This is a genomic window from Leifsonia xyli subsp. xyli str. CTCB07, from assembly GCF_000007665.1.
In the GTDB taxonomy this organism is placed as follows: domain Bacteria; phylum Actinomycetota; class Actinomycetes; order Actinomycetales; family Microbacteriaceae; genus Leifsonia; species Leifsonia xyli_C.
In genome coordinates this window covers 170,227-399,297 of the sequence record NC_006087.1, presented here as the reverse complement: position 1 = coordinate 399,297, position 229,071 = coordinate 170,227, and the positions used below count along the sequence as shown (strand labels likewise).

The following is a 229,071-nucleotide window of genomic DNA, read 5'->3' as shown; positions in this document are numbered from 1 at the left end:
GGAGAAGACGATGACGCACCGTGCGGGTGGGCAGGGCCCGCTGGATGACGCTGTCGCAGTCTGTGACCGTGACCGTCTGTTAACGCCAAAGTAGAATGGACCCCGTAGCGCCGACTTGGAATGGACCCCCTGGCTCCAGGCTAGGAGGGTGATTTCAGTGGATACGTGGGCAGAGATCCGGCGGTTGCATCGGGCGGAGAAGATCCCGATCAAGCAGATCGCGCGTGATCTTGGTGTCGGGCGGAACACGGTTCGGCGGGCGTTGCGGGGCGAGGATCCTCCGGACCGGTCGCGGGGTCCACGGGGCTCGAAATTTGATCCATTCGTGCCGCAGATCAGAGCGCTGCTGGTGGAGTATCCGCGGATGCCGGCGTCGGTGATCGCGGAGCGGGTGGGATGGTCGTTCTCGTCGTCGTTGTTCCGTGACCGTGTCGCGGAACTGCGGCTGGACTATCTGGGTCTGGACCCGGCGGATCGGCTCTCTTATGCGGCGGGCGAGGTGATCCAGTGCGATCTCTGGTTCCCCGAGACGCGGGTGGCGGTCGGCGACGGGCAGGACCGGATCTTGCCTGTGCTCGTGATGTGTCCGGGTTCTCCCGTCGGATCGAGGCGGTCATGCTCCCGTCCAAGCAGGGCGACGACCTGACCTCGGGCATGTGGTCGCTGTTGCAGCGATTCGGTGGGGTTCCGCGCTCGTTGCTCTGGGACAGGGAAGCCGCGATCGGTGGTCTCGGGAAGCCCACCATCCTCGCGGCGACGTTCGCGGGAACGCTCGCGACGAGGATCAAGCTCGCGCCCGCACGAGATCCGGAGACCAAAGGTGTTGTCGAGCGCGCGAACAGATGACTTGGAGACCTCGTTCCTGCCGGGACGGATCTTTCAGAGCGTCGATGACTTCAACGAGCAGCTGACCGGATGGTTGGATACCCGCGCGAATCAGCGGAAGGTCCGCTCGATCGCGGCCCGCCCGACAGAGCTCGCGAACGTTGACACGGCGGGGATGCTGGCGCTGCCGGCGAAGCCATCCGCCGTTGGGCTCACCCACCGGGTCCGCCTCGCCCGCGACTATTACGTCCTCCTCGATGGGAACGACTACTCCGTCCCCGGTTCATTGGCCGGTTCGTCGATATTCGGGCGTCGCTGGACGAGGTCGAGATCACCAGCAACGGGCAACCCGCCGGCAGGCATCTCCGGTCGTTGCGGACAGGGCAAACGATCACGGCTCCCGAGCATGTCACACAGGCCGCGAAGCTCCGCGCTCACTACCAACGCCCGAAACCTTCCGGGGTCAGAGAACATCCAGATGGGCACCGCGTCCAGATTCGGGCGCTGTCGGACTACGACGCCCTGTTCGGCATCGACTTCACGACCACGACCACGACCGAATACGAGAAAGAAGCACGATGACCATCAAGAACAGCACGAGCGACGTTCCGATCCCGAAGACCAGCAAGCAGGTCTCCTCGAAGCTTGCCTATCTCGCCCGGGCGTTGAAGACGCCAACGATCGGGAGGGTTTGGGAAGACCTCGCCGGCCGAGCCAGAGACGAGAACTGGGCGCATGAGGAATACCTCGCCGCGGTCCTGGAACGCCAGCTCGCGGACCGGGAATCAGCGGGCACCACGATGCGAATCCGGACCGCGCACTTCCCCGCGATCAAAACCTTGGAGGACTTCAACCTCGACCACCTCCCGTCGCTGCGCAAGGATCTTCTCGCACACCTGGCGACATCGACGTTCGTCGTGAAAGCGGAGAACGTGATCCTCCTCGGCCCTCCCGGGATCGGGAAGACCCACCTCGCGATCGGTCTTGGCGTCAAGGCCACTCACTCCGGGCACAGTGTCTTGTTCGACACCGCGAACAACTGGATCGCCCGCCTCGCGGCCGCTCACCACCAGGGACAGCTCGAAGCCGAACTGAAGAAGATCCGCCGTTACAAGCTCATCATCATCGACGAGATCGGCTACATCCCCTTCGACACCGACTCCGCGAACCTGTTCTTCCAACTCGTCGCGTCCCGTTACGAACAGGGCTCGATCATGGTCACCAGCAACCTGCCGTTCAGCCGCTGGGGCGAGATCTTCGGAGACGACGTCGTCGCTTCAGCGATGATCGACCGCCTCGTCCACCACTCCGAAGTCCTCACCCTCAACGGAGACTCCTACCGCACCCACGGACGCCGCGACCTCATCAAACAGACCGACAAGAACTAAGCTCAACCAACGAAGAAGGGGTCCACCCCAAATCGGCGCAAAAGGGTCCATTCCAACTCGGCATCAACACCGTCGAGGCGGTTGGACATCCACCGCCCCCGGTGGTGATGAGACTCCGCTTGAGGCGGTCAGTTTGGCCCTGTGGGGTGCTCGAACGATGAAAGCGGAACGCAGTCACGCGGCGGTGTTCCGATGATCATGAAGGACGGTGAACGCCCGTGGCGCTGAGCAAAGCTAACGCCCTCGTGGCTCTCAAGACCGTTCTCGAGAACCAGAAGCTGAACGAGGCCACACGTCTCGAGCGGATTCACGCTGCCCTCGACGTGAGCCCGCACCGTCTGTTCCACCCCACAGTGCAGATTCCGGAAGATGCGCCGCCGCTGATGCGGGAACTCGCGCGCAAGTCGGAGACGAACTATCTGCCGCTTCTGGTGAAGACGTTCTCGCAGGTGATGAAGGTCGACGGCTACCAGACGGTCACCTCGGATGGGGCCGATGACACCTCGGACCCGTGGCTGTGGTGGCAGCGAAACCGGATGGATTCGCGGCAGACCGGTTTGACCCGGTCCGCGATCTCCTACGGAGCCGCGTACGCGACTGTCCTGCCGGGCATTTACGGGCGTGGGCAGCAGGGACCAGCGATTTCCCTGTACTCGCCACGCAAGATGACAGCCCTGTACCAGGATCCTGAGGCTGACGAGTGGCCCATGCTGGCTGTCGCGGTCGATGTTGCTGGTGATGGGAGCCGGATCTTCTCCCTGTTCGATGAGGAGTTCGTCTACCGGTTCGGTGACGAGATGAAGTCGCTGCAGGCGGTGGACGGCGCGGAGCTTGCGATCCCGTACGGGACTGGTTCGTTGCAGTACATCGACCAGAGCGAGCACGAACTCGGCATCCCCCGGTAATCCGGTACCGCGACCGTAACCTCCTCGCCGGCGAAGAGCAGTACGGAATCGTCGAACCGCTGATGCTCATCCAGGAGCGCATCAACGAGACCACGTTCGAGATGCTTGTCGCCCAGTATTTTCAGGCGTTCAAGCAGCGGTACGTGCTCGGTTGGGTGCCGAAGGACGAGTCGGAAGAGCTCAAGGCTGGTGCCGCACGGATCTGGTACCTCGAGGAAGACCCCGAAGAGGTCAAGATTGACGAACTCGACGGCGGAACGATCACCCCGTACATCGACGCCCGCAACTCAGCGATCCGGGACTTCGCGGCGATCGGCCAGGTACCTGCTCAGGCGCTTGGCATCGACGGTATCTCGAACATTTCTGACGCAACCCTCGCAGGGTTGGAGGCAGCGAAGAACCGCGAGGGTGGCGAGATCATGACCTCCCTCGGGGAGTCGCATGAGCAGCTCATGCGACTCTGTGCGCTCGTCGACGGCAATGAGGCTGCCGCGGACGACTACAACTCGGAGATCCGTTGGCGGAACTTCGAGGCGCGGTCGTTTTCGGAGACGGTTGCTGTTCTGGTGCAGCTTGCGGGTGGTCTCGGGATCCCCACGGATGCTCTGCTGTCCAACATCCCTGGGTTCACCAGGCAGCGGATCGAGCAGGTTGAGCAGATGATCCGAGCGCAGCGTTCCCGCACGGCTCTGGATCAGTTGGTGGCGCTCGGTCGAGGAGGTTCTTCGAATACCAACCCGGCAGTCAGTAGAGCAACTCCGAGCAGCTAACCAGGGCATCTCGAAACTGATCGTCCAAGATCGCGAGGGGTTCTGGTTGACGCTCAACCTGAACACCCCAGAGGCTGCCCGAGACGCTCTGCTGGGCTTTATGCCGCAGCTGACTACGAAGTACGGCGACATCGCCGCAACCGTGTCAGCTGATTGGTTTGACCAAGAGCGATCGCTTGAGCGTGTACCGGGTGTGTTTCGGGCCGATCTGGCACCGGTCGTGGCTGCGGATGCGGTGACAAAAACGGTCCGTTACGCGGCTGGTGGGCTCTTCACGGAAAACCTCACCAGTACTCTCGGCAACCTGAGTCTCGCAGCCGCGAAGTACGCGCTGCAGCCCGGCCGGAACACGATCACCCACAATGCGATTAGAGACAACGCTGGTTGGGCGCGCATCCCGACCGGGGCAAAGACGTGCGCTTTCTGCCTCGTCATGGCGTCTCGCGGGTTCGTGTACGGGTCGGCCTCAACTGCCGGCCAGCACGACAAATACCACGGGGACTGCGACTGTGTCGCCGTTCCAGGGTAGGCACAGCATCCGGCTGTGGAGGGCTATGACCCGTCGCACCTGTATTCGCAGTATCTCGACGCTCGTAAGGCGAGCGGTACCGGGGGTCTGCCCGACATCTCGTCCGAACTGCGCGAGCAGCAGGGCGTCAGTTAGACCAGCGCCGCCGCAACGGTGACGCCCAACCCGAAACGGGAGACACCATGTCCGACCCCATCACCCCCGAGGTTCCCACCCAGCAGCCCGTCGAGGCGCCGGCAGAAGTCACGCCGGACCCGAATCCGGAAGCGCCGAAGCCGACCGAAACGGTCGACTTCTGGAAGCAGAAGGCACGCGAGCAGGAGAACCGCGCCAAGTCGAACGCGGAAGCGGCCCGACGACTTCAGGAGATCGAAGAGTCTCAGAAGTCGGAGGCGCAGAAGCAGGCCGATGCGACAGCCAAGGCCATTCGTGACGCGGAGGAGGCCAAGGCAGAGACGCTGCGGTACAAGGTCGCCGCGACTCACAAGGTGGGTGAGGACTTCTTCGAGCTGCTCGGCTCCGGTGACGAGGAAACGCTCACGCGACGCGCTCAGCGCCTCTCCACGCTCCTCGAAGCACAGCAGGAGAACGAACAGCTCAAAGCCCAGATCGCAGCGCTCCAGGCAGGCAAGCCGATCCCGACTCCGTCGCGGCCTGTCGCCACGCTGAAGCCGGGCGCTACACCACAGGACGCCCAGACCGAGGGCGATCTCATCTACAGCTCCCTTTTCGGGGAATAACCAAGAAAGAGAGAACCAGCAATGGCTGAGTATCTTCCACTTCAAATCCCAGGGAAGGCGTTCGCGCGCCAGGCCTCGGCAGCGATCACGGGCGTCCAGCTCGTGGTCGTTTCCGGTTCCGGCACGGTAGCGCCGGCCGGAGCCGCCTCCGCGTCGTGGCTTGGAGTTTCCGGGTTCGACGCGGCGAGCGGCGACAACGTCACTGTGTTCAGCGAGGGCGTTCAGCGCATCGTCGCTTCCGGCGGCATCACCGCAGGTGCGCTTGTTGAGGGCGCTGCGGGCGGCAAGGTCGCCATGCACGCCAACGGCACCAACGACTACAACGTTGTCGGCCTGGCGCTCAGCACGGCCGCAGACGGGGCCCTCGTCGAGGTCTCCCTCCTCCGATAACCGGCGCGAGCCAGTAAGGACACAACCATGCCGTACGTTTACCCGCCGGCCGCGCCCACCATCTCGGGCGACGCCGTCACCATCTCCCGGTTCCTCAACGACCCGACCCTTATCGCGCGTCGCCTGCGGACCATCCTCGAGCAGCGGTTCATCGCCGACTCGCTCCTGACCGGCCGCTACTCGGTGTCCGGTGGCGCCGTCCAGTACGAGACCGGCGAGCCCATCTACACCACCGACACCCCTCGTGCCGTTACCCCCGGCTCGGAGTACCCTCTCACGGGTGCCCCGACCGGTGTCGCGTCGATTGCGAAGACGGTCAAGTGGGGTCAGGACACCATCGTCACCGATGAGTCCATCTCCCGGCAAAAGATGCAGCCGGTCAACCGTGCTCTCACGAAGCTGGGAAACCAGAACGTGAAGTACGTCGACTCGATCGCCCTGTCTGCGATCTCGTCCGCCGTCACCCAGACCACCGCTGCTGCGGCTGCCTGGACGTCGGCGACGGCGGCGCAGATCTTCAAAGACGTGGCCCTCGCGAAGGCGAACATCGTAGCCCTCAACCAGGGCTACGAACCCGACACTGTCGTGGTGTCGGACCTCGCCTGGGCTAACGCCCTCTCCGCGTTCGTCGCGTCGGGCTACCTGTCCCGTGAGAACGCGGCACAGAACCCGACCCTCACGGGAGACTTCCCGGTGATCAACGGCCTCCGTTGGCTCGTCACCCCGAACCTCCCCACCGCGAACACCGCCCTGGTGCTGGACTCCACCGTCCTCGGCGGCATGGCCGATGAGAACATCGGCGGCCCAGGTTACGCGTCCACGGACGGCATCGGTGTCGAGGTCAAGTCGATCCGCGAGGACGAGAACGACCAGTACCGTCTGCGCGCCCGCCGCGTCACGGTCCCGATCGTGGTTGAGCCCGCCGCGGGGTGGAAGCTCACCGAAATCGGTACCTGATGGGGTACCGGGTGAGCACACCGCTCGTGATCGCGAGCGATGAGGCTGGCCGGCAAGTATACCTGTACACCGGCCAGCCCGTCCCGTCGAACGTTCCCGAGGAGGAGATCAAGCGTCTCCTCGAGGAGGAGTTCATCGTCTCGGATGGTGCCGATGAGGAGGACTCGTTCCCCGATGGGACCGCTGAGGAGTCCGACTCGTTCCCCGATGGTGGCCCGTCCGAGGAGTGGACGGTGAAGCAGCTTCGCGCCTACGCAAAGGCTTTCGACGTCGACCTCGGCAATGCCACCAGCAAGCCCGACGTCCTCGCCGCCCTGGCGTAACAGAAAGGGGGCCGTCATGTTTGATCTCGCGGACGTCAAAGACGTCGTAGACCGGTGGCGGTCCCTCACCCCAGATGAGGAACAGATCGCCTCCGTGCTGATCTCGGATGCGTCGGACATCATCCGTGTGCGGTGGCCCGACGTCGACCATCGGTTGGAGGTCGGATCACTCTCGACCTCGACGCCCGTTCGGATCGTGGCGAACATGGTCCGTCGAGCCATGTTGAACCGCGGCAACGAGGGTGTCACACAGGGCACTGAAGTCACGGGCCCGTTCACACGGTCTGAGACGTACTCGAACCCGAACAACAACCTCTACCTCTCCGCAGAAGAGGTGAAAGCACTCGACCCGCTCGGGTATGGTCCACGGGCGAAGGTGGGGTGGCTCGCATGAGCCTCACCGTCACCCGCACACGCATGGTCGACTCGGGGGCCAAGGATCGGTACCTCAAGCCGATCCTGAAGCCCGTGACATCAAGGTTCGTCGCGCACGTCTTCGCCCCCGTCGTCACGAACGACGTGACGGGCGTGGACACCGTCATCTCATCGGATGGCGGCACCCTGTACTTCCGCGCACCCAACACGGCCGACGCTCTCCCCAACGATCGATGGACGGTGCGCGGAACCGAATACGAGTCCGAGGGTGTCGAGACGGTGTGGAACAACATCGCAGGTGACCCGGTCGGAACCGTCGTAGTTGTCAAGCGAACGGAGCCGACTCGTGGGTAAGAACATCAAGGTCAAGATCAACCAAGCTGCCTGGGGTGACCAGGTCATGGCCGGCCCAGAGATGCGGGCCTACCTCCAGCAGCTCGGAGGTCAGGTCGCGAGCAAGCTTCCCGGCGCATCTGTGGAAGTGTCGTCCTCCCGAACGGTGCGAGGCGGCGTTGGTGCGCTCGCGCGATCATCACCACCAGTATCCCGCTCGAGGATGAGGCAGCGAACGGTACAGCTCAGGCCGTACTGCAGTCGGTGGTTCCCTCTGCTCACGCTCCGAAGCAGACTCGCGTGTACAAGGCGCGTGAGGCGAAGCGTCAGAAGCGTCGCTCATGAGTGAGGGCGTGCTGTTCTCGGACCTGCCGGCGGTGACAATCCCGAAGCTGCAGGCACTGTTGGACACCCGCCCCGAGCCATACGCAGACGGTGCGGCAGTGTCGAACAAAGTCATCCCCGGCAAGCGCCGCATGGTTACCCTGAACCTCGGTGCCGGTACTGGGACGTTCAACACCCTGAACGACACTACTCTCCGCATAAACGTGCGCGCTGACGGCGAGGGCGATGCGGCGAATCTCGCGCTTCTCGTCCGGGCGATCTTCGAAGCGGCATCTCCTCTCGGTCTCCGCGACGGGAACCCGATCACCGCATGTCGCATCACCGCGGGTCCGGTCGAGGTGCCCAACGACACCGATTCTTTTCCAGTGGTACATGGTCGCGAACGTGACCCGCCGCGGAACCCAGTTCACCTGAGCAACCCACAACCCTGATGCCGTCGCTCGTGGCGGCTTTTTCTATGCCCCGAGTGGGCGAGGAGGACGAATCATGCCCACAGGAACTCTCGATTCCCGGAACGTCCGGGTTGCGCCGACCGGCGCATGGTACGGGCCCCGCTGGGCACGACCGGCCCAACTTCTGCCAGCGCCGCCCTGCCGGCCTCGTGGAACAACCTCGGATACATCAGCAAGGATGGTTCCACACGCACCACGGATCGTTCCACGAATGACATCAAGGCGTGGCAGAACTCGGCGTTGATGCGCACCGTGGTCACTGAGGCGTCGGTGTCGTACAAGTTCGTGATGCTCGAGTCCCGTCGCGCCACGGTCGCCCTGTACTTCGGCACCACCGTGGGCGGCGACGGCACTTTCGACGTGAAACCGGCGAACACGAGTGGTCGTCAGTCGTTCGTGTTCGATATCATCGACGGGACCGACATCCGCCGCGTGTGGATCCCCGAGGGTGAGGTTGTCGAGGTCGGCGACCTCACGTTCGACGCGCGCGACCCGACCGGCTACGAAGTAACGATCAAGGCGTATGCCTCTTCCATCATCAACGGTGGTGTGGAGCGCGTTTTCAACCCGGGCCTGAACGACAACTCTGCCGCCGCCCCGGGCATGGTGTTTGCCTCCGATGCCAACATCACTGCCTCCGACTCGGCCAACGCGGCCAAGCTCGCCGGCCTCGGATACGCCGCCAACCCCACGTCGGCGTGGACTACTGGTCAGAAGATCACGATCGGCACCTACGACTTCAACTGGTCGGGCACCGGCTGGGCGGCCGGAACGCACGCGTAACCAGACCGGAGCCGGGGCGTTTTCAGGTGACGTTCCGGCCCCGCCTTACCTGGATCACCTGAAAGGAGCCACGTCGTGGCCACAGTTGACATCACCCCATCCCCTCGCCGCAAACCGCTGAAGATCAACTACGGCGACGACCAGTTCGTCCTGTCGACGCGCATTCCGCTCGAGCTGATCAACGCACAGGATTCAGTTCCGAGGCCGAAGGTTATGGCCGGATCTCAGAAGGACTCGTATCAGCAACAGGTAGGCATCGTTTGTTGAGAATGTCCTCTCGGAGGACTTCCGCGCGATCCTTGACCTCGCTGACGTGGCTCCCGTTTTTGAGGCATGGTCGGAGGCATCGGGCTGAGGAAAATCGCAGAGCTCCGACAGCTCTGGCGGAGGTACCAAGGTCCGTTCGTCTTCGAACTACGACGAGGCGGACTGACGCTCGACGACATTTACCGGATCCCCGAGGAGACGGCGGCGTACGTCAGCGTCGCGGCCGCTCAACCGGAGTCTCCTCTACACGCGGCGATCAACAACTGGGAGTACCCGCTCTCCCGAGAGGGGATGCTGCTCCTCGATCTCATCGACCTGCAGGGAGCGAAGAGCTCCAAAAAGAACCAGTGGAAGCCGCTCCCGAGGCCGTGGCAACGGCCTGAACGGATCGGCTACACCGAACTGTCGTACGACGAGGCCATAGCCCTTCTGAAGAAGAACGAAGGCCGCTAAGCCGTCTGATTGGTGCTCGCGAACGCAGCCTGGCGCAGGTCGGGCCCGTAGTGCTTGTTCCACCACATGTTGTGGCCGCAATACTGGCACTTTTTGAAAAACGGCAGGAACAGCAGCCCGATCCCGCCCGTGCAGCAGCCAATGAACCACAGCGTGGAGGTGCGGCTGATGTTCCCACCACCACCCTCGCAGAGTTTGCGATCGATGCAGCCGCGCTGCGAATAGATGTTCTGGTGTTGGGATATTCCATCCGGGTCCTTTCGGTCTGGTAGAGCAAACCTACCGCTGCACCTTTCTCCATCGGGCAACCCGTCTTCGGCCGCCGTAAAAAATCCACGAAGGCCAGCCATCGCGCTGGCCTTTCGCGTACCCGCTCGGAGGTGACCTGTGTCCGAAGCAGCGGTCGCCGAAGTAACCATCATCCCGGTCTCCAAAGGGGCGCAGGGGCAGATCGAGCAGCAGCTCGGCGGTGATGTGGTCGGCCAGAAGGTCGGCGCGAGGATGGGCGCAAGCCTGATCTCCTCTCTGGGGTCGATTCTCAAGGGCACCGGGGCTGCAGCGGTCACCACCGCCGCCACCGGGATCGGTGTCGCTCTTACCAGCGGGTTTGCCCGCCTGAACAACATCGACGTCGCCCGGGCGAAGCTGACCGGTCTCGGCAACGACGCCACCACCGTCGACGGCATCATGGCCAACGCTCTAGCTTCGGTGAAAGGCACAGCGTTCGGTCTCGGTGACGCCGCCACTGTCGAGGCGGGCGCTGTCGAGGCGGGCATCAAGCCAGGGCAGCAGCTCGAGGGCGTTCTCAAATCGGTCGCGAACTCCGCCGCCGCATCCGGGTCGTCGCTGTCTGACATGGGGTCGATCTTCAACAAGGTCGCCTCGACGGGCAAGGCGCAGAACGACGTTCTGCAACAGGTCGCTGACCGGGGCATCCCGATCTACTCCGCTCTCGCGTCCCAGCTTGGTACCACGGCGGATGCGGTGTTCGACATGGCATCTAAGGGACAGATCGGGTTCGACCAATTCCAGTCCGCGATAACCGCGGCGTCTGGCACAGTAGCTCAGGAGATGGGGAAGACAGTTCCCGGGGCGCTTGACAACTTCCAAGCCTCACTGTCCCGCATCGGTGCCGGGGCACTGAGCGGGATCTTCCCGCAGCTAGCACCGCTGATCATCGGCATCACGAACGCTATGGGGCCGCTCGAGGGCATGGCGGCCAAGCTCGGTGACACCATCGGTGCCCGCCTCGCCCCCGCTTTCGAATCCGTCGCCGCTTTCCTGAACGGCGCCAACGGCGGCTTCGCCGGCCTGTTCAGACCCTCGCACCAATCGCCGGCGTCCTCGCCCCACTGACCGGTGCGTTCCTCGCCCTCGGCACGGGAGCTCTCCCCGCCGTGCTGGGCAAGATCCCGATCCTCGGTGACATGCTCGGCGGTCTCGCGGGCCCGTTGAAGTTCCTGGGCGGCCCCATCGGCATCCTGATCGGCGCATTCGCCGGCCTGATCGCCGTCTCGCCTCAGCTTCAACAGGCATTTGGTGTCATCGGTAGTCAGCTCGCGCAAACGTTCGGGAACCTCCTGACAACGCTTGGCCCGGTGATCGGTCAGATCGGGTCCGCTCTCGCTGTGATGGCGCAGACCATCGGTGGGGTGCTTGCGAACGCGCTGCTGACGGTGGCGCCGTTCCTGTCGCAGCTGGTGAACATCCTCGGCGGTGTTCTGGTCGCGGTGCTGCCGTCTGTCGTGACGCTCATCACACAACTGTCGGGAATCTTCTCATCCCTCGCCAGCGCGCTCGTTCCGGTGGTGGGTGCGGTGCTGCAGGCTCTCATCCCCGCGTTCGCAGGGTTGGGACCGATCGTGGGAACCATTGTGTCTGCGCTGGTGCCGCTGGTGTCGATGCTCGCGTCCGCGCTCATGCCGATCTTCCAAGCAGTTGCTCCCATCGTGGGAACACTGGTGAAGGCGATCGCACCTCTGATCCCCATTGTGCTGCAGTTGGCAACCTCGCTCGCCGCCCAGTTAATGCCGATCTTCGCCCAGCTCATCCCCGTTCTCGCCCCGATCATCCCCATGATCGTGAACCTCGTCGTGGAACTCGTTGGCATGCTGGCCCCGATCCTGCAAGCCCTCGCCCCGGTCGTCAGTCTAGCTGATCACCGCGTTCATGCCGTTGGTTGGGGTGCTTTTGCCGCCGTTGATGGGCCTGTTCTCCGCGCTGATGCCGATCATCCAGGAACTGTTCAATGTGTTCCTGCAACTACTCGCCCCTGTGTGGGGTCTCATCCCGCCGTTGCTGCAATTGGTGCAGTTGATCATCCCGCCCCTGGCACAGGTGCTGCAGTTCCTCGCCAGTATCATCAACGGTGTTCTGAAAGGCGCGTTCGCGTATCTGATCCCGGTCATCCAGTCGGTGGTGCAGATGATCTCGACGTGCTGCAACCGATCATCAAGGGCATCACGGACGTTCTTGGTGGGGTGATCACCTTCCTGACCGGTGTGTTCACCGTGAACTGGTCGAAGGCATGGGACGGCATCGTCCAAATATTCTCTGGTATCTGGAACGGCATCGTCGGGATCGTGAAAGGCGTCATCAACGGCATCATCGATATGGTCAACGGTGTCATCGGCGGCATCAACGGTGTCGCCGGCGTCGTGAAGGACGCCACCGGTGGGGCGATCAACATCTCGGTCGGGAAGATCCCGCGCCTTGCTGAGGGTGGCATCGTCCAGGCGGTCCCGGGCGGCATCATGGCGAACATCGGTGAAGGCCGCTACCCGGAGGCGGTGATCCCGTTGAAGCCGGGCATCCTGTCCGAACTGGGTGGTCAGCCTGCTTCGAGCCGTGAGGCGCCGTACATGTATGTCGATAAGATCGTCGCCCCGGACAATGATCCGGTCGTGTCGGGTCGGATCATGGGACGCGAGTTCGCTCGTGTGGCGGCGGGGAGCATCTGATGATGGTTGCCATCGACAGTCTGGTACTTCCCGCCAGCCCCGCAGAATCGGGCACGCCAGGGTTCTGGCTGGTCTTCCTCGGTGACTGGGACGCTGTCTCGGAATCCAAGAGCGAAATCTGGGAACGCCCGCAGGCTGACGGGTCATTCGCGATCGCGATGGACTGGCGCAAGTCGTTGACGTTCTCGATCAAGGGTGCCTTCCTCGGCGCCGCCCGCTCGGATGTGCAGGCAGCAAAACAGCTCCTGAAGTCGACCATTCGCACGAGGCCGATCAGCGACCGTACTCGTGACGGATGCTGACGGGCCGATGCGGCGTGTTGCGTCGGTTCGGTCGGTGATCCTCGACCCTGACTATGGTGGGAACCAGTTCACCTTCACGGTCGACCTGGTTGCATTCGACCCGCTCATGTACGGGCCCGATCAGTCGTACTCGACCGGTGTCCCCATGTCGGGAGGCGGGTTGTTGTTCCCCTTGGGCACGAATCGGAACACGGGCCTTGTTGACGCCACCGCACCGTACTGGGACTTCGGCGCGGACGGGTCTTCGGGGCGGGTGTCGTTCACGAACACGGGCACAGCGCCAACGTGGGGAGCCCTGACTGCAACGAGCGGCCTCAGCAGCGGGTTTACCGTGACGGATGTGACCACCGGTCAGACGGTTCGGTTTGAGCGTGTCCTCCCTGATGGGTCTCTGGTGCAGATCAACCAGCGCACCGGGCGGGCATGGATCGACTCGCCAAGCAATGACGTGTCTGTGCACCTCACGGGTAGGGATTTCTTCCAGGTCGGTCCCGGTGAGACTCACCAGATCCAGTTCTCCCCCTGAGGACCGTGACGGGCACGCCCCAGTTCACGTTCACGGCAGCACCAGCCAACCGGTAGGAGGTCACCGATGACGCGGTACATCATCGGTGACCTCCGAACCGGCCGGCGCATCCTCGACCTCCCTGTGTTGAAGGGCCCGTGGGATGACTCCCTAGGTGTGATGTCCAGGGGGGTTGTTTCGGCGATACGGTCGTGAGGAGTTGAGGGGCGAGGGCCTCCGGTTGTGAAGTGGAGCTGTTCAGTTCAACCGCTTCACGATCCAGGAGGCCTTCGTGTCCCACGTTAACGCTGCTCTCACACCGCGCGCTCGTCTGCGCCTTGCCAGGCTCATCGTCGAGGACCATTGGCTGGTCTCCGTCGCAGCGAAGATGTTTATGGTCTCGCCCGTTACCGCGCGGAAATGGGCGGCGAGGTTCCGCGCCGAAGGCACGGGAGGGATGACCGACCGGTCTAGCCGCCCACGATCGATGCCAACGCGGACGCCGTTGCCCGTGCTCAAGCGGATCGTGCGGGCGAGGTGGCGACGACGCCTGGGGCCGGTGCAGATCGCCGGCGAGCTTGGCCTTCCCGCCTCGACCGTCCACGCCGTCCTGGTGTGCTGCCGCATCAACCGGCTCTGCACCATTGATCGGGTCACGGGCGAGCCGATCCGTCGCTACGAGCACGACCACCCTGGATCGCTGATCCATGTCGACGTGACGAAGTTCGGCAACATCCCCGACGGCGGCGGCTGACGATTCGTCGGCCGCGTCCAGGGCGAACGCAACCGGGAAGCGACCGCCACCCGCACGAAGAGCAGGAACCACCGCTACGAGCCACGGTTGGGCACCGTGTTCGTCTACACGATCATCGACGACCACTCCCGCGTCGCCTACGCCGAGATCTGCTCCGACGAGAAGGCGGACACCGCGATCGGTGTCCTGCGGCGTGCTGTCGCCTGGTTCGCCGACCGGGATGTCAGCGTCGAACTCGTCCTCTCGGACAACGGCTCCGCCTACAAGTCCTACGCCTGGCGAGACGCCTGCACAGAGCTCGGGATCAGGGCGAAGAAGACCCGACCATACCGACCACAGACCAACGGGAAGATCGAACGCTTCCACCGCACACTCGCCGACGGATGGGCCTACGCCCGGTTCTATGGTTCAGAGGCCGAACGACGAGAAGCACTCCCCGGCTGGCCCCACTTCTACAATCATCACCAGCACCACTCCGCCATCAGAGCCCCACCCATTAGCAGAATCGACAACAACCTCCCTGGACATCACAGTTAGACACTGCGGAGACGATCCGGGTCACGGTGGACATGCAGGATCCGGATGTGCAGGCGCTCGACCTCCGCAACACCGCATCGAAGGGGAAGGCATTTCTCGGAGTCGTGGAGGATGACACGATCAAGGCGTGCGGGCCGATCTGGACGCGCAGCTACAACCAGCCCGACCGGACGCTGCAGATCGGGGCGAAGGGGCTCATGTCCCTGTTCGATCACCGCCTGGTGATCCCACTGCTTGCGGAGAGCCTGGACGTCACCCAGTGGACGATCCCGGACCTTGCGGACAATACCAAGACGATCGCGAACCCGCTTCTGACCACCCAGTACACCGCCATCTGGTGGGGGACGATGGCCAAACGCCTCGTGCAGCAGACGCTTGCTCGCACGGGCGGCAACCTGCCGATCGTGTTCCAGGCAGACGAGATCGACGGGGTTGCTGACCACACCAAGACGTATCTCGGAGTGGACTTCAAACCGGTAGGGGAAGCGCTCAAGCAGCTGACAGAGCTGCAGGGCGGCGTGGAGATCAACTTCGCCCCCAGGTTCACCACAGACGGTCTCGGCGTGGAATGGTTCATGCAGACGGGGACTGTCGCGCAGCCGCTGATCTACGCGAAGTCCGTCTCGTCGTGGAACGTGACCGTGGACGACTCGCCCGTGTCGGACTTCCAGATCGACGAGGACGGAACCATGCTGGGATCGTTTTCCTGGGGGACGGGAGGCCGGCAGGCCGACGATGTTCTCGTGTCGCGGGCGTACGACTCGACCCTGATTGACCAGGGGTTCCCAATGATGGAGATCGTCGACTCGTCCCACTCGACCGTGTCGATCCAGTCCACGCTGGACAAATACGCAGCCCAGAACGCGATCAACGGTCGAGGATCGGAGGAGACGTGGTCCTTCACCGTGGAGGCACGGCCCACCGATGACGACGGCAACCCGGCGGGTCCCTGGGTGAACTCCTACAACGTCGGCGACTTCTGCGACATCACCATTGCTCCCTACCACCCAACTACCGGTGTAGGGGACCCCTACCTCACTTCGGGCGGCACGTTCCGCCGTCGCATTGTCTCAATCTCGGCTGATGAGAAGGGCGAGACGGTCAAGATCAAGTGCGTCCCAGAGGTGGTGAGCTGATGGCCCAGGGATATAAAGCCCCACGTGACGGGATGGACGCCCTCACCGGGGCGTTATCTGATCAGCGTGAACGTCTCCGGGAGCTTGAGCGGCCCACGGGCACGTCTATCGGTTCGCTGGTGCAGCAGGTTCAGCAGACCCTCGCCAACATTGTTGGTCAGGTGAACACGATCGCGACCAGGTGGATGGCGGCGAACGCATACACCCGGGCGCAGGTCGACTCTCAGGTTGCGTCCCCGGGCGCGATCAATCCCACTCGGGCGACGTGACAGCGGCAGGGCAGGTCACCAGCGCCAGGACGTTGAAGTCCATCGGGAGTTTCAACTACCAGGTCACGTCCGGGTACAAATCGGCATGGATCAACAATGACGGGCAGGTTGGTTTCTCGCCGTCAACACGTGAGGTCAAGAAGGATCTCGAACCCTTCCCCAACGACCTCGCCGACGCATTCCTCTCCCTCACCCCCCTACCTCGGCCGGTACACGTGGGACGAGGAAACGGAACCGTTGAAGGTGTTCCTGATCGCCCAGGACGTTCAGCCGGCCGGGTTCGGCCCCGATGTTGTCCCGTTGGATGAGGACGGCCACCCGGCGACGATCAACTACTCCCAGCTCGTGGTCCCGCTTCTGGCTGTCACCCGACGGCAGCAGGAGCAGATCGACTCTCTCAGCGCACGCCTCACAAACCTCGAATCCTGACGCTCAGGTCCGCCCAACCCGCACCCCGCGGACGTGGATCACGCTGCCCGCTTTTCCTCGTTGATACTCCACAAAACCCTTACTGGAGGGGCTCATGACTATTCGCAGTGGTTTGACGGCGAAGAAGGCCACCACGGACGCGGATGACACCCGGTACGACTTCCATAACCTGAGTGGTGTGTAACGCCGACGGTTCCCCACGCGGTGGCCTGATGTCACCGGTCACCGGGGTGCTGTCCCCGACGGCGACGATGAACACTGCGGTGGCTGCCTTTTCGGCGGTTGCTGTTCGTGATGGTGGTGTGGTTTTGCTGGCGAATGACGGCACAGTGAACGTGTTGCACGCTGCCGCCCCGGCCGCGAACTCGCGCATCGACGTGATCTACGCGAAGCAGAATGATTCCTCATCCACGGTCACCACCCCCGACACCAACGACACCCCAACGAGTTATCATCACCCAGACAGCGGTGCTCACCGCAGCCCCCGGTGCCGAGGTTCCCTTCCGGACTCTCACAGACCTCAACGGGTGGACGACGCCCCGGCCCTGGCAGAAGGCCACCGTCTTCAACGATTCAGCCAATTCGGGAACGTATGCGTGGAACTCAGTTTCCAGCGTGTGGGCGCGTCAGCAGTCTGGCCGTCTTGGCCGTTCCCGGCTGGGCGCAGCCGCGGTTATTTCGGCGGCGTCTCCGTCGGGATGGACATCCTCACCATCACTGCGAACAGCATCGGCGGGGTGTGCATGGTCGATGTCGCCGCGAACGTCTACAACCCGAACTCGGGCGCAGCCCGCGCATCCGGCCTGCGCCTCGTGTGCGACGGGGTCCAGATCGACGACATCTGGCAGCTCGACATCCCGAACCCCGGCGGCGCGTCCTCCGGTGTCGCCGGTGTCGTCCGCGCTGAGTCGACCCCGGGCGCTGGTTCACACACGTGGACATTCCAAGCGAACGCATCAGCTGCGGCCTCGGTCGCGATCCGATCTGCCGTGATAACCGTGCAGGAGGTGTGAGATGACCGACATGGCAGCCCTGCTTGAGGGTGTTGATATCTCCTATATGCAGGGTGACTACACCCCTGCGGGTGAGGATTTCGTGATCATCAACGCTTCCCGCGCCAACATCGGACTCACCGTGGGGTCCTGCTACCGGGCACAGGTCGCAGGCGCCCGTGAAGCTGGGAAGCATGTTGGGCATTACTTCTTCAACGGGAACCTCGACCCAGTGGTGTGTGCGGACTTCTTTATTGCGAACCTGGCCTATGAGGTGGGGGATTCGCTGTGGCTGGATGTCGAGGCGGAACCGTCAACGAACACGGCAGCCTGGGATCCGGCGCAGGCGCTCGCCTTCCTGAACCAGGTGAAGACCCGTCTCGGGGTGGTCCCGGGCGTGTATCTGAACAAGTCGCTCATGGACGGCATGGACTGGTCCGCCGTCGTCGCCGTCGGCGCGCCCTTGTGGATCGCGTCCTACAACCCGCCCCCACCACCCATCCGGTGGTGGCCCACCTGGACGGTATGGCAGTACACCTCTACCCCCATCGACCGTAACAAAGCCCAAACGTCGCTGATCACGGCTTTCACAACCCCAACCCTTTTGGAGGATGACATGAGGATCCAGATGATCAAGACGGGTGATGCCTCCGGCGCGATCGGCACGTTGAACCCGGACGGGACCCTCGACTGGCTGACCGCGGACGAGTTCCAGGCCCTGACCCGCACGGGCCTGGTCGAGCCCGTCCATGCGGAAGGCGACGGGACGGTGTGGGGCATCCTCGCATCCCGCACCGCACGCCTCCGCGCACAACAGGGCGGCGACCCCGTGGCCCTCGCGAAGTCCGTGTCCGCCCTTCTCGTCCCCGCCGTACTGGCCGGCATCCAGGCCAACAGTGGCCTCTCCCTCACCCCTGAACAAGTCCAGGCCGCGTGCGAGACCGCGATCAAAGACGTATTCGCCCACGCATCCGCCTAGAACCCTGTCCCGAACCCCATGAGAGGGGACGCTATGGCTGATATTCCCATCGGGTGGGCCACGTTGATCGCCGCGGCCGTGACCGCGGCCGGTGGTATGGCCGCGATCGTCATCTCGATCGTGCTGGGCGCCCGCACCCGCCGCGACGTGAGACACATCGCATCCGACGCCCGCGAGGTCAAAGACCAAGTGACGAACAGCCACTCCGTCGCTACGAGCACGACCACCCTGGATCGCTGATCCATGTCGACGTGACGAAGTTCGGCAACATCCCCGACGGCGGCGGCTGACGATTCGTCGGCCGCGTCCAGGGCGAACGCAACCGGGAAGCGACCGCCACCCGCACGAAGAGCAGGAACCACCGCTACGAGCCACGGTTGGGCACCACCGCCGACCAAGAACAAACCCGCACCGGGCACCGCCTCAGCGAACGCCTCACCAGCCTCGAACACCCCCGCCTTCCCGAAGGAGAATCATGAGCAAGCACCTCACCGCCGAGATCCCGGACATTATTCACACCGGCCAACGGGTCCTCCGCACGATCATCCAGGCAGGGATCCCCGCCTTCCTGACCTTCGCGGTGATCCTCCCGCAGGTCATCGACGCCCTCGGCCTCCCCGTCACCTCGAGGGTCTACCTGTGGATGGTCGGCCTCGCCGGCATCGTCACGGCGATCGCCGCCGCTCTCACCCGCATCATGGCCATCCCCACCATCAACCACTGGCTCACAACCATCGGCCTCGGCACCATGAAAAAACCAACACCCAAACCCCCGCCACCACACCCGCCAACCCGACACAGAACCCCGCCACCATCCCACCCACAAACCCCTGACACCCAACACGCTCTGGCCCCGGCTCGCTGACTTCGGTTGGCGGGCCGGGGCTGTTTCGTGTACTGCGCCGAGGTCCGGGACTACGCCTGCATACCTTCGTTCTCGGGAGGCTCGATGACCCCGACTTGACATGGGTTGTATTCTTCTTGTCATGGCCGGTGTGAACGAACTGCAGCTGCTCACCACGTCCATCGGTGAGTTCGCCGTCGATGCTATCGGCCGCGAGACCATCAACGGGCTCCAGGTTGTCATGGAGGCTGTCGATCGTCTTGGTCATGTCAGCATTGCGTTGAAGGACAACTCGGACGCCGAGCAGAAGCGTGTGCTTCGCGAGCTTTTCGACATCGAGCGAATGTACTACGACGAGGCAGCGCTTGCGTTCCAGTTTATCCACGAGCTCGAACCCGACATCGCCGCCAAAGCGAACGTTCCAGTTTACTGCTACGCATGAGCGCTGTCCCGGCGCTACGCAGCCCAGAGGATTGTCTGCGTCGAGCTGTCTCATTCAAGGAGACAGCCGAGAACCTCCTTGCTGTGGATGATGAGTGGTTCGCGGTCTGCTACTTCTATTCGGCGTACCATACCGTAAAGGCCGCGTTCATTGAGGATCCAGTATTCGATGACATGAGCCGCTTATCGGGGATTGATCAGTTCCTGATCATGGAGGACAGGTACGCGACGAGCCACCATGGGCGAGTCTCGGGTGGTCGCCGTCGAATGGGCGTCAACGATGTCGTCACCCGCATCTACCCTGAGATCGCAACAGAATATGTCCGCTTACATATGGCGAGTGTCGCCGTCCACTATAGCCACGGCCTCGGTGTGATCTCCACGGAATCCGTGAAGGGTGACTTCGCACGAGTAGTCGAGTGCTACTTGTCAGGAGCGATGCACGCCTAACACCACACACCAACAAGCCCCGGCCCATCCCTCACATGAGGCGGTGGGCCGGGGCTGGTTTGTCGTTGGTCGGGTGCAATCCTTGCCCTAAGTGTTGCTTTATATCCAACCACACATGTGGTCGAGAATCACGCAACGCGTTAACGTCGGCCGCCACCGGCTCGCTCAGGGGCAATGTCCCGTAGAGTTTTTAGTCTATGAGCGATGTTGATATCGCGCTGGTGGACGCGCTGGCGGAAGATCTGGTCGCGCAGCACCGCGAGCTCCTCCGAGCCCTCGTGGACCAGCGCAAGTCTCACGATCTTACCCAAGAGATGGTCGCCGAACGGATGGGCGTCAGCCAGCCAACCGACCGTGGCGGCCTTCGAGCGCTACGAAGCCAATCCCACCCTGTCGACCATCCGCCACTATGCCCTGGCCATCGGCGCTGGCATCAAACATCATGTCGAAGACCAGTGTTACGACATCGATACCGAGTTCAATGTCATCGCGCAGACGAGGAGAGGCCATGAGTGCGTCGAATGACGCTGTCGCCCCGGGTGAATACCTTGAAGAGTGGCTCCAGGAGGAGGGCCTGTCCCAGCAGGTTGTCGCCGGCCTCCTCGGTTGCAGCCGCAAACAAGTCAACGAAATCATCAACGGCCACGCACCCATCACGAACGACAGCGCGATTCGTCTTGAACGTGTCGTCGGGCGTGAGGAACGATTTGGTGACAGGTTGGGTTTAGGCCGCGAGTGTTCGTGGCGTTAGGGGTAGCTTGGCTTCGAACTCGATGGGCTTCAACCCGCCGAGGGTGTCTTGGCTTCGCTGCCGGTGGTATTTCCGCTCGATCCAGAGCACGATCGCCAGGTGCAGTTCCTGACGGGTCGCCCATCGGCGCTGGTTGAGGACGTTGGTTTGCAGCAGCGACCAGAACGACTCCATGGCGGCGTTGTCGCCAGCGGCGCCGACACGTCCCATCGAGCCGACCAGGCCATGGTGGGCCAGCGTCCGGAGGGCTTTCCGGCTTCGGAATTGGCTGCCGCGGATGCTCTCCTAAGAGTCAAGCGGCGATTTTCCTCGGTTTGGTATTCGGGGCGATGTGTTTGATGCCGGGGTTGAGGAGGAAGTAGACCTCGCGGGCGAGGTATCGCTTGAGGCAACGGATGATCTCCATCTTCGAGTGGCCTTCCGCGGTCTTCTTCGCTGCGTAGGCCTTCGTTCTCGGGTCGATCCGGAGCCTGCTGATCACGGCGAGGTGGAGGGCACGGTTGGCTTGCCGGTCGCCACCACGGTTGAGTCGGTGTCGCTGGGTCATTCCGGAGGACGCGGGTAGCGGGGAGACGCCGCAGAGCATCGCGAACGCGGCTTCGGACTTCATGCTCTCGGGGTTGTCGCCTGCGGTGACGAGCATCTGCCCGGCGACTTCGATGCCGATTCCGACGCGTTCGAGTAGCTGGGGGGCGAGGGACTCGACGATGGGGTTGATCAGGTCGTCAAGGTCGACGATCTCGTCGGTGAGCTCGATATAGCGGCGGCCGAACGACTTCAACGCGACCCGGTAGGCGACAACGGGATCGGTCGCGTTCGAGGTGTCAGGACGCCAGGCAGCGAGATGGCGGATCAGCTGCATACGGGTGAGGTTGCGTACCTGGTCACGAACCTCGTCGGGTGCGGCGACGATCGACATCCGCAGCAGCTGCAATGTGTTGCGGCGTTCACGGACCGCCTGGGCTCGCGCAACCCGCAGGATTCTCAGGGCCTCGACCGCGCCGTCCTTGGACTTCGGGATCGTTGTACGGCGCTCGTGCAGTGCGGCGCGGGCGGCATTGATCGCGTCCAGGTCATCGTCTTTCCCTTTCCGGCGTCGGTCTGACCGATCCGGCCGGTCGACCTCGAGGATCGTCACCTCGTTCTTCGCGAGATGCCGGGCGAGGCCAGCGCCGTAGGAGCCCGTCCCTTCGATTCCGATCCGCACCAACGCGCCTTGACTGCGCACCCATGCCAGCAGGGCCCGATAACCCGCGCGAGTCGTGGAGAAGCTGTGGGTTCCGAGGATTGTCCCGGTCTCGTCGACGACCGCGGCGACGTGGATCTCCTTATGGGTGTCGACGCCGGCGAACACCGACGTTCGTGATTGAGGTTGCTTGCCGGTGTCGGGGATGATGGTCATGTCGTGCTCCGATCTGTTCGCATGGGCGGGGAACGGCACCGCGCACCACCAGACCGGCGGACAAGACAGTGATGAGCACCTGTTGGCGCAGGCTCTCCTTAAGTCACTCCGGCGGTGAGGCGTGACGCCTCACCGGATGTTCTCAGGGGACCGACAGATCCGTGGAAAGACAGCAGATGTCGATCGGCGTGAGAGTCAGGAACCCCTGAGAACACGCGGCACCAGCATCCTTGCGCGTCCATCGCTGTGAGGGTCAGGACCCCCGAGAACACCAGCACGAACAGTCTCACTATCTGCGTGCAGGATGCACCCGGTGACGTCACCGCGGCGAGCGACGGCGTTTCGGATGGCGTCGACGGCGAGCTTCGCGGTCATCCGGTCGCTGATGGAGTACCCGACGATGCGGCACGTCCTTGATCGCACAGCAGTACAGCTTGCCTTCGCTCGTCCAATGCTCCGTGATGTCCGTGAGCCACACACGGTTCGGCGAATCAGCGCGGAACTGCCGCTGCACGTGGTCATCGAACACGGGCGGCCCGGCCTTCTTGCCCTTGCCTCGCCTTCGTCGTCGCGCGGACGAGAGGATCCTGGCTTGCGAGCACAGCTTCCACGCCGTCCGCCGGCTCATCCGCCAGCCCGCGCGACGGGCTTCATCGGCCAGGTATTGGTAGCCGACGTCGGGTCGTCGTGGTGAGCGTCGTGCAGGGCGTTGATGCGGTGCGCGCGGAGCACGTCAGCTTCCCGGACAGGGTCGTTGCGCCATCGGTAGTACGGCTGACGGGCGAGCTTCAGAACCCGGCACGACACCGTCACGGGGATTCCCGCGTCGGCGAGCTCGGATACGAGCGGGTATGTCATTTGGGGGAGCCACCTAGTTTCAGGTTCGCCTGCGAAAGATACGCCGCCGCACGGCGAAGGACCTCGTTCTCCTGCTCCAGCAACCGAATCCGTTTCCGCGCCTCCCGCAACTCCGCAGCCTCCGCTGCGGTCTGACCGGGGCGATTGCCTTCCTCGACGTCAGCTTGACGGAGCCAGTTCTGCAGCGTCGCTTCGCTGATACCGAAGTCGGTCGCGATCTGCTTGATGGTGACGCCGCTCTCACACCGTCGCGCGACCGCGACCACGTCCTCGCGGAACTCTCTGGGATAGGGACCGGGCATGATGACATCCTCCCCGTCAGCGCCTGGCGGCACTAACGATCAGTTGTCACCGATCCGTTGCTCACGCCCCACCGAGACTAGAAACACCGCCGTTTACACCAAAAACAGACAGACCCACAGGTCAAGGGTCGACCTAACCCCCAGCAGTCCCGAACGCCCTATTCTGGTTGGGTGTTGTCTGGACCGAATGACACGTGCCCGGTTCCAGGGTCGTACAGGCTATCCCGGCTCGTAACGGGAGAGGCTAGGGTCACCGTCCGTTTCCACCATTTTTTGGGGTAGGCCTCCCCGCAGGCCCGCTCATGGGGTTAGCCTCTTCCCCGTCCCGACATGCAGGCCCCCTCATGAGGGGGCCTGCATGGGGGGGGGAATGCTCGCTCGTATGGTGCGAGGGGTAAGGATTATTGAGGAGGTTTTAATGTTGGGTGTTTTCTCACAGTCTCGGAGGGTTCGGGTTGTGGCGGGGGTGGCTGGTTTGGTTGTGGCGGGGGTGGTTGCCGGGTCTTCTGTTGTGCTGGTTTCGCGTGTGGACTCGGCCGTGGGGTCACCGATGCGTGATACCAAGACGGTGGTTGATTCTCGCACCCGCCCGGTTCCCCGGGTTGCGGAGGAGGGGCCGTTGGAAGATGATGGCGGTTTTTCGTTCACCGTGCCAGGCGAGCAGACGAATGAGGTTGTCGATGCGGGTGGTGTTTCCCGGCGACTGTTTCATGGCACCGGGGATGCTTTGGGTTCTACAAAGGTAGGGGGGACGGTTTTGAGTGTTTTTCCGACCGAGAATGCTTTGCAGGTTCTGATGCGGGTACCGTCACCAGGTGCGGTAAAGGAGTACCGGTTCCCGTTGGAGATGATGAAAGGTCTTCGCCCTGTTGTCCGCCGGGACGGTTCCGTAGCTGTTGTTAGTGACGGGCAGAATGATCCGGTCGGAGGGTTCGCTGTTCCCTGGGCTGTGGACGCGCACGGCGAAAAGGTGGGGGCTTCTTTCCGTCTCGAAGGAGGCGACCTTATAGAAACCATCAATGTGCAGAGCGCAACAGCCTTCCCTGTTACGGCAAGCCTTGAGCAGGTTATGCCAGAAGGTGAGTAGACCGAAAGTTTTCGTGAGAACTATTTCCAGTAAACAGCTTTTTCCAATTTTTCTCGGATGAATTTATGCGGGTTCACGCCATAATCTGGTGGACGCTGTTGGCAATAGCAGTCAGCGGGGTGGGTTTGCTGCTTCTCCCGCGTGTTCTCGTGAGATCTGAGCCACTCGTTGGGTGGGCAGCACCCAGCATCTATAACACGTGCGGACTGTTCCTTGTCTCCGGAACAATGGGAGTACTTGTTCTTGTCTTCTTGGGCGCCAGGGTATCATTATGGCCAGGCAAGCGGTTTCACCTGTTCTGGATCGTCCCCGTCGCGGTTCTTGTTGCAGTCGCGTTTTTTGTCGCCTTGCTGCTGGCGACGGTTTTCGTGCCATACCCCTCTCTGTGATTTATCTATTTATATATTTTTGATATTTAAATGAATTGGAGTTCGAAATGAGAATCCGATTTTCTCAGAAAACACTCATGTCGATAAGTGTGATCACTGTAGTAAGCCTCGGAATGGTCGGCGGCATGGCTCCAGCCCATGCTGCCGGGCTGGTAGAATTGCCCGCCGGATGCACCCCTGTGCAAGTTCTCGTGTTCCGCGGTTCAGGCGAGCCTAGGGGTAGCTCTGGGACGTACAGAGATACGACGATGACCACTAACGGCTGGGAAGGGAAAACTCTACGTCGTCTTCTGGAAGCCTACGTAGCTCAAAGCCGCGGCACCAGTGCCCCGAATCCGTATGTGGATACGGTCCCAGTCAAAGCGATCGGTCCGGACGAATTCGGTACCGGGAAGGGATATCCGGGGGTGGCGGTACCGAGAACGGTCGACGTTGCCTTTATCAAGAAAGTAATCGGGGACTCCGCTCGAGCCGGCGCAACAAATACCGCCTCATATATAGATTCGACCATCCAGGCGCAAACTGCTGCCGGTTGCCCGTCTCCGAAGTTTGTTGTCCTCGGTTATTCCCAAGGTGCGATAACTGCGCGCTGGCTCACCCAGCTGCGACCTGACGATGTCGCGCTCACTCAAATTTTTGGTGACCCGCTGCAATTCGAAAATCAAACCGGTAACCACGGCAGTGGTTCCGACGGAAACGGCTTCATGCGCTACATTTCCACCACCCCCGAAAAAATTCAAGACAACAAGTATTACGCGCTTTCCTCTTCCAAAGCCGGTCTGTGCCATGGAGGCGACCCATTCTGCCACTACAGCTGGCTCGTGGGAGCGTTCGCAATCGTGTTCCATCAGTTCCAGGAACACCTCAACTACGTCACAGGAAACTCAGAAATTGCCCAAGAAGGCCAAACCATCAGCCGCAAAGTTGCTCAGCTAATCCAAACCGTCACAGTCAACGGAACCGCCCTGGGTCGACAAGAAGCTACACCCGAACACAACTATCTGGATGATATCGACATGAACACCCTCATGGCCGACCCCAACGTAACCGTCGCTAACCCCGAAACCCCCCAAGCAAACCTCTCTCCCCTTCAACTTCAAGCCATCGGCAAGAACAATGCTGCACATCTAAACCTTCACCGATTCAGCAGCATCCGAGAGGGCAGCACCGTTCGAATCCATGTCGCTGGCATACCAGCCGGGCAACAATTCGGCCTTCGCCTTACTTCCCTAACATCCAAGGGTTCTTGGCGACTGCCTGCTGTCTGGACAAGTCCGATCTACACCTCTACCGGTGGAACCCAAACCATCACCCCAACCCTCACCGGCATTGACCACGGAAGCTATACCGCAAGCGTCCTCACCAACACATTCACTCACACCCCAGACACCACAATCGCTATCACCCAATAATGTAAGCCGTCCCATCGGCATCGTCGTTGACGAAACGTCCGCGGAAAAAGAGGCGATCGGAGCGTGAGGAAGGATTGGTACAACTGATCGTTAGCGCCGGGAGATGCTGGCGGGGAGGATATATCCATGACCGGTCCCTATCCCAGAGCGTCCAGTCCTTGGGCGTCACGGAGCGCTCACCACCGGGAGGCAGTGGATGGTTCGCCGTTCACGTTCCCGGCGACGTGTGGTGAGATGTCCTTGTCCCACGTCACCGTCTGGACTTACTCCCAACCGTGCTCGATGAGGAGGGGTGGACGGTGGCCCAGCCGAGTTCAGTGTTCCAGAACCACCGAGTAGTGGCCTGCTTCGCGACTCGATCCCAGGCGGTCACGTGCGGGCGGTACCAGTCCACACTGCAATCACGACACGCTCTTGCGCAATTCTTGACCATAGAGCAGCTAAACCACCCCGACCCACCCCCCTTACGGGTGGGTCGGGGTGGTCTCGTATCGGTGGCGTTCGATGTCAGCGTTGTACGGGAAAATAAAGGTCGCACACGATACCCGAAGGGTAGCCTCTGGGAGTTTCCCCAAGAATGAAAGCGACCAGCCACCTAGCCCTTCAGGGCACGCACACCATACGGAGACTGTTCGGGGAACGGATCTTTGTGCTCCAATCATCGCACAAAGAGGTGAGAATCATCACCCCTAACAGAAGAGCAACCCCACCCATGCCTTGCGATTCGTGTCGACATCAATCAGATTCACCGGTTCGACGGCGAGCCGAGATGATGATCCCGGCTGCTCCGCTCGAGATCTCACTGCAGTACGCCCTCGAGCGCGTTCATGACTACGCATCTTCGCAGGACGAGAAAGTCGTCATCATGGCAGATCAGGTGCCAGACGCGGCGCATCATCAGGCTCGAATCAACCAGTTCCAGGCCAGGGGCGCACGCCCGGCTACAACCATCGGTATCTCTCAACGATACTGCCCAACTTCAGATGGGAGGACTCGCGGGCACACCGGGCGCTCCAAGCAGTCGACATGCTCACCTACGTCTACCTCCGCAAGAGGTTCGTCCAGAACGCCCATCAGCGACCAACGCGGGAAGTGGCGAAGCTCAGCGACCTCGCACGGCCCTTCCTCCACTCGTACCACGTGTGGACACCTTAAGCCGTGTGGACACCTTAAAGCGCTGAGGGCCTCGCTCATCGAGGCCCTCAGGCGGATGACGCTCCTGCAAGGCCCGCCATACGTGGAAAATACCACAACACGCCCAGGAATTCGAGAATCAGCGCGTCCACCGACCTGACACAGAACCCCACCACGGTCCCACCCACAAACCCTTGACACCCCGCCCCGCCATAGAGCAAAGATAATATGCCCGGCGAAGACGGGACGCGGGGATGATCGTGGATCCAGCCGTGTGCTCACATCCGTTATATTTTCACAACGAAAAGCACATCCACACGAGGACGCCGCCGGGCATACCCACACACCCCTGCCCACACTCTGCCCACAAACACCCCGTAACCCACCGATTTCAACCAGCCCCAAGCATATGTACTGGCATGCAATCTCTACGGCACATAGTGGTAGACCTCTCCACCAAGGAGAGCTTTACTCGGACTGGTCCCGCCCCCACCGCGCGGCCGCGGCACCGAGTTCGACGAGAAGGGCGGTGGACGCGAAGCCGATGAGGCCGATGCCGACGTAAGCGAGCGGGAGCGTGCCCATATAGGGGTTCGAGAAGCCGACGAAGAGGAGGATCACTCCGAGCACGAGCCCGACGAGCACAATGTAGGTCAGAGCCCGCATGAAGGGATTCGCGGGAGGAATATCGTTCATGGACAGGATCCTAGCAACCCTCCGTCGTGCGCGATATGTCACAGATGTGGTGGTGCCGCGCACCCTAGTCCAGGAGCCGACAGTGGCGGGGCATGTTCGAAGTCGCCGCGCCCCCTGACCCCGCCCGGCTCCTCACGGAGTCGAGCGGGGGCGGTCTTCGTCGTTCACTGAACGGTGAGGCTCATCACGACGCCGTCCTTCTTCAGGCGCGCTTCGTTGTAGTTCAGCGCGCCTCGGTGCGACGCCTCCACTGTATAGATCCCGAGCCCTGACGGGAGCCTGTCAGTTTGAACGGGAACGCTCACGATGGGATCGCGCCAGTGATGTCCTTGCGGGTCTTGAGCTGCGCGAACGCGACGGTCTTTCCCGCCGGATCTTTGACCGTCACGTCGGTGCCGGGCGCGATGTCCTGGAAACCGTCAGGAACGCTGTCGCAGGTCGTGTTCTCAATGACGACGTATCCATCAGCGTTGAACGTGTGCGGGGCGAACGCGTTGACGATCAGCACGACAGCCACGACCAGGATCGCGAGCACCACGACACCGTAGGCGATGATTACAGGCAGGAACCAGAGCGGGCGAGCAGCCGCCGGCGGATCGGCGGGCTCTGTTTGCTCTGTGGCGGCGGTGTTGTCAGCCATTGAGTCGATGGTAGCGCTAGGATGGAGTTTACGAACAACCGTGTGTACGCGCACGCCGCCCGGGAGCCGGACGTCGATGAAAGGCGTCGCCTCGTCGATGTGCCGTCCGCCGTGCGCGATCAAGCGAACGGCGAGTCGTCTGTTCGCGGCTTCGTCCGCGTTCCAGCCGTCCTGCCGTCGGAGGCCGCTGCGAGCGTCGTCCGTCCAGAGTTCGCCGGAGCCGGTGACGAAGAGGTCGGTGATGCCCTCGCGCATGAGATAGGGGGTGAGCGGACTGTACGTGCGCCAGAGGCCGGCCGGTGGTGGGCCGTGGGGACGGGCCGGTGCGGCATCCGGACGCGGGGACAGCACGGGCGGTTTCGGCACCGCGCGGGACGAGATGGTCGCCAAACCCCCTTCCGGACTCCTCGCTGGGCTCGGTGTCTCCGCCACCGTCACCGGGGACCCCCGCGATGCCGTCGCGTCGTCCAGCGCAATATGAGCGGCCGGGAGCACCCGGCCGCCGCCCGGCGGCTCATACCGTTCGGCCAGTCCTGCGGTGGCCTCTGCCGACCGGTGCCGGGACGGCGCCCGTGGGCTCTCCCGCGGCTTCGCCCGCGCCTGTGTTCGTCTTCGCATCCCCTGACGCTACGGACATCCCGCATCTCCGGGCCGGGTTCGCAGAATCCGTGGACAACTCAGCCGCGCCGCCGTGCTGTGGAGAACTCGATGGCGAACGGGACACCCGGTTAAACAAAGGGGGGGCCGCACCTATTGGGGGGAACAGGTGCGGCCACTGCGGCGCAGGATTGGGGGGAATCGTATTGCGCCGCACGCCAGAATATTAACAATTCGGCCACGGACTAGTCTACGCAGAATCAATGCAAACGCAAGTCTGTTCTAGGTCCTCTTCGGCAGGTTGTAGAGTCGGGCAGTTTCGTGCCACGACTCGCCCATCCAGGATCGCAAAGGAGCGAACAGACTCGCCATGAGCAACACCATCGACAACCTGCTGCACGAAGCGCGCCGGTTCGCGCCCAGCGAGGAATTCGCCGCGAACGCGGTGGGGTCGGCTGACCTCTACGAGAGAGCGTCCGCCGACCGTCTCGGATTCTGGGCCGACCAGTCGCGCGAGCTGCTGCACTGGCACAAGCCGTTCACACGCACGCTCGACTGGTCGAATCCGCCATTCGCCCAGTGGTTCGACGATGGCGAGCTCAACGCGAGCCTACAACTGCCTCGACCGGCATGTGAACGCCGGGAACGGCGACCGCGTCGCCCTCCACTGGGAGGGCGAGCCCGGCGACCACCGCAGCATCACCTACGCCGAGCTGACCGCCGAGGTGAAGAAGGCAGCGAACCTGCTCACCAGCCTCGGCATCCGGGCGGGCGACCGCGTGGCAATCTACCTGCCGATGATCCCGGAGGCCATAGTCGCGATGCTCACGATCGCCAGAATCGGGGCCGTCCACTCGGTGGTCTTCGGCGGATTCAGCGCAGAGAGCCTCCGCTCGCGCATCGACGACGCCGAAGCGAAACTCGTCATCACCGCCGACGGCGGCTGGCGGAAAGGGCGGGTCTTCCCGCTCAAAGACGCGGTGGACGCCGCCCTCGCCACCGAGCAGGGCGCCGACCGGAAAAGCACCGTCGAGCACGTTCTCGTCGTGAAACGCGGCGAGAACGAGGTGGCCTGGACCGCGGGCCGCGACCTGTGGTGGCACGAGGAGATCGCCCGGGTGGACGCCGACCACGTCGCGAAGGCCTTCCCGTCCGAGAACCCGCTCTTCATCCTGTATGCTTCGGGCACGACCGGGAAGCCGAAGGGTATCCTGCACACCTCCGGCGGCTACCTGACCCAGGCGGCTTTCACCCACAAGAACGTGTTCGACCTGCATCCCGAGTCCGACGTCTATTTGGTGCAGCGCGGATTTCGGCTGGATCACCGGCCACACGTATGTCGTGTACGGCCCGCTTGCGAACGGTGCGACGCAGGTGCTCTACGAAGGCACCCCCGAGACGCCGCACCCCGGCCGGTGGTGGGAGATCATCGAGAAATACAAGGTCTCGATCTTCTACACGGCTCCCACGGCGATCCGCTCCTTACATGAAGCTAGGCCGGCAGCACCCGCAGCGATTCGACCTGTCGAGCCTGCACGTGCTCGGGTCGGTGGGGGAACCCATCAACCCCGAGGCGTGGATGTGGTATCGCGAGGTCATCGGCGGCAACCGGACGCCCGTCGTCGACACCTGGTGGCAGACCGAGACCGGCGCGATCATGGTCTCCGCCCTTCCCGGAGTGACGACATTGAAGCCGGGGAGCGCCCAGGTTCCGGTGCCCGGGATCTCGATCGACGTCCTCGACGACACTGGTGTTCCGGTCGGCCGGGACGAGGGCGGCCTGCTCGTCGTCACCGAACCGTGGCCGAGCATGCTGCGCGGCATCTGGGGCGACCCAGAGCGATTCAAGGACACCTATTGGGAGAAGTTCGGCGACAAGTATTTCGCCGGCGACGGAGCCCGCTACGACAAGGACGGCGAGATCTGGCTGATGGGCCGCGTGGATGACGTGATGAACGTCTCCGGGCACCGCCTGTCGACCGCGGAGATCGAATCGGCGCTGGTCGCCCACCCGCTCACCGCGGAGGCCGCCGTGGTCGGCGCGGCCGACGAAACGACCGGTCAAGCAGTGGTGGCCTTCGTCATCATCAAGCAGAATCAGGTGGAGACAGCCGAGTCGATCGACGCGGCCGCGGAACTGCGGAAGCACGTCGCCGAGCACATCGATGCGATCGCCCGGCCGCGCGACATCTTCCTCGTCAACGAGCTGCCGAAGACGCGCTCCGGGAAGATCATGCGCCGGCTGCTCCGGGATGTCGCGGAAGGGCGCGAGGTCGGCGACACGACGACGCTGGCGGACACCGCCGGATGAGTTCCATCCAGAGCAAGCTGAGCCGATACTCGGCCGGAGCGGAGGATGAAGGGCAACGCCGGAAATCGGGGCGTTTTCTCTTTCAGCCTCTTGGCGGTGGGTGAGTCTGGAAGCTTTGAAGGTTCGCGAACGCGTGGTATCTTCCCGTCAAAGATACATTGGTCAGAGTTCCTCTACCGCGTATTTCAATGATGAAAATTGGAATTGTCGACTTTCGGAGAAGCGGAGTTACAGCGTGACAAACAACGTGTTAATTGCTGCCGCCGGGGAGTCTGACACTGATGCTGGCAGGAGTTGTCTTTGCCGCACCAGCGAGTGCAGTCGGAACAAACAACGGAAAATGCACTCATTATGACTCTTTCGTGGGTACCAGCAGCGCTACGGGGAATAATTACGCTTCAGGCCAGCAGAGCATCTGTGGCTCCGTCAAGGTTCGCGTTGGCTACAATGTTTCCGGCGGCACAGCCGTCTACGCGCCTTGGAAGCAAGCGTCTGGCTCTGTTGTGCAGGGCCCAGTCGGATACAAGGCGTTCGGCGGAGAACACGCCGTCACCAATCCCGCGCCCGCCTACCGCAATTCAGTGATCCGCACGTGATCCGTTCCCTGTGCGCGGGTGTGCTTGCATGGTGCATTGCGGGGAGCCTCGTCGGTTGTAGCGGGTCGGCGACTGCGCCGGCACGCTCGCCCATCGAGCCCTCGATTTCGGCGCAGCAAAAAAACGCACTGCAAGATGGAGAAATTAGCTGGGACGAGTACCACGCCGCATTCAACGCCTACCAAGCGTGCTTGATACGAGAGGGGTATGAACTTGTGAATCCTCAGGTCAAAGGCGATCTGATGGACTTCGGGGTTCCTGGTGGAGCTGTGGACTCTGGCGTCGATGACCGGTGCTATGACTTTAACTGGGCACAAGTTGATCGAGTTTGGCAGATTGCGCACGAAGACACTTCAGAGTCAGCTCAGATAATTGCCAATTGTCTCCGATCGAAGCTGATCGAGCCCTCGCGTACATATAAGGAGAACCTCGAACTGCTCAGGAAAAATGAGATCGAGATCGCTGATTGTCCCGCCAAATGAACGACCCAAGCAATGCGCGATCGAAACCCTCTCAGACAGCAGGGCTCACACTGATTCTCCTAGCTGCCCTCTGGGGCGCTCCCTTTGAGGTTGCTCTTAAGGGTGATTCGGTTTCGGCGTAGTGGGCTTGTCCAGCCTCGATCGGGGTGCGCATGCCGAAACCAAACCCAGGGCGAATCAGCCGCAACTCTCGAAAGCCGACGGCCTCCTAGGGAGTGAGCTCTCGCGAGCATCGAAATCGGTGACTTTAGCGACAAATGAGGTGAGGCTGCTGTCCCGAGCAACCCCACAATCGGAGGGAATTCCCATCAACACAGCCGTTACACTGCCCTTGTCTCTCTCGACACACGGTGATCGTCAATGCATTGCAGAGTTGGACAGATTCCAGAACTCTAGGTTTGTCATTCCCTATCTGGCTTCGCAACTTGACATTAGCGGAGGAAGCATCGCTGGACATCCTCAGCCGACTCTGCCCTCCGATCCTCTCGTGGAGTGGATGCAACGACCCGGACAGTTCTCCGGAGTGCTGGCGGGGATTCTGGGAGGACTTCTTGCCTCGGTGATGGCGGCGGCTATATTTCCAACTGGCTTTGTCAGTACTCGTGAGGTAGTGGCATGGCTGCTCGCGGGCAGTGGGGCCTGGCTTATCTGCTCAGTTCCTGGAGTCATCCGTTCAATCGCTGTATCTCCGGCAAGAATGACTCGCGAACGCTGATCGACACCCTTGCCCGCCTCATGGTTCGGCTGCCGGTCAGCGTGAGTCAGGGCAAAGCGGCAACTAGCGTGTGAGGCGGGCAACCTCGCTGAACTGCTCGCCAGCTCATCGCTGTGTTACGACGACCGCGGGAAACCGCGGACACCGGCGCCGTCCCTTCTCACGTCCGTCACTCGAACGCGACGATGAGCTCCACCTCGACCGGAGCGTCGAGCGGGAGCACAGCGACACCGACCGCGGAGCGAGCGTGAACGCCAGCGTCGCCGAAGACCTCTCCGAAAACCTCGGAGGCACCGTTGACGACACCGGGCTGGCCGGTGAACGCAGGGTCCGAGGCGACGAAGCCGACAACTTTGACCACACGAGTGACGCGATCGAGGGAGCCGATCACACTCTCGACCGCAGCGAGCGCATTCAAGGCACAGATTCTAGCGTACTCCTTGGCGTCAGCGGCGGGGACGAGGCCGTCTCCCTCCCCCACTTTGCCTGTCGCAGGCAGGGCGCCCGCGACCATGGGCAGCTGACCGGAGGTGTACACGCGGCCGCCGTCGACGACCGCGGGAGTGTAGGCAGCGACGGGCGGGACCACCTCCGGCAGGTCGATCCCGAGTTCGGCGAGCCGCGCCTCGACGCCCGCCATCAGGTGTCCGCCCCGTCCGGTACCGGACGCTTCAGGTAGGCCACCAGACCTCCTTCCGGTCCAATGACCACCTGCACCAGCTCCCAGCCCTGAGAGCCCCAGTTGTTGAGGATGGCGGCGGTGTTGTGGACGATCAGGGGGGTGGTCGTGTATTGCCAGCGCAGCATTCTGCCCTTTCCAGTTACAAGGGGTCGGGCCGTTCGGGCCCACCTATCAGGTTTATCGCATAGCCTGATCCTATGTCTGCGAAAAAACCACAGGCTAGAGGTGGGCTCGGAGCCGTCGGCGCGTTCGTCGGCATGAGCGCCGTGGCCGGTCTTCTGGTCACCGCCGCCGTCACACCCGCCATCGCAGTGACGGGCATGGCCGCCAACAACAGCATCGGCATCTTCGAGGGGCTGCCCGAGTACCTCCAGATCGGGCAGCTCGCCCAGCCGACCACGATCTACGCGAAGAACGCCGACGGTTCCGACATCGTGCTCGCCACTTTCTACTCCCAGAACCGGTTGCCGGTCGCCTTCGATCAGATCTCGCAGTCGGCGAAGGATGCCGCGATCGCCGGCGAGGACCCGCGCTTCTACACGCATGGCGGTGTCGACATCCAGGGCACCATGCGCGGTGTCCTCTCGACGGTCTCCGGCGGCGGTGTCCAGGGCGGCTCCTCGATCACGCAGCAGTACGTGAAGAACGTGCTGCTGCAGAAGTGCGAGGCGATGCCGGTCAAGACAAAGGATCAGAAGGCCAAGTACCAGGACTGCGTCGACGACTCCACAGGCATCACGCCAGACCGCAAAGTCAAGGAGATGAAGTACGCCATCGGCCTGGAGAAGAAATATCCCAAAGACGAACTCCTCGTCGGCTATCTCAACATCGCCGGCTTCGGCGGCTCGGTCTACGGTATCGAAGCCGCCGCTCATTACTACTACAACACGACGGCTGCGGCGCTGACCCCGGCGCAGGCTGCCAGCCTCATCGCGATCGTGAACGAGCCGACCGGGCTGAAGCTCGACAACTCCGACTCCGAATCCAACGGCGCCGCCAACGGCTACGCCAAGAACAAGGAGCGCCGCAACTACATCCTCAGCAAGATGTACGAGTACAAGAAGCTCACCAAAGCACAGTACGACGAAGCGGTCGGAACACCGATCCAGCCCCAGATCACCCCGTCGCTGCGCGGCTGCCAGACCGCGGGCGGGGCCGCGTACTTCTGCGACTACGTGCAGAAGATCGTGCTGAACGACGCATCGTTCGGCAAGGACGCCGACACCCGCGCTGCGAACTTCAACCGCGGCGGCTATAAGATCTACACCTCGCTGGACGTCGACCTGCAGCAGACGGCGGAGGAAACGCTCGCCTCCTACGTCCCGCCGGTCTACGACAAAGCGGATCTCGGCGGAGTGCTGGTCGGCGTTCAGCCGGGCACCGGGCGTGTGCTCTACATGGCTCAGAACAAGCAGTACAGCCAGGATCCGGACGTCCTCAAATCCGGCGCTCAGTACAGCTCGGTGAACTACGCGACAGACCAGGACTACGGTGGGTCGAACGGCTTCCAGGTGGGCTCCACCTACAAAGTGTTCACGCTCGCCGAGTGGCTCAAGCAGGGGCACTCGCTCAACGAGACCGTGAACGCGAACGTGCGCACCTACACCAAATTCAAAAACTCTTGCTCGGGAGACTGGAACGGCACCTACCGGCCGGCCAACGACTCCGGCAACGAAGAGGGCATCCGGAGCGCGCAGAACGCGACCACGAACTCGATCAACACGGCGTTCGTCGCAATGGCGAGCGAGCTCGATCTCTGCGACATCAAGGGCGACGCCGAGGCATTCGGCGTTCACACGGCGACCGGCTCCAGCCTCAACATGGACCCGGCATCGGTGCTTGGCACCAACAACATCGCGCCGCTCACGATGGCGACCGCTTTCGCAGGCATCGCGAACAACGGAATGACATGCTCACCGATCGCGATCGACAAGATCGTCGGCGGCAACGGCAAAGAGGTCTCCGCGCCTCAGAGCAAATGCACGCAGTCGGTCGACCCCGCCATCGCGAACACGATGGCGAAGGCCTTGAAAGACCCGATCGAGAGCGGGACCGCAGCAGGAATGAACCGCACCGGCAAGGACATGCTGGGCAAGACCGGAACAACCGACAACAACGAGCAGCTCTGGCTCATCGCCTCCACGACGAAAGTCGCCGGTGCCTACTGGGTCGGCAACATCACCAGACACCAAGACATGCGGCGCATCTCCCCGACGCACGGCACGACACCGGCCGCCGCCCGTACCGCGGTCATGCGCACCATGATGTCCGCTGCCGTGGGCAAATACGGCGGCGACCCCTTCCCCTCCCCGCCGGACAAGCTCGTCCGCGGCGTGCAGGTGTCCATTCCGGATCTGGCTGGCAAGACTCCGGCCGAGGCGAAGTCCATCCTGACCGGGCTGGGCCTCGATTCGGCCGACGGTGGCCCGCAGGACTCGGCACAGCCCGCGGGAACAGTGTCCGCAACCGATCCGGCCACCGGAACGCCGGTGAGCAAGGGCACGCAGGTGACCGTCTACACGAGCAACGGCGCGCTGGTGACGATCCCCAACGTCGTTGGAATGAAGGTGTCCGACGCCCAGAAAACGATGGCCGACGCTGGTTTCGTCATCAAACTCACCGGCGAGAGCAGCCCTGACGCCATCGTGCAGGCCGAGGAGCCCGGGGCGGGGAGCGCAGCCAGACCGGGAACCCAGGTGACCCTGACCGCCCAGAGAGCGACCCAGCCCACTCCGGCGCCCGGCGCAGGCGGATGAGAGCGCGCGCGCTTCGAGCGGCAGGCGCCGCGCTGACGGCCCTCGCCGCTGGCGGCGCGACCGCCTTCGCCTACGGGTCGCTCATCGAACGCCAAGCATTCACTCTGCGCACAGTGACGGTTCCGGTGCTACCAGCCGGATCGGACGCCATCCGGGTGCTGCACCTCTCCGATCTGCACATGGCTCCGTGGCAGCACGACAAGCAGCAGTGGATACGTTCCCTGGCGCGGTTCGAGCCCGACCTGATCGTGGACACCGGCGACAATCTGAGCCACCAGGACGGCCTCAGGGGCATCCGCGCAGCGCTCGATGTCTTCCGCGGCGTACCCGGCGTCTTCGTACACGGCTCGAACGACTACTTCGGCCCCCAGCTGAAGAACCCGTTCAAATATTTCACCGGCCCGTCCAAGAGGCGCGGCTCCACCTCGCCCCGGCTCGACACGGCCGCTCTGACGGAATACTTGAGCGGCCTCGGCTGGCTCGACCTCAACAACGCCGCCGGGGCTCTGGAGGTGCGTGGCACGCACCTCGAGCTGTTCGGTGTCGACGACCCGCACATCCGCTATGATCGCATGGCAGCGATCCCGGGAGCGCTCGACGAACTGCGCGAGAACGATCCGTACTCCGACGACACGGCCTGGCCCGGCGACGGCCCGCGACCGGAACGCCCGACGGTGACTCTCGGCGTCGTCCACGCGCCCTACCGTCGTGTGCTTGATTCGTTCGTGACCTATGGCGCTTCGATGATCTTCGCCGGGCACACGCACGGGGGCCAGGTGTGTGTGCCCGGCTACGGCGCACTCGTCACGAACTGCGACATCCCCCGCAAGCAGGCGAAAGGTTTGAGCCTGTGGCGGCACGCCTTCCGCACGGCCTACCTGAACGTGTCCGCGGGGCTCGGAACGTCGATCTACGCACCGGTGCGCTTCGCATGCAGGCCGGAGGCGACGCTGGTCACGCTGACGGCGGCAGAGTGACCGGAGCCGCCTTTCCTCCTCCGCGAACTCCTCTGGCATCTTCCCCGTAGAGCGGCAGGAGTGGTCATCGCCACCCCGTCGCTCATGTATCCTAGACAAGGCCCACGGGCCATCGGGGTGTGGCGCAGCTTGGTAGCGCGCTTCGTTCGGGACGAAGAGGCCGCAGGTTCAAATCCTGTCACCCCGACCAGTTCGACAAAACAGCCTTTCCTCGTGGCCTAAAACACGTGAGACGGAGCTGCTGACCGTCCGGCAGGCTGTTCCGCGTGAACCCTCTCCCGGTCAGGGCCGCGAATGCCCTTCACGTGTCTCACCTGCGAGCAGCCTCCCAGGCGTGTCACGGCCCGGCTCCCGCGAGCGTGCGGGAGCCGTCTTCCGCGTCATCGAGGGCGCTCTAAGTGTGCGATGCACGGTCTGCTCGCAGCACCGATCGCACGCGCTCAGCGATGGCGCGCTGCGCACGGCTCTTCTCGGAAACTTCCTCGACCACATCGATAGGGTTCCGTACGCAGGAGGATCGATTGTCTCGGGGTAAAGCAGGATCGCGGTTTCGAGCACGTTCACAAGCGTTGTGCGCCTTACGACGGCTTCTCCAAGAACGCGTCATCCGCACGATTTTCCGGACGCCACGAGAACGTAGCCGGCCTCGGCGCGAACGCCACTATCGCGTGACGTTGCGGCTTCCTCGGCGACTCGCGTCAGCCACGTTCGCCACTTGGCGGCGTCCCGTTCATTCGCTATGGGTGCCCACATAGGGTGGTCGATGAGGCGTTCCGACGCGAAACGCAATGCGCGAAGGAGGTCGAGGCGGGTTCGGTTGTCACTTTCACCGAGCAGGAGTGCTTCAAGGTGACGCTGAGTGCACGAAGTCAAGAAGTGGGTGCGCACGGAGAGTCGGAACCACCCCAGCTCAGCCGCCGCGAGCGAGCGCAATCGCCTCGCGGCTGCGCGAAGCGGCCCGACGTCGTCCGATTGGAGCCCAATTTCGACCTGCACGAACTCGGCGCGGAGGGTTGATTCACTTCTCTCGTATTGTTCCGAGCCGAGTATCATCCGAACACTGTCGTCCACGAGACCAATCTAACAACGTCAGGTCGTCCCTCCTTAGGCTCAGCTCTTCACAGCGCTCCCACCAGGGAGCTTTTTCCACGACGCGTCGTGCCCCTCGTTCCGCGAGTCAGAAATGGTATGGTGTTTTTTGGGGTCTCAGAATGTTAGTGAATGGGCTTGATATCCGCGGATTTATGCGGAAGTGATGGTCTTTGAGGGGTGTAACTGCAAGGGTAGGGTTTGCGGTTTCATGTGGGGACTTATGTGGGGAGTTAGCGAGGATGGTGGGGAGCGATGCCGAAGAAGCGGTCGCCGGGTGAGGGCGGTCTCCACTATGACAGGGCGAAGGGCCTGTGGCGTGGAAGGTATGACGACGGCTTCCACCCTGATGGTCGCCGCCGGCAGCGTGAGGTGTCGGCGCGGACGCAAACTGTCGCGCGTGAGAGGCTGAAGCAGAAGCTTGCGGAGATCGCGGAGTACGGTACGACCTTGGGTCGCACGGTGACTGTTGCGGCATGGGCTGAGCATTATATCGAGACCGATTGTTGGATGAGGCTGAAGCCGAACTCACTCGCGACCACAGAGTCTCTGATGCGGAACTGGATCGTTCCCCTCCTCGGCCGCCGGCGCATCTCGGAGCTGAAACCCTCGGATGTTCGCCTGGTGCATAAGGCCGTCTTCGATGCTGGCCTCGCGACAGGCACCGCCCGCAAGGCACACGAGATTCTCAGCGGCATGCTCAGCGCCGCAAAGGCCGACGGGCTTGTGACACGCAACGTCGTGGACGACGTGAAGCCTCCGGAGGTCATCGCGAAGAACCCTCGCGGCAGCCTCAGCACCGAGCAGGCGCTCGCCGTGCTCGCCGCATCCGCGAACGTGGAGGGCACCCGCTGGTGGGTGGCGGTGCTCGACGGCATCCGTCAGTCCGAACGACTCGGAGCCCTGATCGAGGGCCTGGACCTTGATGCGGGGACTCTGCGCGTGGACTGGCAGCTTGAGGAGCTGCGCTCCGAGCACGGATGCGAGCCGCTCGCCGAGGGACAGTGGTCGTGCCTGACCAAGCGCGGCTCGTCATTCCCCCAACGCCGGTTCAAGGTGAAATCGTCCCTGGAGTACATCCACCTGTATGGGAGGCTGGCTCTGATCCGACCGAAGTTGGGAAAATCGCGCACTGTTCCTCTCATCCCGCCCGTGGTCGCGGTCCTACACGAATACCTTGAGGCGACGAAAGACCGCCCGAACCCCTACGGCCTGCTATGGCGGCACGAAGACGGCCGCCCCTACCTCCCGCACGAGGATCAGCAGCTGTGGCGCGACTTGCTGTTCCGAGCTGGTGTCATCAACCAGGAACAGACGAAACCACCGAAAGACCGAACACCCGGGACACCCGGTATCCCGACCACACACTGGGCGCGACACACCACCGCGACCGCGCTAATGGAACTCGGCGTTGACGCGAAAATCGTGGGAGAGATCGTCGGCCACGTCGACGAGAAAACCACCCGCCGCTACCAACACGTCTCCTCCCCCACCGCCCGCGACGCAATGGAACGCCTAAGCTCCCACTTCAAAGACGCACTCCACACGCCCACAGGTTGACGACCCGACCACCAAACAACACAAGCCAACCTGCTCAACATCGGGTGGTGATGGTCACAACGGTATCGATGTTGACGGTGTAGCAAGGCGATCTGATCCGACCTCGACAAGCAGATCAAGCAGATCACTGACTGCGATCCCCAAGCTATACCAACCTGGGGTCGATCAGCTGGTTTTAACTCGGTCAGTGGCTAGGGCTGTCTCGGGAAGATGTTCACCTTTCAGAGACACTGCTGCAGTAGGCTCCATTCGTGGTGAGTTTCGCGCGGTTCATTTCCACCACCTTCGCAACGTTGAACCTGGCTTTCTTCTTGCTGATTGCGTGCGGTTGGATCGGAGGCTCGCCACTGGTTGGGCTTGTTGCGGCGATGATCACTGCAGGTGTTCCTGCCGCAGTGATAGCGCTTGGAATAAGGTGCGGGAAACTCCAAAACCGGTTCATACCCGATCGCCGCGCACGGAGTCCACTCGCTATCATATCGATCCTTGCTGCGGCCACGGCGCTCTGCGTCCTGCCCATGATGGGAGCGCCCACGCTGGTCTACCGAGCTGTCTTAGCAACCATGCTCGCGGTCGCTGCAGTAGGGATCGTAAGCGTCTGGTGGAAGATTTCTGCTCACACGACGATAGCCAGTCTCGTCGCGGTTGCCGTTTGGAGCTGGACATTTTGGGGAGTCGTGGCCATCGCCGTAGTAGCTGCCGTCGCGACTTCGCGCGTCATCCTGCGCGCTCACACGGTCTGGCAGGTGATTGCAGGCGTGATTCTCGGTGGAGCTATCGGCCTCGCTTTCTTCGTTCTCGCATGAGTTCTGTTCGGCGCACAACCCAAGGTGTCAGGATTCCAGCGGAGAGCAATAGCACTGTCCCCATCTTCAGCAGATTCGAGACGACATGGGTGTAATCGAGGGCAGCCTCACCAGCTCGAACAGGTAAGAACGAGATTGCAGCGATGCATCCGAGACCTATGAGCGCGGCTGATGTTCTGAGAACGGGAGCACCACCAGGGGACAAGGCCGCAGGAAGAAGACACGTCAGAAGAGCGATACAGAGATAGGCAAGGTATGCCTGCCATGTGAGGGCATAGATCCAGCCTGCGGGCGTTGCATACGGTGCATTGTGGCCTTCTAGAAGGAATGTCGCGATTGTAAGCCCGGAGGTGACGATGAGCGCGACTCGTCCAGGAATGCCTTTGACTAGCCAGATTGACAGCAGAGAACCGAATCCGCGCGCAGTTACGAGGGCGATGAGGAAGAAGAGGGTTTAGGTCACGGCCCTGAGGATCAGGTTCGGAAGCTGAATCCCTCCTAGTAAAGCGTCAAGCCAATCCACGAACGGGTCAACGTCAAGTAGAACCGCGATCGCAAACAGCAGCGAGACGAGGGTGAGGGTTCTTTTCGACGCACGCTGCCTTCGCGAAGTACCTGAACGACATTCAGGCACAACGAACCAACTAACCCCTCGCCCCACCCCGCGGGAACCCCACCCACAAACCCCTGACACCCAACACGCCCCGGCCCCGGCACGCTGACTTCGGTTGGCGGGCCGGGGCCGTTTCTGTGTTCTCTGGGTCTGAGCTTTGGTGAAGTATCGGGTCAATGACGGAACCGGCCTTTGAGCCAAGCTACATGCCATCACCAATGCCAAAAAATGTGGAAGTTAGGCTAGTATGTGCGGCATGGACCCGCGAAATACGAGGAAACCCATCCCTGTCTGACCTTCCAATTCTCCCCTCAGGTGAACTTTCTGTGGGCCAAGCTTGGCGAGGCTTTCTCAAAGAACCAGCACCTAGCAGGTATCCCGCTGCAGCCGGAACTTGCTACCCGTCTGGCGTCGATCATCCTACGCAAGGGCGCGCTGGGAACGGTCGCCATTGAGGGGAACACCCTCACCGAAGACGAGGTTGAGAAGATCCTCCAAGACGGGCTCAAGCTCCCGCCCTCGCAGGAGTACCTTGAGCAGGAGATCCGAAACGTTGCGGGGGCGTTAGAGGTGATTGACGAGTCTGGACGTGCTGGCGATCAATTCCAGGTGACGCCTGAATGGCTGCAAGCACAGAACGCGAAGCTCCTCAACGAGCTGGAAACCGAGGAGCACGTTGTCCCCGGCGAATACACAACTACGGGCCTTGTCGTCGGCTCGGTTTATCGGGCGGCCCCTGCGGAGGACGTTCCATACCTCATCGACAGAATGTGCATATGGCTGAATGACGCATTCGTCATTCCTTCCCAGAATCCAAATTTGACCGACGAGATGCGATTCTTTAACGCCTTTTTTGGTGCCGTTCTCGGTCATCTTTACTTGGCGTGGATTCATCCTTTCGGCGACGGAAACGGCAGAACGGCGCGACTGCTCGAAGTGGCGATCCTCGCCCATTCAGGAGTGGTCCCTTGGGTGGCAAGCAACCTGCTTTCAGATCACTACAACCGCACGCGGAGCCGCTATTACCAGAGGTTGGCTTCCACATCGCGTGAGGGAAAGGTTGAGGAATTCGTGACCTATGCTGCCGAAGGCCTGGTTGATCTGCTTCGTGAGCAGATCGGCGAAGTCCGCGAGAGTCAGATGCGGGTCGCATGGATAAACTACGTTCACGACCGGCTCAGGTATGAATCACCCGGAAAAACCAAAGACCGCCGCAGGAACCTGGTGCTCGCACTGCCCGTAGACAGCCCCATAACGAAGCGGGAAATGCGGCGGCTAACCCCCGAACTCGCGGAAGCCTACGCAGGGCATGAGGACCGAATGATCGCGCGAGATCTCCACGCACTCCAGAAACTGGGCCTCGTGGACGAGTTCGCCGGCGGCAAACAGTATCGCGCGCGCGCCTACATCATGTACGCATTCGTCCCGATCCCACCGGGCGCATAATCGTTACCAATACCACGCAAGGAGAGCCACGATGGTCAGTCAGATTCAGACTGACCGCCAACTGACCGCCACCCTGCCCCTACCCACCCCTCACACGGGTGGGTAGGGGTGGTTTGTCGTTGCGCCGGGTGAACTCCTTACCTCACGTTTTGCGTCATAGTCCGAGCGCAGACTCTCGTCGGCGAGCGGGACGACTGACTTCCTACCCAATATGCACGCATCTGAACCATAGATGCGTGCTAATATGAATTTTGCACGCATAAAACGGATCGGACTGGACGGCGAGCGGTGATCGAGACGAACATCAAGGGTAGGGCTGTGGGAGGCAAAGCCCGGGCGGCGAAGATGAGCGCCGCGGAGCGCTCCGAAAGTGCGAAGAAAGCCGCCGAGGTGCGCTGGAGCAGCGAACCCGTGCGCGAGGTGCTTGCAGGCTCACCGGACCATCCGCTCCGCATTGGTGAAGTGGAGATCGAGTGCTATGTGTTGGATGACGACACCCGCGTGATAACCCAGGCGAGCATGCTGACTGCCATTGGTCGGTCGCGACGCATTCCCGGTGCAGAAGGAGCTTCAGTATTGGATCATTCGGTTCGTTCCGAACCTGACGCGCGGTGAGTTCCACAACATCGGCATTGTCGCCGGACACGATGGCGGCGATTGGGCAGCTCAATTCGACATCCAGCTTGGGAGAGCAGCGGCCGGGTTCAGCGGCGATCTTCGCGACCTTCGATCATGGATTCGCTGGTTCGAACGTCAGATCACAGCGAGGCCGGATGCGCTCTTTGATGTTGGAGGGGTCCCGGCGACAGCATGGATAGAACCCTTCGCTCTCGCCAAGGGTCGTCCATTCAACTCTCTGCCCCGACGCCGGTGGACGTCGAGACGCTCAGGAAGCCGTCGATCTGCTCTTCCCTCACCTGGTGGAACGTGAGTCCACAAGGCACCGCAGCAGCGTGACACGACGCACGATGCGCGCCGATGTTCAAGATACCTTCACGCACCAGTTCGGTATGGTCGTCGATCGGGACTTCTATATGACACCCCGTGTCGCAATTGCAAAGCAACACGGCCTATTCGACGTTGCGACCGTCGGCGGCAGGCTAGCGCTCGCAAACGTGTGGGCCTTCAACGTCATGAGCCTGGATACCCTTCAGCGCGACGTATACTCCTGGAACTTCATTGTGTCCAGGGTGCGTGAAGATGGGGCAGAGGTCTCATTCGGAACACGAACTCGACAAATCGCGCGCTCAGACGTCCCGATTAGAGTCATCATCGACCCACCACAAGTAAATTCTGGCCAACGCGGGGAAATCTACGAGGCTGCGCTCGAGCAATGGGAGCGATCCAAAGTCGAGATCCGCACACTCAAAGAGTTTCGACAGGAACCAGACCAACTGCTTCCCGCCCGATGACCGGAACCACTTCCTGCAGAGCCTGCAGAGCCTGCAGAGCCTGCAGAGCCTGCAGAGCCTGCAGAGCCTGCAGAGCAGCTAAACCGCCCCGGCCCACCCCTCACACGAGGCGGTAAGCCGGGGCGGTTTCATCGTTAGTCGGGTAGAAGAGAAGCACAATCCGGTCGTGCCGCGAGCGGCGGCCACAGAGATGGTGAAACTCACCCTAGAAATGAAGAATTGGAAAGAAAACTTTCACTAGATGTAACTAGCTGTTGCTTTTCACCGGATCACAGTTTCGTTACGAGGGAGCCAAGTCATACCTGTTATTGGTTTCCGAAATGAACTCCCCAGCGCTAACGTAAATCATGTATTGGATGTGGGAGCCAAATCGTACCTGTCATTGGTTTCGACCATGAACTCCCCCGCGCTGATATAGGTCATGACACCGGGACGGGTGATGCCATAATTCGATGTGTGTACACCGTACACAAGACCGTCTGGGGTGTAGACAGGGCATCCTGAATCACCCAGGGCGATTGGAGTCCCCGCTGTGATTGCCCCGTGCTCACCTGCATAGGTGATCAAATGAGTGGGAAGCTGGTACTTAGACCAGGTGCAGTTCACATCCGTTGTGATAACGCTGGTACAAAAATTCGCCACACTGTCGGGGACTCCGTCTCGGAAATTGGTGATGGGAACACCCCCAAGCCCACCCGCTCGGAGGTTGTATGTCAACACCTGGCCTATAGCGCGCGGTGTGATACGGTGCGAAAAAATACAATGCGGACCGTAGGGCGCAATATAACAAACGTGTATCCGCTCTGACAGCGGAGGAACTTCGATAATCAATAGGTCAGATATTGTTGACTTCCAGCTAACCTGACCAATATCGTCCCCGTTCACCTTCACATGGTCGCCAACGTTACCACAGTGACCAGTGGTGACCACATAGCGGGTTGCCTTATGATAGGTATTCCAACTTCGCCCATCTTCCGTTCTTCTTCACCACAAAACCAGCCGTACAGCTGCCGGTGGGGAACTGCAACTCTGCCCCCCATCACGGGGGTGGTCATACGCTCCTGTTGTATCGCGGAGGCGGGCGCTTCGGACGCGAGCACCGCACCAGCCACTAAGACCACCGCCATCCTCATCTGTCCCAAAAGTGGTCAGAACAGAACCGCCTACCTCACTTGAGATCAGCGCATCCCCCACACCATGGAAAAGACTCGCCGGGATACCCGTCGTATCGACCGCTTCGCCCGTTACCGGCCCAGGCGGATCAAAGGAAAACTCATCACTATCCTGCTGATCAGAACCCGACTGATCACCCGCAACAAAATGACGAACCGGGCTCGCCTGCGCACCCGAAGCCACCACACCGCACATCCCGGTAACCGCGAGAAGAACAGCGGCAACCCGAGAGGAACCCATCCTCTACCTACCCTATGCAACACAATAACCCCTTCCCGAAGAGCCAAGAAACCGAACCGCAACCCGGTCCGCCCCAGCCAACCCAACTCTGCGCGCCGAATATCCCACCTCATCACCCCCCACGGCAAGACCAAAACCCGAACCGGACACACCCACGTCGTCTCCAATAGGTGGGAACCACTGAGGGTTTGATGACTCCCTATCTGTGATGACCGGCGCGCGGGCAGGGTGACACGGCGGCGGGTCGGGGTCAGAACAAGAACTGCTGCACGCCTTTTGCATCCCGAATGTCGCGCCGAAAAATCACGAGCTCGCTGGCAGGTCGTTCCGCTGCCGCTCTGCTCGGCGTTCGTGGAACTACGCGACAGGCCAGACCTCCCGCGGTGTGCTCACACCCGTTATATTATAACAGCGAAAAGCACATTCACACGAGGACACCACCACCGGGCATACCCACACACTCCACACACCCCCGCCCACACCCGACAAGGCTGCCACCTCAGGGAGAGCTTCACTGAGCTATGTGGGTAGTAATGTGGGGATCATACCCATCAATTCCTTGCCAATAAAGGGAACTGAACCACTCACCGTCTCCGCGAGTCAGAACGCATCCGGCCGCGCGAACTCCGCCCCTGTGTCCCGCGCTTCCGGGTCGACCCGCGAACGCACCAGCGGCAGCGTCCGCGTCACGGCGGTGGCGATCCGCTCGAGCAGATCGTCCGAAGCAATGGCATAGTCCTCGAAATCCGCCTCGCTCGCGTAGATGCCGAGAGGCAGGGTGAGCGACTGGAAGAAGCCGAAAAGCGGGCGCATCTGGTGCTCGACGAAGAGAGCGTGACGGTCGCTGCCGCCGGTCGCGGTGAGCACGACAGGCTTGTCCAAGAGGGCGTACTGGTCGATGTGGTCGAAGAAGAGCTTGAAGAGGCCGGTGTAGGTCGACCGGTAGGCGGGTGAGCCGACCACGATGATGTCAGCCGACTCCACCGCTTCGAGGGCGGCGAGGACACGCGGGCTGAGGTGGCTGCGGAACGGGCCGACGCCCAGGTCGCCGAGCAGCGGGGCGAGTCCGATGGCGTTCGGGGTGCCCCCGGTCGCGTCGGCGAAGGCACGGGTCACCTCATCGACGAGGACAGTCGTGCGAGACGGCGTCGTGAGGCTGCCGCTGACGCCGACAACGGTGGGTGCGTGTGCCATGCCGGGGACCGCCTTCACTGCTGACAAAGCTGGGAAACGCGGCCAACGCTACCCCGGGAGTCCCGATGCCGCTCCGCGCCGCGTCACGGACCGTCATGTGGCGGGGTAGAGCTCCGCCACGATCTCCAGCGAGCGGATGCGGCCCTCGATGGTGGCGGAGGAGGAGACCATGAGCTCGTCCGCCCCGGTGGAGGCGAGAAGGGCATCCAGCCGGGCCTTGACCTCGGCGGGGACGCCGATCGCCTGGCAGGCATTGCGTGCGGCGATGAACTCCTCCTCCCGCAGGGTGAAGTCGTGCGCGAGCGCTTCCTCGACATTGACGGGCTCGGGTTTCAGTCCCTGACGCAGCCGGGAGGAAAGTGAACTGTTCAGGGAGGCTGAGCGCTCGCACGGTGTCGGGGTCCTCGTCCGAGACAACGGTGACCGCGATCATGGTGCGAGGTTCGCTCAGGGTGTCGCTGGACTCGAAACCGGGAGCGGTACACCTCGAGTGCGGCCTCGGTGTTCTCGCCGGCAAAGTGATGGGCGAAAGCGAACGGGAGGCCGAGAGCCGCCGCGACCTGTGCGCTGTAGCCGCTGGAACCGAGAAGCCAGATCTGCGGGACATCGCCGAGGCCGGGGACGGCGGTTATGCTGCCACAGAGGGCACGGACGGCGCCGAAGTGCTCGGCGACGACGAGCGGTGCGTGGTTCGGCAGTATGACACCGCCGGACGCGACACGGATGCGCTCGGTCGCGGCGGCGATTCCCGCGATGAGGACAGCGGGAGCGCTGGCGGCGATGGCCGGCATCCCGTGGTTCTCGGCGACCCAGAAGCGACCGTAGCCGAGGCGTTCGGCAGCCTGCGCGAGCCGGACGCTACCGGCAAGCGCGTCAGCGTTGGTTCCGCGATGGGCCAGATCGATGCGGCCGCCGGAGAGGTCCAGACGGCGGGCGTCCGCCTCCGTCGCGACGCCGATGAGCGGTCGGACGGCCTCCGAGGCGACCATCTCGCTCGCGGTCGCGACGGTCCGCACCGCGGTGAGGTTGGCCCCGATCCACGGAATGCCCTCCGCCACCCGCCAGAGCGGCAAGCGCCACCACGGCAACGAGGACGGAACGCCGCCGGCGCGGCTCACGAGGAGACTCCGCCGGATGCGGCGGCGGCTCCTTCTGCGAGAGACCGATCACTATGAGGGCATGGGTAATAAATCCTCACTTTTGTGAGGCTGCCCCCAAACGGGGCCACCGGGGAGAGCGGCGCTGATGGCCCGCTGCGGTTCGCGGAAAAAAGAACCGCTAGCGCCCGAGCCCGCGGTACTCCCATCCGGCAGCGCGCCACGCGACGGGATCGAGGGCGTTCCTGCCGTCGATCACGCGCCGGTGTGCGACCAGCTCACCGAGTTCGGCGGGGTCGAGCCCGGTGAACTCCGGCCACTCCGTGATGAGGACAACGACATCGGCCCCGGCAACCGCCTCGTGCGCGTTCGCAGCGAAGGTCAACTGCGGAGCCCGGAGGCTCGCATTCGGAACGGCCTCGGGGTCCGTCGCGATCACAATCGCTCCCCGGGCGGCGAGCCGGGTCGCCACGTCCAGCGCGGGCGAGTCGCGGATGTCGTCCGAGTGCGGCTTGAAAGCGAGCCCCAGCATACCGACGCGAACGCCCTCCACTCCCCCGGCGACCTCCGCGACGAGATCGACCACACGGGCGCGGCGGCGCAGATTGATCTTGTCCACCTCGTCGAGGAAGCGCACGGCGTCGCCCTGTCCGAGCTCCCGGGCACGGGCGCTGAAGGCCCGGATGTCCTTCGGCAGGCAGCCACCGCCGAAGCCGACGCCGGCGTTGAGGAAGCGCCGGCCGATGCGTGCGTCGTGTCCGATCGCGTCGGCCAGCCGGGTCACATCCGCTCCGGCCGCCTCGGCGATCTCGGCCATAGCGTTGATGAAGGAGATCTTGGTCGCGAGAAAGGCGTTGGCCGAGACTTTCACGAGCTCGGCGGTGGCGTAGTCGGTCACGATGACCGGTGTTCCAGCGCCGACCGCACGGGCGTAGATCGCGTCCAGGATGCGCGCGGTGCGCTCCCCGGCTTCGCCCGGCGGGACACCGTACACGAGACGGTCCGGGCTGATGGTGTCCTTGACAGCGAACCCTTCGCGGAGGAACTCGGGGTTCCAGGCGAGCGTGACCTCCGGCGCGCGCTGCGCGACCAGCTCGGCCAGCCGGGCGGCCGTGCCCACCGGGACAGTGCTCCTGCCGACGATCAGATCGCCCGGTTTGACGCACTCCAGCAACGAGGCGAACGCGGCGTCTACGAAACGCATATCGGCCGCGTCTCCCTCGGCCGACTGCGGGGTGCCCACGCCGACGAAATGCACCTCGGCCTCGGCGACGGCCGAGAAGTCCGTCGTGAACCGGAGGCGTCCACTGGCGGTCGCGGAGGCGAGCACCTCGGGCAGTCCCGGCTCGAAGAACGGCGCGCGCGCCTCGGACAAGGCCGTCACTTTGGCCTCATCGACGTCAACGCCGATGACGGTGTGGCCCAGGTCAGCCATCGCAGCGGCGTGGACAGCTCCCAGATAGCCGCAGCCGATCACGGAGATTCTCATACTGTTGATCTTTCGTTGCTGTGGAGGGGATCAGGTGAAATCGGGGTCGGGTTCGCTGTCGTACACTGTCACGACATCGACAGGCCAGCGCCGGCGGCCATTGTTAAGCACACCACGGCTCTCGTGCAGATAACAGGACCCGCAGAGCGATTCGTAGCCCACCGAAGCGCCGTCGATGGCGACCTGGGCCGCCGTCGAAGACGAAGACGCTGTCGATTTTGCGCGCATTGAAGATCGCCTTGCGCCCGCAGCGACAGATCGTTTTCAGCTCCTCGAGGCTGTGCGCGACCTCGAGAAAGCGCCGGCTGCCCGGGAAAGCGACGGTCTGGAAATCGGTGCGGATGCCGTAGGCGAGAACCGGGACATCGTCCAGAAGCGCGATCCTGAGCAGATCGTCGACCTGCGCCTCGGTGAGGAACTGCGCCTCGTCGACGAGCACGGCGCTGATATCGCGATCGAACCGTTCGCGGATGCGGTCGCGGTGCTGCTGGAAAGCGCCGTACGAGTCCGTCCCCGGCGCGATCAGGTAGTCCACCTGGCGGGTCACGCCCAGGCGCGACAGAATGCCCATATCGCCTTTGGTGTCGATCGATGGCTTTGCCAGAAGCACGCGGTGTCCGCGCTCCTCGTAGTTGCACGCTGCCTGGAGCATGGCCGTGCTCTTGCCGCTGTTCATCGCGCCATAGCGGAAATACAGTTTTGCCACGTCCCGATCCTAGGCGGTCGAGGCTGACGCTCCTCCGGTGGTGTCTGAGGCTCAGGTCAGGTAGCCGTCTTCCGCCGCGCGGCGGATGAGGTCAGCGCGCGAACTTGTCGGCCGGCCGGCCTTCCCGTACTTCTCTCGCACACGGCGCAGATACGTTTTGGCGGTCTCGTACTGCACGCTCATCGCCTGAGCGACCTCGGAGGTCGTGCGACCGTCGGCGTAGAGAAGCAGCGCCTGCCGCTCCCCGTCGCTCAGCCGGGGCCGCACGGCTCCGGGCGCGGGCGGGGCCGGGCGCCAGGCCACCGGCGCAGCCCCAGACGAGCCGCCGCCCGGGGCCTCCCAGCCGACCGCGCGGCGGCAAGGAGGCCGCTCATCGGCTGAGATTTCAAGACATAGGCGATCGCGCCCGCGGCGAGCACCGCCGCGCGATCCTCCTGGGTGTCGACCGCGGTCAGGACGATCACTTTGGCCCCCAGCGGCCCGGCAGGTGCGCGCACAAGCGCCGATGAAGATGGACTCGCGCAATTGCAGGTCCATGATCACGAGGTCGGTGGGGAACGCGTGGCTATGGACCAGTTCCAACCAGCTCCCGGCACGGAGCACAAGGTCGAACTCGGGAGCGTTCTTCTCGATCCAGGTGGAGAGGCTGTCGAGCAGGATCTCGTGATCGTCGAGGATGGCGAGCCGGACCATTGGCGAGACGGGGGCGGCTAGCGGCGGGGGTGCGGGGACGGTGCTCATCGTATCGGTGTCCCCGGAGAGGCGATGCGGACAGTGAGCCCGAGCGCGCGCCCTGTGCCGTCGTCGAGTCGCGCCAGGATGTCGCGGTCGCCGGAGAACTCCACGGAGAGCCCTTCGTCGCGGTCGTCCTCGATCGCATGTCTGCGCGCGAGCAGAGCAAGCAGCACGATCATCGGCGCCGGCATCAGCAGCGTAATCCCAGAGGAGGGGCTAGTCCCGGCGTCCAGCCCCGGAAGCGGCACAGTGGCCGCCGCCGCAAGGCAGGCGATGCCCGCCCAGCGAACGGCCGTCGCGATCGGCCGCGAACGGGCCGCGCAAGCGAGATGACCGGGCAGCCCCAGGGACAACCGCGTTCCTTCCCACGAGACCGGCCGGCCAACCAGCGGGCTCCTGCGGCGGCTCGACCTCCCGGGGGAGAGTATGGCAGGTCACCGCGTGACTGTGTACCCGAACAAAGACGTTTTCTGCACGCGGATCGGAACAGTGTCCGGATCAGAACAGCGTCGGCTGCACGCCGAGCGTCATGAGCCCCGCGACGCCGGGCACTTCGCCCGCTATCGCCGCCCCGGCGAACGCGCGCCGCTCCCCCTCGCTGTCGCGCAGCGTCCGGAGCGGCTTGATCCGGGTGGCCAGCCAGCGCCGGTACTCCTTCGGCGCATACGTGCCGCGCCCATACATCGCCCGGTATTGCGGCAGCAGTTCGGTATGCTCGCGCCCGAGCCAGAGATAATACCACTCTTTCACGCCCGGATTCAGGTGGAGGGCTGAGTAGAGCACGCTCGTCGCACCCGCGTCTCTGGCCTGCCGGAGTGCGCGGTCGAGGTTTCCACGGGTATCGGTGAGGTAGGGGAGGATCGGCATCAGGAACACCGCGCAGTCGAGGCCGCGATCGCGCACGGCCGCGACCGTCGCGAGGCGAGCCTTGGTCGTCGGGGTCCCCGGCTCGACCGATTGCTGCAGTTCGTCGTCGTACACCGCGATCGACAGCGCGAGGTCCACCGGCACCCGCGTCGCCGCGTCGGCGAGCCGGTCGAGGTCGCGGCGGAGCAACGATCCTTTCGTGAGGATGCTGAACGGAGTGCCGGAGCTGGCGAGCGCGTCGATGATGCCCGGCATCAGGGCATAGCGCCCCTCCGCCCGCTGATACGGATCGGTGTTCGTTCCGAGTGCGACCGGGTGCCGCCCCCAGCTCGGTCGTGCGAGTTCCTTCCGGAGGACCTCGGCGACGTTGACCTTGACGATGATCTCCTGGTCGAAATCCTTTCCCTGGTCGAGGTCGAGGTAAGAATGCGTCGGCCGGGCGAAACAGTAGACGCAGGCGTGCGAACAGACCCGGTACGGGTTGACCGTCCAGCCGAAGGGCATCGGGCCGCCTCCGCCCGGGACCCTGTTGAGCGCCGATTTGGCGAGAATCTCGTGAAAGGTGATGTTTGCGAACTCGGGCGTGCGCACCGATCGGACGAAAGCGCTCAGCCGGGCGAGCCCGGACAACGCGGCCGGCGTCTCCGCCGTGAGTTCTTGGCCGCTCCATCTCATGACGCTATTCGAACATATGTTCTAATGATGGTCAAGCGCTGGGGCTCACCAGCCCTCTGGCGCCATGCGAACCAGCGGCCCGAGACACACCCTCCCCGGCCACCGCGCCCGCGAAACCACCGACGCGATCGGCCGGCATGGGGGGCGACCGAACGGCCTACTGCGCGAGCTTCAGCACAGCGGCGGTCCGCTTGAGTACGAACTCAGCCTCCTCGGGCCGGTCGTTGAGCGTGGTGCCGACGGTCGGGATGAGTTCTCTCAAGACCGGCAGCCAGCCCTCGAACCGCTCCGGGAAGCAGCGCTTCAGCAGATCGACCATGATCGGCACGGCGGTGGATGCGCCGGGCGAGGCGCCGAGCAGACCCGCGATCGAGCCATCCGCCGCCGCGATGACCTCCGTGCCGAACTGCAGCACGCCACCCTTCCTCTCGTCCTTCTTCATCACCTGGACGCGCTGACCGGCGGCGATGAGCTCCCAGTCCTCCGACTTCGCTGTGGGCATGAACTCACGCAGGGCGGCCAGCTTCTTCTCGCGTCCGGCCATCAGCTCGCCAATGAGGTATTTCATGAGGTCGAAGTTGTCGCGGGCGACGGCGAGCATCGGGCCGATGTTGCCCAGGCGGATCGAACCGGGGAGGTCCCACCAGGTGCCGGTCTTCAGGAATTTGGGGCTAAACCCGGCGTACGGGCCGAAGAGCAGCGACGTCTCGCCATCCACGACGCGGGTGTCGAGGTGAGGCACCGACATGGGCGGCGCGCCGACGGCCGCCTTGCCGTAGACCTTCGCCTTGTGCTGGGCGACGATCGCCGGGTTGGTGGTCCGGAGGAACTGCCCCGAGATCGGAAAGCCGCCGAAACCCTCGATCTCCGAGATGCCCGACTTCTGCAGCAGGTGCAGAGCGCCGCCGCCCGCGCCCACGAACACGAACCGCGCGAGCGCCTCGCGCGGAGTGCGCCCAACCTCATGCCGGGCGCGGATGCGCCACAGACCGTCCTTGGTACGTTTGAGGGAGCACACGCGGTGGTTCAGTGCGAGCTCTGCGCCGCTCGCGACCAGATCGTCCACGAGAGCGCGCGTGAGCGCCCCGAAGTCCACATCGGTGCCCGCCAGCTGGCGGGTCGCCGCGATGCGCTGCTTGCGGTTGCGCTTCTTCGTCAGCAACGGCGCCCACTCGGCAATGGTCTCAGCGTCCTCGCTGTACTCCATCCCCGCGAAGAGCGGCTGGTCTTTCAGTTCCTCGTAGCGGCGGCGGAGATATCGAACGTTTTCCCGGCCGCGCACGAACGTCATGTGCGGCGTCGAGTTGATGAAGGTCTGCGGCTCCGGCAGGTCACCGGCGGCGACCAGGCTGGCCCAGAACTGCCGGCTCAGCTGGAACTGCTCGTTGATACTGATCGCCTTCGCGGGGTCGACTGTGCCGTCCTCCGCTTCGGGCATGTAGTTCAGTTCGCAGAGGGCGGCGTGGCCCGTTCCCGCGTTGTTCCAGGGATTCGAGCTCTCCTGGGCGACCTCGCCGAGGGACTCGTAGATCCGGATGCTCCAGCCGGGCTGCACACGCTGGATCATGGCCCCCAGCGTCGCGCTCATGATGCCGCCGCCGATCAGGACGACGTCGATGGGATCGTTGCTCACCCGACAATCCTACGGGGCGCGGGGAGGCCCCACCCGTGCCGTCAGAGACCCTCTCGATGCAGAAACCCTCGCAGCCTCGGAAACCGGCCGCGACCGGCGCGGAGCCGAGCGGCGCGGAGCCGACCCGGCCCCGCCAGCGGCTCGGGGTCAGACGCCGACCGACGCGGTCAGCCGTTTGGCGACGAGTTCGGCGATCTGCACCGCGTTCAGCGCCGCTCCCTTGCGGAGGTTGTCGCTGGAGACGAAGAGCGCCAGACCGCGGCCCTCGGGAACGCCTTCGTCGCTGCGGATGCGGCCGACGAAGCTCGGGTCCTGACCGGCCGCCTCGAGCGGAGTGGGGACATCGGCAAGCCGGACGCCCGGGGCGTCCGCGAGCAGCTCGGCGGCCCACTCGGGGCTGATCGGGTTCGCGAACTCCGCGTTGATTGAAAGTGAGTGGCCGGTGAAGACCGGGACGCGCACGCAGGTGCCGGAGACCAGCAGGCCCGGCAGATCGAGGATCTTCCGGCTCTCGTTGCGGAGCTTCTTCTCCTCGTCGGTCTCGTTGAAGCCATCCGCCACGAGGGAACCGGCGAGCGGGATGACGTCGAACGCGATCGGGCGGACGTATTTCACCGGCGCAGGCAGCTCGACGGCGGAGCCGTCGTGGACCAGCTGCAACAGGTTCTCGTCGGCCGCTGAGGCGCGGATCTGCCCAGCCAGCTCCTCCGCACCGGCGAGACCGGAGCCGGAGACCGCCTGATAGGTGGAGACGACCAGGCGCTCGAGGCCGGCTTCGTCGTGGAGGACCTTCAGCACCGGCATGGCCGCCATCGTGGTGCAGTTCGGGTTCGCGATGATCCCCTTGCGCGCGTCGGCGATGGCCTCGGGGTTCACCTCGGAGACGACCAGCGGGACATCCGGGTCCAGACGCCAGCCGCTGGAGTTGTCGATGACGATGGCGCCGGCCTCCGCGAAGCGCGGGGCGTGCGCCCGGGAACCGGTCGCACCGGCCGAGAAGAGTGCGATGTCGATGCCGGAGACGTCGGCGGCCTCGACATCCTCGACCGCGATGTTCTCACCGCGGAACGGCAGAGTCGTGCCCGCCGAGCGGGAGGAGGCGAAGAACCGGACGCTCCCAACCGGGAACTCGCGCTCGTCCAGCAGACGGCGTATCACCGCACCCACCTGGCCGGTGGCGCCGACGACGGCGATCGAGAGTCCAGCGTGCTCGCTCATGGAGAGGCCCCTTCGGGTCGAGTGTTCAGATGGTCGGACGGGAAACGCACGGCGCGACTTCCCGGGAGGGGTCGTCAGCGGCCGGTGCCGGCGTAGACGATGGCCTGCTGGTCGCCGTCGAGCCTGAAGGCGCTGTGGACGACACGAGCGGCCTCCGCCACGGTGTCGGCGCAGGTCACGACCGAGATGCGGATCTCGCTGGTGGAGATCATCTCGATGTTGATGCCGGCGTCGAAGAGGGCCTCGAAGAGCTTGGCCGAGACACCGGTGTTGGTGCGCATCCCGGCGCCGACCAGGGCGAGCTTGCCGATCTGGTCGTCGTACTGGAGCGACTGGAAGCCGACTTCGTACTTCTCCGCCGTCAGGGCGGTCAGCACGCGCTGCCCCTCCGACTTCGGCAGCGTGAACGAGATGTCGGTCAGGCTGGTGGCCGCCGCGGAGACGTTCTGCACGATCATGTCCACGTTGGCGTTCGCCTTGGCGACGATCTTGAAGATCTGCGCCGCCTTGCCAGGGACGTCGGGAACGCCGACAACGGTGATCTTCGCCTCGCTCAGATCGGTGGCGACTCCGGCGATGATGGGCTCTTCCACAATTCCATCCTTCTTCGCGGCGGCCGCCGCGGCTGCTTCGTTGAGGACATACGTGCCCTCCCGGTTCGAGAACGAGGAGCGCACGTGCAGAGTCACGTCGTGGCGGCGGGCGTACTCCACCGCGCGAATGTGCAGGACCTTCGCGCCTGCCGCCGCCAGCTCCAGCATCTCCTCGCTGGTGATGCGGTCGATCTTGCGCGCGAGCGGAACCTGCCGGGGGTCGGAGGTGAACACGCCATCCACATCCGTGTAGATCTCGCAGACCTCGGCGCCGAGCGCGACGGCGAGCGCGACGGCGGTGGTGTCGGAGCCGCCGCGTCCGAGCGTCGTGATGTCGCGGGACTCCCGGCTGAAGCCCTGGAAGCCCGCGACGATCGCGATGGCCCCCTCGGAGAGGGCGTCCTGGATACGGCCGGGCGTCACGTCCACGATGCGCGCGGAGCCATGCACCGCGTCGGTGATCATGCCCGCCTGGCTGCCGGTGAACGACCGGGCATCGGAGCCCATGCTCTTGATCGCCATCGCGAGGAGCGCCATCGAGATGCGCTCGCCCGCGGTAAGCAGCATGTCGAGTTCGCGGGGGGCCGGGATCGGCGTGACCTCGTGTGCGAGGTCGACCAGCTCATCGGTGGTGTCCCCCATCGCGGAGACGGCGACAACGACTTCGTTTCCGGCCTTGCGGGTCTCGACGATCCGCTTGGCGACGCGCTTGATGGATTCGGCGTCGGAGACGGACGAGCCGCCGAATTTCTGCACGATCAAAGCCATGGCACTCCAGAATTCACGGGAGTTCCCATCCTACCGGCCGGGGATATGCCGGGGCGTTCATGTGACGATGACGTCAGGAGACCTGACGCCGGCCCTCGAACGCGCGGCCGAGGGTGACCTCGTCGGCGTACTCCAGATCGCCGCCGACCGGCAGACCGGAGGCGAGGCGCGTGACGCGGACCTCCAGCGTGGTCAGCAGACGGCTGAGGTAGGTCGCCGTCGCCTCGCCCTCGAGATTGGGGTCGGTCGCGATGATGACCTCCTGAACGGTCCCGTCGGCGAGACGCTGCACGAGCTGCCGGATGCGGAGGTCGTCGGGACCGACGCCATCGATCGGGCTGATGGCGCCGCCGAGGACATGGTAGAGCCCCCGGAACTCGCGCGTGCGCTCGATGGCGACGACATCCTTCGCTTCCTCCACGACACAGATCAGCGCCGGGTCGCGACGCGGATCGCGGCAGATAGAGCAGGTGGCCTGCTCCGAGACATTGCCGCAGATCTCGCAGAACCGCACCTTGTCGCGCACTTCCAGCAACACCTCGGCCAGGCGGGTGACATCGAACGCCTCGGTCTGCAGGATGTGGAACGCGATCCGCTGCGCCGACTTCGGCCCGATCCCCGGAAGGCGGCCGAGCTCGTCGATCAGCTCCTGGACGATGCCCGCGTACACGGGCTACCTCATCCCCGGGGTGGCTGGAGCAGGCTGCTCCTCGAGGAAGGTCGCCCCCAGGATCTCGCGGACGACGGCCTCGCCATAGCGCTGCGGGGCCTGGAAGGCGGGGGGCCGGACGCCGGTGGACGGTGCGCGGACGGTGCGCGGGGCCGGAACGGTGGACGGAGCCGGAGCCGAGCCAAGAGGAGGAGGGGGGGCACCCGCCCCGCCTTCGCCGGGCTCCTCCGGGACGTCCGGCTCGAACGGCGGCTCGGTCTCCTCCGGCGGCACATCGTCGGATAGAGGCGTGCCACCGCGGGTCGGGCTGTCGGCCCGGGATGCGGCCGGAACAGCGGCGGGCCCGGGCCGTTCGAGGGTCACGACCGGGGACGCCGCCCCCACCGGTTCCGCGACGGGGATGGCGACGGTCGCCCACTCCGTCACCGGCCTGGAGGACGGCGCGGCGGCCGAGCGCGATGCCGCCCCGGCGGCTCCCGACGCCTCCGCGGCAGCGGTCGCTGCGACACCGGAGCCGGAGGTCCCGGGGGGAGCCGTCGCCGACGGCGATGCACCGGGCGCCGACCGTCCCGAAACCGGCGATCCCGAGGCCGGCCCCTCGAAGGCGAGCCGATCGGGAACGCCGGCCGCCATTCCCCCGCCCCCGTGCGGCGCACCGCCGGGGCCGTCCGCCCCGGGCCAGGTCTCGGCCGCAGACGCCGCTGGCTCACCCGGGCCCGGCGAGCCGGAACCGCCGTCAGCGCGGGCGATGAACTTCACCCGGATTCCCAGGATGTCGACGATGGCCTGGCGGAGGTACTCGCTGACGCCCTGGGTGCCCGGCGCCGGGGGCTGCCGGAAACTCTGGACGTCATTGTCGCTCGGGAAGGACAGCGTGAGCACATCATCGCTGAGGGCACGCACCTGTGCGGTGAAGACGACCATCCAAGCGCTGCGCTTGGCGCGCTGGACGGCATCCAGAATCTGCGGCCAGGAGTCCTTGACCTGCTGCGTCGTCACCGGGCCGATGGACGGGGCGGACTCCGGCTGTGGTTCCGCCACCGCATCCGACTCCGGTGCGGCTTTCTCCGCCCTCGCAGGCGGCTCCGCTCTGGGAGCAGGCTCCGCCGCGCGAATCGCTGGGGGCTCCGGCGCGGGCGCGCTGCGGGCCGCCGCCGCCGTGAGTGCCGCCCCCCTCGCCGGTCCGCCGCCCGCGGCGTCGCTCACTCCCACCCGGCGCTCCAGCCGCTCGACCCGGGCCAGCGCACCACGCTCGGTGTCATCGCTCGACGGCACGAGCACGCGGGCGACCATGAGCTCCAGGTGCAGGCGTGGCGAGGTCGCGCCGGTCATCTCGGTCAGCGCGGCGTTGACGATGTCGGCGCAGCGGCTGAGCTCGGCCGCGCCGAACATCATCGCCTGCCTGCCCATCGTGTCCAGCACGTCGGCGGGGACGCCGCGGAGGACAGCGGCAGCGCCCTCGACGCTGGTCGCCGCGACGACGATCAGGTCGCGGAGGCGTTCGAGTAGGTCGTCCACGAAGCGGCGCGGGTCCTGTCCGGTCTGGATCACGCGGTCGACGGCCGCGAAGGCCCCAGCCGCATCCCGGGCAGCGATCGCATCCACGACTTCGTCGAGCAGGGCCGCGTGCGTGTAGCCGAGGAGGGCGACGGCCCGCTCGTATTCGATGGAACTGCCCTCGGATCCCGCCATCAGCTGGTCGAGCAGCGAGAGCGTGTCGCGCGGTGAGCCGCCGCCGGCGCGAACAACAAGCGGGAGCACGCCGGGCGCGACGGTGATCCCCTCGCTGTCGCACAGGGTCTGGACGTACTCGAGCATCAGCGCGGGCGGGACGAGCCGGAACGGGTAGTGGTGCGTCCGGGAGCGGATAGTGCCGATGACCTTCTCCGGCTCCGTGGTCGCGAAGATGAACTTGACATGATCCGGCGGCTCCTCAATGATCTTCAGCAGCGCGTTGAAGCCCTGGGGCGTGACCATATGGGCCTCGTCCAGGATGAAGATCTTGTAGCGGTCGCGGGCCGGGGCGAAGATCGCGCGCTCGCGGATGTCGCGGGCGTCGTCCACACCGTTGTGACTCGCGGCGTCGATCTCGACCACGTCGAGCGAACCGCCGCCGCCGCGGCTGAGCTCGACGCAGCTGGGGCAGACGCCGCACGGGATGTCGGTGGGGCCCTCCGCGCAGTTGAGGCAGCGGGCCAGGATGCGCGCGGACGTGGTCTTGCCGCAGCCGCGCGGACCGGAGAACAGGTAGGCGTGGTTCACCCGGTTGGTGCGCAACGCCGTCGTGAGCGGATCGGTCACCTGCGACTGGCCGATCATCTCGGCGAAGGTGTCTGGCCGGTAGCGGCGATAGAGAGCGGTGACCACCCACACATGCTACTTGGCACGACCGACAGTGGGGTCAGCCTGATGAGACCTGCCGGCATCGCCCCCCAAGGGAGCCTGACCCGTTTCGCGGGCACCCCGCCCTCAACACATTCGCGATCACCTTCGCGGGCCGGTTCGAAAGAACCACTCACTCATGAACCGCCGAGCCCCACACATCCCTTTAACGGACAGACCCTCCGACACGGACGACGACACCGAGTGAGCGCCGAGCGCACCCGACACAGCAGGCCGCGCCGGCGCATCCCGAGGCCGGACCGCTCAGCCCGCGGCGACCGCCTGAAGCGCTTGCCGCGCGATCTCGAGCTCCTCGTTCGTCGGCACGACCAGGACCGTCACCGGGGAGCCGTCCGCCGAGACGATCCGAGCGCCCGGCGACCGGGCCGCGTTCCGCTCCGGGTCCAGCTGGATGCCGAGCACGCCCAGTCCCTTGCACGCGGCCGCGCGCAGATCAGGATCGTTCTCACCGACACCGGCGGTGAAGGTCAGCGCGTCGAGGCCGCCCAGCAGTGCGGTGTAGGCGCCGATGTAGTGCTTGAGCCGGTGCGCGACGGTGTCGAGCGCGAGCCGGGCCACCGCGTCACCGGACTCCGCCACCCGACGCACATCGCGCATATCGCCGTGGCCCGTGAGCCCCAAGAGGCCGCTGCGCCGGTTCAGAAGCTCATCCAGCTCGTCGATGCCGAGGCCGGCGCGGCGGGACAGGTGGAACAGCACCGCCGGGTCGATGTCGCCGGAACGCGTGCCCATCACGAGCCCCTCGAGCGGCGTCATCCCCATCGAGGTGTCGATCGAGCGGCCGCCGTCGACCGCGCAGGCCGAGGCGCCGTTGCCGAGGTGCAGCACGATCTGCTTGAGCTCGCCGAGCGGGCGGCCGAGCAGCTCGGCCACCGCTCCCGAGACGTACTTGTGGGAGGTTCCGTGGAAGCCGTAGCGGCGCACACGGTGCTCCTCGGCGAGCGCCGCGTCGATCGCGTAGGTATACGCGGCCGGTTCGAGGGTCTGGTGGAACGCCGTGTCGAAGACGGCGACGTGCGGCACCGCGGGGAAAGCCTGGCGGGCGGCGCGGATGCCGTCCAGGTTCGCCGGGTTGTGCAGCGGGGCGAGGTCGGCCAGGTCGTCGATGTTGGCCTCGACCAGGGGCGTCACGATGGTGGGCTCGAAGAAGCGCTTGCCGCCGTGGACGACCCGGTGCCCGACAGCGTCCAGGGGATGCTCGACCAGGCTCGACCCGTCGGTCCCGAAGGCCGCCAGCATCGCGCGGAAGGCCGCGGTGTGGTCCGGGATGACGAGCGTGTACTCGGCGGAACCGCCCGGCCCGCGGTGGCGGATGCGCCCCTCGCCCTCCCCGACCCGCTCGATGAGGCCGGTCGCGAGCGCTTCCTCGCTCTTCGCGTCGATCAGCTGGTACTTGAGCGACGACGAGCCGCTGTTGACGACGAGGACGGCGCTCACGACAGGGCCGCCTGGATGGCCGTGATCGCGACCGTGTTGACGATGTCGTCCACCGTCGCCCCGCGCGAGAGGTCGTTGATCGGCTTTCTGAGGCCCTGCAGCACCGGGCCGATGGCGACGGCCCCGGCGCTGCGCTGGACCGCCTTGTAGGTGTTGTTCCCGGTGTTGAGGTCCGGGAAGACGAACACTGTGGCGCGGCCGGCCACCTCCGAGCCGGGCATCTTGGCGGCGCCGACCGCGGCGTCCGCGGCGGCGTCGTACTGGATCGGCCCGGCCACCGGGAGCTGCGGCGCCCGGTCGCGGACGAGCGCCGTCGCGGTGCGCACCTTGTCCACATCCGCCCCCGTGCCCGAGTCGCCGGTCGAGTAGGAGAGCATCGCCACCCTCGGCTCGATGCCGAACTGGCCGGCGGTTCGCGCCGAGGAGACCGCGATGTCGGCGAGCTGCTCGGCGGTCGGGTCCGGGATGACCGCGCAGTCGCCGTAGACGAGCACCCGGTCGGCGAGCGCCATCAGGAACACGCTCGACACGACCGAGACGCTCGGGCTGGTCTTGATGATCTCGAACGCCGGGCGGATGGTGTGCGCCGTCGTGTTCGCGGCCCCCGACACCATGCCGTCGGCGAGCCCAGCGTGGACCATCATCGTGCCGAAGTAGGACGGGTCCGTCACCGTGTCCGACGCCTGATCGACCGTGATGCCCTTGTGTGCGCGCAGTTCGGCGTACTCGTGCGCGAAGCGCAGCCGCAGCACATCGTCGAACGGGCTGAGCACCTCCGCGCCGGAGATGTCCAGACCGATCTCGATCGCGCGCGAACGCACCTCGAACGGCTCGCCGAGGATGGTGAGCCGGGCCACACCGCGGGCAAGCAGGGTCGCAGCGGCGCGCAGGATGCGGTCGTCCTCCCCCTCCGGCAGCACGATGTGCTTGTCGGCGGCGCGGGCGCGCTCGATCAGGTCGTACTCGAACATCAGCGGCGTCACGACCTCGTGACGGGTGACATCGAGGCGCGCGAGCAGCGCCCCGGCATCCACATGCCGCTCGAACAGGGCGAGCGCTGTGTCGTACTTCCGCTGCGAGTCCGCGGCCAGCCGGCCGCGCGCGTGCGTGATGCGGACCACCGTCTCGTAGGTGTCGAGCCACGTGTAAACGATCGGCAGCGGCGAGCGCAGACCCGCCAGCAGGCGCTCGATCGGCTCGGGCAGCTCGAAGCCGCCGTTGAGCACGATCCCGGCGACAGAGGAGAACGTTCCGGACGCGTTCGCCATCAGCACGGCGAGCAGGACCTCGGTGCGGTCGCCAGGGACCACCACGACCGCCCCCTCCACCAGACGAGGCAGCACATTGTTCATCGACATGCCCGCCACGACCACGCCCAGCGCCTCACGCGCCAGCAGCTCGCGGTCGCCGGCGAGCAGCTCGCCGGCGGTGACCTCCATGATCGAGCGGATGCTCGGCGCGACGAGGAAGGGGTCTTCCGGGATGGCCCACACCTGCGGCCGGGCGCCCTGAGCCGGGGCACCCGCGGCCACCGCTTCGCCGACCGCTTCGACGATCGTCTCCAGCCGATCGCTGTCCGCGCGGTTCGCGACCACCGCGAGCAGTCCGGCGTGCTCGGCGCGAAGCTCGGCGACGGCGAGCTCCGCCAGCTGCCGCAGCTCCTCCGGAGAGCGCGGGTCAGCCTGCCCGAGACGCTCCCCGAAGCCCTGGCCGACCCGTCCGCCGAGCACAAGCAGCGCCGGGGCGCCCAGATTCGCGGCGATACGCGCGTTATAGCCGAGCTCGGTCGGGCTGCCGACATCGGTGTAGTCTGAGCCGAGGATGACGACGGCGTCGGCTTTGGCCTCCACAGCCCGGAACCGCCGGACGATTTCGCCGAGCGCCGCGTCCGCGTCCGCGTGGACGTCCTCGTAGCTGACGCCGACCGCCTCCTCGTAGCCGATCTGCGCGGTCACGCGAGTGAGCAGCAGATCGAGCACGTAGTCGCGCTCGACCGTGGAGCGGGCGATCGGCCGGAACACCGCGACCCGTTCGACCGAGTGCCGCAACGCCTCCAGCACGCCGAGAGCGACCGTCGATTTGCCGGTGTGCCCCTCGGCCGAGGTGATGTAGAGCGACCTTGCCACGTCAGCTGGCCCTTTCGATCGTCCCGGGGGCCGCGAGCCGGCGCCCGTGCTCCGGCGGCAACTCGGCCGTCGTGTGGTCTTCGCTCGGCCCGGTGGCGTTCATGGTGATGGTCAGTCCTCCGTCATAGGGGATGCGATCGACTGTGAACGACTCCGGATCGAGCACGGCCGGGAACCCGGCGGGGAACGCGCCGGCCGGCAGCTGCCCCATGATTGCCTGTCCGGTCATTCCTGCGCCTCGACTCGTCGGAACTTCATTCTAAATAATGTAGAATAGCGGCGTCGCCGTCCACACTCTACGCGGTGTGCGCGACCGTGAAATGTACGGAAAAGACCCCCCACGCACCCGCCAGAGCCCGGTTACCCTTGCTGCGTTTCCACCCTGGGGGAGTTGGCCTGGATGGCGCCACGTGGGGAGCCGACGATCAGTGTAGCGGGTCCGGCTGGGAGGGCCGGCAGCGAGCACCACCCAGCGTCCGCTAAGATATTCGGAGCCGTCACCGCCAGGTGGGGGCGACCCAGGAGAATTCGCCTAGTGGCCTATGGCGCACGCTTGGAAAGCGTGTTGGGTGCAAGCCCTCGGGGGTTCGAATCCCCCATTCTCCGCCCAGAGCCGAGGGAGCCACGGGGCACGCGCCCCCGCACCAGCCAGCCAGACCGCACCCACCCCGTGGGCCCCAGGCTCCGTCGCAGATGTTACATACTGACCATGACTAAGAAGATGTTCGCGCAGCTGTGCGCCACCGGGGCGATCGCTGCGGTGACCCTGCTGATCGGCAGGAACATGCACGACACCGCCACGGTGGCGCTGTTCGCGGTCGGGGTGCTCGCAACCCTCCTGTCGGCCTTCCGGGTGCACTCGCTGCGGGCACGAGAACTCGCCAAACGACGCCGCCAAGACCCTGTCCCCAAAATACCACTACCGGGCCGGGGGCCGGTCCATCAGGCTCGTAGCGATGAGCGGACGGAAAAAATCGGACGGAGCACAGAGACGCTGCGAGTGACGGTGCTGCATCCCTTCCAGCGCCTGTACGTCCGCGGCCTGGTGGCCGCTCTGGCGCTGACCACGCCGGTTTTCGCCCAGCTCTACTGGCTGACTGTCCCCGACGGCCCCTGGCTGGCGGTGCTCCTCGCGCACATCGTTGTGACCGGTCTCACCGCCCTGGGGGCCTACGCCTTCTTCAGCACCCGCATCACCCTCGGTCCGGATGGGGTCAGCGAGCGCCGCTTCTTCGGACGGACGGTGCTGACGCGACCGGGCGATGCCGACGCGATCCTGCTCGTTCGCCTCTACGATGGAAACGCGCTCGACACCCTGCCGGAGCTCTTCGTGACCGGACACGGCGGCCGGCTGCTCATCCGCATGCGCGGCCGGTTCTGGTCGCTGGAGGACATGGAGCGTGTGGCCGAGAAGCTGGATGCTCCGGTCACCCGCACCGAGAAGCCGATGACGCGCACTCACCTCCGGCGAAACTCCCCGGAACTCCATTGCTGGCTCGAGCGCAGGCTCCACCGGAGCTGAGCAGCCGCGGCGCGACCCGGCCACCGCTCGACGTCGTGGAGGCGGTGACGAGGCTGAGCGAGCTGGGCGCTTATGGGCTCACCTTCCACGATGACGACCTGTTCGCGTTCGGCTCGGCCGACGCGGAGCGGCAGAAGCAAATCGACCGGCTGAAGCAGGCGCTCGCGGACACCGGGATCATCGTGCCGATGGTCACAACGAATCTGTTCAGCGCCCCGGTGTTCAAAGACGGCGGCTTCACCTCCAACGACCGCGCCGTGCGCCGGTTCGCGCTGCGGAAGGCGCTGAGGAACCTCGACCTCGCCGCCGAGCTGGGGGCGCAGACGTTCGTGCTGTGGGGTGGCCGCGAAGGGGCGGAGTACGACTCCGCGAAAGAAATCCGGATGGCGCTGGAACGCTATCGCGAGGCCGTCGATCTGCTCGGCGACTATGTCACCGGCAAGGGCTACGGCATCCGGTTCGCCCTGGAGCCGAAGCCGAACGAGCCGCGCGGCGACATTCTGCTCCCGACCATCGGCCACGCGCTCGCGTTCATCTCGTCGCTGGAGCGGCCGGAGCTGGTGGGGCTCAACCCGGAGGTCGGGCACGAGCAGATGGCCGGGCTCAACGCCGCCGCCGGAGTCGCTCAGGCGCTGTATCACAGCAAGCTCTTCCACATCGACCTCAATGGGCAGCGCGGCGTCAAGTACGACCAGGATCTGGTGTTCGGGCATGGCGATCTGCAGAACGCCTTCGCCCTGGTCGACTTGCTGGAGAACGGCGGCCCGGCCTACGGCGGCCCGGCCTACGACGGCCCGCGCCACTTCGACTCCCAGACGCCCGCACCGAGGACGTCGCGGGCGTCTGGGAGTCGGCGGCCGCGAACATGCGCACCTAACCTGCTGCTGAAGGAGCGCGCGGCGTCGTTCCGCGCCGACCCCGACGTGCAGGAAGCGCTGGCCGCGTCGCGCGTCGCGGAGCTGTCGCAGCCGACACTCGGCCCGAGCGAGAGCTACGGGGACCTGCTGGCCGACTGCAGCGCGTTCGAGGACTTCGACGCGGACGCCTATTTCGGTGGCAGGGGCTTCGGCTTCGTGCGGCTTCAGCAGCTGGCCCTCGAGCATCTGCTCGGCGCGCGCTGAGCGGCCTGCTGTGACGCTGGTCGCGGGGGTCGACTCCTCGACGCAGAGCTGCAAGGTCGTCGTGCGCGACCTCGGTTCGGGCACACTCGTGCGCTCCGGACGGGCGGCGCATCCCGGGGGCTCCGAAGTGAACCCGGCGGCTTGGCGGTGCGCCCTGACCAAGGCGGTCTCAGCGGCGGGCGGGCTGGACGACGTGGCCGCGATCTCGATCGCCGGGCAGCAGCACGGGATGGTCGTGCTGGACGCCGACGGCCGCGTCATCCGCGACGCCCTCCTCTGGAACGACACCCGCAGCGCCGCAGCCGCGCGCGACCTCATCGCGGAGGTGGGAGCCGGCGCCTACGCCGCCCGCGCCGGCGTCGTGCCGGTCGCATCGTTCACAGCGACGAAGCTGCGCTGGCTGCGGGACGCCGAACCGGAGAACGCCGGGCGCGTCGCGGCCGTCGCCCTCCCCCACGACTGGCTGACCTGGCGGCTGCAAGGGTACGGCCCCGCGGACGAGAGCCCGCTCGGGCCGGACCTCGAAGCGCTGACGACCGACCGCTCCGACGCGAGCGGCACGGCGTATTGGAGCTCGGCGAGAGGAACCTACGACCTCGACCTGTTCGAGCGGTCGCTCGGTCGGGCCGGCCGGGAAGCCGGATACCCCGGCGACGGCGTCGTCCTGCCGCGGGTGCTCGGTCCGGCCGAGAGCGCCGATTGCACCCCCGCCGGGGCACACGTCGGGCCGGGCGCCGGCGACAACGCCGGCGCCGCACTCGGGCTCAGCGCTGCGGACGGCGATGTCGTCGTCTCGATCAGGACGAGCGGCACGGTCTTCGCGGTGACCGGGACGCCGGTCTCGGACGCCAGCGGGACGGTCGCCGGATTCGCCGACGCGAGCGGCCGGTGGCTGCCGCTGGTGGCGACCCTCAACGCCGCACGCGTCCTCGACGCGATCGCAGGCGTGCTCGGCGTGGACCACGCCGGTCTCTCCGCCCTCGCTCTCAGGGCCGAACCGGGTTCGGGCGGGGCTGTCCTGGTGCCGTACTTCGAGGGCGAACGAACGCCGAACCTGCCAGACGCGACGGCCAGCGTCCACGGTCTCACTCTGGCCTCGACCCGGCGCGAGAACCTGGCCCGCGCGGCGATCGAGGGGATGCTGTGCGGACTCGCCGACGGGATCGACGCCCTCCGGGCGAGCGGCGTGCGGGAGCGGCACGTCCTGCTGATCGGCGGCGCCGCGCAGAGCCCGGCCGTCGCGACGATCGCGGCTCAGGTGTTCGACGCCGTCGTCGTCGTGCCGTCGCCGGGCGACTACGTCGCGGACGGCGCCGCCGTCCAAGCGGCGTGGTCCCTCACCGGGCAGCGTCCGCGGTGGGCGGTCGCGATGTCCAGGACGTTGTGCGTGGACACGCGCACGGTCATCCGCGAGCAGTACGCGGCGGCGCGAACGACGGGCTGACACCCGGCCGGACGAGTTCATGATCGTCCACGGGTCAGCCGCCGCGCTCCATGCCGCCTTGCCGGTGGCGACATGGAGCACGGCACCGCCCTAGCAGACGGCCTGATATTGGGCGTAGAAGACTTGACGTGTGGAGGAGCTGTCGACGTTCGCGTCGAATGCGGGCACGTTTTCGGCGATCACTCCGCCGAGGGTGTTGTAGAGGCGTCCGGTCTAGGAGAGGAACACGACGACAGACGACCCGTTGGAGGCGGCGCGGATCACGGTGACGAGGCCCACATTGCGGGCGATCTGCGTGGATGTCACCTGGTCGGCGTTGCCGTCCCAGATGGTGCCGTCCTTCTTGGAGTAGAAGATCCTGCGGGAACCGTCGTAGTTGATCCGCGGGGCGAAGGCTGCGATGTTCTCGGCCAGGCAATCGCGACCAGTCACCGGGCCATCAGAGGGCCTTCGTGCGCGTTCAGGTCGAACTCACCGCCCATGACCGCCTCGATTCGGATCGGATGCGACTCAACCAAGTCGATCAAATCCTCCAACTCCCCCGGACGCCGGTACAAGCGATCCACATGCCACACCACCACCCGCGATGGCCCCGACCCCACCCGCTCAGCCAGTCCAGCCCCTTGCTGCGGCACCGATATCGATCTGGTCAACGACACAACAACCACCTCCATAAGAATCAGGTGCGTCACACCAACCAAACCGACGAAACGGCGGCTCTCTCCTCACACGGGCACAGGATCGAACTGCCCAGCCGCACCGCCCGGTTTGCGAGAAAGAGCATCCTCCCCGAAATCCTTTGCGTCTCCCGGTGTCTTCCTCTGTGTAAGGGATCGCGCCGCCCGTTCCCAGAGGAGGGACACCATGAGCACACCGATCATCGTGGACGAGGACTACACCACAATCCCGTACCTGCGGCAGGGGCAGCGGATCAATCTGATCCACTGGCGCCGAATCGACGAACGCTGGACGTACGAGACGATGCATGGAAACTATTGCGGGCGCAACCAGTCCAGTTGGCTGCTCGAGGTCAACGGCGAGACCTGCTCCGTCTCCCGTGCGATGTGGGCGTTCTTCACCTAGACCGACCGGGGCGCTGCTCCGACGGCGCCATGACTCTGCGGCCACCGGTCTTCTTCCCGGAACGCACAGACCGGGCGCCGAGCACGATCTGCCCGGGTTCGCCGTCTTCGCCGAGCCGGTGGCGCCGGCCCTGAGCGGCGTCGGCTCGGTTACGGCGCGAGATGGACCCGGAAGCGTCCCGGGGGGATCGTCTCGGGAGAGCGGCGCCATCCGGTGGCGGATCATTGTTCGCGTGGTTTGATATCGTATTTTACGTACTGCATTCGGGTTGTGGGGGTGGTTGGTGTCGGGCGATGGTGTGCCTTTGGTGTTCGATTTCGGGGCGGCGGACGCGGTGGCGGCCGGGCGAGGGCGGCAGCGGTGGCGATCGAGGTGCGGACGCCGGTTCGTTCGGGTCTTGTCGCGGCCGCATCGGCAGAGTTCCGCGGGGGGGTCGCGCGGTCGTTCGCGCGGAACGGCGAGCATGCGGCGACCGGCGACCGGCGCCCGGCGCCCGGGCGCTGGCGACGGCGTTGCGGAGCCTGGCCGTGTTCGCGGACGAGATCGCGGAGAGCGCGCGGGCCGAGAAGGTCCGGCGTGCCCAGGTCAGGGAGTGGGAGTACCGGCGGAGGCGGTGGGAAGCGCAGGCAGTGTCGCTGGGGGGCGTGGCAGCGGTGTCCGCCGAGGTGTGGGACCCCGGCCGGCGGCGGGTCCCCCACCGTTGAGACGGGCTGTGGCCCGGGTTTCGGTGCGACGGGACACCCCGCCCACCACCGTGGCCGGGAGTGACAGCGGTGGGGTGTCATTCGGCACGGCCGGGGGATCTGCGTGCGTACGCGAGCGGCTCCAGCGCCCTCGACGCTGAGCTGGCCGGGTATCTGCACCGTGTCCGGCAGGCGGTGGACGCCTTCGACCGGGGGTGCCGGTGGGGTGACCTCGACGCTTCGGCGGTCCTGACCGGTTTCCAGCGCTGGCTGGACGGCAACCGGGCGGAGGGGACCGCTGCGGGTTTCGAGAAGGCCGGCGGTGGGGCGAACGGGACGGTGTGGGCGGTGTACGACCGGGTAAGGAAGAGGTGGGCCGCGGCCACTCCCGCTGAACTCCTCGGCCTCCTGAAATCCCGCACCGCCGCTGATCTCGCCCGGCTGCTGCGGAACAACCCCGACCTCGCCCAAAACTTCTGGAACCATCCCCCGACCCGGTCGAGGTCGCCACCTGGTGGACCAACCTGACAACGGAACAGCGGAACGCGCTTGTGAGAACCGCGCCGGTGATCGTCGGGAACCTCCCCGGCCTGCCCTACCGTGTCCGGGACACCGCGAACCGGGCCGTCGAGCATCGCGGTCGTCGCCCACTCCTACGGCACCACTATGGCCTCGTACGCGCTCACCCAGACCACCGCGAGGATCGAGTCGTTCGTGATGGTCGGCTCCGCCGGGATCGACACGACACTCGTGCCCTCGCTCTCCCGCGTCCACGCCACCACCGTCTACACCCCCCACGCCGAGGCCGACCGCCTCGCGCCCTTCGGCTCCTCCCTCTCCGGCCGCGCCGAGCCCAACCCCCAAGCCGCCAGAATCACCGACCGGGCCATCGGCGGAGCCCACGCCTTCTCCTCCGAAGGCAACGGCCGCGACCTCGACGGCGTCGACGGCCACAACCCCCTGGGCGAGCCCCACCGCACCGCCCCCGGCGGCCTCCTCAACGCCGAGCCCAGCAAAAGACACGGCTACTTCGACAAGAACACCCAATCGCTCTGGAACATGTCCGCGACCGCTCTCGGCCGACCCGATCTGATCGACGGGGACCTGACCTCGACCACCGCCGACGCCGACGCCCACAACCAGAGAGCCGAGAAGATCAAAGAATACCAGCGACAAAAGGCCCTGCCATGACCCGCACCCGCACCGCAACCCTTGCCCTCGCCGTATCGCTCGGAGCCTGCACCATGACCCCACCACCGCCACCACAACCCGGCGCCCGGAGAACCGGCCTGCAACTGCGCGACCAGCTCCTGGAACACATCCACGACTCCCTGCAAGCCTCCGGCCTCCCCGACGGCTGGCGCTACAACCCAGAACCCGACGGCAAACCGTGGGACCCCACCACCTCAGAGTTCCTCGGCGAGTCCTGCTACGTCGGCTCCGGCGACAGCCAACGACTCAGCGTGGGCCTCTTCCACGACCCTGTCGGAGCAGCCGCGGACTTCGCCACCACCATGAGCGACTACTAGACCAGCCGCGGCTACACCGTCACCGTCATCGTCGCCACCAAACCCGCCGCCTCCGGCCACCACACCGTTCTCCGCGCCGACCTCCCGGGCGGGGCACTGTTCGGCGTCACCGCCCACGACGAATTCTTCGTCCTCGACTTCTCCACCGAATGCTCCAGCAGCCCCACCCTCGACGACTTCGCCGGACCCCACGGCTACCGCACCTGGAACCCCACCAACCCCAACGACCCCTACAACACCCCCACCACCGAAACCGAAACCGGCTGAGACCCAGCGGCCGCCGAGACCGGCGCCGGTGAGGGAGGCCTCGATCTCGGCCAGGCGCTCGGCGTCACGGCGACCGAGTTTGGCGCCGTCCTGCCGCGAGCCGCCCGGACGGGGTCCGGCTACTCGGTCAGGTCGTACAGGGTGACTCCATCGACTGTCTTCGCCGTGAAGGTGTGCTCCACCCAGCTGGCGATCGCGCTCGACGCACTGCTGCCGCCGTTCGCCTGACCGATGCCGCCCGCGATGAAGTAGTGGATCTTCCGCGCGGCGACATCTTTCTTGAACTGCGCCAGCGTCGGCGACGGGTCGGACCCGTTGAAACCGCCGATCGGCATGACGCTCTCCTGCGTGGCGAGCTGGTAGCCGGCCGCAGAGGTGGAGCCGATCGCCGCCGCGACCCAGGTGTACGAGGAGGCGTCGGCCTTCAGGAGGGCCGCGAGCCTGGAGCCGACAGCGGAGGAGTTCAGGAGGCCGCCCATGCCGCCGGTCCTCGCACCGTCCGCGCCCGGGCCACCCGCCGTCGGGGCTCCGGTCGCACCCTGGCGGACGCCGCCCGGCCCCCCGCCGCCACCCGGCCCGGCCATCGACCCGGCCACCGTTGGTCCCGCAGTGACGATCGAGCCGCTGTACGCCGTCGTCACCGTCTGCAGCGTGTACGCGGTCGGCGCGAGCAGCCCGGCCACGAGCACGACCCCGATGGTCGCGCGCGGCAGCGACCGGAAGCGACCGGCCAGGCTCGGGGGAAGGAGCAGCAGCGCGCCCGCCGCGAGCGCGACGACCAGAACGAGGATCCTCAGCCAGGGCAGCCAGTCCGCCGCGCGGTCCAGCAGCGCCCAGGCCCACACACCCGTGCCGAGCGCGGTGGCCGCCGAGAGGATGCGCACCCACAGGCGGTCCCGGGCGGCCCAGGCCGCCGACGCTCCGATCGCGACGGTCCCGGCGAGCGCGGGCGCGAGGGCGACCGTGTAGTACGCGTGGAAGATGCCGGCCATGAAGCTGAACGCCAGCGCCGTGACGATCAGCCAGCCGACGAAGAGCAGCAGCGTCGCGCGTCGGTCCGGGGAGCGCGGCGTCCGAGGACCAGCGCGAGCGCGAACAGCGCGAAGGCCGCCGGGAGCAACCAGGCGATCTGGCCGCCGATCTCGTTCTCGAACAGGCGCAGGACACCGGTCGAGCCCCACATCCCGCCCCCGCCCGTGACACTGCCGGTCTCGTTGCCGGTCAGCCGCCCGAAACCATTGTAGCCGAACGTCAGCTCGAGGAAGCTGTTCGTCTGCGAGCCGCCGATGTAGGGCCGCATCGAGGCCGGGACGAGCTCGACGATCGCGACCCACCATCCGGCGGAGACGATCACGGCCCCGAGCGCCGCGAACAGGTGCCCGAACCGTCTGCCCCACGGCGCTTTTGCCGCAACGAGATACACGCCGGCAAGCACCGGGAGGATGAGGAACGCTTGCAGTTGCTTCGTCAGGAACCCGAACCCGATGGCCACGCCCGCCCCAATCACCCACCGGATGCGGCCAGACTCGATCCCGCGGAGGGTGAGGAAAGTGGCCAGGGTGAGCAGCAGGACGAGGAGGGCGTCCGGGTTGTTGAACCGGAACATCAGCGCGGCGACCGGCGTGAGAGCCAGCACGCCTCCGGCGAGCAGGGCCGTGCGTGCCGTGAAATTCCGCCGAACGATCCCGTAGACGAGGCCGACGGTCACGACTCCCATGAGCGCTTCGGGGAGGAGGATGCTCCACGGGCTCAGTCCGAAGATCCGCACCGAGAGAGCCATGATCCACAGGCTCGCCGGCGGTTTGTCGACCGTGATGGAGTTCGCGGCGTCGCTGGAACCGTAGAAGAACGCCTCTGCGTTCACCGACCCCGCCTGCACGGCGGCCGAGTAGAACGAGTTGGCCCAGCCGTTCGCCGCGAGGTCCCAGCTGTAGAGGAACGCCGTGGCAACCAGCAGGCCGAGCAGGGCCGGCCGTTCCCAGGCGGCGGCGTCCTCGCGCCCCCGCACCAGGCGACGGAGCGCCGCGCGGCACCGGCCGGACGGCTGGGCCGACGCAGGAGAAGCGCCGGACACGGGCACGGTGGTGAGGGACATGATCACTGCTCCGTTTCGGTGATGGTCAGGACGAGCGGGGTTCCGGAGGCCGGCGCCGGCGCCGGAGGCACGGCGGCGGGAAGCACAGCGGGCGCGGCCGGCGCTTCCGTGGCCCGCGCCGTCTCCTGCCGCCGCGAGGCCCGGAAGACCCACAGCCGCAGAAGCGCGAAGCGCAGCAGCGTTGCGGCGAGGTTGGCCACAGTCAGCACCAGCAGTTCGACGTGCGAGGACGCCCCCGGCGCGGGCGTGTGAAGCAGCGCGAGGGAGCAGCCGGTGAGCGCCCAGGCGATGCCGAACACGATCAGCCCCTGGAACTGATGCCGCGCCATCCCGGGACGTCCGCGCACACCGAACGTGAAGCGGCGGTTCGCCCCGGTGTTGGCGACCGCGGTGATCAGCAGCGCCGCGAAGTTCGCGGTCTGTCCACCGACCAGGCCGGAGAAAAGCAGGTAAAGCACCGCGTAGGCCGCGGTCGAAAGCGCCCCGACCACCGCGAAACGCACGACCTGCCCGAAGAAGCCCGGCTCCCGGGCCGGAGCGAACGGACGCCGCCCGAGCTCCGCGTACACGGACTCCAGCGGGATGCGGCCCCGCGCGATGTTCGTGCCGACGCGCAGCATCCCTTTGAGGTCCTCGCGGGCCGTGCGCACGATGTCGACCGAGCTGTGGGGGTCGTCGACCCAGTCCACCGGGATCTCGTGGATGCGCAAACCTGCCCTCTCGGCGAGGATGAGCAGTTCGGTGTCGAAGAACCAGCCGTCGTCCTCCACCAGCGGAAGCAGCCGCTGGGCGGCCTCCCGGCGGATCGCCTTGAAGCCGCACTGCGCGTCGCTGAACCCGACAGCCATCGTGCGGCGCAGCAGCAGATTGTAGCTGCGCGAGATGAACTCACGCTTGCCGCCGCGGGTGACCCGGGCGCTGCTGCCGAGCCGCGTCCCGATCGCGAGGTCGGAGTGCCCGGAGAGCAGCGGGGCCACCAGCGGCGGTAGGGCGGCGAGATCGGTGGAAAGATCCTCATCCAGGTAGACGTGTACCTCGGCCGGGGAGGATCCCCACACCGCCTTCAACGCGCAGCCCCGCCCTTTGAGGGGCAAATGCACCGCGGCCACCCGCGGGAGTTCGGCCGCGAGGGCGTCGGCGAGGGCGGGCTTCGCGTCGGTGCTGGCGTTGTCGGCGATCGTGATCCGCCAGCTCGCCTGGACCGCGCCGTTCAGGTAGGCGTGCAACCGGCGGATGGACGTCTGGAGCGTCGCCTCCTCGTTGTACACGGGCACGACGATGTCGAGCGCCAGGGGTGAAGTGGATGAGTTTGACATGATCGCAACCCTGCCGACAGCGCATCATCGCGACCCGTCATGGGCTGAGGTCTTCCCCCTGCGTTTCCCGCTGGGTTCCGATGCGTCTCCTGTGGTTTCCCTCTGCGACGGGCTCCCCGCCTCGCGCCTCGCGCCGGAATGCGCGCGGGTGCCCCGCCGCTGTCGAGCAAGACATCTTTTCCCCGCCCGCAAGGAGCCCTCGCCGCGTCGGCGCAGATCGCGTCCATCCCGACGTTGATTGCCTTCCGCGACGGCATCGAGTCCGGCGCCCACCGCTCCCGCCCACCGTAGACGCTCCTCCCGGGCAGGCGTCGCACACCACCCAGCGATCTCGCGATCGCACTCATTCAGACGCTGAGGCTGCCCCCGGACGCGGATGGCCGGCCGATCCCGGCTCTAGCATGACCTCGCTCGCACAGGAGCTTTCGAGGGGAATGGGGTGTGTCGATGTCGTTCAATCCGATCAGAGGCCGATCCAGCCGAGCGGTGGGCGCCCTCGCGACCCTGGCGGTCGCCGGTGCCCTCGCACTCGTGCCGCACGGTGTGCCGGGAGCCTCGCCGGCGGAACCGTCCGCAACGGAGCCGGTGAGGAACATGGCCAATGCCGTCGTCCTGTCCCCACCCGAGCCGAGGGCCGCGATATCGTATCGCCCGGCGCCCCCGGACTCCGATCCGCTCGGCTACTGGACCGCCGACAGGATGCGGTCGGCGGTGAGGGCCGGATCGCCAGTCGGCGCCCGCACCGAAGCGCCGGCCGGGAGCTCCGCGTCCGGGCATCCGATGAAGACCGTCGGGAAGCTCTTCTACGTCGACGCGAACAACCAGGACAGCTGGTGTACCGCAACCGTGATCAACGGTTCGTCGCACAACCTGGTGGAGACCGCGGGACACTACGTGTACACGTACAGGCGGGGCTGGAACACGAAGTTCGCTTTCGCTCCCGGATACGACAACGGCAGGGCGCCGTACCTGGTCTGGAACTACTCGCGGGCCTTCACCCTCAAAGCCTGGGCTCTGCACCAGGACGACGAGCAGACCAGGCGCTCGTCGCCTTCCAGAAGCGCCTGGTGTACACCCATCGTCCGTACTGGGCTTATCTCACCGACTGAGTCGGCGGCAACACACTGAGAGCGGACCTCGGCAACGATGTGAACAAGGTGACGGTGGCCGGCTATCCGAGCTACTGGCCCCTCACCGGCGAGAGCCAGGGCGCTTGCACCGGCGACGCGGAACCGTTCCCCGGGTTCACCGAGCACGCCACGGTGCTGCACGGGTGCCGGATGACCCCTGGCTCCTCCGGCGGCCCCTGGTTCAGCACGATGGCATCCGCCGATTCCGGAAAGGTGTTCGCCGTCACCACCCTGGGCAAGTCCCTCCTGACCAACCCGTACACTGTCGCGGTTCCGAACGATGCGGAGGTCTGGTGCATGTATCTCATCGCCAGCGCGCGAAGCTGAGGAGTCCGGTGCGAAGACGCCCCCGTAAGCTGACCCCGCATCTCGCCGGCGCCACCATCGCCCCTGTTCGGAAGAGCCACTTGTACCCCCACCCCGTACCCCACTACTGTCGAGGGTAGAACCCCCGTGTGGGGGGAATGCCGCACAATCGGGAGGGGGTGCTGCATGACAACTCACGAAACGCCCATCGGCAACACGCCGAAGACAGGTCAGTCCATCCATCTGGTACGCTGGATTCGCTCGGCGGACGGCTGGAGCAGCGAAACCGTGCTGTGTACCTACCTCGGCGGCACCCCTCAGCACTGGATCGTGGAGCAGCACGGCAAACGGGTCCGGCTGGAACGCGAGGAGTGGGCACAGTTCGCATTCTGAACAGAGCCGGCGGGCGACGGTTCGGGGCCCCGCACCTCGACGATCCACGTGCCGGCTGAGCAGGGATGCGGGGAGGGCCGGCCACCCACGGCAGGGAGCTAGCTAGGAGCAGTCCCGGGCCGCTAGAGCGACGCCCGCCCCAGCGCCTGCTCGACATCCGCCAGCAGGTCGGCGATGTCCTCGATTCCGACCGACAGGCGGATCACGTTACCGGGCACGTCGAGTTCCGTGCCGCGCACGGAGGCGTGGGTCATCTCGGCCGGATAGCCGATGAGGGACTCGACGCCGCCGAGCGACTCCGCGAGCTGGAAGACTTCGGTGGACTCGGCGAACCGGCGCGCCACCGCGGCTCCGCCGGCGAGGGCGACAGAGAGCATCCCGCCGAAGCCGCTCATCTGGCGGACGGCGAGGGCGCGGCCCGGATGCGTCGGCAGTCCGGGGTAATAGACCGCCTGGACGCCGGGGCGTCCGAGGAGGGCGTCTGCGATCGCCTGCGCGTTCTCGGTGTGGCGCTGCATGCGGACGGCGAGGGTCTTGATGCCACGGACGGTGAGCCAGGCATCCATCGGCACGGAGACGGCCCCGGCGGCGAACTGGATGAACCGCACCTTCTCGGCGAGCTCCTCGCCGCCGAAGACGAGCGCGCCGCCGATCACGTCGGAGTGACCGCCGAGGTATTTGGTGGTCGAGTGGACGACGACATCCGCGCCGAACGACAGCGGCTGCTGAAGCGCGGGCGAGGCGAAGGTGTTGTCCACGACGACGAGCGCACCGGCGCCGTGGCCGAGGGAGGTCAAGGCGGCCAGGTCGCTGATCTTCATCAGCGGGTTGCTCGGGGTCTCGATCCAGAGCAGACGGGTGCGGCCGGTCGCGAGGGCGACGCCCACCGCGTCCAGGTCGGTCAGGTCGACCGTGGTGTTGCGGACGTCCCAGGCGCCGTGGATGCGGTCGATCAGACGGTGCGTGCCACCATAGACATCGTTGCCGAGGACGATATGGTCGCCGGGTCTGAGCACGGCGCGCAGCAGAGCGTCTTCGGCGGCGAGGCCGGAAGCGAAGGACAGCGCGGAGACGCCGCCTTCCAGCGAGGCGAGCAGCGACTGCAGCGAATCCCGGGTGGGGTTGGCAGCGCGGCCGTACTCGTAGCCGCTGCGCAGACCGCCGATGCCGTCCTGGACGAAGGTCGAGGTCTGGTGGATCGGCGGGATGATCGCGCCCGTCGTCGGGTCGGGCTCCTGGCCGATGTGGATGGCGCGGGTGGAGAAACCGTGTGTCATCAATTTTTTCCGTGCTCTGTTCGCTGCGGCGGAGGAGGAGCCTCTGCCGTGGGAGCCCCGCCCCGCGCTGCCGCTCGCCGGCTCCACGATGGCGCCGCCACAGCAGCTGCCCGGCCCTCTCCGCCAGGTCGGTGGTCCCCGCGTGCTTCACGGGGTCCACCGTAACAGGGCCGCTGAACAAGCGGGCGAACGCTTCCAGCACCGCATTCGGGAGCCTCCCGCACACAGCGAGCCACTGGGGCGCCACAGCCGCGGAAGCCTCCGCCTAGCCTGCCAGGATGCGAATACTCGGAGTCGACCTGGCGCGCGGTGTGGCGCTGCTGGCCGTGTTCATCGCGCACACGGCGCCGCTCACGAGGGACTCGCCTTTCCCTCTCAAGCTGCTCAACTTCTCCGACCACTTCGCGATGCCGCTGTTCGCGGTGACCGTCGGCGTCTCGGCGGGTCTGGCCTCCCGACGCGCCCTCGCGGACGGCCGGGGGATGTCGCGCAGCCGGTTCCGCTACGGGTTCGCCATCCGGGGACTGCTGCTGATCGCTCTCGGCATCCTGGTCGGACTCTTCGGGGCGCAGGTGTACCCGATCCTGCACTACTGCGGCGCCGTCTGCCTGCTGCTCTTGCCGTTCCTGTTCGTCCGCGCGCGGTGGCTTGCGGTGGCGGCCGCCGTCGCAGCGGTCGCCAGTTCCACGCTGATGCCGGTCGTCGCGAACGGAACCCCGGCGTCGTGGGGCCTGCCCGGGGCGCTCCTCCCGCGCCTGACGACGATAGTCGCCGGTTTTCTCTTCTTCGATCCCGCCTTCCGGGTCACCTCGGTGCTCGCCTTCGCCCTCGTCGGACTCACAATCGCGCGCGTCGGTTTCCGCACACGCACCATGCTCGCGACCGGAGCGACCGGGATCGCCCTCCTGACGGCGGGTTACGCCGCCGCGGCCCTCCTCGACGTCGCTGTCTCCCCGCACTCGGGCACACTGCCCGAGCTCAGCGTCTCGACCGGGTGGGCACTCATCGTTCTCGCCCTCTGCGTCCTGGCCGGACAGGTCACCGCCCGGCCGGGCTCGCCCCTCGGCAGGGTCCTCTCCCCCCTCGCCACGCTCGGTTCGATGACCCTGACCTTCTACGTCGCCCATCTGGCGGTTCTGGGCGTCTGGACCCGCTTCTTCTCACCGTCCGACGACCACTGGTGGATGGTCGCGCTCCTGAGCGCCGGGTCCCTCGCCGGCGCTGCCCTCTTCCGCCGCTTCCTCGGGGGCGGCCCGCTGGAGCGGATGGTCGCCGTCATCGCCCACGGCGGTCGCCGCGCCCATCCGGCGTGAGACGTCCTCCTCGCAGAGCCTAGAATCTGACTCATGCCCGTGTCCTCCCTCTCCTCCGTGGCCCAGGACTACCTGAAGGTCATCTGGTGCGCGACCGAGTGGGAGGGCGACCCCATCACCGTCAAACAGCTGGCCGAGCGGATGGGCGTCCGGGCAGCGACGGTCTCCGACGGCATCCGCCGTCTCGCCGACCAGGGCCTGCTCGCACACGAGCCGTACGGCGGCATCGAACTCACGGACGCCGGCCGCCACGGCGCGGTCGCGATGGTCCGCCGGCACCGGCTGATCGAGACGTTCCTCGTAGAGGAGCTCGGCTACGGCTGGGACGAGGTCCACGACGAGGCCGAGGTGCTCGAGCACGCGGTCTCCGACGAACTGATCGACCGGATCGACCGCCGCCTCGGCTACCCGGCGCGCGACCCGCACGGCGACCCCATCCCGACGGCCGACGGCACGCCGCGGCGAGCGGACGCCGCCCCGCTGCTCACGGCGCAGACCGGCGTCGCGCTGACCGTGGTCCGCATCTCGGACGCCGATCCCGCGATCCTCCGCTACCTCGGCGAGCGCGGCATCGGGCTGGATGCGGAGGTCACGGTGGACGAGCATCGGGAGTTCGCGGGGGATGTGACGGTCCGCCTCCACGGCGAGCCGATGGTTCTCGGTTCGACAGCGGCGGGGGCGGTCTGGGTGGCGACCCGCTAGACCGGTCGCGCGAACTCGGGCCGGCCGGCCGTGTCTGCGCAAATTCCGTGTGGACCGTCACTGAGCGGGGGGCCTTCCCCTCTAGGGTGAACAGCGGTGCTCGATTCTCGCGTATCCGACCACCCATAAGGAGTCCCACCGTGACGTCTCAGCCTGCCCCCGGAACCCCGCAGCAGCCTGGGTCCGCCCAGCCCCAGCCGCCGCAGCCCCAGCAGGCGGCGCAGCCCCGGCCGCCGGCGACCCACCTCGCCTTCTCGATCGTCTCCACCGTGCTGTTCTGGCCGGTCGGCATCGCCGCGATCCTCAAATCGGTCGCCGCGCGGCGCGCGCTCGCGGCCCAGGACCTCCCGGCGGCGACCGCAGCCGGCAAGAGCGCCCGCACTCTGGCGATCGTCGGCACCTGCGTCGGCGCCGTGCTGGTGCTGGCCTCGGTCGTCATGACGATAGCGGCCACAGCCTTCGTCGTGAACGCCGCGTCCACGACGGCCTCCCCCTCCCTCGACGCCTCCGAGACCGAAGACGCCGTCTCGGATGCGTCGATCGCTGTCGAGGATCTCAAGGTCGGCGACTGCCTGGCGCTCCCGGCCAGCGGAATCGCGAGCACCATCGAAGTCCTCGACTGCGCCGGGCCCCACACTGCCGAGGTCTTCCACACCTTCGAGATGGCCGGCGACGCCGCGTTCCCCGGCGCCGAGGCCGTGAAAGCGGCGGCCGGCAAAGCCTGCACCGGGGAAGCGTTTGCGCAGTACATCGGAGCGGAGACCGACGCTTCCGGATACGCGATCAACTACTTCGGCCCGACGTCCGCCTCCTGGTCGATGCAGAAGCGCGGCATCACCTGCTTCCTCGTCTCCGCGGAAGAGAGCGGCGAGCTCACCGGTTCCGCGCGCGGCTAGGCGGTCGCCCCGTCGCGATCAGCGCCGCGAACGCCGGTCCAGCGCCAGGCCGGCGACGGTGGAGCCCCGGACGGACGATCGTCCGGGGGGCTCCGCTCCCCCGCTCAGCTGTCGAGCAGTGAGCCTTCGAGCTGCTCCCCGTGCAGCAGCGCGTAGACGCCCCCGGCTTCCAGCAGCTGCCGGTGGTTCCCCCGCTCCACGATCCGACCGCGGTCGACAACGAAGATGACGTCGGCCGCGACGATGGTGGAGAGGCGGTGGGCGATCGCGATGGTCGTGCGGCCGCGCGAAGCCGTGTCCAGCGCCTGCTGCACCACGCGCTCCGAGATGCTGTCGAGCGCACTGGTCGCCTCGTCCAGAATCAGAACTGCGGGGTCCTTGAGCAGGACGCGCGCGATGGCGATCCGCTGCTTCTCGCCTCCCGAGAGCCGGTAGCCCCGTTCGCCGACCACGGTCTCGTAGCCATCTGGAAAGCCGACGATCGTGTCGTGGATGTTCGCCCGCCGCGCCGCCGACTCCACTTCCTCCTGCGTCGCGTCCGGCCGTGCGTAGCGCAGATTCTCGGCGATGGTCGCGTGGAAGAGGTACGTCTCCTGGCTCACGACGCCGATGTGGGAGACCAGCGACTCCTGCCGGAGCGCTCGGAGATCCGTTCCGCCGAACAGGATGCGCCCGCTCGTCGCGTCGTAGAATCGCGGGATGAGGTACGAGACGGTGGTCTTCCCCGCCCCGCTCGGCCCCACGAAGGCGGCAAACTGACCCGGTTCGATCACGAAGAAGACGTCGTCGAGCGTGTTCCGCTCCCCCTGCCGCGCATCCGGGTAGCGGAAGGCGACGCGGTCGAACTCGATCCGCCCGAGTTCGCGCCCGGAGTCGACCGGCGCCGCATCCGGCCGGTCCACGATGGCCGGCTTGAGGTCGAGGTATTCGAAGATCCTCGCAAACAGCGCACCGGACGTCTGCAGGTCGAGCGCCACCCGCATGAGGGCGAGCAGCGGGAAGAGCAGCCGCGCCTGCACGGTCGTGAACGCCACGATCGTGCCCGCGGTGATGTCGGTCGCACCGCCGAGCACCAGCCAGCCCGAGACGAGGTAGACGATCGCGGGGATGGACGAGAGGAAGATGTTCACCATCGCGAAGAACCACTGGCCGCTCATCGCCTGCGAGACCTGCAAGCGAATCTGGGTGCGGTTCTCGTCGGAGTAGCGCTCGACTTCGGCGCGCTGCCGGTTGAAGCTCTTCGCGAGCAGGATGCCCGACACGCTCAGCGTCTCCTGTGTGATCGCGGTCATATCCGACAGCGACTCCTGCGTCTTCGTCACGATCCGCGCCCGCGCCTGCCCGACCCGCCGCTGCGCGATCACCAGAAGGGGCATGAGGATCACGGCCACAATCGTCAGCTGCCCGTTGAGGAGCAGCATCGCGACCAGCGCGGCGATCACCGTGACCGTGTTGCCCAGGACGCTCGACACCGTGTTCGTGAGGACGTTCGCGACTCCGCCGACATCGTTCTGCAACCGCGACTGGATGATGCCCGTCTTGGTCTTCGTGAAGAAGCTCAGCTCCATCGACTGCAGGTGCGAGAACAACCGCACCCGCAGCGCCCCCATCATCAGCTTGTTGCCGACCGACGCGGTCAGATAGGTCTGCCACACCCCGAGCAGAGCCGAGCTGACGAACACCACGACCATCAGCGCCACGGTCTCGATCAGCATCGGCAGGTCCGGCCTCCCCGTCTTCGGGAACAGACCATCGTCGAAGGCCCGCTGCGTCAGCAGCGGCGGGATCACCGACAGCGCGGGCCGATCAGCACCAGCGCCATCGTCAGCGCGATCGCGGCCCGGTACGGCGCGAAGAGCGCCATGATCCGCCGGAACAAATGCGGGATGCGGGGCGCTGTCGCGTTCAGCGCCTTCTGCGCTTCGGCGTCCCCACCGCTGACACGCGACCGCACCCCACCGCCGCCGACTCCGCGCATCCCGCTCATGAGTTCAGAGTAACTCTCCGGGCCGCGCATCCCCGCCGCCGCTGAAACGCGCGACAAAGCCAGCGGAGAGGGAGGGGTCAGGAGCTGTTTCGCGTTCTGGACGCGCTGCGCATCTACGACCTGCCGCAGATCCTCACCGGCGGCAGCAACGGGCACGCCACCACGACGCTGTCCATCCGAAGGCCGCCCAGGCGGCCGGCGTCTCCACGGCGACGGTCTCCCGGGCGCTGCGGGGGCTCCCGAATGTGTCCGACAAGACCCGCGACGCCGCACACCGGGCGGCGGACGAGATCGGCTCTGTCGCATCGTCGAGCGCATCGGGGCGGGCGAGCGGGCGCACGCTCGCTCTAGGCGTGCTCGTCCCCTCGGTCAGCCGATGGTTCTACACACAGGTGCTGGAGGGCCTGGACACCGTGTTCGTGAGGACGTTCGCGACTCCGCGGACATCGTTCTGCAACCGCGACTGGATGATGCCCAGAACCCGTTCGAGCAGGGTGTGACAGCCGCACGGATGCTGCTCGAGGAACTCGGCGGCGCGGAGCCGTATACACGCTCGGTGGGGGCGGCGGCGACGCTCGTCGTCCGCAGCTCCACCGCTCCCCCGCACTGACACACGGAATCTTCAGACGATCTCCGTCAAATCGGCCATCCTGAACCGCAGGACGCTCACGTTTTGGAATAATAGTTCCGTTGGCCGTTGGCCGTTGGCCGATCGCGCCTTTCGGGTAGGCACGATCGCCAGCCGGCGACCGCCCGTTGCCGAACTCTTGAGCTCCGGAACGGGAAGAGCCGCCCTGACTAGGACAGGGCGGCTCTTCGCAGTTCCGGGCGGAACGGAAGCCGATGATCGACTCCACACTCTGCGAGAGACCGGCGCTGCGGTCCTGATGGAGATCAATCCGCTCGCTCCCCGCGTTAAACACGGGAGGGCGTCGCCCCCGTGACGGGGTCGACGCCCTCCGCAACGCGGAACGCTCTCTGGTGGGAGGAGTCCGCGTCGCGTGGCCGATCAACCTGCGGTAGGAGCGCCCCGGAGGGGGCCGCGACTACTTGAGGTTGATGGTGCCGCCAGCTCCTTCGAGCTGGGTCTTGGCCTTGTCGGCGGCCTCCTTGTTGGCGCCTTCGAGAACGGTGCTCGGAGCGCCGTCGACGAGGGCCTTCGCCTCACCGAGGCCGAGGCTGGTGAGGGCGCGCACCTCCTTGATGACCTGGATCTTCTTGCTGGCGTCGACGGACTCGAGAACGATGTCGAACGAGTCCTTCTGCTCAGCATCCTCGGCGGCGGCACCGGCGCCACCGGCGGCGGGGGCCGCGGCGACGGCGACGGGGGGGGCGGCGGCGGTGACCTCGAAGGTCTCCTCGAATTTCTTCACGAACTCGCTCAGCTCGATCAGGGTCAGGTCCTTGAACGCCTCGAGCAGCTCGTCAGTCGACAGCTTTGCCATGATTTCTCTCCTTAGTGTGTGATTACTCAGCAGCGGACTCCTGCTTCTCACGCAGCGCATCGACCGTGCGAACGGCCTGCGACAGCGGTGCGTTGAACAGATATGCGGCTCCGAACAGCGAGGCCTTGAAGGCGCCGGCCAGCTTGGCCAGCAGAACCTCACGGGACTCGAGATCGGCGAGCTTGCCTACCTCTTCTGCGGTCAGCGGGTTACCGTCGAAGTAACCGCTCTTGACCACCAGCAGAGGGTTTGCCTTGGCAAAGTCACGCAGCGACTTCGCGACGGCGACCGGGTCACCATGCACGAAGGCGATCGCGGACGGACCGACGAGCTCCTCGTCGAACGACGAGATGCCCTTCTTGTTGGCCGCGATCTTGGTCAGCGTGTTCTTCACCACGGCGTACGTTGCGTGCTCACTGATGGACGTGCGCAGCGTCTTGAGCTGCGCGACAGTGAGACCGCGGTACTCGGTCAGCAGAACGGCGGTCGAGCTGTCGAACAGGTTCTCCAGCTCGGCGACCGTAGCTTCCTTGTTCGCCATGGCCTACTCCTCTAATCTTCTTCGTCGCACACCGCGGGGGCGATGTGCGCCTCGACCGCGGGCAAAAGAAAAAGCTCCGGCGCAGGGAACGGAGCTGGAGACGCAGAGAACTGCGAGACACGCTTCTTTACCTGCGCAGGCCCCCATCGAAATGAGTCTTCGGTCGTGCAGTCACGACAACCAGCGGTCTTTGGCTTCGACCAGGGTACGGGATGGGCGTGCGGATGCGCAAATCACCCCGTTGGCTGCGTCCGCCGCAGGAACGCGGCGATGTCGGCGGCGAACCTCGGATGCAGCGGGACACCGCCGTGCGCCCGGTCCCGGTAGACGATGTGCGTAGCGCGTGGCATCCTCACCGCCGTCTCGCGACCGAGTTCGGCCGGGTAGAACACGTCCCGTCCGCCGGAGAGGATGAGCGTCGGGGCGCCGACCCGCCCCAAACGGTCCCGGACATCGAATCCGTCCTCCGCACGCAGGATCGTCAAGAGGCTCTCGATGTCATCGGGCGCGGGGAGAAGCCTCGTCGCCGCTCGCACCAGCGGGTCCAGACGCCGGAACGACATCGTCGCGCTCGCCAGCTCCGCCGCAGCCCGGTGACCCCCCGCCGCGAGCATCGCCGCGTACCGGCGCTGCACGGCCCGGCCCCGCGGACTGAGGCGCCCGGCGCCCGCCGCGACGACCAGGCTGTCCACGAGCTCGGGATGGTCGGCCGCGAGCTGCAAGGCGACACTCGCGCCCGTCGACATTCCCATCAGGGAGACCGGCCCGTCGAAACGCCCCCGCACAACGTTGGCGTACACCTCCGCGAGCCGCGACATGTCCGCATCCACCGGCAGCGACATCGGGCGTCCGACCGCGTAGACGGCGCGTTCGCGCGCCGGCCCGCGCAGCACCCACCGCTCGAACGCCCGGCCGAAACCGCACGGCCGGCCGCTCTCCGCGGGCAGAGCGCGGATATAGAGGAGAGGCGGAGCGGAGGACAAACCATACTCCGTCACGGCAACGAGCGTCGGTGTCATCGCACGTCCCCCACGCCCGGACCGGTCTCCGGAGCCACCGGGGCTGCGGCTTCTGCTCCGGCTCCATCCACCGCCGCGGTCTGCTCGGCGGCGAGCGCCAGGGGCAACCGCACCGTGAACACGGTGTCACCCGGCCGGCTCTGCACAGACACCGTCCCGTCGTGCGCCACCACGACCGCCTGCACGATCGCCAGCCCCAGGCCCGTCGAGCCCGTCGTCCGGGCCCGCGAGCTATCGCCGCGCGCGAACCGCTCGAACAGCGTGGACTGCAACCCCTCCGGGATGCCGGGACCGTCGTCCGCGACCGTGACGACGGCCTGCCCGGCCTCCGCATCCACCGTCAGCGACGCCGTGACCTTCGTCGCCTCCGGCGTGTGCAGGCGCGCGTTCGCCAACAGGTTCGCCACGACCTGGTGCAGCCGCTGCGCGTCGCCCAGCACGTCGACGGGCTCCTCCGGCAGGAGGATGCTCCAGGCGTGGCCGGGCCCGGCGGCGTGGGCATCGCTCAGCGCGTCCACGAGCAGCAGCGAGAGATCGACGGGGTCCCGGTCGAGCTCGCGGCCCTCGTCCAGGCGGGCGAGGAGGAGGAGGTCCTCGACGAGCGAGGTCATCCGGGTGGCCTCCGACTCGATGCGGCCGAGCGAATGGGTGACGTCGCGCGGCAGCTCGTGCGGGGAGCGGCGGGTCAGCTCGGCGTACCCGCGGATGGACGCCAGCGGCGTGCGCAGCTCGTGGCTCGCGTCGGCGACGAACTGGCGCACCTTCAGCTCGCTCGCCTGCCGGGCGGTCAGGGCCGACGCGACATGCCCCAGCATCCGGTTGAGGGCCGCGCCGACTTTGCCCACCTCGGTGTGCGCATCGGTGTCCTCCTCGGGGACACGGACGGAGAGCGCCACATCGCCGCGGTCGAGCGGCATATGCGCCACCTGTTCGGCCGTCCCCGCGACACGCTCCAGCGGACGCATGGCCAGGCGGATCACAAAGCTCGCGAGGAAAAAGGCGGAGACGATCCCGGCGAGGGTGACCAGGACGATGACGAACGTCAGCCGGCCCACGGTCGCCTGAACGTCGCTGAGCGGCAGGCCGATGATGACGGAGTCGCCGTTCTCGAGCGGGTACGCGGCAACGCGGTAGTCGCCGTAAGCGGAGCCAAAGTCGATCGTGCGCGGATTGGCGTCCGCGGGCAGGGAGCGGAGCTGATCGCCCGGGATGAGACCGACGACCCGCGGCTCCGCCGGATGGTTGTCGGCGCTGCCGGCCGGACGGTCGGTGAGGATGACGGGGAAGAGGAACTGGTTCCCGCTGCGAATGGTGCCGAACGTCCCCGTCGGCTGACCGGGGGCGGCCACGATCCGGATGCCCTCGGGCCCGGTCGGCGACGCGCCGAACAGACTGTCGGCGGCATGCGCGCCGCGGGAAAGTGCGCTCGTGAGCTGCCCGTCGAGGCGCTGCATCAGGTAGGTACGCAGTGCGAGGACGCTGACCGTCCCGATCGCCGCACCGAGAACCGCGAGCATCGCGACGACGACGAGAACCACCCGGCTGCGGAGGGCCCACGAGCGGAACGGACGGATGTGCGCGAACCAGCCGCGCACGCGGCCGGTGGTCGGAGCGCCCGCCGAGCGGGCAGTGGTCATTGCACGGCCTTCACCATATAACCGGCTCCGCGGACGGTGTGGATCATCGGGGTGCGCCCCGCGTCGATCTTCTTGCGCAGGTACGAGATGTACAACTCGACCACACTGGAGGACCCCCCGAAGTCGTAGCTCCACACCCGGTCGAGGATCTGCGCTTTGCTCAGCACGCGCCGCGGATTCCGCATGAGGAAGCGCAGCAGTTCAAACTCGGTGGCCGTCAGCTGAATCGGCTCGCCGTCGCGATGCACCTCGTAGCTGTCCTCGTCCAGCACGAGGTCGCCCACGACGAGAACAGGGTCGTCCTGGTCGGCGACCGCGGCGCGTGACCGGCGCAGCAGGCCGCGGAGGCGGGCGACCAGCTCCTCCAGGCTGAACGGCTTCGTGACGTAATCGTCGCCTCCGGCGGTGAGACCGGCGATGCGGTCGTCCAGCGCGTCTTTCGCGGTGAGGAAGAGGACGGGAGCCTCATTGCCGTCGGCGCGCATCCGGGAAAGCACCTGCAAGCCGTCGATGTCGGGGAGCATGATGTCCAGAACCACGACATCCGGCCTAAATTCTCGGGAGAACTGGAGAGCCTGCTGCCCGTTCGAGGCGGTCTTCACCTCCCAGTCCTCGTAGTGGAGGGCCATGGCGAGCAGATCCGTGAGCGTGTGCTCGTCATCGACGACGAGCACACGAATGGAGCTGCCGTCCGCGCGGCGCAGGAGTGTTCTGGGCTGGGTGGAGGGGCCGGAGGCGGCTCGGGCATTGATGGTCACCTTCCTCATTATCAGGAGAGGTCTTGACGGTGTCTTTGAGAAAACCATGGACACCCTGAGAAGCCTCCACTCGGCAGAACCATAGGTTCGCCACAGCGTTCCGAAAACGCCCCGGCCTACTTTCCCTCCGTAGTCATTCGACCCGAGAGAAGCGGAAACCAATGTTCGGGACCTATCTGCGGCGTGAGCTGCTCAACCGCCGCAAGCAGACAGCCATCATCGCCATCGGCATGGCCCTCGCAATCGCGCTCGTCATCATCGTCGACGCCGTCTCCGCCGGGGTCAAAGAGGCGCAGGCGAGCGTCCTGCAATCCGTCTACGGTGTCGGCACCGACATCACGGTCAGCCAGCCGGCCACCGCGCAGACCGCGAACGCGCAGCGGGGCGCCGGGGGCGGACCGCGCTTCGACTTCGGCGCCGAGGCGGGCGCCGACACCGGGACCGGCCGCCAGGTCGACACCTCCCGTCTGGAGCCCGCTCGCGGCGCGACCGCGATGGACGCCAGCACGCTGGCGACCGCGAAGAAGGTCGAGAACGTCTCCGCCGCCGCGGCGGTGCTGTCGCTCACGAACACCAGTTTCAGCGGCACCCTCCCCGATTTTCAGCAGATGCCGGAACAGCGGCAGACCGGAGGGACCGGAGCCAGCCAGACCGAGACCACCCCGCCGCCGACAGGTGGCGCGGACGGGGCCGGCGGAAGTTCGTTCACCGTCGACTCCTTCTCGGTCCTCGGTCTCGACCCGGCCGGCGAGTCGGTCGGACCGCTCGCCTCGGTGTCGCTGTCGAGCGGCCGCACCTTCACCGCCGCCGACAAAGGCGCGGATGTGACGATCCTGGACGCCGCGTACGCTAAAACCGCGAGCAAGGCCGTCGGCGACACCATCGCCATCGGCGGCACCGATTTCAAAGTGATCGGGATCGTCTCCGCCACCGGCGCCGACTCGACGACCGCGGCCAACGCTTATCTCCCCCTGGATGTCGCCCAGACCCTCTCGGGCCAGTCCGGCAAGGTTTCGTCGGTCTATGTCACGGCCGCCTCCTCCAGCGACATCGATCAGATCAAAGCCGATCTGACCAAAGCACTCCCCGGAGCGACGGTCAGCACCCAGGCCGACCTGGCATCCACGGTCTCCGGCTCGCTCGGCAGCGCCGGGCAGCTGATCGCGAACCTCGGCACTTGGCTCTCGGTCATCGTGCTCGCAGCGGCTTTCCTCATCGCCATCCTGTTCACCATCTCCGGCGTCACCCGGCGCACCCGCGAGTTCGGCACCCTGAAGGCGATCGGCTGGTCCAACCGCCGCATCGTCGGGCAGGTCGCGGGCGAGTCGGTCGTGCAGGGTCTCATCGGCGGTGTGATCGGTGTGGCGGTCGGCCTCCTCGGAGTGCTCGTGGTGAATGTGATCTCCCCGACCCTGACCGGCAGCATCGGCTCCGGCTCAGCCGGGGCTGCCGGCCGGGGGGCGGGAACCACACCCGGCGGCCCCGGCCCCGGCGCGGGCGCCAGCGCCGAGGGCGGCTTCGGGGTCGGGGGCTTCGAGGGTCTCCGGGCCGCCACGCGGAACACCGCCGAAATCGCCCTCCACGCCCCGATCACCGTCTGGATCGTCGTCGGCCTCGCCCTCCTCGGCGGTCTGATCGCCGGAGCCATCGGCGGGTGGCGCGCCTCCCGTCTCCGTCCCGCGGCCGCCCTGCGCTCGGTCGCCTGAAACCTCTGGAGCGTCCTGTGTACACTCTGACGAACGTCACCAAGAAATACAACCGGTCCAAGCGGGAGGTCATCGCCTTCGACGATGTGACCCTCGAGATCCCCGACGGTCAGCTCGTCGCCATCCAGGGCCCTACCGGCGGCGGCAAGTCGACGCTGTTGCAGATGCTGGGAGCGCTCGACCGCCCCAGCTCGGGCGATATCTCGCTCGGCGCGTCGAGCCTGTCGACGCTCGGGGACCACAAGCTGACCGCCCTCCGCGCGAGCGAGATCGGCTTCGTCTTCCAGAGCTTCAACCTCATCCCGACGCTGAGCGCCCAGGAGAATGTCGAGACCGCTCTCGCCCCGCTCCGCATCAGCGCGGGGGAGCGCAAGCTCCGCGCGGCCGAGGCCCTCGCATCAGTCGGCCTCGCGGATCGCGGCAACCACCTCCCATCCGAGCTCTCCGGAGGCCAGCAGCAGCGCGTCGCCATCGCCCGGGCACTGGCGAAGAACCCGGGTGTCCTCCTCGCGGACGAGCCGACCGGGAATCTGGACGAGGAGACCCGGGACGAAATCATGGACCTCCTGGAAGGCCTGTGGCGCGACCGTGGACTGACCATGGCGATCGTGACCCACGACACCGCCGTCGCCAAACGTGCCCAGCGGCGGCTGAACATCAAACACGGTCAGGTGAAAGAGGTCGCCTGAGCGGTCGGACACGCGGGCAGAGCGGACAAGCGACAGGGCGGGGGGACGGTGCGGCGGATGGGGCTGATCGTGATGGTCTCTCTGAGGCGTTGGGCGGAGCGGGGGTGCGAGGAGACGCCCGCTCCGCGCCGCCCACCCGGATGCCATCGCCCGCAGAGCCCGGTCAGCCGGCCCCGGCGCACGGGGTCAGTCCTGGTTGCTGAACGCCGCGTCGAAGGATGCCGTCGGCAGCCTCCAGAGGAGCGAGCGAATGTAACCCACCGCTTCCTTCGCTCCGTGCAGGCGGTCCATCCCGGCGTCCTCCCACTCGATCGAGATCGGGCCGGTGTAGCCGATCGACTCGAGGGCGCGGAATGAGTCCTCCCAGGGCACATCGCCGTGCCCGGTGGAGACGAAGTCCCAGCCGCGACGGGGGTCCCCCCACGGGAGGTGCGAACCGAGCACGCCGGCGCGGCCGTTCTTCGGACGGAGGCGAGTGTCTTTGCAATCGACGTGGTAGATCCGGTCCTGGAAGTCGACAATGAAACCGACCGGGTCGATGTCTTGCCACATCATGTGCGACGGGTCCCAGTTGAATCCGAACGCCGCCCGATGCTCGATCGCTTCCAGCGAGCGGACACTGGACCAGTAATCGTAGGCGATCTCGGACGGGTGGACCTCGTGGGCGAAACGCACACCCTCGCCGCCGAAGACGTCCAGGATGGGGTTCCACCGGTCGGCGAAGTCCTGATAGCCGGCGTCGATGACCTGGGCCGGGACCGGCGGGAACTGTGCGACGTACGGTCAGATTTTGGACCCCGTGAAACCGACGACCGTGTCCACGCCGAGCTTGCGCGCGACCTTCGCGGTGAGCTTCAGCTCCTCGGCGGCGCGCTGGCGCACCCCTTCGGGTTCCCCATCGCCCCACACCGTCGAACCGACGATCGCCTGGTGCCGGAAGTCGATCGGGTCATCGCAGACCGCCTGGCCTTTCAGATGGTTGGATATGGCCCACACCCTGAGCCCGTACCTGTCGAGAATATCGAGCCGCCCCCGGAGATAGGCCTCGTCTTCCGCGGCCCGCCAGACGTCCAGGTGTTCGCCCGAACAGGCGATCTCGAGTCCGTCGTAGCCCCACTCGCTGGCGTGCTTCGCTACCTCTTCGAGAGTGAGGTCGGCCCACTGCCCGGTGAAGAGCGTGACGGGGTGCGTCCGCCCGGATTCGGCGGATGCCGGGCTGTCGGTCGTGTACTCAGTCATGGGTTCGTTCCTGTCTCGATCCAGGTACCCGCCTCAGCCGAGTCGAGCACCGCCTCTGTGAACCGGACGGCGCGCAGTCCGTCCTCGAAGCGAGGCAGCCCGTCGGGGCTCTCCCCCGCGACGGCTGCGTAGCTATCGGCCACGAACGCGGTGAACGCGTCCTGATAGCCCTGTGGGTGCCCGGGCGGGACGACGCAGAGCCGCGCCGCGTCCTCGCTGAGCTGGCCGGCGTCCCGGGGGAACAGCAGGGTCCCCGCCCGCCGGCCCACCCAGAGCGTCTCGGGCTGCTCCTGGTCGAACGCGACGCTCTCCCTGCTGCCAGCGATCTCGAGCCACAACCGGTTCTTCCGCCCCGGCGCGACCTGCGACACCAGCAGTGTTCCGATGGCGCCGGACGCTGTCTCGATGACGATCGCCGCGGCGTCCTCGGTGGTGATCGCGGAGTGCGCAGCACGTTCGGCGAACACGGTCTTCGCGGTCGACGAGATGCGAGCCGATGTCGGCAAAGGCTCGCGAGCGTCCGCCCTGCGCCACGTCGACACGCCAGTTGTCGTCCGCCGGAGCCAGCAACCAGTCCTGCAAGTAGGACGCGTTGACGCTGAGGACCGCTCCCGCGTCTCCCGAGGCGAACCGCGCCCGCGCCTCCCGCACGAGCGGGTGGAAGCGGTAGACGAACGGAACGGTGGCCGTCGTTCCGGCGGACGCCGCCGCCGCGACGATGGCCTCCGCATCCGCGACGGTGGTCGCGAGGGGCTTCTCGCACACGACGTTCTTGCCGGCCGCGAGCACCGCCGCCGCCTGCTCGGCGTGCAGAGCGTTCGGAGTGGTGACATGCACGACGTCGATCGTGTCGTCGGTGAGAACCTGCTCGAGGGAGTCGAACCCCCGCCCGATCCCGAGTCGTTCGGCCGCGGCGACCGAGCGACTCGGGCTGGAGGAGACGATCCCGACAAGCTCAGCCCGCGCCGCCCGCGCCGCCCGGGAGCGGACCTCAGCCATGAAGCCGCCCCCCACGATCGCCGCCCGCACCCGTTCGCCCTCTCGTCTCCCGTCGCGCCGCAGCACTCCGCCGACGACGCTCCGCGTCTGAGAGGTGGCTTCCGTGGCGGCGGCGTGCTGAGGGGTCGTGCCTCGCGCGCCCGAGCTTGCTCCGGCCAGGCTCATCGGGTACACCCCAATCCGGTGAACTCCGTTCGTGCGAGCGCCGCTTCCGCACAGACCGCGTTCACCACACCGGTCATCGCCACTCTCCTCTCGGCCGGGGTTCTCACCGAGCGCTCATACTTGACTGTCCCGCCCATCCTTCTGCGCACATCCATCCTTCTCAGCCTGTTCGTCCTTCGGTCCGGCCACGGCGCCGGTCAGCCCGCGACCGTGCCTCTGCTAAACCAGTGTCGCCTCGCACGGGTCCCATCCCTCGGGGAGAGCCGGAGCCACCTTGACGATACTCTCAATCTCGACGGGGACACCGGACTCGCCCGCCTCGATGGTCGCCGCCATCACGTCGAGGACGTGGTATGCCTGCTCGCCGGAAGCGCGCTCAGGCACCTCCGCCCGAATGGCACGAGCGAGTTCGACGACGCCGATTCCACGCGAAGCAGTGGAGCCGGTCGCGGGAACGGTCTCGACACCGTCAGCACCGTGGACGAGGAGGTCGCCCTCGAACGTGTTGGGGTCGGGAACGGCCACCGTGGCATCGACACCGGCAACCTCGAAGAGGGTCCGGCCGAGCTTAGAGTCGAAGGAGAAAATGGCTTGCGCCGTCTGTCCGCTGACGAACTCGTACAGCGCACTGACGTGCGTCGGCACGGTGACCTCGAACGACTCGCCGGCGCGCGGGCCGGAGCCGATCACGCGCGAGGGTTTGGCCCGGGAAGCCGCGGCGCTCACTCGACGAATCGGTCCGAACAACTGGACGAGAGCCGTCAGGTAGTAGGGTCCAATGTCGAAGAGCGGGCCCGCCCCCTCCTGGAACAGGAAGTCGGGGTTCGGGTGCCACGACTCCGGCCCCGGGCTCTGCATGAGCGTCAGCGCGGTGAGCGGCACGCCGATCGCCCCGCTCTCCACCAGGCGGCGGGCCGACTGGATGCCGGCGCCGAGGAAGGTGTCCGGAGCGGTCGCGACGCGCAAGCCCTTGGCGTTCGACGCAGCGAGCAGCTGTTTTCCGCTCACGCGGTCGAGGGCGAACGGCTTTTCGCTCCACACATGTTTGCCAGCCTCAAGCGCCTGCAGGGCGACGGCGACATGGACCTTCGGAATGGTGAGGTTCACGACGATCTCGATGCTGTCGTCCACCAGCAGCTCGGCGACCGAACCGGCTCCCGGGACGCCGTTCTTCTCGGCCTGGACATGGGCACGCTCCTCATCGATGTCCGCGACGAAGCGCACATCAAGATCCGGAAAGGAGGTGAGGTTCTCCAGGTACTGGTCGCTGATGACGCCCGCGCCGATGACGCCGACGCCAACCACGCCGCCGCTCACGCGAGGCCCTTTTCGGTGAGGAAGGCGTAGCTGTCTGCGACAGCCTGGAAGCGGTCGCCCCGGGAATCGTCGAGCTCGATGACCCGCAGGGCGCCGGGAGCGGCGGCGATGATCTGCTCGATCGGGAGGGAGCCGTGGCCGACCGCGACCTGATCTTTGGTCTCCGTGGTGCCGGGGCCATCTTTGACGTGCAGCGCGACCACACGGTCGCCGAGCGCGGGGAGCAGAGTCACGGGATCGTGGCCACCGACGGTGACCCAGTAGGTGTCGACCTCGAGCACAACCTCCGGGGCGAGCAGACCGGCGAAGTACTCGAGGGCACTGACGCCCTCAATGGTGCTCTCCAGTTCGTGGGCATGGTTGTGGTAACCGACGCGGACACCGTGACGGGCAGCGATCTCGACCGCGGCGTTGAGCTGGTCGGCCGTCGCGGCGACCTGGGCCGCGGTCTGCCAGCGCTCAGCCGGGACATACGGGTCGATGACGGTCTGGATGCCGAGCTCCGCGGCGGCCGCGAACACCTCGTCCACATCACCGCCGATGAAACCCTGGTGGGCGGTGGGGGCGGCGAGCCCGGCCCCGATGAGGCCCTGCCGCAGCTTCTCCCCGAAAGAAAGGAACGCGAAGGGCTCGACCTGGGTGAAGCCGATCTCGGTGATGCGGCCCAGCGTTGCGACCATGTCCTCGGTCAGAAGCTCACGGACCGTATAGAGCTGCACGGAGAGTTTTGACGTCGACACTTTTCTCCTCGTCGAGTTTTGTTGTGGTGATATAGCGCGTGATGCGCTGAGATCCATTCAAGCCGGACTTTTGCCGGATGTCAATCAAAAGTCACCGGAATTCTGACATTCTTTGGATCGCCCGGCAGCGGTGTGGTTCAATACCTGTCATGACCGACAGCCCTCGCGAGCCCGGCATCGTCGCTACGGACGCCGCGGACCTGCTGGCGATCCTGCGCGACGGCATCCCGCGCACCCGGGCACAGCTCGCCGAACTCACCGGTCTCGCCCGCTCGACCATCGCGGTGCGCATCGACAGCCTCACCGCCGCGGGCCTGGTCGCACCGGCCGGCGACGACGTCTCGACCGGTGGCCGGCCGCCGGCGCGCATCCGGTTCAACCCCGGATCGCGCGTGGCCATCGCCATCGATCTGGGCGCGACCCACGGCGTCGTCGCTCTGGCAGACCTAGCCGGCAACATCATGACGAGCGAGTCGCAGCGGCTGCTGATCTCTGACGGGCCGGAGGCGGTGCTCGACTGGGCGATCGCGAGCGCGAAGCGTCTGTACGCGGCGACCGGACGGCCGCCGGACGACCTCATCGGCATAGGGATCGGCGTGCCCGGGCCGGTCGAGCACTCCACGGGCCTGCCTGTCAACCCGCCGATCATGGCCGGCTGGGACCGTTTCGGCATCCCGGCCTACGTCCGCCGCGTCTTCGATGTGCCGGTGCTGGTCGACAACGATGTGAACCTGCTCGCGCTCGGCGAACACGCGCTGATCTGGCCGGACCAGACGGACATCCTGTTCGTCAAGGTGGCGACGGGCATCGGCGCCGGGATCATCAGCGGCGGACGCCTGCAGCGGGGAGCGCAGGGCTCCGCGGGCGACCTCAGCCATGTGCGGGTGCCGTTCGGCATCGAGACCCCGAGCCACGGTGCGCAGGAAGCCGACCTCGAGGCGCTCGCCAGCGGTCCAGCGATCGCGCGTACGCTGACGGCGGCGGGCGTCCCCGCCGACTCCAGCGACGACGTCGTCGCACTCGCGCGCACCGGCAGCCCCGCCGTTCTTCAGGCGATCCGCCAGGCCGGCCGCGACCTCGGCGAGGTCATCGCGACCTGCGTCAACCTTCTGAACCCCTCCCTCGTCATCGTCGGCGGCAGCCTGTCTCGCGTCGGCGAGCAGTTGCTCGCCGGAGTTCGCGAAGTCGTCTACCACCGCTCCACTCCGCTCGCCACGCAGCACCTCACGATCACGCAGTCCCGCTCCGGCGAGACCGGCGGAGCGATCGGCGCCGCGATCATGGTGATCCAGCACGCGCTGGACCCGGAGACCGCCAGCGCGCGGTCTTTCTCCTCCCGCTGACCGCTTTCGCACCGGCGGCGAGGAGCGCCGGGCGTCGAAGGAATCGACCCACCGCCCACCCGGACCCACCCCACACCGTCACCCCCTGAAAGGACAGCCGTGACCACCGCATCCCACCCCCTCCGCGCCGGCGTCGTCGGCCTCGGCTGGGCCGGCCAGCAGCACATGGACGCCTACGCGGCCCTGCCGGGCGCCAAACTCGTCGCCATCGCCGGCATGGAGGACGGCCCGCGCGCCGAACTCGGCGACAAATACGGCATCGCCCGCCGGTACAGCGACTGGCGCGAGCTCGTCGCGGACGGGAACCTCGATGTCGTGAGCGTCGCCGTCCCGACCTTCCTGCACGCCCCGATCGCGATCGGGGCGCTGGACGCCGGCATCCACGTCCTCAGCGAGAAGCCGATCGCCCGCACGGCCACCGAAGCGCAGGGGATGGTGGACGCCGCCCACCGCTCCGGTCGCGTGCTCGAGGTCGCCTTCAACCACCGCCGGCGCGGCGACATCGAAGCGCTCAAGGCCGCGATCGACGACGGGAGGATCGGCCGGCCGTATCACGCGCGCGCGAGCTGGCTGCGGCGCTCTGGCATCCCGGCACTCGGAAGCTGGTTCACCAATCGCGAGATGGCCGGCGGAGGTCCGCTGATCGACATCGGCGTACACGTGCTCGACTACGCGCTGTATCTCTTCGGCGAGCCGCGAGTGACCGCGGTCTCGGCGGTCACCCACTCCGAACTCGGCGTGCGCGGCCGTGGCGGCTCGGCCTCCGACCGTCGGAACGTGGGTTCGGCCTACGAGGTCGAAGACCTGGCGAGCCTGCTGCTGCGCCTGGAGGGCGGCGGCTCGATCATCGTGGAGACAAGCTGGGCGGCCTACCGTCCCGCCGGCGACGAGTTCGGGATCACGCTGTACGGCACCGAGGGCGGCGCCGACCTGCGGGTCAAGGACTACGCGCCTACGGGTGAGCTGACCCTCTTCTCCGGCGAGGGCGAGGAGTCCGAGGACGTCTCGATCACCGCCGACGCGGGCCGCGGGCACCTGGCCGTCGTGGAGACTTTCCTCGAGCACGTCGCCGACCGGGCCAACTGGTCGCAGTGGGACGGTTCGCTCGCGCTGGAGCGCGCCCGCGTCATCGACGCCGCCTACGAGTCCGCCCGCCTCAGCACCGAGGTGAGGCTGACACCCGCAAGCCCGGGACGCGAGGATCCCGCCACCGCCACCGCCACCGCCACCGCCACCAAGGGAGCCTGAGCGATGACGCTGCGTGTCACCGTCTGGAACGAGGGCGTCCACGAGACCACCCAGCCCGAGATCGCCGCCATCTACCCCGACGGCATCCACAGGGCTATCGCCACCGGCCTGAGCGAACTGCTGGGCGATGCGGTCCTGGTGCGCACCGCGACGCTCGCCGACCCCGAGCACGGCCTGAGCGAACAAGTGCTCGCTGAGACCGATGTGCTGCTCTGGTGGGGGCACATCGCGCACGACCAGGTCACCGACGCGGTGGTCGAACGGGTGCGCGAGCATGTCCTCGGCGGGATGGGCCTGATCGTGCTGCATTCCGGCCACTTCTCGAAGATCTTCACCCGGATGCTCGGCACGACCTGCTCGCTGCGCTGGCGCAACCTGGAGGGCGGCGAGCGCGAGCTGGTGTGGAATGTGAACCCGGCGCACCCGATCGCCGAGGGCGTCGAGCAGCCGATCGTGATCGAGGCTCAGGAGATGTACGGGGAGTTCTTCGACATCCCCGCGCCCGATGACCTGGTGTTCATCAGCTCGTTCACCGGCGGAGAGGTGTTCCGCTCCGGAGTGACCTTCACACGCGGTCGCGGGAAGATCTTCTATTTCTCCCCGGGGGATCAGGAGTACCCGGTGTACTTCCACCCGCAGGTTCGCCGTGTGCTCGCCAACGGCGTGCGCTGGGCCGCACCCTCGCCGGGAGCCCGCCGTGCGCCGGCGGTCTCGAACCCGCAACCGGTCTGAAGGCGTGGCCGGCCGGCTGTTCATCCGGCCGGCCACGCGTCTCATTTGACCGCACCAGCGGTCAGCCCGGCCACGAAATTCCGCTGGAGAAGCAGGAACGCCACGACGACCGGGATGCTGACGACGAGCGATGCCGCCATGATCTGGTTCCAGTAGACGTTCGTCTGGGTGGAATAGAATTGCAGGCCGACCGCGAGCGTGCGGTTCTCGGCGCTGGTCATGACCGAGGCGAACAGCACCTCTCCCCACGCGGTCATGAAGCTGTAGATGGCGACCGCGACCACCCCCGGGCGGGCGGCGGGGAGGACGACGCCGAAAAGTGTGCGCAGCGGACCGCAGCCTTCCATCGTCGCCGCTTCGTCGAGGTCGCGCGGGATACCGTCGAAGTAGCCCGCCAGCATCCAGATCGCGAAGGGCAGCGAGAATGTGAGGTACGTGATCACAAGTCCCCAGTGCGTCCCGACGAGCTGAATCCCGACCGCCTGGTTGAGGTTCACGAAGATGAGGAACAGCGGCAGCAGGAACAGGACCCCGGGGAACATCTGTGTCGAGAGCACCGTCGTCGTGAACAGCGTGCGCCCGCGGAAGCGGTAGCGCGACACGGCGTACGCGGCGAAGATCGCGATCAGCACGCTGAAGAACGTGGCCGCGCTCGACACGATGAGGCTGTTGACGAAGTACGACGCGAGCGGCACGGTCGACCACATAATCGACGAACGGCTGGACGGTGATGGTCGTCGGCCACCAGGCGAAGGCGCTCTGTACACCTTCGAGCGGCTTGAGAGCAGACGTCACCATGACGTAGACCGGCACGATCGTGAAGAGTGCGAGCAGGGTGAGGGTCGCGACGCGGAAGACGCGCGACCCGACGGTGTCATGCATCCGGGGACCTCCGATTCGTGCGGGCGAAGTAGACGCCGCTGACCGCAAGGAGGAATAGCAGCAGGAGCACGCTCATCGCCGCGCCCGAGCCGAAGTTCCAGGTCAGGAACGACGAGTTGTAGATGTGGAACGAGATCAGGTCGCCCGCGGGCGGCTGCGCCGAGCCGAACAGGATGAACGGTGTGTTGAAGTCGTTGAACGTCCAGAGGAACATCACCAGCACCAGCACCAGGTTCACCGGGCGCAGCATGGGCAGCGTGATCGAGCGCCACTGCCGGAACGGTGAGGCGCCGTCGACCGCTGACGCCTCGTACACATCGGCCGGGACCGACTGGATGCCCGCCATGAGCATGAGGAAGGCGAACGGCCACAGCTTCCAGATCGCCGTGACGACGACCGCGAGGAAGGCGTTGTCGCCGATGAGCCAGAACGGCTTGTCGGACATCCAGCCGAGCGTGTCCACGAGGATGTGGTTGACCGCGCCGCTCTAGCGCTGGAACATGAACTTCCACGCGATCACAGCCGCGTAGGCCGGCAATGCTTACGGGATGAGGAAGAGCGTGCGCAGGACGGCGCGCCCGCGGAAGGAGCGCTGCAACGCGACGGCCGCAGCCGTCCCGAACCCCCAGGACAGCCCGACCACGAGCACCGTGAAGGCACAGGTGATCGCGAACGAGCGGAGCAGTCCGGCGCCGACCGCGCCGTTCACGTCGAGCGCGACAGCGTAATTGGCGAATCCGACGAACGGCGCCTCACCCCAGTTGGCGACGAAGAACTTGGTGAGTTTGAGCAGGCTGATCCAGACGCCGGTGAGCATCGGGACGAGGTGGATGCCGAACTCGAAGACGAGCGCGGGAGCGAGGAGCGCGAGCGGCAGCCAGCGGTGCGCGAAGACGCCGCCGGGACGGGCCTGTCGAGCGGGCCTCGCGGGGCGCAGCGGCGCCGGGGCGGGAAGCAGTGGTCATGACAAGACTCCTGTGACGATCGGCGGACGCGCGGGGAGGAAGGATGGTGGCTCCCCGCGCGTCCTGTCGGTCAGCCCAGCGACGCGGCGACGTCGTCCTGGGCGGTCTGAAGGGCCTTCTTCACGTCATCCCGCCTCACCGTGGAACCGGTGGCGATGCGCGCGAAGAGGTCGTTCATGGCTTTGCCGACGGTGGCCTCGTACTGGTCCTCGGCGGGGACGAGCGGCAGCGGTTTCGCCATCGTTTCGTAGACCCGCTGGAACACCGCCGCCTGCGCCGGATCGCCTTTGAAGGCCGGCTCCATGCCCGTGAGCACCGGAAGCGTGGAGTACTCGGCGCCGAGACGGGCCTGCACTTTCTCGCTGGTAAGGTAGTCGACCAGCTTGAGCGCGGCGTCCTTGTGCTTGGTGTTCTTGAACACCGAGACGTTGATCCCAGCGACATGGCTGGCGATCGGCTTAGCGCCGGCGGGCGCCGGGAACGGGACGACGCCGAACGCGTCGGCCGCCACCCCGTTGGCGAGGACGGTCGAGCTGGCGTTGTTCTGCATGATCATCATCGCCGCTTCGCCGCGCGCGAAGACGCTGACGGACTCGGCCGTGTTGGCTTTCTGGGCATCCGCGGGGTCGACGATCCGCGCCGACTGCATGAGATCGAGGTAGCGCAGCACGCCGTCGACCACCGCGTCGTCCGCGAACGTGGGCCGACCGGACTTGTCGAACAGGTCGGCGCCGTTCTGGGCGGCGTCGATGAACGCGAAATGCGAATTGGTGGTGTATGCGCCGGCCGTGAGCACAAGGCCGTGGACGCCACCCGCCGTGAGCTTCTTTCCGGCGGCGATCAGCTCCTCCCAGCTCGCCGGCGGCTCGAGTCCCGCGTCGGCGAACATCTTCTTGTTGTAGTAGAGGCCGTATGCCAAGCCGTACAGGGGGACGCTCGTGGGGGGTCTCGCCCGCGGCCCCACCGGTCTGAAACGCGGTCGGGACGAATTTCTCAGCGCCCCCGATCGCTTTCAGCTCAGCGTCGCCGAGAGGGAGGAAAGCGCCGGTCGCTTGGAGGGAAGCCGCCCAGGTGTTGCCGATGTTGGTGACATCCGGCCCCTGACCGGAGGTGACGGCGGTCTGCAGACGGGTCTGCATGTCGTTCCAGCCGATCACTTCCAATGTGACCGCGATGCCGGTCTCCTTCTCGAAATCGGCGAGCACCGGCGCGAGGGTCTCCTTGTCGCTGTCGAGGCTCGTGCCCTGGTTCGTGGCCCAGTAGCTGAGGATGGTGCCGGACCCGGAGTCCGAGCCTGATCCGCCGGGGGAGCAGGCACTCGCTCCGAGCGCCAGAGCCGTCGCCAGTGCGACCGCCATCCCGATCCGAGCGGGCCGGGAACTGCGTGGGGGTCTCATGAACAGGGTCCTTTCGTCGTCATCGGCCGTCGGGGCGCACGAGCGGAGCGGGGAGTCGCCCGTGCGCCCCTGGACCCCAGGCTTGAATGCCTGAGGTTATTTAACCTTAGAGATACTTATGCCTAATGTCAAGCAAAAGTCACCTGATGGGCGACGGTATACATGTGTGCTGGGAACGGCGGCCGGCGAAACGCCCCGCCAGCTCGGCGCCGCAGGCGTGGGCTGAAGGCGGAGCCCGCCCGGTCGCGGCAGAATGGTCGGATGTTCGACCGCTCCACCGCATCCGCCACAGCGGACCTCTACCGTCCGCTCGTCCTGGCGGGCAGCGACCGGCGGGCCTCCGCCCCCGCTCCCCGCGCGGTCGTCCCGGCCGTTCCCGGAGCGGAAGGCCACCTCGCCCGCATCGTCGCCTCCTCGAGCGACCACGTCGGCTGGCTGCGCGCGCGCAGCCGCGGAATCACGGCGACCGACGTGGCCAAACTGTCGACCCCCCGCTCGCTCCGCGCGGCTGCACGCGAGAAGCTCAACGGCTCCGGGTTCTCGGGCAACGTGTTCACCCAGCAAGGCCGGGTGCGGGAGCCGGAGATCGCGGCGTGGGTGGCCGCGACACACGGCATCCAGCCCTCTGACCTGCTGTTCCACGCCGAGCGCGACCGCCGGCACCTGGCGACGCCGGACGAGGTCGCGCTCCGCGAAGGGGGCCGGATCGAGCTGGCCAAGATCAAGACGACGAACAAGCCGTTCCGCAGCGTCCCGCGCCACTACCTGCGGCAGATCTGGTGGCAGCAGTACGTGCTGGGCGCCGAGCGCACGCTGTTCGTCTGGGAGCAGCACGACGGGTTCGTGCCGGTACACGACGAGCCGACCTGCCGGTGGGTGGATCGCGACGATGCGGAGATCGCGCGCCTGCTCGCGCTGGCCGGCGATCTCATCGAACTGCTGCGGCAGGCGACCGCACCAGCCGCCGCTCCGGTGGCAGCCGCCCCCGCGATGGCCTGGAGCCGCACCGGCGACAGCGAATAGACGGCACAAGGTCTGGATCGGCCGGTGGTTCTGCCGCAACGCTCTCCGGTGGATGAGGCCACGGCAGGGTTCTGCCCCGGGGTATCCGAAACAGACTGTTCACACCGGGTGGCACCGGCGTAACACCGGCGAAGCATTGCCGGGTTTGACTAGAAACAGCCGGCCCAGGAAACGCGGTGGCCGACGAACGAGGGGATGACGAATGCCGAACACCATGCGAGCCGCACTGCTCGACGCAGCGGGCGGCCCCGGCTCGCTCCGCATCGGCGAGACACCTGCCCCCGATCGCGTCAACGCGGAGTTCCTGATCAAGGTCGTCGCCGCCGGGGTCAACCCCATCGACGTCAAGACACGGGCAGGAACCGGTGTCTTCGGCGCCATCCGGAGTTTTCCCGCCGTGCTGGGCTACGACTTCAGCGGCATCGTCGTCGAATCGCCGTTCGACGCGCATCCCCTCCGCCCGGGCGACGAGGTGTTCGGGATGGCGATGGTTCCACGCTTCGGCGGCAGCTACGCCGAATACGTGTCGGCGCCGAGCCTGAGCGTCGTCCGCAAGCCCGCCACCCTCTCCCACATCGAGGCCGCAGCCGCGCCACTCGCTGCCCTCACCGCGTGGGGCATGGTGATCGAGGTCGCCCGGGCGCACGAGGGACAGCGGATGCTCATCCACGCCGGCAGCGACGGGGTCGGCCATTTCGCCGTCCAGTTCGCCGCCTACTTCGGCGCGACCGTCATCGCGACCGCCTCCGGCGCGAACACGGCCTGGCTGCGCAGCCTCGGCGCCGCCCAGGTCATCGACTACACCACGATGCGGTTCGAGGAGGTGGTCTCCGACGTGGATGTCGTAATCGACCTGGTCGGCAACGTCCTCGACGACACCGGCGCCCGCTCCCTCGGCGTTCTGCGCCCAGGCGGCCTCATCGTGAACGCGCCGACCGGCAGCTGGCCCGGTATCGCCGAGGATGCCGCGGCGGCCGGCGTGCGCGGAACCGGCTACCGCGTCGCACCGGACGGAAGCACGCTGGCGGTCATCGCGCGGCTTCTGGAGTCGGGGAGCGTGCGGGTACACGTCGACGCGATCTACCCCTTGGAGCAGATCGCGGAGGCGCACCGCGCGGTGGAGAGCGGGCACACGCGTGGAAAGGTCGTCGTGAAGGTGGCGGAGGGGTAGGCGTCGCAAGCCCGTTCGACACGAACGGCCGGCCGCAGCGTTTCGCGGACAGACTCAGTGGAAGTGCGCCAGCTGCTTGAACAGCTCGAATGAGACGCCGCCAAGACCGGTGACGAGGTCGTAGCCCTTCTCTGTCTTCAGCCCCTGGTCCTGATCGAACGACACCAAGTACGTGTAGCCGTTCGCCGAATCCGTGTGTACCAGAGCCTGCGGCGGGTTCTGCGGGAGGACATCCTGGAAGACGCTGGGTAGGACGCGGTTGAGGGCGTAGAGCGCCGGGTTCGCGAACCCGATGGTGGCGCCGATCGCCTGCTGCGCGAGGGCGACGTGGGCAGCGACGAGCGGGGTGGCCACCGAGGTTCCACCCCGGGACTCGGTCTTGTAGGGGCCGGTCTCGAGGGTGTCATCGTTGATGATCGGGCGGTAGCCGATCTGGAACCCCATGAACGGGTCGGCCAGCCCAGAGATGTCCGGAGAGGCGCGGTGGCCCTTGCTCAGCGACAGCGGAACAATGCCGCGCTGGTAATCCGGCGCTGTGAAAATCGTGGAGGCGCCCCCGCCGGCGCCGCCATAGAAGTACGGCCCGGGCGGCGTCTGATCGAGCACGAGGCTTCCATCGGTGTTCTTCATGATCAGGTCTTCCCTATTGCCCCAGCCGGTCTCCCACATGCGGCGGCCGTCCTTGTCGATTGCAAGGCTCGTCCCGCCCACCGCAATGGCCAACGGCGAGGAAGTGGGGAATCCCACCGATGGCGCCTCAGAAGGGGAGGAGTTGTCGCCGTAGTCGCCGCTCGCGTAGTAAAGGCCGATGCCCTCGCCAGCCGCCTGCAGCTCCAGGTTGACCTGGCGCTGGAAGCTGCCAGACGAATAGGTCTTCTCGTCAAAGCCGTAGGAGTTGCTGACGATGTTCGCGAGCTTGTTGTCCAGGATCTTGGACATCGCGAGATCCACGCCGGCAGAGCAGTTCGTGGCGCCGACATAGAGGATGCGCGCACCCGGGGCGATGGCATGCACCGTCTCGATATCGACCGTCTGCTCAGTCTGCGGTACGCTCGGCGATCCGCACTTACCCTCACCCACATCGGTGAACTCGCTCAGTTTCGGAACGATCTGGTGGTAGGTGGCGGCGGTCAGGCCGGGCTCGCCGTTCCGCAGCGAGTAGCTGTTGGCATCCCGCACGAGCATTGGGCTGGCATACACGCTGAGGACCACGACTGTCTGGCCGCTGCCGTTGATGCCGCGGGCGGACAGGCTGGACAGATCGTACGCACTCCGCAGCTGCTTCGGCGTATACCCGAAGAGGTCGGTGCTGTACTTCGTCTGGCCGTTGTAGGCGGCCGGTGCCGTCACAATGTGCTCGCCGAAGTAGCGCGAGCACGGCGTGTCGATGACGGGGGCGTCCTGAGCGGGGCCCTCTGAGTAGCCTCGGTGCGCAGCTGGGACTCGTTCGACGACCGGGGCCCGTCCGGACTGAGCAGGTTGGGGCGCGTGAGCATGCGCGACTGGTCCAGACTCACACCGGCGACCTCCGCCCCGATGCGCGACGGCAGCGACGGCGCCGAAGCGGGCGCGACGACCTGCATACCCTTGAGCTTAAACGCATGCAGCGACGTCTTGAAGGTCGAGTTGAACTGGGAGGGGGCGCCGCGGAAGACCACGTACTCACGGCTCGCCGGAACCCCGGTTATGGTGAGCCCCGAAGCCTTCAGATAGCCGACCACCGTGTCCCACAACCGCCTGGGGCGCTGAAAAGCGCTGGATCCACTGCGTGGGCGTCAGCGGCTTCCGATAACCGGGAAGGCCGGGAGTCGACACTTGCTTGGCGAGCTCTTCCGCGCCCTTCTGATCGCGCAGCGGAAAGGAGATCTCCCCTTCTAACGTCTGATCTGCCGGTGCGGCTCCGGGCATCGTTCCGGGTGCTGGCCCAGGACGGCACGGAATTGGCGTAGGCCACCCAGTCGGTGGCGTTCGCCGCGGAGGTGCCTGTCAAAGAAAAAGCTGCCACGGCGACCGTGGCAGCGATGATACTGAGTGCCCTCGTGCGAGGGGCGGGGGTAATGCGAGGTGTCATAAAAACATTCCTTCGCTCGGACGGACCCGATTGCGACCCGGCGTGCGGTGCGCGCCGGGTCGATGGTAAACCAGTCCCCGCCACCTCCACAAGTGGGGTAGACAGGTTGTTCCAATCACCCCGTGAACGTGCGCAGCGTCCGCCGATGCCGAAGGGGCCGGCCCGGCGTGTGCCGGTCCGGCCCCTTCCATGACTCCGAAGCGCCGATGAGCGCCGCGGGAAAATCAGATCGCGTTGACGTCCAGCGGGATGCCCGGGCCGAACGTGGTCGACACAGCGCCCTTCTGGATGTAGCGGCCCTTCGCGGCGGACGGCTTGAGCCGGACGACCTCGTCGAGAGCCACTTTGATATTGTCGTTCAGCTGGTCGGCGGTGAAACCCGCCTTCCCGACGACGAAGTGTACGTTGGCGTGCTTGTCGACGCGGAACTCGATCTTGCCGCCCTTGATGTCGAAGACAGCCTTCGCGACGTCCGGGGTCACGGTTCCGGTCTTCGGGTTCGGCATGAGGCCGCGCGGGCCGAGCACCTTGCCGAGACGACCGACCTGGCCCATGAGCTCCGGGGTGGAGACGGCCGAGTCGAAGTCGGTGTAGCCGCCGGCAACCTTCTCGATCAGGTCGGACCCGCCGACCTCGTCCGCACCCGCGGCGATGGCGGCCTCGGCGGCCGGACCCGTCGCGAACACGATGACGCGGGCGGTCTTACCGGTGCCGTGCGGGAGGATGACCGTGCCGCGCACCATCTGGTCCGCCTTGCGCGGGTCGACGCCGAGCTTCAGCGCGACCTCGACGGTCGAGTTGAACTTGGCGGAACCAGTCTCCTTCGCCAGGGCGACGGCCTCGGTCGGGGTGTAGTACTTTCCGGCCTCGATCTTCTCGGCCGCGGCCCGGTAGGCCTTGGACTTCTGTGCCATGTTTTTCTCCTTAACGAGAATGTGGTGCGAGCCTGGCCGGCTCTTCCACGAAAGTGTGCTGAGTGATCGGGGCCTTACGCCTCGACGGTGATGCCCATCGAGCGGGCGGTTCCGGCGATGATCTTGGAGGCCGCGTCGATGTCGTTGGCGTTCAGGTCGACCATCTTCTGCTCGGCGATGGCGCGCACCTGCTCCTGGGTCAGCTTGCCAACCTTGGTGGTGTGCGGCACGCCGGAGCCCTTGGCGACGCCGGCCGCCTTCTTGATGAGCTCGGCCGCGGGCGGGGTCTTCAGGACGAACGTGAACGAACGGTCCTCGTAGACGGTGATCTCGACCGGGATGACGTTGCCGCGCTGCGACTCGGTCGCCGCGTTGTACGCCTTGCAGAACTCCATGATGTTCACGCCGTGCTGACCCAGGGCCGGGCCGATCGGCGGGGCAGGGTTCGCGGCGCCGGCGTTGATCTGAAGCTTGATCAGACCGGTGACCTTCTTCTTCGGTGCCATGTCTCTTCCTTCTTTGTGTGTTCGAGCCGGTGGGCCGGGGCCCGCGTCGCTCTCCCGGTTTCTCGGCCCTTCCGAGACCCGGTGTTCTGTAAGTCTGTGGTGGTCAGCGCGCTGAGCGAGTCAGAGCTTGGTGACCTGGTCGAAGCTCAGCTCGACCGGGGTCTCGCGCTCGAAGAGCGAGACGAGGACGGTGAGCTTGCCGCTCTCCGGCTTGATCTCGCTGATCGAACCGGGCAGGCCCGCGAAGGAGCCTTCCTTGATCGTAATGGTCTCGCCGATCTCGAAGTCGACCTCGGCCGGGATGACGCGCGCGGCGGCCTTCTGACCCTTGGCAGCGCCCTTGGCCGGGGCCGCGTCCACCTGAACGAGGCTCTTCAGCATCGAAAAGGCCTCCTCGAAGCGCAACGGGGTCGGGTTGTGCGCGTTGCCCACGAAGCCGGTGACGCCGGGCGTGTGGCGCACGACCGACCAGCTGTCCTCGTTGAGGTCCATGCGCACGAGCACGTAGCCCGGGATGCGCACGCGGTTGACCATCTTGCGCTGGCCGTTCTTGATCTCGACCACGTCCTCCATCGGGACCTGGACCTCGTAGATGTAGTCCTCCATGTTCATCGAAACCATGCGGTTCTCGATGTTGGACTTCACTCGGCGCTCGAATCCGGCGTAGGAGTGGATGACGTACCACTTACCGATCTTGCCGCGGAGCTCGGCGCGGAACTCCTCGTAAGGGTCGGTGGCGAGTTCGTCCTCGTCCGGGACGGCCTCCTGAGCGACTTCGGCCTCTTCTGCGACTTCGACCTCTTGGGCGGAGTCGACCTCGAGCGCCTCGTCGACAGCGCGGTCGGCCTCGGGATCGACGGCCTCGGCCATTGCGTCCAGAACCGCGTCCAGGTCAACCTCGCTACCGTCCTCGGCGACGATGTGGAGAGCCTCACGTTCGGCGGCGTCGACCGACTGCTCATCGCCGGCCAGGACATTGCCGGTCTGCGCCTCGTCGTCTTCGGAGGACTGCTCGGCAGCGGTCGCCCAGTCCACGTCATCGCGATTCGTCTCAGACACTGAATTCATTCCATTTCTTTCGGGGAGGGCGGAGCCCGTTCCGGCAGGCGGTCTAGGCCGGGTTGCCGAAGACCCAGACCAAGCCCAGACCGAAGATCCAGTCCAGGAGCGACACCAGGGCCATCATGATCACCACGAAGACGAGCACGACTCCCGTGTAGCTCACGAGTTCCTTGCGCGTCGGAGTGACGACCTTCTTCAGCTCGCCGATGACCTGCCGGATGAACAGGGCGATCCGCGCGAAAGGATTGCGCCGCGCGGCGCGATCCCTCTTCGCGTTGGCGACGATTTCCTCGCTCGGTTCGTCGATTACCTTTCGGACCACCTCGTTACACCTTTCGTGGACCGGCATCAGGATGCCGGCTTGCAGGGCGGACAGGAATCGAACCTGCAACCTGCGGTTTTGGAGACCGCTGCTCTGCCAATTGAGCTACCGCCCTAGGGAGTCGCCCGCGGCTTCTCCGCGAACTCCTCGAGCAAGGCTAGCAGGGTGGTACTGCCCTCGTCTGCATTCCAAAAAAGGGCGCGGAAAAGCTTAGCGGATTCAACCACTTCCTCCAGTGTACGGGACGGTCTCGGCCCCGCAAAATGGGCCGGACGGCCGTGGACCGCCCCTTTCGCGCCCTGACGTTGCGGTGGATACGGGAAAGACGCGTAAAGCTCCTCCACAAGCCGGTGCGTTCCCCGAGTCCTCCACAGATCCGGGCGCAGGGGGACGGGAGCCGGAGGCCTCTGGAACGATAGCTCCATGAGCACCACCGGCACAGCCTTCCCCGCCGCATCGACCCACGCCCGTGCGCTGGAACACCTGCGCGACCTCGTGGGCCGGCCAGACGCGACTTCCACGACGGGCAGTACGAGGCTGTCTCGGCGCTGGTGGACGAGCGGCGGCGCGCTCTCGTCGTCCAGCGCACGGGATGGGGGAAGTCGGCGGTCTACTTCGTCGCGACACTGCTGCTGCGCGAGCGCGGAGCCGGGCCGACCATCCTGGTCTCCCCCGCTGCTGGCACTGATGCGAGACCAGGTCTCCGCGGCCGGGCGGGCCGGAGTGCTGGCGCTCACGATCAACTCGGCGAACCGGCACGAGTGGGAGGACGTGATCGCACGGCTTCGCGAAGACACAGTGGATGTGCTGCTCGTCTCCCCCGAGCGGCTCAACAATCCGGAGTTCCGTGACCGGCACCTGCCCACGCTCGTCTCGCGGGCGGGTCTGGTGGTCATCGACGAGGCTCATTGCATCTCGGACTGGGGGCACGACTTCCGTCCCTACTACCGGCGGCTACGGGAAATCGTGACAGCGCTCCCCACGGAGGTCCCGGTGCTGGCGACCACCGCGACCGCCAACGAGCGGGTCATGGCGGATGTCGCCGAACAGCTCGGCGGGGCGGCGTCGGGGCGGGACGAGGTGATGACCATCCGCGGTCCGCTCGCCCGGCGATCCCTGCGGCTGGGGGTTCTCACCCTGCCCGATGCGACCGCTCGGCTGGCCTGGCTGGTGAGCAATCTGAACGCACTGCCCGGGAGCGGCATCGTGTACACGCTGACGGTGTCGGCCGCGGAAGACACCGCGCGCGTCCTCCGTCAGGCCGGGCACGAGGTACACGCGTACACCGGGCAGACCGACACCGCCGAGCGCGAAGAGTTAGAGGACCGGCTCAAACGCAACGACGTGAAAGCGCTCGTGGCGACCAGCGCGCTCGGGATGGGCTTCGACAAGCCGGACCTCGGGTTCGTCGTCCACCTCGGGGCGCCCTCCTCGCCGGTGGCCTACTATCAGCAGGTGGGGCGCGCGGGGCGCGCGACGGAGAACGCCGATGTGCTGCTGCTGCCGGGCCCGGAGGACAGAGCGATCTGGCAGTACTTCGCCACCGCCTCCATGCCGTTGGAGGAGAAAGCGGTCACCCTGCTGGCGGCGCTGACCGAAGCGGCCCAGTCGACGCGGGCGCTCGAGACCCGGGTCGACCTGAAGACATCCACAACTCGAACTGCTGCTGAAGGTCCTGGACGTGGACGGAACGGTCCGCCGCGTCTCCGGCGGCTGGGTGTCCACCGGCCGGCCGTGGGCCTAAGCCCGCGAACGCTACGAACGCATCGCGGCGGCACGCGAGGCGGAGCAGCGCGCGATGATCGACTACGAGCGCACGGACGGCTGCCGCATGCAGTTCCTCCAGCTGGCGCTGGACGATCCCGGGGCCGAGCCCTGCGAATGCTGCGATTCCTGCGCCGGAGCCTGGTATCCGGCGGCGATCGCGGACGAGGCCACCGGATCGGTCTCAGCGGCTCTGAACCGGGCGGGATTCGCCGTGGAACCACGGCAGCTCTGGCCGACGGGCGCAGACCGTCTCAGCGTCCCAGTGAAGGGCCGCATCCCAGCCGGCGAACAGGTGGCGCCGGGCCGCGCGCTCGCCCGTCTGACCGATCTGGGATGGGGCGGACGTCTGCGGGAGCTCCTGGCTCCCGATGCCCCGGACGCGCCGTGTCCGCCAGATGTCGTGGAGGCGTGCGTCTCCGTCCTGAGCGAGTGGGGATGGGAACGCCGGCCGGACACGGTCGTCTCTGCGCCATCGCGGCGGCGGCCGGTGTTCACGGCGTCCCTGGCACAGGCGCTGGCCGAGATCGGGCGTCTGCCCTCTCTCGGGGCTCTCGGGATGCGCAGGGCCGCCACCGCCAGCGGCCCGGCGGGAACAGCGCTTTCCGGCTCTCCGGCGTGTGGGAGGCCTTCGACGCGCGCGAGCTGGCGCTTCCGGCTGGTGGGGTGGTGCTGCTCGTGGACGACATGATCGACAGCCGATGGACGATCACGGTGGCCGGCCGCGAACTACACCGGGCCGGGGCGAGCGTAGTGCTGCCGTTTTCTGCGGCGTTGCGGGAATGAGGTGACGTGCTCGCGCCAGGAAAGTGAGACCCATGTGAGCATGACGGCCTCAGAGCACCGGGAACGCCCGGCTTCCTCCCGTGCGGGGGCGCTACAGGAAGTCGCCGCCGAAGCCACCGCCATCCCAGCCACCGCCGCCGCCACCGCCCCAGTCACCGGAGTCACCGCCCCAGCCGGCGTCGGCGCTGGCGGTCTCAACGCCGGCATCGCCCGAGCCCGTGTCCGTAGCGGTGCCGTCTCCCCCCGAACCGTCTCCCCCAGAGCCGTCTTCCGCGGTCCCGTCCGCAGCCTGATCTGCACCCGGGGTGGGCAGGAAGGTGCTCACCAGAGCCGACCCGATGACATATCCGGCGACGCTTCCGAGGAGCGATGTGGCGAGCATGCCGCCGAAGCCCATCCCGCTGGCGGCGCCGACGCCGCCGCCCGATCCGCCGAGCGAGCGTTCAAGGGTGCCCGGCTGGCGCAGTTCGGAGCGGGTCGCCGCCTGAGCGAGGGAGCGGGGGTCGTCTCCGCGCGGCCGCTCGCCGGCGGGAGCGCCCTCGCTGAGCTGCTGGAAGAGAAGCCGGCGCTGGTCGGCGGTCAGCCGGGCGAAGGCTTCCTCGTGGACCTGCTCGATGGTCTCGGGCGGAGCCGTTCGGAGAAGATAGCGGTAGCGCTCGACCGCGATCTCATCGTCGCTGCGGGCGGGCGGCTGAGGGGCGTTCCGGGCGTACGCATTCGAGCCGTGTGTACTCTGGCTGTCTGCGTTCCAGCCCTCTGCGCTCTGCGGGGCGTCACGGCGCGGTTCCTCGCGCCCGAGAAGTCGATCGAGGAATCCCATGAATCGAGCGTAGAGAGCGCGTGTGAGAGTTGTCTCAAAGCGCGCCCGGCATCCCCTTAGAGGGTGAGGCCGACCAACACCGGCTCGGGGTGGAGCACGACACCGAAGTCCGCCTGCACGCGGCCCCGGACGAACGAGGCGAGCTGGGCGACGTCGGCGGCGGTGGCGGCGCCGCGGTTGACGATCGCGAGCGTGTGCTTGGACGAGATCGCGGCTCCCGAGCCGGGGAGCGCGAAACCGCTGCGGATGCCGGCGTTCTCGATGAGCCAGGCGGCGGAGAGCTTGGCCTCGTAGGGGCCAGCGGCGAACGGGGGCACGTCCAGCGGATGGACGCCCTCGGGGCCGAGGCTGAGGATGGTGTCCGGCTCGGGCGGGCCGAGAGACCAGCGGGGAGCGTCCGAAGGGAGAGCGCGCGCGACGTTCTCCGAGACGATCGGGTTGGTGAAGAAGCTGCCCGCGCTCACGGAGTCCGGGTCAGCGGGGTCGAGCACCATGCCCTTGGACGCGCGCAGCGCGAGAACAGCACGCCGCAGCTCGTCGACGGAGACACGCGAGCCGAGCGGGACGGCGAGGGCGTCCGCGAGCTGAGCGTAAGCGATCGGGGCGCTCAGCGAGGCGCCGACACCGCCGGGGACGGAATGGTCGGCGAGTTCGAGGTCCACCGAGAGAACCACGCCGGCCATCCCTCGCTTCAGCGCAGATGTCCGGTAGCCGAGGCCGAGCTCCGCGCGCGCAAGCGTGTACACCTCGCCGGTGAGGTAGTCGAGGAACTCGACACCGATCAGCGCCGACTCGATCTCCTGGCCGTACGCGCCGATGTTCTGCACGGGCGCGGCCCCGGTGGAGCCCGGGATGCCGGAGAGCGCCTCGATGCCCGCCCAGCCGTTGCGGACCGTCAGGGCGACCAACGCATCCCACGGCTCACCGGCCTGCACCCGGAGACGGATGCGGCCCTTCTCGGCGGCGAGCCGCTCGACACCGCGGGTGACGATGCGCAGAACAGTCCCCTCGAAACCGTCGTCCGCGGCGATGGTGTTCGAGCCGCCGCCGAGTAGGAGCCACTCGTCGCCGGTGCTCCAGACTTCCCGGGCGGTGGCGACCAGAGCATCTCGATCGGCCGGCTCGAGCAGGCGCTCGGGCGTCCCGCCGACACGCATCGTGGTGAGGGCGGAGAGAGCGGGCGGGTCGGTCACATCGGGTCCTGATCTGGGTCGGCGGCGAGCGGGCTCAGGCGAGGCAGACCCGGACCTGCGCCTTGCCCAGCACGGTCTCCCCGTTGAAGGTGGTGGTCAGGTCGACGCGGACGACACGCGCCTCCGCCTCCAGCTGCCCGATCTTGGCGGTCACCGAGACGGTCGCACCCTCGGCGGGATCGACGACGATCGGGCGAGTGAACCGCACCTGATAGTCGGCGACGCGGGCGGGGTCGCCGGCCCAGTCCACAACCGGCTGAACCGAGAGGCCCATCGTCAGCATCCCGTGAGCGATCACGCCCGGCAGGCCGACCGCCGCGGCGATGTCGTCACGGTAGTGGATGGGGTTGAAGTCGCCGGATGCGCCCGCGTAGCGCACCAGCGAGTCGCGGGAGAGGTCGACGGCGCGCTCGGCGACGACATCGCCGACGGCCAAGGTGTCGAAATCGGGGGTGGCCATCACTCGTCTCCTCGCACGACCAGGGTGGAGATCGCGGTGACGACGTGCTCGCCGCCCGCATCCACGATCATGGACTCGGCGGTCACCATCGAGTGAGCACCGAGAGACTTCACGGAGGTGACGGTCATCGTCGCGGTCAGCTGGTCTCCGGCGACGACGGCGCGCGTGTAGGTGAAGCGCTGATCGCCGTGGACCACCCGGCTGAAGTCGATGCCAGCCTCCGGGTCGGCGAGGAGCTGCTGAAGGGTGTACTCCTGCACAACGATCGGGAAGGTGGGCGGTCCGACGAGGTCGGCGTGGCCCGCGGCGCGGGCCGCCTCCACATCGAAGCTGATCGGATTCGTCGCGAAGACGGCGCTCGCGAACTCGCGGATTTTCTCGCGGGCCACGAGATACGGCGGGGTGGGCGGATAGCTGCGCCCCGGGAGCGCTGGATTCACTGGCACCATCCGATTCTATGGGGAGCCGGGCCGGAATCGAAGGGGCGACGGGCGGATGCCCCGAACGCGGAGAGCCCCCGACTGCCTGTGGCGGCCGGAGGCTCTCGAAGCTTTGGTGAGCGGACTACTGGCAGCTGTCGCACTGCAGCATGTCCATCGGGTCCACGGGAACCGAGTAGCCGCCAACGCTGTCGTTTTCCTCACCCATGATGGCCTCCCCTTGCTGTCTCGGTGTCGCCGCTGTTTGCGATACTTGCCCACTATATAACCCGAATGACACGAATGTCATTCCACTACATGTAGTGGTTGGGGACTTTTGCGCGGGATGTCCCGAGAGGCCCGGGATTACGCGGGACCACCGGCGCCCGCGAAACCTCCGGAGGGAGCAGCGCGGCGTGTCGCGCGGCGTGTCACATCCAGAGCGCCGGAGGGAGGAGCGGAGCGGACACGCCCGGCGCGCCGTCTCCGGATAACCCCGGGATCGCAAGCATCGAGAGCCACGGCGACACCCGGCGCGACCGCGTCACCGCCACGGCCACCACCACGGCTGCCGCGGCGGCCAGCGACCGTCTGAGGACACGCTGACGGCTCCCTTTCCGTAGGCTGGACGGATGGAACTCGGTGTCTACGCGGTGATCGCCGTCGCGGTGATCGTCGGCGTCGCCGCCTTCGCCCGCAAACTCGGTGTCGCCGCGCCCATCATCCTCGCGGTCGTCGGCGTGACGCTCTCCTGGCTGCCGGGAGTGCCCGAGATCGTGGTGCCGCCGGAGGTCATCCTGGACGGCCTCCTGCCGCCCATCCTCTACGCGGCGGCGATCAGCGTGCCGCTCACCGATTTCCGCCGCAACCTGGCGCCGATCGCCGGGCTCTCGATCGTGCTCGTCATCATCACGGCCTTCGCGGTCGGGTTCGTGCTGTACGCGCTGCTGCCGGACCTCAACCTGGCCGCCGCGATCGCCCTCGGCGCCATCATCAGCCCGCCCGATGCCGTCGCCGCGACCTCGATCGGCCGCAAGCTGGGCCTCCCTCCGCGCCTGCTGACCGTGCTCGAAGGCGAAGGTCTCGTCAATGACGCGACAGCGCTGGTACTGCTGCGCACGGCGCTGGCCGCCGCGGTCGGCGCGCTCGCGACTCCCCTGGACGGCGTGCTCGACTTCCTCTCCGCCGTACTGATCGCGCTCGTGATCGGTCTCGTCGTCGGCTTCCTGTCGGTGTGGGTGCGCTCGAAGCTCAACGACACCGCGCTCGACACCGCGCTCTCCGTCATCGTGCCGTTCGCCGCGTTCGCGCCCACCGAAGCGCTGCACGGCTCCGGCGTGCTCGCCGTCGTCATCACGGGCCTGTACACCGGTCACGCGTCGTCGAAGCACTTCACCGCGCAGGCGCGCATCTCCGACCAGATCAACTGGCGCACCATCCAGTTCCTGCTGGAGAACGGCGTCTTCCTGCTCATCGGCCTGGAGCTGCGCACACTCATAGCGGATGTCGAGCACCCGGAGGTCCTGAGCGTGTGGGATGCCGTGGGCATCGGACTGGTCGGGCTTCTCTGCCTCGTCGCCATCCGCTCGCTGCTCATCGTCCCGCTCATCTACTTCTTGAAGCACCGCGGCGAACGGGCAGAGAAGAGCGTTTTGCGGGAATGGCTGATGATCAGCTACTTCCGCGACCATCCCGTTCGCTTCCGCTGGCAGGCGATCCGCAAGCAGCGGGCCGAACTCCGCTACGAACGCCACCGGAGCGACCTCGAGGAGTTCCGCCAGGAGGCGATCGACTGGCGCGGCGGCATCGTCCTCGGCTGGTCGGGGATGCGCGGCGTCGTCACCCTCGCAGCCGCGCAGTCGCTGCCCGCGGACATCCCCTACCGCCCGCAGCTCATCCTCATCGCCTTCACCGTCGCGTTCGTCAGCCTCGTGCTTCAGGGTGGGACGCTCCCCGGGCTCATCCGCGCCCTCGGCGTGCAGGGCATCGACGCGAAGGACGACCGGCGTCTGCTCGCCCAGCTCCTCGACGACCTCAGCGAGACCGGCCTCGCCGTGCTGGACGATCCCGAGGCCACCTCTGGAAGCGCGAAGCCCGTCGACCCCGAGGTGGTCGAACGGGTGCGCCAGACCACCTACCTCGGCGCCGAGGCCGCCTGGGAGCGCATCATCCTCTACGACGAGCCGGCGGAGTCCCGCCCGCACCATGTCTACCGCACGCTCCGGCTCGCCGTCGTCGACGCCGAGCGCGATCGCCTGCTGCTCGAACGCTCGCGCGGCGCCTACCCGTCGCGCATCCTGAGCGAGGCGCAGGCGATGCTGGACATCGAGGAGACCCGCCTGCGTTCGCGCGCACGGTAGCGCCCGAGCAGCTGCCTCGAAGACGATCCAGAGCGCTTTGCATCCTCCGTTGCAGACGCCGATGTGACGCCCTTGCGGGTGCTGAGCCGCAGGCGGACCTTTTCTTTTTTATGAACTCAAACCAAGTTTTTTTGATGGGCTCAAAACAAGCCGATAGGCTCGGCGCATGGACACGGCACAGCTGGAGGACACGCTGCGCTCCGCCGGCCTGCGGGTGACCCGGGGACGGCTCGCCGTCCTCAGCGCACTGAGCGACCGCCCCCACTCCGACGCGGAGACCGTGCTTGCGGCGGTGCAGCCCGCACTGCCCGGCACGTCGATCCAGAACATCCACAACGTTCTCGGCGACCTCACCCTCACCAGGATGGTGCGGAGGATCGAACCCGCCCACTCACCCGCGCTCTACGAGCGGCGGATCGGCGACAACCACCACGTCGTCTGCACCCTGTGCAGCACCGTGGCGGATGTCGACTGCGTTGTGGGGCACGCGCCCTGTCTGCGTCTCTCGGAGGCGGCGGGGTTCGCGGTGGACACGGCCGAGGTGACGTTCTGGAGGCTGTGCCCGTCCTGTCAGGAGAGCACGGCGGCAACCCCGTCGCGCTCCGAATGAGATGAGGAAAACTATGTCGGAGAACCACACGACCACGCAGACCGGGACACCGGTCGCCAGCGACGCCCACTCGCTCACGGCGGGCCAGGACGGCGCGACCGCCCTGCACGACCGCTACCTGGTGGAGAAGCTCGCCCAGTTCAACCGCGAACGGATCCCCGAGCGGATCGTACACGCGAAGGGCGGCGGCGCGTTCGGCACGTTCGCTGTCACCGGCGACGTAACGGCGTACACGAAGGCGGCGGTCTTCCAGCCGGGCGCGAAGACGGAGACCGTGCAGCGGTTCTCCTCCGTCGCGGGCGAGCAGGGCTCGCCCGACACCTGGCGCGACGTCCGCGGCTTCTCAGTGAAGTTCTACACGTCCGAGGGCAACTACGACATCGTCGGCAACAACACCCCGGTCTTCTTCATCCGCGACGGCATGAAGTTCCCCGATTTCATCCACTCGCAGAAGCGCCTCCCGGGCTCCGGACTGCGGGATGCGGACATGCAGTGGGATTTCTGGACGCTCTCCCCCGAGTCCGCCCACCAGGTCACCTACCTCATGGGCGACCGCGGCCTCCCCCGCTCCTGGCGCACCATGCCGGGCTACGGCTCGCACACGTACCAGTGGATCAACGCGGCAGGCGAGCGCTTCTGGGTCAAGTACCACTTCCACGCGCTTCACGGCAACGAGGAGATGCACGGGGCCGAAGCCGAGAAGATCGCGGGCGAGGACGCGGACTACTACCGTCGCGACCTGTACGAGGCGATCGAACGCGGCGACTTCCCGGCGTGGAAGCTCTCCGTGCAGGTCATGCCCTACGAGGACGCCAAGACCTACCGGCTCAACCCGTTCGACCTCACCAAGGTGTGGCCGCACAGCGACTACCCGCTGATCGAGGTCGGCGTCCACACGCTGAACCGCAACCCGGAGAACTTCTTCGCCCAGATCGAGCAGGCGGCGTTCTCGCCGGCGAACACGGTCCCCGGCATCGATATCTCCCCCGACAAGATGCTCACGGCCCGGGTCTTCTCCTACCCGGACGCCCAGCGCTACCGCGTCGGCACGAACTACAACGAACTGCCGGTGAATGCGCCGGTCGCGCCGGTACACAACTACTCGCAGGACGGCGCGGCGCGCCACGGCTTCAAGGCCGCGGAGGCGCCGGTCTACGCGCCGAACTCGTTCGGCGGCCCGGTGGCCGACCCGGCCCTGGCCGGCGAAGGCTCCTGGGAGTCGGACGGCGCGCTGGTCCGCGCCGCCGCCACTCTGCACGCCGAGGATGACGACTTCGGCCAGGCCGGTTCCCTCTACCGCGACGTCTTCGACGCCAAGGCCAAAGAGCGCTTCCTCGACACGATCGCCGGGGCGGTCGGCGGGGTGCAGCGCGACGACATCCGCGAGCGCGCCATCCAGTACTGGACGAGTGTGGACGCCGGCCTCGGCGGCCTGCTCCGTACACGGCTCGCGTCGGGGGTCACCGACGCCGACGAGGCGGCCGAGTTCGTGGGGGTCGCGGGCTGAGTCCGTTCCGGCGAGCGTTCCGGGCGAAGGGCGTCCCGCTTCGGCGAGGCGCCCTTCGCCGTTCCTCTGCGAGACGGCGGGGCAGACCGTGCGCGCGCCCGCTGCCGTCGCGGGCAGCAGCGCGCCCTCCGGTCAGCTTCGATGCGTCCCATTCCCCAACCCGGCAGCAGGGCGGATAATCGCGTCATGATCGATGAGGACCCGACCACCGCTCCACCCGCCCCCTCCCCGGCTGACGAAGAGGTCGCCATCGGCCACGCCGTCGATCGTCTGGCCGAGCGCTTCCCCGGAGTCGACCGCGAGCGCATCGTCGAACTCGTCCACGAGCACCACGACGATTTCTCCGGTGCCTCCGTGCGAGACTTCATCCCCGTACTGATCGAGCACGACGTGAGACGAAGGCTCACCGCCGAGGCGGACTGACACGCGAAAGAAGACCGGAGATGCGCGCGTAGCGCATCTCCGGTCTGCCGCGCCGTGGCCGCCAGCTCACCGCGCGGCGAAGGCGCACTGCCACCGTCAGCCCGACGCCCAGAAGGAGGAGGGCGAAGCCGGCCCCCAGGAGCGGAAGGGCGCCGGTCGATCCCGTCCGGGCGAGCGCGCCCGTCTCCGCGGTCGTGTCGATCGTGGCTGGTGCGCCGGCCACCGGGTCGCTCCCGATCGGGACTGTCTTTCCATCATCATCACCGTCAGAAGACACGGCGCTGACGATGGAGAAGGAGACCTCATCCGAGGCGTCGCTCACCGAACCGGAGTCGCTCGCGGCGGTGGCACGGACCGTGTGTACCCCCTCGGCCAGCGCGGCGGAGGGCACGAACGACCAGAGACCGGCACTGTCGGCGCGGGTAGTCCCCGCGGTCACGCCATCGATGGTCACGGCGATGGTCGGCGTCCCGGTCGGCACCACGGCGCCAGCGGCAGGAGTGGAGATGACGGGAGCCACGGGCGCCGGCGCATCGACGGTGAGGGAGAGCACACGGGGGAGGGAGACGTTGCCCGCTGCATCCCGCGCGACCACCTGGATCGTGTGCGGGCCGTTCGCCAGAGCCGCCGCCGGGACGAACGTCCAAGCACCGGTGCTCTCGATCGGCGCTTCGCCGGCAGCCACTCCGTCGATGTGGACGACGAGCGTGGCGTTCGGCTCCGCCGTCCCGGTCAGGACGGGACGGGCGTCGGCGACGGTCGAACCGTTCGCCGGGCTCGCGATGAGCGGGCGCGCGGGTGCGGCGGAGTCGACCGTGAAGGCGACGGGAGCGGAGGCCGGGCCGGTCTCACCGCCGAGAGTCGCCGTCGCCTGGACGGTGTGCGCTCCGTCCGAGAAGGGGGCGTCGGGGATGAGGGACCATTCTCCCGCGGGCGATGCGATGGTCGATTCGGTCGACTCCGCCGCCGTTCCCGCGTCGAACGTAACGGCGATCACGGCGTCCGGCACGGCGGTTCCCTCGATGGTGGGCTGCGGGTGCGAAATCGTCGAACCCTCGGCCGGCGACGCGATCGCGGGAGCGGCCGCCGGGGCCGCGACGGCGGCTCCGGCAACGGTCAGTCCGAGGGTGAGGGCGGCGGCGGTCAGAATGGAGAGATGTCTTCTCCCGGGGAACTCCAGACGAGGGTCGGGATGCGATGTTAGTAACATTCTAACACATACAAATTCCGTTTGGAATATGAGTTGGGTAGCCCCCGGAACGGTCAGACCGGAATCAGCGTGTACTTCGTATCGAGGTACTCGTGGATGCCCTCCTCCGCCCCACCCTCACGGCCCAGACCCGACTGCTTCACACCCCCGAACGCCGCCGCCGCGTTGGACACCAAACCCGTGTTCAGCCCCATCATCCCCGTCTGCAAAGCCTCGATCATCCGCTGACCACGAGCAAGATCCCGCGTGAACACATAGGAGACAAGCCCGTACTCTGTGTCGTTCGCCCGCGCGACAGCCTCCTCCTCGGACGAGAACGACGCGATCGCGAGGACCGGTCCGAAAATCTCCTCGCGCAGAATCTCGCTGCCGGGCGTCACCTCCACCAGCACCGTCGGCTCGAAGAACGTCCCCGCACCGGCCATCCGCGAACCCCCGGTCAGAACGCGAGCCCCCCCCCGCCCGACAGCGTCCCCGACGAGCGCGGCCAAAGAGTCCACCGCCCGATCGTCGATCACCGGACCGATGCTCACCCCTTCCTCCGTGCCCCGGCCGACCCGCATCGCGCGCACCCGCTCCGTGATCCGGCGGGCGAATTCGCCGACGACGGACTCATGCACGAGGAACCGATTGGCGGCGGTGCAGGCCTGACCGATGTTGCGGAACTTCGCCACCATCGCGCCCTCCACCACCGCCTCCAGATCGGCGTCCTCGAAGACGACGAAGGAGCGTTCCCGCCGAGTTCCATCGAGGTGCGCAGCACGTTCTGCGCCGCCTGGGCAAGCAGGGTGCGGCCGGCCGGGGTGGAGCCGGTGAAGGAGAGCTTGCGCAACCGCGGGTCCGCGATGATAGGGGCGGAGAGGGCTCCGGAGGCGCTGGTCTGCACGACATTGACCACCCCGTCCGGCAGGCTCGCGTCGGCGAGGAGCTGCGCGAAGGCGAGCGTCGTGAGCGGAGTGAGCTCAGCGGGCTTGACGACGACGGTGCAGCCGGCGGCGAGAGCGGGGGCGATCTTCCGCGTCGCCATCGCGAGCGGGAAGTTCCACGGCGTAATGAAGAAGCACGGTCCGACCGGTCGCTGCGAGACGACCATCGTGCCGGTGCCTTCGGGGGTCGAGCCGTAGAGGCCGGCGGAGAGGACGGCCTCCTCGGAGAACCAGCGCAGGAACTCACCTCCGTAGGCGACCTCGCCGTTCGCCTCGGCCAACGGTTTGCCCATCTCGAGCGTCATCAGCAGCGCGAAGTCCTGACGGCGCTCCTGCAGCAGATCGAAGGCATGGCGCAGGATCTCGGCGCGGACCCGCGGCGCCGTGGCCGCCCACTCGCCGGCGGCGACGACAGCGGCGTCCAGGGCACGGAGGCCATCGTCCGGAGTCGCGTCGGCGATGCGCTTGATCACACGTCCGGTGGCGGGGTCCTGCACCTCGATCGGGTCGCGGGAGCCGTCCTCCCACACGCCACCGATGAACAGGCCGGACGGGACACGGTCAAGGAGATCGGCCTCGCGGGCGGTCGGGTCGAGTTCGGGGAGAGTCATACCGGAATCGTAAGGAGCCCGCCCTCACCGCCGTCTGGACGCCGCGTACAATTCTCGAGACAGGATTCTCCACCCTGTCAGATGGAACCGCCGATGCCCGCCACCCTCAGCCAGTTGCTCGCGCACCCCGAGTTCGGGCTGAGCGCGCTCACTCCCGCCACGGTCGGAGACCGGGACGCTCCGGTGTCGTGGGCACACAGCTCCGAGCTCGCCGATCCGACGCCATTCCTCTCCCCCGGTCAGGTCCTGCTGGTCACCCGTGTGCCGGAGGACGTGGAGCCCTACGTCGCGCGGCTCGTGACAAGCGGCGTCGCCGGGCTCGGCTTCGGCACGGAGGTGGTTTGCGCCGGGACGCCGGAGGCGCTCGTGGAAGCATGCACGCGACGAGGTCTGGCGCTGTTCGCGGTGCTGTATCGCACGCCGTTCATCGCGATCGCACGGTTCGTCGCCGACCGTGTCGCCGCCGACGTGTACGCGCGGAACATCTGGGCGCTGCGCGCCTCCCGGGCCATCTCGCTCGCCGCGCTGAGGCCGGATGCGCTCGGCGCCGTCCTCGCGGAGCTCGCCCGGCAGATCGAGCGGCCGGTCGCGCTGTTCGACGCCGATGGAGCCCTCGACCACGTGGCTCCGGCCGACTCGCTCGGCGTGCCGTCGCGCTCGACGCTCGCCGACGCCGCCGAGGCCCTGCTGCGCAGCCATCAGCGCGCCGCAGGGACAACCGAGACGGATGCCGGGCCGTTCGCTTTGCAGACGCTCGGCACGTCCGGTCGCCTGAGAGGCGTCCTCGCGGTCGGCTCCGACGGGCTCGACCAGGCCGCGCAGCAGATCGTCACCGGCGTCGTCGCCCTTGCCGGGCTCGCGCTCGAACGGGGCCGCGCGACGGACGCCGCCCGGTCCCGCCTGCGCACCTCGGTCTGGCGGGCCCTTCTCGCCGGTGAGGCCGGCCTCGCCGCCGCCGAGCCGGTTCTGGGCGAACTGCCCGGAGGACCGCTGCGCGTGGCCGTCCTCAGCGGTTCCGCCCTCGCAGCGGCGGCCGACTGGCTGGAGCGGCGTCCGCCATCCCGAACAGCTTCTGCAACGGAACCAGCGTCGTCAGCGGGTCTGCGGAGAACGCCTCGGCCACCGCCGGGTCCCGGCTGAGCCACTCGGCGCCGGTGGCGCCGAGATGCGCGTGCCGCTTGTTGAGGTCACCCGAGTTTATCGAACCGACGACGCGGTAGGCGGTGCCGCAGAGCACGGCCGCGTCGTACTCGTCGCTGTGCCCGTTGAGCACCATCTGCCCCATGAGCGAGCCCCAGCTGTGGCCGATGAGGACGAGCGGCAGGCCCGGGTTCTCGGCGCGGATGCGGTGGCCGAAATCGCGCAGGTCGCGAACGGCCGCCCGCAATCCACCGGAGCCGAGGCGACCGAGGCGGGCGGCGTCGCCGTTCCACTGCGGCATCCCTGTGCGGCCGTGGCCGCGGTGATCGTCCGCGTAGACGGTGTAACCGCGAGCCGCGAGGCGCCCGGCCAGCGCGGCGTACCGGTCGACGTGCTCCCCCACGCGCCAGCTGGACGACGGCTCGCGCATCCGCGGCCGGGTAGACATCGTAGAAGATCCGCAGGCCGTCGTCAGCCGTGTAGTCGCACTGCATCAGCCCATTCTGCCGTCAGCGGCCCGCGGACAGGGTTTATTTAGCACGTCTAATTTGATAGGCTAACTACCTATGAGCGCCCGCCTCTCCACCCACGACCTCAGCAGCGCTCTGCGCGTGGCCGTCGCGCGCCTCTCCCGCCGCCTCCGCGCCGAGAGGACGACGAGCTGAGCGACACGCAAACCTCCACGCTCGCCTTCCTCGTGCGCGAAGGCTCGGGCACGATCGGCCGGCTGAGCGAGCGCGTCAAGCCGCCGTCGATGAACCGCACGGTCAACCACCTGGAACGCGCCGGCTACGTCGAGCGCACCGCCGATGCCGACGACGGCCGCAAAGCGGTCGTCATCCCGACCGTGGACGGCCGCCGCCTCGTCGACGAGACCCGCCGCCGCGACGCCTGGCTGCACCAACGGCTGAACGCCCTCAGCGCCGGCCAGCGCGCGACCCTGGCCGAGGCCGCCGCGATCCTGCGAGAGCTCGCCGACTCGTGAGAGCGATGTTCCGCTCCCTCGCCGGGACGAACTACCTCATCTGGGCCGCCGGAGCACTCGTCTCCAACATCGGAACCTGGATGCAGCGCACGGCCCAGGACTGGATCGTTCTCACCCAGCTCACCCAGAACAACGCCACCGCCGTCGGCTTCGTCATGGCCCTCCAGTTCGGGCCGCAGTTGCTCCTGCTCCCCGTCACGGGATGGGCAGCCGATCACCTCGATCGGCGCAGGCTGCTCCTGGCGACGCAGGGGGCGATGGGGGCGCTCGGCCTCGGGCTCGGCCTCCTCACCGTCACCAGCGCCGTCCAGCTCTGGCACGTCTACGCCTTCGCCCTCGCGCTCGGCGTGGCCGCCGCCTTCGACGCCCCCGCCCGTCAGACCTTCGTCTCCGAGCTGGTGGCCGGGCCGAACCTGTCGAACGCGGTGGCGCTCAACTCGGCGTCGTTCAACGCCGCCCGGCTCATCGGACCAGCCATCGCCGGTCTCCTCACCGCCGCCATCGGCGCGGGCTGGGTCTTCCTCATCAACGCGGGGACCTTCGGCGCTGTGCTGCTCTCGCTGACCCTGCTGCGCCGCGAGCAGCTGTATCGCACCGAGCGGGCCAAGCGTTCCCCAGGAAGCCTCATCGGCGGGTTCCGCTACGTGCGACGGCGGCCCGACATCCTCGTCATCCTGATCATGGTGTTCCTGATCGGGACCTTCGGCCTCAACTTCCCGATCTTCATCTCGACCATGTCGGTGAGCGTTTTCCACCAGGGCGCGGGCGAGTACGGCGTCCTCTCCTCGATCATGGCGATCGGCTCCGTCGCCGGCGCCCTGCTGTCCGCCCGGCGCGAGCGGCCGCGGGTGGCGCTGCTATTCGCCGGCGCAGCCCTGTTCGGAGTGGGATGCGCGATAACAGCGGTCATGCCCGTCTACGGGCTCTTCGCCCTCGCCCTGATCCTCATCGGCATCTCCGCGCAGACACTCATGACCACCGCAAACGGCGCCATCCAGCTGACGACGGACCCGGCGCTCCGCGGTCGCGTCATGGCGATCTACATGGCGATCTTCATGGGCGGAACCCCCATCGGAGCCCCCATCGTCGGCTGGGTCGCCGACACCTTCGACCCGCGCTGGGCACTGGGCGTCGGCGCGGCCAGCGGCTTCGCGGCGGCACTCGTGGGCGAGCTCTACCTCGTAAGGCACCGCGGGATGCGCATGCGGTTCAGCGGCATCCGGCCGCACGTGACGATGAAGCCGCGCGAGCGGCTGCGCGAGGGACTGGAGGAGACCGAAGCGACGGCCACGCAGGCATCATGACCGCGGGCTTACCCATAGCCGCATCCCCGCCCCGTCAAATCTCACCGACACGGAAATCACTGTCTCTTCTCACTATCTTCCCGATGAGAGAACGACGCCCAAACGTCGGTGGCCCCTGGTCTACTTGAGCAAGAACCGAGGAGGAAGTGAGGTATAGATCGTGTCGCAGGTAGCAGTCCGACCCCTATCTCCACGGGTAACTTACGTTCGGAACCATCACGTTCCCGAACCCAATGGTTGCCGTCTCTGCGGAAAGCCGAAGGGCGCATTCCATAAGGTCCTCTGGTCTGACCCGTCGATAGACCCGCACATCTGGATCGAGCCCACAAATAGTCAGCGCAAGGCGCGCATGATCGCTCGGCGAAACGAACGACAGAATTCCTAGTAGTTCGCTTTCTCCACTAGCCGCTCGAAGATCTTGACGAGCTTGGGCGGCACATCGGCATTATTCTCTTTCAGGTCTAGCGCCATTCGATTCGACATCACAGGCTTACCGGCCGGGCCGTCGTAGCTTCCGCTCTTGAACAGTCCCAGGAGGGCGTCGCTGAACTTTTTCTGGGAGCGGAGTTCGGCGATATGCGCCGCTTGCCAGTTCTCCCCGTCCACACGTCGCCAGTGCCTGTTGGCAACGTCGGTCCATTCTTGATCGCTAAAGACATCCTCGAACTCCTGATCGCCGATATATAGCGCATCGTTCTCGGGGCAGAACCCTCTGGCCTTCATATTCTCGTCTGAGAAGATGTGCTTGGCAGCGGTCCGGGAGTCTTGGTCGACGAGGAAGACCACGCTTCTATCGTGGGTCTTCAGGAAAGAAGCGAAATCGGCCGCACCTTCGTTGTTGCGACACGCCCACAGGGCGATCCCGTGTGATTGAAGGTGCGACTTCATTGCGTGATGAAAGAGGATTGGGATGGCCGCTGCTTCAGTCGCCCCTTCGACCCCCCACGAAGAGACGTTCATGCAACAGGACCGTGTTCCTGAGGCCCAGTGAGGCCGCAATTGCTCCGAGATGCTTTCCCACAGCGGATTCGTCTGAGAGGCGGTCTACTGCCGTGCGGTGGTCTTCGTGGCGAATGTGTACCACGTCGGCAATGTCCACACCGTCGATCAGGTTCATCGAGTGGGTGGCGATGACCATCCGCACATTCGGGTTCTCGCACTGCTCGCGAACGAGCGTCATGAAGGCTCTCTGACGCACGTAGTCCAGGTGCGTGTCTGGCTCGTCGTAGAGAATGACGACGTCATCGTCCGAGCGTCCAACCAGGTCTGTTACGAACTCCCACACCGCGAGAGCGACGCGTCGAGATTTCCCGGCCCCGGTTTCTCTGAGATGCACGTTTTCGCCTTCGCGCGTGGCGAGACTCACCTCGACCTCTCGGAAGCTGGACCTGAGGTTGACCGACGGCAAGATTCGCACCTCACCCACATCGGGGCACCGCTCCCTGATGTGTCTCACTATGTGCTCAGCGTCTTTCGAGAGACGCTTCTCTAGTTCTATTTCCAGTTCCCGGACGCTGCCACTCAAAGAGTCGTCATTGATATGGGCGTCATACGCCGATTTCAAGGCCGACTGGATGACTGTCTCTGCCGCGGAGGCACCCCCGAGATCGAAACTAGCCACTCGCGGTAAGGCTCTAACAATCGCAGGACTCGCCACAGCCCACCCAAGAGTGCTGGGCGCGTTCGCCGCCGCCTCAGTCAGGGCGGAGATCATATCGTCCTTGACCCTCCTAGCAACGGTGATCCCCAACTCGTCAATGAGGTTCTTGAGGTACTCCGCCGATTGGGTTTCAAAGTCCTGAAGACGAGTGTCATCCGGGATAGCGCGAAGAACCTCGTACTTGGCGTCGCCCTGGTTCCGCTTGATTCGGCGGAGCTTCAGATCTCGATCGCACCCAAGTTCTGCTGCCTCCGCGGCGCTGAGGAGAAAGGCGCCTTCAACCAGGGTTTCCGCAACACGTGGCCGAGCGTGGTCCTCATCGTTTCCTTCGGGGACCCCGTTGGTCGAGAAGGTTGGATAGCGGTCTGTCAGGTCATAGCTGCGCAAGAGGAACTGGATCGCCGCGAGGATCGCCGACTTGCCAGCATTATTGTGCCCAGTCAACAAAGTAGGCGAGCCGATCGTCAAGTCCTCAAGGGCTTCAACGGAACGAAAGCCTCGGATCGAAACGGAGATCAGCTTCACAAGTTCCCCAATCATCATCGACGGATAGCAACCGTGTTATTCCCAATGTTATTTGCTAACACTCGCTTCGGGGAAGCGAATGCGTTTTCATTACGGGTGAGCTGATTGGATCGGCTTGAGATCGACCCGTGGCACTTCAGGGGCGCCTGCTGCACATCGGGGTGACAGCGTCACCTCTCCACACAGCAGACCCAAAAGCCACAAACAGGAGCGCCGCCAGCCACGTGCCGCGTTGTCGACAGAAGCAGCAGGGTTGCGGCAATCGCCGGCAACTCTCCGGTGTGCGGCTTGCCGATTGCGTCGACGCTCAGACTGCCGGGGCGTGAACGGGTGCGGAGGACGCTGTCGAATCCGTGTCCCCCACGCCATACACCCGCGCAGAACGGACTCGAACAGAGCCGTGCGCAGGCCCAGGGTGTATCGCTCACGCTCCAGGGAACCATCCAGCGCCACTGTGTTGACGAGGGAAATCACGAGAGTGGCGATCACTTCAGAACGGCGCACCTCGCCTGACTCCTCCTCAGGATCAAGCAGGGCCGCAAACGCCTCCTGAATCTGTGCGCGAACGATGTCACGGCTTCATCTATACAGAGCCGCAGACGTCTCATCTCGTGTCGCAAGGAGGGCGAGCTCCATAATCAGCAAATGCCACGCTTCGTCTCGTTCTGTGAGTTGAGCCAGACCACAAGCCAGCGATTGGACACTGAGCGACGACGTAGAACCGACCGATGTCGATGCTAGAACAGTCGTCATCTGATTCGTGAGCACGCGCGAGAATCGCTGTTCAATAAGGTCGAGCAGAAGAGCGGACTTCGAATCGAAGTTCGAGTAGAGCGCTCCCTTGTGAAGCCCGCCCGTTCGGCCACGTCGTCGAGTTTCGTCGACGCGTACCCGCTTCGAGTGAACTCCTCCTCCGCAGCCGCGAGGATCTTCGCTCTCACCGTCTCCCGAGTGGGACGCTTACGCGGCGATTTTGGCACAGTCCTCCTCTCCATACGCAGCACCCTGACGCGGGCACATCGCAACACTCGGTCCAGTCCGGAATTCGGTTCAGTCCGCAACTCGGATCGGCCGCTTCGCCGCTTCGATCACGCGCGCCCAGGCCTGCGAGCGTCCCCCATACTTTACCCCGATGGGGGCCGGGGGCAGCGAGAAGCCGTCCCAGCAACCACAGACGGGTCACACCGAGGTGAGCGGGCGCACCATGCACATCGTCATGTACGAGCACGTGTGCGTTCGAAACGAGTTCGCGGAGGTGGTTGACCTCTGTGACCGGAACAATCTCATCTTGCACGCTCGCAACGTAAGCGATCGGGATCCGCAGTGCCTGCCAGACATCGGGCGGCGGGGCGGTCGCCCGCAGAATCTTCCCCGCCTGTTCTGACGATGTGCCCAGTATCGAGGCCCAGGTGTCCGCCGTCGTCCGCGGAACGCGATCCCACAGTGTATCGTCGTCGAAGAACGCGCGGACCGGCCCGCCCACGGTTACGATCGCGCGCAGCCTCGGATCGGTCGCAGCAGCATGCACCGCGAGCGACAGCGAAAAACTGAGCGCCAGCACGCGCACATCGGCATCGGAGCCAACGCCGATGGCGTCCAGAACATCGCTGACGAACGATCGGTGCGATTCCAGGTAGGGCAGTGTGTTCTCGCCAACGCCCGGGGCCTCCGCGACCGCGATCGTGACGCCCAAGCGGCGCGCGATCGGAAGCATCTGCCCCCACTGCTCCTTGACGCTGACGATGCCGCCGATGATGAGGAGCACCGGACCCACCTGCGAACGGTTCGGCAACCACACCGCCGTGCGCCGCACCAGCGCATCATAGGTAGCGCTGGTGACTTTCCCGTTCTCGTCCGTGACCGACAACTCCGAACCCCACGCCGGGTCCAGCACCGTGCTCGAGGTCCACCCGACCGGATTCATGGTCTCCACCTTCGTCGTCGGCCCCGTCATCGCAGGCGGTCCGGACCCCAGCCGACCTGCGTCTCGGTCCACCACGCACCCACGCCGGTGAGCCGCGGTAGCGCTCGATCTGCATCCGCCAGCCCTGATCGTCGGTGAGGTGCAGGTGCAGGATGTTGAACCGGTGCAGGGCGATCAAGTCGACGTAGCGAAGGAGTTCACGTTTCGGCAGGAAGTGCCGCACAACATCCAGCATCACCCCGCGCCAGCGGAACGCGGCCGCGTCCCGGACCTCGCACGCCGGCGCCGCCCAGTACACGCCGGGCAGGGCAGCCGCGCGGTAGACGGCGGCGGGGAACAAGCTGGAGCAGCGTCTGGGCGCCGTGAGCGAGACCGGCCGCCCCTCCCGCGCGGACCCGCACACCGCCGGGAGCGACGGACAGACAGTACTCTTCGTCGCCGAGGGAGCCATCCCAGTCGAGCCGGATGCCGGGATCGTCCCCGTCGAGCCCGTAGCCCGTCGCCGCCAAGAGCTGCCCGCGCAGCCAGCCGGCCACACCCGCCGCCCCCGCCGACGCATGGATGCGCGCCCCCGGTCGCAGAACGTACTCGCCCGGCCGCTCTTCGAGGCTCAGCGGTCGCGGCAGCAGCCGCTCGGCGGCGCTCACGAGCGCTCCGGACGCTGACTGCGGACGGCCTCGTAGGTCAGCCGGAGCGAATCGGTCATCTGGTCGTACAGCCGCTGCGCGACGCGCACGAACAGGAAGTCCACCAGCGCCAGCTGCGCGGTGCGGCTGGCCATCGCCCCAGACCGGTAGAAGTTTTCCCGCGCCTGCGTCATGAGCAGCAGATCGCTGACGGCGGCGATGCTCGACTCGGGAACGTTCGTGATCGCGACGGTGGTCGCACCGGCGGCCCGCGCCACGGCGAGCGCGTGATTCGTCTCCCGTGTCTCGCCCGAGTGGGAGAAAGCGATGGCCACATTGCCCGGCTTCTGCAACGCGGCGGAGGAGAGCGCGAGGTGGGAGTCGACCGAGCAGAAGGCGGTGAGGCCGATGCGGGAGAGCTTCTGCTGGAGGTCCTGAGCGGTCAGGATGCTCGATCCGATGCCGTAGAGATCGACGCGCGACGCGGCGATGATCGCGGCGACGACGGCGTCCAGCGCCTCCGCATCGAGTTCGCGCGCGGTCCGCTCGATGGCGAGGGTCTCCTGGTAGGCGATCTTCGCGACCACCTCCTGCAAACTGTCGGAGGGGTCGATTTCGCTCTCGGTGAGTTCGAACCGCTCGCGGGTCGCCTGTTCCCGGCTGGTCGCGGCCGCGACAGCGAGCCGGAACTCACGGTAGCCGCTGTAGCGGAGCGCCTGGCAGAATCGGGCGATGCTGGCCTGCGAGGCGTCGCACACAGCGGCCAGCTCCGCGATGGTCAGATCGACGACACGCTGGGGATGCTCGATGACCGTCTGCGCGATGCGCGCCTCGGTCGCGCTCAAGCGTGGGACGGCTTGGCGGACGGCGGAGAGGACGTCAGACATCCCGCCCCGCCTCCGCGCCGGCAGCCAGCAGAGCGCCCCACCGGTGTGTACCGTTCTCTTCCGGCAGGCGCGCAGGGACGGCCGCGCCGGGAATCGTCTCGCACACCGGAGTGCGGCGAAGCTGGGCGGCGTTCTGCGGGTCAGCAACAGCCGGTCCTTTCGCCATATTGCTCGTTTGCATATTTTTCATGGTGTCGCCAGAGTGGATCGCTCGGCCAGTTCCAGACCGGTGATTCCGGTGAGCCGCCGGCCGGGCACGGTCCCCGGCGTCAGAGTCAGCTGCCCGAGCACGCGCGCGCGACCGATAGGGGTGCCCGGGAGGCCCACCGGGATGCCGTGCCACGAGAGGTAGCCGACCAGCGCGAACAGCAGCGATTCCTTGTGGTCCGCGTCGATCCCGAGCTCGTCGCTTGTCACGACCGGGATGCCGTGGAGCCCGAGCACCGCGCCGAGCGCCCGCAGCAGGGCCGGGTTCCGCACGCCTCCACCCGAGACGACCACCCGCGCCGGTGCTTGCGGGACGGCGAAGCGCACCGCGTCCGCGACCGTCCGCGCGGTCAGCGCCGTGAGCGTCGCGACCAGGTCGGCGAGAGGCGGCTCACTGCCGGCGATCGCCAGTACACGATCGACGACGGCGAGATCGAACATCTCCAGCCCGGTGCTCTTGGGCGGCGGCGCGGCGAAGTAGGGGTGCGCGAGCAGTTCCGAGAGCATCGCCTCGTCGGCCGTGCCCGCAGCAGCCAGGAGGCCGTCTGTGTCCTGTGTCTGCGCATCTCCGGTCGCCCGGGCCACGACGGCGGAGATCAGCGCGTTGGCCGGTCCGCTGTCGAAGGCGACCAGGCCGCCGTCTGGAGAGACGACCTGGACGTTGGCGATGCCGCCGAGGTTCACCGTCGCCACCGGACGGCCGGCGCGGACGGCCTCCCCCGCCAGCCACGCGCGGTCGAAGAGGCCCATCAGCGGGGCTCCCTCTCCCCCGGCTGCGATGTCGGCGGCGCGGACGTTCGAGAGCACCGGGACGCCGAGCCGTTCGGCAATCCATGCGGGCTGACCGATCTGCAGGGTCCCGCGGGCATGCCCGTCCTCGACCCAGTGGTGCAGCGTCTGCCCGTGCGAGACGGCCAGCTCGACGCCGCGCGACGAACGCGCCGCGGTCGCCGAACGAACGTGTCCCGATCACCGGATTGCGCGGGTTCGAGTTGACGTCGGCGACCGGTGCGAGAGCGACATTGGCTCCGGAGGCGCGCACCCGGCGGCCGAGCTCAGTCCCCGCGGCGCGGGTCACGGCCGCATCGTCGACCCGTCCGAGCTGCGCGAGGCCCGGCAGGGTCGAGCCGTGTGCGGCTTCGAGGCGCGTGACAGCGCCGCCCTCCTCGTCGATGCCGAGCAGAACGCCGCCGCCCACGGCCGATAGCCTCGCCGACAGCGTGGGGAGCTGAGCGGCATCGTCCGGGTCGATGTTGTTCCCGAAGTAGACCGCTCCGGCCAAAGCCCCCTCGAGCGCGCGCAACAGCCAGTCCGGGGCCGTCCGCCCGAGGAAGCCCGGCCAGAGCACGCTCGCGACGAGACGCCGCAGCGTGGGGTCGGCGGCGGCGCTCATCCCTTGACGGCTCCGGCGACCAGGCCGTTGGAGAGCCGGCGCTGCACCACGACGAAGAAGATCATGACCGGGAGGGTGATGATCGTGGAGGCCGCCATCACATAGCCCCACTCGTTCGCGTTCTCGCCGAAGAACTGCTTGAGACCGATCGCGACCGTGTAGTTGTCGCTCGCCCCGCCGAGCAGCGTCATCGCGAAGACGAACTCGTTCCACGCGGTGATGAAGGAGAACACACTCGTTGCGACCAGACCCGGCATGACCAGCGGGAACAGCACCGAGCGGAACATCCGCCACCAGCTCGCGCCATCGAGGTACGCGGCCTCCTCCAGTTCGACCGGAACCGCGGCGACGAAGCCGCGCAGCATCCAGATGCCGAACGGCAGCGAGAGGGCCATGTAGACGATGATGAGGCCGAGCAGCTGGTTCAGCAGTCCGAGATCGCGCACCTGCACGAACAGCGGGATCACCAGCGCCTCCAGCGGCACCATCTGCACGGTCAGCACGATGAACAGGATGGCCGTGCGGAACTGGAACTTGAAGCGCGCCACCGCGACCGACGCCAGAAGCGCGAACGCCGCCGACAGCAGCACCACGGAGACCGCGACAATGGCCGAGTTGCGCAGGAAGACATCGAAGCCGCCCTTGGTGAGCACATAGGCGAAATTGTCGAAGGTGAACTCCTGCGGCACAAGCGACTGGCCGCCGCTCGACGCCTGCTTGTCGAACGCGCTCGACAGCATCCAGTAGACCGGGAAGAGCGTGAAGATCAACAGCAGCGTGACGAAGACCGCTTTGGCGATGTTCCCGCGAAGTTTGCGCGTCACAGCTTCTCCTCCTTCAGCATCGTGCGGACGTAGATCACGGTGATCGCCAGCAGCACCAGTGTCAGCAGCACCGCGATGGCGGAGCCGAATCCGTAGCGGTTCTGGCCGAACGACTCCACGTACGACCAAACGCCGAGGTTCAGCACCGGGCGGTTCGAGCCCGAGCCCCCCGGCATGAGGTAGACCTGCGCGAACACTTTGAAGTCCCAGATGGTCGACAGGATGATGACCACTGCGAACACCTGCTTGAGCGAGGGGACGACGATCGAGAAGAATCGGCGGACAAGTCCCGCGCCGTCCATCTCCGCTGCCTCCAGCGTCTCTTTCGGCACACCGAGAAGTCCCGCGAGAACGATGATCGCCACGAAGGGGAACCCGTGATGGACGATGTTCAGCAGCACGATCGCGTAGAAGCTGATCGGGTTGGTGAACCAGTTGAAGGACTCGTCCATGAGCCCCAGGTTCTTGAGCGTCTGGTTGACGATGCCGTTTTCGGCGTCGAAGATCCAGATCCAGACATAGATGCCCGTCACAGCGGGCATCGCCCAGGCCACCATGATGGCGCTGCCCACGACGGTGCGCCAGACCGGGCCGAGGTTGGCCATGAGCACGGCGACGAGGGTGCCGAGCGCCACGGTCCCCACGACCGAGAGGATCGCCAAAACGACGGTGTTCGGCAGTGCGACCGTCCACAGTGTGGCGTTTCCGAAGACCTCGGCATAGTTGGCGAAGCCGACGAAGTTCGTCTTGCCGCTGACGATCTCGCGAAGGCCGTAGTCCTGCAACGAGATCAGAACCACACGGGCGAGCGGCCACAGGAGCAGCACCGCCAGCACGGCGAGGGCGGGAGCGAGCAGGAGCCACGGCCGGCTCACGCTCAGGAAGCTGCGGCTCCGCTTCGGACCGGGGGCGACCGACACACCGGCCGCGCGCTGTGCGCACGGCCGGTGTGTCGGGACGAACGTCGACGGTCATCGTCCTACTTGCTGTTCAGCAGGTCGGTCATCTCCTTGGCGGCGTCCGACGTGGCCTGCTCGACCGTCTTCTGCCCGGAGAGGATCGCTGGGATCATCGTGTTGGTGGTCTGCTTGGCCTGGACCTTCCCGAAATTCGGCGTGACCGGCAGCGAGGCGCCACCGTCGACCATCTGGGTCGCGAAGGGCTTCACCATCGGGTCGTCCAACTTCATGGTGTCCTTAACCAGCGAGTTGAGGCCGGCGAAGTAGCCGATCTGCTCGGTCCACTTCTTCTCGAACGTGCCCGTGGTCATCATCTCGATGAACTTCCAGGCGAGGTCCTTGTTCTTGGCCGTCTCGAACATCGAGAGGTGGGAGCCGCCGAGCACGGACGGGCTGATCCCGCTGCTCTTGCCGGGGATGGGCGTCGCACCGATCTTGTCCACCAGGTCGGGCGCATTCTTCGCCACGGTCGCAGGCGTCCAGGAGCCCTGCAGCGACATGGCGACCTTGCCCTTGTTGAAGTTGTCGATGACGTCGGTCTCCTTCCAGGTGGTCGCCCCGGCGCTGGAGAAGCCGTACTTGGTCTGGAGGTCGGTGTAGAACTGGATGCCCTCGCGCGACTTGGCGGAGTCGAGCTGCGACGTCCACTTGCCGTCCTTCTCGGTCGCGACCTGGCCGCCCGCTCCCCACACCCACGGGCACACGCCGAACTCGGCGTTGCCCGGCACGACGAACGGCATCATGTCGGGCTTCGCGGCCTTGATCTTCTCGGCGGCCGCGACGATCTCGTCCCAGGTCTTCGGGACCTCGATGCCGAGCTCCTGGAAGACATCCGCGCGATAGACCAGCGAGCGCACGCCCGCGTACCACGGCATGCCGTAGAGGTCGCCGTCATAGGTGCCGGCCTCCTCAAGACCCTTCACGAGGTCCTTCTCGAGGTCGGCCTTCTTCACGTAGTCGCCGATCGGGGCGAGGGCGCCGACGTCGGCCAACTCGGCCGTCCAGGTTGTTCCGGTCTCGGCAACGTCCGGGGTGGTGCCACCGGCGATGGAGGTGACGAAGCGGTCGTGCGCATCGGCCCACTGGACGAACTGCACATCGAGCGTAGCGCCGGTCTCCTTCTTGAACTCGTCGCCGACCTCCTTGAAGAAAGAGGTCGATTCAGGGTTGGTCCCCTGCATGATCCACACGGTGAGCTTCTGGCCCTTCGCGTCGATCGGGCCCCATCGCCGCTGTCGCTGGAGCAGGCGGTGAGCCCGAACACGGCGACGGTGAGTGCGGCGATGGAGAGATAGCGCTTCTTCATGGTGCTGTCTCCTCCTTGAAACGGAAATAGTGATCGCAGAATGCGTCCGCTGATGAAACTATCCTTCATAAGGGGTGTCGATTTTGCAAGTTTGTTCCACCGTCATGCATGCATTTACGGGCGCTCGAAAAGAAACGCATTCAGTAGGTGATGAGCGCCCGGTGCGGCTGCGCCCGCTTGCCGCTGCCACAGGGACGTCTCTGCCGCCCGACTCGCCTCCTCAGCGGCAGCGATCCCGGCCCGGCCGCCCGCACCGGAACGACACCGGGGAATGGTGTCGCCCGCCGGCCCCCGTCCTGTCGCCGCCCTGGCAAAAGTGCGCACCGAATCGACGATCAGTTCTTGCCTCGTTGCGGTCGGCCCACCCTGGCCCACCGGGCCCAAACCGATAGGGAAGGGCCGCTGCCCGGCAGGTCAGCGGACCCCGCTCATCATCCGCAGCACCCACGGGCTCAGCACCGCGAGCGCGATTCCGACCACGATGGCGGCACCGCCGAGGATGCCGAAGTAGATCCCCTCCGGCAGCTCCTTGTACAGCTCCGCCAGCTGCCCCGCCATGGCGGTTCCGAGCGACACGGAGAGGAAGTACAGCGCCACCATCTGCGCCTGGAACGAACGCGGCGCGAGCTTCGTCGCGGCCGAGAGCCCGACCGGCGAGATCAGCAGCTCCGCGACCGTGAACACAAGCAGGATGCCGACCAGCGCGAGCAGCGGCGTGCTGTTCTCCCCACCGCCGGCCCAGATGATGAACAGCCAGAACGCGAGGCCCATGACCACCGTCCCGGCCGCGAACTTGATCGGCGTCGACGGCTGTTTGGCCCCCCACTTCGTCCAGATCGCCGCGAACACCCCGGACAGGACGACGACGAAGATCGGGTTGATCGACTGCACCCAGGAGACCGGGAAGACCCAGCCGAAGAGGTTACGGTCCAGCCGCTCGTCCGAGTAGAACGTCACCACGGTGAACTGCTGCTGGTACAGCGACCAGAACGCCGCGTTCGTGACGAAGAGCGGGATTAAGGCCACGATCCGGCTGCGCTCCTCGCCGCTCAGCGCCCTCGAGCCCAGGATCACGGCGCAGTACGCGATCGCGGCGACGATCACAACGCCGATCACGCACAGCGCGAGGTTCTCTGCGGTGATGACCCCGGTCAGCACCAGCGCCAGGATGAGGATCGCACCCGCGACGCCGACCCCGGCCACGAGAGGGTAGAGCTTCGCGGGCAGCGGGTTCGGCACTTCGCGCACCCGGTCCGGAAGCCGCTTCCGGCCGAGCGAGTACTGGACGAGCCCGATCGCCATACCGACCGCCGCCAGGCCGAAGCCCCAGTGGAACCCAAGCTTCGACTGCAACAGCCCGGTCAGCAGCGGCCCGAGCAGAGCGCCCAGGTTGATGCCGAGGTAGAAGATCGAGAAGCCCGCGTCGCGCCGCGAATCGCCCTCGTCGTAGAGGGACCCGACGATCCGCGTCGCGTTCGCCTTCAGGCCGCCGCTTCCGATCGAGACGAACACCAGACCGGCGATCACGCCTGCGACGCCCGGCAGCACCGCGAGCGCGAGGTGCCCGGCCATGATGACGACGGCGCTCCAGAACAGCACCCGCTCCGAACCGAACACCCGGTCCGCGAGCCACGCCCCCAGGATGGTCGAGAGGTAGACGACCCCACCGTAGGACCCCACCACGCCCGCCGCCGTCCGCTGGTCGACTCCGAGCCCGCCGAGCTCGACCGAGTAGTAGAGGTAGATGAGCAGGATGCCCTGCATCCCGTAGAACGAGAACCGCTCCCACAGTTCCACCCCGAAGACGTTGGCAAGCGCCCGAGGCTGCCCGAAGAACCCGTGGCCGAGGGGCTCCCGGGTCTTCGCCAGAGAACTGTCACTATTGCTGATATTACTGGTATTACCCATGCCGCAATACTCCCACACCGGGCACCCGACGTGAATCACTGAAGCCGCGCGCGACCGTGGCGTTCTCCGCGAAGAGCTGCGGACGGCCTGACCGGCCCCGACACGATCGCCGCGTACATGTTCGGGACGCGAGTGGAGACGAACTGGGCCGTCGGCAGCCCGACCGTCTACCGCGGGGAGTGGGACGGCAAACCCTATGAGGACAGGGGCACCATCCTGGAGTCCGTACACGGCCACCGCCTGGTCACGAGCTACTACAGCCCGCTCAACGGCAAGCCGGACGCACCCGAGAGCTACCCGACCATGTCCTACCTCCTCGCCGACGACGGCGACGGGACGCTCCTGACCATCGCCCAAGACGGCTGCGCCGACGACGCCGAGGCCGAGGATAAACGACAACTGGGCGATGACACTCGGCTCCCTGAAGTCGGTCGTCGAGGAAGCCTGACACTCGTTCTGCGAGAACGTTCAGCCGACACCCAGCACCGGAACGCGAGAACCGAGCGCCGGCACGGCGAACAGTGGCACGATGGGCGCATGAAGCTGCTGGTTGTGGAAGACGATCCGGACATGAGGGGCCTCGTTCAGCGCGGTCTCGCCGCCGAAGGCTACGATGTCACGCTGATGACCAACGGCGTGGACGCGCTCATCGCGCTGCGCGACGACACCTACTCGGCCGCCGCCATCGACGTAATGCTCCCCGGTATGAGCGGGTTCGAGCTGTGCCGGCACATCCGCGATTCCGGCACAGCCATGCCCATCCTTCTGCTCACCGCCCGAGACGCGATCGAAGACCGTGTTCACGGCCTGGACTCGGGAGCGGACGACTACCTCACCAAACCCTTCGCGTTCGCCGAACTCGCTGCCCGAGTCCGCGCGCTGCTGCGCCGGGAGCCCACCGGGATGAGGCCCCAGATCATCGTCGGCCGTCTCACGATCGACTCCCACGAGCACCAGACGCTCGTCTCCGGCCACGAGATGCCGCTCAGCCGCCGCGAGTTCACCTTGCTGCGCCTCTTCGCGACCAACCCGGACAAGACACTCTCCCGCGCGGACATCCTGGAGTCGGTGTGGGGCACCACCGAGAACATCGGCACCAACGTCATCGACCAGTACGTCTCATACCTGCGGAAGAAGCTGGATGTCGCAGGCGCGGGCCTGTCGATCGTCACAGAGCGGGGACGCGGCTATCGCCTGGACGCGAAGAACGCGCTGGAACCGAAACCGTCTGGCGGGGCCGCGGAGGCCGCGGCACCATGACCTGGCTGCGGAGGCTGTCGATCACCTCCCGGATCACGATCGGCAGCCTCATCGTCTCCGCCCTGTTCGGCCTGGCGGCGGTCCTCGTGATCCGGGTGGGCGTCTCCTCCATCCTGCACAACGCGACCGTCACCCTTCTCACCAACGACATCAGCGGGCCCGAGGCGTCCGTGCAGAAGAATCCCGACGGACCGTTCGACCTGCCCGGCGGCGGCCAGGAGCTCGCGGTGGTCGGCGCCGACGGCCAGTTGCTCGAGACGACGCTCCCCTCCGCAATGGCGGCCCGCGTCCCGCAGTTGCTGGGTCTCGGAGACGACCCGACCACGGTGCAGATCAGAGACGACCAATACCTCGTCCTCGTCCGGAGCGTCCAGACAACGGCCGGGGCGATGCACATCATCGCCGCGCGCAACGACGAGACGACAGCCCTCATCCTGGACCGCCTCACCCTGGCGCTGCTCGTCGGCGCGGGCATCGTGGTCCTCAGCTTCGGGGCCGCCTCCTGTCTGCTCACCCGCACTGCGCTCCGGCCGGTGAGCAGGATGCGCGAACAGGCCGAGCGCATCGCCGGCTCCGAACGCGCGGGCCGGGACGAGTCGGCCGGCCTCCTCAGCGTCGGCCCCGCACGCGACGAGCTCTCTGAGCTCGCCACGACGCTAAACGATCTCATCCGCCGGCTGCGCGCCTCTGCCGAACGCGAGCGCCAGATGGTCTCCGATGCCAGCCACGAACTCCGAACCCCCCTGGCCGTCCTCCGCGGACGTCTGGAACTCGCGGAGCTGAATGCCGGCGACCCGGACGCTCTGTTGGCAGACATCCGCTCCTCCCACGCCACCACGATCCGTCTCGGCCAGCTCGCCAACAACCTGCTGGAGCTTTCTCGCATCGAAGCGGGCCCGGCAGACGGCCGCATCGGCTGGCGCACCCTCGTGGACGAGCTGACCGATGCGATCGACCGCGCACGCCTCCTCGTCAGCAGCGACGAGGACTCCGGCGACATCTCCGTGGACTTCTCCTACGACCCCCAGCGCCGACCCGGCCCTTCGGCCCGCATCGCCCTCTCCCCCACGGACTTCGGCCGCATCCTCGACAATCTGCTCGGCAACGCCATCACCGCCATCCGCGCCATGCCTGCCGACCGCCGCCACGGTGAGGCCATCGTCACCGCCGACCTCACCGTGGCCGAGGATTTCGCCCTCCTCACCGTCCGCGACACGGGCCCCGGCATGCCCGAGGAGTTCATTCCGGTCGCCCTCGACCGCTTCACCCGCGCCGACGACGCCCGCACCTCCCAGTCCGGGACGGGCGGTGGACTCGGGCTCGCCATCGTCTCCGCCCTCGCCGGCGCGGCCGAAGGCTCGGTGCGCCTCACGAACGCGGATGACGGGGGCCTGGTGGTCGTCGTGCGGCTGCCGCTGGTGACGGAATAGGGTCCCCGCCGGTCAGATCGCCTCCTCTGTCGACCGCGTCGGATTCCCGAACCGGTGGTTGGTTATCGAGATGGCCTGCTCGTGCAGGAACGGCAGCACCTCGACTCGCCCCGAGGGTGTGACCAAGCCGGAATAGACCGCGACATCCGGGATGCCGCCGAGCGCCGCAGCCAGTTCCGCCGGGTCGCCGCCGATCAACCGGATGCGATGGTCCGGAATGCGCTGCGCACGCACCCGTGAGAGCCAGTGGGCGTCGGACTCGACAACGACCTCCACCTCGCGTTCACGGAGCAGGTGGGCGGTCCCCCTCGGCAGTTTCACGCTCGTGCTGACCGAGAACCGTGAGCGCGCCACCGTCGCGGACGCCATCACGCGAAGCAGTTCCGGCAGGGACGCGCCCTCCGACAGCCGAATCGTCACCGGGACCGGGAGGTAGCGGAAGAGATTTCTCTCGGCTCCGAGCCCGGAGACATCTCTCACCTGGTGATACTCCGTCGCCATCGCGATCGCATCGCTCAGGGCGGACCGGCGCACGAGGTCGAACGCGGGATAGCCCATCGACGACTGGCCTGATTCGATCAGGTCGGTCACCCGCTGTTCCAGGCCGCGCAGGTGCAGGCTGGAACTCGACTGGCCGAGGTCCGGTTCACAGCTTCCGAGCCCGATCAGGTAGTTCGGCCCTCCCGCTTTCGCCCCCGCACCGACCGCGGAACGCTTCCACCCGCCGAACGGCTGTCGCCGGACGATCGCCCCGGTGATCCCGCGGTTGACGTACAGGTTGCCCGCCTCGACGGTGTCGAGCCACTGCGCGAGTTCCTCGGAGTCGAGCGAGTGCAGACCGGCCGTGAGCCCGTACTCGATCGCGTTCTGATAGCGCACCGCCTCCTCGAGAGTCCTGGCCGTCATGATCCCGAGCACCGGCCCGAAGAACTCGGTGAGGTGGAAGTACGACCCCGGCTGGACGCCGGTCCGGATGCCGGGCGACCACAGCCTGCCGCTGCCGTCCAGCTGTTTCGGCTGAACGAGCCAGTCCTCGTCCGCACCGAGCGTGGTGAGCGCGTGCAGGAGTTTGCCGCTCGCGGGTTCGATCAGCGGACCCATCTGACTCATTGGGTCTTGCGGATAGCCGACCCGCAGGCTGGTGGCCGCATCCACGAGCTGGTTCCGGAACCGCTCGGACTTCGCGACCGAGCCCACCAGGATGACGAGGCTCGCGGCCGAGCACTTCTGCCCGGCGTGCCCGAAGGCGCTCTTCACGATGTCCGACACGGCGAGGTCGTAGTCCGCGCTCGGCGTGACGATGATCGCGTTCTTCCCGCTCGTCTCAGCCAGCAGCGGGAGGTCCGGACGCCAGGAACGGAACAGCTTGGCCGTCTCGTACGATCCGGTGAGGATGACCCGATCGACCCGGGCGTCGGCCACGAGCTGCTGCCCGAGCTCATCTTCCCCGATGTCCACAAGGACCAGCAGTTCCCGGGGGATGCCCGCCTCCCACAGCGCCTCGACCATCACCGCGCCACTGCGCTTCGCCTGCGGCGCTGGTTTGACGATCACCCCGCTGCCTGCGGCGAGCGCCGCGAGGACTCCGCCCGCCGGGATGGCGACCGGGAAGTTCCAGGGCGGAACGACCACCGTGAGCTGCGACGGAACGAACCGCGCCCCCTGGATGCTGTCGAGCTCACGCGCGAGGGTCGCGTAGTAGTGGGCGAAGTCCACCGCCTCGCTCACCTCGGGATCGGCCTCCGCGATGGTCTTGCCGGTCTCGGCCGCCATCACTTCGATCAGGCGGTCCCGATTGGCTTCCAGCGCGTGCCCGGCCCGATCGAGGAGGCCGGCGCGCTCCTTGCCGCTGCGCGCCCCCCACGCGGCCCCTGCCGCGCGCACGCTTTCGAGAAGGCCGTCCAGCGTCGCCGGTTCGCTGACAGCCGCACTCGCAATCGCCGCGGCCCCGAGCTCACTCGCCCCCGACCGGCTCAGGATGCGGCGGCCCCACGCCCGGTTGGCTGCGAGCGAGGGATCGGTGTCAGCGGCGTTCTCGAACCCCGAGCGCCCCTCATCTCGGCTCGTCCGCTCCCCGACGGCGCCGTCAGCCTCCAGGCCGCCGCTCGACCCGCGGGTGAGGCCGAGCACCACGCTCGTCAGGCCCTCGTCCGCAGCTCCCGCCACCGGGTCGTCCGCCGGTGGCCGTGTGAAGGCGTCCGCCGTCGATTCCTCCCACTCCCGGGTGCGATCCTGTGTGCGGTTCGGAAGCGGTGCTGCTTCATGCGACAAGGCATCCGCCTCGAACTCCGCCACCGAGGCGAGGAAGCGCTGCCGCTCACGCTCGAACAGCTCGGGGTCCGACCCGAGCTCGAACACCGCCGACATGAAGTTCTCCGGGCTCGCGTTCTCCTCCAGCCGGCGGATGAGGTACGAGATCGCGACATCGAACTCGGCCGGATTGACCACCGGCGTGTACAGCAGCAGCTCTCCGACCGTCCGCTTCACGGCCTCCGCCTGAGCCGTCGCCATCCCGAGCAGCATCTCGACGTCGATCCGCTCGGCGACCCCGCGCCGAGAGGCGAGGAGCCACGCGAAGGCGACGTCGAACAGGTTGTGTCCCGCGACGCCGATCTTCACAGCATCGGTGTGCTCCGGCCTCAGCGCCCAGTCCAGCACACGCTTGTAGTTCGCGTCGGTCGCCTGCTTGCTGCTGTAGGTGGCCAGCGGCCAGCCGTGGATCGCGGCATCCACCCGCTCCATCGCCAGGTTCGCGCCCTTCACGACCCGCACCTTGATCGGAGCGCCGCCCGCGATCCGTCGTTCGGTCGCCCATTCTGTGAGCCGCTGAAGCGCGTCGAGCGCGTCCGGGAGGTAAGTCTGGAGCACGATCCCCGCCTCCAAACGGAGGAACTCCGGCTTGCTCAGGACGCCAGTGAACACCGCCATCGTGAGGTCGAGATCGCGATATTCCTCCATATCGAGGTTGATGAACGTCGGCGTCGGCGACGACGCGGCCAGCTGGTAGAGCGGCGTCAGCCGCTCGACGACACGTGCGACCGTCTCATCGAATGACCACATCGACAGCTGGGAGGCGATCGACGACACCTTGATCGAGACATAGTCGACGTCGTCCCGGGCCAGCAGCGCACGAGTGCCTTTCAGCCGCCGCGCCGCCTCCCTCTCCCCGAGAACCGCCTCGCCGAGCAGGTTGAGGTTCAGGCGCGCGCCATGGCCGGCCGGGTCGTGGGGTGCGCGCAGGTGCGCGATGGCGGGCCCGAGCTTCTCGGGCGTCGCGTCCACGACGAGATGGCCGACCATCCGCCGAAGCACGCGGCGCGCGATCGGAATGACCACCCACGGCAGCACCGGGCCGAAGACACCGCCCAGCCAGATCGCGAACCGCATGTACCAGGGCAGGAACGCCGGAATCTTCTTCGCGACGCGCTGCAGGTTGTACCCCGCGACGAAGAGGTCCTGAGGCCGGGCCACCCCGTCTACGAACCCGACCGCGAATTCCAGGCCGTCCGGATCGCGCAGCACACCCGCCAGACGCTCGGCCGCCGGGTCCTCGTGGACCGTCTCCCCACCGCGCCCCGCGCTCTGCGCGAGCCACGAGCGCACGAGCTCGACCGCCTCATCGGCCAATCGGCTCGCGGCCACGTCCCTGCTCTCAACCATGTCCACGACTGTATTCCTCACTGCCTGGGCGGGATGCCGACCGTCCGAATCTGTGGACAATTCGCAGCCGCGCGGAACCTGTGGAGTACATTCTCGGGTCTGGCTATGATCGGAAAAAGCGAATGTTTCCGAACCATAGTGTGAAGCTGAACCGAATGGATGCGCGATGCTCGACACTCGTAAGCTCCGCCTCCTCCACGAGCTGAGAATCCGCGGCACCGTCTCCGGCGTGGCCAAAGCCCTGTCGTACAGCCCGTCCTCCGTCTCCCAGCAACTCGCCGCCCTGGAACGGGAGGTCGGCACGGTCCTCCTCGTCAAATCCGGGCGCCGGCTTCGGTTCACCCCGCAGGGCGAACTCCTCGCCGAGCGCACGACCGGCATTCTGGACGCTCTCGACGCCGCCGAGTCGGCGGTCGCGACCTCCGGCACAACCGTCAGCGGCGTCGTGCGGATCGCCGTCTTCCAGTCCGCCGCGCACGCCATCCTGCCCACCGCCCTCGACTCCCTCGCACGCGACTTCCCCGAACTCCGCGTCGAAATCGCCGAGCGCGAACCGGACCAGGGGCTGTTCGAGGTGTCCGCGCGCGACGTCGACCTCGCCATCGCCGAGCAGTACCCCGGCAGCGCCCGGGGGATGCGCAGCGACCTGGACCGCGCCGAGCTCGCGACCGACAGCATCCACCTCGCCACCGCCAAACGACGGGATGCCCGCATCCGAACCACCTCCCTCACCGCCGCCGCCGGCCTGCCGTGGGTCCTCGAACCCGAGGGGACCGCCGCCCGCACCTGGGCCGTCCAGCTCTGCCGCACAGCCGGCTTCGAACCCGATGTCCGGTTCGAGACCGCCGACCTGGTCGCGCACATCCGGCTCATCGCTTCGGGGAACGCGGTCGAACTGCTGCCCGGCCTCGTCTGGTCCGGCGACGAGCCGAGCATTTGCCTCCTCCCCCTGCCGGGTTCTCCACGCCGCACGATCTTCACCTCCGCCCGCCGCTCCGTCGCCGCCAGCCCGGGTGTGGTGGCGTGCCGCCGGGCTCTCGCCGCGGCGATCCCGTGACCGCCGGCCGGCCTCGCCGCCCGGGTCCCGTCCCCTAGGCTCGTCTCCATGAGCGACCCCGAAGCCCATCGAGGCACCGCAAGTCACGATGTGGTGATCGTCGGCGGCGGTCACAACGGACTCACCGCCGCCGCCTACCTGGCGAGCGCCGGCAAGAGCGTCATCGTGCTGGAACGCCTGGACGATGTGGGCGGCGCTGCCGTAAGTACACAAGCTTTCCCCGGTGTCGAGGCGCGCCTCTCCCGGTACTCCTCCCTCGTCAGCCTGCTTCCCCAGCGCATCGTCGACGACCTGGGCCTCGACATCCGCCTCGCCCGCCGCCGCCACTCCTCGTACGTTCCCGTCCCGGGCGACCCGGACAGCGCAGGACTGCTGATCGACGGCGACGACGATGCGGCGACGGCGTCCTCCTTCTCGCTCATCGGCGCCGCGGGCGACGCCGCCGCCCTCACCGCGTTCTCCGCAGCGACCGGGAAAGCGGCCCGCGCGCTCTGGCCAACTGTCACCGAACCTCTCCTCACCCGGTCGGAAGCCCGGGCCCTCGTCGCGGACGACGAACTGTGGGAGGCGCTGATCGAGCGCCCGATCGGCGGTTTCATCGAGACCCGCCTGCGCAACGACCTCGTTCGCGGCGTTGTGGCGACCGCCGGCCTGATCGGCACCTTCGCGAGCACCGACGATCCCGAACTCGCCCAGAACCGCTGCTTCCTGTACCACGTCATCGGCCAGGGGACCGGCCACTGGGATGTTCCGGTCGGCGGCATGGGCGCTGTCACCGACGAGCTCCTGCGCGTCGCCCGCGAAGCCGGCGCGCGCATCGTCACCGGAGCGGAGGTAACCGGCATCGCTCCCGGTGGCAGCGTCAGGTACACCCGCAACGGCCACGAACGCCGCGTCGACGGCACGCACATCCTCGTCAATGCCGCCCCCGCTGTCCTGGACCGCCTGCTCGGCGAAGAACCCACCACCCCGCGACCGCAGGCCGAGGGCGCGCAGGTCGCCGTCAACCTCCTCCTCAAACGCCTCCCGCACCTGCGCGACCAGTCGATCGACCCGAAAGCGGCCTTCGGCGGGACCATCCACATCAACGAGAGCTACACGCAGCTGGAACAGGCCCACTCCGGGATGCTCCGCGGCGTCATGCCCGACCTCCTCCCGTGCCAGATCTCCTGCCACACCCTCACCGACCCCAGTGTCCTAGACCCGGATCTGGCGGCATCGGGCGCGCAGACGATCGCCGTCTTCGGCCTGCACACCCCTGACCGCTGGCTCACCGACGAGAACAACGAAGCGACCCGGCAACGCCTCCAGACTGCCGCGCTCGCCTCACTGAACTCCGTCCTCGCCGAGCCGATCGAAGACCTCCTCCTCACCGATGCGAACGGCGATCCCTGCATCGAGACGAAGACCACACGCGACCTCGAACGCGACCTCAACCTGCCCGGCGGCAACATCTTCCACGGCCCACTCACCTGGCCATTCGCTGAAGACGGCGACCCGCTGGACACACCGGCCGAGCGCTGGGGCGTCGCCACCGAGCACCCCCGCATCCTGCTCTGCGGCTCGGGCGCTCGCCGTGGGGGCGCGGTCAGCGGACTCGGGGGGCACAACGCGGCGATGGCCGTGCTGGAGGGCTGAGAGCACTCGAACCCGATGCCCAGAAACCTCCCTCTGCGCTGCGCGAAGACGTGGCTAAGGTGGGGAACACCAGCAATTCGGACTCCCGGGAGGTCACCATGATGCGGCAGCCGACAGGACGGCTCCTCCGCAAGGACGACGGAGTGTATGTGGTCCTCGACCGGATCTTCCGAGCCCCGATCGAAGAGGTCTGGTCCTACTTCTCCCGATCCTCACGCCTCGCCCAGTGGATCGGAGAGTACACCGGCACACCCTCGACGGGGGCGGTCCGGTTCCGGATGAACCAGGAGGGCGACGACGCCGAGTGGGAGAACGTCGCCATTCTTCTGTGCGACGCGCCACACCGCCTCCATGTCGATGTCGGCAGGTCCCCGAGTACGCTCGTGATGTACGCACACCTCACCGAGGCCAGCGGCTACAGTCGCTCTCCGGAGACGAAGCGAACGTGGGCGTCGGCCGGGACTTCCGCCTCGACCGTCTCGTCGCCGCACACGATGGCAAGACGCCACCGGACTGGGACGACTATTACCCATCGATGCTTGAGCACTACGAGACGCTCTGCCGCGAACTCGACCACGACCTCCGGACCGAGCGCCTCTCCGCTCAGCAGAGAAGGTGAGCGGTTCAGTTCCCTTTATTGGCAAGGAATTAATGGGTATGGTCCCCACATTACTACCCACATAGCTCAGTAAAGCTCTCCCCGAGGTGGCGGCCTTTTTCGAGTGTGGGCAGAGTGTGGGCGGGGGTGTGGGCTGCGTGGGAGGACTGTGACAGGTGGGTGCCGGCTGTGGATCCACGATGATCCCCGTGTGTCGTCTTTGCCGAGCGTATCTGTTATATTTGCTCTATGACGGGGCGGGGTTCGTCACGTTGTACTTCCTAGGGCCTCGCTTCGCGGGGCTCTAGTGCTATCTAGGGTCGCCAGGTGAGGTAGTGCTTGGTGCTGCGGCGCATTGTGTTCCATAGGCGCTGTGTAGACTCCTGCTGGAACGTGTTCAACTCGTGGTGGGAGTCCCAGCGTCGGAACAGGAACGTGGCCATGTCTACCGCCTGAAGGTTGCGGTCGATCTGATCTTGATCAGAGTCATGGCTTCCGGGCGGTGACGTCGTACTCGAAAAGCGCCTTGTTCGAGTTGCGCTTGCGGATCGTTTCGACATGCACGTCAGTGAACCCGAGAGCGCGAAGCATCTCCGCGTACCAGCGTTGCACCGGCACCTCGTGTCCCGAGAACGTCGAGTTGCCGACGATGTACGATACCGACCCGCCGCTCTTGACGTGCGGAGCGATCGCTTGGAAGTGAAGCCACATGTCGTAGTGGTACTTGTGTACATAGGCGGCGAGCAGTCTCCCGCTCTTGCCCCCGTCTTGTTCGATGGCCGAGGCCACCTTTAGCAGTTCGTCATCGACCGGCGTGGGGTAGTCCGCCGCCCAGGTCGCCAGCTTTGATGTTGCCGTGCCCCACGTGCCACCGATGGCCTTCCAGTCGAGCGCCCCTGCGTCGCTGGCCTCGTCCAGGAACCGCATCCAGTACATGTAGGGGCGGAGCTCCCGGATGTACGACATGCGGTTGCAGTAGGGTGGCGAGGTCAGCACGAGGTCCGCCGGTTCGAGCGTGGTCACGCCGGTTCTTGAGTCACCGCGGCGGATCACAGCGGAGCCTGGGAGGTCGATGGACGCTGACACCGCGAGATAGCGTGCCTCTGTGAGGAACACTTCGCGTGTCTGTTCCGCGTCGGCTATGTCGAAGCGTGTACGTGGAGCCGCGTCCTTGAATGACATCGACTGGTGGTTGAAAGCGGCCCCCGACACGTCGATCAGGGTCCGGCAGAACGCGATATCGAGCAGATCGCGGACCTCGCCGTCGTACTCATCGATGCTGGCGCGTAGGGTTCGCAGAGCGTGTAGGGCTCCCCGGCTCCACCAGCGCTCGATCTTGAAGATGCGCGGTTGCCAGAGTCGGTCGCGCACCGGGTAGGACCGGGACGCTTCCACCACGACCACCGCCAACTCGGAGAACTGACGCGGTGTCTCTGCGGCATAGTGGCGGATCTTCACGCCACCGAGCCAGATGAGGAACGGATTGACATCCACCGACTGCCCGAGGTGCCCGAGTTCCGCCACTGCGAGCGGCGTTGTCCCCGTGCCACTGAACGGGTCTGTGACCACCGACCCAGGCTCCAGCGCCTCCAGTCGTTCGCGAACTAGCCGGATGCCATAGGACGGGGTGAGTCGGAGCCACCCATGACGGCCAACTCCGGCGTTGGCCTTGAACGTCATGTGCTCATTGCGAGCGAGGATGTCGGTCACTTCGGCTCCAGGAGTTGGGTCAGGATGTCGTTCACTCCTGCACGGAGATCGTCGGCGTTCCTCTCGAAGAAGCCCGCCAGGTCGTAACCCACCGTGTCCTTCATGAACGCGAACGTTGATGTAAGTGGGTCGTTGATCGTCGTGCCCGTTAACACCGCCCATCGCCCGGTGGTGTAGCGCAACCGAACTGTCGAGTTCATCTGTGTGCTCATGATCGTGAGCACCGGAAGATATCCGTGGCTGATCGCTTGCGTCGATGAGAGGAGGTCGGCGTTCTGTCGCTTCGAGTCGGCGGATTTATAGCCCTGCCGCACTTCGAGTACGACGCCTCGGAGTGGAACCTTGATCTTCGCCGCGCGCTTCTGGGTCTCGATCCACGCCGCGAGACGGTCCCGCTGGGTGCGGTCCTTGACTACATCAAGCTCGACGCGACCGTCGAGCGTGAGCAGTCGAACTTGACCGCCGGAGGGGTACTCGTAGCTCCAGCGGACCTGCTCGTCTGTGAGGTCGAGTTCGTCTCTGAGCACGGCCCGCACGAGGCGCTCGGAGCCGATGCCGAGCTGGCGGTACAGGCTCGTCATGCCGCCCGCCGCTTTGTGTGCGGCGAACATGAGTGGGCTATCCAGTCCGAGCCAGTGATAGAGCGGGTCGGCGCCGTAGAGCGCGGTGAACCCGTCGAGGTCAACCGGGTCCCCTCCGCCCATCTTGGGGAGGTAGCTGGCGCTGGTGCGAAGCGACGCAAGGATGATCTCGCGATACGTCGCGTCGCGCTCAGCTTGGGTCATTCCTCCACTCTAGGGGGCTCTGGCCCAGGCCGAAACGCCGAAACAGCCCCGCCCCACCCGTGTGAGGGGTGGGCCGGGGCGGTTGGGCATCCAGCGCTATCCGGTAAATGTTCCGGAGAGGTCTTCAAAGAGTCGGTTTCCGTACTTGTATTCGAGCATGCGTTTGCGGTGCATCTGGTGAACCGCGACACCAGGAGCAATCCCGAGGTCTCGCGCTGTCGAAGCGATCTCGCGGTCTCGTGTGAGTCCTCGGAAGTGCGCGAGTCCGTCCTTGCCGAAGAGCACTTCCATAGCGAAGGCGTTGGCCTTCTGCTCGGCTGCGCTGTTACGTTTCTTCTCGGTGCTGTACTCCAAATGCATCTCGCCACGTGGATCGCCAAGGACATGGCCCAGTTCGTGGAAGAGCGTCCAGATTACGAAGCCATCGCGACCCCAACGCCCTGTCTGTTGAATGACCGGTACTCTTTTATCGATCCAGCGAGTCATTCCGAGGAGAAGGAACCGCTTGGGTGGCTCTACGACCATGAACACCACCCCGACATCCGCGAGCATGTTGGCGATGTCTCGGAGCATCGTCGAGTCCGGAGAAGCAGCTCGGGACCGTAGTCCTGGAATCGCATCACGCAGACGGTTGGCATCGTAGTCGTAGCTACGGCCGCGCTCGAACGGTTCGGCGAGCTCTCTGCCGCGCGCAGCCAGGTTGTCAGCACAGTCGTGGCGATCGTCGCGCCGGAGTCTTTCAATGCCGCCAGCGCATAGTCGCAGGTTGACGCGGTTTTGTGGAGGTTTTCATATGCCTCCCACGTCCCACATCGATGGAAGCTGAGGAAGTCCGAGACGAGCGCACCTGGTGAGCGGCGGGTGGCTTTTGTGGCACCAAGGTCTCGGAGATAGAGGTCGCTGAGCTTCGCCACTTCCCGCGTTGGTCGCTGATGGGCGTTCTGGACGAACCTCTTGCGGAGGTAGACGTAGGTGAGCATGTCGACTGCTTGGAGCGCCCGGTGTGCCCGCGAGTCCTCCCATCTGAAGTTGGGCAGTATCGTTGAGAGATACCGATGGTTGTAGCCGGGCGTGCGCCCCTGGCCTGGAACTGGTTGATTCGAGTCTGAAAGTACCACCACCAACAAGCTCAAGACACTCTCAGCAGCTTAACACCCGTCGAGTTCGAAACCAAACTAACCCAACCGCTTACACACACAGCCCAGAACGAGCCTGCCACCAATCCATTCAGCACACCCTCACAGGTAAGTCAGAGTGGATTTTGTTATCCATTCGTGGGGCAGATCGTTATACTAACGGCCGTGAGCTCCTGGTCGGAATTCAGATAGATGTGAGCATCAATCAAACTAGGATATCACATAAATTATTTATTTTAAGGATGTGTATACAGTGGATTTTAAGCTTGGAAAGCTCCCCCCGAAGGAAATTGCTTTTAAATTCAGAGACTATGCCGTTTCTATCCCTACTCCTCCAACGAGGATGGGTCATCAGGAGTTGTCGGATTCAAATATGTTCGCGAACGACAGGATAGGGGACTGTGTTTGCGCTGGTGCCGGCCATGAGACACTGCTGTGGAATCGTGAATCCGGAAGAAAAGTGGAGATTACTGATAAACAGGTGATCAGTATGTACTCAGATATAACCGGCTATGACCCGAAGGACCCGAGCACGGACCAGGGAACCACTGTGGCCGATGCTGCCTCTTGGCGGAGAAAGAAGGGTTTGGAAGATGCCACAGGGAAGCGCCATAGAATTGCTGCTTATACCTCCATATCGCCTTCAAATAAAACAGAGCATATGCAGTCTATTTGGCTTTTTTCCGCTGTTGGGATTGGCTTTGATGTCCCACGTTCGGCGATGGTTCAGTTCCAAAATAACGAGCCATGGGAAGTTGTCCAAGGATCTCAGCCGGAAATAGTGGGCGGGCACTATGTTGCCGCCGTCGGCTATGACACCAAATATCTCTACGTGATCACTTGGGGGAAAATTCAAAAAATGTCTTGGGATTTTCTTGAAAAATATAATGATGAATCATTTACCTACCTGTCAAAAGAGTTTCTTGACAAAAAAGGCAAGAATCCTGAAGGCTTCGATCTAGAAGCCCTTAAACTGGACCTTTCACGTTTGTAAGAGGTGGGTTTCCGGAACGTTGCGATCCTAAGGCCCCGCGGCGGTTGGGATCTTAAGTGTTTTAGGGCAGCCACACGCAGAATCTACTGTAGCGATCGCGCGTTAATATTACGCGCCGTTCCGTCACAGTTCAGACCCGGCAACACCACCACGCCCCGGCTCACCCGTGAGGGGTGAGCCGGGGCGTGGTGGTGTTTGTTGACTGTCAGGTGGTTGTGGGTGGGATGGTGGCGGGGTTCTGTGTCGGGTTGGCGGGTGTGGTGGCGGGGGTTTGGGTGTTGGTTTTTTCATGGTGCCGAGGCCGATGGTTGTCAGCCACCGGTTGATGGTGGGGATGGCCATGATGCGGGTGAGAGCGGCGGCAATCCCGGTGATGGCGGCGGCGAGGCCGACCAGCCACAGGTAGACCTTCGAGGTGACGGGGAGGCCGAGGGCGTCGATGACCTGCGGGAGGATCACCGCGAAGGTCAGGAAGGCGGGGATCCCTGCCTGGATGATCGTGCGGAGGACCCGTTGGCCGGTGTGAATAATGTCCGGGATCTCGGCGGTGAGGTGCTTGCTCATGATTCTCCTTCGGGAAGGCGGGGGTGTTCGAGGTTGTCGATGTGTTGGTCGGTGTGGGAGAGGTCGGATCGGAGTTGGCGGATGTCGTGGCGGATGCCGCCGATGTCGCGCATGATCGTGCGCACGGTGACGGCGACGGTGTTGATGCCACGGATGACCGCGCCGTGTTTCTCGTCCATGTCGTCGCGGAGGGGCTGGTCATGGTCGTTAGTGACCTCGTAACGGATCGCGTCGGTGCTTCTGGCCTGTCGGCGGCCCATCACGTAGATGAGCGCGACCGCGACCGCCTGCATCGACCCGATCGCCCCGAGAAGGACGGCATCGCTCATCGCGCGGTCATCCCTGGGATGCGTGGGCGAACACGTCTTTGATCGCGGTCTCGCACGCGGCCTGGACTTGTTCAGGGGTGAGGGAGAGGCCACTGTTGGCCTGGATGCCGGCCAGTACGGCGGGGACGAGAAGGGCGGACACGGACTTCGCGAGGGCCACGGGGTCGCCGCCCTGTTGTGCGCGGAGGCGTGCGGTGCGGGATGCGAGGATGCCCCACACCGTCCCGTCGCCTTCCGCATGGACGGGCTCGACCAGGCCCGTGCGGGTCAGGGCCTGGAACTCGTCCGCGGTCAGCCAGTCGAGGGTCCCGTCCGGGTTCAACGTGCCGATCGCGCCGGAGGCATCACCCGTCTTGATCATCTGGATCCTCATGTCATCCTCCAAAAGGGTTGGGGTTGTGAAAGCCGTGATCAGCGACGTTTGGGCTTTGTTACGGTCGATGGGGGTAGAGGTGTACTGCCATACCGTCCAGGTGGGCCACCACCGGATGGGTGGTGGGGGCGGGTTGTAGGACGCGATCCACAAGGGCGCGCCGACGGCGACGACGGCGGACCAGTCCATGCCGTCCATGAGCGACTTGTTCAGATACACGCCCGGGACCACCCCGAGACGGGTCTTCACCTGGTTCAGGAAGGCGAGCGCCTGCGCCGGATCCCAGGCTGCCGTGTTCGTTGACGGTTCCGCCTCGACATCCAGCCACAGCGAATCCCCCACCTCATAGGCCAGGTTCGCAATAAAGAAGTCCGCACACACCACTGGGTCGAGGTTCCCGTTGAAGAAGTAATGCCCAACATGCTTCCCAGCTTCACGGGCGCCTGCGACCTGTGCCCGGTAGCAGGACCCCACGGTGAGTCCGATGTTGGCGCGGGAAGCGTTGATGATCACGAAATCCTCACCCGCAGGGGTGTAGTCACCCTGCATATAGGAGATATCAACACCCTCAAGCAGGGTCATGGTCGTATTTCCATGACTGTTATCAGCGCCCCCTGGTGGCGGGGGTGATCAATGATCAACATGGGGACCTTCCAATCCGGGTGTTCTTATTCATTCAGGATGATCGGGAGTACCTTTTGTGGTATGAGGAAGCAAGAGCTGGTTCTTGGTGGTGTCGCGATCGCTGTGGCGGCTGCGTTGTTCGGCACCGCGTCGTGGGCTGCTATCACCCGCACGGGCACCGTTCCGGCCCCCGTGACGGCTCTTGCTCCTGTCGCGGATGCGGGGAGGCCGAAGGCGCAATCCGCTCCCCCGGTCGCGGTCGCCCCGCAGGCTGCCGCCCCGCTGCCGTACCGCTGTCGGCTTCGAAGCCAGTCTCCAAAGCGTCCGCGCCCACAGCGTCGGCCACTCGGGCTCAGGATGATGCTGGCCCCGATCCGGCACCAGACCCGCAACCCGCGCCGGAGGAGAACCTCAGCCCGACGGCGTGGTTCCATTACGTGCCGGCGAACCCTGTCCCGATCATTCCCTCGTCGGTGACGCCGCCGAGGGAGCCGGGGTTCCAGATCTCGCTCGCGAATCCGAATGTGCCGTATGACCCGGTGACGAACCCGCACCCGGTCTATGTGTTCTACAAGGGCTGCGAGACCCGGACTGCGGTCTGCGATGTCTCTGAATTTTGGGGTGCAGCTGGGTATTGAGTTCGTCCAGGTGACGGGTTGATCGCGATCAGTATTGGAAGATGGCGAGGGCGTCGATGCTGAGGTAGTTGTCGGCGTTGGTGCCGGTGTTGTAGGCGTCGCCGCGCGCGGTGACGGTGAAGGTGTCCCCTGCGGTGACCGGTAGTTCGGCCCAGGTGCCGGCGCGGGCGCGTTGGGTTTGCTGGTCGGAGGGGACGAACACGTTAGGGCCGTCGGTTTGGGTGATCCCGAGTTCTGGGATGGTGATGGTGAGGTAGGAGAACGCGGAGACGTTCGCGGCTTTGTTGGAGCACACCACTGAGGGTGCTAGGGCGTGATGTCCAGGGGGGTTGTTTCGGCGATACGGTCGTGAGGAGTTGAGGGGCGAGGGCCTCCGGTTGTGAAGTGGAGCTGTTCAGTTCAACCGCTTCACGATCCAGGAGGCCTTCGTGTCCCACGTTAACGCTGCTCTCACACCGCGCGCTCGTCTGCGCCTTGCCAGGCTCATCGTCGAGGACCATTGGCTGGTCTCCGTCGCAGCGAAGATGTTTATGGTCTCGCCCGTTACCGCGCGGAAATGGGCGGCGAGGTTCCGCGCCGAAGGCACGGGAGGGATGACCGACCGGTCTAGCCGCCCACGATCGATGCCAACGCGGACGCCGTTGCCCGTGCTCAAGCGGATCGTGCGGGCGAGGTGGCGACGACGCCTGGGGCCGGTGCAGATCGCCGGCGAGCTTGGCCTTCCCGCCTCGACCGTCCACGCCGTCCTGGTGTGCTGCCGCATCAACCGGCTCTGCACCATTGATCGGGTCACGGGCGAGCCGATCCGTCGCTACGAGCACGACCACCCTGGATCGCTGATCCATGTCGACGTGACGAAGTTCGGCAACATCCCCAACGGCGGCGGCTGACGATTCGTCGGCCGCGTCCAGGGCGAACGCAACCGGGAAGCGACCGCCACCCGCACGAAGAGCAGGAACCACCGCTACGAGCCACGGTTGGGCACCGTGTTCGTCTACACGATCATCGACGACCACTCCCGCGTCGCCTACGCCGAGATCTGCTCCGACGAGAAGGCGGACACCGCGATCGGTGTCCTGCGGCGTGCTGTCGCCTGGTTCGCCGACCGGGATGTCAGCGTCGAACTCGTCCTCTCGGACAACGGCTCCGCCTACAAGTCCTACGCCTGGCGAGACGCCTGCACAGAGCTCGGGATCAGGGCGAAGAAGACCCGACCATACCGACCACAGACCAACGGGAAGATCGAACGCTTCCACCGCACACTCGCCGACGGCTGGGCCTACGCCCGGTTCTATGGTTCAGAGGCCGAACGACGAGAAGCACTCCCCGGCTGGCCCCACTTCTACAATCATCACCAGCACCACTCCGCCATCAGAGCCCCACCCATTAGCAGAATCGACAACAACCTCCCTGGACATCACACCTAGTAACACTCTGTTCGCCAAGAGCGAACAGAGTGTTACTGCCTTTATTTTCGGGCTATGTCTGGGATGAGCGACACTGCTCCCCATCGTGCCGGTGGTGCGCAAAGCTTGTCGGGGTAGCGTTGTTTGTGCCGACTCGAACACCTCCGAAACTCTCCTAAGGTCGAATGAGCTCTCTCCACCGCACACGAATCTTCCTCGCCTCGGCCGTCGCAATGGTGGCCGCGCTCGCCTTCACCGGTTGCGCCGGCGAGCCGTCTTCTCTGGCGAAGGCCGTCGCCAAAGCGGCTGTGGTCCACACTGCCGCCTCCGTGACAGTCTCGGCGATCGAGCCGACGGCGGGCAGTGTCTCCGGCGGCACGGTGACGATCACCGGCGCCAACCTGGGGAAGGTGGCCCGAATCGAGATCGGTGGTCAGCAGGCCACCGTCACGAAGGGCTCCGGGAACAAGATGATCGTGGCCGTGCCGGCCGCGCAGGGGTTCGCCCCCGGCGCCGTGCCGATCGCGATCACGGACAAGACCGGCAAAGCGATCTCGACCGGTTCGAAGACGTACGACTACCGGGTGCAGACGCCTGTGGATAAGCAGCTCTCCTACGCGATGACGTACTGGAAGGAGTACAACACCGCCGAGTACGGCGACCTCAACCCGGTCGGCGGAGACTGCGCCAATTTCGTCAGCCAGACCCTCATCGCCCGCGGCTGGACGATGAACTCCGAGTGGTACAACAAAGACGCCGGAGACGACTGGAGCCCTTCCTGGGGATACGTGCTGGCTATGGACGACTACCTCCGCGACAACGCCGCGAAGCTCGGCCTGACGGAGTACTCGTTCGATCAGCGCGACAAGATCAAGCTCGGTGACATCGTCATGTTCGACTGGAGCGGCGACGACTCGCTCGACCATGTCCAGATCGTCTCCGGCGTGCAGCGTGAGAACAGCCAGATCAAGATCCTGATGGCCGGTCACAACGAGGACAGCGACTATCGCGACCTCGACCAGACCATCACCGTCGACCACCCGGGCGGCTCCGGCTTCTTCTGGAGCCTGCCGAGGTGACCTGCCACAAGGTGGCAGCGGCTAAACTCGTTCTGTGAAGATGGGCGATGTCCGGAAACGCGCGCTGCTCGGCAGCGCCGTCGCGCTCGTCATGGCCGTGTCCGGCTGCGCCGGCAGCGGAGCTGCGACCCGCGGCGGAAAGGGCGCGAACGGCGGGCACCGCCCCTCCGGAGTGGAAACCGCATCCCCGCGCCCGCTGCCGCCCACCTCCCCGACCCCGGCAGCCGTCGGTTTCGACAAGAAAGCGCAGTCCACCGACGACCCTGCCAGCAGCTGGGTCGTCGTCAACAAGCCGCGTCCGCTGAACCCGATCGCCTACGAGCCGCCGGATCTCGTGTACCCGGATGTGACCTTCGTCAACCGGCAGCCCCTGCGGGCGGAAGCCGCCACGGCCCTGGTCGCACTGTTCCAGGCAGGCAAGGCGGAGGCCGGTCTCGACTTCTCCGTGCAGAGCGCCTACCGCCCGTACGACTCCCAGGTGCGAGTCTATGGTTACGAAGCCGCCCGCAACGGTGTGGCCTTCGCGGACACCGGCACGGCCCGGCCACAGCGAGCACCAGACCGGCTTCGCTGTAGACATCAGTGCGGTGCCCGCCCAATGCTCCCTGTCCGCCTGTTTCGCCCAGACGCCCCAGGGCGAGTGGCTGGCCGCAAACGCCTGGCGCTTCGGCTTCCTGCTCCGCTACCCCGAGGACAAGGTGGCCGTAACGGGGTTCATGTTCGAGCCGTGGCACTACCGGTACATCGGCGTTCCCCTCGCGACGCACCTGCACGCGACCGGTGTCACGACACTCGAGGAGTTCTTCGGTCTGCCGAGCGGGACAGGGTTCTAGGGTGTGTTTGACAATGTCTTCGTCCAGGCGATGATGGCGTTGAGGACGACGGCTGCGCGGTAGGTGACGGCGTGCTTGTCGTAGCGGGTCGCGAATCCTCGCCACTGCTTGATGTGGCAGTAGCGGCGCTCGATCACGTTCCGGTTCTTGTAGTCCGCGACGTCGAGCCCGACCGGGCGTCCCCCACGTGATCCGCGGCGTTTGCGGTGGCTTTTCTGGTCGTCGGGTTCCGGGATCACGGCCTTGATCCCACGAGAACGCAGATGTCCGCGGATCGCGCGGGACGAGTACGCCTTGTCGGCCCGGACCGCGTTGGTCGGGTGCGGGGCCGGCCGGTATCGCGGCCGACCCGCAACTGCGCCATGGCAGGAACATCGACGAGTCCCCTGCCTGCCCCGGTGTGACCAGCGTCACCAAAGGCAGCCCGTTACCGTCCACGAGCTGGTGGATCTTCGTCGACAAGCCGCCACGGGAGCGGCCGATGCCGTGATCAGGCGGCTCGAGCGTCAGATCCTTGTAATTCGATCCAGCCCCCCGTGAGGCGCTTCATGTTCGTCGCGTGCTGATGCACACGAGCGATCGTGGAGTCCACCGACAACGACCAATCGACCATCCCCGCCGTGTCCGCAACCGCGGTGACCTTCGCGAGCACCCGATCCCACATCCCGTCAAACGCCATCCGGCGATGCCAGGTCCACACCGTCTGCCACAACCCGAACACCTCCGGCAGATCACGCCACGCGATCCCCGTCCGGTACCGGTAGACGATCCCCTCGACCATGAGCCGGGCGACGGAGAACTTCCGGCCCGGCCGACCCGTCGGACGTTGCAGCATCCCCTCGATCAACACCCACTGACTATCAGAAAGCATCTGAAACCGCGACACCCATTAAGACTCTCAGCCGTGACCCCAAACCATTGTCAGACACACCCTAGGCGGGACCGGCTACGAGCCGCCGGGCCTCCCCGCCCAGCGCCTCCCCGACGATCCGCTTGGCCTGCTCCTGCACCTCGCGCAGGCTCTCCTCGCCCGCGAATGACTCCGCGTAGATCTTGTACACATTCTCGGTGCCGCTCGGGCGGGCCGCGAACCAGGCTGTCGCCGTCTCGACCTTCACGCCGCCGAGCGGGGCGTCGTTGCCGGGGGCGTGGCTGAGCTTCGCGGCGATCGGCTCCCCGGCGAGTTCGGTCGCGGCGATGGCGTCGCTGTCGAGCTTCGACATCGCGGCCTTCTGCTCCGGACTGGCCGGCGCGTCCACCCGCCGATAGACGGGGTCGCCGAAGCGCTCGGTCAGCTCGCGGTAGAGCTGCGAGGGCGATTTGCCGGTCACCGCGCGGATCTCGCTGGCGAGGAGGGAGAGCAGAATGCCGTCTTTGTCCGTCGTCCACGCGCTGCCGTCGAAGCGCAGGAAGCTCGCGCCCGCGCTCTCCTCTCCGCCGAAGCCGACCGTTCCGTCGATGAGGCCCGGAACGAACCACTTGAAGCCGACCGGTACCTCCCAGAGGCGGCGGCCCAGCGATTCGGCCACGCGGTCGATGATCGAGGAGGAGACCAGGGTCTTGCCGACCGCGGCGTCCTTCCGCCACCCGGTGCGAGTGCGGAACAGGTAGTCGATCGCCACCGCGAGGTAGTGGTTGGGGTTCATCAGGCCACCGTCGGGTGTGACGATGCCGTGCCGGTCGGCGTCGGCGTCGTTCCCGGTCAGGATGTCGAAGTCGCGGCTACGCGCGACCACCGAGGCCATCGCGGAGGGGCTGGACGGGTCCATCCGGATCTTGCCGTCCCAGTCCAGCGTCATGAAGCCCCAGGCCGGATCGACCGCCGGGTTCACGACCTCCAGGTTCAGGTCGTAGGTCTCCGCGATGGCCTGCCAGTAGCTGACGCTCGCCCCGCCCAGCGGGTCGGCGCCGATTCGGATGCCGCTGTCGCGGATGGCCGCGATGTCGATGACGCTTTCGAGGTCGTCGACGTACTTCCTGCGGAAGTCGTAGGTCTCGACGCCGCTCGGCTCCGCCATCCGCACCTCCCTCATCCCGTTCGCGATGATCTCGTTGGCGCGCTTCGCGATCCAGCCGGTCGCGTCGGTGTCCGCCGGGCCGCCGTGCGGCGGGTTGTACTTGAAGCCGCCGTCTGCGGGCGGGTTGTGGCTGGGTGTGACGACGATGCCGTCCGCCCGGTCGGGATGGCCCGCGCGGTTGTAGGCGACGATCGCGTGCGAGAGGGCCGGGGTCGGCACCCAGTCTCCGAATTCGTCCACCAGTGCGCGCACCTCGTTCCCGGCGAGCACGGCCAGCGCGGTCGTGGTCGCGAACTCGCTGAGCAGGTGGGTGTCCGCCCCGATGAAGAGCGGCCCGGCGATGCCCTGCGAGGTGCGGTACTCCACGATCGCCTGGGTGGTCGCCGCGATGTGGTCCTCGTTGAACGCCGTGTTCAGTGAGGAGCCGCGGTGGCCGGAGGTGCCGAACACCACCCGCTGCCCGGGGACGCTCACATCCGGCTTGAGCTCGTAGTACGCGCGCCGCAGGGCGTCGACGTCGATCAGATCGGAGGGCTGTGCGGGGATGCCTGCTCGGGGGTCCATGCCTTCTATGCTTCCACGGTGTGCGGGCCGCCGGGAGAGGCAGGCGCCGCTCTCGGTAAGCTGAGCGCCATGTCGAGTGCCGCCCCCGAACCCTCTGCCGAGCTTCCCGCCTCCATCGACGAGGTCTACAGCTTCCTCGGACCGTCGGGCACTTTCACCGAAGCGGCGCTCGCGCAGGTTCCGGAGGCCCGCGGGAAGCGCTGGCGGGCCGTCGGCAATGTGGGGGAGGCGCTGGCGGATGTGGTCGCCAGGCGCAGTGTCGCGGCCATGATCGCGATCGAGAACTCCATCGAGGGGGGCGTGTCGGTGGCGCAGGATGCGCTGGCCACGGTCCCGGGTCTGCGGATCGTCGGCGAATACCTCGTCCCGGTGGATTTCATCCTCGTCGCCCGGCCCGGAACGACGCTCGGCGATGTGCGGACGATCAACGCGCATCCCGTCGCCTACGCCCAGTGCCACCGGTGGCTCGACGCGAACCTGCCCGAGCACGGGCATCTGCCCGCCGCCAGCAACGTCGCGGCCGCGGCCGCTCTCTTCGGGGGCGGAGCCGGCGGCAGCGCCGACGCCGCGATCGCCCCGCCCGGGATCGTGGACCACCACGACGTCGTCGTGCTCGCCGAGAGCATCGGCGACGACCCGAACGCTGTCACCCGGTTCGTGCTCGTCAGCACCTCGCACTCCGTCCCGGCGCCGACCGGCGCCGACAAGACGAGTCTCATCGCCGAGCTGCCGGACGACCGTCCCGGCGCGCTGCTCGAACTCCTCGAACAGTTCTCCACCCGCGGCATCAACCTGAGCCTGATCGAGTCCCGCCCGATCGGCGACGCCCTCGGACGGTACCGCTTCGTCATCGACGCCGACGGCCACATCCGCGACGAGCGCGTGGCCGAAGCCCTGCTCGGTCTGCGCCGATTCAGCCCGGGTGTCCTCTTCCTCGGTTCCTACCCGCGCGCTGACGGCGTGGGCGTCGACTTCGACCAGCGCTACCGGAACGGCGTGTTCACGGAGGCGCGGGAGTGGCTGGCCTCCCTCGTCGACGATGCCGGCCGCTAGCCTCGCACCCGCAGCCCGCCCTTGTCCACCCGCCGGCGGCGAGCACGAGCCGGGCGCCGCGTTCCATCGCGTGCCGGGTCTGAGCCTGGCCGCCCTCCTCCGCCGTGGTCGGCAGCCACAGCAGCTCCACATCGCCCGCACGCTCGGCGGCAGACTCGACCGCCGCGCGGACGCGGGTCACGTCGATGCGCACCGGGTTGTAGACCACGGCGACGATTCTGCCCTCCACCCCCGCAGCGTCCGCCATGAGATCACGCTATCCGACGGCGATAGGCTGGGCTCCGTGATCGATCCAGTCCTGCTCCGTGAGCATCCCGATGTCCTCCGTCGTTCGCAGGAAGCGCGCGGCGACTCCGTGCAGCTGGTGGACGAAGCCCTGCAGGTGGACATCGAACGCCGTGCCGCGATTACAGCTTTCGAGGAGCTCCGCGCCGAGCAGAACGCCTTCGGCAAGCGGGTCGCGCAGGCGCCCAAGCAGGAGAAGAAGGAGCTGGTCGCGCAGGCCCAGCAGCTCGCGGGCCGTGTCAAGGAGGCCCAGCAGGTCGCCGCCGCCGCCGAGGCGCGTTTCGAGAGCGTGCTGAGGAAGATCGGCAACCCGGTAGTTGCGGGCGTCCCGAGCGGCGGAGAGGACGACTACGCGGTGCTCAAGGAGGTCGGCGGCATTCCGGCGTTCGGCTTCGAGCCGCGTGACCACCTGGCCCTCGGCGAACTGCTCGGTGCGATCGACATGGCGCGCGGGGCGAAGGTCTCCGGCGCGCGTTTCTCGTTTCTGCGCGGCCTCGGCGCGCGGCTCGAGATCGCGCTCATGAACCTGGCGCTCGACAAGGCGCTCGCCAACGGGTTCGTGCCCCTGATCACCCCGACGCTGGTCAAACCGGAGGTCATGCAGGGCACGGGCTTCCTGGGCGAGCACTCCGACGAGGTGTACCACCTCGAGACCGACGACCTGTACCTGACCGGAACCAGCGAGGTCGCGCTCGCCGGGTACCACGCCGACGAGATCCTGGATGTGACGGAGCCGCTGCGCTACGCCGGCTGGTCGACCTGCTATCGGCGGGAGGCGGGCTCGGCGGGCAAGGACACCCGGGGCATCATCCGCGTCCACCAGTTCACCAAGCTGGAGATGTTCGTCTACACGCTTCCGGAGCACGCTGAGGCGGAGCACGCCCGGCTGCTCGCCTGGCAGGAGGAGATGATGCAGGCCCTCGGCCTCAGCTATCGCGTCATCGACACCGCCGCCGGCGACCTGGGCTCCAGCGCGGCGCGCAAGTACGACGTGGAGGCGTGGATACCGACCCAGGGCCGCTACCGCGAGCTCACCTCGACTTCCAACTGCGGCACGTTCCAGGCCCGGCGGCTCGAGACCCGCTACCGGACCGAAAGCGGCAAGACCGCGCCGGTCGCGACCCTCAACGGGACACTCGCCACCACACGCTGGATCGTCGCCATCCTCGAGACCCACCAGCGGGAAGACGGCTCGGTGCTCGTGCCGGAGACGCTGCGACCCTACCTGGGCGGGCTCGAGATCCTGGAGCCGATCGGAAAATGACGCGCACAGCCGGGAGCGACCGCCTTCTGATCGCGCTCGACGTGGACGGGACGCTCATCCACGAGGACGGGACTGTCGGGCGGGCCGTGCGGGAGGCTGTCGCCCGCGTCCGCGACGCCGGAAACGAGGTCATGCTCGCCACGGGCCGCAGCTGGGAGACCGCGCGGCCCATCCACGAGGAGTTCGGGCTGGTCAGCGAGTTCGTCGTGTGCGCGAACGGCGCTCTGACGATGAGGGCAGATGAAACCGTCGAAGAGGGTTATCGACGTGAGTTCATCCAGACTTTCGATCCGTCCCAGGTGCTGCGCACCATCCGGCCGCACCTGCCTTCGGGCAGATTCATGGTCGAGGACCCGACCGGCCACCGCCGCTACACCGAGGGAATGACCGACTGGGAGCTGGTGAACGCTGAGCAGGTCTCCTTCGAGGAGCTGACCCGGCATCCCGCGACCCGCGTCGTCGTCGTGTCGCCGCAGCACGACGAGGAGGAGTTCCTCGCGATCGTGGAACAGATGGGCCTGCACCGCGTCAGCTACTCGATCGGCTGGGCCGCGTGGCTCGACATCTCGCCGGACGGCGTGAACAAGGCCACAGCGATGGAGCGCGTGCGCCGTGCGCTGGACATCCCGCTCGCGAACGTCGTGGCGGTCGGCGACGGCCGCAACGACCTGGAACTGCTGCGGTGGGCGGGCACCGAGGGACGGAGCGTGGCGATGGGGCAGGCGCCCGCCGAGGTGAAGGCGGCGGCGCGCACTGTCACCGGCGCCGTCGTGGAGGATGGCGTGGCAACCCTCCTCGACAGGCTCTGACCAGGACGTCCTCTCGTCCAGAGCATTGCCAGGTCGATATGTCAGACTGGCAGGTGGTGTGCGCCTTGTTGTCTCACCCGTCCCCGGAACCCGATGAGAGGGAGTGAATGAACGAGACCCCCACCCCCACCCGTGCCCAGGCGCGGGCGCAGGAGAAAGCGCCCGGTCCCTCGATGGCCCGGCACGGTCGTCTGAAGCGGCGCAGTCCGTTCAAGACCGTCGCGGCGCTGTTGGCGGCCGTGCTCGCCGTCGGCGCGGCCAGCGGTGTCGGCGTTGCGGCGTACGCGGCGATGGACATCGTCGGCGGCATCAAGCCTTCGGTCAAACTCGTCGATGCGAAGGGCAATGAGGTCACTCCGCAGCTCGGCGCGATGGACGGCTCGTTCAACGTGCTCCTCGCCGGCAGCGACTCCGGCGGCGGCAACCAAACCTACGGCGAACGGGGGGAGAACCTCAACGATGTGACGATGCTGCTGCACGTCTCCGCGGACCACAAGAATGCGACCGTCGTCAGCTTCCCCCGCGACATGTTCGTCGCCATCCCGTCGTGCCCCGACCCCAGGGGCGGCAGCTTCGACGCCATGAGCCGGCAGAAGATCAACAACACGCTCAGCTACGGCGGCCTGGCCTGCACCGTGCTCACCGTCGAGAAGCTCACGGGCCTGCAGATCCGCTACGCGGGCGTTATCGAATTCGACGGCGTGATCGAGATGTCGAACGCGGTCGGCGGTGTGAACGTCTGTGTCGCCGGCGATATCGTCGACCCCTACACGGGTCTGAACGTCAAGGCGGGCGACAATACGCTCCAGGGCGCTCAGGCGCTCGCGTTCCTGCGCACCCGGCACGGCGTCGGCGACGGTTCCGACCTCGGCCGCATCAGCAATCAGCAGGTGTTCCTCTCGGCCCTGGTCCGCCAGATCAAGAGCGCGGACACCCTCGTCAACCCGGTGAAGGTCTACACCCTGGCGAAAGCGGCGACGAGCAACATCACGCTCTCCGACAGCCTCAACAACGTGACCACCATCGCCTCCATGGCGATGGCGCTGAAGAGCATCGACATCTCGAAGGTCGTGTTCGTGCAGTACCCGAATCACTATGTGGAGGGCGGTGTCGCCCCGACGACCGACGCGGCCCAAACCCTCATGACCGCGATGCAAAACGACCGGCCGGTCTCTCTCACCGGCGACACCGGCGTCGGCTCGGAGGCCGCCCCCAACACGCAGACGCCGACGGCCGAGACCCCCACACAAGCCCCGACCGACGATTCGACCGCTGCGGCCGACGCCTCCGTGCAGCTCCCGTCCGATGTCCACGGACAGACTGCTGCGCAGGTCACCTGCTCCAAGCCCTTCCAGGACTAGCCTCCTCCTGCACGAGGGGGAGGACGGCTCTCCGGGCCTCCCCCTCCGCACCTTTCGGGTGTCTCCTCGCGCCGCTTCGCCCGGCGGGCGGCGCGAGACACTCCCGGCTCGCCGGGGAAGAAAGAGCCGAGATGACGAGAATCGAGACGGAGGAGCGCTCCGCGGCCCTTGTCCGGGCCGCCGGCCTGTCGTACTTCCCGGTCGCCCTGCTGGCCCGGCTGCCGTACGCGATGATAGTCGTCGGCGTGCTTACCCTGGTCGTCACCGCGCGCGGTGAGCTCGCTCTCGGCGGCCTGACCTCGGCGATGGCCGGCATCGGAACCGCCCTATTCGGGCCACTCATCGGCGCGCTGGCCGACCGGATCGGGCAGCGGCGCGTGGTGCTGGTCTCCGGGGTCCTGAACAGTCTGGCGCTGCTCGGGATGGCGTGGGCTGCCTTCATCCCCGCGCCGGACGTCGCGCTGCTGGCCGTGGCGTTCGCCATCGGTGCGACCGCCCCGCAGGTCTCCCCGATGTCGCGGAGCCGTCTGGTCGGCATCATCGAGCGCATGCTCCCGGCCGATCGGCACGCGCCGGTGCTGAACGGCACGATAGCGTACGAATCGGCGGCCGACGAGAGTGTGTTCGTGTTCGGCCCGTTCATCGTCGGCCTGCTCGCCACGACCCTGAACCCGGCCGCGCCCGTGATCGCTGCCGCAGTGCTGGCACTCGTGTTCGTGACTGCCTTCGCCCTCCACCCCAGCGGAGCGACACGCCCCCTTGCGCCAGAGGGTCTCGCGGTGCGCCAGGCCCCGGTCTCCCGGCTGTTCTGTCCGGCACTCCTCGTCGTCGTCGTCGCCGGTGTTCTCGGGATGGGCTTCTTCGGCTCGACTCTCACCGCCCTCACTGCTTTTCTCACCCGCTTCGGGCATCCCGAGCAGGCCGGCCTGATCTACGGCGTCATGGGCGTTGGCTCCGCCGTCCTCGCTCTCGGCGTCGCTTGGGCCCCGCTGCGGTTCAGCCTGCGTGCTCGCTGGCTGACCTTCGCCGGTCTCCTGGCCGCCGCCACGATCGCGCTTCCATTCGCAGCGACCGTGCCGGGAATGCTGGTCCTGCTCCTCCTCGCCGGCTTCGGCGTCGGTCCCACCCTCGTCACCCAGTACGCCTTCGCCGCCGAACGCAGCCCCCTCGGCCGCTCGGCAACCGTCATGAACATGCTCGGCTCGGCCCTGGTCGTCGGCCAAGCAGCGGCCTCCGCCCTGGTCGGAGCCCTCGCCCCGGCCGCCGTAACCGAGGCTGCCCTGCTGGCTCCCACGGTCTCCGCCCTGGTCGTCTTCGCTGCGGCCGCCGCCAACTGGTTCCTCACCGGACGCCGAAGCCCCAGCCAGGTTCGCTAGACTTGCGCGAGGACGCCGGAACCCCGGCGGCCGGGAGGGCTGTCCGAGCGGCCGATGGAGCCAGTCTTGAAAACTGGTGGGCAGAAATGTCTCGTGGGTTCGAATCCCACGCCCTCCGCCAGGTGGTGATCGGACGCTCCACGCCGCACCGTTTCGGGCGTTCCGCCGAGAGCCCACCGGGCACGATCGCGGCGTCCGGATCGGAGACGATGGGATCGAAAGGCTCCCTGACGGGCCGGAGCGGCCGGCTCGCCGTCGATGATCTGCGGCACGGCGGCTCCTGCGGCCTCCCATCAGGACCGCGACGCGGCCGAGCGGGAGGCGGTGCATCCGGGAGGGAACGAGCCGCGGGCGGTGGCCGGGCCTCGCGCGACGAGGAAACCCGTGTCCGAACCGAGTGGAAACGTCCGATAAGATGGCTCACGTGTATCTGCCCCGGCAGGGATACAAGGAGACGTCGCATAGTCAGGCCTAGTGCACCACCCTGCTAAGGTGGAGTCCCCGTAAGGGGACCGAGGGTTCAAATCCCTCCGTCTCCGCACTGTAAAAGCCCTCGGAATCCTTGAAAACACAGGAAAGCCGGGGGCCTCTCTCGTTGAGTCAGACAGTCTTTGCCCACACTTGATTTAGCTGCTTGATGCAGTCGGGCACCCCCGACCCCAACGACGCCCCGATCCTCGCCGTCGCGAAAGGCGTTTCACGGGCCGGAGTGGCTGGAGACATGTGGGCACGTGGATCGCTGTTGCTGCTTACACGCAACTGGTCAACATCTATTCCGCTGCCTGTGGTCTGCTCATCGTGAGGCAGGGGCGGTATCTGCTCTCCGATTCCAGCCAGCCGGGGCTTCGTCGAGCGGGGACTGCCGTGCTGATGGCCGGTTTCGCGCTCGCCTTCGTAGGGCATCGCGCGGTGCGCAAAACGGAGGATGAATCGCTAAGTTTTGCTAATAATTCGTTCTTAATTATGGACAATAGCGGTTGTTTCGGACAGTATTGGCTAAACACGTCAGGTCTCACACCTGTGCATGCTCATAGGAATCGATGACACGATCGCTCCGCCTCGGCGGGTAGCAGACACCAGTCAACGGCCCTTCGCACCCACTGGGAGTAATGTCCTGTGAAATCCACACGTCCCCGCTGGATCGATGGCGCTGGAATGGGCCTCGCGCTCACCCTCGCCTGAGCCAGCGCCGTACCTGCCGGCGCAGCCACATCTGCCGACAACGGCGCCCTCGCCACCGTGGCCGCAGCCACTCCTGACACTGTTGCCGCCGCCGCGTCCGTCGCCACCGCCGCAACAGGTGAAAACGCCATTGACGCCACCATCGCCGGTGTGGACATCACCATCCCCACCGACCCCACGGATCCGATCGCTCTCGACGGCGGCACCAGCAGCGTGAGAATCGCTCTCCCATACACTGGGCGCGCCGACAATGCGGCCATCGAGAAGGCTGGAGTGGTCTCCTTCGACAACAACAACAACAACGGTTCCACCATCGTCCCAGTCGTCCAGAAAGACGGCAGCGTCCAGATCAACACCATCATCGAGACGGCCAAGGCTCCCATCGAGTATGCCTATCCGGTGTCGGTGCCTGCCGGGGGGAAGCTTCAAGCCGAACCCCGGGAACTGTCTGTCCTGGATGCGACCGGTGGATGGGTTGCGGGCTTCCTCCCCGCCTGGGCGAAGGATGCCAATGGTGCCGCAGTATACACTCATTACGAGATTCGAGGCGATACGCTCGTGCAGGTAGTTGAGCACGATCGCCCGAACGTGACGTATCCGGTCGTTGCCGATCCCTGGCTTGGGGTGAACCTCATCAACCACTGGTGGTGGACCGGCTCAGGCAACTCGCGCGCCGTGCATATTGACGTCACCCCGATGATGGGTGTGGTCACCGAGGCAATTGCTATTTGGGTGGGACGAAGCTTCCAGCCGAATCGGGTCTGAGATCCGTAAAGCGACCTACGAACAGCAGTTCAAATGTCACACGCTCGGGAAGGTCGCGATCTTCTTCGATCCAGGTAACTGGGGTCTCGAAGTCAAGCGCGGCACCGTATCCGATTTTGCGCGGATGATCTCCTCGCATTGTAATTGGTGATGAGCAAAAAACGTTTCCCGCATGGACTGGCCGCAATCGGGTGCATTGTCGTGGGGGCGATTCTCTTCGCCACGACCTTCTTATACAGCTCCCGAGCATTCATGAAACGGATGTGACTGCTGGAGTCGGCTATACCTCACCCGTGCAGGTCACATGATATTTCCTCGGGGCGGGGCTCGTTGTAGCTGGGCTGATCTATGGGTTGGTAGCACTGATTCGCTGGTCATCTCGAACGGACAAGAAGGAGCCGTGAAAGACGAAAGGCGGGTTGTGGGCGGATGCTTGCAACCCGCCTTTCCTCGCGTCCTCATGTTTCGGCAGGGTGCAGAACTGTCAGAGACATCTTGAGACGTGCCCACATTCTGCCCACATCCGACACCACGAGATTGCTCGGGATCGCGCGGGAGTTCACATGCCGAGAAGGGCGGAAAATCAACGAAGTCGGTGGCCGGCCGCACCGTTGCTAGGCTTGGACGAGGCTTCAAATCCCTCCGTCTCCGCACTGACAGAAGCCTTCGCCACTGTGCTGCATAGTGCAGTCAGGCAGCAGCGATTCGTCCACGCCAATTCCTCTCCCTCCCCGGGCATCAGATCTCGGTTGCCTGCTCGCCGTCCTGCCGGGTCTTCTCCGTGTGGAGGTGAGGTGTCTCATCCCTGCCGCAGCGAAACGACCGGCTCGGGGGAGGAACTGGCGGCAGGTCGGACCGTCACCCACACTTGTAGCAGTCCCCTCAGCCGGCAGAGCGCGGTGCTACGATTCGGACAACTTTGAGGACAGCGGAAGCGGTGGTCGCGGGTGGCCGTGTTCGGATACATCTTCGTGGGGCCGTTGGAGCACAGTGCCGAGTTCCAGCTGGACCTGCTGCGCCAGCAGGGCACGGGGACGATCTTCGAGGACATCAGTCTGAACACCGCGAGCCCCCGGCGACCGGAGCTCGCTCGATGCGCTCGGACGCGGTGACCGGCTGGTGGTGTGGCGTCTGGATCGCCTCGGCGGAACCTCCCCGTCCGTGCTGTTAACGCCAAAGTAGAATGGACCCCGTAGCGCCGACTTGGAATGGACCCCCTGGCTCCAGGCTAGGAGGGTGATTTCAGTGGATACGTGGGCAGAGATCCGGCGGTTGCATCGGGCGGAGAAGATCCCGATCAAGCAGATCGCGCGTGATCTTGGTGTCGGGCGGAACACGGTTCGGCGGGCGTTGCGGGGCGAGGATCCTCCGGACCGGTCGCGGGGTCCACGGGGCTCGAAATTTGATCCATTCGTGCCGCAGATCAGAGCGCTGCTGGTGGAGTATCCGCGGATGCCGGCGTCGGTGATCGCGGAGCGGGTGGGATGGTCGTTCTCGTCGTCGTTGTTCCGTGACCGTGTCGCGGAACTGCGGCTGGACTATCTGGGTCTGGACCCGGCGGATCGGCTCTCTTATGCGGCGGGCGAGGTGATCCAGTGCGATCTCTGGTTCCCCGAGACGCGGGTGGCGGTCGGCGACGGGCAGGACCGGATCTTGCCTGTGCTCGTGATGTGTCCGGGTTCTCCCGTCGGATCGAGGCGGTCATGCTCCCGTCCAAGCAGGGCGACGACCTGACCTCGGGCATGTGGTCGCTGTTGCAGCGATTCGGTGGGGTTCCGCGCTCGTTGCTCTGGGACAGGGAAGCCGCGATCGGTGGTCTCGGGAAGCCCACCATCCTCGCGGCGACGTTCGCGGGAACGCTCGCGACGAGGATCAAGCTCGCGCCCGCACGAGATCCGGAGACCAAAGGTGTTGTCGAGCGCGCGAACAGATGACTTGGAGACCTCGTTCCTGCCGGGACGGATCTTTCAGAGCGTCGATGACTTCAACGAGCAGCTGACCGGATGGTTGGATACCCGCGCGAATCAGCGGAAGGTCCGCTCGATCGCGGCCCGCCCGACAGAGCTCGCGAACGTTGACACGGCGGGGATGCTGGCGCTGCCGGCGAAGCCATCCGCCGTTGGGCTCACCCACCGGGTCCGCCTCGCCCGCGACTATTACGTCCTCCTCGATGGGAACGACTACTCCGTCCCCGGTTCATTGGCCGGTTCGTCGATATTCGGGCGTCGCTGGACGAGGTCGAGATCACCAGCAACGGGCAACCCGCCGGCAGGCATCTCCGGTCGTTGCGGACAGGGCAAACGATCACGGCTCCCGAGCATGTCACACAGGCCGCGAAGCTCCGCGCTCACTACCAACGCCCGAAACCTTCCGGGGTCAGAGAACATCCAGATGGGCACCGCGTCCAGATTCGGGCGCTGTCGGACTACGACGCCCTGTTCGGCATCGACTTCACGACCACGACCACGACCGAATACGAGAAAGAAGCACGATGACCATCAAGAACAGCACGAGCGACGTTCCGATCCCGAAGACCAGCAAGCAGGTCTCCTCGAAGCTTGCCTATCTCGCCCGGGCGTTGAAGACGCCAACGATCGGGAGGGTTTGGGAAGACCTCGCCGGCCGAGCCAGAGACGAGAACTGGGCGCATGAGGAATACCTCGCCGCGGTCCTGGAACGCCAGCTCGCGGACCGGGAATCAGCGGGCACCACGATGCGAATCCGGACCGCGCACTTCCCCGCGATCAAAACCTTGGAGGACTTCAACCTCGACCACCTCCCGTCGCTGCGCAAGGATCTTCTCGCACACCTGGCGACATCGACGTTCGTCGTGAAAGCGGAGAACGTGATCCTCCTCGGCCCTCCCGGGATCGGGAAGACCCACCTCGCGATCGGTCTTGGCGTCAAGGCCACTCACTCCGGGCACAGTGTCTTGTTCGACACCGCGAACAACTGGATCGCCCGCCTCGCGGCCGCTCACCACCAGGGACAGCTCGAAGCCGAACTGAAGAAGATCCGCCGTTACAAGCTCATCATCATCGACGAGATCGGCTACATCCCCTTCGACACCGACTCCGCGAACCTGTTCTTCCAACTCGTCGCGTCCCGTTACGAACAGGGCTCGATCATGGTCACCAGCAACCTGCCGTTCAGCCGCTGGGGCGAGATCTTCGGAGACGACGTCGTCGCTTCAGCGATGATCGACCGCCTCGTCCACCACTCCGAAGTCCTCACCCTCAACGGAGACTCCTACCGCACCCACGGACGCCGCGACCTCATCAAACAGACCGACAAGAACTAAGCTCAACCAACGAAGAAGGGGTCCACCCCAAATCGGCGCAAAAGGGTCCATTCCAACTCGGCATCAACAAGTGCTCTCGCTGCTCGAACTGCTCGCCCAGCGCGGCGTCGCTGTGCTGACCCTCGCCGATTAACTGGACACCGGGGGGCCGGAGGGGGCGGCGCTCACCCGCACGATCTCGGCCCTCAACGATCTCGAGCGCAACCTGATCCGCGAGCGGACACTGGTGCGGGTCTATGCCGCGAGGGCGCGGGGCCGCAGCGGCGGCCGTCTGCGCGCCCTGTCCGATATGAACGTCGAGCGGGCTCTTGCGCTGCGCGATCAGGGCGCTTCCGTCCGCGAGATCGCGGAGGAACTCGGCACCTCGCGGGCCACGCGTTCGAGTCCGCGGCCGGCGATGGGACGACGTCGCCGGACGAGGACCGAGCGATCGCGGCGACCTTCGCGAACCCGGTTTCGCGCGAGATCGGCGGCACCTGAACCGAACGGACACGAGCGTTTCTGGGCAGGGAGGTTGCGGGGCTTTCTCACGTGGCGATCCGTATCGCTGAGGTGTGCGGGGCGTCTCGCCGCTCCTGAGGATCTGGTCGACACGACCGAGATGGACCTCAAGGCGGTGCTGGAGCTCGAGGAGGAGGGCGCCGTCGCGATGCGGGCCCGGCTCGCCGAGTGCTTCGGGCATTCCAGACCCATCGTGCAGCAGACGGTGTCCCGGATGCAGCGCGACGATCTGCTCGTGATCGAGGCTGACCGGCGCCTACGGTTCACCGACCGCGGACGCGCGCGGGCGATGTCTGTCATGCGCAAGCACCGGCTCGCGGAAGTCTTCTTTGACCGCGTTGTCCGCAGGAATTAGCATCTGGAGGCCATCCGTGCGCGATTCGATGAGCGTTCGGCCGAATACGATCGCAGCTCGATGCACACCGTCCTCGCCGAGCGGGTCGCCGCTTTCGCGGAGTTGAGCGGCATCCACGATGTGCTGGACGTTGCGACAGGGACGGGCCTCGTCCTCCGCGCACTGCACAGCCGGTCGCCGTCGCTGCGGCTGACCGGTGTCGACCTGTCGCCGGGGATGCTCGCCGTCGCGCGGTCCGTCCTGCCGTCGGCGGAGCTGATCGAAGCGGACGCGACTGTGCTGCCGTTCCCCGATGCCAGCGCGGACCTCGTCACCTGTGTGACCGGTCTCCACCTCTTCTCGCGACCCGGGGCGGCGCTCGCCGAGTGGGTGCGCGTGCTGCGGCCCGGAGGCCGGGCGGTGACCGCGACCTTCGCCGCGATGGATGCCCGGAAACACGGCGGCGGATGCCGACAGCCCTTTCCGATCCATCACGAACGGTTCGATTCTCCGGAGGGCTGGCGGAGATGGCGGGGCCGTCCGGTCTGGCGGTCGACCGGTTCGAGTTCTGGGAGTCTGGTGGCGACCGGGTGCTGCTGGCGGAACTGTCCGTCTGCTGACGGCCGCGACCGCTCCGCTGTTACTGCTCCGCTGCTGAGCGCGGCTGCCGCCGTCCGAACGGGAGGTTCCAGAGCCCGGCGGACAGCAGCACCCCGGCGATCCCGTTGAGGAAGCCGCCGACGATATCGGTCGGGTAGTGGACACCCGCATACAGGCGTGCCCAGCCCACCACGAGTGCGATCGCGCCGCCGATCACCCCGACCATGACCGCTGGGACGGTGCGACGGCACGCGAGCATGAGCCCGGTGACCACCGCGACCGCGAACACGACGTGACCGCTCGGGTAGCTGAGGGTCGCCGGGCTGATGTGCAGCGGGTGTGTCAGCTCCGCTGTGCTCGGCCGGGGCTCGGCCACGACCGCCTTCACCAAGAGCGTTGTCAGCCAGCCGAATCCGGTCGCTACGCAGGTTCCCATCGCGCGTCGCCAGCCGGTGGCGACGAAAAGGACGACGAAGACCGCCACGAGGATCCCCACCGCCACCGCCGGCCGGTCGAGAAGGTCGGCCAGGAGCGCCACCCGGTCGAGGACCGGTGAAGAGACGGCGTTCACGGCGACGACCACATCGCCGAACCGCAGGGAGGGAACGGCTTTTGCGGCGAATCCGAGCGCGAATGTGACGGCGAACAGGACGGCTGTCCACACAATCCAGTGCGCGGGCGTGCGGAGGCGGGCGGACTCAACGGAAGGCCTGGGCACCCGGAGACGCTATCGGACGGGTCCCGCCGGGTGATTGGAAAACACTCGGTGAGTATGTGAAAATCCTCAGCCAGGCTGTCCCCGTCGCAAAACACTCGCCGCTGGCGTCAGGGTTGCGGCGTTCGTGGGTTGGGGGCGGACGAAACCGGCGGCGGCGATGGCTTTGCGACCAGGGCCAGCCGGCCGGGTCCCGGTGCGAGGGAAGGGGCGAGCGCCGCGCACCGCGTGTGGCAGCGCGGCTCCGTGGTCGTTGTCGCGCTTCCGGTGTGTTTCCGGCCGAGGCGGCGGTTCCCTGCCGGGCTCCTTGCCCTCACGGTTTTGGTATCCTCAGTCGGGTATGCAACTCGCATCCGCCCCCCCACGGAGACGCGGCCGCCGCGTGGCGGGCCGTCCTGTCGCCCTGCACGCACAGCCGTCCCGGTTCCCGCTGCGGCACAGGATCGGTGTCACGCTCGCCGTGATCGGGCTCATCTGCGGTTTCTCGATCGTCCCGACAGAATCCGCTTTGCAGACCAAACCAGCCACGACGGTGGCTCTGGGCGAGTCCGTGACGCAGGGCCAGGACAAGGACCAATACCAGTACCTTTTCACCGCCGCGACGTTTGCTGCGCCGATCGCGCGCCGGGAGTCGTTCGGGGCGACGGACAGCGTTCAGAGTCTCGTCCAGATCGGCACGAATGAATCGTGGGCGAAGCTGGTGCTCGTCTTCGGTGGCTGGCCGATGACCGACGCCAATGTGACCGTGATGCTGCGCTGGATGCGGCAGGAGAACGGGCCGCCGGACTGGTGGAACCGTAACAACCCTCTGAACAACGGCTACGGTTCCGGCGGCGGTGCTGGCCTCGGCAGTTATCCCAGCCTTGTGAGCGCCGCTGAGTACTGTGCGAAGAACCTGCAACGCGGTTACCCGGGCATCGCCGCGGGTTTGCGGGCCGGGACGAGCGCGGATGCGACGGCTGCCGCTATTTGGGCGTCGCCCTGGGCTTCGAGTCATTATGCGAACGGTGCGCACTGGAGCACTCGTCCGGTCGAGATCGTCAAGGCTCCTGCATTGTCTTGGGGCCGCTGACTCCGTCCCTGGTCCCGTTGCCTGGTTTCTCCGTCCTGTTGTGTTCTGTCGGAAACGGAGGACACCCCCATCCGGATCGCCCCCGACGCCCTCCGTCTTCTGCCGCTCCCCGAGGTGGCGCGTCAGAGTCCCTCCCTCAGCGCCGAGCGGAGGAGGGCGAACGAGATCTCGCCGGCGATGACGCTCTCGCCGTCGCCCAGCTCCAGCCCAGGGTCGCTGGAGAGTTCGAGCGACCAGGGCCCGTCGACGGTCGCCGGAAGCGTGAACTCCACACCGTTCGCGGCGGCGTTGAGCAGCAGCAGGAAGGTGTCGGCGCCCTCATGACGCAGCTCGAAGGCGATCGAGCGGGCGTCGGGCTCCTCCCAGTCTTCGGCGGCGAACGGTTCGCCGTCGGCGCGCAGGATGCGCACGACATCCCGCCCGCCCGCTTCCGGCGCCCGCCGATACCACTCCGGCCGGAGTGCGGGCTCGGCGCGGCGGAGGCGGATGAGGCGCTCGGTGAAGGCGCGCAGCTCCTCGTCGGCCGCCGCCCAGTCGAACCAGGAGATTTCGCCGTCCTGGCAGTAGGCGTTGTTGTTGCCCCGCTGCGTGCGCCCAATCTCGTCGCCGCCGAGGATCATGGGCACACCGGCCGAAAGGAGCACGGTAGCGAGGAAGTTCTTGCGCTGCCGCAGCCTGACCGCCAGGATGCCGGGGGCGTCCGTCGGCCCCTCGGCGCCGTAGTTGGCTGAGCGGTTGTCGGATTCGCCGTCCTGGTTGTCTTCGCCGTTGTCCTCGTTGCGCTTCTGCTCGTAGGAGGTGAGGTCGGCGAGCGTGAAGCCGTCGTGCGCGGTGACGAAGTTGACGCTGGACAGCGGGGTGCGGCGGGAGTCCTCATAGATGTCGGGGCTGCCGAGCACGCGCTGCGAGAGCGTGGCCAGCATCCCCTCCGTCCCGCGCCAGAAATCGCGGACGTCGTCGCGGAACCGGCCGTTCCATTCCGACCAGTCCGCCGGGAAACCGCCCAGCTGGTAGCCGGCGACATCCCACGGCTCGGCGATGAGCTTGACGGGCTTGAGCGTCGGGTCCTGTTGCACCAGCGTCAGGAACGCGCTGTGCAGGCTGGCGTCGCCGCCCTGCCGGGTGAGCGCGGTGGCGAGGTCGAAGCGGAAGCCGTCGATATGCACCTCCTCCACCCAGTAGCGGAGGGAGTCCAAGATGAGCTGAAGGGCGGCGGGATGGCTCACATTGACACTGTTTCCGGTGCCGGTGGTGTCGAAGTAGTGCCGCTCGTCGCCCTCGACCAGCCGGTAGTAGGAGGGGTTGTCGATGCCTTTGAAGCTCAGTGTCGGGCCGAGGTGGTTGCCCTCCGCGGTGTGGTTGTACACGACATCCAGGATCACTTCGATGCCCGCGGCGTGCAGGGCTTTCACCATTCCTTTGAACTCGTCGACCTGCTGCCCGATCGCGCCTGTCGCCGCGTACTCGTTGTGGGGGGCGAAGAAGCCGATCGAGTTGTAGCCCCAGTAGTTGCGGAGCCCCTTCTCGAGCAGGTGCAAGTCTTGCACGAACTGGTGGACGGGCAGGAGTTCGACAGCGGTGACGCCGAGCCCCTTGAGGTAGTCGATCGCGGCCTCGTTGGCCAGTCCCGCGTACGTGCCGCGGAGTTCCTCGGGAACGCCGGGCATCCGCTGGGTGAAGCCTTTGACGTGCATTTCGTAGATGACCGTCTCTCCCAGCGGGATGCGCGGGGGCCTGTCATCGCCCCAATCGAAACCCGGGCCGGTGGCGACGCCGAGCGCAACGTGACCCGAACCGTCCGTGTCATCGCGGCGGTGGGGATGCCGAAGCTGGTGCCCGAAGTCGGCCTGGCTCAGGTCCCATGCGCCCACGACCGCGCGCGCGTGCGGGTCCAGCAGCACCTTGGCGGGGGAGAAGCGCTGACCACCGGTGGGGTCCCACGGACCGTCGACGCGCAACCCGTAGCGCGCGCCGGTGGCCATACCGGGCACAACGCCGTGGAAGACGTGCCCGGTGCGGTCGGTGAGCTCGGTTCTCGTCTCAGCGCCGTCCTCTCCGAACACGCACACGGTGACGCGGTCGGCGCGCTCGCTGTAGACGGCGACATTCGCGCCGCCGGAGAGAAGGGTGACGCCGAGCGGGTACGGCGACGATACGGGGTCGGTCACAGGGCTCCGTTCGGTAGAGCGACAGATTACGGTGCCGGTCGTCTCCCCGTGAAGTCGTTGACACGGTCGTTGGTGGCCGCTATGCCGGGTGGGCGGGTGTGCGCGTCACCAGCACCGCGTCCCCGAAGCTCGCCAGCACGGCGTCTGTCCCGTCCGAGTGCGAGAGACCGCCCCCGCTGAGGCTGGCGGTCACCCGCGTCCGGTCGCGCACGAAGGAGAACGCTCCGTCCGCGAACCACACGTCCCGCGCCCTCGCGTCCGCCGGTATCGCCCGCCGCAGCCGCGTCAGAGCGCGATACCAGTCCAGCATCAGGGCTCCGCGCTCGCTGTCGCGCTCGCTCCAGTCGAGCATCGCCGCGTGGAAGGTCGCCGGATCCATCGGGTCGGCCACCGCGGTCGGGTCCCAGCCCATCCGGGCGAACTCGGCGATCCGTCCGCTGCGGGTCGCCTCCGCGAGGTCCGGCTCGGGATGCGAGGCGAAGAATGGCCACGGCGTCCCGGCCGCCCATTCCTCGCCCATGAACAGCATCGGTGTGAACGGGCCGAGCAGCGTCAGCGCCGCCGCGACGGCGAGCCGTCCGTCGTCGAGGGTCGCGCTGAGCCGGTCGCCCGCGGCGCGGTTGCCGATCTGGTCGTGGTTCTGGCTGAAGGCGACCAGCTGCGAGTGCGGTTGATCGGCGTCCAGCGGCCGGCCGTGGTGGCGTTCGCGGAAAGCCGAGTACGTCCCGTCGTGGAAGAACCCGCCCTCGAAGACTTTCACGAGCGCGTCCGGCTCCCCGAAATCGACGTAGTAGCCGGAGGTTTCGCCGGTGAGGTTCGCATGGACGCTGTGGTGCGCATCGTCGTTCCACTGCGCGTCGAGTCCGTACCCGTGCCGGGCCCGCGAGCGGATCAGCCGGGGGTCGTTGAGGTCGCTCTCGGCGATGAGCGTCAGCGGGCGGCCGGTCTCCTCGCGCAACTCCGCGGTCTGCCGGGCGAGCGCTTCCAGGATGTGCTCGGCGCGGGAATCCTGGAAGGCATGCACCGCATCCAGCCGCAACCCGTCCGCGCCCAGGTCGCGCAGCCAGTAGGCCGCGTTGTCCAGGATGTGACGCCGGACCTCGTCGGAGAGCGCCCCGTCGAGATTGACCGACGATCCCCAGGCGGTGCGGCCCTCGCTGAGGTAGGGGCCGAAGACGGGCAGGCAGTTGCCGCTTGGGCCCAGATGATTGTAGACGACGTCCTGGATCACGGCGATCCTGTGGCGGTGGCAGGCTGCGACGAAGCGCTGGTACGCCTCCGGTCCGCCGTACGGCTCGTGGACTGCGTACCAGAACACACCGTCGTAGCCCCAGCCGTACGGCCCGTTGTACGCATTGACCGGGAGGAGTTCGACCGCTTCCACGCCGAGATCGACGAGGTGGCCGAGCCGTCCGGCGGCCGCGTCCAGGGTGCCCTCGGGCGTGAAGGTCCCGATGTGCAGTTCGTAGAGGACGGCGCCGGTCAGCTCGCGTCCGGGCCAGGGCTCGACCGGGTCGGGGTCGAACTCGCGGCCGAGTGCGTGTACTCCATTCGGCTGGCGCCGGGAGCGCGGGTCAGGGTACGGGCCGCCCCCGTCCACGACGAATCCGTAGTCGAGCGGCTCGGGGCCCGCGTCGAGCGGCTCCGGAAGCCGCCACCAGCCGTCGGGGGCGGCGGTGAGCGCGAACGTCCCGAGCGCCGGCGCCACGACCGCCACGTCGTTCGCCCTCGGCGCCCACACCGGGAACCGGCGGTCGCTCATCGCGGCACCGCCAGCAGAGCGACCGGATACCGCGACAGGATCGCCGCGACCCTGACCCGTCCACAATGCTCGCGGCCGGTCAGTTCGTCGCGCAGCAGTTCGTCTCCGAGCTCGACGGTCGTCTCCCCCCAGCCGCCGGCGCGTTCGAGACCGGCCGGGAGGCGCGTCGCCAGGGTCGTCGCCCCGCCGCGGTCGAACCCGAGCAGGTGCCCTGCTTGTGGTCCCTCGGCGGCCACCGGCCAGTATTCCGCGAACAGTTCGGGCCGGTCGCGGCGCAGCCGCAGCGCGCGCGAGGTGACCAGCACCTTCGTCGCCCCCGAGGAGTCGACCTCCGGCAGCCAGCCAGCGTCCAGGCGTGCGAGCAGCCCGGCGGAGACCTCGAACTCGACCGGCCGCCGATTGTCCGGATCGACCAGCGAGCGTTCCCAGCGCTCCGAGCCCTGGTAGACATCCGGGATGCCGGGCATCGTCAGCTGCACGAGCTTCGCTCCGAGTCCGTTGATCGCACCCGGTCCCTCCACCCGGGAGGTCATCGCGAGCACCTCGTGGCGGACCCCCTCGTCGTCGAACGCGGCATCCACCAGCCCGGCGAGCGCCGTCTCGACGTCCGCGTCTGGATCGGCCCAAGATGTGCTCGCTCCCGCCTCGCGCGCTGCTTTCAGTGCGTAGGCGTGCATCCGCTCCCGGGAGGCCGGCCACGCCCCGACGATCGACTGCCACAGCAGGTTCTCCAGCGAGCCGTCGCCGATCGCGACTCGCTCGCGGACCGCGATCAGGAAGCGCTTCCACTGCTCCGGCAGCTCCGCGAGCACCGCGATGCGCGCCCGGGTGTCCTCGCCGCGCTTGGTGTCGTGCGTGCTCAGCGCCGTCAGCGAGTGCGGGAGGCGCACGAGCCGTTCGGCCTGGAGACGGTGGAACGCCTCCACGGTCAGCGCGAACGCGGAGGGGTCGGCCCCGACTTCGGTGAGCGAGGCCAGCCGGGAGACCCGGTAGAACGCGCTGTCCTCGACGCCTTTCGCCATGATCGACCCGGTCGTCTGCTGGAAGCGCTCGGCCGGGCCGGAGCGAGCGCGGCTCAGGAGCCCGGTGGCTTCGTCCAGCGCCTCAGCGAGGTCCGGTCGTGCAGCGGTCGCGGCCTCCCGCGCCGCCGTCAGATGGCCGAGTCCGAAGGGCAGGTAGCTGCGGTAGACGGGGAAAGCCGCGGCCAGTTCGGCCACCGCATCCGCCAGCGTCCCGGGATCGGCCGTCGCCCCGGCCGTCGTGAGCTCGCGCGTCACCCGCAGCACCTCCGAACGCAGGATGCCGTCGGCCGCGGACCGCTTGCGGCGGTGGACGAGCGCGGACCAGTCGCGACTCTCCTCCCGGTCGTCCACCTCCTCCGCGAGCGCGGTCAGCGGCTCCTCGCCGGACGGGTCGATGAACACCCGGTCGACCGCCCCGAGCGCATCGTACCCGGTGGTCCCGCTGATCGGCCAGGCCGGAATGCGTTCGTCGCCTTCCAGGATCTTCTCGACCCAGACCGGCTTCCCGTCTGCGAGTTCCGCCAGCCGTTTCAGGTACGCGCCGGGGTCGCGCAGCCCGTCGGGGTGGTCGACGCGCAGCCCGTCCACCAGGCCCTCGCGCAGCCACCGGCCGATCTCACGGTGAGTCTCCTCGAACACGCGCGGGTCTTCCACGCGCACACCGGCAAACGTGTTCACGGCGAAGAAGCGCCGGTAGTTCAGTTCCGCGTCCGCCCGTCTCCAGGAGACGAGTTCGTAGTGCTGCCGCTCATGCACCTCGCGCGGCGAACCGCCTTCGGTTCCGGTCGCGATCGGGAAGCGGTGCTCGCCGTACCGCAGTTCGCCGCCTTGCACCCTCACTGTGCCCAGCTCGTCCGCTCCCTCGCCCAGCACCGGGATGCGCACACGTCCACCGCCGAACGCCCAATCGATGTCGAAGAAGCCCGCGTGCCTGGCTTCCGGACCGCCCGCCAGGACGTCCCACCACCAAGCTGTGTTCGCCGGCGTCGCGACGCCGAGATGGTTGGGGACGATGTCCACGATCACGCGGATCCCGCGCGCGTGCGCGGCGTCTGCGAACTCGTGGAGCCCGTCCGGTCCGCCGCGTTCCGCGTCCACCCGGGTCGGATCGGTCACGTCGTAGCCGTGAGCGGAGCCCGGTTCGGCTTGCAGCAGCGGCGACAGATAGACCCCGTCCACCCCGAGCCGCGCCAGCTGGCCGAGCACCTGGGCGGCGTCCCGGAGCGTGAACTCGGGGGCGATCTGGAGGCGGTAGGTGTTCCGGGGGAGGTCGGTGCTCACAGTGCTCCATTCTCTTCGTCCCGTCCGCGGGCCGGAAGAGGAGGCTGTGGGGGGTTGAAAATCAGCCCAGAGTGTGCAGGCTGGAAGAGCGCCCGCCCGCGTGGGAGCGTCCCAGGGGAAGAACGATCACCGAGCAAGAGAGAGGATGAGGTCATGGGACTCGACGACAAAATCAAGAACGCGGTCGAAGATGCCGGCGGCAAGGCGAAAGAAGCCGCGGGCAAGGTCACCGGCGACGAGCAGCTTGAGGGGGAGTGCAAACTCGACCAGGTGAAGGCCGACCTCAAGAACGCCGCTGAGAAAGTCAAGGACGCGTTCAAGCGCTGAACCACCGCGTCGCAGAGGGCCACTGGGCCAGCCGGTCCAGTGGCCCTCTGCGACCGGCCGCGCCGGCCGTGAGGCCGGAGTGCGTTCGTTGGGCTTCCCGCCGCGATGGATGCCCGCTCGGCCGGAGGCTGACCATCCCGTTCACGCGCGCCCTCTACGCTGGGGGCATGCAGCAGCTGACCGCGGCCGGATTCCTCTTCGATATGGACGGCACTCTCGTCGACTCCACCCCCGTCGTGGAGGCGGTGTGGACCGAGTTCAGCCGGGCGAACGGCCTCGACCCCGCCGAGGTTCTCGGGTACGCGCACGGCCGTCAGGCGATCGACACCCTGGCACGCTTCCTCCCGCAGCGTTCCCCTGCCGAGCGCGGCGAACTCCTCTCCGCCCTTGTCGCCGAGGAGGTCGCCCGCACCGAGGGCATCGTGGAGGTGCCCGGGGCCGGGGCGCTCCTGACCGCGCTGATCGGCGCCGGCGCCCCCGTCGCCGTGGTCACCAGCGCACCGCGCGAGCTGGCCGTTGCCCGGATGACGGCGGCGGGTGTCCCGGTCCCGCCTGTCCTGGTGGCGGCGGAGGACGTCGAGCGCGGCAAGCCCGACCCGCAGGCCTACCTGCTGGCTGCCGAGAGACTGGGCGTTCCCGCTGCGTCCTGCTTCGCCTTCGAGGACGCGCCGGCCGGGCTGGCCGCCGCTGTCGCCTCCGGTGCGTGTGTGGTCGTCGTCGGCGTGTACGAGTCCGCCGTGAGCGAGGGGCTCGGACGGGTCCTCGACTACGTGGGTGAGCTCTCGGTCACCGAGGCCGGAGGAGAGTGGAGCACCGGCCTTGTCGCCGCATCCACGACACCGGCTGCGCGCACGGCGGCAGGCCAGCCCTCGGCGCGGTAGTCCGCGATCGGGAGGGCGGAGCTGTCGGTTCGGGATGCCCTCCGGCCGCTGTCCGTGCGATGACATCGTCGCTCCCGGGTGCGCGCACAGGCTCAGACCGGCTCGCGAACGCGTCCGCGCGCCCGAAGCGCCCGGCTCGCGCCGTGCGTCTCCCCCATCGCCCCGACCTAACGCCGCAGCAGCCCCGACGGGATGCGCATCGAACCACTTGGCGATGTACAGGCAGATCGGCGTCACCCGCAGCTCTCCGCTCCTCTCGATGTCGTCCACGGCGTACTCGACCAGCTTCGCCGCGAGGCCCTTCCCACGGAACGCCGGGACGGTGAATGTGCGCGTGAGCGAGATCTCACCGTCCAGGATGCGGTAGTCCACGACCCCGGCCAACTCCCCGTCGACCCGCATCTCGTACCGCCCCGCGTCCGTCTCGTTGCTGAACTCGGTGACCATGCCTTCATGGTACGGCTGTCGTGTCGCAAAGGCTCGCCGGATTCGGCCGGCGTCAGACGCATCCCGCCATCCCTCCCGCGCCAATTGGCGGTCTCGGATGCGGTCATGTAGGCTCTAATCCGTTCCGCGGGAGCACGCCCGGAACATGCGCCACTAGCTCAACGGATAGAGCATCTGACTACGGATCAGAAGGTTGGGGGTTCGAATCCCTCGTGGCGCACATCAGCCCCGGCTTCGGCCGGGGTGTTTGCGTTTCGGGTGCTTCACTCTCGTCCGTGCGCGGCACGCCCGGTGTCCCCCGATTGTCCGCTCGGCCGGTCGGCGCGGCGAAGAACGCGAGTTCGTGGGCGGCGGAGGTCCGGAACGCGGTTTGCATCGCCGTGCGTTCGGCGGCGGTCGCGCTTGCGGCGGCGGCGACGATGCTGACAGCCCGGCGGCTCGACTCGGCGAAGCCTGCGTCGGCGTACGAGTCGATCCAGGAACGGTACGGATGCTCCGGGTGCGAGAGCGGGCGCAGACGCGCCCCGATGTCTTCGTACAGCCAGAAGCAGGGCAGGAGCGCTGCGATGAGGGCTCGGTAGTCTCCGCGGGTGGACACCGCGAGCAAATGATTCAGGTACGCTGTCGTCGTTGGGCTGGGCTGCAACCGATCCAGCGTGTCTGCGGGAATCCAGCTCTGGTGGAGCTGGATTTCGGCGGCGACTGCTTCGTGTGCGCTCTCCGCCCAGAACGCCTGCTCGTCGCCGGTCGGCGCGATTCGGCTGGCCTCGGCAAGGACCCGGGCGTAGTCGCGGAGGTAGAGCGCGTCTTGTGCGAGGTACCAGGCGAACGCCTCACGGTCGAGAGTGCCATCGCCCAGCCCGCGCACGAAGGGCAGCGCGTCGATGCTGTCGCGGATCTGGCGGATGTCCCCCCACCAAGCGGTCTCCACCTCGGTGAGGGTGGGACGGGGAGAGATGCCGCCCACGATCGATGCCAACGCGGACGCCGTTGCCCGTGCTCAAGCGGATCGTGCGGGCGAGGTGGCGACGACGCCTGGGGCCGGTGCAGATCGCCGGCGAGCTTGGCCTTCCCGCCTCGACCGTCCACGCCGTCCTGGTGTGCTGCCGCATCAACCGGCTCTGCACCATTGATCGGGTCACGGGCGAGCCGATCCGTCGCTACGAGCACGACCACCCTGGATCGCTGATCCATGTCGACGTGACGAAGTTCGGCAACATCCCCGACGGCGGCGGCTGACGATTCGTCGGCCGCGTCCAGGGCGAACGCAACCGGGAAGCGACCGCCACCCGCACGAAGAGCAGGAACCACCGCTACGAGCCACGGTTGGGCACCGTGTTCGTCTACACGATCATCGACGACCACTCCCGCGTCGCCTACGCCGAGATCTGCTCCGACGAGAAGGCGGACACCGCGATCGGTGTCCTGCGGCGTGCTGTCGCCTGGTTCGCCGACCGGGATGTCAGCGTCGAACTCGTCCTCTCGGACAACGGCTCCGCCTACAAGTCCTACGCCTGGCGAGACGCCTGCACAGAGCTCGGGATCAGGGCGAAGAAGACCCGACCATACCGACCACAGACCAACGGGAAGATCGAACGCTTCCACCGCACACTCGCCGACGGCTGGGCCTACGCCCGGTTCTATGGTTCAGAGGCCGAACGACGAGAAGCACTCCCCGGCTGGCCCCACTTCTACAATCATCACCAGCACCACTCCGCCATCAGAGCCCCACCCATTAGCAGAATCGACAACAACCTCCCTGGACATCACACCTAGATCAGGTTCGACGGGTGTGATCTCAGCCCCGCAGGGCACCCCGTGTCACTGAGGACAGTATGAACGATGACGTTCGCGAACCGCTACAGGCACGACCATCCCGCTTCGCCGGGAGGACGGCCGCAGGCCGAGCTACCCGTCGCCTCCCCACCTCCTCAGCTGAGACGCATGGGAACGATCACGGTGCATGAGTTTGTCTCCCTCGACGGTGTCTTCGAGGACCCGGGCTGGACTGCCGAGCACGGCTTCGACCCGGCGATGGGGGAAGACCTGGCGCGCATCACCGGCTCGTCGGACGCCATCCTGTTGGGGCGGCGCACCTTCGAGGTGTTCGCGCCGGTGTGGTCGGCCCGGACAGCCGAGGACGATCCCGGAGCGCCGAGTCGAAGCTGCGGCTGCGTTCCAGTGAGGTCTACGGCAACGGCGTCGTCCACCTCAGCTACATCCCCGGCTGATCGCCGACTCGTCCTGCTGAGAGCGCGCCGGTCCTGGGGCGCGGCACGAGGGCGGGATTCCGGCCGTGCCGCCCCTGTCCGCATCGGCACCTCAACGCTGTCCCGGCCTGACGGCCGATCGTGCCCGTCTTTTCGTGCCCACGGCACGTAAAAGCGCACTCTGACTGTCCGCAATCGGCGTTAGCGTGGGTCTGGGCTCCTGGAACAGCGAGAATGTCTGAGGCTCGCGTTACGGTGAGCTTTCCGGGTTCGCCGGACCCTTCCCAGAACTCGAAACCAGGAACGACCATGACACTTCTTCGCTTGGCGCTGCGTTTCGCGCGCCCCTACGGGGGCGCTGTGGCGGCCGTCGTGATCCTGCAGCTGATTGCGACGCTCGCAGCGCTCTACCTGCCCACGCTCAACAAAGACATCATCGACAAGGGCATCATCCCCCGCGACATCGGTTTCATCTGGTCGACCGGCGGGACGATGCTGATCGTCTGCTTCGTGCAGGTCGTCGCAGCGATCACGGCCACCTACTTCGGCGCGCGAGCGTCGATGTCGGTCGGCCGCGACATGCGCCGCGCCTTCTACCGCAAGGTGGACTCGCTCCCCGCCCTCGACCTCGCGCGCTGGGGGACGCCCACCCTCATCACCCGCAACACGAACGATGTCCAGCAGGTGCAGATGCTGGTCCTGATGACGCTCAACTTCATGGTTTCGACGCCGATCATGTGCATCGCTGGCATCGTTCTGGCCGTGCAGGTGGATGCGGGGCTCTCCTGGCTGATCTGGGTCTCGGTGGTCGTGCTGTTCCTGGTCGTCGGCGTCCTGGTCTGGCTGCTGCTGCCGTTGTTCCGTGAGATGCAGGAGAGGATCGACGGTGTCAACGGTGTCATCCGGGAGCAGATCGTCGGCATCCGCGTGATCCGCGCCTTCGTCCGCGAGCGGTTTGAGACCGCACGCTACGATGACGCGAACGCCGCACTCACCCGCGTTTCGGTCAGGGTCGGCAACATCTTCGTGCTGATGTTCCCGCTCATCATGCTCATCCTGAACGGTGCGACGGCCGCGGTGCTGTGGTTCGGCGGCGCGAGCGTCAACGCCGGCGAGATCCAGATCGGCGCGTTGACGGCCTTCCTTCAGTACCTGTTGCAGATCCTGACGGCCGTGATGATGGGCGTGTTCATGGCGATGATGATCCCGCGAGCGATGGTCTGCGCTGAGCGCATCCAGGAGGTGCTCGCGGTGGAGCCGTCGGGAGCGGCCGCCGGCGCGGGCGCTCCCGAGCCCGCCGACGGCCGCGTCGAGATCGACGCCGTGACGTTCGGGTATCCGGGCGCGGAGCGGCCGGTGCTGAACCGGGTGAGCTTCACCGCCGAGCCGGGCCGGATCACCGCGATCGTCGGCTCCACGGGCTCCGGCAAGTCGACCCTTGTCTCGGTGATCGCGAACCTGTTCACTCCGCAGAGCGGACACATCCGCATCGGCGGGGTGGAGGTGGACTCGCTCAGCCGCAAGCAACTCTCCGGTGTACTGGGACTGGTCCCCCAGAAGCCCTATCTCTTCTCCGGCACCATCGCGTCGAACCTGTGCTTCGGGCGGCCGGACGCCACCGATGAGGAGCTGTGGGCGGCGCTGCGCGTTGCGCAGGCCGAGGATTTCGTGCGAGCGAAGGAGCACGACCTCCAGGAGCGGATCGCGCAGGGCGGCACCAACGTCTCCGGCGGCCAGCGGCAGCGGCTCTGCATCGCGCGCGCCCTGGTCGCGAACCCGAAAGTGTTCCTGTTCGACGATTCGTTCTCCGCTCTCGACGTCGCGACCGACGCTCGACTGCGGCGTGCGCTCGCCGAGTCGACCGGGGACGCCACGGTCATCGTGGTCGCACAGCGCGTGTCCACCATCCGCGAGGCCGACACGATCGTCGTCCTGGACGGCGGCACGGTGGCCGGCAGCGGAACCCACGACGAACTGCTGGAGACCAGCGAGACGTATCGCGAGATCGTCGAGTCCCAGCTGAGCCAGGAGGTGGCCTGAGATGGCCCGGCGGAAAGACAAGAAGGCCAGCACGGGCGGCGCGATCGCCGAAGCCGGTGCGGACACCGGCATCGACGAGCGGGAGGTCGAGTACGAGTACGAGCCCACCGAGGCCGACGGGGATATGTTCGGCGGCACACCGGCGAAGAAGGCGGAGCACTTCTGGCCGTCGTTCAACCGGCTGATCGGGTTGCTGCGCACGGAACGGCTCGCGATGGTCTGGGTCACCCTGCTCGTGGTGGTCTCGGTCGCGCTCACCGTGATCGCGCCGAAGATCCTCGGGAACGCCACCGATGTGATCGTCAACGGCGTCACCGGCGCTCGGCAGGCGAACGGCCAGCCCGCTCCCGGTCCCGGGGTCGACTTCACGGATCTCGGCCGGCTGCTGATGATCGTGCTCGCCATGTACATCGCCGCGTCGCTGCTGCAATGGTGGCAGGGCTACATTCTGAACGCGCTCGTGATGCGAGTGGTCTACCGCTTGCGCGCCGAGATCGAGGACAAACTCAACCGTCTGCCGCTCAGCTACTTCGACACCCGTCAGCGCGGTGATCTGATGTCGCGCGTCACGAACGATGTCGACAACATCCAGACCGCTCTGCAGCAGGCCTTCTCACAGCTGATCCAGTCGGTTCTGATGGTCATCGGGATCGGCGTCATGATGTTCATCGTGTCGTGGCAGCTCGCGCTCATCGCGCTTATCAGCATCCCGCTCTCCGGCATCATCGCCGGGGTGATCGGCACGCGCTCACAGAAGCTGTTCAAACAGCAGTGGAACTCCACCGGCGCCCTCAACGGGCACATCGAGGAGTCCTACTCCGGGCTCGACCTGGTGCGCGCCTTCGGCCGCGATGAGGTCATGCTGGAACGGTTCGACGAGCGCAACGGCAAGCTCTGGTCGTCGATGGTCGGTGCGCAGTTCGTCTCCGGCATGATCATGCCGGCGATGAACTTCGTCTCCTACCTCTCCTACGTGCTGATCGCCGTCGTCGGTGCGCTGCGGGTGACCGCAGGCCAGCTGAGCATTGGCGATGTGACGGCGTTCATCCAGTACTCGCGCGAGTTCTCCCAGCCCATCGGCCAGATCGCGGGCATGGCGAACATGTTGCAGTCCGGCGTCGCGTCGGCGGAGCGCACCTTCGAGTTCCTCGACTCGGACGAGCAGACGCCCGAACACGAGACCGAGCACCTCCCCGAGCGGGCGAACGGCCGCGTCGAGCTGGACAGCGTCGACTTCTCCTACGATCCCGAGACCGAGCTCATCCGCGATCTCTCGCTCTCCGTCGAGCCCGGCCACACGGTCGCGATCGTCGGCCCGACCGGAGCCGGAAAGACGACGCTGGTCAACCTCATCATGCGGTTCTACGAGCTGAACGGCGGTGCCATCCGCCTCGATGGCATCGACACCACCGACCTCTCGCGCTCCGAGTTGCGCGGTCAGGTCGGGATGGTGCTGCAGGATGCGTGGCTCTTCTCCGGGACCATTCGTGAGAACATCCGCTATGGCCGCCTCGAAGCATCCGACGAGGAGGTGGTCGCTGCCGCGAAGGCGACGATGGTCGACCGTTTCGTCCGCCAGCTGCCGGACGGCTACGACACGGTCATCGAGGCGGACGGCGGCAACGTCTCCGCGGGCGAGCGCCAGTTGCTCACCATCGCCCGGGCTTTCATCGCCAACCCGTCGCTGCTCATCCTGGACGAAGCCACGTCCTCGGTGGACACCCGCACCGAGTTGCTGGTGCAGCACGCGATGGCGGCGTTGCGCAGCGACCGGACTTCGTTCGTGATCGCCCACCGCCTGTCCACCATCCGGGACGCGCACACCATCCTCGTGATGGAGAAGGGCCGGATCGTGGAGCAGGGCGATCACAAGACCCTCCTCGCGAAGAAGGGCGCCTACTACGACCTGTACATGACGCAGTTCCGCGGCGCGGCTGAGGAATCGGGCCAGGAAGAGCCCGAGGGCGTCGCCGCGAGATGATGCCGGCCGAAGCGGTCGCCGTCGGGGTGCGCTGAGCTGACGCCCCGGCGGTAACCGCGGGGCAGGCTCGCCTGCGGGACCGGCTCGCACCGTTGGACTCGACCACCTGATCGGCCTCGAGCTGCACCCGTGGCTTCTCCAGCCGGATGTCTGGGCCTAAGACGCCGCACCGGCCCAGGTCGTCCTGCGCGGGCAGCTGCAGTTCGGCGTTGTGGTCGTCCCGAAGTCGTCCACCCCGGAACGCATTCGCGAGAACCGGGATGTCTTCGGCTTCGAGCTGGACGCCGACGACCTCGCCGCGATCGCGACCCTGGAGTCGGGGGAGCGCACCGGGAAGGACCCGGACGACCTCGACTGAGGGGCCGTGCCGGCGCCCGCAGCGCTTCGCGGCGCCGAACGGTGCGGAGAGGAGCCCGCCGGGCGGACCTCCTCACGCTCCGCTCGGGTGTACCCCCACCACATCCAGCAGCCACGCCAGTGCGAACGCCCGTTCGCGCCAGGCCGCGTACCGGCCGGAGACGCCGCCGTGCCCGGCCGTCATCTCCGTCTTCAGCAGCGCGTCCGCCCCCGCCTCTCGCAGTGTGGCCACCCATTTCGTCGGCTCCACGTACAGCACCCGCGTGTCGTTCAGGCTGGTGATCGCCAGGATGCGCGGGTAGCGCGTCGCGTGGATGTTCTCCACCGGCGCGTACGACTTCATGTAGTAGTACACGTCCTCGTCGTGCAGTGGGTCGCCCCACTCGTCCCACTCGATCACGGTCAGCGGGAGCGACGGGTCCAGGATGCTTGTCAGCGGGTCCACGAACGGCACCTCCGCGAGGATGCCCGCGAGGGCCCGCGGCGCCAGGTTCGCCACGGCCCCCATGAGCAGTCCACCCGCGCTTCCCCCCTGTGCGGCCAGCCGGTCCGGCGATGTCCAGCCCTGGGTGGTGAGGTGCTCGGCGGCGGCCACGAAGTCGGTGAAGGTGTTCTTCTTGTGCAGCTTCTTCCCGTTCTCGTACCAGAGCCGGCCCAGTTCGCCGCCGCCGCGCACATGCGCGATCGCGAACACCACGCCGCGGTCGAGAAGGCTCAGCCGCGGGATGCCGAACGACGGGTCGATGCTCGCCTCGTAGGATCCGTAACCGTAGAGCACCAGTGGCGCCGGCTCGCCGGGTGTGACCAGGTCGCGGCGGTAGACCAGCGAGAGCGGGATGCGAGTCCCATCGTCTGCCGTCGCCCATTCGCGCTTCTGCTCGAACAGCTCCGGATCGAACGCGCCGAGCACGGCTTGCTTCTTGCGCAGCACCCGTTCGTGGCTGCGGATGTCGTAGTCGTACACGCTCGGCGGCGTCACGAAACTGGTGTACCCCAAGCGCAGATGCGGCTGGGTCCACTCCGGGTTGCTGCCCACACCGACGGTGAACAGCTCTTCGTCGAAGCGCAGTTCGTGCAGCATGTCGTCCGGCGCTGAGTCCGGGTGGGCTGCGAACTCCGCGGGGTCGGGGACGCGGCCGATAGCGATCCGGGTCAGTCCGTCGCGGCGGTACTCGAGGGCCACGAAGTCGCGGAAGGCGTCGACGCTCTCGAGGCGGACCGCGGGGTTGTGCGGCAGCAGCATTCTGCGCTTCCCCTGAGGGGCTTCGGCGGCGACGCTGACGAGCTCGAAGTTCACCGCCCCGTCGTTATGCACGAGCAGCAGCCGGTCGTGGGCGCCGAAGATCGAGTGCTCGACGTCGTACTCCACTCCCTCCTTGCGTGGCCACACCACGGAGAACTCACCGGTCGGGTCGTCGGAGCGCAGCAGCCACGTCTCGCTGGTGATGTTCGATCTTGCCTCGATGACAAGGAAGCGCCGGCTCCGGGTCATCCCGACGCCGATCCAGTAGCGTTCGTCCGGCTCGTGGAACACGGTCGCGTCGGCCTGCTCGTCCGGCCCCTCACCGACCCGGTGCCGCCAGACGGTGGACGGACGCCAGGCGTCATCCACTGTCGTGTAGAAGATGTACTCGCCGCTCTGGTCGAACAGCGCTCCCGCACCGGTTCCCGCGATCAGGTCGGGGAAGCCGTCACCGTCGCCGTTCAGCGACCGCACCCGGATCGTGTACCGCTCGTCGCCCTCCGTGTCGATGGCGTACAGCAGCCGGCTCCCGTCGGCGCTCACATCGAAGCTGCCGAGCGCGTAGAACGCGTGCCCCTCCGCCTCCGCGTTGTCATCCAGCAGCACCTGTTCGCCGGGCAGCCTCGACCGCTGTGCCGTCTCGTCCAGAGCCGGGGGCTCCCAGTCGTCCGGGCCTGCGATTGGCGCGCGGCAGTGGATGCCGTACTGCTTCCCCTCCACCGTGCGCGTGTAGTACCACCAGTCGCCCTCGCGCGTCGGCACGCTCAGATCGGATTCACGCGTGCGTCCCTTGATCTCGTCGAAGATCTGCTCGCGCAGCACGGCCAGGTGCTCGGTGCGGGCGTTCGTGTAGGCGTTCTCTTCGTGCAGGTGCGCGCTGACGGCAGGGTCGTCCCTGTCGCGCAGCCACTCGTACTCATCGACCACCACATCCCCGTGGTGTCTGCGCTCGGTCGGTCTCTTCGGGGTGGCGGGGGGAGTGAGCATAGGCCCAGGCTACCGGTCGGGGCGCGTCTGCGGGGCGCGGTCACACCCGCCGATCGGGCAGGGTCCGATTGGCGACGAGCAGCACGGGGACGGCCTCCCTCTCCACCCCGACCCGGACGCGAGTTCGGCGGGGACGTGGATCGCACTCGGCCGGCACGGCACTCCGGCTGCGGAGGCCGCGCAGCATGGGCGGATCAGTGGGCCGCCATGCTGCGCGGCGTCGCGGCGGTCGCTGAGCGCGACTCGCGCTCAGCGACCCTCTTCGCCGAGCGCTTCGCGGAAGAACGCGTTCAAGAACAGATCGAACCCCTGCACGGTCGCCGTGCGGTCGCCGCTCAGGAGAAATCCGAAGTGGAATCCGGCGGCGGAGTCGACCATCCAGTGCGCGAGCACACCGGCGCGGCGGGTCTCGATGCCCTGATTCTTCAGCCAGGCCTTGATGGCGTTGCGCCAGGCGGTGAACGAGGTGGTGATGCGTCTACCGATGTCCGGGTCGATCTGCTCCAGCGTGCCGGCCTCGAACTGGAGCCGCAGGCCGGTGCGGTTCTGCTCTTTGAGGGAGGCGCGGAATGCCTCTTTATACCAGCCGTGGAACTGATCGCGGTCGAACGCGGAGAGATCGACGCTTTGCTGTGGCGTGGTCTGCTGGCGCACACCCTCCTCGAGGATGGCGTCGATCATCTCCTGGCGGGAGCCAAAATGATAGACGAATGAATAGGTGCTGACTCCCAGGGCGCTTGCGAGACTTCGGAAAGTCATTCTCGAGAGCGCCTCGGTCGCGACATGGTCCATGATGCGAGCGAGAAGTTCGGGCTTTCGGTTCGGGTCAGGTTTTCTCCCCATGCGATAACAATAATCGAGATATCGACAACGATGCTTGCATTTGAGGGTGAAAACGCTTGATTTCAGCGTAATCGCTGCTCCGGGGTCATCTGCGCTCGCCGTCGTTTCCGCCGGTGCCGGTGCTGTCCCCGCCGCTGTCACCGGCGCCGGCCCCTGCCCCGGGTGCGACTTGCGTCGGAGCTCCCACGGCCGGCGGCGTGGGCGTGGACGGGGCAGCTGGGGCGAAGAGGTATTTCGCAGGCGGCGCCGAGAAGGCGGAACCACCGTAGGCGGCGTCGAGCGCGGCCTGTATCCGCTTGACGATGGCGAACTTCACGTTGCCGCCGCCGATGCCCTGGAAGGACTGGCTGCGCAACGCCACCTTGCCCTCTACGTTTCCCACCCAGGTGGCCTGCGCAACCTTCGAGGTGGAGGTGACGAGCCAGTTCTGGAGCGAGTCGTCGGTCGTGCCAGTCTTGCCGAAGAGGGGCACTCCGTCGCCCGGGTTCGCGCTCGTCGCTGTGCCGCCGCGCAGCACACCCTGTAGGGCATAGATAGCTGCGGCAGCAACTCCTGGGTCAATTGGAGTGGTAGAACATTGGGTCTTCGGTACACCGTGGGCGGTGTCGTCCGCACCGATTATCTTGTCGATGGCGACCGGGCTGCACGCGACGCCGTTGTTCGCGATCCCGGCGTAGGCGGTTGCCATCGTGATCGGGGCGATGTAGTTCGTTCCGAGCACCGAGGACGGATTCGCCATGAACGGGTTGGCCTCCTCGTCCGCGCCATGCACCAGGAGATCCTTCGCCCGCTGCTTGATTCCGCAGAGGTCCAGCTGGGTCGCCATCTTGGCGAAAATCGAGTTGATGGAGGCTGCGGTCGCGTTCATCACGGTGCTCGATCCAACCGTCTCGCCCTCGTCGTTCGAGACATTCCAGGGCGCGCCGCCGATGTCGTTGCAGGGGTTGTTGGAGTGGAAGGAGCTCTGGGAGAAGCTGTGCTGCGTCCCGCTGACGGTCTGATACAGGGAGTGGCCTTCGTGCAGCCACTCGAGGAGGTCGAACGCCTTATAGGACGAGCCCGTCTGGAAGCCCTCCGATCCTCCGTAGGCGTAGTCCGCGTTGTAGTTGACCGCTGTTGTGCCCGCCGCCGGTGAAGAGGTGTTGTCGTACGGTCTGTTCTGCACCATCGTGACCACGCGCCCGGTTCCGACCTCCACCGAGACCTGCGACGACCCCAGGTCGAGACGCGGGCTGGTCGACGGGATGTAAGAGGAGACGGCCGATTGCGCTGCGCTCTGCAGATCGAGGTTCAGTGTCGTGTAGATCTTGAGGCCGCCGCGGGTGAGGTAGCTCAGCCTTTCGTCGTCTGTCTTGCCGAAGATCGGGTCCCGCTCGATGATCCGTTCGACGTAGTCGCAGAAGAACGCCGCGTTGTGCTGCTGGGCGGTCATGCATCCGTTCTGCACCGGTGTGATCTTGGGCTCGACAGGAGACTTGATGGACGTGTCGTGTTCCTTCTGGGTGATCCTGCCGTTGGCCAGCATGCGGTTGAGCACGTAGTTGCGCCGGTCCAGCGTCTCCTTGTAACCGTTCGCCGCGCCGTTCTCCTCGTTGCCCGGCCGGTCGATGCGCAGATTGTCGGGATTGTTCAGGATGGCGATCAGCGTCGCCGCCTGCTGCAGGTTGACGTCCTTGGCCGGCACCCCGAAGTAGTACGCCGCGGCCGACTGCACACCGTAGGTCCGGCCGCCGAAGAGCGCGATGTTCAGATAACTCTGGAGGATGTCGTCTTTGGAGTATTGCTTCTCCAGCCCGATCGCATAGCGCATCTCCTTGAGCTTGCGCACCGGGTCCACTTCGGTCGCGTCGTTGTAGCAGCTCTCGTACGCCGTGAGCTGCTTCTTCTGCACGGCTGCCGTCGCCGTCGGGTCGGGCTGTTTGTTCTCGCAGCGCTGGACGAGGATGTTCTTGACGTACTGCTGCGTGATGGACGAGCCCCCCTGCACGGATTTGTGCAGTGCGGTCAGCAGGGCGCCGCGGATGGTGCCGGTGACGTCCACGCCGCCGTGCTCGTAGAAGCGTGGGTCCTCGGTCGCGATGGCTGCGTCCTTGAGGTTCTGCGAAATCGATTCCCAGCCGACCTCCACGCGGTTCTGCGAGTAGAACGTCGCAATCGGGACGGATTGGCCGTTGGAGGTCGCGTACATCGTGGAGGCTTGGGCCAGCGGTTCCACTTTGATGTATTCGGGCAATCCGTCGAAGACACTGATCGTCGAGTTCGCCGCGGAGCCCGTTAGAGCCACTGCCGGGGTGACCGCCACCGCCGCCAGCACGCCGGCGAGACCGCTGAGCGCCACGAACCCGACGAGCGCGGGTGCCCACTTCCCTCTCCTGAGTTCGTCCGTCATGCGCGTCATGATACGCGCGCCGGATTGCCGCAGTTCCTATTTGGCCTCCGGATGTGGAGAACTTGCTCAGGAACCTCCGCGCAGTTTGTCGCACAGCGCGGCGAGCGTCTCCAGCTCCTGCGCGTCGAGGCGTCCGCCGACTCGTTCGGTGATCGTCTTCATATGTTCGACGGCCACGCGCCGGAACAGCTCGAACCCGGTGCCGGTCATCCGGATGACCGTTCCGCGGGCGTCGGTGGGTTCGGGACCTTTGGCGACCAGTCCGCGGGCGGCGAGCCGGTCGACGAGCCGGCTGACGCTCGGCTGCGTGAGCAGGACGTGTTTGTTGAGGTCCCGCAGGCGCAGTTCGCGGTTCGGCTGCCGCGAGAGGGTGAAGAGCACGTCGTATTCGTTGAGCGAGATGTCGCGGGTCGGGAATTCGGCGGTGAGTGTCCGCATCACAGCCACCTGCGCACGGAACAGCGACTCCCAGGTGGCGACCGCAGTCGCCCTTGTTTGTTTGGCCGTGCCCACCGTGGGCGCGCTGTTGCTCATGACGACTCCCCTCGTCCTATCGATCGCGCCCGATCGGGTCTGCGGGCTGGTCGATGCACTGCATCATCTCACCATCCGCTGACGTCGCCATCGGCTCCAGCGCGGAAACGGGACGCGGCCCTGTTCCGGGAGGACCGGAGGAGGGCCGGCGACCGGCCCTCCTCCTTTCACCAAGAGTGTCCTGCAATCCCATTCGCGATGGCTGCCACAGCAAACAACCACTGCCCTTGAATTCTATAACGAAAAGGTAACGAGGGCTAGTTATCGGGTCGTTATTCTTGCTGCGAGTCCGCTCTGCACCGGCGCTTCGCTGGTGGTTCGACAGTGGAAACGATTTCAGGTATTCTAAAGTTACAATGTCACATTCACCCTCGACGGCGTCTCGGCTTCTGCTCCGCCAGCTGGTGCGCTTCCTCTCCACCACCGTGGCCGGCGTCACCGTCGATGTGGGGGGCTATGCCGCCCTAACCGCCGCCGGCGTCGCGGCGGGACCCGCCAATCTCGTGAGCGCCAGCAGCTCGGTCTTCGTTGTCTATCTGCTGAGCCGTGGCATGGTGTTCCCCGGTCGGCACACCGTTGCGGGCCTCATCGCGTTCTTCGGCTGGTACGGCTTCTCGATCGCCCTCTTCTCGCTCCTCCTCCAGGGAGGCGTGGATGCCTTCGCGCTCGCGCCGCTGGCCGCCAAGCTGATCTCGCTCCCGTTCTCCTTCGCGGTGAACTTCTTCGCGGTTCGGGCCATTTTCGCCGTTGTGGATCGCCTGGCAACGCGCAAAGAACCAACAATACCCTGAAATCAGCGGCCGTTCGCCCCCAAGCCGCGCCGAAACGGGCTGAGGCAGTATTTCTGTCGCTTAGCGTTGACCGCATGATGGCGATCGTGCGAGGGGTCTTCTGCGACCTCGATGGGACGCTCGTCGCTACGGAGAAAGCCAACTTCGCCGCCTACCGAGCCGCTCTGGGGGAGTTCGGCATCGAGTTCACCTGGCCGGTCTTCCTGACCACCTGGGGTGAGGACTCCCGCGATTTCCTGCCGCGGATCGCTCCCGAACTCTCCGCCGGCGAGGTCGCGGGCGTCCGCGCGGCCAAGGCCCGGCACTATCCCGCTTTCCTCGGTGAGACCGAACTCAATCGCCCGCTGGCGCGCACACTTCAGACCTGGTCGGGCACTGCGCGAGTCGCGCTGGTCACGACCGCGAAGGCGGGCGCTGTGGCCGCCGTCCTCAAGCATCACGATCTGACCCAGCTGTTCTCCTTCGTCGTGACCGGCGACGACACCGAACGGTCGAAGCCCGCGCCCGATCCCTACCTCCTCGCCCTTGCGACGGCCGGACTCCGGCCCGAGGACTGCATCACGTTCGAGGACTCGGAATCCGACATCCGGTCCGCCGAAGGCGCCGGTGTCGATGTCGGCCGCATCGAGTGGAGTGCCGATGTCGCTTAGACGCCCCCGCCTTCGCTCCGTTCTCCTCCTCGCGGCGCTGGGGGGAGCCGGCCTGTTCGCCGTCACCAACATCCCGGCCATCGCAGCGTTCATCGACCACTGGCCCGGACCGGTCGACCTCTCTCGCTCCTGATCGCCGCCATGCTCGTCATGATGGGCAACCTCGCCCGGGCGCTGCGGACTCAGACGGTGCTGGACCAGGCCCGGCCCGGTGGCCTGGTCCAGCACGTCGACGCGCTTTCTGCCGGCGTGCTGTTCACGCTCCTCCTCCCGCTCAGCGCTGGCGAAGTCGTGCGCACTCTCGTACTCAGCCGGCGCCTGCGGATCGGCCTTCTCTACACCGGAACCGCGATCGCGCTCGAACGCCTGCTCGATGTGATCGTCGTCGCGGGAGCCCTCCTTATCTTCGGGAGCGTCGTCGGGCTGTCCGTCGCCGTCGTCGGACCGGCCATCCTGATCCTCGCGGTCACCGGGTCGATCCTGCTCCTCTTCGTGCTGCTCGTCCGGGAGAACCGGCTGCTGATGCGGATGGTCGTGGCTGTGACATCGGTGCTCGCCGACCGGCCGCGCGCCCGCGTGCGGATGTCCGTGTGGTCGACGGTGCATGGCTATCAGAGCTTCCTGCGCTCGCCGCGCAAGCTCGGAGCGTACGTGGCCGCGTTCGGCCTCTCCTGGCTCGGATATCTGACGGCGGTCTACGTCGTCCTCGCCGGTGCGCTGCCGGACTCGGCGGCCGGGAACGCGTCCGCCGGTGTGCTCGCGCCCTTTCTCTTCCCCGAAACCCTGCTGGGCCTCCCCTCGGTCGGGGAATACTCGCGCTCCATCAGCGGGTTCCTGAACTCGTCGGGGGCGTTCGAGGGCCTCGGCTGGACGCTCGCGCCGGGCTTCCTCATCTGGATCGTCCTCACCCTCCCGACCGCCCTCTACGGCGCCTTCCGGCTGTGCCTCCCGTCGTTCTTCGCGCGTGTGGACGCGACTGCGACCGGTGGCGACATCGGCGGGCTCGACCACACGCAGCGCCGCGACGCCGAACTCGCGACCTTCGTGGACTCCTTCCTCCGCCGGGACGATCTCGCCCTCGCCCTGCACCGGCTCGAAGTGCGCGGCGACCTGGAGGTGGTCCGCTTTTTCAAAGGCGGCTCCGACGCCGTCACCGCGCTCGTCCGCGAGGACGGAGTCGCCCGGGTGCGCAAGGTGGTTCCGGAGCAGCACCGCGAGAAGCTCGCACAGCAGTACCGATGGCTTCGGCGTCACTCTGCCACGCCGAACGTGGTGCGCGCCCTCGGCGAAACGGACGGACCGGGGTACTACTCGTTCGACATCGAGTTCGATCCGGCCACCACGACCATGTTCGGCTACCTCCACTCGGCCTCGCCCGAAGACGGTCAGCGTGCCCTCCGCCGTGTCTGGGACACGATGTTCGACCACGTCTACGACCTCCGGACGGAGGCGCGGCATCCCGAGACCGTGGCGCAGTATCTGCAAGAGCGGCTGGCCGACCGGCTGGATCAGGCCGCGGCTCTCCACCCCGAACTCGCCGCGGTGCTCGCCTGCGAGACGGTCGGCATCGCCGGGCAGGAGCACCCTGGGCTCCGTCAGCTCTTGAGCGCGATCGTCGCCGACGAACGGGCGTGGGAAGACCTCATCACGTATCGCGAGTCCGCGGCCATCCACGGCGACCTCACCATCGACAATCTGCTCATCGACCCGGACAGCGGGGACATCCTCATCATCGACCCCTCGGACGATAACCAGGTCCGCGGGCCGGTGCTCGACTTCGCGCGGCACTTTCAGTCGCTCTGGGGAGGCTATGAGTTCCTGAATGAGAGCGACCGGAGCCCCCGGATTCGGATCGACCCGGCCGGGGGCCGTGCCGAGATCGGGTTCGAGTCCTACCGATCCGCCCGCTACCAGGAGCTCGCGGAGTGGACGGAGGCGCTCGCCGGGGAACGCCTCACCCCCACCGAGCGGCGGAGCCTGCCCTTCCACGTCGGCCTGCTGTATGGCCGGATGCTCAGCCACCGCGTCGTCATCGACCCGGCCACCGTGCTGGTTTACTACGCTCGCTCGGTGCAGATCCTCGACCGATTCCTCGCGCAGTACGCGCACCGCCCGCTGACCTCTGGACGTCCGTGAAGACCATCATCGCGATACCCGCCTACAACTGCGCCCCTCAGCTGCCGCGCGTCCTCGCGGCCCTCGACGCCGGCCGTGCGGCCAGCGTGCAGGAGGTCTGGGTCGTCGACAACGGCAGCACCGATGGAACGGCGGAGGTTGCTGTCGAGCACGCAGCGAACTGGGGCAACCTCCGGGTTTTCCGCAACCGCCGCAACGTGAACCTCGGCGGCACGTACAAAACCGTCTTCCTCAAAGCACGGGAGGCCAGGGCCACGCATGTCGTCATCCTGCACGGCGACGACCAGGCGCGGGCAGAAGAGGCGTACGACCTCATCGCGTACGCCGCCGCCGGGGGTCCGCAGACCGTGCTCGGCTCCCGCTTCGGCCGCGGCTCCCGCCTTCACGGGTACGACCTCAAACGCATCTTCGGCAATCGCGTCCTCAACGCGATCTACTCCGTGTGTACCTTCCGGGCGCTGACCGACCTCGGCTCGGGGCTCAACCTCTTCGCGCTCGCCGACCTCGACCCGCGCAGCTACCTCCGCTTCGGCGACCGGCTCAGTTTCAACTACGAACTCATCCTCGACCTGATCCGCCGGCGCGTCGACTTCCGCTACGAGCCGATCACCTGGCGCGAAGAAGACCAGGTCTCCAACGCCCGCAATGTGCGGGTGTTCAGCGAGGGACTGGGGATTCTGGCCCGCTGGCGTTTCCGGCACGACCCGTGGGGGCCGGTCGCTCCCGCCTCCGACTACGAATTGGGATCGACTGGCATGACCGAGCCGCTTCAGATCGTCCTCCCGATGGCCGAGCTCGGCCAGCGCTTCCGCGCGACGAGCGAGACACAGCCGAAACCTCTCATCGAGGTGGACGGCGGGCCGATGTTCCGCAAGGCGCTCGACTCGCTCACGGCCGCGGGCATCCGTGGCGACGTGACGGCGATCATCCGTGCCGAACTCCAGCGGGATCACGGCCTGGGCACCGCCTTGCGGGCGGCGTCCCCGGATCTGCGGGTCGTCGAACTCGCCGCGCCGACAGGCGGAGCAGCCGAGACGGTGCTCGCCGCGCCGCTGGACCCCGAGCGGCCGCTGCTCATTATGGACTGCGACATCGCTTTCGAAAGCCCCGGCTACGCCTCCGAGCTTGCACGCGCGACGGCGGGCGGCGCCGATGGAGTGCTGCTGTCCTTTCCCTCCTCGGACCCGCGCTACAGCTTCGCCGCGACGGACGACAACGGCCGTGTCGTGCGTACGGCGGAGAAGGTCGCGATCTCGCGCAATGCCCTCATGGGCGTCTACTTCTTCCGCCGCGCCGGGGAGTTCCAGGAGTGCGCCCGCGAGGTCGTCGAGGCGGCCCAGGCTGGTGACGTCACCGAGTCCTACCTGTCGCTCGTGTACAACCGGATGCTGTCCCGCGGATCGACGGTCAGGCTCGCCCGGGGCACCTTCTACTGCTTCGGAACCCCGGAAGAGCTCGCGTCCTACCGCGAGACGGGCCTTCCGGTTGGCTAGCCCGACCTAGGTGTGATGTCCAGGGAGGTTGTTGTCGATTCTGCTAATGGGTGGGGCTCTGATGGCGGAGTGGTGCTGGTGATGATTGTAGAAGTGGGGCCAGCCGGGGAGTGCTTCTCGTCGTTCGGCCTCTGAACCATAGAACTGGGCGTAGGCCCAGCCGTCGGCGAGTGTGCGGTGGAAGCGTTTGATCTTCCCGTTGGTCTGTGGTCGGTATGGTCGGGTCTTCTTCGCCCTGATCCCGAGCTCTGTGCAGGCGTCTCGCCAGGCGTAGGACTTGTAGGCGGAGCCGTTGTCCGAGAGGACGAGTTCGACGCTGACATCCCGGTCGGCGAACCAGGCGACAGCACGCCGCAGGACACCGATCGCGGTGTCCGCCTTCTCGTCGGAGCAGATCTCGGCGTAGGCGACGCGGGAGTGGTCGTCGATGATCGTGTAGACGAACGCGGTGCCCAACCGTGGCTCGTAGCGGTGGTTCCTGCTCTTCGTGCGGGTGGCGGTCGCTTCCCGGTTGCGTTCGCCCTGGACGCGGCCGACGAATCGTCAGCCGCCGCCGTTGGGGATGTTGCCGAACTTCGTCACGTCGACATGGATCAGCGATCCAGGGTGGTCGTGCTCGTAGCGACGGATCGGCTCGCCCGTGACCCGATCAATGGTGCAGAGCCGGTTGATGCGGCAGCACACCAGGACGGCGTGGACGGTCGAGGCGGGAAGGCCAAGCTCGCCGGCGATCTGCACCGGCCCCAGGCGTCCGCTCTCGCGCACGATCGGCGTCCCGGCGTCCAGCGTCACCTGGTCGAGCGCCTGCTGCTCTCCCCCGGTCTCCGAGCGGCTGGAGAAGTGGGCGGCGGCGCTCGTTCGCACCTGCTCCTCGGTCAGCAGCGACATCGCCGGAACGGACGTGGCGACCCCGATGCCGAGTGCGGAGGTCATCGCCAACAGGGTCACCCCGCGGCTGAATGTCCGCGCGGGTTCACGGGGGACAGCCTCTTCGATGACCCGTCGTTCCCGGCGGGTGAAGTGCGTTTTCAGGTCAGATCGGGGGCACACCCAATCTAATATAACAAATTGGTAACTGATACTCTCATCTGAGCCGCTCTCACTCCCACCCCGCGTAAAAGCGCTGGACCAGCGGGTCCAGCTGCTCGTACAGCCCGGGGGCCGCCGCGATCAGGAGCTCTCGGCCCTCTGCGCCGCCCGCCCTGCCGCCGACCCGCGCCCCCGCTTCGCGGGCGATGAGCGCCCCGGCCGCATGATCCCACGGGTTCAGCCACCGCTCGAAATACGCATCCAGCCGTCCGGCCGCAAGTCCGCACAGATCCAGCGACGCCGCCCCGATGCGACGGACATCCCGCACCCGCCCGACCAGCTCAGCGACGAACTGCGCCTGACGCGTGCGCATCGCCGCGTCGTAGCCGAACCCCGTCCCGACCAGTGCCAGCGGAAGCTCGACACCCCCATTCACCCGCAGCGCCGTGCCGTTGAGCCGAGCCCCGGCCCCCGCGGCAGCGGTGAACACCTCCCGCGACTCCAGGTTCGCCACCGCCCTCGCCAGCGTCACCCAGCTCGCCGGGTCCGGGTCGCCCTCCACCACCGCGACACTCACCGCGTAGGCGGGGATGCCATAGAAGTAGTTGACAGTCCCGTCGATCGGGTCCACCACCCAGGTGAGCCCGCTGCTCCCCCGGTCCGCCCCCGTCTCCTCCCCGAGGAACCCATCCCGGGGCCGCGCCGCCGCCAGCGCATCCCGGATGGATGAGCGACTCCGCCTCGCGGTCAGCATTCGTAACGATATCGGTCAGCGTGGACTTGGACGCCGCGACCTCGACACCGTCGCGACGCTGCTGCTGCGCGAGGGCGGCGGCACGGCGGGCGACAGCGACGGCGATTTCGAGAAGCTCGGCAGTGGAAGGCATAGCTCCAGCATCCCAGAGACACTGCGCTGACCCGTGCGGGTGAAGCGGCGGGTGATTATCCGATCCGCAGTCCGCCCAGCCGACGCTCCGGTCAGGCTGAATGTGGCCGCGATGACCAAGATCTCGGCGACAAGGCACAGAGAAAGGTCACGACGGACGATTACAAGCAACAAGGCGAGGCTTGCCAAGCGGGGCGCCTCCTTCGGAATGGCGGCAACGATCATCGCACTGGGAACCGCGCTGCTGAACGGTCTCTCCGTCCTCGGGCTCGGTGTCGGGTGGCACCCAGACCAATCATCTCGGTCCCGATGCTGAGCGGCGACATCTACTCGACGGACTCCGCGCTCGGTATGGTGTACCTGAGGGAGGACGGCAACGTCTACCTGGAGAACGTCACCATGATCAACGCGCCGGCGGGCGTGACCTTCAAGCAGGTTTCGGGAGGCTTGGACACCGGAAACGGCGCGGTGATGGTCGGCGCAATCGCGACCGACGGCACACCGTACTTCTCATACGGCTCTTCGACGTTCGCGCACAGTTCGAATGTTCCCGCCTCGACCTCGACGGTCAACGGAATCTGGTTCCTCGGAGACGAGGGCCAGGTGTACGGTGGCGGCGGCGCGCATATCGCCGCCCCGGCCGACGTCTCGTTCACCAGCATCAGCGCCAGCCAGAACCCGGTCACGGGCACATGGATGGTCGCCGGTGTCACAGCCGACGGCAGCGCTTACGTGTCCGAGAGCATGGGCGACTTCTCGAAGGCTCCTGTCACCGACGTCGAGGAGTCGGCTATCGGTATGGCGTTCCTCAGCTCCGACGGCGACGTCTACACGCGCACCGGCACGAAGATCGCTGCTCCCGCGGGCGTCAAGTTCAAGGAGCTCACCGGAACGATCAACTCCGGCAACCAGGCTTGGATGCTCGGCGCAATCGCGACCGACGGCACGCCGTACTCCTCGTACAACTCCGCGGCGTTCGCGAAGAACAACACGCTGGCATCAGCCGAGTCCAGCGCCAACGGAATGTTCTTCCTGGGCGCTGACGGCCAAGTGTACAGTGGCAGCGGCGTGAAAGTCGCGGCACCGGCCGGCGTCTCGTTCAAGAGCATCTCGGCCAGCGTCCACCCGCTCTCCGGCGCCTGGGAGGTCGGCGGCACCGCGACCGATGGCAAATCGTACACGTAGCGCGCCCTCGGCGCCTTTGCCCAGGTCTCGACGGGACAGGCTGAGACCGTTGCCGGCGTGACATTCGGCGGAACGGCAGCACCATCCACCTCGCAGAACGGCGCCAGTGTGACCGCGGTCACCCCGAGCCACGCCGAGGGCCAGGTCGACGTGGTCGTCACCACCGCGTCGGGCAAGTCGTTCACGCTGGACGATGCCTTCACCTTCACCGCCGACGAGACCCCCGGCAAGCCGGACGCCGTTACGGACCTGCAGATCGCCGGCCCCGATGAGTCGGGCGCCTACATCCTGTCCGGCATGGGCTCCGCGGACGGTGAGGTCACCGTCAAGGACGCTGACGGAAACATCGTCGGCACCGCCACTCCGGCTGCCGACGGCACCTGGTCGGTCACGATCCCGGAGGGCACGAAGGCACCGCTGAGCATCACTCAGACCGTGAATGGCGTCACTTCGGACGCCGTCACGTTCAACGAGGCGCCTCTGCCGGTCGTCTCGCTCGGTGTGGCAGCGCTCGCGCTCGGCACCGCGGGCGGGGACGCTGCCTGGGGAATCCGCCGGCGCCGTAACGCCTGATCGAACGGGTCGCAGATAAGGCTTCCAAAGCCCTGCTGCCTCACAGGGCCAGCTCTCTCGTTTGCCTCGACCACAGCGCGAGCGCTGGAACACTCGCCTGTCGCTCACACAAGATCGCTGGCGCTCGCGCACGCACCGCCTCAGGATCGTGATAGACCGTTCGAGCCGGTGATGGCGCCCAAGCGCAAGCGGCGGCTGGACAGGGTCGATCGGATCGTGCCGTCGCTGACGGTGCGTGGGCTGACCGCTGGAGAGAGCGCTGCGCACGTCGATGAGGTCCGGGTGCGCGGTCACTTCCCGAACGAGGCCGCCGCGATCACATGCTTGTCCTTGCTAACGAGGTCGCTTGACCCAACACGATCTGATCGATCCCACCCAAGCGACTTTTCCGTTTCGGGACGATCACCGGCTCGAACGGTCCATCACGATCCCTCGGGACCTCGATCTCGCCTGGGCCGACCTCGGTCAGCACCGTCTTCGCCCGAGTCCCCTTCCACATATTCGCAGCCATCGGCACTCCCCCCGCGTTCGCGCCCGAGATGCTCTGTCAGCTCCGCCTCCAGCGCGGTCTCGAGCACGTTCCTGGTGAGCTGGTTCAACAACCCTCCCGGGCCAACCAGACTCACGCCCCGCTCCTTGGCCTAAGCGAGCAACCGCTGCGCAAGGTCCTTCTGATCGATGATCTCCCCCGCCACGGGATCAATCACCGCGTCCTCCAATACTCCGGTCACGTCAATCACGACCGTCTCCTTCCCGATCAGACCAGACCCCACACACCGTTATTCAGACAGTCCCGAGGGTCAGTTCAAGACCCTGGGGACCTGCGAGTGACTCAAGGTTGAAACAAGTCGGTGCCGAGGAGTGTGTGGCAGATCTTCTGGTAGAGGAGGGAGTCCTCGTTGGCCTTTTCTGAGTCGGCTTCGACTTGTGGGTCATCCAGGTTCACGACTATGTCGGGGGCTTTCCGGTATTGAAGGTAGTCCGCGATGGCGGTCGCGAGGGGTTCCCAAGCGGGGTCAGCGGCCGCAGCGGCCGCGGCCTCCTCGGAGGCTTTTTCATACTCGGGGATGCCGGGGGCGTTCCTGGGACAATCATGCAGAGTGCGACAAGCCTGTCGTGCTTGATCCTGTCCGTCAGCGAGAACCTCGGCGCCGCCGCGGTCGGGGGTTGGGGTTGGGGTGGGCTTCTCCGACGAAGTTAGTGCGTGGCTCGGTGCGACCGGGGTGGGCGGCTTCGGTGTGCTCTGTTGCGCAGCCGCTGAGCACGAGTGTGGCGAGTGTCGCCGCGGCGACGGTTAGACGCAGATATCTCATGGGTTGCTTATTTCTGTTCGCATGGTCGCTAGGGCGACGATCGCTGCGGAACACACCCAGGCCGGAAGCCGACGAGGCATGGACAGCGCTGAGCCGGTGGCGTGATCACATTGCCCGTTTAAGGCAATGAAAGGAGCCTATCGAACCGAGTGTCTCTGACGTCCGGGACGACGGCGGCGTCAGCGGTACCTCTCCTGCGGACGACGGGGGCGGAGCTGCTTGACCCGTCGGATTCCGAGCGGGCTCCATCCTCGGGCGACGAGACAGAGGAGGGGAAGATGCGAGAGAACGAGCAACGCGAAGCTCAACGATGTGATGCGTCAGGCTTCCGAAGGTGTCTCGGGCGGGAACGCAAGTCCGGCAAGAGCGGCAGGGACCTCAGCCGCGAGGAGCGCTCCGCCCGCTAAGACGAGGAGGTCGCCGAGAACGCCGTTGCTCCCCCAGACGTGGGAGGTGAAAGCGAGCACGACAAGAGCGGCGACCAGTTGCACAAGACCTGCGACGACGGGGCCACGGCCAAGCCGGAAGAGAACTATCAGGACGGCCTGGATGATCGCGTTCATCAGCATGTAGCCGCCGGCGAATGCGGCGATCCAGCACAGGCGGTAGCTGCTGTTCGCTACGCCCAGATACAGGCAGGACAAGGCGAGCACGGATTCCAGAACCCCGACCGCGCTCCACAGCAAACGGGAGTCTCGCAGGCGAACGCTGCGTCGCACGGTCACGATTCGGGCGGCGGCACACAAGGTACACGTGATGAAGGCGGCCGTGAGAACGAACTCCGACCCACGCCGCACCGTGTGGCCGCCGCTCATCCACAACAGCTGGGACGTGAACGCGATCGCGAGAGCATCGAATGCCACCACCGTCAGCAGCAGCGCCCACCCAGCGAGATGGCGTGGTTTCCGCTGTCGGCTGTCGGCTCGCGAGGTCCCGGGTGGTGATGACCGGGCACGATTTCTCCGTGTGCTGCGAGTGTTCATCACGCCTCCCTCGCGACCGCGCCAAGCCCGAGGTTTTCGCCATTCCGCCGCGTCTTCGCCCATCCCTGCTTGCCACGGACAGCGCGATAGAAGGCTCGCGGCGTGGTGATCATGATGTACAGGTTGTAGAAGTAGACCAGGACGCCCCACCACACGCCGGACGCCACCGATCGCTCCGGCGCGGCAAGTCGCCGATAGATCGGACCCCAGATGGCGAACGGAGCGATTCCGACCACCAAGACCAAGATCGTGAGGATCCAGTTCTGCTGCACCCATTCAAGAGGACCGTACGGGCTGCGAATGATGGTGGTGACGAGCAGCGCGTCGACGACGATCCACGTGAACATGGCGATCATCTGAACGTACGGCAGAAACAGATAGTACGCCGATTCCAGGATTGCGGCGGTACTGAAGTTGGGCGACTTCAGAATCTTCTTGAAGTATCCGACGCACTGAATGTTGCCCTGCGCCTATCGGGTGCGCTGCGTGAGCAAACGCGGGAGGTCTTCTACGGCTTCCTGCTCGACGAACGTGTCATGCAGGTGCCGGATCTTGTGCCCGGCGAGCAGGACGTGGACTCCGAGCTCATAGTCTTCGAGGAGAGAACCGTGCCACGGCTCGCCGTAGTGCTCGCGAATCTCATCAAGAACGCTCAGTCGCGTGAACTACCCGTTGCCTCCCAGCCCCACCGTCTCGGTCTGCGTGCGCAGCGATTGCATCGCGGCGACGATCGTTCGGAACTCTACGTCCTGCATGCGGACGAGGAAACGGCGGAAGCGATACTTCAGCCATCCCTCGCGACGGGTGTAGTCGTCACGGTTCTTCATGCGCACGGTGACCTGCGCCGAACCGACCTCGGGATTCGCGAAGGCGGCATCCCCTGCGGCCTGCTCGAGCGCGTTCGCAGCGAGTTCGCCGTCGGCGTCCATGACGCAGACGATCACGCGGGACCGGTCCATGTGCGGCTGGGTGTCAGCCCATGCATTGAACTCGTCGTACGCGGAGTTCAGCGCCGCACCCTTTCCGACACGTGCGTTCGGGCGGCGCCGCTGCACAAGATGCACCATCGGGTCGATGTGCGAACGCTCCTGAACGAGGCGGGAGGTGTCGTCGTCGCTGTCATCGTCGATGACCCATACGTGCGAGTCGGGGAACGTCGCACGCAGGCGAGTCATGGTGTTCTCGATGACGGCTTCTTCGTCACGGCACGGCACGAAGAAGTGCTACGTGAACTGGCTCGGGTCGCCGGCTGCGAAGGGCTTTCGGCGCAGGAAAGGAATGGCGATGAACGCGACGTAGCTGATGAAGGAAATGGTGAGTCCCATGGCGAGGACATAGAGCAACATCATGCGCTCGGGGTCCTCTCTGCACGGTTACGAATCTTGCCGTTGACGATCTTGAGCATCACCGTCACGGTGACACTTGCTCCGAAGATGGCGAGAACGCTGCCGGAGACGACATGCGTCCACCAGAATCCGGCCTCGCTCCAGGTCCGGGTGGCGAGAATGATCAGCCAAATCCGGGCGACGTTGATGATCTCGATCAGCACGAGGCCGACGACCGTTGCGGTCAGCCAGCTTCCCCAGTGCGCTTTAGCGGGAAGAACAATCAAGGCGCTGAACAGCAGAAGCGGAATGATCATCACGAGCGACGTACACTCCATGGTGATCCGGAACGCCGTCCACACAAGATCGCTGGTCTGGACCAGCACCGCGTCTCCCATGTGTGAAGAGATCCGCCCCTCGAAGAAGTTGCCGACCGCTGACACCAGAGTTGCCTCGTAAGCCCGGAACTTCTCCTGTGTGAGGAGGAGGACTCCGACGAGCTCGAGGCATACGACGGCGCTGAGAACGCGCAGCGCAGGCATCCATCGGTTGGTGGTCGAGACGGGTGTGGCCCCGACCCGGCTCTCGACTGCGCTCATCTGCCGGTCTCCTCAATCTTGCGCAGCTTGTACGTACGGAGCATGAGCAGTCCGCCCACACAGGCAGCACAGCCGATGATGGCGAGACCGAGGACCTGGATTCCATCGGAACCCGTTGCCGCGAGAAGCCCTCCCGTTGCACCAATACCGCCGATTCCACCTGCAGGACTGTACATAGCTTTTCCCTTGATCTGAGATTTGTTTGGTTGTGTCAACGGTAGGTTCACGGCCGCTGGGCCATTCGGGGAGGCGAGGGTCTTCACCCGGCGAATCACCCGCGATGCGGTAGGTGCGCACCCGTAGCGTTCCGAGAGCTGAGTGGCACCTGCAGGGCCGCCCGCTCCGAGCTTTGGCGCGCCCGGCACGCGCTGAGGACGTTCGGCGCGTGCCAAAACCTCCTCAGCGTCGCCTCTAGCCCTCGGTGAGCCCGCGGGCGATCTGCTCCACGAGCCACGGAGCCATCGCGGTGAGGCCCTGCGAGGCGAAGTGTGCCCCGTCGCGGTAGACGGGCTCCCCGTTGCTGAAGGTGTACGCACAAGTTCCGTCGGGGCAGACTCCGCCCCTGAAGTCGAGCCGCTTCACGTTAGGATGCTCGGCTATGATCTCATCAGCGACCGCGTCGACTGCTCCGAGACGGGTGGGCGAAAGGGAACCGCCGGGGTCGCGGTGCCTGTCGTTCGACAGCAGGATCAGCGGCTCGTTCCCTGACTCGTGACCGATCTCGACGAGCCGCTCCAACTGTGCCCGGTAGCGGTCTGCCCACGCGGGATCTCCTGGGTCGACCCACTCGCCGGCGATGAGCTGATCGTTCGCATCCCACAAGTTGTGGAGGATGTAGACGTCCGGGCTCTGTTCGGCATTCGCGTCTTGCAGCTTCTCTTGCCAGGGCCAGCAGAGCTTGACGGTGTCCATGACAAAGCCTTCGCCCGACCGTGCGCTGTCTGCGTCGAAGATTCCGCAGCCGCCAGTGGTGACGTTCACGGCCGAGAGCGAGCCCTGGGAGCCGTCGTAGTAATCGGCGAGCGACTCGTACATGTTACCGGCCACCGAGTCACCGATCACCGCGACAGTGACGGGTGTCCCATCGCTCTTCACCGGAAGAGCGATGTTTCCGTCAACGGGGAAGATCGACGCGGTGCTGGAATTCGCGCCCGCTCGGGCAGCGGCATGGTCAACCCGCGGCAGGCTCACTGTCGGGAGGGAGACGGTGAGTGCGACGACGGTGGCTGCCCCGATGGTCGAGGCCACAAGTCCGCGCTTCAGGTTCCATCTCGCTGTGCGCAGGGGCTCAGCCCACAGATAGTGCAAGACCCATGCGACAGCCCAGCTCACGACGAGTCCTATGCCGAACAGCGGCAGCGGTGGAAGTTCCGGGTTGAAGGTCTTCAGCATCCACAGGACCGGCATGTGAACGAGGAAAATCGCGTAGGAGATCACCCCGATGCGCTGGAAAGGCTTCCAGGAGAAGAAGGATCGCAGACCGTTCGCGGGAAAACACAACGTCGACACGAAGACGTCGACGATCAGTGCGACGATCGCAAACCCGCCTTGGTACAACCACGGCTCGTGGTAGCTGGACACCATGACACTGGCGGTTACGGTCGCCGTCAGCGAGACGACGCTGAGGGCGGTGATGACGAACTTGGCTAGTCCACCGGCTTCGGGTCCGGCCCACCGCGGTGCGTACCGGAGCGCCCCCGCGACGAAACACGCGCAGACCGCGCCCGCGATGAATGCCACGGCGCGCGCATCCGTGCCGAGGTACAGCCGATCCGTGTTCGTGCCGTCGTAGAGGAGCGGCGCGACCAGGCTCGCAGCAACGAAGACGACGCCGATGTACAGGCCGAACTTCGTGATGCTCTTTCGTGCGACGAACCACAGCAGAGCGAAAAGCAGCGGCCACACCAGGTAGAACTGCCCCGTTGCCGACAGCGACCACATCTGGCCGAGGGGGATGATGGCGCCGGAAGCTTCCCAATACGCGTTGTCGTTGCCGATCTGATGCCAGTTCGCTACCTGCAGGAGCGAAAAGACCGCGGTCTCTCCCGCTTGTTTCAGTTCACTGACCGTCCCGTAGGTCCACACCAGCAGAAGCACCGCTGTGAGTGTGAAGACGACCGGTGTGAGCAAGCGCCGTGCGCGGCGTGCGTAGAAACCGCGGATGCTGATCCTTCCGCGGTTCACCGCCTCCCGAATCAGCAAGAGCGTGATCAGGAAGCCCGATATGACAAAGAAGGCATCGACACCGAACAGGCCCCGCTCTGACCATCCGGATTGGTACAGAACCACCGAGATGATGGCCAGTCCGCGCGCCCCGTCAAGGGCAGACAAGTGCAGGAACTCTAGTTTGGCACCGCGCAAATTCGATGGCGAGGTGCGGTCGCGGCGGAGTACGCCCTGTGCGGGTGCGGGCGTGCGGTCTCCTGCACGGGAACTGGTCGGCGCCTGCACGTGTGACTCTACGACAGTGCTCATGATGTCCTCCCTCAAAACTTTCCCTCAGGAGAAGGGTGCCGAGCGCGCCGGGGTGAGCGCAGGCCGCGCGCACACGCTCACCCGCTGCTTCACCCATCAAACGAGGTGCGTTTCGCGCGGACGAGATCTGATTGGCGCGCGCCCCATCGCACCTCGGGCCGGTGGTCGTTCGCCGGCGAAGCGACTGTCGCCGGGTCGTTACGCGCTCTCTGGGGCGATCAGTCCCAACTCTGCCGCGCGAACGACCGCATCCTCTCGCGTGTTGACGCCGAGCTTCGTGTAGATCGACTTGAGCTGGGACTTCACCGTGTTCTCGGAAACATGCAGCCTCTGCGCGATCTCAGACCGGTTCTTGCAGGTGACGGCCGCTCTGATCACTGCCTGCTCTCGATCGGTGAGCACAACTTGGGTTCGCTCTTCTAAGGGGAACAGTGACCGATCGCCCTTAAGAGGCGAAACATCGATCACCTCGGCGAGCCATTCAATCGACGCGGCGGGCAGCCACTGCAGCGGTGACCGGTACTCGTTCTCCTCCGAGACGCTCACTGCCAGCCGGCGGTATTCAACAACGGCGTCGGTGGCGCCCAATTGCCTCGATGCCGCACTGGCCACAGCCGCGGAGAGCAGCTGGTCTGTGACGGTGGTGTCGTCTCGGTGGAGTTGGGCGCTGGCCCGAACGAGTGCTTCTTCCGTGCTCCCGCTAACGAAGCTGTACAACGCCCCGAAACCTGACTCTGTGCGTCCATGGTGACGGATCTCACGCAACGCCTCGCCGTGACGGCCGTCTGCCAGGAACAGCAATGCTCGCACAGAGGCCAAATACCGGGCGGCCGCGGGCGCGATCGCGGGCCGGCCGGCGTTCTCAACCTGCCGGCCGAGAACGGTCAGTCCGTCTTGAGGGTCCCCGTCCACAAGCGCACGTAGAGCTCCTACGGCGGCAAGAAGCGGCCAATGCGGGGTTCTTGCGGCGACATCGTGGATGTCGTCGATGATGCGCTGGGCGGTGTTGGTGTCGCCCTGCTCGAGGCTAATCAGCGCGCGGGCGACCTCAGCCGCGTAACCGCGCAGTCCGTTCTTGACCGTCGCGGGCACTCCCATAGCATCGAGTGAGCCAAGCAGGCGGTTCGCTTCACGAATTCGTCCGGCTCTTGCAGCGACAAGCGCTATGACTGCGACGGCGGAGTAGAACAGTTCGCTGTGGTCCTGCGCAACGCTGCTGAGCCTTGCCGCGAGCTTCCCGGCGCCGTCGTAGTCGCCGGCAGACAGAAGACTGCCGGCGGCGCGGAGCATGGCCGCGTGAACGCTGACTCCGGCGTCCATGAGGACGTGACTCTCCAGCGTGTCCACCGACTCCATCAGGCGTTCGGCCATCTTCCGATAACGCCGGAAGTTTCCAAGAACTTGATAGGTGTTGGCGAGGCGTCCCAGATCGATGATGTGAGCCGTCGGACGAGAGCGGTCCACATTTCGAAGGATCTGTCGTGTCGCTCGTTGATACAACGCTGTCGACCGGGAGCGGAGCCCTTCGAAGCGGTACGCGAGCGTGAGCGCGAGCCCGAGTTTGAGGGCCGGGTGCTCCCGCAGCACTTGCGTGCCCACCCCCTCCAGGAGATCGATCACGGTCCGGTGATGCACCCGTGTAGGCTCGTCTGAGAATGCGTCCAACAGCTGTGCCGCGAATGCGTAGTCTCTGGCCAGGATGGCCATCTCAAATGCCCCGAAGTGGTAACCGTGCTGCGCGTGGGCGCGAGCTGTGACCGCGTGCAGGGCGCGCGAACGGAGCGGATCCGCTTGCGTAAGCCAGGAGAGAAGGAGCGAACGCGCCGGGTCGGCGATTGACCAGACCGGGCGGCCTTGATCGTAGTCCCAGTGCAGTAGTCCTAGCGCTTCTGCGTTTCCGAGTGCCGCGTCGACATCGCGACACAACACTGCGAGAGTCTCGCGTATGGCGTAGGTGGGGATGGTGAGTGCATCGAGATCCGCACGCTCCTCGGTCGTCAAACGGCTGAGAAGAGTGTCGAGGTGCATGGCCGACAGCGAATCGACGTCGAGGTGCGTCAGTCCGTTCCTGATAGCGATGGCTGTGGTCGCGGTCTGCCCGCCGAACATGGCCGGCATCTGCGGCGCAGCGTCGCCCGCGAGGCGCCGGCTGACGCTCCGGGTCGCCTCTTCCGCGGTGAGGCGCAGGTCGTCCGCGCCGATGACGATGCCGGTCGGGACGGCGGCGACGACAGCATCGTGTCGACGTTGGCGACGGGTTGACATCAGAATTCGAATCCGGGGATTGCATTCAAGCAGACGGATCACATCGTTCATGACGTGCGCCCACTCTGCGATGGGCACGTCATCGAAGTGAAGATTCAGTGGTCCGTCGACCCGGGGGGATTAGGTTGATGGTGTCGTCGGGATGCGATCGGTTCGCATCCTCTGCGAGCAGATCGGGCAGCACTCCTTCAATTCGCATTCGAGCTGCGACCTGATCCCAGAACTCTTCGCGCGAGTACTCCGAGCTTCTCGGGAGGAAAGTGAGACTCGGCTCGCCTTCCGCATAGACGCTCAGGAACTCGGCGGCCAGCGCAGACTTCCCCGATCCGACAGGTCCTTCAATCGAAATGAACTGCGCCGACCGCATCCGCTCGAGCAAGTGGGGCCTGAATATGTAATCAGCGAAGAGGGGAGATCGGCGTGAGAGCGCCCTTCCATGGTGTGTCCTCACATTTAGGCCCACTGTCGCGTCCAGGACGCTGAGATGTCATGAGGGTACTACCAGAAGCGCTCAGGTCGAGTACTTGGTCACGGCGTATCGGCGGTCGTGTGGTCCTTCGTACTGGGGCCAGGCTGTGAGAGCGCGGAGACGCCCCTCCACACACCGCCCTGCCGGACACAACCCGTTGCTCATACGCTCAAAGATTCTCCAAGTGCCGGCACGAACTCGTCTTCGCGCGTCCCCACACCGAAAAGCTCCGCGATCGCGGCCACTGCCCGACGAGACGCCTGACCGTCGCCAAACGGGTTCGCGGCCACCGTCGACACCTTCTCGAAGGGGCGCGCCAGCATTTCGGTGATGCGATTGTGAATCGCGAACTCCTTGTTTCCGATCAGCTCGGCACAACCGGCGGCGACAGCCTCCGGACGCTCGGTGGTGTCGCGCGCGACCAGCACAGGAACGCCGAAGGTGGGGGCTTCCTCCTGAATTCCACCCGAGTCCGTCACCACGAGCGAGGAGTGGCGCAGGACACGCACCATCGTCAGGTAGTCGAACGGTTCGGTGAGCAGCACGTTCTTCAGAGCGGACAGCTGCGCCTGCGCGGCGCGGCGAAATCGAAGGTTGAGGTGCATCGGAAAGACGACGAGGAGCTCCCGGTACTGACGAGCGAGCGCAGCCAGTTCCTTGCACACACGCTCGATGCTCCCGTCGAGGTTGTCTCTCCGGTGCAGCGTAACGAGCACCACCTTCGTCGAGGCGGATCAAGAAGCGAGCGCGGAAAGTTCAGCCGGCCAGGGCCGCGAAGAGGTGATCTCTTCCGCCCACAGAAGCGCGTCGATCACAGTGTTTCCTGTGACGACGACATCGCCAGGGTCGGCCACGGAGGAGATCAGATTGCTCTTCGCCCGCATGGTCGGAGCAAGGTGCAACGCAGCAACCTGCCCGATCAACTTGCGATTGCCCTCCTCCGGGAAGGGGGATGCGAGGTCACCGCTGCGGAGCCCCGCCTCCAGATGAACGACCGGGACCTGACGGTGAAAGGCAGCCAGAGCGGCAGCCGCCGCGGTGGACGTGTCACCATGAACGACAACGGCAGCGGGTCGCTCGTTTGCAATCACAGAGTCCATACCGGTCGCAACTGTGGAAAACAGCGACGTGAGATCCTGGCCAGGCCTCATCGAGTCAAGTGTCACATCTGGCTTCAAACCGAACGCGGCCTCAACAGGTCGCAGCATGTCGCGGTGCTGACCCGTCGATGTCACCTGCACATCGAGAAATTCGTGAGACGCGAGCTCGCGGATCAAAGGCGCAACCTTGATTGCTTCAGGTCTCGTGCCGTACACAACCATAACCTTGGGCATCTGTTGCTCCTTTTCTCCGAGTCGATACCCTCAGATCACCAGAGCCGTTCCTGCGCCGAGCCGCGGCCCAGCCATATTCACCCGGCCTCTCACCCACCCGAACGTCGCCGAATCCGGCGGCGCGCTGAGGCCTGTTCGACACGACGACCAGACGGGTGAACGGGCGGGTGAGCTTTCCCGGCAAAACCCCGGCCTGCCCGTCTGTGGGGCGATGCTCCAGGGGTGGCAACCGGCTGGGCCCGCCCGGATTGCCACACAACGCGCGGGCAGTTTTCCTTCCATTCTCCCGCGCGGCTCGGGCATTCCCTGCTCGAGCACCGGGACCGCTACGGCGGTCTCAGCGGGGCGGTGTTGATCCCCCAATCATCACCGCCCCGCCTCTTAGCAGTTCTGCCCGGCCAAGAGGTCGGCTGCATCGGGTTGGGTCCGTCCTCGAATGCGGACTCAACCCGGTTCCCGGGCATCTTGACGCCAATCTTGGCCACATTTTCGCTGGGACTTCACGCCGGACATTCAGTGGACGCCGATGCTTCTGGCGACCGAATGCAAAGCGCGTGAAGCAGAGCCGACGGCGCCAGCCAGAACACCTGAAAGAAGCCTGGAAAAGAGAAACGCCCCCGAACCGGAGGCGTTTCTCTATCGCTTTGCGAGTTTCCTGGATCACTTTTGCGAGATCCACGAAAACTTCTCGGTGGCGAGTGAGGGATTCGAACCCCCGAAGTCGTAGACAGCTGATTTACAGTCAGATCCCTTTGGCCGCTTGGGTAACTCGCCGTTCGCTCCCGGTCACCAGTCCACTGCTGACCGAAGGAGCCACATCAGGATACTTGCCGCGCGGCTTCCTGCGAAATCGGCGGCGGACGTCTGCCGGCCGTGGATTCGCACGGGACAGAATCGGGCGGCGGACGCTTCCTCAGTCCCACTTCGCGACACTCCCAGTCTCGTTCCAGCGATGTCGGTGGCCGGGCGCAGAATCGTCGGCATGAAGACATTGGAGATTTGCGAACGGTGCGACGGGACAGGAGCCGACCCGTACCAGCACGGTGAGGAGATCGCCCTGTGCGCCGAGTGCTCCGGCGACGGCTGCCACATCACGTACTTCGCCGAACTGGAACAAACGGCCTGAGCCGCTCCCCCGCCGCCCGGCTACACTGGGATGCTGAGCAATCGAAGGGAGCCGGATCATGGCAGACTCCTCGTTCGACATCGTCAGCAAGGTCGACAAGATGGAGGCCGACAACGCGGTCAAACAGGCCCGCAAGGAGGTCGACCAGCGCTACGACTTCAAGAACGTCGGCGCGTCGGTCGAATGGAGCGGCGAGAAGATCCTCCTCAAAGCCAGCACCGAGGAGCGCGTGAAAGCGGTGCTCGAAGTGGTCGAATCGAAGATGATCAAGCGCGGCATCACACTCAAGTCCCTCGACACGGGCGCCGCCTACCCGTCTGGCAAGGAATTCCGCCTTGAGATCAGCCTCAAGAACGGCATCGAGCAAGACGCCGCCAAGAAGATCGGCAAGCTCATCCGCGATGAGGCGCCCAAAAGCGTCAAGTCCCAGATCCAGGGCGATGAGCTCCGGGTCAGCTCCAAGAGCCGGGACGACCTCCAAGCGACGATGGCGCTGCTGAAGAGCGCGGATCTGGATGTCGCGCTGCAGTTCGTGAATTTCCGCTAGACGCACCCGCGCAGCCACCCCGCGACCGGCGCGTATCCCGCCTGCCGGTGCGGCCGGTGCGGCCGAAACACAACAGGTCGCGCAACGCCCCGCCCACGGCCTTCGTCGTCGGCGCCAGCCGGAGGTTTCGCACTCGGCGGCGCCCTGAACGGCGACCCCTCCGAGTCGCGGATCTCCGGCGTCCGAGGAGTCGGCGGCGCTGAGTGCGCGGAGAACGATCTGAGCACCGGCGCTTCGACCGTCGGCCTGGGCGGCAGCACGATGTTCAGCCGCGGGACGGATGGGGAGTCAGCGGACCGGCCCCAGCAAACCGCCCGAGACCACACCACACCCCCAAATGGGTCACGGAAATCGCGTGGTGAAATTGAGATTTCGGAAGCCCGTATCCGCAAAACCCCACACCCGAGGAGCAATCTTGCCCCAAGCACGCTCACTTGCCAAACCCGGCGTCAAAAGGCAGGACATCCAAGGACTGCGTACACTCGCCGTTCTACTGGTCGTGGCCAACCACACGTTCGAGTGGCCGGCCGGCGGCTTCATCGGTGTGGACGTCTTCTTCGTCCTCTCCGGTTTCCTAATGACCTCAATCCTCTACCGCGAGGTCGACTCCACCGGCAGGATCAAGTTCTTCGCGTTCTACCGGCGGCGCATTCGGCGTCTCATCCCGGCCGCGGCTACAGTGATCGGTGCGACGATCGTGGCGTCGTACTTCCTCCTCGGGTCCGGCCGGTTCCAATCGGTGCTCTGGGACGGGCTGAGCGCCCTCGGATTCGTCTCCAACTGACGATTCGCGATCCAGCAGACGGACTACTTCAACCAGAGCGCGGCGACCTCGCCGCTTCAGCATTTCTGTTCGCTCTCCGTCGAGGAGCAGTTCTACCTCGTCTGGCCGCTCACGCTGCTCGCGCTCTTCGTGATCTGCTACAACTCGCGGTTCCGCCGCGCCGCCGTCACTCTGATCGCGCTGGCGGTGACCGTGCTGCTTTTCGCTGCCGCGCTCTCGCCTGACGAGCAGCGACCCGGGAAGCGCCTAATTCATCACGCCCGCCCGGCTGTGGGAGCTCCTGCTCGACGGTGTGATCGCCCTCTCCATGCCGCTCTTCTCCCGGTTCGGCGCCTGGTTCCGTCCGCTCGCCATGTGCGTCGGCTTCGCGGGAATCCTGGTCGCAGCGTTCGTCACCCCGGCCACGTCCGGTTTCCCCGCGCCGTGGTCCGCTCTCGCTGTACTCTCGACAGCGCTGATCCTCGCCTTCCCGTGGCAGCCCCGCCGCTTCGCTGCGCTGAACCCGCTGACGAACCCGGTCTCCGGTTACATCGGCGACATCTCCTACTCGCTGTATCTCTGGCACTTCCCCGCGATCATCCTCGTGACCGAAGGCTTCCGCGGTCTCCCCGGGCAGGGGACGCCGATCCCCGCGATCGTCGCCATCGCGGTCTCCTTCGTTCTCGCGGCTCTGAGCTACCGATTCGTCGAGGAACCGGTGCGGAAGTCGAGCTGGCTGGAACCCGGCAAGCGCCGCTCGGCCAGCAGCGTGCAGCGCCTCCGGGTGGTTGGACTCGGCGCGCTCACGATCGTGAGCTGTTTCGCCGTTGTGGCTGCTTTCGCGGTCAACCGCGCCGGCTCCGCCCAGGCCGTCGACAACACACCGTCCGCAGGTGCGACGGCGACAGCCCCCGACACGACAGCGAATCAGGGCGGAGAGACAGGCGCCGCGAAGACGGAGCTCCAGTCCAAGCTGAGCGCCGCCCTTCAGGCGACCAGCTGGCCCCAGCTGGACACAGATCCAGGAGACCCCCAAAGGCCCGCAGCTCGATCCGCGCTTCGACGAGTGCTCCTCCTTCAAATACAAGCGGGAATCCTGCACCTTCGGAGACCCCTCCGCCCCGAAAACGGCGGTGCTCGTCGGAGACTCGATCGGGGCAGCCTATCTTCCCGCGCTCGCCGAGGTCTTCGGTCAGGGCGAGTGGAAGCTCGAAACCGCTGCGTTCTACGCCTGCCCGTTCATCGACCTGCGTCTGGGCGACAGAGCTGCGGCAGCCGACGTCTGCGAGAAGCGGAGGAATGCCGAAGTCGAGCTTGTCACATCGACCAATCCCGACCTCGTCATCGTTGCGAACACCTACCTCCGCAATAAGACGCTCGGCACCGGCAAGTCCGCGACCCTCACGGAGTGGCAGACGGCGTTCGACGCACAGCTTACGAAGCTGGACGGCTCCTACAAGAGCATCACAGTCCTCCCTTCGCCCCCGTACGGTGCGAACATCGAGACCTGCTACTCGCCCCGCACCGGGCCGAAGGAGTGCGAGACGAAGGTGTCGGGCTCCGACTACACGCGGACGTTGAAGATGCTCTCCACCGTCATGGAGAAGCACAACGGAACGGTCGTGCAGAACCAGGACTGGTTCTGCGTCAAGGGCCGGTGCCCGGCCTTCGAGGGCACCAAGCTCATCAAGTTCGACGCGTGGCACCCCAGCGCGGAGTTCGTGCTGGACATCGTCCCGGTGATCCGGGAGGACTTCACCCCCGCTGATGACGGGAACCCCGGCCGCAGAGACGCCCGCGGACGCAACAGCCGAGTAACCCAGGAATCCCCGTGGCGGTCGCGGCTCTCCGCCGATGACCGCCACGGCCCCGGCCGGGATGGTCAGCTCTCGACGGCCGCCCCGTTAGACACCCGCACCATCTCCTCACGCGGGACGACCTTGATCCGGGCGCGCCCCTGCTCAGCGCCCAGCGCCTGTTCGTGGGTGTCGAGGCTGTGCCAGCCGTCGAGGTTCGTGTACTCCACACCGCGCTCGCGAAGCAGGTTCTCCACAGCTTCCTCGGCGGGGTCGATGGGCGACCACCAATTGCCCTGATCGTTGATCACATGTTTGATCGTCTCCATCGCATCCGACTTCGTGTGACCGATGAGCCCGACGGGGCCGCGCTTGATCCACCCGGTCGCATACACGCCGTACATGCGCTCGTTGTCGCCCTTGCGAAGCACCTGGCCCTCGTGGTTGGGGATCACACCATGCTTCTTGTCGAAGGGGATTCCGGGCAGCGGCGAGCCGAAGTAGCCCACCGCACGATAGAGAGCCTGGATGTCGAGCTCGCGCACCTCGCCGGTGCCGCGGGTCCCGCCCTCGCCGTCTGGCTCCGTGCGCTCGTATCGGAGAGCACGGACCTTCCCCGCCTCGTCGCCGACGACCTCGAGCGGCTTGGCGTAGAAATGGAGGTGCAGCCGTCGGGAGGCCCGGCCGACCTCGCGCTGACGCCACTGCTGAAGCACGCGATCGATCACCATCACCTGCTTGTTGCTGGCGATGGCGGCACGGGATTGCTCGTCATAGTCGAAGTCCTCGTCGTAGACGATCATGTCCACATCCCGCAGCTCACCCAGCTCACGCAGTTCCAGGGGAGTGAATTTCACCTGCGCAGGTCCCCGCCGGCCGAAGACATGTACGTCGGTGACGGGCGAATCGCGGAGGACCCGGTAAACATTGTCCGGAATCTCGGTCGGCAGCAGATCGTCGGCGTGTTTGGCCAGGATGCGCGACACATCGAGCGCGACGTTGCCGTTGCCGATCACGGCGACCGACTTCGCAGCCAGAGGCCAGGTGCGCGGCACATCGGGGTGGCCGTCGAACCAGCTCACGAAGTCCGCGGCGCCGTACGAGCCGCCGAAGCCGATGCCCGGGATTTCGAGATCGGCATCGTGGACAGCCCCGGTCGCGAAGATGACGGCGTTGTAGTGCCGTTTGAGGTCATCCAGGGTGATGTCGACGCCATAAGTCACGTTTCCGAAAATGCGGATGTCACCCCGGTCAAGCACGTCACGCAGGGCCGTGATGATGCCCTTGATGCGCGGGTGGTCCGGCGCGACGCCGTAACGGACGAGTCCGTAGGGAGCGGGGAGCGTTTCGAAGAGGTCGATCGAGACGTCGAATCCGCGTTCGGCCTTGAGCAAGATGTCAGCAGCGTAGATCCCTGCGGGGCCGGCCCCGACGATGGCCAGTCGGAGTTTGGTCATGCGTTATTTCCTTCTCGCTCAGCTCGAACGTTCGACGATCGTGTCGGCGAACCTCACCAGTGCTTTCTTGACGGGGCCTTCTGGCAGGGGCTCCAGCGCCTCGAAGGCCTCGCGCGCCCAGCGGTGCGCCTCCTCCAGCGTCTGGCGCGTCACCTCGTGCTCGCGCAGTGCCGAGATCGCCGCCGTCGCCTCGGGCGTGACCTCGCCGTCGTCAGCGGTGCTGCCCATCACATCCCGATCCAACCGGTCCAGCAGAGCGGCGGCCTCGGGATCGCGCAGCGCGCGCTCCCGCAAGCGCAGCACCGGCAACGTCGCCACACCGGCACGCAGATCGTTGCCCGGGGTCTTGCCGGTCTCGGCCACACCCTCCGACGAGAGATCGATCACATCGTCGATGAGCTGGAACGCGACGCCGATCTTCTCGCCGAAAGTAACGACCGGCTCCTCATAGGAAGAGTCGGCGCCCGAGAACACGATGCCCATCTGAGCCGCGACCGCGATCAGGGAACCGGTCTTGTCCTCCAGCACACGGATGTAGTGGGCGACCGCGTCTTCTCCGTCCTGCGGCCCGATGGTCTCGTGCAACTGCCCGAGACAGAGTCGCTCGAACGTATCGGCCTGCAACTGGATGGCCCGCTCGCCGAGCGAGGAGACTAGTTTGCTGGCGCGCGCGAACAGCAGGTCACCGGTGAGCACGGCCACCGAGTTTCCCCACACGAACTGCGCGGTCGGGACCCCCCGGCGCATCTGCGAGTCATCCATCACGTCATCGTGGTAGAGCGAGGCGAGGTGGGTGATCTCGACGGCCTGTGCCGCCTGAAGCACCTCAGGCGTGTTCCCTTTCCCGAGCTGGGCCGTCAGCAGCGTCAGCATCGGCCGTACGCGCTTCCCACCCGCCTCGAGCAGATAGCGTGTGGTGACATCGGCCAGGTTGTCGGCAAACCGCACCTCCCGGTGCAGCGCCTCCTCGACCAGCGCGAGCCCGTCGTCGACGGCGGTCGCGACCTGCCTGGCCTCCCCGCGCGCGAAAATCCGCTCGGTGAAGCCCAGCTGACCGGTCAGAGTCACGGGACGCCTCAAGGCCGGAACACTTCGTGTCACTGCTCCCCCTCGGGTGGGATGGCGGACGATGAGTATTCGGAACCAGCGCCTCCCCCGGATGCCGCCCCGCGACCGGAGGACCTTCCCGCCGAGCCGGAAGGTTTTCCTGCCGAGTCTGTTGATTTGTCGATGGCGGGCTTCGCGGTCGCGGGCTTCGGGGACGCAGGTTTCGCGGCGACGGATTTCTCCGGCGCGGACTTCCGGGGGGAGGGTGCCACGCTCTCAGATTTCGCGGGCGCGGACTTGCGGGTGGCGGGCTTCGCCGTCGCAGACGTCGCCGTGGCCGAGCTGTCGGGTCCTGGCTTTCCCCGTTCGGGCTCACCCGGCGCAGAGTCCTCCGGCGCAGACTGCTTCAGCACAGACTCCGCTGCGGGGGCCGCCTTCGCGGTGAGCGGCTTCCAGCCCCTGTGCAGTGCCACGATCCCCGCCGTCAGGTTGCGCCAGGCCACATCCTGATATCCAGCCTCCCGCAACCACGCCGCAAGCTCCGGCTGCTCCGGCCAGGCCTGAATCGAGTCCATCAGATACTCGTACGCGGCCGGGTTGGAACTCGCCGCACGCGCCAGCACGGGCATCCCCCAGCGGAGATACACGTTGTACCCGCTGCGGATGAGAGCCACGGGAGGGTGGGAGAACTCGCAGATCACGACACGACCGCCCGGCTTGGTGACGCGGTAGAACTCCGCGAGCGCCCGGCGCGGTTCGACGATGTTGCGCAGGCCGAACGCGATGGTGACCGCGTCGAAGGTGTCGTCGGGGAACGGGAGGTCAGTGGCATCGGCCTGCTGGAAAGTAACGAACGGGTTGCCGGATTGCCGCCGCCGGCCGACCTCGATCATGCCCGGAGAGAAGTCGGCCGCGACGACGCGGGCGCCGTTGCGGGCGAGGGAGGCGCTAGATGTTCCCGTGCCCGCGGCGATGTCGAGAATGGTCTCGCCGGCGAGAGGGCCGACGGCTCGGGTCGTCGCCGCTCGCCAGAGGCTCGCATTGCCCATCGAGAGGACGGCGTTGGTCCGGTCGTAGTGGGTGGAGACCTCATCGAACATGGCGACGACCTGCACGGGCTGCTTACTGAGGTCGGCCTTACTCACCACACCAGCTTAGGCTGCGCCGTGAGTACGTGCATTCCGGGGCTCTCGAACGCGGGGAACCGTCAGCCAACGCGCGTCCGGCACCCAGCGTCTCCGGCGTAGGCTTGCCGGGTGAATGCACACGGGACCCCCCGACGGGCGACGGGCGTGACGGTTCTCTCGGTCGAGACCACACCGCTCGACGACGTCCACCAGCTGATCCCGTTCCTCGACTCCCGCCGGCCGCTGGTCTGGCTCCGCAACGGTGAAGGGATGGCGGGGATCGGTGAGGCGCTACGGCTCGAATTCTCGGGCGCGGACCGCATCCGGGAAGCATCGGCGACGTGGCGCGCGACGGTGGACGCCGCCATCGTGACCGACAGCGTGCGGACTCCGGGCACCGGTCTGGTCGCTTTCGGGGCGTTCGCGTTCGCCGACGACAGCGCGGCCACAAGCACCCTGATCGTGCCAGATTTCATCGTCGGACGCCGCGACGGCCGCAGCTGGGTGACACGCATCAGCCCGATCCGCGCCGAAAAGGCCGCCGAAGCGGGAAGAACCGCCGAACCCGGGAAAGGGAACCCCGCCGCGACCGCGATACCCCGGCCCACCGCCTTCGGCGACAAGTGTCGCGTGAACTTCCTCCCCGGCTCGCTCAGCGAAGACGGCTACCGCGAGGCCGTGGCGACCGCCGTGGACCGTATCCGGAAGCACGGGCTCGCGAAGGCCGTCCTCGCCCGCGATCTCTCGGCACACCTGCCGCTCGGATCCGATGCCAGACGGGCGTTGGCCGAACTCGCGCTCGGATACCCCGACTGCTGGACGTTCGCGGTGGACGGATTGATCGGCTCCTCTCCGGAGACACTGGTGCGCGTCCACCACGGCACGGTGACCGCTCGCGTCCTCGCAGGCACGATGTCCCGGGGCCAGGATGCCGCAGCCGACCGGGAGGCGGCCGACGCACTCGCGGCCTCCGCGAAGGATCAGGACGAGCACCGCTTCGCCGTCGCGAGCGTCATCGGGGCACTCCGCCCGCACAGCGCCGACCTTGCGGCCAGCGACCGCCCCTTCACGCTCAAACTACCGAACCTCTGGCATCTCGCCACCGACGTGGCCGGGACCCTCAGCGACGGTTCTAGCTCCCTCGGCCTCGCCGACGCTCTGCACCCGACCGCTGCGGTGGCGGGGACGCCGACGAGGGATGCCGTGGCGCTCATCCGCGAGCTCGAACCGTTCGACCGAGGCCGCTACGCCGGCCCGGTCGGCTGGGTCGGCGGAGACGGCGACGGCGAGTGGGCCATCGCCCTGCGCTGCGCCCAGCTCGGGGAGAACGGCGACCTGACAGCCTACGCCGGCGCCGGGATCGTCGCCGACTCCGACCCCGATCGCGAACTGGCGGAGACGGCCATCAAATTCCGGCCGATCGTGGAGGCATTCGGCTGAGCCCGGCCCAGCCCGCGGGCGCCGATCGACGCGGCCTCCGGTTGCGGCCAACCGAGCCTTCTCCGTGGCCACACAGCAGGCCGCCAGCCGGGTCAGATCCAGCTTCTCCAGGGCGTCGATGAGCAGGTGCCGCACGGCGAGGCGCGCGTACCGCTTCCGGTTCGCCGGGACGACGAACCCCCGGCGCGTACACGGTCGAGGTGAGCTCGAACACGAGCTGGTACGCCTCTTTCTCCCCCGCGGTGGCAGCGGCGAAAAAGCCGCTCCTGCCGACCAGCGAGGATGGCCGAGCCTTCCGCCAGCGCCCGCTCGCCGTCCACCTTTCCGGCCTCGCCGCAGCCGCGGCGGCAGATTCGGCACCATGCGGCCAACTGAGCCGCGACCGCCCACAGCGCCACCCGGGACCGGGCCCGGATCGGGCTCGGGATCCCGCTCAAGCGATTTCGACACGCTTAAGGATTCAGGATTGGAATCCCGAGCAGGTGGATGTAATATTCATGTATGCCTGTACCCATTACCGAAGCCGTCAGTCCCCGACGGCTCATCAGAGACGAAGTCTTCGAACGGCTTCTTGACGCCATCGTCGGTGGGGACCTCACGCCCGGCGAACAACTGTACGACGCTGAGATCGAAAAGTGGGTGGGTGTCTCCCGAACACCCGTCCGCGAAGCGCTCAACCAGCTCGCCGCTATGGGCCTCGTGGAGATCCTGCCGCAGAAACGAACCAGAGTCACCCCGATCAACCCGGCACGCCTGCGCGGCCTGATTGAGACTACCGGAACTCTGCTGAGCGGTGTGGCGCGGGATGCGACCGCCTTCCTGACCGACGCCGACAAACAGAAGCTGCGCGATTTTCAGGAGCGCATCTCCGGCGGCACGGACAGACTCGACCGCGACCGGGCGCTCACGGAGTCGTTCATCAACGTCTTCGTCCGGCGCCTGGACAACAAGACGATCGCCCGCCTGGCCAATCGCCACCTCCCCGAGGTCCGCCGAGCGCTCATCGTCGCGCCGTCGTCCGAGGCGTTCGAGAAGGCGCAGCCCTTCGTGGAACCGATCGTGGACGCGGCCATCGCCGGCGACGGAAAGACGGTCGCGCAGGGCGTAGCCGATTACTGGAACAAGGGGCTCATCACCGTCGTGGACGAATTCGAAGCAGTGGAGAGGAACAGCTGATGCCGCTTCCCGTGAAGGACAGCGCGCCCGTCGAGCGTCAGCTCCTGCGCGACGTCGTCTACAACCGCCTCTACGAGGGCATCCTGGATGGCACGCTCGAGCCGGGTGAGACCCTGCTCGACGAGAAGCTCACCACCTGGCTGGGCGTCTCACGCACCCCCATCCGCGAAGCCCTGATGAAACTCGCCGACATCGGCCTGGTGGAGATGGCGCCGAACCGGTACACCCGGGTCGCCCCGATCGACCTGCGCGCGATCGACGAGGCCGTCTACACGTCCGGACTGCTGCACGAATACGCCGCCCGAACGGCGGTGTCCACGCTCGACAACGCCGCGATCGGCCGCCTCGAGAAGGCGCTGAAACAGGTCAAGAAGACGGCGAAATCCGGGCAGGCCCCCGCGCTCGGTCAGGCGCTCAACGACTTCTTCCTGGAGTTCGGGCGCGACAGCCACAACCAGGCGCTGCTTGCGATCAGCGAAGGTCTGGGCCCGCAGCTGCTGCGCTATGTGTCGGTGTGGCATCTTCCGTTCGCCACGGAGGACATCGCGGAGCGGGTCGCCGAGATCTTCGACGCGGCCAAAGCCAAAGACGCCGACAGGACCGGCGAACTCATCAAAACGCTCTTCGAGCCCACGTATGACCAGTTCGTCGCCGACTACCGGCGAACGCACGCGGAAATCGACGAGGCGCCGATCATCTGACACCACGACAATCGGGAGAAAGCGCCCGGTGCCACACGGCACCGGGCGCTTTCCGTGTCGCCGGACCGGCTCAGAGCTCGAAATCGACCGCCGAACGCCCACGGACGACCGTGCGGATGTATCCGGCGATCTCCCTGTGCGCGGGGGCGTCGACATAGCGCTGCAATGCCTCCGCGTCCGCGAAGTCGCCGATGAGGACGACATCGTGATTCTCCCCGGAGAACAGGGCGTTGATCCCGACCTCGAAGCTCAGGATCTCCGGCACCACCGCAGGCAGCGACTCGATGCCCGCCTTGATTCGCGCGACCTGCTCGGCCCGCTCGGACGGGTCCTCGGTCGCGAGCTTCAACATGACGACGTGGCGGATGGTCATCGGTCCTCCAGGAGTGCGGTGCGCAGGCGCGCGGGATCGACGCGCCAGAAAGTGTGCATCCGGCCGTCGATCAGAACGACCGGGATCTCCTCGACGTACTTCTCGTGCAGAACGGGGTCCCGCAGGATGTCGTGTTCTTCGACCGTGACGGCCGGAGCGTCCTCCGGCAGGCCCGCCACCACCGCTGCGACGACACGGCGGGCATCATCGCAGAGGTGGCACCCGGGTTTGCCGATGAGGGCGAGGAGGCGGTAAGCGGGAGGCACGGCAGCTAGCCTAGCGACGACGGTAGCCGCTGCGCTGGCCGGGGCCGGCACGCAGCGGTCACAGCAAAAAGCGCCGGGCCGTGAGAACCGACGCTTGAGCCTCAGACGCTGTGGTCTACTTCTTGTTGCGACGCTGGTGGCGCGTCTTGCGCAGAAGCTTGCGGTGCTTCTTCTTCGCCATACGCTTGCGACGCTTCTTGATAACGGAACCCACGGAGACCTCACAAAATTTGGGGAGTTTGCCGCGGGATACGCGGCTACACAAGCAACCAGTCTACCGGACGTCACGCGGTGACGGCGACACCCTGCTTGAGGGCCTGCGTGACAGCAGACTCCGGCACCCGGAACGAACGCCCGAACCGGATGGCCGGCAGCTGCCCGGAATGCACGAGCCGATACACGGTCATCCGCGAGACGCGCATCATCTCGGCGACCTCGGCGACCGTCAGGAAGCGCACATCGCTCAACGCGCTCGAAGCGGCATCGTGACCCATCGACCGTCCTCTCTCGCCCACCACGCTACTCGGGTCGAGCCGACGGGCGCTAAGGAACTCTAGAACCGCTTCGCCCCGACGGCAAGCGGTGACGGTCAGCGCTCGTCGCGACGCCAGATCTTGGGCGTGACCCGTTCGACGCGGTGGCGGGTGTCGGCGAGCACCTTCCCGACCGTGCTGGCGAACTCGCGGGTCTCCTGCGCGAGCTGCGCGGAAAGGGCGGACACATCCATATCGGCGGCAGTGAACGGGATGACCCAGTCCTCCACAGCCTCCAGCGGCGTCGGGTCGATGCGGTAGTAGCGGTGCTGGCCCTCCTCTCGCACAACGACGAGCGCGGCTTCCCGCAGCACCTTCAGATGCTTGGACACTGTCGGCTGGCTGAGTTCCAGCCGCGCCACGATCTCCGAGACCGAAATTTCGCCTGCGGGCGACGACTGATCCGAGTTGCGGTCGAGCAGCACTCTCAGGATGTCCCGCCGCGTCGGGTCGGCGATCACGTCGAAGATGTCGGCCATTCCACCAGGCTAGTCGCCTCGCAGTCGGAGTACCATGTCGGAAGCTATCGGTGGGAAGGAACGTTCGATGCGCACCACGCGGGCGGTCCGGCTAGGAACCATCACGCCCGTGGGGCGGGTGCGCGCGGCAGTCAACGGGTTCGCACAGCGCAGCCCGTCCCGCTTCGCCATCCTGGTGTTCGCCGCGCTCATCCTGGTGTTCACACTGCTCTTCTCGCTGCCGATCTCCTCGGCGAGCGGGCACGTCACCGGACTGGCCGACTCGCTGTTCACAGCGATCTCGGTCATCTGCGTCACGGGGCTCTCCACCGTGGACATGGCGACGCACTGGTCGGTGTTCGGGCATCTGCTGGTCTATCTCGGCGTGCAGATCGGCGCGGTCGGCGTGCTGACGATGGCGAGCATTCTGGGGCTCGTCATCTCACGTCGGCTGGGGCTGCGCGCCAAGCTGATAGCAGCGAGCGACAGCAACCCTCTGCGTATGCACTCCGGGCCGGTGGCCGAGGGGCAGGCGGTGCTGCTCGGCGACGTCGGCAAGCTCCTTCGGACCGTCGCGATCAGCATGATCGTCATCGAGGGGCTCGTCGCCGTACTGCTCTTCCCGCGGATGCTGATCGCGGGAGTGAACGTCGGCACAGCCCTCTGGGAGAGCGTCTACTACTCGGCGATGGCGTTCACGAACACCGGCTTCGCACCGAACGCCGAGGGGCTGACGCCGTTCGTGAACGACTTCTGGTTCCTCGGCGCTCTGATGATCGGCGTGTTCCTCGGAGCCATCGGGTTCCCCGTCATCCTGGCCATCGCGTCCAATCTGCGACGCAGGCGGCGGCGGTGGTCCATCCATGTCAAGCTGACGCTGCTCATGTCGGTCATCCTGCTGGTCGTGGGCGCGGTGCTGTACATCGTGCTCGAACACGACAACGCTAAGACGTTCGGCGGCTTGGATGCCGGGCACACGGTTTTCCAGTCCTTCTTCCTGTCCACGATGGCGCGATCGGGTGGGTTCTCGACCATCGACATCGACGACCTGCACGGCTCCAGCCTGCTGGTGACCGACATGCTGATGTTCATCGGCGGCGGATCGGC

209 protein-coding genes, 7 tRNA genes, 1 other RNA gene and 28 pseudogenes (1 of these 245 only partly in view) are annotated in these 229,071 nt (G+C 66.4%); 125 read left to right on the top strand and 120 right to left on the bottom strand.

Going from position 1 to position 229,071, the window contains the following annotated elements; translation table 11 throughout:
* The first annotated feature begins 148 nt into the window (after window positions 1–148).
* From istA (LXX_RS16505) to LXX_RS01850, 15 genes and pseudogenes are all read left to right on the top strand, one after another.
* Window positions 149–1,407, top strand: a pseudogene (istA, locus tag LXX_RS16505) (IS21 family transposase).
* Window positions 1,404–2,213 carry an IS21-like element ISLxx1 family helper ATPase IstB gene (istB, locus tag LXX_RS01915; RefSeq protein WP_011185523.1) on the top strand — a complete coding sequence of 270 codons (810 nt, stop codon included), beginning with the start codon at window positions 1,404–1,406 and terminating at the stop codon, window positions 2,211–2,213. Before istA (LXX_RS16505) ends, istB (LXX_RS01915) begins: the two are co-directional and overlap by 4 nt.
* A gap of 218 nt (window positions 2,214–2,431) precedes the next feature.
* On the top strand, window positions 2,432–3,118 hold the full coding sequence (locus LXX_RS16090) for a phage portal protein (protein ID WP_011185401.1): 687 nt from the start codon (window positions 2,432–2,434) through the stop codon (window positions 3,116–3,118).
* Window positions 3,119–3,180: 62 nt separating this feature from the next.
* Window positions 3,181–3,888, top strand: coding sequence for a phage portal protein (locus LXX_RS16085; protein WP_011185400.1), 708 nt, complete (start codon window positions 3,181–3,183; stop codon window positions 3,886–3,888).
* A gap of 46 nt (window positions 3,889–3,934) precedes the next feature.
* Complete coding sequence (locus tag LXX_RS01900; RefSeq protein ID WP_041767042.1) at window positions 3,935–4,417, top strand: hypothetical protein; 483 nt, start codon at window positions 3,935–3,937, stop codon at window positions 4,415–4,417.
* A 182-nt stretch (window positions 4,418–4,599) separates the two neighbouring features.
* On the top strand, window positions 4,600–5,157 hold the full coding sequence (locus tag LXX_RS12495; protein WP_011185398.1) for a hypothetical protein: 558 nt from the start codon (window positions 4,600–4,602) through the stop codon (window positions 5,155–5,157).
* Window positions 5,158–5,178: 21 nt separating this feature from the next.
* Complete coding sequence (locus LXX_RS01890; protein WP_011185397.1) at window positions 5,179–5,547, top strand: capsid cement protein; 369 nt, start codon at window positions 5,179–5,181, stop codon at window positions 5,545–5,547.
* Window positions 5,548–5,574: 27 nt separating this feature from the next.
* A complete protein-coding gene (locus LXX_RS01885; protein WP_041767039.1) occupies window positions 5,575–6,504 on the top strand; it encodes a hypothetical protein in 930 nt (309 codons plus the stop codon).
* Window positions 6,505–6,515: 11 nt separating this feature from the next.
* Complete coding sequence (locus LXX_RS01880; protein WP_141692843.1) at window positions 6,516–6,827, top strand: hypothetical protein; 312 nt, start codon at window positions 6,516–6,518, stop codon at window positions 6,825–6,827.
* Between the two features lie 16 nt (window positions 6,828–6,843).
* On the top strand, window positions 6,844–7,221 hold the full coding sequence (locus LXX_RS01875) for a Gp19/Gp15/Gp42 family protein (RefSeq protein ID WP_041767034.1): 378 nt from the start codon (window positions 6,844–6,846) through the stop codon (window positions 7,219–7,221).
* Window positions 7,218–7,556: a hypothetical protein gene (locus LXX_RS01870; protein ID WP_011185394.1), complete on the top strand. Its 339-nt coding sequence runs from the start codon at window positions 7,218–7,220 to the stop codon at window positions 7,554–7,556. Before LXX_RS01875 ends, LXX_RS01870 begins: the two co-directional genes overlap by 4 nt.
* 320 nt (window positions 7,557–7,876) lie before the next feature.
* Entirely contained in the window at window positions 7,877–8,311 is a 435-nt protein-coding gene (locus LXX_RS01865; protein WP_041767031.1) for a hypothetical protein, read from the top strand.
* 108 nt (window positions 8,312–8,419) lie between these two features.
* Window positions 8,420–9,115, top strand: coding sequence for a hypothetical protein (locus LXX_RS01860; RefSeq protein WP_011185393.1), 696 nt, complete (start codon window positions 8,420–8,422; stop codon window positions 9,113–9,115).
* 75 nt (window positions 9,116–9,190) lie between these two features.
* Window positions 9,191–9,382 (top strand): hypothetical protein, encoded by a 192-nt coding sequence (locus LXX_RS01855; RefSeq protein WP_041767028.1) that lies wholly within the window; start codon window positions 9,191–9,193, stop codon window positions 9,380–9,382.
* Between the two features lie 66 nt (window positions 9,383–9,448).
* Window positions 9,449–9,835, top strand: coding sequence for a hypothetical protein (locus tag LXX_RS01850; RefSeq protein WP_011185392.1), 387 nt, complete (start codon window positions 9,449–9,451; stop codon window positions 9,833–9,835).
* Here the strand turns inward: LXX_RS01850 and LXX_RS01845 are convergent.
* Window positions 9,832–10,185: a hypothetical protein gene (locus tag LXX_RS01845; RefSeq protein WP_041767025.1), complete on the bottom strand. Its 354-nt coding sequence runs from the start codon at window positions 10,183–10,185 to the stop codon at window positions 9,832–9,834. The two genes, LXX_RS01850 and LXX_RS01845, sit on opposite strands and share 4 nt — an antisense overlap.
* A 37-nt stretch (window positions 10,186–10,222) precedes the next feature.
* Here LXX_RS01845 and LXX_RS01840 point away from each other — a divergent pair, with 37 nt between their 5' ends.
* The 17 genes and pseudogenes from LXX_RS01840 to LXX_RS16495 all read left to right on the top strand — a co-directional run bounded on the left by LXX_RS01840 (window position 10,223) and on the right by LXX_RS16495 (window position 21,184).
* The gene (locus tag LXX_RS01840) at window positions 10,223–11,191 is read left to right on the top strand and encodes a tape measure protein (protein WP_011185391.1); all 969 of its coding nucleotides are present in this window, start codon (window positions 10,223–10,225) and stop codon (window positions 11,189–11,191) included.
* 41 nt (window positions 11,192–11,232) lie between these two features.
* Complete coding sequence (locus LXX_RS01835; RefSeq protein ID WP_011185390.1) at window positions 11,233–12,795, top strand: phage tail protein; 1,563 nt, start codon at window positions 11,233–11,235, stop codon at window positions 12,793–12,795.
* Entirely contained in the window at window positions 12,795–13,097 is a 303-nt protein-coding gene (locus LXX_RS01830; protein ID WP_011185389.1) for a hypothetical protein, read from the top strand. Before LXX_RS01835 ends, LXX_RS01830 begins: the two co-directional genes overlap by 1 nt.
* A gap of 34 nt (window positions 13,098–13,131) precedes the next feature.
* Window positions 13,132–13,623: a phage distal tail protein gene (locus LXX_RS01825; protein WP_256030761.1), complete on the top strand. Its 492-nt coding sequence runs from the start codon at window positions 13,132–13,134 to the stop codon at window positions 13,621–13,623.
* Between the two features lie 271 nt (window positions 13,624–13,894).
* Window positions 13,895–14,893, top strand: a pseudogene (locus LXX_RS01820) (IS481-like element ISLxx4 family transposase).
* Window positions 14,894–14,919: 26 nt separating this feature from the next.
* Window positions 14,920–16,029, top strand: coding sequence for a hypothetical protein (locus LXX_RS01815; protein ID WP_041767020.1), 1,110 nt, complete (start codon window positions 14,920–14,922; stop codon window positions 16,027–16,029).
* A complete protein-coding gene (locus LXX_RS01810) occupies window positions 16,029–16,298 on the top strand; it encodes a hypothetical protein (protein WP_011185387.1) in 270 nt (89 codons plus the stop codon). Before LXX_RS01815 ends, LXX_RS01810 begins: the two co-directional genes overlap by 1 nt.
* 237 nt (window positions 16,299–16,535) lie before the next feature.
* Window positions 16,536–16,727 carry a hypothetical protein gene (locus LXX_RS01805; RefSeq protein ID WP_041767016.1) on the top strand — a complete coding sequence of 64 codons (192 nt, stop codon included), beginning with the start codon at window positions 16,536–16,538 and terminating at the stop codon, window positions 16,725–16,727.
* Between the two features lie 617 nt (window positions 16,728–17,344).
* Entirely contained in the window at window positions 17,345–17,740 is a 396-nt protein-coding gene (locus tag LXX_RS01800; RefSeq protein ID WP_141692900.1) for a hypothetical protein, read from the top strand.
* A gap of 1 nt (window position 17,741) precedes the next feature.
* Window positions 17,742–18,698, top strand: coding sequence for a glycoside hydrolase family 25 protein (locus tag LXX_RS01795; RefSeq protein WP_041767012.1), 957 nt, complete (start codon window positions 17,742–17,744; stop codon window positions 18,696–18,698).
* A gap of 33 nt (window positions 18,699–18,731) precedes the next feature.
* Window positions 18,732–18,938 (top strand): hypothetical protein, encoded by a 207-nt coding sequence (locus tag LXX_RS14060; protein ID WP_041767010.1) that lies wholly within the window; start codon window positions 18,732–18,734, stop codon window positions 18,936–18,938.
* Window positions 18,896–19,081: pseudogene (locus LXX_RS16500) on the top strand (IS481 family transposase); the annotation flags it as partial. The gene LXX_RS14060 and the pseudogene LXX_RS16500, both read left to right, overlap by 43 nt.
* 92 nt (window positions 19,082–19,173) lie before the next feature.
* Entirely contained in the window at window positions 19,174–19,563 is a 390-nt protein-coding gene (locus LXX_RS01785) for a hypothetical protein (protein ID WP_041767008.1), read from the top strand.
* A 121-nt stretch (window positions 19,564–19,684) separates the two neighbouring features.
* Entirely contained in the window at window positions 19,685–19,984 is a 300-nt protein-coding gene (locus tag LXX_RS01780) for a hypothetical protein (protein ID WP_041767006.1), read from the top strand.
* Complete coding sequence (locus LXX_RS01775) at window positions 19,981–20,433, top strand: hypothetical protein (protein ID WP_141692898.1); 453 nt, start codon at window positions 19,981–19,983, stop codon at window positions 20,431–20,433. Before LXX_RS01780 ends, LXX_RS01775 begins: the two co-directional genes overlap by 4 nt.
* A 354-nt stretch (window positions 20,434–20,787) precedes the next feature.
* Entirely contained in the window at window positions 20,788–20,958 is a 171-nt protein-coding gene (locus tag LXX_RS15185) for a hypothetical protein (protein WP_155806757.1), read from the top strand.
* On the top strand, window positions 20,876–21,184 hold the full coding sequence (locus tag LXX_RS16495; RefSeq protein ID WP_370558460.1) for a HigA family addiction module antitoxin: 309 nt from the start codon (window positions 20,876–20,878) through the stop codon (window positions 21,182–21,184). Before LXX_RS15185 ends, LXX_RS16495 begins: the two co-directional genes overlap by 83 nt.
* Here LXX_RS16495 and LXX_RS01765 read toward each other — a convergent pair.
* The 4 genes and pseudogenes from LXX_RS01765 to LXX_RS15180 form a co-directional block, all read right to left on the bottom strand.
* A pseudogene (locus LXX_RS01765) lies at window positions 21,158–21,466 on the bottom strand (integrase core domain-containing protein); the annotation flags it as partial. The gene LXX_RS16495 and the pseudogene LXX_RS01765 sit on opposite strands and share 27 nt — an antisense overlap.
* A gap of 10 nt (window positions 21,467–21,476) precedes the next feature.
* Entirely contained in the window at window positions 21,477–22,586 is a 1,110-nt protein-coding gene (locus LXX_RS01760) for an IS110-like element ISLxx2 family transposase (RefSeq protein WP_011185382.1), read from the bottom strand.
* A 624-nt stretch (window positions 22,587–23,210) separates the two neighbouring features.
* Entirely contained in the window at window positions 23,211–23,444 is a 234-nt protein-coding gene (locus LXX_RS13270) for a hypothetical protein (protein WP_081423054.1), read from the bottom strand.
* Window positions 23,441–23,746, bottom strand: coding sequence for a transposase (locus tag LXX_RS15180; protein WP_011185381.1), 306 nt, complete (start codon window positions 23,744–23,746; stop codon window positions 23,441–23,443). The genes LXX_RS13270 and LXX_RS15180 overlap by 4 nt, the downstream gene beginning before the upstream one ends.
* Window positions 23,747–24,365: 619 nt before the next feature.
* On the opposite strand from LXX_RS15180, the gene LXX_RS14045 reads away from it, so the two are divergent.
* Together LXX_RS14045 and LXX_RS13265 are read left to right on the top strand one after the other, a co-directional pair.
* Complete coding sequence (locus tag LXX_RS14045; protein ID WP_155806756.1) at window positions 24,366–24,833, top strand: hypothetical protein; 468 nt, start codon at window positions 24,366–24,368, stop codon at window positions 24,831–24,833.
* Between the two features lie 637 nt (window positions 24,834–25,470).
* Complete coding sequence (locus tag LXX_RS13265) at window positions 25,471–26,634, top strand: cutinase family protein (RefSeq protein WP_176714805.1); 1,164 nt, start codon at window positions 25,471–25,473, stop codon at window positions 26,632–26,634.
* Window positions 26,635–28,236: 1,602 nt separating this feature from the next.
* Here LXX_RS13265 and LXX_RS01740 read toward each other — a convergent pair.
* The 3 genes from LXX_RS01740 to LXX_RS14035 form a co-directional block, all read right to left on the bottom strand.
* Window positions 28,237–28,464: a hypothetical protein gene (locus LXX_RS01740; RefSeq protein ID WP_041767000.1), complete on the bottom strand. Its 228-nt coding sequence runs from the start codon at window positions 28,462–28,464 to the stop codon at window positions 28,237–28,239.
* Between the two features lie 164 nt (window positions 28,465–28,628).
* Window positions 28,629–28,769 carry a hypothetical protein gene (locus LXX_RS14040; RefSeq protein ID WP_155806755.1) on the bottom strand — a complete coding sequence of 47 codons (141 nt, stop codon included), beginning with the start codon at window positions 28,767–28,769 and terminating at the stop codon, window positions 28,629–28,631.
* Complete coding sequence (locus LXX_RS14035) at window positions 28,766–29,494, bottom strand: Flp pilus assembly complex ATPase component TadA (protein ID WP_041766998.1); 729 nt, start codon at window positions 29,492–29,494, stop codon at window positions 28,766–28,768. Before LXX_RS14035 ends, LXX_RS14040 begins: the two co-directional genes overlap by 4 nt.
* 577 nt (window positions 29,495–30,071) lie before the next feature.
* Here LXX_RS14035 and acs point away from each other — a divergent pair.
* Window positions 30,072–32,116 (top strand): annotated as a pseudogene (gene acs, locus LXX_RS01730) (acetate--CoA ligase).
* Between the two features lie 488 nt (window positions 32,117–32,604).
* Window positions 32,605–33,090, top strand: coding sequence for a hypothetical protein (locus LXX_RS14030; RefSeq protein WP_141692896.1), 486 nt, complete (start codon window positions 32,605–32,607; stop codon window positions 33,088–33,090).
* Between the two features lie 884 nt (window positions 33,091–33,974).
* Here LXX_RS14030 and LXX_RS01725 read toward each other — a convergent pair.
* The gene (locus LXX_RS01725; protein ID WP_011185378.1) at window positions 33,975–34,445 is read right to left on the bottom strand and encodes a RidA family protein; all 471 of its coding nucleotides are present in this window, start codon (window positions 34,443–34,445) and stop codon (window positions 33,975–33,977) included.
* Window positions 34,445–34,612, bottom strand: coding sequence for a hypothetical protein (locus LXX_RS14750; protein ID WP_011185377.1), 168 nt, complete (start codon window positions 34,610–34,612; stop codon window positions 34,445–34,447). Before LXX_RS14750 ends, LXX_RS01725 begins: the two co-directional genes overlap by 1 nt.
* A gap of 72 nt (window positions 34,613–34,684) precedes the next feature.
* Here LXX_RS14750 and LXX_RS01720 point away from each other — a divergent pair, with 72 nt between their 5' ends.
* The 9 genes from LXX_RS01720 to LXX_RS14020 all read left to right on the top strand — a co-directional run bounded on the left by LXX_RS01720 (window position 34,685) and on the right by LXX_RS14020 (window position 45,146).
* On the top strand, window positions 34,685–37,243 hold the full coding sequence (locus tag LXX_RS01720) for a transglycosylase domain-containing protein (protein WP_011185376.1): 2,559 nt from the start codon (window positions 34,685–34,687) through the stop codon (window positions 37,241–37,243).
* Complete coding sequence (locus LXX_RS01715) at window positions 37,240–38,220, top strand: metallophosphoesterase (protein ID WP_011185375.1); 981 nt, start codon at window positions 37,240–37,242, stop codon at window positions 38,218–38,220. Before LXX_RS01720 ends, LXX_RS01715 begins: the two co-directional genes overlap by 4 nt.
* Window positions 38,221–38,333: 113 nt before the next feature.
* Window positions 38,334–38,410, top strand: a tRNA-Pro gene (locus tag LXX_RS01710).
* Window positions 38,411–39,564: 1,154 nt separating this feature from the next.
* Window positions 39,565–40,869, top strand: coding sequence for a tyrosine-type recombinase/integrase (locus LXX_RS01700; RefSeq protein WP_011185149.1), 1,305 nt, complete (start codon window positions 39,565–39,567; stop codon window positions 40,867–40,869).
* A gap of 251 nt (window positions 40,870–41,120) precedes the next feature.
* Window positions 41,121–41,675, top strand: a complete 555-nt coding sequence (locus LXX_RS01695) for a hypothetical protein (RefSeq protein WP_050737805.1) — start codon at window positions 41,121–41,123, stop codon at window positions 41,673–41,675.
* A gap of 862 nt (window positions 41,676–42,537) precedes the next feature.
* A complete protein-coding gene (locus tag LXX_RS01690) occupies window positions 42,538–43,734 on the top strand; it encodes a Fic family protein (RefSeq protein ID WP_011185373.1) in 1,197 nt (398 codons plus the stop codon).
* A 288-nt stretch (window positions 43,735–44,022) separates the two neighbouring features.
* Window positions 44,023–44,349 carry a hypothetical protein gene (locus tag LXX_RS14025; RefSeq protein WP_141692895.1) on the top strand — a complete coding sequence of 109 codons (327 nt, stop codon included), beginning with the start codon at window positions 44,023–44,025 and terminating at the stop codon, window positions 44,347–44,349.
* Window positions 44,291–44,665, top strand: coding sequence for a DUF3037 domain-containing protein (locus LXX_RS16490; protein WP_176714804.1), 375 nt, complete (start codon window positions 44,291–44,293; stop codon window positions 44,663–44,665). The genes LXX_RS14025 and LXX_RS16490 overlap by 59 nt, the downstream gene beginning before the upstream one ends.
* Before the next feature lie 37 nt (window positions 44,666–44,702).
* A complete protein-coding gene (locus LXX_RS14020; protein ID WP_141692894.1) occupies window positions 44,703–45,146 on the top strand; it encodes a hypothetical protein in 444 nt (147 codons plus the stop codon).
* 2,013 nt (window positions 45,147–47,159) lie between these two features.
* Here LXX_RS14020 and msuE read toward each other — a convergent pair.
* The 17 genes from msuE to ffs form a co-directional block, all read right to left on the bottom strand.
* Window positions 47,160–47,753, bottom strand: a complete 594-nt coding sequence (msuE, locus tag LXX_RS01680) for an FMN reductase (protein WP_041766992.1) — start codon at window positions 47,751–47,753, stop codon at window positions 47,160–47,162.
* A gap of 93 nt (window positions 47,754–47,846) precedes the next feature.
* Window positions 47,847–48,170: a hypothetical protein gene (locus LXX_RS15175; protein ID WP_223227691.1), complete on the bottom strand. Its 324-nt coding sequence runs from the start codon at window positions 48,168–48,170 to the stop codon at window positions 47,847–47,849.
* A complete protein-coding gene (locus tag LXX_RS15170; protein WP_223227690.1) occupies window positions 48,122–48,871 on the bottom strand; it encodes an LLM class flavin-dependent oxidoreductase in 750 nt (249 codons plus the stop codon). The genes LXX_RS15175 and LXX_RS15170 overlap by 49 nt, the downstream gene beginning before the upstream one ends.
* Window positions 48,872–49,031: 160 nt before the next feature.
* Entirely contained in the window at window positions 49,032–50,339 is a 1,308-nt protein-coding gene (locus LXX_RS01670; protein WP_011185370.1) for a UDP-glucose dehydrogenase family protein, read from the bottom strand.
* A 103-nt stretch (window positions 50,340–50,442) separates the two neighbouring features.
* A complete protein-coding gene (locus LXX_RS01665; protein ID WP_011185369.1) occupies window positions 50,443–51,045 on the bottom strand; it encodes a thymidine kinase in 603 nt (200 codons plus the stop codon).
* 51 nt (window positions 51,046–51,096) lie between these two features.
* Entirely contained in the window at window positions 51,097–51,786 is a 690-nt protein-coding gene (locus tag LXX_RS01660; RefSeq protein WP_223227689.1) for a response regulator transcription factor, read from the bottom strand.
* Window positions 51,783–52,133, bottom strand: a complete 351-nt coding sequence (locus tag LXX_RS14015; protein ID WP_141692893.1) for a hypothetical protein — start codon at window positions 52,131–52,133, stop codon at window positions 51,783–51,785. Before LXX_RS14015 ends, LXX_RS01660 begins: the two co-directional genes overlap by 4 nt.
* Before the next feature lie 145 nt (window positions 52,134–52,278).
* Entirely contained in the window at window positions 52,279–53,322 is a 1,044-nt protein-coding gene (locus LXX_RS01650; RefSeq protein ID WP_011185367.1) for an Rv2578c family radical SAM protein, read from the bottom strand.
* A gap of 157 nt (window positions 53,323–53,479) precedes the next feature.
* A complete protein-coding gene (locus tag LXX_RS01645; protein WP_011185366.1) occupies window positions 53,480–54,955 on the bottom strand; it encodes a malate:quinone oxidoreductase in 1,476 nt (491 codons plus the stop codon).
* 147 nt (window positions 54,956–55,102) lie between these two features.
* Window positions 55,103–56,173 (bottom strand): aspartate-semialdehyde dehydrogenase, encoded by a 1,071-nt coding sequence (locus LXX_RS01640; protein ID WP_011185365.1) that lies wholly within the window; start codon window positions 56,171–56,173, stop codon window positions 55,103–55,105.
* A gap of 74 nt (window positions 56,174–56,247) precedes the next feature.
* A complete protein-coding gene (locus LXX_RS01635) occupies window positions 56,248–57,534 on the bottom strand; it encodes an aspartate kinase (protein ID WP_011185364.1) in 1,287 nt (428 codons plus the stop codon).
* Between the two features lie 73 nt (window positions 57,535–57,607).
* Complete coding sequence (gene recR / locus LXX_RS01630) at window positions 57,608–58,204, bottom strand: recombination mediator RecR (protein WP_011185363.1); 597 nt, start codon at window positions 58,202–58,204, stop codon at window positions 57,608–57,610.
* A gap of 3 nt (window positions 58,205–58,207) precedes the next feature.
* Entirely contained in the window at window positions 58,208–60,571 is a 2,364-nt protein-coding gene (locus tag LXX_RS01625) for a DNA polymerase III subunit gamma and tau (RefSeq protein ID WP_041768062.1), read from the bottom strand.
* Window positions 60,572–60,850: 279 nt separating this feature from the next.
* Complete coding sequence (locus LXX_RS01620) at window positions 60,851–62,044, bottom strand: acetate/propionate family kinase (RefSeq protein WP_011185361.1); 1,194 nt, start codon at window positions 62,042–62,044, stop codon at window positions 60,851–60,853.
* Window positions 62,041–64,170: a phosphate acetyltransferase gene (pta, locus tag LXX_RS01615; RefSeq protein ID WP_011185360.1), complete on the bottom strand. Its 2,130-nt coding sequence runs from the start codon at window positions 64,168–64,170 to the stop codon at window positions 62,041–62,043. Before pta ends, LXX_RS01620 begins: the two co-directional genes overlap by 4 nt.
* 1 nt (window position 64,171) lies before the next feature.
* Complete coding sequence (locus LXX_RS01610; protein WP_011185359.1) at window positions 64,172–64,399, bottom strand: hypothetical protein; 228 nt, start codon at window positions 64,397–64,399, stop codon at window positions 64,172–64,174.
* A gap of 97 nt (window positions 64,400–64,496) precedes the next feature.
* Window positions 64,497–64,593, bottom strand: an RNA gene (gene ffs / locus LXX_RS13250) — signal recognition particle sRNA small type.
* Window positions 64,594–64,691: 98 nt separating this feature from the next.
* Between ffs and LXX_RS01605 the strand changes: the two genes are divergently transcribed.
* The 4 genes from LXX_RS01605 (at window position 64,692) to LXX_RS01590 (ending at window position 68,257) form a co-directional block, all read left to right on the top strand.
* Window positions 64,692–64,776: transfer RNA gene (locus LXX_RS01605), tRNA-Ser, on the top strand.
* 103 nt (window positions 64,777–64,879) lie between these two features.
* On the top strand, window positions 64,880–65,692 hold the full coding sequence (locus LXX_RS01600; RefSeq protein WP_223227688.1) for a hypothetical protein: 813 nt from the start codon (window positions 64,880–64,882) through the stop codon (window positions 65,690–65,692).
* Window positions 65,659–66,813, top strand: coding sequence for a xylose isomerase (xylA, locus tag LXX_RS01595; protein WP_011185357.1), 1,155 nt, complete (start codon window positions 65,659–65,661; stop codon window positions 66,811–66,813). Before LXX_RS01600 ends, xylA begins: the two co-directional genes overlap by 34 nt.
* Before the next feature lie 10 nt (window positions 66,814–66,823).
* The gene (locus LXX_RS01590; protein WP_011185356.1) at window positions 66,824–68,257 is read left to right on the top strand and encodes a xylulokinase; all 1,434 of its coding nucleotides are present in this window, start codon (window positions 66,824–66,826) and stop codon (window positions 68,255–68,257) included.
* Between the two features lie 213 nt (window positions 68,258–68,470).
* On the opposite strand, the gene LXX_RS01585 is transcribed toward LXX_RS01590, so the two are convergent.
* Window positions 68,471–68,689, bottom strand: a complete 219-nt coding sequence (locus tag LXX_RS01585) for a hypothetical protein (RefSeq protein ID WP_011185354.1) — start codon at window positions 68,687–68,689, stop codon at window positions 68,471–68,473.
* Window positions 68,686–68,949, bottom strand: a complete 264-nt coding sequence (locus LXX_RS01580) for a hypothetical protein (protein ID WP_041766987.1) — start codon at window positions 68,947–68,949, stop codon at window positions 68,686–68,688. Before LXX_RS01580 ends, LXX_RS01585 begins: the two co-directional genes overlap by 4 nt.
* Window positions 68,950–69,121: 172 nt before the next feature.
* Between LXX_RS01580 and LXX_RS01575 the strand changes: the two genes are divergently transcribed.
* From LXX_RS01575 to LXX_RS01560, 4 genes are all read left to right on the top strand, one after another.
* Window positions 69,122–69,340, top strand: coding sequence for a hypothetical protein (locus tag LXX_RS01575; protein WP_011185353.1), 219 nt, complete (start codon window positions 69,122–69,124; stop codon window positions 69,338–69,340).
* Between the two features lie 773 nt (window positions 69,341–70,113).
* The gene (locus LXX_RS01570; protein WP_041766985.1) at window positions 70,114–70,551 is read left to right on the top strand and encodes a hypothetical protein; all 438 of its coding nucleotides are present in this window, start codon (window positions 70,114–70,116) and stop codon (window positions 70,549–70,551) included.
* 72 nt (window positions 70,552–70,623) lie between these two features.
* Window positions 70,624–71,214, top strand: a complete 591-nt coding sequence (locus LXX_RS01565; RefSeq protein ID WP_041766982.1) for an alpha/beta hydrolase — start codon at window positions 70,624–70,626, stop codon at window positions 71,212–71,214.
* Window positions 71,211–71,552: a hypothetical protein gene (locus LXX_RS01560; RefSeq protein ID WP_011185350.1), complete on the top strand. Its 342-nt coding sequence runs from the start codon at window positions 71,211–71,213 to the stop codon at window positions 71,550–71,552. Before LXX_RS01565 ends, LXX_RS01560 begins: the two co-directional genes overlap by 4 nt.
* A gap of 11 nt (window positions 71,553–71,563) precedes the next feature.
* On the opposite strand, the gene LXX_RS16080 is transcribed toward LXX_RS01560, so the two are convergent.
* The 4 genes from LXX_RS16080 to LXX_RS01550 form a co-directional block, all read right to left on the bottom strand.
* A complete protein-coding gene (locus LXX_RS16080; RefSeq protein WP_262967459.1) occupies window positions 71,564–71,698 on the bottom strand; it encodes a hypothetical protein in 135 nt (44 codons plus the stop codon).
* Window positions 71,699–71,938: 240 nt separating this feature from the next.
* Entirely contained in the window at window positions 71,939–72,811 is an 873-nt protein-coding gene (locus LXX_RS15165) for a hypothetical protein (protein ID WP_223227687.1), read from the bottom strand.
* Window positions 72,812–72,837: 26 nt separating this feature from the next.
* Entirely contained in the window at window positions 72,838–73,914 is a 1,077-nt protein-coding gene (locus LXX_RS15160) for an ArnT family glycosyltransferase (RefSeq protein WP_223227686.1), read from the bottom strand.
* 2 nt (window positions 73,915–73,916) lie between these two features.
* On the bottom strand, window positions 73,917–75,230 hold the full coding sequence (locus LXX_RS01550) for a glycosyltransferase (RefSeq protein WP_011185349.1): 1,314 nt from the start codon (window positions 75,228–75,230) through the stop codon (window positions 73,917–73,919).
* A 447-nt stretch (window positions 75,231–75,677) separates the two neighbouring features.
* On the opposite strand from LXX_RS01550, the gene LXX_RS01545 reads away from it, so the two are divergent.
* From LXX_RS01545 to LXX_RS01535, 3 genes are all read left to right on the top strand, one after another.
* Complete coding sequence (locus LXX_RS01545) at window positions 75,678–76,358, top strand: hypothetical protein (protein WP_011185348.1); 681 nt, start codon at window positions 75,678–75,680, stop codon at window positions 76,356–76,358.
* A gap of 20 nt (window positions 76,359–76,378) precedes the next feature.
* Window positions 76,379–76,687, top strand: coding sequence for a trypsin-like peptidase domain-containing protein (locus tag LXX_RS01540; RefSeq protein ID WP_041766980.1), 309 nt, complete (start codon window positions 76,379–76,381; stop codon window positions 76,685–76,687).
* A 165-nt stretch (window positions 76,688–76,852) separates the two neighbouring features.
* A complete protein-coding gene (locus LXX_RS01535) occupies window positions 76,853–77,059 on the top strand; it encodes a hypothetical protein (protein ID WP_041766978.1) in 207 nt (68 codons plus the stop codon).
* Between the two features lie 122 nt (window positions 77,060–77,181).
* Here the strand turns inward: LXX_RS01535 and LXX_RS01530 are convergent, their stop codons facing one another.
* Window positions 77,182–78,339: a cystathionine gamma-synthase gene (locus LXX_RS01530; RefSeq protein WP_256030919.1), complete on the bottom strand. Its 1,158-nt coding sequence runs from the start codon at window positions 78,337–78,339 to the stop codon at window positions 77,182–77,184.
* A 275-nt stretch (window positions 78,340–78,614) separates the two neighbouring features.
* Here LXX_RS01530 and LXX_RS01525 point away from each other — a divergent pair, with 275 nt between their 5' ends.
* The 3 genes from LXX_RS01525 to LXX_RS14745 all read left to right on the top strand — a co-directional run bounded on the left by LXX_RS01525 (window position 78,615) and on the right by LXX_RS14745 (window position 81,247).
* A complete protein-coding gene (locus LXX_RS01525; RefSeq protein WP_011185344.1) occupies window positions 78,615–79,649 on the top strand; it encodes an acyltransferase family protein in 1,035 nt (344 codons plus the stop codon).
* 33 nt (window positions 79,650–79,682) lie between these two features.
* Entirely contained in the window at window positions 79,683–80,351 is a 669-nt protein-coding gene (locus tag LXX_RS01520) for a metal-dependent transcriptional regulator (protein ID WP_011185343.1), read from the top strand.
* Window positions 80,352–80,491: 140 nt separating this feature from the next.
* Complete coding sequence (locus LXX_RS14745) at window positions 80,492–81,247, top strand: CD225/dispanin family protein (RefSeq protein ID WP_041766976.1); 756 nt, start codon at window positions 80,492–80,494, stop codon at window positions 81,245–81,247.
* 104 nt (window positions 81,248–81,351) lie between these two features.
* On the opposite strand, the pseudogene LXX_RS01510 reads toward LXX_RS14745, so the two are convergent.
* Window positions 81,352–83,225 (bottom strand): annotated as a pseudogene (locus LXX_RS01510) (ABC transporter ATP-binding protein).
* A gap of 50 nt (window positions 83,226–83,275) precedes the next feature.
* On the opposite strand from LXX_RS01510, the pseudogene LXX_RS16485 reads away from it, so the two are divergent.
* Window positions 83,276–83,518, top strand: a pseudogene (locus LXX_RS16485) (LacI family DNA-binding transcriptional regulator); the annotation flags it as partial.
* 762 nt (window positions 83,519–84,280) lie between these two features.
* Here the strand turns inward: LXX_RS16485 and rplL are convergent.
* The 5 genes from rplL to LXX_RS01475 form a co-directional block, all read right to left on the bottom strand.
* Entirely contained in the window at window positions 84,281–84,679 is a 399-nt protein-coding gene (rplL, locus tag LXX_RS01495) for a 50S ribosomal protein L7/L12 (RefSeq protein ID WP_011185338.1), read from the bottom strand.
* Window positions 84,680–84,701: 22 nt separating this feature from the next.
* Window positions 84,702–85,220, bottom strand: a complete 519-nt coding sequence (gene rplJ, locus LXX_RS01490; RefSeq protein WP_011185337.1) for a 50S ribosomal protein L10 — start codon at window positions 85,218–85,220, stop codon at window positions 84,702–84,704.
* A gap of 233 nt (window positions 85,221–85,453) precedes the next feature.
* Window positions 85,454–86,239 (bottom strand): alpha/beta fold hydrolase, encoded by a 786-nt coding sequence (locus LXX_RS01485; RefSeq protein ID WP_011185336.1) that lies wholly within the window; start codon window positions 86,237–86,239, stop codon window positions 85,454–85,456.
* Entirely contained in the window at window positions 86,236–87,876 is a 1,641-nt protein-coding gene (locus tag LXX_RS01480; RefSeq protein WP_081423050.1) for a sensor histidine kinase, read from the bottom strand. Before LXX_RS01480 ends, LXX_RS01485 begins: the two co-directional genes overlap by 4 nt.
* Window positions 87,873–88,643, bottom strand: a complete 771-nt coding sequence (locus tag LXX_RS01475) for a response regulator transcription factor (RefSeq protein WP_304607819.1) — start codon at window positions 88,641–88,643, stop codon at window positions 87,873–87,875. The genes LXX_RS01480 and LXX_RS01475 overlap by 4 nt, the downstream gene beginning before the upstream one ends.
* A gap of 152 nt (window positions 88,644–88,795) precedes the next feature.
* Between LXX_RS01475 and LXX_RS01470 the strand changes: the two genes are divergently transcribed.
* Window positions 88,796–90,340, top strand: coding sequence for an ABC transporter permease (locus tag LXX_RS01470; RefSeq protein WP_011185333.1), 1,545 nt, complete (start codon window positions 88,796–88,798; stop codon window positions 90,338–90,340).
* A 17-nt stretch (window positions 90,341–90,357) separates the two neighbouring features.
* Complete coding sequence (locus LXX_RS01465; protein WP_011185332.1) at window positions 90,358–91,029, top strand: ABC transporter ATP-binding protein; 672 nt, start codon at window positions 90,358–90,360, stop codon at window positions 91,027–91,029.
* Between the two features lie 186 nt (window positions 91,030–91,215).
* Here the strand turns inward: LXX_RS01465 and LXX_RS01460 are convergent.
* The 4 genes and pseudogenes from LXX_RS01460 to LXX_RS01445 form a co-directional block, all read right to left on the bottom strand.
* Window positions 91,216–92,268: pseudogene (locus LXX_RS01460) on the bottom strand (sugar phosphate isomerase/epimerase family protein).
* Window positions 92,265–93,267: pseudogene (locus LXX_RS01455) on the bottom strand (Gfo/Idh/MocA family protein). The pseudogenes LXX_RS01460 and LXX_RS01455 overlap by 4 nt, the downstream one beginning before the upstream one ends.
* A gap of 384 nt (window positions 93,268–93,651) precedes the next feature.
* Entirely contained in the window at window positions 93,652–94,749 is a 1,098-nt protein-coding gene (locus tag LXX_RS01450; RefSeq protein WP_011185331.1) for a Gfo/Idh/MocA family protein, read from the bottom strand.
* Complete coding sequence (locus LXX_RS01445) at window positions 94,746–95,468, bottom strand: sugar phosphate isomerase/epimerase family protein (RefSeq protein ID WP_041768055.1); 723 nt, start codon at window positions 95,466–95,468, stop codon at window positions 94,746–94,748. The genes LXX_RS01450 and LXX_RS01445 overlap by 4 nt, the downstream gene beginning before the upstream one ends.
* A gap of 170 nt (window positions 95,469–95,638) precedes the next feature.
* Here LXX_RS01445 and LXX_RS01440 point away from each other — a divergent pair, with 170 nt between their 5' ends.
* From LXX_RS01440 to LXX_RS01430, 3 genes are all read left to right on the top strand, one after another.
* Window positions 95,639–96,832, top strand: coding sequence for an ROK family transcriptional regulator (locus tag LXX_RS01440; RefSeq protein ID WP_011185329.1), 1,194 nt, complete (start codon window positions 95,639–95,641; stop codon window positions 96,830–96,832).
* Between the two features lie 165 nt (window positions 96,833–96,997).
* Entirely contained in the window at window positions 96,998–98,080 is a 1,083-nt protein-coding gene (locus LXX_RS01435) for a Gfo/Idh/MocA family protein (RefSeq protein ID WP_141692903.1), read from the top strand.
* 3 nt (window positions 98,081–98,083) lie between these two features.
* Window positions 98,084–98,812 (top strand): ThuA domain-containing protein, encoded by a 729-nt coding sequence (locus LXX_RS01430; RefSeq protein ID WP_011185327.1) that lies wholly within the window; start codon window positions 98,084–98,086, stop codon window positions 98,810–98,812.
* 41 nt (window positions 98,813–98,853) lie between these two features.
* Here the strand turns inward: LXX_RS01430 and LXX_RS01425 are convergent, their stop codons facing one another.
* The 5 genes and pseudogenes from LXX_RS01425 to LXX_RS16070 form a co-directional block, all read right to left on the bottom strand.
* On the bottom strand, window positions 98,854–99,519 hold the full coding sequence (locus tag LXX_RS01425; RefSeq protein ID WP_223227685.1) for a carbohydrate ABC transporter permease: 666 nt from the start codon (window positions 99,517–99,519) through the stop codon (window positions 98,854–98,856).
* Between the two features lie 167 nt (window positions 99,520–99,686).
* Window positions 99,687–100,157: a carbohydrate ABC transporter permease gene (locus LXX_RS15155; protein ID WP_223227684.1), complete on the bottom strand. Its 471-nt coding sequence runs from the start codon at window positions 100,155–100,157 to the stop codon at window positions 99,687–99,689.
* A gap of 78 nt (window positions 100,158–100,235) precedes the next feature.
* Window positions 100,236–100,511: a hypothetical protein gene (locus LXX_RS15150; RefSeq protein WP_223227683.1), complete on the bottom strand. Its 276-nt coding sequence runs from the start codon at window positions 100,509–100,511 to the stop codon at window positions 100,236–100,238.
* Between the two features lie 218 nt (window positions 100,512–100,729).
* Window positions 100,730–101,578: an extracellular solute-binding protein gene (locus LXX_RS01415; protein ID WP_256030914.1), complete on the bottom strand. Its 849-nt coding sequence runs from the start codon at window positions 101,576–101,578 to the stop codon at window positions 100,730–100,732.
* A 109-nt stretch (window positions 101,579–101,687) separates the two neighbouring features.
* A pseudogene (locus LXX_RS16070) lies at window positions 101,688–102,017 on the bottom strand (extracellular solute-binding protein); the annotation flags it as partial.
* 300 nt (window positions 102,018–102,317) lie between these two features.
* Here LXX_RS16070 and LXX_RS01410 point away from each other — a divergent pair.
* Window positions 102,318–103,079, top strand: coding sequence for a YqaJ viral recombinase family protein (locus LXX_RS01410; RefSeq protein WP_011185326.1), 762 nt, complete (start codon window positions 102,318–102,320; stop codon window positions 103,077–103,079).
* 202 nt (window positions 103,080–103,281) lie between these two features.
* Window positions 103,282–104,250, top strand: coding sequence for an NADP-dependent oxidoreductase (locus LXX_RS01405; RefSeq protein WP_011185325.1), 969 nt, complete (start codon window positions 103,282–103,284; stop codon window positions 104,248–104,250).
* Between the two features lie 54 nt (window positions 104,251–104,304).
* Here LXX_RS01405 and LXX_RS01400 read toward each other — a convergent pair whose 3' ends face one another.
* The 8 genes from LXX_RS01400 to LXX_RS01375 all read right to left on the bottom strand — a co-directional run bounded on the left by LXX_RS01400 (window position 104,305) and on the right by LXX_RS01375 (window position 109,240).
* On the bottom strand, window positions 104,305–105,600 hold the full coding sequence (locus LXX_RS01400; RefSeq protein WP_223227682.1) for a S53 family peptidase: 1,296 nt from the start codon (window positions 105,598–105,600) through the stop codon (window positions 104,305–104,307).
* Window positions 105,597–105,971 (bottom strand): protease pro-enzyme activation domain-containing protein, encoded by a 375-nt coding sequence (locus tag LXX_RS15145; RefSeq protein WP_011185324.1) that lies wholly within the window; start codon window positions 105,969–105,971, stop codon window positions 105,597–105,599. The genes LXX_RS01400 and LXX_RS15145 overlap by 4 nt, the downstream gene beginning before the upstream one ends.
* A complete protein-coding gene (locus LXX_RS16480; protein WP_370558459.1) occupies window positions 105,913–106,158 on the bottom strand; it encodes a protease pro-enzyme activation domain-containing protein in 246 nt (81 codons plus the stop codon). Before LXX_RS16480 ends, LXX_RS15145 begins: the two co-directional genes overlap by 59 nt.
* A gap of 387 nt (window positions 106,159–106,545) precedes the next feature.
* Entirely contained in the window at window positions 106,546–107,235 is a 690-nt protein-coding gene (gene rplA / locus LXX_RS01395) for a 50S ribosomal protein L1 (RefSeq protein WP_011185323.1), read from the bottom strand.
* A gap of 74 nt (window positions 107,236–107,309) precedes the next feature.
* Entirely contained in the window at window positions 107,310–107,741 is a 432-nt protein-coding gene (gene rplK / locus LXX_RS01390) for a 50S ribosomal protein L11 (protein ID WP_011185322.1), read from the bottom strand.
* A 120-nt stretch (window positions 107,742–107,861) separates the two neighbouring features.
* Window positions 107,862–108,800: a transcription termination/antitermination protein NusG gene (gene nusG / locus LXX_RS01385; RefSeq protein ID WP_041766965.1), complete on the bottom strand. Its 939-nt coding sequence runs from the start codon at window positions 108,798–108,800 to the stop codon at window positions 107,862–107,864.
* Between the two features lie 52 nt (window positions 108,801–108,852).
* Window positions 108,853–109,125 (bottom strand): preprotein translocase subunit SecE, encoded by a 273-nt coding sequence (secE, locus tag LXX_RS01380; RefSeq protein WP_011185320.1) that lies wholly within the window; start codon window positions 109,123–109,125, stop codon window positions 108,853–108,855.
* A gap of 42 nt (window positions 109,126–109,167) precedes the next feature.
* Window positions 109,168–109,240, bottom strand: a tRNA-Trp gene (locus LXX_RS01375).
* Window positions 109,241–109,548: 308 nt separating this feature from the next.
* Between LXX_RS01375 and LXX_RS01370 the strand changes: the two are divergent.
* Window positions 109,549–111,675 (top strand): annotated as a pseudogene (locus LXX_RS01370) (RecQ family ATP-dependent DNA helicase).
* Window positions 111,676–111,766: 91 nt separating this feature from the next.
* On the opposite strand, the gene LXX_RS01365 reads toward LXX_RS01370, so the two are convergent.
* The 4 genes from LXX_RS01365 to LXX_RS01350 are packed head-to-tail and all read right to left on the bottom strand — an operon-like array spanning window position 111,767 to window position 114,594.
* A complete protein-coding gene (locus tag LXX_RS01365; RefSeq protein WP_011185319.1) occupies window positions 111,767–112,495 on the bottom strand; it encodes a hypothetical protein in 729 nt (242 codons plus the stop codon).
* 56 nt (window positions 112,496–112,551) lie between these two features.
* On the bottom strand, window positions 112,552–113,688 hold the full coding sequence (locus LXX_RS01360) for a UDP-N-acetylmuramate dehydrogenase (RefSeq protein ID WP_011185318.1): 1,137 nt from the start codon (window positions 113,686–113,688) through the stop codon (window positions 112,552–112,554).
* A 34-nt stretch (window positions 113,689–113,722) separates the two neighbouring features.
* The gene (locus tag LXX_RS01355) at window positions 113,723–114,148 is read right to left on the bottom strand and encodes a MaoC family dehydratase (RefSeq protein WP_041766963.1); all 426 of its coding nucleotides are present in this window, start codon (window positions 114,146–114,148) and stop codon (window positions 113,723–113,725) included.
* Window positions 114,148–114,594 carry a MaoC family dehydratase N-terminal domain-containing protein gene (locus tag LXX_RS01350; protein WP_041768051.1) on the bottom strand — a complete coding sequence of 149 codons (447 nt, stop codon included), beginning with the start codon at window positions 114,592–114,594 and terminating at the stop codon, window positions 114,148–114,150. Before LXX_RS01350 ends, LXX_RS01355 begins: the two co-directional genes overlap by 1 nt.
* Before the next feature lie 605 nt (window positions 114,595–115,199).
* Here LXX_RS01350 and LXX_RS01340 point away from each other — a divergent pair.
* From LXX_RS01340 to LXX_RS01325, 4 genes are all read left to right on the top strand, one after another.
* Window positions 115,200–116,927: a cation:proton antiporter gene (locus LXX_RS01340; protein WP_041766959.1), complete on the top strand. Its 1,728-nt coding sequence runs from the start codon at window positions 115,200–115,202 to the stop codon at window positions 116,925–116,927.
* A gap of 166 nt (window positions 116,928–117,093) precedes the next feature.
* On the top strand, window positions 117,094–117,537 hold the full coding sequence (locus LXX_RS01335) for a Fur family transcriptional regulator (protein ID WP_011185314.1): 444 nt from the start codon (window positions 117,094–117,096) through the stop codon (window positions 117,535–117,537).
* A 13-nt stretch (window positions 117,538–117,550) separates the two neighbouring features.
* Entirely contained in the window at window positions 117,551–119,044 is a 1,494-nt protein-coding gene (locus tag LXX_RS01330; RefSeq protein WP_011185313.1) for a catalase, read from the top strand.
* Between the two features lie 186 nt (window positions 119,045–119,230).
* Entirely contained in the window at window positions 119,231–119,467 is a 237-nt protein-coding gene (locus tag LXX_RS01325) for a three-helix bundle dimerization domain-containing protein (protein WP_041766957.1), read from the top strand.
* Here the strand turns inward: LXX_RS01325 and LXX_RS01320 are convergent.
* Both LXX_RS01320 and LXX_RS01315 read right to left on the bottom strand, forming a co-directional pair.
* Window positions 119,448–120,677, bottom strand: a complete 1,230-nt coding sequence (locus LXX_RS01320; RefSeq protein WP_011185312.1) for an Ig-like domain-containing protein — start codon at window positions 120,675–120,677, stop codon at window positions 119,448–119,450. The two genes, LXX_RS01325 and LXX_RS01320, sit on opposite strands and share 20 nt — an antisense overlap.
* A 53-nt stretch (window positions 120,678–120,730) precedes the next feature.
* A pseudogene (locus tag LXX_RS01315) lies at window positions 120,731–122,214 on the bottom strand (NAD-dependent succinate-semialdehyde dehydrogenase).
* Between the two features lie 81 nt (window positions 122,215–122,295).
* Between LXX_RS01315 and LXX_RS15140 the strand changes: the two are divergent.
* A pseudogene (locus LXX_RS15140) lies at window positions 122,296–122,655 on the top strand (PucR family transcriptional regulator ligand-binding domain-containing protein); the annotation flags it as partial.
* A gap of 565 nt (window positions 122,656–123,220) precedes the next feature.
* Here the strand turns inward: LXX_RS15140 and LXX_RS15135 are convergent.
* On the bottom strand, window positions 123,221–123,802 hold the full coding sequence (locus tag LXX_RS15135) for an alpha/beta fold hydrolase (protein ID WP_011185311.1): 582 nt from the start codon (window positions 123,800–123,802) through the stop codon (window positions 123,221–123,223).
* Between the two features lie 249 nt (window positions 123,803–124,051).
* Between LXX_RS15135 and LXX_RS01300 the strand changes: the two genes are divergently transcribed.
* Both LXX_RS01300 and LXX_RS01295 read left to right on the top strand, forming a co-directional pair.
* Window positions 124,052–124,339 carry a MarR family winged helix-turn-helix transcriptional regulator gene (locus LXX_RS01300; RefSeq protein ID WP_011185310.1) on the top strand — a complete coding sequence of 96 codons (288 nt, stop codon included), beginning with the start codon at window positions 124,052–124,054 and terminating at the stop codon, window positions 124,337–124,339.
* A 5-nt stretch (window positions 124,340–124,344) separates the two neighbouring features.
* Window positions 124,345–125,643: an MFS transporter gene (locus tag LXX_RS01295; RefSeq protein WP_041766953.1), complete on the top strand. Its 1,299-nt coding sequence runs from the start codon at window positions 124,345–124,347 to the stop codon at window positions 125,641–125,643.
* Between the two features lie 381 nt (window positions 125,644–126,024).
* Here the strand turns inward: LXX_RS01295 and LXX_RS01290 are convergent, their stop codons facing one another.
* The 15 genes and pseudogenes from LXX_RS01290 to LXX_RS01245 all read right to left on the bottom strand — a co-directional run bounded on the left by LXX_RS01290 (window position 126,025) and on the right by LXX_RS01245 (window position 137,862).
* Window positions 126,025–126,429, bottom strand: coding sequence for a hypothetical protein (locus tag LXX_RS01290; protein ID WP_011185308.1), 405 nt, complete (start codon window positions 126,427–126,429; stop codon window positions 126,025–126,027).
* A 36-nt stretch (window positions 126,430–126,465) separates the two neighbouring features.
* A pseudogene (locus LXX_RS16475) lies at window positions 126,466–126,531 on the bottom strand (hypothetical protein); the annotation flags it as partial.
* A gap of 34 nt (window positions 126,532–126,565) precedes the next feature.
* Window positions 126,566–127,828, bottom strand: coding sequence for an ATP-dependent nuclease (locus LXX_RS01285; protein WP_176714802.1), 1,263 nt, complete (start codon window positions 127,826–127,828; stop codon window positions 126,566–126,568).
* A gap of 749 nt (window positions 127,829–128,577) precedes the next feature.
* Window positions 128,578–128,823 carry a TetR/AcrR family transcriptional regulator gene (locus tag LXX_RS16470; protein WP_081423049.1) on the bottom strand — a complete coding sequence of 82 codons (246 nt, stop codon included), beginning with the start codon at window positions 128,821–128,823 and terminating at the stop codon, window positions 128,578–128,580.
* Complete coding sequence (locus LXX_RS12485; RefSeq protein ID WP_223227681.1) at window positions 128,766–129,695, bottom strand: hypothetical protein; 930 nt, start codon at window positions 129,693–129,695, stop codon at window positions 128,766–128,768. The genes LXX_RS16470 and LXX_RS12485 overlap by 58 nt, the downstream gene beginning before the upstream one ends.
* Window positions 129,649–130,092: a family 20 glycosylhydrolase gene (locus LXX_RS15130; protein WP_223227741.1), complete on the bottom strand. Its 444-nt coding sequence runs from the start codon at window positions 130,090–130,092 to the stop codon at window positions 129,649–129,651. Before LXX_RS15130 ends, LXX_RS12485 begins: the two co-directional genes overlap by 47 nt.
* Window positions 130,093–130,141: 49 nt before the next feature.
* Window positions 130,142–130,399 (bottom strand): annotated as a pseudogene (locus LXX_RS16465) (glycoside hydrolase family 20 zincin-like fold domain-containing protein); the annotation flags it as partial.
* A complete protein-coding gene (locus LXX_RS01270; protein ID WP_011185307.1) occupies window positions 130,396–131,265 on the bottom strand; it encodes a MurR/RpiR family transcriptional regulator in 870 nt (289 codons plus the stop codon). The gene LXX_RS01270 and the pseudogene LXX_RS16465, both read right to left, overlap by 4 nt.
* On the bottom strand, window positions 131,258–131,446 hold the full coding sequence (locus LXX_RS14000; RefSeq protein WP_141692891.1) for a hypothetical protein: 189 nt from the start codon (window positions 131,444–131,446) through the stop codon (window positions 131,258–131,260). The genes LXX_RS01270 and LXX_RS14000 overlap by 8 nt, the downstream gene beginning before the upstream one ends.
* A gap of 5 nt (window positions 131,447–131,451) precedes the next feature.
* Complete coding sequence (locus tag LXX_RS15120) at window positions 131,452–132,390, bottom strand: anhydro-N-acetylmuramic acid kinase (protein ID WP_081423046.1); 939 nt, start codon at window positions 132,388–132,390, stop codon at window positions 131,452–131,454.
* Between the two features lie 22 nt (window positions 132,391–132,412).
* Window positions 132,413–132,865 (bottom strand): annotated as a pseudogene (locus LXX_RS15115) (glycoside hydrolase family 3 N-terminal domain-containing protein); the annotation flags it as partial.
* Window positions 132,862–133,689: a carbohydrate ABC transporter permease gene (locus LXX_RS01260; RefSeq protein ID WP_011185306.1), complete on the bottom strand. Its 828-nt coding sequence runs from the start codon at window positions 133,687–133,689 to the stop codon at window positions 132,862–132,864. The gene LXX_RS01260 and the pseudogene LXX_RS15115, both read right to left, overlap by 4 nt.
* Entirely contained in the window at window positions 133,686–134,609 is a 924-nt protein-coding gene (locus LXX_RS01255) for a carbohydrate ABC transporter permease (protein WP_011185305.1), read from the bottom strand. The genes LXX_RS01260 and LXX_RS01255 overlap by 4 nt, the downstream gene beginning before the upstream one ends.
* Before the next feature lie 59 nt (window positions 134,610–134,668).
* Entirely contained in the window at window positions 134,669–135,829 is a 1,161-nt protein-coding gene (locus tag LXX_RS01250; RefSeq protein ID WP_041768041.1) for a sugar ABC transporter substrate-binding protein, read from the bottom strand.
* Window positions 135,830–136,368: 539 nt separating this feature from the next.
* Window positions 136,369–137,862, bottom strand: coding sequence for a peptide MFS transporter (locus tag LXX_RS01245; RefSeq protein ID WP_011185303.1), 1,494 nt, complete (start codon window positions 137,860–137,862; stop codon window positions 136,369–136,371).
* A 117-nt stretch (window positions 137,863–137,979) separates the two neighbouring features.
* Here LXX_RS01245 and LXX_RS13220 point away from each other — a divergent pair, with 117 nt between their 5' ends.
* Together LXX_RS13220 and LXX_RS01235 are read left to right on the top strand one after the other, a co-directional pair.
* Window positions 137,980–139,122 (top strand): response regulator, encoded by a 1,143-nt coding sequence (locus LXX_RS13220; RefSeq protein WP_081423045.1) that lies wholly within the window; start codon window positions 137,980–137,982, stop codon window positions 139,120–139,122.
* A complete protein-coding gene (locus tag LXX_RS01235; RefSeq protein ID WP_011185301.1) occupies window positions 139,119–140,552 on the top strand; it encodes a sensor histidine kinase in 1,434 nt (477 codons plus the stop codon). Before LXX_RS13220 ends, LXX_RS01235 begins: the two co-directional genes overlap by 4 nt.
* A 12-nt stretch (window positions 140,553–140,564) precedes the next feature.
* On the opposite strand, the gene LXX_RS01230 is transcribed toward LXX_RS01235, so the two are convergent.
* Window positions 140,565–144,212: a proline dehydrogenase family protein gene (locus LXX_RS01230; protein WP_041768039.1), complete on the bottom strand. Its 3,648-nt coding sequence runs from the start codon at window positions 144,210–144,212 to the stop codon at window positions 140,565–140,567.
* Window positions 144,213–144,378: 166 nt separating this feature from the next.
* On the opposite strand from LXX_RS01230, the gene LXX_RS01225 reads away from it, so the two are divergent.
* The 4 genes and pseudogenes from LXX_RS01225 to LXX_RS15105 all read left to right on the top strand — a co-directional run bounded on the left by LXX_RS01225 (window position 144,379) and on the right by LXX_RS15105 (window position 147,526).
* Window positions 144,379–145,269 carry a LysR family transcriptional regulator gene (locus tag LXX_RS01225; RefSeq protein WP_011185299.1) on the top strand — a complete coding sequence of 297 codons (891 nt, stop codon included), beginning with the start codon at window positions 144,379–144,381 and terminating at the stop codon, window positions 145,267–145,269.
* 48 nt (window positions 145,270–145,317) lie between these two features.
* Window positions 145,318–146,907: a phytoene desaturase family protein gene (locus LXX_RS01220; RefSeq protein WP_011185298.1), complete on the top strand. Its 1,590-nt coding sequence runs from the start codon at window positions 145,318–145,320 to the stop codon at window positions 146,905–146,907.
* 98 nt (window positions 146,908–147,005) lie between these two features.
* Window positions 147,006–147,212 (top strand): annotated as a pseudogene (locus LXX_RS15110) (hypothetical protein); the annotation flags it as partial.
* Between the two features lie 140 nt (window positions 147,213–147,352).
* Window positions 147,353–147,526 carry a hypothetical protein gene (locus tag LXX_RS15105; RefSeq protein ID WP_011185297.1) on the top strand — a complete coding sequence of 58 codons (174 nt, stop codon included), beginning with the start codon at window positions 147,353–147,355 and terminating at the stop codon, window positions 147,524–147,526.
* A 465-nt stretch (window positions 147,527–147,991) separates the two neighbouring features.
* On the opposite strand, the gene LXX_RS01210 is transcribed toward LXX_RS15105, so the two are convergent.
* The 3 genes from LXX_RS01210 to LXX_RS15100 form a co-directional block, all read right to left on the bottom strand.
* Window positions 147,992–149,215 carry a DNA methyltransferase gene (locus LXX_RS01210; RefSeq protein WP_011185296.1) on the bottom strand — a complete coding sequence of 408 codons (1,224 nt, stop codon included), beginning with the start codon at window positions 149,213–149,215 and terminating at the stop codon, window positions 147,992–147,994.
* Window positions 149,212–150,000: a hypothetical protein gene (locus LXX_RS01205; protein ID WP_041766946.1), complete on the bottom strand. Its 789-nt coding sequence runs from the start codon at window positions 149,998–150,000 to the stop codon at window positions 149,212–149,214. Before LXX_RS01205 ends, LXX_RS01210 begins: the two co-directional genes overlap by 4 nt.
* 96 nt (window positions 150,001–150,096) lie before the next feature.
* A complete protein-coding gene (locus LXX_RS15100; protein WP_011185295.1) occupies window positions 150,097–150,573 on the bottom strand; it encodes an ImmA/IrrE family metallo-endopeptidase in 477 nt (158 codons plus the stop codon).
* An 816-nt stretch (window positions 150,574–151,389) separates the two neighbouring features.
* On the opposite strand from LXX_RS15100, the gene LXX_RS13985 reads away from it, so the two are divergent.
* The gene (locus LXX_RS13985; RefSeq protein ID WP_141692888.1) at window positions 151,390–152,130 is read left to right on the top strand and encodes a hypothetical protein; all 741 of its coding nucleotides are present in this window, start codon (window positions 151,390–151,392) and stop codon (window positions 152,128–152,130) included.
* Window positions 152,131–152,253: 123 nt separating this feature from the next.
* On the opposite strand, the gene LXX_RS01195 is transcribed toward LXX_RS13985, so the two are convergent.
* The 3 genes from LXX_RS01195 to LXX_RS01185 are packed head-to-tail and all read right to left on the bottom strand — an operon-like array spanning window position 152,254 to window position 153,978.
* Window positions 152,254–152,694, bottom strand: coding sequence for a hypothetical protein (locus LXX_RS01195; RefSeq protein ID WP_041766944.1), 441 nt, complete (start codon window positions 152,692–152,694; stop codon window positions 152,254–152,256).
* A complete protein-coding gene (locus LXX_RS01190; protein ID WP_011185144.1) occupies window positions 152,691–153,023 on the bottom strand; it encodes a DUF2746 domain-containing protein in 333 nt (110 codons plus the stop codon). Before LXX_RS01190 ends, LXX_RS01195 begins: the two co-directional genes overlap by 4 nt.
* A gap of 7 nt (window positions 153,024–153,030) precedes the next feature.
* Window positions 153,031–153,978: a glycoside hydrolase family 25 protein gene (locus LXX_RS01185; protein ID WP_011185145.1), complete on the bottom strand. Its 948-nt coding sequence runs from the start codon at window positions 153,976–153,978 to the stop codon at window positions 153,031–153,033.
* A gap of 479 nt (window positions 153,979–154,457) precedes the next feature.
* Between LXX_RS01185 and LXX_RS01180 the strand changes: the two genes are divergently transcribed.
* Window positions 154,458–154,658: a hypothetical protein gene (locus tag LXX_RS01180; protein ID WP_041766942.1), complete on the top strand. Its 201-nt coding sequence runs from the start codon at window positions 154,458–154,460 to the stop codon at window positions 154,656–154,658.
* A gap of 28 nt (window positions 154,659–154,686) precedes the next feature.
* Here the strand turns inward: LXX_RS01180 and LXX_RS01175 are convergent, their stop codons facing one another.
* Window positions 154,687–154,956 (bottom strand): hypothetical protein, encoded by a 270-nt coding sequence (locus LXX_RS01175; protein ID WP_011185294.1) that lies wholly within the window; start codon window positions 154,954–154,956, stop codon window positions 154,687–154,689.
* Window positions 154,957–155,086: 130 nt separating this feature from the next.
* On the opposite strand from LXX_RS01175, the pseudogene LXX_RS01170 reads away from it, so the two are divergent.
* From LXX_RS01170 to LXX_RS16055, 3 genes and pseudogenes are all read left to right on the top strand, one after another.
* Window positions 155,087–156,085: pseudogene (locus tag LXX_RS01170) on the top strand (IS481-like element ISLxx4 family transposase).
* 164 nt (window positions 156,086–156,249) lie between these two features.
* Window positions 156,250–157,143, top strand: a complete 894-nt coding sequence (locus tag LXX_RS01165; RefSeq protein ID WP_041766940.1) for an amidase domain-containing protein — start codon at window positions 156,250–156,252, stop codon at window positions 157,141–157,143.
* A gap of 488 nt (window positions 157,144–157,631) precedes the next feature.
* Entirely contained in the window at window positions 157,632–157,976 is a 345-nt protein-coding gene (locus tag LXX_RS16055) for a M15 family metallopeptidase (protein WP_256030775.1), read from the top strand.
* Here the strand turns inward: LXX_RS16055 and LXX_RS13215 are convergent.
* Both LXX_RS13215 and pgm read right to left on the bottom strand, forming a co-directional pair.
* Window positions 157,973–158,862: pseudogene (locus tag LXX_RS13215) on the bottom strand (IS5 family transposase). The gene LXX_RS16055 and the pseudogene LXX_RS13215 overlap by 4 nt on opposite strands.
* A gap of 46 nt (window positions 158,863–158,908) precedes the next feature.
* On the bottom strand, window positions 158,909–160,558 hold the full coding sequence (gene pgm, locus LXX_RS01145) for a phosphoglucomutase (alpha-D-glucose-1,6-bisphosphate-dependent) (RefSeq protein ID WP_011185291.1): 1,650 nt from the start codon (window positions 160,556–160,558) through the stop codon (window positions 158,909–158,911).
* Window positions 160,559–160,627: 69 nt separating this feature from the next.
* On the opposite strand from pgm, the gene pheA reads away from it, so the two are divergent.
* Window positions 160,628–161,611: a prephenate dehydratase gene (gene pheA, locus LXX_RS01140; protein ID WP_011185290.1), complete on the top strand. Its 984-nt coding sequence runs from the start codon at window positions 160,628–160,630 to the stop codon at window positions 161,609–161,611.
* Here the strand turns inward: pheA and LXX_RS01135 are convergent.
* Window positions 161,559–161,858: a hypothetical protein gene (locus LXX_RS01135; RefSeq protein WP_041766936.1), complete on the bottom strand. Its 300-nt coding sequence runs from the start codon at window positions 161,856–161,858 to the stop codon at window positions 161,559–161,561. The two genes, pheA and LXX_RS01135, sit on opposite strands and share 53 nt — an antisense overlap.
* A gap of 36 nt (window positions 161,859–161,894) precedes the next feature.
* Here LXX_RS01135 and serS point away from each other — a divergent pair, with 36 nt between their 5' ends.
* The 13 genes and pseudogenes from serS (at window position 161,895) to LXX_RS13190 (ending at window position 173,518) form a co-directional block, all read left to right on the top strand.
* Window positions 161,895–163,160, top strand: coding sequence for a serine--tRNA ligase (serS, locus tag LXX_RS01130; protein ID WP_011185289.1), 1,266 nt, complete (start codon window positions 161,895–161,897; stop codon window positions 163,158–163,160).
* Window positions 163,157–163,969 carry an HAD family hydrolase gene (locus tag LXX_RS01125; protein ID WP_011185288.1) on the top strand — a complete coding sequence of 271 codons (813 nt, stop codon included), beginning with the start codon at window positions 163,157–163,159 and terminating at the stop codon, window positions 163,967–163,969. Before serS ends, LXX_RS01125 begins: the two co-directional genes overlap by 4 nt.
* Before the next feature lie 107 nt (window positions 163,970–164,076).
* Window positions 164,077–165,330: an LCP family protein gene (locus tag LXX_RS01120; RefSeq protein WP_011185287.1), complete on the top strand. Its 1,254-nt coding sequence runs from the start codon at window positions 164,077–164,079 to the stop codon at window positions 165,328–165,330.
* 131 nt (window positions 165,331–165,461) lie between these two features.
* Window positions 165,462–166,706, top strand: coding sequence for an MFS transporter (locus LXX_RS01115; protein ID WP_011185286.1), 1,245 nt, complete (start codon window positions 165,462–165,464; stop codon window positions 166,704–166,706).
* A gap of 33 nt (window positions 166,707–166,739) precedes the next feature.
* Window positions 166,740–166,827: transfer RNA gene (locus LXX_RS01110), tRNA-Ser, on the top strand.
* A gap of 329 nt (window positions 166,828–167,156) precedes the next feature.
* Window positions 167,157–167,245: transfer RNA gene (locus LXX_RS01105), tRNA-Ser, on the top strand.
* 184 nt (window positions 167,246–167,429) lie between these two features.
* The gene (locus tag LXX_RS15095; protein WP_155806750.1) at window positions 167,430–167,750 is read left to right on the top strand and encodes a hypothetical protein; all 321 of its coding nucleotides are present in this window, start codon (window positions 167,430–167,432) and stop codon (window positions 167,748–167,750) included.
* A gap of 195 nt (window positions 167,751–167,945) precedes the next feature.
* On the top strand, window positions 167,946–168,653 hold the full coding sequence (locus LXX_RS12480; protein ID WP_050737801.1) for a hypothetical protein: 708 nt from the start codon (window positions 167,946–167,948) through the stop codon (window positions 168,651–168,653).
* Between the two features lie 953 nt (window positions 168,654–169,606).
* Complete coding sequence (locus LXX_RS13975) at window positions 169,607–169,765, top strand: hypothetical protein (RefSeq protein ID WP_192807307.1); 159 nt, start codon at window positions 169,607–169,609, stop codon at window positions 169,763–169,765.
* A 124-nt stretch (window positions 169,766–169,889) separates the two neighbouring features.
* Window positions 169,890–171,148, top strand: a pseudogene (istA, locus tag LXX_RS16460) (IS21 family transposase).
* Entirely contained in the window at window positions 171,145–171,954 is an 810-nt protein-coding gene (gene istB / locus LXX_RS01090) for an IS21-like element ISLxx1 family helper ATPase IstB (protein WP_011185523.1), read from the top strand. The pseudogene istA (LXX_RS16460) and the gene istB (LXX_RS01090) overlap by 4 nt, the downstream one beginning before the upstream one ends.
* Before the next feature lie 226 nt (window positions 171,955–172,180).
* Window positions 172,181–172,810: a helix-turn-helix domain-containing protein gene (locus LXX_RS16455; RefSeq protein ID WP_081423042.1), complete on the top strand. Its 630-nt coding sequence runs from the start codon at window positions 172,181–172,183 to the stop codon at window positions 172,808–172,810.
* A 60-nt stretch (window positions 172,811–172,870) separates the two neighbouring features.
* The gene (locus tag LXX_RS13190; protein ID WP_223227680.1) at window positions 172,871–173,518 is read left to right on the top strand and encodes a class I SAM-dependent methyltransferase; all 648 of its coding nucleotides are present in this window, start codon (window positions 172,871–172,873) and stop codon (window positions 173,516–173,518) included.
* On the opposite strand, the gene LXX_RS01080 is transcribed toward LXX_RS13190, so the two are convergent.
* Window positions 173,430–174,107: a phosphatase PAP2 family protein gene (locus tag LXX_RS01080; RefSeq protein WP_041766934.1), complete on the bottom strand. Its 678-nt coding sequence runs from the start codon at window positions 174,105–174,107 to the stop codon at window positions 173,430–173,432. The two genes, LXX_RS13190 and LXX_RS01080, sit on opposite strands and share 89 nt — an antisense overlap.
* Window positions 174,108–174,486: 379 nt before the next feature.
* On the opposite strand from LXX_RS01080, the gene LXX_RS01075 reads away from it, so the two are divergent.
* Window positions 174,487–175,176 (top strand): hypothetical protein, encoded by a 690-nt coding sequence (locus tag LXX_RS01075; protein WP_223227679.1) that lies wholly within the window; start codon window positions 174,487–174,489, stop codon window positions 175,174–175,176.
* Window positions 175,177–175,298: 122 nt separating this feature from the next.
* Here the strand turns inward: LXX_RS01075 and glgX are convergent, their stop codons facing one another.
* From glgX to treY, 3 genes are all read right to left on the bottom strand, one after another.
* A complete protein-coding gene (gene glgX, locus LXX_RS01070; protein ID WP_011185280.1) occupies window positions 175,299–177,344 on the bottom strand; it encodes a glycogen debranching protein GlgX in 2,046 nt (681 codons plus the stop codon).
* Window positions 177,345–177,423: 79 nt separating this feature from the next.
* Window positions 177,424–179,106: a malto-oligosyltrehalose trehalohydrolase gene (gene treZ, locus LXX_RS01065; protein WP_011185279.1), complete on the bottom strand. Its 1,683-nt coding sequence runs from the start codon at window positions 179,104–179,106 to the stop codon at window positions 177,424–177,426.
* On the bottom strand, window positions 179,103–181,409 hold the full coding sequence (gene treY / locus LXX_RS01060) for a malto-oligosyltrehalose synthase (protein ID WP_011185278.1): 2,307 nt from the start codon (window positions 181,407–181,409) through the stop codon (window positions 179,103–179,105). Before treY ends, treZ begins: the two co-directional genes overlap by 4 nt.
* A gap of 153 nt (window positions 181,410–181,562) precedes the next feature.
* Between treY and LXX_RS01055 the strand changes: the two genes are divergently transcribed.
* Together LXX_RS01055 and LXX_RS01050 are read left to right on the top strand one after the other, a co-directional pair.
* Window positions 181,563–181,736, top strand: a complete 174-nt coding sequence (locus LXX_RS01055) for a CsbD family protein (RefSeq protein WP_011185277.1) — start codon at window positions 181,563–181,565, stop codon at window positions 181,734–181,736.
* A 167-nt stretch (window positions 181,737–181,903) separates the two neighbouring features.
* A complete protein-coding gene (locus tag LXX_RS01050) occupies window positions 181,904–182,617 on the top strand; it encodes an HAD-IA family hydrolase (RefSeq protein ID WP_011185276.1) in 714 nt (237 codons plus the stop codon).
* Window positions 182,618–182,866: 249 nt separating this feature from the next.
* On the opposite strand, the pseudogene LXX_RS16050 reads toward LXX_RS01050, so the two are convergent.
* Window positions 182,867–183,064: pseudogene (locus LXX_RS16050) on the bottom strand (GNAT family N-acetyltransferase); the annotation flags it as partial.
* Window positions 183,065–183,211: 147 nt separating this feature from the next.
* Between LXX_RS16050 and LXX_RS01045 the strand changes: the two are divergent.
* Window positions 183,212–183,284, top strand: a tRNA-Arg gene (locus LXX_RS01045).
* On the opposite strand, the gene LXX_RS16450 is transcribed toward LXX_RS01045, so the two are convergent.
* A complete protein-coding gene (locus LXX_RS16450) occupies window positions 183,243–183,995 on the bottom strand; it encodes a TenA family protein (RefSeq protein WP_370558466.1) in 753 nt (250 codons plus the stop codon). The two genes, LXX_RS01045 and LXX_RS16450, sit on opposite strands and share 42 nt — an antisense overlap.
* A 29-nt stretch (window positions 183,996–184,024) precedes the next feature.
* On the opposite strand from LXX_RS16450, the pseudogene LXX_RS01035 reads away from it, so the two are divergent.
* The 5 genes and pseudogenes from LXX_RS01035 to LXX_RS13170 form a co-directional block, all read left to right on the top strand.
* Window positions 184,025–184,840, top strand: a pseudogene (locus LXX_RS01035) (IS481-like element ISLxx4 family transposase); the annotation flags it as partial.
* Between the two features lie 168 nt (window positions 184,841–185,008).
* Entirely contained in the window at window positions 185,009–185,446 is a 438-nt protein-coding gene (locus LXX_RS15070; RefSeq protein WP_223227678.1) for a dihydrofolate reductase family protein, read from the top strand.
* Between the two features lie 137 nt (window positions 185,447–185,583).
* Window positions 185,584–187,314, top strand: coding sequence for an ABC transporter ATP-binding protein (locus LXX_RS01030; RefSeq protein WP_011185274.1), 1,731 nt, complete (start codon window positions 185,584–185,586; stop codon window positions 187,312–187,314).
* 1 nt (window position 187,315) lies between these two features.
* Complete coding sequence (locus LXX_RS01025; protein WP_041766930.1) at window positions 187,316–189,295, top strand: ABC transporter ATP-binding protein; 1,980 nt, start codon at window positions 187,316–187,318, stop codon at window positions 189,293–189,295.
* 211 nt (window positions 189,296–189,506) lie between these two features.
* Entirely contained in the window at window positions 189,507–189,653 is a 147-nt protein-coding gene (locus tag LXX_RS13170) for a hypothetical protein (RefSeq protein ID WP_223227677.1), read from the top strand.
* Between the two features lie 72 nt (window positions 189,654–189,725).
* Here LXX_RS13170 and LXX_RS01020 read toward each other — a convergent pair whose 3' ends face one another.
* The 4 genes from LXX_RS01020 to LXX_RS01005 form a co-directional block, all read right to left on the bottom strand.
* Window positions 189,726–191,882 carry a S9 family peptidase gene (locus LXX_RS01020; RefSeq protein ID WP_011185272.1) on the bottom strand — a complete coding sequence of 719 codons (2,157 nt, stop codon included), beginning with the start codon at window positions 191,880–191,882 and terminating at the stop codon, window positions 189,726–189,728.
* Between the two features lie 249 nt (window positions 191,883–192,131).
* Window positions 192,132–192,866, bottom strand: a complete 735-nt coding sequence (locus LXX_RS01015) for a TetR/AcrR family transcriptional regulator (RefSeq protein WP_223227676.1) — start codon at window positions 192,864–192,866, stop codon at window positions 192,132–192,134.
* On the bottom strand, window positions 192,811–195,114 hold the full coding sequence (locus tag LXX_RS01010; protein WP_141692882.1) for a transglycosylase domain-containing protein: 2,304 nt from the start codon (window positions 195,112–195,114) through the stop codon (window positions 192,811–192,813). The genes LXX_RS01015 and LXX_RS01010 overlap by 56 nt, the downstream gene beginning before the upstream one ends.
* Before the next feature lie 66 nt (window positions 195,115–195,180).
* Window positions 195,181–195,648: a MarR family winged helix-turn-helix transcriptional regulator gene (locus LXX_RS01005; protein ID WP_041766928.1), complete on the bottom strand. Its 468-nt coding sequence runs from the start codon at window positions 195,646–195,648 to the stop codon at window positions 195,181–195,183.
* A gap of 356 nt (window positions 195,649–196,004) precedes the next feature.
* Here LXX_RS01005 and LXX_RS01000 point away from each other — a divergent pair, with 356 nt between their 5' ends.
* The 5 genes from LXX_RS01000 to LXX_RS12475 all read left to right on the top strand — a co-directional run bounded on the left by LXX_RS01000 (window position 196,005) and on the right by LXX_RS12475 (window position 200,718).
* Window positions 196,005–196,439 carry a GtrA family protein gene (locus LXX_RS01000; RefSeq protein ID WP_041766926.1) on the top strand — a complete coding sequence of 145 codons (435 nt, stop codon included), beginning with the start codon at window positions 196,005–196,007 and terminating at the stop codon, window positions 196,437–196,439.
* Window positions 196,440–196,513: 74 nt separating this feature from the next.
* A complete protein-coding gene (locus LXX_RS00995; RefSeq protein ID WP_041766924.1) occupies window positions 196,514–197,089 on the top strand; it encodes an HAD family hydrolase in 576 nt (191 codons plus the stop codon).
* Window positions 197,079–197,222 carry a hypothetical protein gene (locus LXX_RS13965; RefSeq protein WP_155806749.1) on the top strand — a complete coding sequence of 48 codons (144 nt, stop codon included), beginning with the start codon at window positions 197,079–197,081 and terminating at the stop codon, window positions 197,220–197,222. Before LXX_RS00995 ends, LXX_RS13965 begins: the two co-directional genes overlap by 11 nt.
* An 8-nt stretch (window positions 197,223–197,230) precedes the next feature.
* On the top strand, window positions 197,231–199,225 hold the full coding sequence (locus tag LXX_RS00990) for a lysylphosphatidylglycerol synthase domain-containing protein (protein WP_041766922.1): 1,995 nt from the start codon (window positions 197,231–197,233) through the stop codon (window positions 199,223–199,225).
* Window positions 199,222–200,718 carry a glycosyltransferase gene (locus LXX_RS12475; protein WP_011185265.1) on the top strand — a complete coding sequence of 499 codons (1,497 nt, stop codon included), beginning with the start codon at window positions 199,222–199,224 and terminating at the stop codon, window positions 200,716–200,718. The genes LXX_RS00990 and LXX_RS12475 overlap by 4 nt, the downstream gene beginning before the upstream one ends.
* A 6-nt stretch (window positions 200,719–200,724) precedes the next feature.
* On the opposite strand, the pseudogene LXX_RS00980 reads toward LXX_RS12475, so the two are convergent.
* Both LXX_RS00980 and LXX_RS00975 read right to left on the bottom strand, forming a co-directional pair.
* Window positions 200,725–201,468 (bottom strand): annotated as a pseudogene (locus tag LXX_RS00980) (IS481-like element ISLxx4 family transposase); the annotation flags it as partial.
* Between the two features lie 349 nt (window positions 201,469–201,817).
* Window positions 201,818–202,634: pseudogene (locus tag LXX_RS00975) on the bottom strand (inositol monophosphatase family protein).
* A gap of 278 nt (window positions 202,635–202,912) precedes the next feature.
* Here LXX_RS00975 and LXX_RS00970 point away from each other — a divergent pair.
* On the top strand, window positions 202,913–203,818 hold the full coding sequence (locus LXX_RS00970; protein ID WP_041766919.1) for a hypothetical protein: 906 nt from the start codon (window positions 202,913–202,915) through the stop codon (window positions 203,816–203,818).
* 57 nt (window positions 203,819–203,875) lie between these two features.
* Window positions 203,876–204,391, top strand: a complete 516-nt coding sequence (locus LXX_RS00965; protein ID WP_041766917.1) for an Ig-like domain-containing protein — start codon at window positions 203,876–203,878, stop codon at window positions 204,389–204,391.
* Between the two features lie 352 nt (window positions 204,392–204,743).
* Here LXX_RS00965 and LXX_RS00960 read toward each other — a convergent pair.
* The 10 genes and pseudogenes from LXX_RS00960 to LXX_RS00925 all read right to left on the bottom strand — a co-directional run.
* Window positions 204,744–205,032: pseudogene (locus tag LXX_RS00960) on the bottom strand (transposase); the annotation flags it as partial.
* Between the two features lie 992 nt (window positions 205,033–206,024).
* Window positions 206,025–206,567 (bottom strand): hypothetical protein, encoded by a 543-nt coding sequence (locus LXX_RS00955; protein ID WP_041766915.1) that lies wholly within the window; start codon window positions 206,565–206,567, stop codon window positions 206,025–206,027.
* A 119-nt stretch (window positions 206,568–206,686) separates the two neighbouring features.
* Window positions 206,687–207,034, bottom strand: coding sequence for a hypothetical protein (locus LXX_RS15065; protein WP_223227675.1), 348 nt, complete (start codon window positions 207,032–207,034; stop codon window positions 206,687–206,689).
* Window positions 207,035–207,352: 318 nt separating this feature from the next.
* Window positions 207,353–207,901 carry a glycosyltransferase gene (locus LXX_RS15060; RefSeq protein ID WP_223227674.1) on the bottom strand — a complete coding sequence of 183 codons (549 nt, stop codon included), beginning with the start codon at window positions 207,899–207,901 and terminating at the stop codon, window positions 207,353–207,355.
* Window positions 207,902–207,910: 9 nt separating this feature from the next.
* Window positions 207,911–208,036, bottom strand: a complete 126-nt coding sequence (locus tag LXX_RS16045; protein WP_011185258.1) for a hypothetical protein — start codon at window positions 208,034–208,036, stop codon at window positions 207,911–207,913.
* On the bottom strand, window positions 208,033–208,611 hold the full coding sequence (locus tag LXX_RS00945) for an exosortase/archaeosortase family protein (RefSeq protein ID WP_011185257.1): 579 nt from the start codon (window positions 208,609–208,611) through the stop codon (window positions 208,033–208,035). The genes LXX_RS16045 and LXX_RS00945 overlap by 4 nt, the downstream gene beginning before the upstream one ends.
* 411 nt (window positions 208,612–209,022) lie before the next feature.
* Window positions 209,023–211,086, bottom strand: a complete 2,064-nt coding sequence (locus LXX_RS00940; protein ID WP_081423040.1) for an acyltransferase family protein — start codon at window positions 211,084–211,086, stop codon at window positions 209,023–209,025.
* A 198-nt stretch (window positions 211,087–211,284) separates the two neighbouring features.
* Window positions 211,285–213,351: a helix-turn-helix transcriptional regulator gene (locus LXX_RS00935; RefSeq protein ID WP_041766911.1), complete on the bottom strand. Its 2,067-nt coding sequence runs from the start codon at window positions 213,349–213,351 to the stop codon at window positions 211,285–211,287.
* A gap of 630 nt (window positions 213,352–213,981) precedes the next feature.
* Window positions 213,982–215,142 (bottom strand): annotated as a pseudogene (gene wecB, locus LXX_RS13165) (non-hydrolyzing UDP-N-acetylglucosamine 2-epimerase).
* A 704-nt stretch (window positions 215,143–215,846) separates the two neighbouring features.
* Window positions 215,847–215,928, bottom strand: a tRNA-Tyr gene (locus tag LXX_RS00925).
* 208 nt (window positions 215,929–216,136) lie between these two features.
* Here LXX_RS00925 and LXX_RS14730 point away from each other — a divergent pair.
* The 5 genes and pseudogenes from LXX_RS14730 to LXX_RS15050 form a co-directional block, all read left to right on the top strand.
* The gene (locus LXX_RS14730) at window positions 216,137–216,280 is read left to right on the top strand and encodes a hypothetical protein (RefSeq protein WP_176714777.1); all 144 of its coding nucleotides are present in this window, start codon (window positions 216,137–216,139) and stop codon (window positions 216,278–216,280) included.
* A gap of 58 nt (window positions 216,281–216,338) precedes the next feature.
* Window positions 216,339–216,827 carry a YajQ family cyclic di-GMP-binding protein gene (locus LXX_RS00920; RefSeq protein WP_041766909.1) on the top strand — a complete coding sequence of 163 codons (489 nt, stop codon included), beginning with the start codon at window positions 216,339–216,341 and terminating at the stop codon, window positions 216,825–216,827.
* 415 nt (window positions 216,828–217,242) lie between these two features.
* The gene (locus LXX_RS13160; protein ID WP_176714780.1) at window positions 217,243–217,611 is read left to right on the top strand and encodes an acyltransferase family protein; all 369 of its coding nucleotides are present in this window, start codon (window positions 217,243–217,245) and stop codon (window positions 217,609–217,611) included.
* A gap of 307 nt (window positions 217,612–217,918) precedes the next feature.
* A pseudogene (locus LXX_RS16445) lies at window positions 217,919–218,278 on the top strand (acyltransferase family protein); the annotation flags it as partial.
* Between the two features lie 331 nt (window positions 218,279–218,609).
* Window positions 218,610–219,323: pseudogene (locus LXX_RS15050) on the top strand (SGNH hydrolase domain-containing protein); the annotation flags it as partial.
* A 149-nt stretch (window positions 219,324–219,472) separates the two neighbouring features.
* On the opposite strand, the gene LXX_RS00910 reads toward LXX_RS15050, so the two are convergent.
* Genes LXX_RS00910 through LXX_RS00900 form a run of 3 tightly spaced genes read right to left on the bottom strand, consistent with a single transcriptional unit; the run spans window position 219,473 to window position 223,035 of the window.
* A complete protein-coding gene (locus LXX_RS00910) occupies window positions 219,473–220,843 on the bottom strand; it encodes an FAD-dependent oxidoreductase (protein WP_011185254.1) in 1,371 nt (456 codons plus the stop codon).
* Between the two features lie 18 nt (window positions 220,844–220,861).
* The gene (locus LXX_RS00905; RefSeq protein ID WP_011185253.1) at window positions 220,862–221,923 is read right to left on the bottom strand and encodes a polyprenyl synthetase family protein; all 1,062 of its coding nucleotides are present in this window, start codon (window positions 221,921–221,923) and stop codon (window positions 220,862–220,864) included.
* 17 nt (window positions 221,924–221,940) lie between these two features.
* Window positions 221,941–223,035: a class I SAM-dependent methyltransferase gene (locus LXX_RS00900; protein ID WP_041768018.1), complete on the bottom strand. Its 1,095-nt coding sequence runs from the start codon at window positions 223,033–223,035 to the stop codon at window positions 221,941–221,943.
* A 111-nt stretch (window positions 223,036–223,146) separates the two neighbouring features.
* Between LXX_RS00900 and LXX_RS00895 the strand changes: the two genes are divergently transcribed.
* The 3 genes from LXX_RS00895 to LXX_RS00885 all read left to right on the top strand — a co-directional run bounded on the left by LXX_RS00895 (window position 223,147) and on the right by LXX_RS00885 (window position 226,334).
* Window positions 223,147–224,457: an isochorismate synthase gene (locus LXX_RS00895; protein ID WP_176714778.1), complete on the top strand. Its 1,311-nt coding sequence runs from the start codon at window positions 223,147–223,149 to the stop codon at window positions 224,455–224,457.
* A gap of 501 nt (window positions 224,458–224,958) precedes the next feature.
* Window positions 224,959–225,633: a GntR family transcriptional regulator gene (locus tag LXX_RS00890; RefSeq protein WP_011185250.1), complete on the top strand. Its 675-nt coding sequence runs from the start codon at window positions 224,959–224,961 to the stop codon at window positions 225,631–225,633.
* Window positions 225,633–226,334, top strand: coding sequence for a GntR family transcriptional regulator (locus LXX_RS00885; RefSeq protein WP_041766907.1), 702 nt, complete (start codon window positions 225,633–225,635; stop codon window positions 226,332–226,334). Before LXX_RS00890 ends, LXX_RS00885 begins: the two co-directional genes overlap by 1 nt.
* Before the next feature lie 70 nt (window positions 226,335–226,404).
* On the opposite strand, the gene LXX_RS00880 is transcribed toward LXX_RS00885, so the two are convergent.
* The 5 genes from LXX_RS00880 to LXX_RS00865 all read right to left on the bottom strand — a co-directional run bounded on the left by LXX_RS00880 (window position 226,405) and on the right by LXX_RS00865 (window position 227,985).
* Window positions 226,405–226,707 (bottom strand): Dabb family protein, encoded by a 303-nt coding sequence (locus LXX_RS00880; protein ID WP_011185248.1) that lies wholly within the window; start codon window positions 226,705–226,707, stop codon window positions 226,405–226,407.
* Window positions 226,704–226,973, bottom strand: coding sequence for a glutaredoxin family protein (locus LXX_RS00875; protein WP_011185247.1), 270 nt, complete (start codon window positions 226,971–226,973; stop codon window positions 226,704–226,706). Before LXX_RS00875 ends, LXX_RS00880 begins: the two co-directional genes overlap by 4 nt.
* A gap of 115 nt (window positions 226,974–227,088) precedes the next feature.
* Window positions 227,089–227,187, bottom strand: a complete 99-nt coding sequence (locus LXX_RS13155) for a 30S ribosomal protein bS22 (protein WP_003792170.1) — start codon at window positions 227,185–227,187, stop codon at window positions 227,089–227,091.
* Window positions 227,188–227,257: 70 nt separating this feature from the next.
* Entirely contained in the window at window positions 227,258–227,467 is a 210-nt protein-coding gene (locus LXX_RS00870; protein WP_011185246.1) for a helix-turn-helix domain-containing protein, read from the bottom strand.
* A gap of 95 nt (window positions 227,468–227,562) precedes the next feature.
* Window positions 227,563–227,985, bottom strand: coding sequence for an ArsR/SmtB family transcription factor (locus LXX_RS00865; protein WP_011185245.1), 423 nt, complete (start codon window positions 227,983–227,985; stop codon window positions 227,563–227,565).
* Between the two features lie 67 nt (window positions 227,986–228,052).
* Here LXX_RS00865 and LXX_RS00860 point away from each other — a divergent pair, with 67 nt between their 5' ends.
* Window positions 228,053–229,071, top strand: partial view of a TrkH family potassium uptake protein gene (locus LXX_RS00860; RefSeq protein ID WP_041766905.1) — the 5' portion only. Its footprint extends 418 nt past the window's final position; 1,019 of the gene's 1,437 nt are visible here — the first part of the coding sequence; its start codon is at window positions 228,053–228,055; the stop codon falls past the right edge of the window.

What these genes read in the sequence shown, in the direction of transcription:
- istB (WP_011185523.1), top strand. Translation starts at nt 1,404, where the DNA reads ATGACCATCAAGAACAGCACGAGCGACGTTCCGATCCCGAAGACCAGC.
- LXX_RS16085 (WP_011185400.1), top strand. Translation starts at nt 3,181, where the DNA reads ATGCTCATCCAGGAGCGCATCAACGAGACCACGTTCGAGATGCTTGTC.
- LXX_RS12495 (WP_011185398.1), top strand. Translation starts at nt 4,600, where the DNA reads ATGTCCGACCCCATCACCCCCGAGGTTCCCACCCAGCAGCCCGTCGAG.
- LXX_RS01890 (WP_011185397.1), top strand. Translation starts at nt 5,179, where the DNA reads ATGGCTGAGTATCTTCCACTTCAAATCCCAGGGAAGGCGTTCGCGCGC.
- LXX_RS01885 (WP_041767039.1), top strand. Translation starts at nt 5,575, where the DNA reads ATGCCGTACGTTTACCCGCCGGCCGCGCCCACCATCTCGGGCGACGCC.
- LXX_RS01875 (WP_041767034.1), top strand. Translation starts at nt 6,844, where the DNA reads ATGTTTGATCTCGCGGACGTCAAAGACGTCGTAGACCGGTGGCGGTCC.
- LXX_RS01870 (WP_011185394.1), top strand. Translation starts at nt 7,218, where the DNA reads ATGAGCCTCACCGTCACCCGCACACGCATGGTCGACTCGGGGGCCAAG.
- LXX_RS01865 (WP_041767031.1), top strand. Translation starts at nt 7,877, where the DNA reads ATGAGTGAGGGCGTGCTGTTCTCGGACCTGCCGGCGGTGACAATCCCG.
- LXX_RS01860 (WP_011185393.1), top strand. Translation starts at nt 8,420, where the DNA reads ATGGTACGGGCCCCGCTGGGCACGACCGGCCCAACTTCTGCCAGCGCC.
- LXX_RS01850 (WP_011185392.1), top strand. Translation starts at nt 9,449, where the DNA reads ATGGTCGGAGGCATCGGGCTGAGGAAAATCGCAGAGCTCCGACAGCTC.
- LXX_RS01845 (WP_041767025.1), bottom strand. Translation starts at nt 10,185, where the DNA reads ATGGCTGGCCTTCGTGGATTTTTTACGGCGGCCGAAGACGGGTTGCCC.
- LXX_RS01830 (WP_011185389.1), top strand. Translation starts at nt 12,795, where the DNA reads ATGATGGTTGCCATCGACAGTCTGGTACTTCCCGCCAGCCCCGCAGAA.
- LXX_RS01810 (WP_011185387.1), top strand. Translation starts at nt 16,029, where the DNA reads ATGGCCCAGGGATATAAAGCCCCACGTGACGGGATGGACGCCCTCACC.
- LXX_RS01795 (WP_041767012.1), top strand. Translation starts at nt 17,742, where the DNA reads ATGACCGACATGGCAGCCCTGCTTGAGGGTGTTGATATCTCCTATATG.
- LXX_RS14060 (WP_041767010.1), top strand. Translation starts at nt 18,732, where the DNA reads ATGGCTGATATTCCCATCGGGTGGGCCACGTTGATCGCCGCGGCCGTG.
- LXX_RS01785 (WP_041767008.1), top strand. Translation starts at nt 19,174, where the DNA reads ATGAGCAAGCACCTCACCGCCGAGATCCCGGACATTATTCACACCGGC.
- LXX_RS01780 (WP_041767006.1), top strand. Translation starts at nt 19,685, where the DNA reads ATGGCCGGTGTGAACGAACTGCAGCTGCTCACCACGTCCATCGGTGAG.
- LXX_RS01775 (WP_141692898.1), top strand. Translation starts at nt 19,981, where the DNA reads ATGAGCGCTGTCCCGGCGCTACGCAGCCCAGAGGATTGTCTGCGTCGA.
- LXX_RS16495 (WP_370558460.1), top strand. Translation starts at nt 20,876, where the DNA reads ATGTCGAAGACCAGTGTTACGACATCGATACCGAGTTCAATGTCATCG.
- LXX_RS01760 (WP_011185382.1), bottom strand. Translation starts at nt 22,586, where the DNA reads ATGACCATCATCCCCGACACCGGCAAGCAACCTCAATCACGAACGTCG.
- LXX_RS13270 (WP_081423054.1), bottom strand. Translation starts at nt 23,444, where the DNA reads ATGACATACCCGCTCGTATCCGAGCTCGCCGACGCGGGAATCCCCGTG.
- LXX_RS15180 (WP_011185381.1), bottom strand. Translation starts at nt 23,746, where the DNA reads ATGCCCGGTCCCTATCCCAGAGAGTTCCGCGAGGACGTGGTCGCGGTC.
- LXX_RS13265 (WP_176714805.1), top strand. Translation starts at nt 25,471, where the DNA reads ATGACCACTAACGGCTGGGAAGGGAAAACTCTACGTCGTCTTCTGGAA.
- LXX_RS01740 (WP_041767000.1), bottom strand. Translation starts at nt 28,464, where the DNA reads ATGAACGATATTCCTCCCGCGAATCCCTTCATGCGGGCTCTGACCTAC.
- LXX_RS01725 (WP_011185378.1), bottom strand. Translation starts at nt 34,445, where the DNA reads ATGGCGGGCGTCGAGGCGCGGCTCGCCGAACTCGGGATCGACCTGCCG.
- LXX_RS14750 (WP_011185377.1), bottom strand. Translation starts at nt 34,612, where the DNA reads ATGCTGCGCTGGCAATACACGACCACCCCCCTGATCGTCCACAACACC.
- LXX_RS01720 (WP_011185376.1), top strand. Translation starts at nt 34,685, where the DNA reads ATGTCTGCGAAAAAACCACAGGCTAGAGGTGGGCTCGGAGCCGTCGGC.
- LXX_RS01715 (WP_011185375.1), top strand. Translation starts at nt 37,240, where the DNA reads ATGAGAGCGCGCGCGCTTCGAGCGGCAGGCGCCGCGCTGACGGCCCTC.
- LXX_RS01700 (WP_011185149.1), top strand. Translation starts at nt 39,565, where the DNA reads ATGCCGAAGAAGCGGTCGCCGGGTGAGGGCGGTCTCCACTATGACAGG.
- LXX_RS14020 (WP_141692894.1), top strand. Translation starts at nt 44,703, where the DNA reads ATGCGCGCCGATGTTCAAGATACCTTCACGCACCAGTTCGGTATGGTC.
- msuE (WP_041766992.1), bottom strand. Translation starts at nt 47,753, where the DNA reads ATGGCACACGCACCCACCGTTGTCGGCGTCAGCGGCAGCCTCACGACG.
- LXX_RS01670 (WP_011185370.1), bottom strand. Translation starts at nt 50,339, where the DNA reads ATGAGAATCTCCGTGATCGGCTGCGGCTATCTGGGAGCTGTCCACGCC.
- LXX_RS01660 (WP_223227689.1), bottom strand. Translation starts at nt 51,786, where the DNA reads ATGAGCACCGTCCCCGCACCCCCGCCGCTAGCCGCCCCCGTCTCGCCA.
- LXX_RS01650 (WP_011185367.1), bottom strand. Translation starts at nt 53,322, where the DNA reads ATGAGATGGAGCGGCCAAGAACTCACGGCGGAGACGCCGGCCGCGTTG.
- LXX_RS01640 (WP_011185365.1), bottom strand. Translation starts at nt 56,173, where the DNA reads ATGAGCGAGCACGCTGGACTCTCGATCGCCGTCGTCGGCGCCACCGGC.
- LXX_RS01635 (WP_011185364.1), bottom strand. Translation starts at nt 57,534, where the DNA reads ATGGCTTTGATCGTGCAGAAATTCGGCGGCTCGTCCGTCTCCGACGCC.
- LXX_RS01610 (WP_011185359.1), bottom strand. Translation starts at nt 64,399, where the DNA reads ATGACCGGACAGGCAATCATGGGGCAGCTGCCGGCCGGCGCGTTCCCC.
- LXX_RS01600 (WP_223227688.1), top strand. Translation starts at nt 64,880, where the DNA reads ATGACTAAGAAGATGTTCGCGCAGCTGTGCGCCACCGGGGCGATCGCT.
- LXX_RS01575 (WP_011185353.1), top strand. Translation starts at nt 69,122, where the DNA reads ATGAGCACACCGATCATCGTGGACGAGGACTACACCACAATCCCGTAC.
- LXX_RS01560 (WP_011185350.1), top strand. Translation starts at nt 71,211, where the DNA reads ATGACCCGCACCCGCACCGCAACCCTTGCCCTCGCCGTATCGCTCGGA.
- LXX_RS15165 (WP_223227687.1), bottom strand. Translation starts at nt 72,811, where the DNA reads ATGGCCGGCATCTTCCACGCGTACTACACGGTCGCCCTCGCGCCCGCG.
- LXX_RS15160 (WP_223227686.1), bottom strand. Translation starts at nt 73,914, where the DNA reads ATGTCCCTCACCACCGTGCCCGTGTCCGGCGCTTCTCCTGCGTCGGCC.
- LXX_RS01550 (WP_011185349.1), bottom strand. Translation starts at nt 75,230, where the DNA reads ATGTCAAACTCATCCACTTCACCCCTGGCGCTCGACATCGTCGTGCCC.
- LXX_RS01545 (WP_011185348.1), top strand. Translation starts at nt 75,678, where the DNA reads ATGTCGTTCAATCCGATCAGAGGCCGATCCAGCCGAGCGGTGGGCGCC.
- LXX_RS01535 (WP_041766978.1), top strand. Translation starts at nt 76,853, where the DNA reads ATGACAACTCACGAAACGCCCATCGGCAACACGCCGAAGACAGGTCAG.
- LXX_RS01525 (WP_011185344.1), top strand. Translation starts at nt 78,615, where the DNA reads ATGCGAATACTCGGAGTCGACCTGGCGCGCGGTGTGGCGCTGCTGGCC.
- LXX_RS01520 (WP_011185343.1), top strand. Translation starts at nt 79,683, where the DNA reads ATGCCCGTGTCCTCCCTCTCCTCCGTGGCCCAGGACTACCTGAAGGTC.
- rplL (WP_011185338.1), bottom strand. Translation starts at nt 84,679, where the DNA reads ATGGCAAAGCTGTCGACTGACGAGCTGCTCGAGGCGTTCAAGGACCTG.
- rplJ (WP_011185337.1), bottom strand. Translation starts at nt 85,220, where the DNA reads ATGGCGAACAAGGAAGCTACGGTCGCCGAGCTGGAGAACCTGTTCGAC.
- LXX_RS01485 (WP_011185336.1), bottom strand. Translation starts at nt 86,239, where the DNA reads ATGACACCGACGCTCGTTGCCGTGACGGAGTATGGTTTGTCCTCCGCT.
- LXX_RS01480 (WP_081423050.1), bottom strand. Translation starts at nt 87,876, where the DNA reads ATGACCACTGCCCGCTCGGCGGGCGCTCCGACCACCGGCCGCGTGCGC.
- LXX_RS01475 (WP_304607819.1), bottom strand. Translation starts at nt 88,643, where the DNA reads ATGAGGAAGGTGACCATCAATGCCCGAGCCGCCTCCGGCCCCTCCACC.
- LXX_RS01470 (WP_011185333.1), top strand. Translation starts at nt 88,796, where the DNA reads ATGTTCGGGACCTATCTGCGGCGTGAGCTGCTCAACCGCCGCAAGCAG.
- LXX_RS01440 (WP_011185329.1), top strand. Translation starts at nt 95,639, where the DNA reads ATGACCGACAGCCCTCGCGAGCCCGGCATCGTCGCTACGGACGCCGCG.
- LXX_RS01435 (WP_141692903.1), top strand. Translation starts at nt 96,998, where the DNA reads ATGGACGCCTACGCGGCCCTGCCGGGCGCCAAACTCGTCGCCATCGCC.
- LXX_RS01430 (WP_011185327.1), top strand. Translation starts at nt 98,084, where the DNA reads ATGACGCTGCGTGTCACCGTCTGGAACGAGGGCGTCCACGAGACCACC.
- LXX_RS01425 (WP_223227685.1), bottom strand. Translation starts at nt 99,519, where the DNA reads ATGTGGTCGACCGTGCCGCTCGCGTCGTACTTCGTCAACAGCCTCATC.
- LXX_RS15150 (WP_223227683.1), bottom strand. Translation starts at nt 100,511, where the DNA reads ATGCTCACCGGCGTCTGGATCAGCCTGCTCAAACTCACCAAGTTCTTC.
- LXX_RS01410 (WP_011185326.1), top strand. Translation starts at nt 102,318, where the DNA reads ATGTTCGACCGCTCCACCGCATCCGCCACAGCGGACCTCTACCGTCCG.
- LXX_RS01405 (WP_011185325.1), top strand. Translation starts at nt 103,282, where the DNA reads ATGCCGAACACCATGCGAGCCGCACTGCTCGACGCAGCGGGCGGCCCC.
- LXX_RS16480 (WP_370558459.1), bottom strand. Translation starts at nt 106,158, where the DNA reads ATGCCCGGAGCCGCACCGGCAGATCAGACGTTAGAAGGGGAGATCTCC.
- rplA (WP_011185323.1), bottom strand. Translation starts at nt 107,235, where the DNA reads ATGGCACAGAAGTCCAAGGCCTACCGGGCCGCGGCCGAGAAGATCGAG.
- rplK (WP_011185322.1), bottom strand. Translation starts at nt 107,741, where the DNA reads ATGGCACCGAAGAAGAAGGTCACCGGTCTGATCAAGCTTCAGATCAAC.
- LXX_RS01365 (WP_011185319.1), bottom strand. Translation starts at nt 112,495, where the DNA reads ATGGGATTCCTCGATCGACTTCTCGGGCGCGAGGAACCGCGCCGTGAC.
- LXX_RS01355 (WP_041766963.1), bottom strand. Translation starts at nt 114,148, where the DNA reads ATGGCCACCCCCGATTTCGACACCTTGGCCGTCGGCGATGTCGTCGCC.
- LXX_RS01340 (WP_041766959.1), top strand. Translation starts at nt 115,200, where the DNA reads ATGGAACTCGGTGTCTACGCGGTGATCGCCGTCGCGGTGATCGTCGGC.
- LXX_RS01335 (WP_011185314.1), top strand. Translation starts at nt 117,094, where the DNA reads ATGGACACGGCACAGCTGGAGGACACGCTGCGCTCCGCCGGCCTGCGG.
- LXX_RS01330 (WP_011185313.1), top strand. Translation starts at nt 117,551, where the DNA reads ATGTCGGAGAACCACACGACCACGCAGACCGGGACACCGGTCGCCAGC.
- LXX_RS01325 (WP_041766957.1), top strand. Translation starts at nt 119,231, where the DNA reads ATGATCGATGAGGACCCGACCACCGCTCCACCCGCCCCCTCCCCGGCT.
- LXX_RS01320 (WP_011185312.1), bottom strand. Translation starts at nt 120,677, where the DNA reads ATGTTACTAACATCGCATCCCGACCCTCGTCTGGAGTTCCCCGGGAGA.
- LXX_RS15135 (WP_011185311.1), bottom strand. Translation starts at nt 123,802, where the DNA reads ATGTCTACCCGGCCGCGGATGCGCGAGCCGTCGTCCAGCTGGCGCGTG.
- LXX_RS01295 (WP_041766953.1), top strand. Translation starts at nt 124,345, where the DNA reads ATGTTCCGCTCCCTCGCCGGGACGAACTACCTCATCTGGGCCGCCGGA.
- LXX_RS16470 (WP_081423049.1), bottom strand. Translation starts at nt 128,823, where the DNA reads ATGGAGAGGAGGACTGTGCCAAAATCGCCGCGTAAGCGTCCCACTCGG.
- LXX_RS01270 (WP_011185307.1), bottom strand. Translation starts at nt 131,265, where the DNA reads ATGTCTGACGTCCTCTCCGCCGTCCGCCAAGCCGTCCCACGCTTGAGC.
- LXX_RS14000 (WP_141692891.1), bottom strand. Translation starts at nt 131,446, where the DNA reads ATGCAAACGAGCAATATGGCGAAAGGACCGGCTGTTGCTGACCCGCAG.
- LXX_RS01250 (WP_041768041.1), bottom strand. Translation starts at nt 135,829, where the DNA reads ATGCAGGGGACCAACCCTGAATCGACCTCTTTCTTCAAGGAGGTCGGC.
- LXX_RS01245 (WP_011185303.1), bottom strand. Translation starts at nt 137,862, where the DNA reads ATGGGTAATACCAGTAATATCAGCAATAGTGACAGTTCTCTGGCGAAG.
- LXX_RS13220 (WP_081423045.1), top strand. Translation starts at nt 137,980, where the DNA reads ATGTTCGGGACGCGAGTGGAGACGAACTGGGCCGTCGGCAGCCCGACC.
- LXX_RS01235 (WP_011185301.1), top strand. Translation starts at nt 139,119, where the DNA reads ATGACCTGGCTGCGGAGGCTGTCGATCACCTCCCGGATCACGATCGGC.
- LXX_RS01230 (WP_041768039.1), bottom strand. Translation starts at nt 144,212, where the DNA reads ATGGTTGAGAGCAGGGACGTGGCCGCGAGCCGATTGGCCGATGAGGCG.
- LXX_RS01225 (WP_011185299.1), top strand. Translation starts at nt 144,379, where the DNA reads ATGCTCGACACTCGTAAGCTCCGCCTCCTCCACGAGCTGAGAATCCGC.
- LXX_RS01220 (WP_011185298.1), top strand. Translation starts at nt 145,318, where the DNA reads ATGAGCGACCCCGAAGCCCATCGAGGCACCGCAAGTCACGATGTGGTG.
- LXX_RS01205 (WP_041766946.1), bottom strand. Translation starts at nt 150,000, where the DNA reads ATGACCCAAGCTGAGCGCGACGCGACGTATCGCGAGATCATCCTTGCG.
- LXX_RS15100 (WP_011185295.1), bottom strand. Translation starts at nt 150,573, where the DNA reads ATGCTCCGAGACATCGCCAACATGCTCGCGGATGTCGGGGTGGTGTTC.
- LXX_RS01195 (WP_041766944.1), bottom strand. Translation starts at nt 152,694, where the DNA reads ATGAGCAAGCACCTCACCGCCGAGATCCCGGACATTATTCACACCGGC.
- LXX_RS01190 (WP_011185144.1), bottom strand. Translation starts at nt 153,023, where the DNA reads ATGAGCGATGCCGTCCTTCTCGGGGCGATCGGGTCGATGCAGGCGGTC.
- LXX_RS01185 (WP_011185145.1), bottom strand. Translation starts at nt 153,978, where the DNA reads ATGACCCTGCTTGAGGGTGTTGATATCTCCTATATGCAGGGTGACTAC.
- LXX_RS01165 (WP_041766940.1), top strand. Translation starts at nt 156,250, where the DNA reads ATGAGCTCTCTCCACCGCACACGAATCTTCCTCGCCTCGGCCGTCGCA.
- LXX_RS16055 (WP_256030775.1), top strand. Translation starts at nt 157,632, where the DNA reads ATGGTTACGAAGCCGCCCGCAACGGTGTGGCCTTCGCGGACACCGGCA.
- pgm (WP_011185291.1), bottom strand. Translation starts at nt 160,558, where the DNA reads ATGGACCCCCGAGCAGGCATCCCCGCACAGCCCTCCGATCTGATCGAC.
- pheA (WP_011185290.1), top strand. Translation starts at nt 160,628, where the DNA reads ATGTCGAGTGCCGCCCCCGAACCCTCTGCCGAGCTTCCCGCCTCCATC.
- LXX_RS01135 (WP_041766936.1), bottom strand. Translation starts at nt 161,858, where the DNA reads ATGGCGGACGCTGCGGGGGTGGAGGGCAGAATCGTCGCCGTGGTCTAC.
- LXX_RS01125 (WP_011185288.1), top strand. Translation starts at nt 163,157, where the DNA reads ATGACGCGCACAGCCGGGAGCGACCGCCTTCTGATCGCGCTCGACGTG.
- LXX_RS01120 (WP_011185287.1), top strand. Translation starts at nt 164,077, where the DNA reads ATGAACGAGACCCCCACCCCCACCCGTGCCCAGGCGCGGGCGCAGGAG.
- LXX_RS01115 (WP_011185286.1), top strand. Translation starts at nt 165,462, where the DNA reads ATGACGAGAATCGAGACGGAGGAGCGCTCCGCGGCCCTTGTCCGGGCC.
- istB (WP_011185523.1), top strand. Translation starts at nt 171,145, where the DNA reads ATGACCATCAAGAACAGCACGAGCGACGTTCCGATCCCGAAGACCAGC.
- LXX_RS13190 (WP_223227680.1), top strand. Translation starts at nt 172,871, where the DNA reads ATGCACACCGTCCTCGCCGAGCGGGTCGCCGCTTTCGCGGAGTTGAGC.
- treZ (WP_011185279.1), bottom strand. Translation starts at nt 179,106, where the DNA reads ATGAGCGACCGCCGGTTCCCGGTGTGGGCGCCGAGGGCGAACGACGTG.
- LXX_RS01055 (WP_011185277.1), top strand. Translation starts at nt 181,563, where the DNA reads ATGGGACTCGACGACAAAATCAAGAACGCGGTCGAAGATGCCGGCGGC.
- LXX_RS01050 (WP_011185276.1), top strand. Translation starts at nt 181,904, where the DNA reads ATGCAGCAGCTGACCGCGGCCGGATTCCTCTTCGATATGGACGGCACT.
- LXX_RS15070 (WP_223227678.1), top strand. Translation starts at nt 185,009, where the DNA reads ATGGGAACGATCACGGTGCATGAGTTTGTCTCCCTCGACGGTGTCTTC.
- LXX_RS01030 (WP_011185274.1), top strand. Translation starts at nt 185,584, where the DNA reads ATGACACTTCTTCGCTTGGCGCTGCGTTTCGCGCGCCCCTACGGGGGC.
- LXX_RS01025 (WP_041766930.1), top strand. Translation starts at nt 187,316, where the DNA reads ATGGCCCGGCGGAAAGACAAGAAGGCCAGCACGGGCGGCGCGATCGCC.
- LXX_RS01020 (WP_011185272.1), bottom strand. Translation starts at nt 191,882, where the DNA reads ATGCTCACTCCCCCCGCCACCCCGAAGAGACCGACCGAGCGCAGACAC.
- LXX_RS01010 (WP_141692882.1), bottom strand. Translation starts at nt 195,114, where the DNA reads ATGACGGACGAACTCAGGAGAGGGAAGTGGGCACCCGCGCTCGTCGGG.
- LXX_RS01005 (WP_041766928.1), bottom strand. Translation starts at nt 195,648, where the DNA reads ATGAGCAACAGCGCGCCCACGGTGGGCACGGCCAAACAAACAAGGGCG.
- LXX_RS01000 (WP_041766926.1), top strand. Translation starts at nt 196,005, where the DNA reads ATGTCACATTCACCCTCGACGGCGTCTCGGCTTCTGCTCCGCCAGCTG.
- LXX_RS00995 (WP_041766924.1), top strand. Translation starts at nt 196,514, where the DNA reads ATGATGGCGATCGTGCGAGGGGTCTTCTGCGACCTCGATGGGACGCTC.
- LXX_RS13965 (WP_155806749.1), top strand. Translation starts at nt 197,079, where the DNA reads ATGTCGCTTAGACGCCCCCGCCTTCGCTCCGTTCTCCTCCTCGCGGCG.
- LXX_RS00990 (WP_041766922.1), top strand. Translation starts at nt 197,231, where the DNA reads ATGCTCGTCATGATGGGCAACCTCGCCCGGGCGCTGCGGACTCAGACG.
- LXX_RS15065 (WP_223227675.1), bottom strand. Translation starts at nt 207,034, where the DNA reads ATGTTCACGTGGATCGTCGTCGACGCGCTGCTCGTCACCACCATCATT.
- LXX_RS16045 (WP_011185258.1), bottom strand. Translation starts at nt 208,036, where the DNA reads ATGATGTTGCTCTATGTCCTCGCCATGGGACTCACCATTTCCTTCATC.
- LXX_RS00945 (WP_011185257.1), bottom strand. Translation starts at nt 208,611, where the DNA reads ATGAGCGCAGTCGAGAGCCGGGTCGGGGCCACACCCGTCTCGACCACC.
- LXX_RS00940 (WP_081423040.1), bottom strand. Translation starts at nt 211,086, where the DNA reads ATGAGCACTGTCGTAGAGTCACACGTGCAGGCGCCGACCAGTTCCCGT.
- LXX_RS00935 (WP_041766911.1), bottom strand. Translation starts at nt 213,351, where the DNA reads ATGTCAACCCGTCGCCAACGTCGACACGATGCTGTCGTCGCCGCCGTC.
- LXX_RS14730 (WP_176714777.1), top strand. Translation starts at nt 216,137, where the DNA reads ATGAAGACATTGGAGATTTGCGAACGGTGCGACGGGACAGGAGCCGAC.
- LXX_RS00920 (WP_041766909.1), top strand. Translation starts at nt 216,339, where the DNA reads ATGGCAGACTCCTCGTTCGACATCGTCAGCAAGGTCGACAAGATGGAG.
- LXX_RS00910 (WP_011185254.1), bottom strand. Translation starts at nt 220,843, where the DNA reads ATGACCAAACTCCGACTGGCCATCGTCGGGGCCGGCCCCGCAGGGATC.
- LXX_RS00890 (WP_011185250.1), top strand. Translation starts at nt 224,959, where the DNA reads ATGCCTGTACCCATTACCGAAGCCGTCAGTCCCCGACGGCTCATCAGA.
- LXX_RS00885 (WP_041766907.1), top strand. Translation starts at nt 225,633, where the DNA reads ATGCCGCTTCCCGTGAAGGACAGCGCGCCCGTCGAGCGTCAGCTCCTG.
- LXX_RS00880 (WP_011185248.1), bottom strand. Translation starts at nt 226,707, where the DNA reads ATGACCATCCGCCACGTCGTCATGTTGAAGCTCGCGACCGAGGACCCG.
- LXX_RS00870 (WP_011185246.1), bottom strand. Translation starts at nt 227,467, where the DNA reads ATGGGTCACGATGCCGCTTCGAGCGCGTTGAGCGATGTGCGCTTCCTG.
- LXX_RS00865 (WP_011185245.1), bottom strand. Translation starts at nt 227,985, where the DNA reads ATGGCCGACATCTTCGACGTGATCGCCGACCCGACGCGGCGGGACATC.